The sequence below is a fragment of the Bacillota bacterium genome (assembly GCA_023511455.1).
GTDB lineage: Bacteria > Armatimonadota > HRBIN16 > HRBIN16 > HRBIN16 > HRBIN16.
Map to the genome: position 1 here is coordinate 57,672 of JAIMBJ010000002.1, position 217,741 is coordinate 275,412.

202 protein-coding genes and 4 pseudogenes (1 of these 206 running past the window's edge) are annotated in these 217,741 nt (G+C 60.4%); 88 read left to right on the forward strand and 118 right to left on the reverse strand.

Annotation, left to right across the window (positions count from 1 at the left end):
- The 4 genes from K6U75_01485 to K6U75_01500 form a co-directional block, all read left to right on the forward strand.
- On the forward strand, positions 1–1,283 hold the final stretch of the coding sequence (locus K6U75_01485; GenBank protein MCL6473716.1) for a family 78 glycoside hydrolase catalytic domain. 1,903 nt of this gene lie to the left of the window's left edge; 1,283 of the gene's 3,186 nt are visible here — the last part of the coding sequence; its start codon lies off the left edge, out of view; its stop codon occupies positions 1,281–1,283.
- A gap of 58 nt (positions 1,284–1,341) precedes the next feature.
- Positions 1,342–1,662, forward strand: coding sequence for a DUF1844 domain-containing protein (locus K6U75_01490; protein ID MCL6473717.1), 321 nt, complete (start codon positions 1,342–1,344; stop codon positions 1,660–1,662).
- A 110-nt stretch (positions 1,663–1,772) separates the two neighbouring features.
- Entirely contained in the window at positions 1,773–2,339 is a 567-nt protein-coding gene (locus tag K6U75_01495; protein ID MCL6473718.1) for a hypothetical protein, read from the forward strand.
- A gap of 1 nt (position 2,340) precedes the next feature.
- Positions 2,341–3,318, forward strand: a complete 978-nt coding sequence (locus tag K6U75_01500) for a GNAT family N-acetyltransferase (GenBank protein ID MCL6473719.1) — start codon at positions 2,341–2,343, stop codon at positions 3,316–3,318.
- 160 nt (positions 3,319–3,478) lie between these two features.
- Here the strand turns inward: K6U75_01500 and K6U75_01505 are convergent, their stop codons facing one another.
- The 4 genes from K6U75_01505 to K6U75_01520 form a co-directional block, all read right to left on the reverse strand.
- On the reverse strand, positions 3,479–4,576 hold the full coding sequence (locus K6U75_01505) for a DUF935 domain-containing protein (protein MCL6473720.1): 1,098 nt from the start codon (positions 4,574–4,576) through the stop codon (positions 3,479–3,481).
- A 124-nt stretch (positions 4,577–4,700) separates the two neighbouring features.
- Positions 4,701–6,104 (reverse strand): HEAT repeat domain-containing protein, encoded by a 1,404-nt coding sequence (locus K6U75_01510; GenBank protein ID MCL6473721.1) that lies wholly within the window; start codon positions 6,102–6,104, stop codon positions 4,701–4,703.
- A gap of 49 nt (positions 6,105–6,153) precedes the next feature.
- A complete protein-coding gene (locus K6U75_01515) occupies positions 6,154–8,211 on the reverse strand; it encodes a hypothetical protein (protein ID MCL6473722.1) in 2,058 nt (685 codons plus the stop codon).
- 165 nt (positions 8,212–8,376) lie between these two features.
- On the reverse strand, positions 8,377–9,666 hold the full coding sequence (locus K6U75_01520; GenBank protein MCL6473723.1) for a heme ABC transporter ATP-binding protein: 1,290 nt from the start codon (positions 9,664–9,666) through the stop codon (positions 8,377–8,379).
- Between the two features lie 54 nt (positions 9,667–9,720).
- Between K6U75_01520 and K6U75_01525 the strand changes: the two genes are divergently transcribed.
- Positions 9,721–11,220, forward strand: a complete 1,500-nt coding sequence (locus K6U75_01525; GenBank protein MCL6473724.1) for a hypothetical protein — start codon at positions 9,721–9,723, stop codon at positions 11,218–11,220.
- A 166-nt stretch (positions 11,221–11,386) separates the two neighbouring features.
- On the opposite strand, the gene K6U75_01530 is transcribed toward K6U75_01525, so the two are convergent.
- The 11 genes from K6U75_01530 to K6U75_01580 all read right to left on the reverse strand — a co-directional run bounded on the left by K6U75_01530 (position 11,387) and on the right by K6U75_01580 (position 18,714).
- Positions 11,387–11,695 carry a hypothetical protein gene (locus tag K6U75_01530; GenBank protein ID MCL6473725.1) on the reverse strand — a complete coding sequence of 103 codons (309 nt, stop codon included), beginning with the start codon at positions 11,693–11,695 and terminating at the stop codon, positions 11,387–11,389.
- 9 nt (positions 11,696–11,704) lie between these two features.
- A complete protein-coding gene (locus K6U75_01535) occupies positions 11,705–12,124 on the reverse strand; it encodes a hypothetical protein (GenBank protein ID MCL6473726.1) in 420 nt (139 codons plus the stop codon).
- Positions 12,125–12,134: 10 nt separating this feature from the next.
- On the reverse strand, positions 12,135–12,338 hold the full coding sequence (locus K6U75_01540; GenBank protein ID MCL6473727.1) for a hypothetical protein: 204 nt from the start codon (positions 12,336–12,338) through the stop codon (positions 12,135–12,137).
- Between the two features lie 12 nt (positions 12,339–12,350).
- Positions 12,351–13,409, reverse strand: coding sequence for a hypothetical protein (locus K6U75_01545; GenBank protein MCL6473728.1), 1,059 nt, complete (start codon positions 13,407–13,409; stop codon positions 12,351–12,353).
- Between the two features lie 6 nt (positions 13,410–13,415).
- On the reverse strand, positions 13,416–13,661 hold the full coding sequence (locus K6U75_01550; GenBank protein ID MCL6473729.1) for a hypothetical protein: 246 nt from the start codon (positions 13,659–13,661) through the stop codon (positions 13,416–13,418).
- 73 nt (positions 13,662–13,734) lie between these two features.
- Positions 13,735–14,661, reverse strand: coding sequence for a Mu-like prophage major head subunit gpT family protein (locus K6U75_01555; protein MCL6473730.1), 927 nt, complete (start codon positions 14,659–14,661; stop codon positions 13,735–13,737).
- A gap of 11 nt (positions 14,662–14,672) precedes the next feature.
- Positions 14,673–15,086, reverse strand: a complete 414-nt coding sequence (locus tag K6U75_01560) for a DUF2190 family protein (protein ID MCL6473731.1) — start codon at positions 15,084–15,086, stop codon at positions 14,673–14,675.
- 3 nt (positions 15,087–15,089) lie between these two features.
- Positions 15,090–15,863, reverse strand: a complete 774-nt coding sequence (locus K6U75_01565; protein ID MCL6473732.1) for a phage protease — start codon at positions 15,861–15,863, stop codon at positions 15,090–15,092.
- A gap of 353 nt (positions 15,864–16,216) precedes the next feature.
- Entirely contained in the window at positions 16,217–16,492 is a 276-nt protein-coding gene (locus K6U75_01570; protein ID MCL6473733.1) for a DUF4190 domain-containing protein, read from the reverse strand.
- A 147-nt stretch (positions 16,493–16,639) separates the two neighbouring features.
- Positions 16,640–17,827, reverse strand: a complete 1,188-nt coding sequence (locus K6U75_01575; protein MCL6473734.1) for a D-galactonate dehydratase family protein — start codon at positions 17,825–17,827, stop codon at positions 16,640–16,642.
- A complete protein-coding gene (locus tag K6U75_01580) occupies positions 17,824–18,714 on the reverse strand; it encodes an NAD(P)-dependent oxidoreductase (GenBank protein ID MCL6473735.1) in 891 nt (296 codons plus the stop codon). Before K6U75_01580 ends, K6U75_01575 begins: the two co-directional genes overlap by 4 nt.
- Positions 18,715–18,824: 110 nt before the next feature.
- On the opposite strand from K6U75_01580, the gene K6U75_01585 reads away from it, so the two are divergent.
- The 6 genes from K6U75_01585 to K6U75_01610 all read left to right on the forward strand — a co-directional run bounded on the left by K6U75_01585 (position 18,825) and on the right by K6U75_01610 (position 24,188).
- Positions 18,825–19,724, forward strand: coding sequence for a DNA-processing protein DprA (locus K6U75_01585; protein ID MCL6473736.1), 900 nt, complete (start codon positions 18,825–18,827; stop codon positions 19,722–19,724).
- A 79-nt stretch (positions 19,725–19,803) separates the two neighbouring features.
- Positions 19,804–20,688, forward strand: coding sequence for a site-specific DNA-methyltransferase (locus tag K6U75_01590; GenBank protein ID MCL6473737.1), 885 nt, complete (start codon positions 19,804–19,806; stop codon positions 20,686–20,688).
- Positions 20,678–21,412, forward strand: a complete 735-nt coding sequence (locus K6U75_01595) for a cytoplasmic protein (protein MCL6473738.1) — start codon at positions 20,678–20,680, stop codon at positions 21,410–21,412. Before K6U75_01590 ends, K6U75_01595 begins: the two co-directional genes overlap by 11 nt.
- Positions 21,409–22,206 (forward strand): class II aldolase/adducin family protein, encoded by a 798-nt coding sequence (locus tag K6U75_01600; protein MCL6473739.1) that lies wholly within the window; start codon positions 21,409–21,411, stop codon positions 22,204–22,206. The genes K6U75_01595 and K6U75_01600 overlap by 4 nt, the downstream gene beginning before the upstream one ends.
- Positions 22,207–22,211: 5 nt before the next feature.
- Positions 22,212–23,957, forward strand: coding sequence for an alcohol dehydrogenase catalytic domain-containing protein (locus tag K6U75_01605; protein MCL6473740.1), 1,746 nt, complete (start codon positions 22,212–22,214; stop codon positions 23,955–23,957).
- Between the two features lie 87 nt (positions 23,958–24,044).
- Entirely contained in the window at positions 24,045–24,188 is a 144-nt protein-coding gene (locus K6U75_01610; GenBank protein MCL6473741.1) for a hypothetical protein, read from the forward strand.
- Here the strand turns inward: K6U75_01610 and K6U75_01615 are convergent.
- The 14 genes and pseudogenes from K6U75_01615 to folB form a co-directional block, all read right to left on the reverse strand.
- Positions 24,166–24,585 (reverse strand): type II toxin-antitoxin system VapC family toxin, encoded by a 420-nt coding sequence (locus K6U75_01615; protein MCL6473742.1) that lies wholly within the window; start codon positions 24,583–24,585, stop codon positions 24,166–24,168. The genes K6U75_01610 and K6U75_01615 overlap by 23 nt on opposite strands.
- Positions 24,582–24,818 carry a hypothetical protein gene (locus K6U75_01620; protein ID MCL6473743.1) on the reverse strand — a complete coding sequence of 79 codons (237 nt, stop codon included), beginning with the start codon at positions 24,816–24,818 and terminating at the stop codon, positions 24,582–24,584. Before K6U75_01620 ends, K6U75_01615 begins: the two co-directional genes overlap by 4 nt.
- Positions 24,815–25,123, reverse strand: a complete 309-nt coding sequence (locus K6U75_01625) for a hypothetical protein (GenBank protein MCL6473744.1) — start codon at positions 25,121–25,123, stop codon at positions 24,815–24,817. The genes K6U75_01620 and K6U75_01625 overlap by 4 nt, the downstream gene beginning before the upstream one ends.
- Before the next feature lie 14 nt (positions 25,124–25,137).
- Positions 25,138–25,350, reverse strand: a pseudogene (locus K6U75_01630) (ATP-binding protein).
- Positions 25,351–25,695 carry a hypothetical protein gene (locus tag K6U75_01635; protein ID MCL6473745.1) on the reverse strand — a complete coding sequence of 115 codons (345 nt, stop codon included), beginning with the start codon at positions 25,693–25,695 and terminating at the stop codon, positions 25,351–25,353.
- A gap of 20 nt (positions 25,696–25,715) precedes the next feature.
- Complete coding sequence (locus tag K6U75_01640) at positions 25,716–27,191, reverse strand: DUF2961 domain-containing protein (GenBank protein ID MCL6473746.1); 1,476 nt, start codon at positions 27,189–27,191, stop codon at positions 25,716–25,718.
- A 27-nt stretch (positions 27,192–27,218) separates the two neighbouring features.
- Complete coding sequence (gene uppP, locus K6U75_01645) at positions 27,219–28,037, reverse strand: undecaprenyl-diphosphatase UppP (protein MCL6473747.1); 819 nt, start codon at positions 28,035–28,037, stop codon at positions 27,219–27,221.
- Positions 28,034–28,183 (reverse strand): hypothetical protein, encoded by a 150-nt coding sequence (locus tag K6U75_01650; protein ID MCL6473748.1) that lies wholly within the window; start codon positions 28,181–28,183, stop codon positions 28,034–28,036. Before K6U75_01650 ends, uppP begins: the two co-directional genes overlap by 4 nt.
- A 13-nt stretch (positions 28,184–28,196) precedes the next feature.
- Entirely contained in the window at positions 28,197–29,330 is a 1,134-nt protein-coding gene (gene wecB, locus K6U75_01655) for a UDP-N-acetylglucosamine 2-epimerase (non-hydrolyzing) (GenBank protein ID MCL6473749.1), read from the reverse strand.
- A 6-nt stretch (positions 29,331–29,336) separates the two neighbouring features.
- The gene (locus K6U75_01660) at positions 29,337–30,305 is read right to left on the reverse strand and encodes an undecaprenyl/decaprenyl-phosphate alpha-N-acetylglucosaminyl 1-phosphate transferase (GenBank protein MCL6473750.1); all 969 of its coding nucleotides are present in this window, start codon (positions 30,303–30,305) and stop codon (positions 29,337–29,339) included.
- Entirely contained in the window at positions 30,296–30,775 is a 480-nt protein-coding gene (locus tag K6U75_01665) for a cytidine/deoxycytidylate deaminase family protein (GenBank protein ID MCL6473751.1), read from the reverse strand. The genes K6U75_01660 and K6U75_01665 overlap by 10 nt, the downstream gene beginning before the upstream one ends.
- Positions 30,776–30,794: 19 nt before the next feature.
- The gene (locus tag K6U75_01670) at positions 30,795–32,045 is read right to left on the reverse strand and encodes a serine hydroxymethyltransferase (GenBank protein MCL6473752.1); all 1,251 of its coding nucleotides are present in this window, start codon (positions 32,043–32,045) and stop codon (positions 30,795–30,797) included.
- 10 nt (positions 32,046–32,055) lie between these two features.
- Positions 32,056–32,535, reverse strand: a complete 480-nt coding sequence (rpiB, locus tag K6U75_01675; protein ID MCL6473753.1) for a ribose 5-phosphate isomerase B — start codon at positions 32,533–32,535, stop codon at positions 32,056–32,058.
- A 61-nt stretch (positions 32,536–32,596) separates the two neighbouring features.
- Positions 32,597–32,956: a dihydroneopterin aldolase gene (folB, locus tag K6U75_01680; protein MCL6473754.1), complete on the reverse strand. Its 360-nt coding sequence runs from the start codon at positions 32,954–32,956 to the stop codon at positions 32,597–32,599.
- A 331-nt stretch (positions 32,957–33,287) separates the two neighbouring features.
- Here folB and K6U75_01685 point away from each other — a divergent pair, with 331 nt between their 5' ends.
- The 4 genes and pseudogenes from K6U75_01685 (at position 33,288) to K6U75_01700 (ending at position 37,990) form a co-directional block, all read left to right on the forward strand.
- Positions 33,288–34,520 (forward strand): Gfo/Idh/MocA family oxidoreductase, encoded by a 1,233-nt coding sequence (locus K6U75_01685; protein MCL6473755.1) that lies wholly within the window; start codon positions 33,288–33,290, stop codon positions 34,518–34,520.
- Positions 34,521–34,666: 146 nt separating this feature from the next.
- A complete protein-coding gene (locus K6U75_01690) occupies positions 34,667–35,017 on the forward strand; it encodes a nucleotidyltransferase domain-containing protein (protein ID MCL6473756.1) in 351 nt (116 codons plus the stop codon).
- A pseudogene (locus K6U75_01695) lies at positions 34,992–35,417 on the forward strand (HEPN domain-containing protein). Before K6U75_01690 ends, K6U75_01695 begins: the two are co-directional and overlap by 26 nt.
- Positions 35,417–37,990 carry a hypothetical protein gene (locus K6U75_01700; protein ID MCL6473757.1) on the forward strand — a complete coding sequence of 858 codons (2,574 nt, stop codon included), beginning with the start codon at positions 35,417–35,419 and terminating at the stop codon, positions 37,988–37,990. Before K6U75_01695 ends, K6U75_01700 begins: the two are co-directional and overlap by 1 nt.
- A 3-nt stretch (positions 37,991–37,993) precedes the next feature.
- Here the strand turns inward: K6U75_01700 and K6U75_01705 are convergent, their stop codons facing one another.
- The 7 genes from K6U75_01705 to K6U75_01735 form a co-directional block, all read right to left on the reverse strand.
- Complete coding sequence (locus K6U75_01705; protein ID MCL6473758.1) at positions 37,994–39,418, reverse strand: aldehyde dehydrogenase family protein; 1,425 nt, start codon at positions 39,416–39,418, stop codon at positions 37,994–37,996.
- 5 nt (positions 39,419–39,423) lie between these two features.
- Positions 39,424–40,521: a calcium/sodium antiporter gene (locus K6U75_01710; protein MCL6473759.1), complete on the reverse strand. Its 1,098-nt coding sequence runs from the start codon at positions 40,519–40,521 to the stop codon at positions 39,424–39,426.
- A gap of 73 nt (positions 40,522–40,594) precedes the next feature.
- Entirely contained in the window at positions 40,595–41,419 is an 825-nt protein-coding gene (locus K6U75_01715; protein MCL6473760.1) for a metal ABC transporter permease, read from the reverse strand.
- Positions 41,412–42,191, reverse strand: a complete 780-nt coding sequence (locus K6U75_01720) for a metal ABC transporter ATP-binding protein (protein ID MCL6473761.1) — start codon at positions 42,189–42,191, stop codon at positions 41,412–41,414. The genes K6U75_01715 and K6U75_01720 overlap by 8 nt, the downstream gene beginning before the upstream one ends.
- Positions 42,192–42,402: 211 nt before the next feature.
- Positions 42,403–43,302 carry a metal ABC transporter substrate-binding protein gene (locus tag K6U75_01725; GenBank protein MCL6473762.1) on the reverse strand — a complete coding sequence of 300 codons (900 nt, stop codon included), beginning with the start codon at positions 43,300–43,302 and terminating at the stop codon, positions 42,403–42,405.
- Positions 43,303–43,314: 12 nt separating this feature from the next.
- Positions 43,315–44,577 (reverse strand): hypothetical protein, encoded by a 1,263-nt coding sequence (locus K6U75_01730; protein ID MCL6473763.1) that lies wholly within the window; start codon positions 44,575–44,577, stop codon positions 43,315–43,317.
- Between the two features lie 88 nt (positions 44,578–44,665).
- On the reverse strand, positions 44,666–44,968 hold the full coding sequence (locus tag K6U75_01735; protein ID MCL6473764.1) for a hypothetical protein: 303 nt from the start codon (positions 44,966–44,968) through the stop codon (positions 44,666–44,668).
- Between the two features lie 135 nt (positions 44,969–45,103).
- On the opposite strand from K6U75_01735, the gene K6U75_01740 reads away from it, so the two are divergent.
- Both K6U75_01740 and K6U75_01745 read left to right on the forward strand, forming a co-directional pair.
- Positions 45,104–45,766 carry a hypothetical protein gene (locus K6U75_01740; GenBank protein ID MCL6473765.1) on the forward strand — a complete coding sequence of 221 codons (663 nt, stop codon included), beginning with the start codon at positions 45,104–45,106 and terminating at the stop codon, positions 45,764–45,766.
- A gap of 86 nt (positions 45,767–45,852) precedes the next feature.
- Positions 45,853–47,550, forward strand: coding sequence for a ribulokinase (locus tag K6U75_01745; GenBank protein ID MCL6473766.1), 1,698 nt, complete (start codon positions 45,853–45,855; stop codon positions 47,548–47,550).
- An 85-nt stretch (positions 47,551–47,635) separates the two neighbouring features.
- Here K6U75_01745 and K6U75_01750 read toward each other — a convergent pair whose 3' ends face one another.
- The 15 genes from K6U75_01750 to K6U75_01820 form a co-directional block, all read right to left on the reverse strand.
- Positions 47,636–48,598, reverse strand: coding sequence for a substrate-binding domain-containing protein (locus K6U75_01750; GenBank protein MCL6473767.1), 963 nt, complete (start codon positions 48,596–48,598; stop codon positions 47,636–47,638).
- On the reverse strand, positions 48,598–49,605 hold the full coding sequence (locus K6U75_01755) for an ABC transporter permease (protein ID MCL6473768.1): 1,008 nt from the start codon (positions 49,603–49,605) through the stop codon (positions 48,598–48,600). The genes K6U75_01750 and K6U75_01755 overlap by 1 nt, the downstream gene beginning before the upstream one ends.
- 243 nt (positions 49,606–49,848) lie before the next feature.
- Positions 49,849–51,915, reverse strand: coding sequence for a right-handed parallel beta-helix repeat-containing protein (locus tag K6U75_01760; protein MCL6473769.1), 2,067 nt, complete (start codon positions 51,913–51,915; stop codon positions 49,849–49,851).
- Positions 51,916–52,009: 94 nt separating this feature from the next.
- Positions 52,010–52,759 (reverse strand): 16S rRNA (guanine(527)-N(7))-methyltransferase RsmG, encoded by a 750-nt coding sequence (gene rsmG, locus K6U75_01765; GenBank protein ID MCL6473770.1) that lies wholly within the window; start codon positions 52,757–52,759, stop codon positions 52,010–52,012.
- 10 nt (positions 52,760–52,769) lie between these two features.
- Entirely contained in the window at positions 52,770–53,768 is a 999-nt protein-coding gene (locus tag K6U75_01770) for a hypothetical protein (GenBank protein MCL6473771.1), read from the reverse strand.
- Positions 53,750–55,006 carry an adenosylhomocysteinase gene (gene ahcY / locus K6U75_01775; protein MCL6473772.1) on the reverse strand — a complete coding sequence of 419 codons (1,257 nt, stop codon included), beginning with the start codon at positions 55,004–55,006 and terminating at the stop codon, positions 53,750–53,752. The genes K6U75_01770 and ahcY overlap by 19 nt, the downstream gene beginning before the upstream one ends.
- A gap of 22 nt (positions 55,007–55,028) precedes the next feature.
- Complete coding sequence (locus K6U75_01780; GenBank protein MCL6473773.1) at positions 55,029–56,081, reverse strand: NDP-sugar synthase; 1,053 nt, start codon at positions 56,079–56,081, stop codon at positions 55,029–55,031.
- Positions 56,078–57,193 (reverse strand): DegT/DnrJ/EryC1/StrS family aminotransferase, encoded by a 1,116-nt coding sequence (locus K6U75_01785; GenBank protein MCL6473774.1) that lies wholly within the window; start codon positions 57,191–57,193, stop codon positions 56,078–56,080. The genes K6U75_01780 and K6U75_01785 overlap by 4 nt, the downstream gene beginning before the upstream one ends.
- Before the next feature lie 59 nt (positions 57,194–57,252).
- Positions 57,253–58,356, reverse strand: a complete 1,104-nt coding sequence (locus K6U75_01790; protein MCL6473775.1) for an NDP-sugar synthase — start codon at positions 58,354–58,356, stop codon at positions 57,253–57,255.
- 220 nt (positions 58,357–58,576) lie between these two features.
- On the reverse strand, positions 58,577–59,989 hold the full coding sequence (locus K6U75_01795) for an alginate export family protein (GenBank protein ID MCL6473776.1): 1,413 nt from the start codon (positions 59,987–59,989) through the stop codon (positions 58,577–58,579).
- A gap of 46 nt (positions 59,990–60,035) precedes the next feature.
- Complete coding sequence (locus K6U75_01800; GenBank protein MCL6473777.1) at positions 60,036–60,824, reverse strand: ABC transporter permease; 789 nt, start codon at positions 60,822–60,824, stop codon at positions 60,036–60,038.
- A gap of 8 nt (positions 60,825–60,832) precedes the next feature.
- Complete coding sequence (locus K6U75_01805) at positions 60,833–61,960, reverse strand: ABC transporter substrate-binding protein (protein ID MCL6473778.1); 1,128 nt, start codon at positions 61,958–61,960, stop codon at positions 60,833–60,835.
- A 20-nt stretch (positions 61,961–61,980) separates the two neighbouring features.
- A complete protein-coding gene (locus K6U75_01810) occupies positions 61,981–62,790 on the reverse strand; it encodes an ABC transporter ATP-binding protein (protein MCL6473779.1) in 810 nt (269 codons plus the stop codon).
- Complete coding sequence (locus K6U75_01815) at positions 62,787–63,854, reverse strand: acyl-CoA/acyl-ACP dehydrogenase (protein MCL6473780.1); 1,068 nt, start codon at positions 63,852–63,854, stop codon at positions 62,787–62,789. The genes K6U75_01810 and K6U75_01815 overlap by 4 nt, the downstream gene beginning before the upstream one ends.
- A gap of 11 nt (positions 63,855–63,865) precedes the next feature.
- The gene (locus K6U75_01820; GenBank protein MCL6473781.1) at positions 63,866–64,378 is read right to left on the reverse strand and encodes a DUF4242 domain-containing protein; all 513 of its coding nucleotides are present in this window, start codon (positions 64,376–64,378) and stop codon (positions 63,866–63,868) included.
- 164 nt (positions 64,379–64,542) lie between these two features.
- Between K6U75_01820 and K6U75_01825 the strand changes: the two genes are divergently transcribed.
- The 4 genes from K6U75_01825 to K6U75_01840 all read left to right on the forward strand — a co-directional run bounded on the left by K6U75_01825 (position 64,543) and on the right by K6U75_01840 (position 68,781).
- On the forward strand, positions 64,543–64,857 hold the full coding sequence (locus K6U75_01825) for a nucleotidyltransferase domain-containing protein (protein ID MCL6473782.1): 315 nt from the start codon (positions 64,543–64,545) through the stop codon (positions 64,855–64,857).
- Positions 64,847–65,197: a DUF86 domain-containing protein gene (locus K6U75_01830; protein MCL6473783.1), complete on the forward strand. Its 351-nt coding sequence runs from the start codon at positions 64,847–64,849 to the stop codon at positions 65,195–65,197. Before K6U75_01825 ends, K6U75_01830 begins: the two co-directional genes overlap by 11 nt.
- 96 nt (positions 65,198–65,293) lie before the next feature.
- On the forward strand, positions 65,294–67,963 hold the full coding sequence (locus K6U75_01835; GenBank protein MCL6473784.1) for a valine--tRNA ligase: 2,670 nt from the start codon (positions 65,294–65,296) through the stop codon (positions 67,961–67,963).
- 92 nt (positions 67,964–68,055) lie between these two features.
- Positions 68,056–68,781 (forward strand): outer membrane lipoprotein-sorting protein, encoded by a 726-nt coding sequence (locus K6U75_01840; protein ID MCL6473785.1) that lies wholly within the window; start codon positions 68,056–68,058, stop codon positions 68,779–68,781.
- 23 nt (positions 68,782–68,804) lie between these two features.
- On the opposite strand, the gene K6U75_01845 is transcribed toward K6U75_01840, so the two are convergent.
- Complete coding sequence (locus tag K6U75_01845) at positions 68,805–69,629, reverse strand: SDR family oxidoreductase (protein MCL6473786.1); 825 nt, start codon at positions 69,627–69,629, stop codon at positions 68,805–68,807.
- A gap of 51 nt (positions 69,630–69,680) precedes the next feature.
- On the reverse strand, positions 69,681–71,180 hold the full coding sequence (locus K6U75_01850; protein MCL6473787.1) for a gluconokinase: 1,500 nt from the start codon (positions 71,178–71,180) through the stop codon (positions 69,681–69,683).
- Positions 71,181–71,386: 206 nt separating this feature from the next.
- Between K6U75_01850 and K6U75_01855 the strand changes: the two genes are divergently transcribed.
- Complete coding sequence (locus K6U75_01855; GenBank protein ID MCL6473788.1) at positions 71,387–72,748, forward strand: hypothetical protein; 1,362 nt, start codon at positions 71,387–71,389, stop codon at positions 72,746–72,748.
- Entirely contained in the window at positions 72,745–73,812 is a 1,068-nt protein-coding gene (locus K6U75_01860; GenBank protein ID MCL6473789.1) for a hypothetical protein, read from the forward strand. The genes K6U75_01855 and K6U75_01860 overlap by 4 nt, the downstream gene beginning before the upstream one ends.
- 31 nt (positions 73,813–73,843) lie before the next feature.
- Here the strand turns inward: K6U75_01860 and K6U75_01865 are convergent, their stop codons facing one another.
- From K6U75_01865 to miaA, 5 genes are all read right to left on the reverse strand, one after another.
- Positions 73,844–75,190, reverse strand: a complete 1,347-nt coding sequence (locus K6U75_01865) for a hypothetical protein (protein MCL6473790.1) — start codon at positions 75,188–75,190, stop codon at positions 73,844–73,846.
- A gap of 220 nt (positions 75,191–75,410) precedes the next feature.
- A complete protein-coding gene (locus tag K6U75_01870; protein ID MCL6473791.1) occupies positions 75,411–76,586 on the reverse strand; it encodes an LL-diaminopimelate aminotransferase in 1,176 nt (391 codons plus the stop codon).
- A gap of 19 nt (positions 76,587–76,605) precedes the next feature.
- Positions 76,606–77,430, reverse strand: coding sequence for a diaminopimelate epimerase (dapF, locus tag K6U75_01875; protein ID MCL6473792.1), 825 nt, complete (start codon positions 77,428–77,430; stop codon positions 76,606–76,608).
- 154 nt (positions 77,431–77,584) lie between these two features.
- Positions 77,585–77,890, reverse strand: a complete 306-nt coding sequence (hfq, locus tag K6U75_01880; GenBank protein ID MCL6473793.1) for an RNA chaperone Hfq — start codon at positions 77,888–77,890, stop codon at positions 77,585–77,587.
- A 30-nt stretch (positions 77,891–77,920) separates the two neighbouring features.
- The gene (gene miaA / locus K6U75_01885; GenBank protein MCL6473794.1) at positions 77,921–78,865 is read right to left on the reverse strand and encodes a tRNA (adenosine(37)-N6)-dimethylallyltransferase MiaA; all 945 of its coding nucleotides are present in this window, start codon (positions 78,863–78,865) and stop codon (positions 77,921–77,923) included.
- A 329-nt stretch (positions 78,866–79,194) separates the two neighbouring features.
- Between miaA and K6U75_01890 the strand changes: the two genes are divergently transcribed.
- The gene (locus tag K6U75_01890) at positions 79,195–81,603 is read left to right on the forward strand and encodes a carbohydrate binding domain-containing protein (protein ID MCL6473795.1); all 2,409 of its coding nucleotides are present in this window, start codon (positions 79,195–79,197) and stop codon (positions 81,601–81,603) included.
- A gap of 83 nt (positions 81,604–81,686) precedes the next feature.
- Here K6U75_01890 and K6U75_01895 read toward each other — a convergent pair whose 3' ends face one another.
- On the reverse strand, positions 81,687–82,436 hold the full coding sequence (locus tag K6U75_01895; GenBank protein MCL6473796.1) for a ThuA domain-containing protein: 750 nt from the start codon (positions 82,434–82,436) through the stop codon (positions 81,687–81,689).
- A 26-nt stretch (positions 82,437–82,462) separates the two neighbouring features.
- Positions 82,463–83,494, reverse strand: a complete 1,032-nt coding sequence (locus K6U75_01900; GenBank protein MCL6473797.1) for a Gfo/Idh/MocA family oxidoreductase — start codon at positions 83,492–83,494, stop codon at positions 82,463–82,465.
- 135 nt (positions 83,495–83,629) lie between these two features.
- Here K6U75_01900 and K6U75_01905 point away from each other — a divergent pair, with 135 nt between their 5' ends.
- Positions 83,630–85,165, forward strand: a complete 1,536-nt coding sequence (locus K6U75_01905) for a long-chain fatty acid--CoA ligase (protein ID MCL6473798.1) — start codon at positions 83,630–83,632, stop codon at positions 85,163–85,165.
- On the forward strand, positions 85,162–85,851 hold the full coding sequence (locus K6U75_01910) for a DUF554 domain-containing protein (protein MCL6473799.1): 690 nt from the start codon (positions 85,162–85,164) through the stop codon (positions 85,849–85,851). The genes K6U75_01905 and K6U75_01910 overlap by 4 nt, the downstream gene beginning before the upstream one ends.
- Here the strand turns inward: K6U75_01910 and K6U75_01915 are convergent.
- On the reverse strand, positions 85,835–87,013 hold the full coding sequence (locus tag K6U75_01915; protein MCL6473800.1) for a HEAT repeat domain-containing protein: 1,179 nt from the start codon (positions 87,011–87,013) through the stop codon (positions 85,835–85,837). The two genes, K6U75_01910 and K6U75_01915, sit on opposite strands and share 17 nt — an antisense overlap.
- Before the next feature lie 156 nt (positions 87,014–87,169).
- Here K6U75_01915 and murJ point away from each other — a divergent pair, with 156 nt between their 5' ends.
- Positions 87,170–88,741, forward strand: coding sequence for a murein biosynthesis integral membrane protein MurJ (gene murJ / locus K6U75_01920; GenBank protein ID MCL6473801.1), 1,572 nt, complete (start codon positions 87,170–87,172; stop codon positions 88,739–88,741).
- Here the strand turns inward: murJ and K6U75_01925 are convergent.
- The 9 genes from K6U75_01925 to K6U75_01965 all read right to left on the reverse strand — a co-directional run bounded on the left by K6U75_01925 (position 88,738) and on the right by K6U75_01965 (position 98,218).
- Positions 88,738–89,880: a hypothetical protein gene (locus K6U75_01925; GenBank protein MCL6473802.1), complete on the reverse strand. Its 1,143-nt coding sequence runs from the start codon at positions 89,878–89,880 to the stop codon at positions 88,738–88,740. The genes murJ and K6U75_01925 overlap by 4 nt on opposite strands.
- Positions 89,881–89,892: 12 nt before the next feature.
- On the reverse strand, positions 89,893–90,588 hold the full coding sequence (locus K6U75_01930; protein MCL6473803.1) for a DUF1559 domain-containing protein: 696 nt from the start codon (positions 90,586–90,588) through the stop codon (positions 89,893–89,895).
- A 52-nt stretch (positions 90,589–90,640) separates the two neighbouring features.
- On the reverse strand, positions 90,641–91,045 hold the full coding sequence (locus K6U75_01935) for a DsrE family protein (protein MCL6473804.1): 405 nt from the start codon (positions 91,043–91,045) through the stop codon (positions 90,641–90,643).
- Positions 91,046–91,669, reverse strand: a complete 624-nt coding sequence (locus K6U75_01940) for a PEP-CTERM sorting domain-containing protein (protein ID MCL6473805.1) — start codon at positions 91,667–91,669, stop codon at positions 91,046–91,048.
- A gap of 31 nt (positions 91,670–91,700) precedes the next feature.
- A complete protein-coding gene (locus K6U75_01945) occupies positions 91,701–92,636 on the reverse strand; it encodes a hypothetical protein (protein ID MCL6473806.1) in 936 nt (311 codons plus the stop codon).
- Between the two features lie 58 nt (positions 92,637–92,694).
- A complete protein-coding gene (locus K6U75_01950) occupies positions 92,695–93,522 on the reverse strand; it encodes an all3515 family Zur-repressed PEP-CTERM protein (GenBank protein ID MCL6473807.1) in 828 nt (275 codons plus the stop codon).
- Between the two features lie 609 nt (positions 93,523–94,131).
- Positions 94,132–95,013, reverse strand: a complete 882-nt coding sequence (locus tag K6U75_01955) for a polysaccharide deacetylase family protein (GenBank protein MCL6473808.1) — start codon at positions 95,011–95,013, stop codon at positions 94,132–94,134.
- A gap of 155 nt (positions 95,014–95,168) precedes the next feature.
- Positions 95,169–95,465, reverse strand: a complete 297-nt coding sequence (locus tag K6U75_01960) for a hypothetical protein (protein ID MCL6473809.1) — start codon at positions 95,463–95,465, stop codon at positions 95,169–95,171.
- A 110-nt stretch (positions 95,466–95,575) separates the two neighbouring features.
- Complete coding sequence (locus K6U75_01965) at positions 95,576–98,218, reverse strand: heparinase II/III-family protein (protein MCL6473810.1); 2,643 nt, start codon at positions 98,216–98,218, stop codon at positions 95,576–95,578.
- A 128-nt stretch (positions 98,219–98,346) separates the two neighbouring features.
- Between K6U75_01965 and K6U75_01970 the strand changes: the two genes are divergently transcribed.
- Together K6U75_01970 and K6U75_01975 are read left to right on the forward strand one after the other, a co-directional pair.
- Positions 98,347–99,282, forward strand: a complete 936-nt coding sequence (locus tag K6U75_01970) for a hypothetical protein (GenBank protein MCL6473811.1) — start codon at positions 98,347–98,349, stop codon at positions 99,280–99,282.
- A 96-nt stretch (positions 99,283–99,378) separates the two neighbouring features.
- Positions 99,379–100,179 (forward strand): STN domain-containing protein, encoded by an 801-nt coding sequence (locus K6U75_01975; protein ID MCL6473812.1) that lies wholly within the window; start codon positions 99,379–99,381, stop codon positions 100,177–100,179.
- Between the two features lie 117 nt (positions 100,180–100,296).
- On the opposite strand, the gene K6U75_01980 is transcribed toward K6U75_01975, so the two are convergent.
- The 3 genes and pseudogenes from K6U75_01980 to K6U75_01990 all read right to left on the reverse strand — a co-directional run bounded on the left by K6U75_01980 (position 100,297) and on the right by K6U75_01990 (position 108,379).
- Positions 100,297–102,690, reverse strand: a complete 2,394-nt coding sequence (locus tag K6U75_01980) for a beta-propeller fold lactonase family protein (GenBank protein MCL6473813.1) — start codon at positions 102,688–102,690, stop codon at positions 100,297–100,299.
- A gap of 837 nt (positions 102,691–103,527) precedes the next feature.
- Positions 103,528–103,707 (reverse strand): annotated as a pseudogene (locus tag K6U75_01985) (DUF1559 domain-containing protein).
- Positions 103,708–104,047: 340 nt separating this feature from the next.
- Entirely contained in the window at positions 104,048–108,379 is a 4,332-nt protein-coding gene (locus K6U75_01990; protein MCL6473814.1) for an acyl-CoA dehydratase activase, read from the reverse strand.
- Positions 108,380–108,529: 150 nt separating this feature from the next.
- On the opposite strand from K6U75_01990, the gene K6U75_01995 reads away from it, so the two are divergent.
- Together K6U75_01995 and K6U75_02000 are read left to right on the forward strand one after the other, a co-directional pair.
- Complete coding sequence (locus tag K6U75_01995; GenBank protein ID MCL6473815.1) at positions 108,530–109,303, forward strand: MBL fold metallo-hydrolase; 774 nt, start codon at positions 108,530–108,532, stop codon at positions 109,301–109,303.
- Between the two features lie 65 nt (positions 109,304–109,368).
- Positions 109,369–109,623, forward strand: a complete 255-nt coding sequence (locus K6U75_02000; GenBank protein ID MCL6473816.1) for a hypothetical protein — start codon at positions 109,369–109,371, stop codon at positions 109,621–109,623.
- Position 109,624: 1 nt separating this feature from the next.
- Here K6U75_02000 and K6U75_02005 read toward each other — a convergent pair whose 3' ends face one another.
- The 3 genes from K6U75_02005 to K6U75_02015 all read right to left on the reverse strand — a co-directional run bounded on the left by K6U75_02005 (position 109,625) and on the right by K6U75_02015 (position 114,377).
- Positions 109,625–110,341 carry a metal-dependent hydrolase gene (locus tag K6U75_02005; GenBank protein ID MCL6473817.1) on the reverse strand — a complete coding sequence of 239 codons (717 nt, stop codon included), beginning with the start codon at positions 110,339–110,341 and terminating at the stop codon, positions 109,625–109,627.
- A 471-nt stretch (positions 110,342–110,812) separates the two neighbouring features.
- Positions 110,813–112,222: a chromosomal replication initiator protein DnaA gene (dnaA, locus tag K6U75_02010; GenBank protein ID MCL6473818.1), complete on the reverse strand. Its 1,410-nt coding sequence runs from the start codon at positions 112,220–112,222 to the stop codon at positions 110,813–110,815.
- A 76-nt stretch (positions 112,223–112,298) separates the two neighbouring features.
- On the reverse strand, positions 112,299–114,377 hold the full coding sequence (locus K6U75_02015; protein MCL6473819.1) for a hypothetical protein: 2,079 nt from the start codon (positions 114,375–114,377) through the stop codon (positions 112,299–112,301).
- Positions 114,378–114,466: 89 nt separating this feature from the next.
- Here K6U75_02015 and K6U75_02020 point away from each other — a divergent pair, with 89 nt between their 5' ends.
- From K6U75_02020 to K6U75_02050, 7 genes are all read left to right on the forward strand, one after another.
- Entirely contained in the window at positions 114,467–115,222 is a 756-nt protein-coding gene (locus K6U75_02020; GenBank protein MCL6473820.1) for a YwiC-like family protein, read from the forward strand.
- Between the two features lie 57 nt (positions 115,223–115,279).
- Complete coding sequence (gene trxA / locus K6U75_02025; GenBank protein MCL6473821.1) at positions 115,280–115,600, forward strand: thioredoxin; 321 nt, start codon at positions 115,280–115,282, stop codon at positions 115,598–115,600.
- A 4-nt stretch (positions 115,601–115,604) separates the two neighbouring features.
- Complete coding sequence (locus tag K6U75_02030; GenBank protein ID MCL6473822.1) at positions 115,605–116,861, forward strand: DUF1015 domain-containing protein; 1,257 nt, start codon at positions 115,605–115,607, stop codon at positions 116,859–116,861.
- 310 nt (positions 116,862–117,171) lie between these two features.
- Positions 117,172–117,330: a hypothetical protein gene (locus K6U75_02035; GenBank protein ID MCL6473823.1), complete on the forward strand. Its 159-nt coding sequence runs from the start codon at positions 117,172–117,174 to the stop codon at positions 117,328–117,330.
- 33 nt (positions 117,331–117,363) lie between these two features.
- Complete coding sequence (locus tag K6U75_02040; protein MCL6473824.1) at positions 117,364–117,834, forward strand: PEP-CTERM sorting domain-containing protein; 471 nt, start codon at positions 117,364–117,366, stop codon at positions 117,832–117,834.
- Positions 117,835–118,312: 478 nt separating this feature from the next.
- Positions 118,313–118,486 (forward strand): hypothetical protein, encoded by a 174-nt coding sequence (locus K6U75_02045; GenBank protein ID MCL6473825.1) that lies wholly within the window; start codon positions 118,313–118,315, stop codon positions 118,484–118,486.
- Between the two features lie 195 nt (positions 118,487–118,681).
- Entirely contained in the window at positions 118,682–118,927 is a 246-nt protein-coding gene (locus K6U75_02050; GenBank protein ID MCL6473826.1) for a hypothetical protein, read from the forward strand.
- Positions 118,928–118,990: 63 nt separating this feature from the next.
- On the opposite strand, the gene srlD is transcribed toward K6U75_02050, so the two are convergent.
- A complete protein-coding gene (gene srlD, locus K6U75_02055) occupies positions 118,991–119,779 on the reverse strand; it encodes a sorbitol-6-phosphate dehydrogenase (GenBank protein MCL6473827.1) in 789 nt (262 codons plus the stop codon).
- Positions 119,780–119,988: 209 nt separating this feature from the next.
- Here srlD and K6U75_02060 point away from each other — a divergent pair, with 209 nt between their 5' ends.
- The 16 genes from K6U75_02060 to K6U75_02135 all read left to right on the forward strand — a co-directional run bounded on the left by K6U75_02060 (position 119,989) and on the right by K6U75_02135 (position 139,549).
- Positions 119,989–121,146, forward strand: coding sequence for a carboxypeptidase regulatory-like domain-containing protein (locus K6U75_02060; GenBank protein MCL6473828.1), 1,158 nt, complete (start codon positions 119,989–119,991; stop codon positions 121,144–121,146).
- 120 nt (positions 121,147–121,266) lie between these two features.
- Positions 121,267–121,746 carry an Hpt domain-containing protein gene (locus tag K6U75_02065; protein MCL6473829.1) on the forward strand — a complete coding sequence of 160 codons (480 nt, stop codon included), beginning with the start codon at positions 121,267–121,269 and terminating at the stop codon, positions 121,744–121,746.
- Positions 121,747–121,904: 158 nt separating this feature from the next.
- Entirely contained in the window at positions 121,905–122,813 is a 909-nt protein-coding gene (gene lipA, locus K6U75_02070) for a lipoyl synthase (GenBank protein MCL6473830.1), read from the forward strand.
- Positions 122,810–127,345, forward strand: coding sequence for a translocation/assembly module TamB domain-containing protein (locus tag K6U75_02075; GenBank protein MCL6473831.1), 4,536 nt, complete (start codon positions 122,810–122,812; stop codon positions 127,343–127,345). The genes lipA and K6U75_02075 overlap by 4 nt, the downstream gene beginning before the upstream one ends.
- 59 nt (positions 127,346–127,404) lie before the next feature.
- Complete coding sequence (locus K6U75_02080) at positions 127,405–127,971, forward strand: sigma-70 family RNA polymerase sigma factor (protein ID MCL6473832.1); 567 nt, start codon at positions 127,405–127,407, stop codon at positions 127,969–127,971.
- 33 nt (positions 127,972–128,004) lie between these two features.
- Positions 128,005–129,786, forward strand: a complete 1,782-nt coding sequence (locus tag K6U75_02085; GenBank protein MCL6473833.1) for a BamA/TamA family outer membrane protein — start codon at positions 128,005–128,007, stop codon at positions 129,784–129,786.
- Positions 129,787–129,822: 36 nt separating this feature from the next.
- Positions 129,823–130,446 (forward strand): OmpH family outer membrane protein, encoded by a 624-nt coding sequence (locus K6U75_02090; GenBank protein ID MCL6473834.1) that lies wholly within the window; start codon positions 129,823–129,825, stop codon positions 130,444–130,446.
- Positions 130,447–130,663: 217 nt separating this feature from the next.
- Positions 130,664–131,449, forward strand: coding sequence for a hypothetical protein (locus K6U75_02095; GenBank protein ID MCL6473835.1), 786 nt, complete (start codon positions 130,664–130,666; stop codon positions 131,447–131,449).
- Positions 131,446–132,477 carry a UDP-3-O-(3-hydroxymyristoyl)glucosamine N-acyltransferase gene (lpxD, locus tag K6U75_02100; GenBank protein MCL6473836.1) on the forward strand — a complete coding sequence of 344 codons (1,032 nt, stop codon included), beginning with the start codon at positions 131,446–131,448 and terminating at the stop codon, positions 132,475–132,477. The genes K6U75_02095 and lpxD overlap by 4 nt, the downstream gene beginning before the upstream one ends.
- Positions 132,470–133,291, forward strand: a complete 822-nt coding sequence (gene lpxC / locus K6U75_02105; GenBank protein MCL6473837.1) for a UDP-3-O-acyl-N-acetylglucosamine deacetylase — start codon at positions 132,470–132,472, stop codon at positions 133,289–133,291. The genes lpxD and lpxC overlap by 8 nt, the downstream gene beginning before the upstream one ends.
- 3 nt (positions 133,292–133,294) lie before the next feature.
- On the forward strand, positions 133,295–133,807 hold the full coding sequence (gene fabZ / locus K6U75_02110) for a 3-hydroxyacyl-ACP dehydratase FabZ (GenBank protein MCL6473838.1): 513 nt from the start codon (positions 133,295–133,297) through the stop codon (positions 133,805–133,807).
- Positions 133,807–134,628 (forward strand): acyl-ACP--UDP-N-acetylglucosamine O-acyltransferase, encoded by an 822-nt coding sequence (gene lpxA / locus K6U75_02115; protein ID MCL6473839.1) that lies wholly within the window; start codon positions 133,807–133,809, stop codon positions 134,626–134,628. The genes fabZ and lpxA overlap by 1 nt, the downstream gene beginning before the upstream one ends.
- On the forward strand, positions 134,625–135,794 hold the full coding sequence (gene lpxB, locus K6U75_02120; GenBank protein MCL6473840.1) for a lipid-A-disaccharide synthase: 1,170 nt from the start codon (positions 134,625–134,627) through the stop codon (positions 135,792–135,794). The genes lpxA and lpxB overlap by 4 nt, the downstream gene beginning before the upstream one ends.
- On the forward strand, positions 135,778–137,553 hold the full coding sequence (locus tag K6U75_02125; protein MCL6473841.1) for an ABC transporter ATP-binding protein/permease: 1,776 nt from the start codon (positions 135,778–135,780) through the stop codon (positions 137,551–137,553). The genes lpxB and K6U75_02125 overlap by 17 nt, the downstream gene beginning before the upstream one ends.
- Positions 137,546–138,232, forward strand: a complete 687-nt coding sequence (locus K6U75_02130) for a lysophospholipid acyltransferase family protein (GenBank protein ID MCL6473842.1) — start codon at positions 137,546–137,548, stop codon at positions 138,230–138,232. The genes K6U75_02125 and K6U75_02130 overlap by 8 nt, the downstream gene beginning before the upstream one ends.
- A gap of 3 nt (positions 138,233–138,235) precedes the next feature.
- Positions 138,236–139,549, forward strand: a complete 1,314-nt coding sequence (locus K6U75_02135; protein ID MCL6473843.1) for a 3-deoxy-D-manno-octulosonic acid transferase — start codon at positions 138,236–138,238, stop codon at positions 139,547–139,549.
- Here K6U75_02135 and K6U75_02140 read toward each other — a convergent pair.
- Complete coding sequence (locus K6U75_02140) at positions 139,543–140,793, reverse strand: hypothetical protein (protein ID MCL6473844.1); 1,251 nt, start codon at positions 140,791–140,793, stop codon at positions 139,543–139,545. The genes K6U75_02135 and K6U75_02140 overlap by 7 nt on opposite strands.
- 192 nt (positions 140,794–140,985) lie before the next feature.
- Here K6U75_02140 and K6U75_02145 point away from each other — a divergent pair, with 192 nt between their 5' ends.
- Entirely contained in the window at positions 140,986–143,298 is a 2,313-nt protein-coding gene (locus K6U75_02145; GenBank protein ID MCL6473845.1) for a cellulase family glycosylhydrolase, read from the forward strand.
- Here the strand turns inward: K6U75_02145 and K6U75_02150 are convergent.
- On the reverse strand, positions 143,295–145,679 hold the full coding sequence (locus K6U75_02150; GenBank protein MCL6473846.1) for a hypothetical protein: 2,385 nt from the start codon (positions 145,677–145,679) through the stop codon (positions 143,295–143,297). The genes K6U75_02145 and K6U75_02150 overlap by 4 nt on opposite strands.
- On the reverse strand, positions 145,667–147,325 hold the full coding sequence (locus tag K6U75_02155) for a hypothetical protein (GenBank protein MCL6473847.1): 1,659 nt from the start codon (positions 147,323–147,325) through the stop codon (positions 145,667–145,669). Before K6U75_02155 ends, K6U75_02150 begins: the two co-directional genes overlap by 13 nt.
- A gap of 238 nt (positions 147,326–147,563) precedes the next feature.
- On the opposite strand from K6U75_02155, the gene gmk reads away from it, so the two are divergent.
- The 6 genes from gmk to K6U75_02185 all read left to right on the forward strand — a co-directional run bounded on the left by gmk (position 147,564) and on the right by K6U75_02185 (position 152,264).
- Positions 147,564–148,151: a guanylate kinase gene (gene gmk, locus K6U75_02160; protein MCL6473848.1), complete on the forward strand. Its 588-nt coding sequence runs from the start codon at positions 147,564–147,566 to the stop codon at positions 148,149–148,151.
- Between the two features lie 3 nt (positions 148,152–148,154).
- Entirely contained in the window at positions 148,155–149,357 is a 1,203-nt protein-coding gene (gene coaBC, locus K6U75_02165; protein ID MCL6473849.1) for a bifunctional phosphopantothenoylcysteine decarboxylase/phosphopantothenate--cysteine ligase CoaBC, read from the forward strand.
- Positions 149,358–149,502: 145 nt separating this feature from the next.
- Complete coding sequence (locus tag K6U75_02170; GenBank protein MCL6473850.1) at positions 149,503–150,684, forward strand: hypothetical protein; 1,182 nt, start codon at positions 149,503–149,505, stop codon at positions 150,682–150,684.
- Between the two features lie 290 nt (positions 150,685–150,974).
- On the forward strand, positions 150,975–151,793 hold the full coding sequence (locus K6U75_02175; protein MCL6473851.1) for a DUF1559 domain-containing protein: 819 nt from the start codon (positions 150,975–150,977) through the stop codon (positions 151,791–151,793).
- Between the two features lie 4 nt (positions 151,794–151,797).
- Positions 151,798–151,986 carry a hypothetical protein gene (locus K6U75_02180; protein MCL6473852.1) on the forward strand — a complete coding sequence of 63 codons (189 nt, stop codon included), beginning with the start codon at positions 151,798–151,800 and terminating at the stop codon, positions 151,984–151,986.
- Positions 151,987–152,042: 56 nt separating this feature from the next.
- Positions 152,043–152,264: an LPXTG cell wall anchor domain-containing protein gene (locus tag K6U75_02185; GenBank protein MCL6473853.1), complete on the forward strand. Its 222-nt coding sequence runs from the start codon at positions 152,043–152,045 to the stop codon at positions 152,262–152,264.
- Positions 152,265–152,362: 98 nt separating this feature from the next.
- Here K6U75_02185 and K6U75_02190 read toward each other — a convergent pair whose 3' ends face one another.
- From K6U75_02190 to K6U75_02225, 8 genes are all read right to left on the reverse strand, one after another.
- A complete protein-coding gene (locus K6U75_02190) occupies positions 152,363–153,805 on the reverse strand; it encodes a Gfo/Idh/MocA family oxidoreductase (GenBank protein ID MCL6473854.1) in 1,443 nt (480 codons plus the stop codon).
- A 147-nt stretch (positions 153,806–153,952) separates the two neighbouring features.
- Positions 153,953–154,156, reverse strand: a complete 204-nt coding sequence (locus K6U75_02195; protein ID MCL6473855.1) for a hypothetical protein — start codon at positions 154,154–154,156, stop codon at positions 153,953–153,955.
- Between the two features lie 15 nt (positions 154,157–154,171).
- The gene (locus tag K6U75_02200; GenBank protein ID MCL6473856.1) at positions 154,172–154,819 is read right to left on the reverse strand and encodes a hypothetical protein; all 648 of its coding nucleotides are present in this window, start codon (positions 154,817–154,819) and stop codon (positions 154,172–154,174) included.
- A 409-nt stretch (positions 154,820–155,228) separates the two neighbouring features.
- Positions 155,229–155,918: a polysaccharide deacetylase family protein gene (locus tag K6U75_02205; protein ID MCL6473857.1), complete on the reverse strand. Its 690-nt coding sequence runs from the start codon at positions 155,916–155,918 to the stop codon at positions 155,229–155,231.
- Position 155,919: 1 nt separating this feature from the next.
- The gene (locus K6U75_02210; GenBank protein ID MCL6473858.1) at positions 155,920–157,017 is read right to left on the reverse strand and encodes a glycosyltransferase family 4 protein; all 1,098 of its coding nucleotides are present in this window, start codon (positions 157,015–157,017) and stop codon (positions 155,920–155,922) included.
- Between the two features lie 80 nt (positions 157,018–157,097).
- Complete coding sequence (locus tag K6U75_02215) at positions 157,098–157,679, reverse strand: HD-GYP domain-containing protein (GenBank protein MCL6473859.1); 582 nt, start codon at positions 157,677–157,679, stop codon at positions 157,098–157,100.
- Positions 157,672–159,114, reverse strand: a complete 1,443-nt coding sequence (gene selA / locus K6U75_02220; GenBank protein ID MCL6473860.1) for an L-seryl-tRNA(Sec) selenium transferase — start codon at positions 159,112–159,114, stop codon at positions 157,672–157,674. The genes K6U75_02215 and selA overlap by 8 nt, the downstream gene beginning before the upstream one ends.
- Before the next feature lie 8 nt (positions 159,115–159,122).
- Positions 159,123–160,862 carry a DUF1957 domain-containing protein gene (locus tag K6U75_02225; protein ID MCL6473861.1) on the reverse strand — a complete coding sequence of 580 codons (1,740 nt, stop codon included), beginning with the start codon at positions 160,860–160,862 and terminating at the stop codon, positions 159,123–159,125.
- 128 nt (positions 160,863–160,990) lie between these two features.
- On the opposite strand from K6U75_02225, the gene pncA reads away from it, so the two are divergent.
- A complete protein-coding gene (gene pncA / locus K6U75_02230; protein MCL6473862.1) occupies positions 160,991–161,575 on the forward strand; it encodes a bifunctional nicotinamidase/pyrazinamidase in 585 nt (194 codons plus the stop codon).
- Here the strand turns inward: pncA and K6U75_02235 are convergent, their stop codons facing one another.
- On the reverse strand, positions 161,576–163,564 hold the full coding sequence (locus tag K6U75_02235; GenBank protein MCL6473863.1) for a sensor domain-containing diguanylate cyclase: 1,989 nt from the start codon (positions 163,562–163,564) through the stop codon (positions 161,576–161,578).
- Positions 163,561–164,478: a glutamate formimidoyltransferase gene (gene ftcD, locus K6U75_02240; protein MCL6473864.1), complete on the reverse strand. Its 918-nt coding sequence runs from the start codon at positions 164,476–164,478 to the stop codon at positions 163,561–163,563. The genes K6U75_02235 and ftcD overlap by 4 nt, the downstream gene beginning before the upstream one ends.
- 413 nt (positions 164,479–164,891) lie before the next feature.
- On the opposite strand from ftcD, the gene K6U75_02245 reads away from it, so the two are divergent.
- The 10 genes from K6U75_02245 (at position 164,892) to K6U75_02290 (ending at position 178,372) form a co-directional block, all read left to right on the forward strand.
- Positions 164,892–166,817 (forward strand): S-layer homology domain-containing protein, encoded by a 1,926-nt coding sequence (locus K6U75_02245; protein ID MCL6473865.1) that lies wholly within the window; start codon positions 164,892–164,894, stop codon positions 166,815–166,817.
- A gap of 188 nt (positions 166,818–167,005) precedes the next feature.
- Positions 167,006–168,985: an S-layer homology domain-containing protein gene (locus tag K6U75_02250; GenBank protein ID MCL6473866.1), complete on the forward strand. Its 1,980-nt coding sequence runs from the start codon at positions 167,006–167,008 to the stop codon at positions 168,983–168,985.
- 92 nt (positions 168,986–169,077) lie between these two features.
- Positions 169,078–170,745 carry a sodium-dependent transporter gene (locus K6U75_02255; protein MCL6473867.1) on the forward strand — a complete coding sequence of 556 codons (1,668 nt, stop codon included), beginning with the start codon at positions 169,078–169,080 and terminating at the stop codon, positions 170,743–170,745.
- A 105-nt stretch (positions 170,746–170,850) separates the two neighbouring features.
- A complete protein-coding gene (locus K6U75_02260; protein ID MCL6473868.1) occupies positions 170,851–171,696 on the forward strand; it encodes a DUF2993 domain-containing protein in 846 nt (281 codons plus the stop codon).
- Positions 171,680–172,765, forward strand: a complete 1,086-nt coding sequence (gcvT, locus tag K6U75_02265; protein MCL6473869.1) for a glycine cleavage system aminomethyltransferase GcvT — start codon at positions 171,680–171,682, stop codon at positions 172,763–172,765. The genes K6U75_02260 and gcvT overlap by 17 nt, the downstream gene beginning before the upstream one ends.
- A gap of 17 nt (positions 172,766–172,782) precedes the next feature.
- Complete coding sequence (gcvH, locus tag K6U75_02270; protein MCL6473870.1) at positions 172,783–173,175, forward strand: glycine cleavage system protein GcvH; 393 nt, start codon at positions 172,783–172,785, stop codon at positions 173,173–173,175.
- Entirely contained in the window at positions 173,172–174,512 is a 1,341-nt protein-coding gene (gene gcvPA, locus K6U75_02275; protein MCL6473871.1) for an aminomethyl-transferring glycine dehydrogenase subunit GcvPA, read from the forward strand. Before gcvH ends, gcvPA begins: the two co-directional genes overlap by 4 nt.
- A 169-nt stretch (positions 174,513–174,681) precedes the next feature.
- Positions 174,682–175,035, forward strand: coding sequence for a tetratricopeptide repeat protein (locus K6U75_02280; GenBank protein ID MCL6473872.1), 354 nt, complete (start codon positions 174,682–174,684; stop codon positions 175,033–175,035).
- Positions 174,995–177,325 (forward strand): hypothetical protein, encoded by a 2,331-nt coding sequence (locus tag K6U75_02285; GenBank protein ID MCL6473873.1) that lies wholly within the window; start codon positions 174,995–174,997, stop codon positions 177,323–177,325. Before K6U75_02280 ends, K6U75_02285 begins: the two co-directional genes overlap by 41 nt.
- 30 nt (positions 177,326–177,355) lie before the next feature.
- Entirely contained in the window at positions 177,356–178,372 is a 1,017-nt protein-coding gene (locus K6U75_02290; GenBank protein ID MCL6473874.1) for a transglycosylase SLT domain-containing protein, read from the forward strand.
- Between the two features lie 10 nt (positions 178,373–178,382).
- Here the strand turns inward: K6U75_02290 and K6U75_02295 are convergent, their stop codons facing one another.
- Positions 178,383–178,841 carry an SRPBCC family protein gene (locus tag K6U75_02295; protein ID MCL6473875.1) on the reverse strand — a complete coding sequence of 153 codons (459 nt, stop codon included), beginning with the start codon at positions 178,839–178,841 and terminating at the stop codon, positions 178,383–178,385.
- 226 nt (positions 178,842–179,067) lie between these two features.
- On the opposite strand from K6U75_02295, the gene K6U75_02300 reads away from it, so the two are divergent.
- On the forward strand, positions 179,068–179,955 hold the full coding sequence (locus K6U75_02300; GenBank protein MCL6473876.1) for a DNA adenine methylase: 888 nt from the start codon (positions 179,068–179,070) through the stop codon (positions 179,953–179,955).
- Here the strand turns inward: K6U75_02300 and K6U75_02305 are convergent.
- The 15 genes and pseudogenes from K6U75_02305 to K6U75_02375 all read right to left on the reverse strand — a co-directional run bounded on the left by K6U75_02305 (position 179,940) and on the right by K6U75_02375 (position 192,443).
- A complete protein-coding gene (locus K6U75_02305) occupies positions 179,940–181,064 on the reverse strand; it encodes a glycosyltransferase family 4 protein (protein ID MCL6473877.1) in 1,125 nt (374 codons plus the stop codon). The two genes, K6U75_02300 and K6U75_02305, sit on opposite strands and share 16 nt — an antisense overlap.
- Positions 181,065–181,067: 3 nt before the next feature.
- Entirely contained in the window at positions 181,068–181,946 is an 879-nt protein-coding gene (locus K6U75_02310) for a dihydrodipicolinate synthase family protein (protein ID MCL6473878.1), read from the reverse strand.
- 6 nt (positions 181,947–181,952) lie between these two features.
- Entirely contained in the window at positions 181,953–182,783 is an 831-nt protein-coding gene (locus K6U75_02315; protein MCL6473879.1) for an SPFH domain-containing protein, read from the reverse strand.
- Positions 182,780–184,096, reverse strand: a complete 1,317-nt coding sequence (locus K6U75_02320) for a nodulation protein NfeD (GenBank protein ID MCL6473880.1) — start codon at positions 184,094–184,096, stop codon at positions 182,780–182,782. The genes K6U75_02315 and K6U75_02320 overlap by 4 nt, the downstream gene beginning before the upstream one ends.
- A 73-nt stretch (positions 184,097–184,169) precedes the next feature.
- Positions 184,170–185,978: a glycoside hydrolase family 127 protein gene (locus tag K6U75_02325; protein ID MCL6473881.1), complete on the reverse strand. Its 1,809-nt coding sequence runs from the start codon at positions 185,976–185,978 to the stop codon at positions 184,170–184,172.
- Positions 185,979–186,051: 73 nt separating this feature from the next.
- The gene (locus tag K6U75_02330) at positions 186,052–186,540 is read right to left on the reverse strand and encodes an OsmC family protein (protein ID MCL6473882.1); all 489 of its coding nucleotides are present in this window, start codon (positions 186,538–186,540) and stop codon (positions 186,052–186,054) included.
- 557 nt (positions 186,541–187,097) lie between these two features.
- On the reverse strand, positions 187,098–187,574 hold the full coding sequence (locus K6U75_02335; GenBank protein ID MCL6473883.1) for a chemotaxis protein CheW: 477 nt from the start codon (positions 187,572–187,574) through the stop codon (positions 187,098–187,100).
- Between the two features lie 21 nt (positions 187,575–187,595).
- Positions 187,596–187,775 carry a YjfB family protein gene (locus tag K6U75_02340; GenBank protein ID MCL6473884.1) on the reverse strand — a complete coding sequence of 60 codons (180 nt, stop codon included), beginning with the start codon at positions 187,773–187,775 and terminating at the stop codon, positions 187,596–187,598.
- Position 187,776: 1 nt separating this feature from the next.
- The gene (locus K6U75_02345) at positions 187,777–188,247 is read right to left on the reverse strand and encodes a chemotaxis protein CheX (GenBank protein MCL6473885.1); all 471 of its coding nucleotides are present in this window, start codon (positions 188,245–188,247) and stop codon (positions 187,777–187,779) included.
- A gap of 13 nt (positions 188,248–188,260) precedes the next feature.
- Positions 188,261–188,626, reverse strand: a complete 366-nt coding sequence (locus tag K6U75_02350) for a response regulator (GenBank protein MCL6473886.1) — start codon at positions 188,624–188,626, stop codon at positions 188,261–188,263.
- 43 nt (positions 188,627–188,669) lie between these two features.
- Positions 188,670–189,425, reverse strand: a pseudogene (locus K6U75_02355) (protein-glutamate O-methyltransferase CheR).
- 50 nt (positions 189,426–189,475) lie between these two features.
- On the reverse strand, positions 189,476–190,357 hold the full coding sequence (locus K6U75_02360) for an HDOD domain-containing protein (protein ID MCL6473887.1): 882 nt from the start codon (positions 190,355–190,357) through the stop codon (positions 189,476–189,478).
- Positions 190,354–190,881: a chemotaxis protein CheD gene (locus tag K6U75_02365; protein MCL6473888.1), complete on the reverse strand. Its 528-nt coding sequence runs from the start codon at positions 190,879–190,881 to the stop codon at positions 190,354–190,356. The genes K6U75_02360 and K6U75_02365 overlap by 4 nt, the downstream gene beginning before the upstream one ends.
- Positions 190,882–190,885: 4 nt before the next feature.
- The gene (locus tag K6U75_02370) at positions 190,886–191,497 is read right to left on the reverse strand and encodes a chemotaxis protein CheC (GenBank protein ID MCL6473889.1); all 612 of its coding nucleotides are present in this window, start codon (positions 191,495–191,497) and stop codon (positions 190,886–190,888) included.
- A gap of 85 nt (positions 191,498–191,582) precedes the next feature.
- On the reverse strand, positions 191,583–192,443 hold the full coding sequence (locus K6U75_02375) for an NAD(P)-dependent oxidoreductase (protein ID MCL6473890.1): 861 nt from the start codon (positions 192,441–192,443) through the stop codon (positions 191,583–191,585).
- 279 nt (positions 192,444–192,722) lie between these two features.
- Between K6U75_02375 and K6U75_02380 the strand changes: the two genes are divergently transcribed.
- A complete protein-coding gene (locus tag K6U75_02380; GenBank protein ID MCL6473891.1) occupies positions 192,723–193,751 on the forward strand; it encodes a hydroxyacid dehydrogenase in 1,029 nt (342 codons plus the stop codon).
- Here the strand turns inward: K6U75_02380 and K6U75_02385 are convergent.
- The 6 genes from K6U75_02385 to K6U75_02410 all read right to left on the reverse strand — a co-directional run bounded on the left by K6U75_02385 (position 193,748) and on the right by K6U75_02410 (position 198,225).
- Positions 193,748–194,368, reverse strand: coding sequence for a tetratricopeptide repeat protein (locus K6U75_02385; GenBank protein MCL6473892.1), 621 nt, complete (start codon positions 194,366–194,368; stop codon positions 193,748–193,750). The genes K6U75_02380 and K6U75_02385 overlap by 4 nt on opposite strands.
- A 5-nt stretch (positions 194,369–194,373) precedes the next feature.
- A complete protein-coding gene (gene rsfS / locus K6U75_02390; protein ID MCL6473893.1) occupies positions 194,374–194,718 on the reverse strand; it encodes a ribosome silencing factor in 345 nt (114 codons plus the stop codon).
- Positions 194,715–195,659 carry an LCP family protein gene (locus K6U75_02395; GenBank protein ID MCL6473894.1) on the reverse strand — a complete coding sequence of 315 codons (945 nt, stop codon included), beginning with the start codon at positions 195,657–195,659 and terminating at the stop codon, positions 194,715–194,717. The genes rsfS and K6U75_02395 overlap by 4 nt, the downstream gene beginning before the upstream one ends.
- Positions 195,649–196,263 (reverse strand): nicotinate-nucleotide adenylyltransferase, encoded by a 615-nt coding sequence (gene nadD, locus K6U75_02400; GenBank protein ID MCL6473895.1) that lies wholly within the window; start codon positions 196,261–196,263, stop codon positions 195,649–195,651. The genes K6U75_02395 and nadD overlap by 11 nt, the downstream gene beginning before the upstream one ends.
- 2 nt (positions 196,264–196,265) lie before the next feature.
- Positions 196,266–197,534: a glutamate-5-semialdehyde dehydrogenase gene (locus K6U75_02405; GenBank protein MCL6473896.1), complete on the reverse strand. Its 1,269-nt coding sequence runs from the start codon at positions 197,532–197,534 to the stop codon at positions 196,266–196,268.
- A 316-nt stretch (positions 197,535–197,850) separates the two neighbouring features.
- A complete protein-coding gene (locus tag K6U75_02410; GenBank protein MCL6473897.1) occupies positions 197,851–198,225 on the reverse strand; it encodes a hypothetical protein in 375 nt (124 codons plus the stop codon).
- A gap of 278 nt (positions 198,226–198,503) precedes the next feature.
- Here K6U75_02410 and K6U75_02415 point away from each other — a divergent pair, with 278 nt between their 5' ends.
- Positions 198,504–199,310 carry a radical SAM protein gene (locus K6U75_02415; GenBank protein MCL6473898.1) on the forward strand — a complete coding sequence of 269 codons (807 nt, stop codon included), beginning with the start codon at positions 198,504–198,506 and terminating at the stop codon, positions 199,308–199,310.
- A 39-nt stretch (positions 199,311–199,349) separates the two neighbouring features.
- Here K6U75_02415 and K6U75_02420 read toward each other — a convergent pair whose 3' ends face one another.
- From K6U75_02420 to K6U75_02430, 3 genes are all read right to left on the reverse strand, one after another.
- Entirely contained in the window at positions 199,350–199,610 is a 261-nt protein-coding gene (locus tag K6U75_02420) for a GYD domain-containing protein (protein ID MCL6473899.1), read from the reverse strand.
- 56 nt (positions 199,611–199,666) lie between these two features.
- Entirely contained in the window at positions 199,667–200,977 is a 1,311-nt protein-coding gene (locus tag K6U75_02425) for an ADP-ribosylglycohydrolase family protein (protein ID MCL6473900.1), read from the reverse strand.
- Positions 200,978–201,189: 212 nt separating this feature from the next.
- Positions 201,190–201,885, reverse strand: coding sequence for a redox-sensing transcriptional repressor Rex (locus K6U75_02430; GenBank protein MCL6473901.1), 696 nt, complete (start codon positions 201,883–201,885; stop codon positions 201,190–201,192).
- Positions 201,886–202,073: 188 nt separating this feature from the next.
- On the opposite strand from K6U75_02430, the gene K6U75_02435 reads away from it, so the two are divergent.
- The 3 genes from K6U75_02435 to K6U75_02445 all read left to right on the forward strand — a co-directional run bounded on the left by K6U75_02435 (position 202,074) and on the right by K6U75_02445 (position 206,410).
- Positions 202,074–202,442, forward strand: a complete 369-nt coding sequence (locus K6U75_02435) for a metalloregulator ArsR/SmtB family transcription factor (protein MCL6473902.1) — start codon at positions 202,074–202,076, stop codon at positions 202,440–202,442.
- Positions 202,443–202,445: 3 nt separating this feature from the next.
- Positions 202,446–204,611 carry a cation-translocating P-type ATPase gene (locus tag K6U75_02440; protein ID MCL6473903.1) on the forward strand — a complete coding sequence of 722 codons (2,166 nt, stop codon included), beginning with the start codon at positions 202,446–202,448 and terminating at the stop codon, positions 204,609–204,611.
- Positions 204,612–204,865: 254 nt separating this feature from the next.
- Complete coding sequence (locus K6U75_02445; GenBank protein ID MCL6473904.1) at positions 204,866–206,410, forward strand: PAS domain S-box protein; 1,545 nt, start codon at positions 204,866–204,868, stop codon at positions 206,408–206,410.
- Between the two features lie 6 nt (positions 206,411–206,416).
- Here the strand turns inward: K6U75_02445 and K6U75_02450 are convergent, their stop codons facing one another.
- From K6U75_02450 to K6U75_02460, 3 genes are all read right to left on the reverse strand, one after another.
- The gene (locus K6U75_02450; protein ID MCL6473905.1) at positions 206,417–206,818 is read right to left on the reverse strand and encodes a type II toxin-antitoxin system VapC family toxin; all 402 of its coding nucleotides are present in this window, start codon (positions 206,816–206,818) and stop codon (positions 206,417–206,419) included.
- 264 nt (positions 206,819–207,082) lie between these two features.
- A complete protein-coding gene (locus K6U75_02455) occupies positions 207,083–207,535 on the reverse strand; it encodes a hypothetical protein (GenBank protein MCL6473906.1) in 453 nt (150 codons plus the stop codon).
- The gene (locus tag K6U75_02460) at positions 207,463–210,726 is read right to left on the reverse strand and encodes a hypothetical protein (protein MCL6473907.1); all 3,264 of its coding nucleotides are present in this window, start codon (positions 210,724–210,726) and stop codon (positions 207,463–207,465) included. Before K6U75_02460 ends, K6U75_02455 begins: the two co-directional genes overlap by 73 nt.
- A 322-nt stretch (positions 210,727–211,048) precedes the next feature.
- On the opposite strand from K6U75_02460, the gene K6U75_02465 reads away from it, so the two are divergent.
- The 10 genes from K6U75_02465 to K6U75_02510 all read left to right on the forward strand — a co-directional run bounded on the left by K6U75_02465 (position 211,049) and on the right by K6U75_02510 (position 217,590).
- On the forward strand, positions 211,049–211,696 hold the full coding sequence (locus K6U75_02465; GenBank protein ID MCL6473908.1) for a hypothetical protein: 648 nt from the start codon (positions 211,049–211,051) through the stop codon (positions 211,694–211,696).
- A gap of 198 nt (positions 211,697–211,894) precedes the next feature.
- Complete coding sequence (gene ffh, locus K6U75_02470; protein MCL6473909.1) at positions 211,895–213,235, forward strand: signal recognition particle protein; 1,341 nt, start codon at positions 211,895–211,897, stop codon at positions 213,233–213,235.
- 25 nt (positions 213,236–213,260) lie between these two features.
- Entirely contained in the window at positions 213,261–213,563 is a 303-nt protein-coding gene (rpsP, locus tag K6U75_02475; protein MCL6473910.1) for a 30S ribosomal protein S16, read from the forward strand.
- A gap of 53 nt (positions 213,564–213,616) precedes the next feature.
- The gene (locus K6U75_02480; GenBank protein MCL6473911.1) at positions 213,617–213,847 is read left to right on the forward strand and encodes a KH domain-containing protein; all 231 of its coding nucleotides are present in this window, start codon (positions 213,617–213,619) and stop codon (positions 213,845–213,847) included.
- A 128-nt stretch (positions 213,848–213,975) separates the two neighbouring features.
- Positions 213,976–214,500, forward strand: coding sequence for a ribosome maturation factor RimM (rimM, locus tag K6U75_02485; protein ID MCL6473912.1), 525 nt, complete (start codon positions 213,976–213,978; stop codon positions 214,498–214,500).
- A 4-nt stretch (positions 214,501–214,504) separates the two neighbouring features.
- Positions 214,505–215,245 carry a tRNA (guanosine(37)-N1)-methyltransferase TrmD gene (gene trmD / locus K6U75_02490; protein MCL6473913.1) on the forward strand — a complete coding sequence of 247 codons (741 nt, stop codon included), beginning with the start codon at positions 214,505–214,507 and terminating at the stop codon, positions 215,243–215,245.
- Between the two features lie 243 nt (positions 215,246–215,488).
- Positions 215,489–216,559: a substrate-binding domain-containing protein gene (locus K6U75_02495; protein MCL6473914.1), complete on the forward strand. Its 1,071-nt coding sequence runs from the start codon at positions 215,489–215,491 to the stop codon at positions 216,557–216,559.
- A 69-nt stretch (positions 216,560–216,628) separates the two neighbouring features.
- Complete coding sequence (locus tag K6U75_02500; GenBank protein MCL6473915.1) at positions 216,629–217,006, forward strand: DUF1559 domain-containing protein; 378 nt, start codon at positions 216,629–216,631, stop codon at positions 217,004–217,006.
- A gap of 13 nt (positions 217,007–217,019) precedes the next feature.
- A complete protein-coding gene (locus tag K6U75_02505) occupies positions 217,020–217,379 on the forward strand; it encodes a hypothetical protein (protein ID MCL6473916.1) in 360 nt (119 codons plus the stop codon).
- A gap of 19 nt (positions 217,380–217,398) precedes the next feature.
- Complete coding sequence (locus K6U75_02510; protein ID MCL6473917.1) at positions 217,399–217,590, forward strand: hypothetical protein; 192 nt, start codon at positions 217,399–217,401, stop codon at positions 217,588–217,590.
- Positions 217,591–217,741 lie beyond the last annotated feature (151 nt).

The window sequence follows — 217,741 nt, forward strand, 5'->3', positions numbered from 1 at the left end:
ACAGCATCCCCACCGACTGTCCCCAGCGCGACGAGCGACAGGGCTGGATGGGCGATGCCCAGATGACCGCCAACATGGGGCTGTATAACTTCACCGCTGAGTCCGCTTACGTCAAGTTCCTGCGTGACATCGCGGACGCGCAGGGCGAGGACGGACGGATACCCGACACGGTGCCGCACGTGTGGGGAACCAACCCGGGCGACCCGCAGTGGGCAGGTGCCTATCTCTTCATCGCGTGGGATATGTACCGCCACACGGGCGCAAAGCACCTTCTGGAACAACACTACGAGGGCATGAAGCGTTACGTGGAGATGCTGCGGCGCGAGGCAGGCGACAGCCACATCCTCACCCGCAACAACTACGGTGACTGGGTGGCGGTGGTGGAGACCCCCAAAGACCTCATCTCCACCGGCACCTATTACCTGAGCGTGAAGACGCTGGCGGACATCGCGCAGGTGCTGGGCAAGTGGTCGGACGAACGTGAGTATCGCGCCCTGTGTGAACGCATCGCCGATGCCTTTCACAGGCGATTCTGGAGCGCGGAAACCGGTTACTACGGCAACGGCAGCCAGTTCTCCAACATCTTCCCGCTGTATCTCGGCATCGTGCCCAAAGAGCACCAGCAGAAGGTGCTGGAGCACGTGATACACGACATCACGGTGAACCACAAAGGGCACCTCAGCACGGGCTTCATCGGCACGCGCTACCTGCTGGACACTTTGACCATGTATGGGCGAGCAGACATCGCGTATCTGGTGGCGTCGCAGGATACCTACCCCAGCTGGGGCTACATGGTGCGTATGGGTGCGACCACGATATGGGAGCTGTGGAAGTACGAGGTGGGACCTGGCATGAACTCGCACAACCATCCCGCCTTTGGACTGGTCAGCGGGTGGTTCTATGAGGCACTGGCAGGGCTTCGCCCCGACCCCGTGCGGGGGGACTGGGAGCATTTCACCGTGCGTCCGCACGCCGTCGGAGACCTGCGCTGGGCACAGGCTTCCGCAGACACCATGCGCGGCAAAGTAGCGGTGCGCTGGGAGAAACGTCCCGATGCTTTCCTGCTGAGCGTGGTCGTGCCTGTGAACAGTTCAGCGACGGTGTACATTCCCAAAGCGGGCATCGCCACACCCGCCCTCATCGAGGCAGAAGGTAGAGTGTGGAGCAAAGGCTCATTCAACCCCAAGGTGCCCGGTGTGAAAAGCGCACGTGACGAGGGCGAGTGGATGGTGGTGGAGATTGGCTCTGGCGACTATCATTTCAAGCTACACGCAGACAGATGAATAGTTGCCGTCCCGCAGAAGGTGTGATATAATCGGTGAAACTGCGGGAGGTGCTACCATGGAGGAGCAGCAACAGTCGCAGTCGGAACAGACCACGCAGGAGCAGGCACGCCAGGAGCCGGTGGATGTATTGACGGTTGCTTTGTGGATGATTGAGGAAATGCAGGCTCAGGCGTGGATTAAAATGGGGTTATGGAAAGACCCTGTGCTGGGGGAATTACGTACGGACCTGCCGCAGGCAAAAATCGCCATCGATTGCGTGGCGGCGCTGGCGGAAGTGCTGAAACCGCATATCTCGGACTCCCAGCGCCGCGATTTAGAGCGATTGCTTACTGATTTGAGGCTCAATTTCGTGCAGCGCAGGGCAGCGGGAGAGTAGCCGAACACACGGAGGGCGAGGCTCCCTCCGTGCCGTTGACACCAGCAACGTGGCGCATAGTGCTGGCGCCACTGCACTGCGAAGTGAAAAGAGGTAGAGAGGAGGCGACCATGCATCGTTCGCAAGAAGGCGCGGAAGTTCGCTGGTTACGCGCGCAATGGACACGCTATTATCTCATCCGACACTGTTATCTGTGGGCGGTTCGCGGGGTCAGGGCGTTTACCGCATGGCTGAGGGATGGGATGTCTCTGGTGGCGCATTGGGTTCTGGAGCGCACCGACCCTCTGGCGCAGTGCCAGCGCCAGCGCGAACAGTTCCTTGCCTTTTATGAACAGTACGAGCAGCTGGTCGATGTGCTGTGCTGGGCGGCGCGCGACACCGTGCATGACGGCTGCGACGAGAAGTACCAGCAGGTAAGGGACTGGATGTTGAAACACTACGCCCCTGTGCGTCGCGCGATGGCTCCCGTCATCCGGCAGGTGCTTGCCGAAGCAGATGGAAACCCGCAGGAAGACCCCTTTGAGAAGCTGTTCGCGCCCGCGCACGTGATGCAGGTTATCGAAAGCGACGGGGGCGACCTGCTGGGGCGCATTATCCTCACGCGCGACATCGTGGCTCGCTATGACGCTCATCTGCGGGCGAAGATAGAAAAGTACACCAGGCAGGTAGTTCACTGAGATGCGGATACGCCCCTTTCGCATCGAAGACCAGCAGGCTGTTCTGACGCTGTGGAACCAATGCATGGGAGAGGCATTCCCGCTGGATGCCCCGCTGTTTGAGCAGAACGTGCTGCGGGATGCCCATTTCGATCCCGAAGCGGTGTGGGTAGCGGAAGACGTAACGGGCAAACTGCTGGCTTACGCACACGCCAGGGTATGCAAAGAGCCGCTTGGCTCGGCGGGCATGATGCCCGAACAGGGCTGGATCGGCGCGCTGGCGTTCGTGCCCGACGAGCAGGGTCAACAGGCGGCGCGCCAGCTGCTGCAAACCGCGCTGGACTGGCTGAAGAAGCAGGGCAGGAAGCGGGTGAACTACGGCTCCGACCCCGCGCACTTTTTCCCCGGCGTGCCGGCGGAACAAACGCTGCATCAGCAGCTGCTGCGGGAAGCAGGCTTCGCTATCAGCGAGCACGTGGCGGTGGATTTGGTGCGCGAGCTGGCAGACTATCGCGTGCCCGAAGAGGTGGAGGCAAACCTGCATCGCCTGCGCGGGGAGTACGTCATTCGTAACTGCACTCAGGAAGACGTGCCCGCCCTGCTCCTTTTCTTGCAGAAGGAGTTTCCGGGCAGGTGGTACTACGAAACCGTCAAGCGGCTGGAGGTGGAGGATACCCCGCGTGACATCCTTATCCTCGTGCAGGGCGACGAGGTGGTGGGCTTCTGCCACACCTTCCATCGCGGCTCCAAACGCATCGGTCCTTCCATCTACTGGCGCAAACTGCTGGGTGAGGCGTATGGGGGACTGGGGCCTATCGGTCTGGCGGAGAGCACGCGGGGCAAAGGTCTGGGGCTGGCGTTGCTGTGCAAGGGCGTGGAATATGTGCAGCAGCAGGGGGCGCAACGCATGGCAATTGACTGGACGGATTTGGTGGACTTCTACGGCAAAATCGGCTTCCGTGTGTGGAAGCGGTATCACTCCTCCTCGCGAAACCTGTAGGGGCGACCCAGTGGGGCGCCCCAGTCTTCACTTTTGCGGTGAGCTAGCCGTTCACCACGCTTAGTCCGCCCCACGCCGTCAGGAAGTTCTGGGCTATCGTGAGCGTCAGGCTGTCCACCGAGCTGCGATTCGCGCCGTTAAACACGGAACACCCGCAGATTTACCCGTCTTCCGCCTCTTCTCGTTCCACCCATACGAAGCGCGGTACCTTCGCCCCGGCGAAGTTCAGCTCCACCAGCCGCCGGAACAACTGCTCTTCCATCACCTGCTCCGCAAGGTCACGGCGCAGGGCGCGAAAATAGAGCTGCATCACCCGATAATGCACCCTGCCCAGCGCAAGCGAGCCGGTTCGCATCCCTTCGTCCGTTGCCAGCGTCTGCCCCAGAATGGCGCGGGCGATTTCGCGGTTGTGGAACTGCACCGCCTGCAGGTACGCCGCCCCGATGGGCGACCTGCCCTCCATGAGCTCGATCTGCACGTCCTCGGGTAACACCACCGCCGTCTCCTGCTGGATGCGGTCCAGCACCCGCAGCAGCTCGCGCCGCTCCTCTTCGGGCACGTGCCGGGGCACCACCCCCTTCACCGTTGGCGCGCCGAACTTCTCCAGCGACAGCAACCAGAACTTCAGCAACAGCTGCTTCGCCCACCAGTGCTTGTATGCCGACCGCAGGTCGCTGCGCCCGTACGGCGACTCGTAGCGGCTGTTGTAGGCATACAGCACGAACTTCTCGGCGGGAAGCGGCTGCTCTTGCCCTCCCGGCATCCGCAGATACAGCGACTTCAGGTTGCGGTATTCGTCGATCTCCAGCCGAAACAGGCGTGGAGGCTTGCTCTTGATGCTTTGCCAGATGACCCTGCCGCGCCAGGGATCTTGCTCGCACAGCGAGTAGTTAATCTCCTGCACGGAGTAGCCGTGAGCCAGCGCGTCCAGCGCGTTTAGCAGGATGCGTGTTACCGAGCCGCGTAGCTGCCCCAGCGCGAAGCGCACCAGCTCCGCCGCCTGCTGCGATGGCTCGTCCTCGCCGTCCGGCACCACCTGCCAGTCCGCATCCAGAATGCCGAACTTCTTGGTGGTCAGCGCGGACTGCACCTGCGCGTCGGTGAGCATCTCGTCGTACACCCGCTCGCCGCGCGTGCGTAACAGGTCGTCTTCGTCCACAGCGGTGCCTGAACGAAAAGCGGCGGTGATTTCCACCGCCGCCTGCTCTCTATCCAGCCCGCGCCGCCGCACGCGACGCCACCACGATGAGATGTCCAATCTCTTCACCTCCTGCACGATTTTTGCTGGCACCCTGTCCCCCCGCGAACGCCGCGACAAGTACTCCCTCGCCTGTGGTTCAAGAAAGGAGGTAGGCAACACTACCGGCTGTGCCTAAACGGTACTATTGCCCCCGGATTCGTTCTATCGCCTGAACGAGCGCTCTCCTGACCGACCCAACCGTCTCTTGGTCGGCTCTCTGCTCCAGTTCTGGCAGTATCCTGATCGTGCCCGAACTCTCAATCGCTTTGGCAGCCGAGTAACGCACGTTCGCGTCCGGGTGCTTCAATAGATTCATCAGCGCCGCCTCAGCGCGCGCATCCCTTAAATAGCCCAGTGCATCGGCGACAGCGGCGAGAAATTCGCTCTCTTGCTGCAAATCCGCAGCGGCTATCAGGGCATCCACCGCCTCCGGGCTACCAATCTGTCCCAGCGCTATCGCTGCAGTGCCACGCAACGACCATAAACGCGCGTGATGCATCAGGTCCTTCAGTAGTGGAACGGCCTCCTTGACTCGCCACTCCCCCAGTAGTTGAGCAGCAACTCCCTGTACATCAACACCACGGTCGCTGCTCGGGGGAGCCGCCAGCGCACGCAGCAAATAGGGTATTGCTGTCGGTCCTACGCACTCCCGCAAGATTTCCCGCTGCTCGAACTTGCCGCCAAGGTCAGCCATTGAGTAAATGATATCCTCGATCGCCTGTGGTAAACTCTTTCCTTCCGTGCGCATTTGCCAGTATACCAAAACCGGGTCAGGTTCTCGTGCCTCAAGGGGTATGAAAGCAGCCGGCACACTGGCACAACCCGCCTGGTAAGGCGTGAACCTTGCCAGCTCACGCTCCAACACAGGCATCGCGCGTCTGTCACCAAGCCATGCAAGCGCTCGGATGAGGTGAATCACCCACGGATTGCCGTCCCACCAGGGGCGGTTGCACAGGTCAGTCAGGACAGGTACTGACTCCTGTGCCCCAACTGCAGCCAGCGCGCGCGCTGCCTCCACCACACGCTCAACATAGTCTATCACCTCGTCCGACTTCTCCCATGGCGGCTCCGGTGACTGCACCCAGCGTATCATTTCCCGAACGTAGGCGTCTCTACCCTTCGCCCGATAACGGATGCGCTCGATGGTCAAATCGATAACATGCGCTATCTGCTTCTTGCTGGAATAGTTCACACCGCCTTGGCGATACTGCGCCGACATGCTTTGCAGGGCAGGGATCATCTCTATCCCCCCACTGTCTCCCAGTAAGCGGAGGGCGTACAGGCGGTTGAGCCCGGATATCCCTACTTGCGGGAGTGGAGGTTGCCTCTTCTCTAAACCGTAACATGTCTTTGGGTCCACATAGAAGAGCAGCTTCGCGGGTTGATTTTGGGCAAGAATGTACAGTTCAACCCATTCGCGAGGCGTCTCCGGCAGTACCAGGGCAGGCATGCGCATCCGCTGCGGCAGCTTTAGCGGGGAATCCGCCATGCCACAGTGACACGCAAGCGCAGATAACATCCACAGCATGAATGCCAGACGTTTCATGGTTTTCCCTCCTCCGAGAGCAAGCGTGTTACGTACGAACCGACGTCCCTCAATAGTCTTGCCGTCCGCCAACAGACCAGTCTTGTATGTCAAGCTCGCCAATGGTGTACGGTGAGCTACTACCAGGATCTCCCCACTCACCCCACAGCAAGGATAACATCTCGTAGTCCGCGATCACTCTATGGGTTGTGTCCTTGGTGAACCAAATCGCAATGCTATACGCGTGCTGGTGGGAACAATGGTATGTTTGTTTGTATTTGGACTCGAACCCATCATTCAGCAAGTCTCCATCGAGGTCACCGTCAAACCAGTTTTTAGAGCCGGGTTTCCAATCCGTAAAATTATTCTGACGGGTTCCCCCGATGTCTTCAACCCGAAAGCTATTCCAACCTCGCTTGAACATGTCTCTGTGCGCATACTCGTGAATTGTGACTCGAGCCACGAGGTCTACGCCACCCGCGGTCAGCCCTGCGTTGGCCGTATATAGATTGAAGTCGTCATACACCCTCACGGTTGGGACTTCAAAGATATAAATTCTCCCACGGTATGCCTCTTCATAACGATGCTCAGGCGGCGCATAAGCCCCTTGCCAGTATAGAACTGCTAGGATGATATGCGGTCTGTCGCGTGGTAGTTCATCCAGTAATTCTCTAAAAGGCTCTGGGGCATAGTGAACCACGTATTGCCCCGCCAGATTTGGGTCAGTCTTGTTGAAGCCATAACGATCCAGTATATGTCCCCAGTGACCGCGGCGATTGTCAAACCAGTTAGGCGGCTCGCAAGTACCCGCTATGCTGGCACCCCGAGCCGGATCTATTTGCTCGTCGTAATAGTACCGGTGAAACCCAAGGATGCATGAGGAATATTTCGTGTCCGTGATTTCTTCAGGAGGCACCGGAGGGGGTAGTGGTGTCCTCCGAAAGGTGGCGTCAGCTTTGAACGGAAACCTCCTGTGCTCTTCTTCCGTTGTAATTGGTACGAGAATATTCCTACCAGTAAATCGTCCCCAAGGGGTAGTCCAGTGTACTTCGGAATCCGCTAGCTGCCAGCAAGTCCCCAGTCTTGCCGAGGCGACAAAGTTTATGGCGAATTGCCAGCCTGCGGCTGACGCAACAGGAGTACCGCCAATAGGATGCGCATGTGCAGAAATGTGCAACGTGGGTGTGTTTACTATCTTAAAACGGATGACAGCAGTTACCGGTTCGTCTTTACGGGACTCTACAGGCGAACTGTCCACAACCGTACACTCCACTATCACCTCCTGCTCTGTTTGCCATGGATACAGCTCTTCGGGATAATACTGAGCGCTATGCAAGTTTCCAGAGCCTGTCGCAGGAACAAGAGCCCCTCTGCCCGAACGCAGTTGCCAGTAACACACTAAGTTCTGAGGTACTTCGCGCTCTCTGTTGGGGGGAAATCGCGTGCCATCTGCCGCAACAACCTCGACAAAATCATAATCGACGGGTACTACCTTCAGCCCAATGGGGGCAGGGTCGAATACTGCATCAGCAAAGTTCTCCAGTATCTCTGTGCCATGCTCGTCCGTCATTATGGCAGGATACCGTGCGAGAATCCTTATCGGTTCTCCTTTTGCATAGAATTTTGGCAACCTGGGGGCAGCAGTGAGCACAGTCGCTTCTGCTTCAACACGAAACATCCATGGACCTGAGTCCGGCAGGAATAAGGTGAAAAACTGCCCTGTCCAAACCTCCTTCCAATACACTATCGGTTGTGCCTCATCCTCACGCAGCGATTCAATACGTACCCGGACAGGTTCGCCTTCCCACGCCTCAATTTGAATCCTGCCGCTAGCGGAGTACCCCTCACTCGGTGCGGGCAGACGTGGCAGCGTGGGGTCAAACGGCTCCGCGCCCACCTGTCCAAAGTTGCGCTCCACAATGCCGAAGTCAAACAGGGTCACTTCGCCATCGCCGTCGAGGTCAGCACGCGGATCCCAATTGGGGTCGCCGGGCACGCTTCCCATCGCGCTAACTACAATCCCGAAATCAAAGAGGGTGACTTCGTTATCGCCGTCGCAGTCGCCGTTGAGCAGGGTGATGTAGAGGTCTTGGGCTTGCAGGGGGGAGACCAGCAAACACAGGCTCACCACTGCCCACGCGATAAAGGGGGGGGGTATAAAAGCGCAAATTGCAAGACATCTTGATAAGCCTCCCTTTGCGCTCCTCTAGAACACGGGTTTGGTTAGAGTATACACCTTACATCAGAGGTTTGTCAAGCATTTTTCGCCGACGGGCAGAAAAAATCTAAGGGTTCACGCCATTGGTGCTTCGTCCCCCAGCCTTGCCACCGCCTCCTCTGGAGAACCTACCCGCTGCGCGCCGTTTGCCTGCAGCTGCTCAATCAGCCGCAACGCCTGTCCGCCCGTGAAATCGCGCTCCTGCCAGTCGCAGTCCGCCAGCAGCACTCGCCTGCCCGCCCCCTGCGCCTCCACCACTGCCTGCAGGTTCGCCAGATTGCCATGCCCAAACGCCACCGGCGCCACCACAATCGCCTCCGCCTTCGCCATCGCGTCGCGCAGCAACTGCAGGCTCTCTTCCGAAATCGGGGTAAACGGCGCCTCGCTGATGACCTCTGCGCCCAGCTCCTGTGCCAGTTCCTCATCGCTGTCCAGCAGATGCACCACCCCCACCGACACATGCCACCCTGCCCGCACCAGCGCGCCCATCCACGCCGCCCCCGTGCCGCCGCCGCACACCACGTGCACCCGCCTGCCGTTGCCTGCTCCTGCCTCCACATGCTGGCGCGGGCGGGGCAGCACATGCGGACGCCCCGTTACTGGATTCACGCGGACCCACGCCTCCAGTCCAAACACCCGCGCCAGCAAGGACGGCGTGATGACCTCCGACGGTGTGCCCTCTGCCACCAGTTGCCCTTGACGCAACACCAGCAATCGGTCGCAAAACTCCGACGCCAGGTTGATGTCGTGCAGCGCGGCAAGCACCGTCAAGCCTTCCTCACGGTTTAACTGGCGCAGCAACGACAGCGTACCCACCTGATGCGCCACATCCAGATGCGTCAGCGGCTCGTCTAACAACAGCAGGGAGGTCTCCTGCGCCAGACCCCGCGCCAGCACCACGCGCTGCCGTTCGCCACCGCTCAATGAGCTGAACGCCCGTTCTGATAGGGCGGCACAGTCCGTCCGCTCCATTGCCCGTTGCGCTGCCTGCACGTCCTCCGCACGCTCCTTGCCCCACCAGCCGATGTAGGGCGCGCGCCCCAGCAGCACCACCTCCCACGCGCTGAAACCGAATGCCACCTCCTCCCGCTGGGGTACAAACGCCAGCCGACGCGCCACCTCCTTCGCCCGCAGGCGCGACAACGGCTGCCCATCCAGCCATACCTCCCCTCGCGTGGGCTTCAGCACTCCACTCAGCACGCGCAACAGCGTGGACTTGCCGCTGCCGTTCGGTCCCAGCAGCCCCACAAACTCCCCGCGCTGCAGGCACAGCCCCACGCCCTTCAGCACAGTGTTCGTGCCGTAGCCTGCCCAGATGTCTTGCGCCCGAATCACCTCGTCGCCCATCATGGCCTCGTTTGACAACCGCTTCCCCTTGTGCTATGCTGCCGTACTTTGATGAAAGGAGGGAACACCCTGATGCCACGCGCTTCAGTCCTTTACACGCTGATGTGCGCTTTCTCCTTCACACTGTGCCTCTCTGCGACCTATGCTCAGTATACCATTATCGATCTGGGCGCGATTACCGCCAACGGGCAGAGCCGCGGCTATGCCATCAATAACAAGGGGGAGGTCGCAGGCTGGTCGGACGGGCGCGCTTTCTTCTGGACGCAAGGCGTGATGATAGACCTCGGCACGCTGGGTGGTAGCGGCAGCGAGGCGCGCGCCGTCAACGACGCCGGACAGGTGGTCGGCTGGAGCGATACCCTGCAGGCGCGTCATGCCTTCATCTGGCGCGACCTCAACGGCAACCGTCGTGCCGATCCAGGCGAGATGGTGGACCTGCGCCCCATCCCCAGCACCTGGCAGGGCAGGGCGTACGGCATTAATAACGCCGGGCACGTGGCAGGCTGGTCCGCCATCAACCCCGACGGCGTCTACCATGCCTTCCGCTGGAGCTACAACGCCGGCGGCTGGTGGGACTGGTTCGACCTCGGCAACATCAGCGGCAACCCGGACGAAATCAGCATCGCCAATGCCATCAACAATCGCGGGCAGGTGGTAGGTGGTTCCGGAGCGGCGGGGAGCCGTCGCGCCTTCCGCACGCAGCCGTACAGTCCCATCAACCCGCTGACCGACGCCCTGCCCTACTTGCCCGGCGGCACCACGGCGGAATCCTTCGCCGTCAACGACCGCGGGCAGGTAGTGGGCTCGTCCAACACGCGCGTCGGAACCACTACCCTCACGCGCCCCGCCCTGTGGCAGGACAATACCGTCATCAACCTCGGCTCCCTGGGAGGCAACGCCGCCCGCGCCTTTGGCATCAACAATCTGGGACATGTGGTCGGGCATTCCTATTTGTCGGACAACACCTCGTTGCGCGCCTTTCTGTGGGTGAACGGCGTCATGACCGACCTCAATACCCTCCTGCCTGCCGGTGCGAACTGGATACTTAACGAAGCGCGCGCCATCAACGACTTCGGGCAGATTACCGGTTACGGCGCGCACAATGGGATTACCCGCGCCTTCCTGCTGACGCCCGTGCCAACGGAGGTGACCATCTCGCTGAACGATTACACAGGCGACTATTCGGCACTGCCCCTGCAGGTGGAGGTGCGTTCGACAGGTAGCCAGACTCTGCTCACCTTCTCGCCCGAATTGAACGCCGAAGGGAAATTCCCGCTCACCCTGACGCCGGACACTTACACCATCGCCTTCAAGGCAGACCGTTCGCTACGCCGGGTGTTCACAAACATCGCCCTGCCAGCGGGAACGCTGACCGTAACCCTGCTCAACGGCGACGCCGATGGCGACAACGAGGTCACACTGTTTGACTTCGCTCGTCTGGTGAGCGCGTTCGGCAAGCTGCAGGGAGAACCGGGCTTCGAACCCACCGCCGACTTCGATGGCGACGGCGAAATCAGCCTGTTCGACTTTGGCATTCTGGTGCGCCACTTCGGACAGGTGGGCGACGATTGACGGCTGGAACGCGCGTAAGCGGCGGTCTCCCGTGGAGGGTGGGGCGAATATCCGCTCCCGCGCGGGGAGGGAGTTGCGGTTCCTCCCCCGTTCACGGGGGAGGTCAGGAGGGGGGCAACCCTGTCCCCGTCCACGGGGGAGGTCAGGAGTAGGGCATGATCTGCCCTCACTGGCTCCACACCGCCAGCTTCACTGCCGGCGCATTACCGATTTTCAGCACCGCCACGCGCCGTACGATATAGGTTATCCCATCCCGCACGACGCTATCACCGGCATTCAGGGTCTCCTCTGGCGCCATCACTCCTGCCCACAGTGGTCGGTTATAGTTCAGCAGGTCCTCGTCTGTGAAGAAGGCGCGCAGCAGTCCACTCGTCGCCACGAACACCACCATCCGCACCGTGCGTGTGCCGTTCACCACTACCTCCTCGCCATGCCGCCGCACCAGCGACTGCACCCGCTCTGCCCGCTTCGCCATCTGCCTCACCTACCAGCCCTTCATCGCCTGCTCGGTCACCTGCCGCTCGCGGTGGCGCGTGCTGGACTGGGTGTAGACCGGTTTCAGGAAAGGCTTTAACCGCGCCCAACCGCGCTGAATCAGCCCGTAGGGGTCGCCCAAATCGGCACGCGATTGGGGGCTTTCCCCGACGCGCACGCTACCCACCTCGAACGACTCCGTCGCTCCTTCCTCGCGCAACCGCTGCGCCAGAAACTCCCCTGCGATAATCTCCGTCGCCCCGCGACTGAGAACTGCCTCCACTGTGCTATCCGACAGGGCATCCGGCGACAGCGTGTACTCTATCACCGGAACAAGGTCGGCTATCAGCGCATCGATCTGCGGATCGAACGTGCTGGAGGACAACGACGCCGTCCGCTTGACCGCATCTCGTGTCACTACGATTGCCATCTCGTCCCACCTACGCCTGCTGCACAGCCTGCCATTTGCGGAACACTTCGGCAATCTCATCCAGCCGCGCCGCACGATAGTCCCATACTTCGCCTTCCTGTGGCACGACGCCGAACAGCTTCTGCAACGAACTGGCGGACACCGTGACCTTCTCGCCAGCGTCAATGTCCACCAATGTCACATTCGTACCGACCGCCTTAACGTATGCTCTCATGCCGTTACCCCCTTACAGAATCGCAAACGAGATACTCGCACGGAAGTTGCCTGCTGCTGCTCCGCCGTTGCGCACCTTGACCCGATAGTTGCGGCTGCCCATGCATTGCAGTATCGGCGATACCGCATAGTAACGGGTCACACCATCCGCCGTAGCGTCACTGCTGGAACCGTACCAAATCACGACCCAGTTGCTGCCATCTACCTGACACTCCAGCCAGCACGTAAACGGCTGGTCACCGCTGAAGTACGCCTGCACATGCGTCTGCTCCTGATACCCCGCACGGTTGGAACCCGTACCCACCGAACCAGCTGCCAGCGACGCGAACGTATCAGTGGTTACCTGAACAGCACCAAGTGCCATGTTGGTAGGCGGCGCTATGAACGGGGTGTTGGTCAACCGCACGGGAATAGCCATGTTGTCGATATGGTGTCCCAGCGCACCAGGCACCACCACATCCGCCAGCTGATACGCCTGCACTCGGTGAACCTTCATCTGGCTCGTGCCCGCCAGACCCGCCAACCGCACACGGAACGGGCCGCTGGGGATACCATGCTCCCGAATGCGATACACTTCGTTGCGCACTATCTGCGAGTTGATGGTGCGGAACGACCACACCGCTTCGCCCACACCGACGTAAATGCTGGCTAAGCGATAGGAGTTGTTGGCTGCACCGACGTTGATGCCGGTCTGGTCATCCGCGACTCCACCCGCACGCAGCACCGCATCCATGTTGCTGGTAGTAGTGCCCGACGCTCGCCATTCCACCAGGTTATTATCGTCGGTGTACAGACCAATGCGGAAATCGTCGGTACCGGCACGGGCTGTCATGGTGCAGACCGCTTCAATCAAGCACGGTGGCTGGAACCACTGACGGCTCAACAACGCCTGACCAGCGGATAGCGACAGCTCGCTGCTGCCGACCGATGGAGTGCCAGACACCTCCCAGGTGTCCGTGTTCAACGTGGCGAAATCGTCGGAGAGCCACTGCAGTACCTGCCCACCCGCCACAGGCAAAGGCATGTCGCTCCGCACCGCCTGCCATCGCCCTGTCGCATCCGTGAACCGCATCGTCTCTCACTCCTTTCCACAGGTCACTCGCCGCGAGCCGTTGAGTTTGACGCCTGCCAGGGTCTCCTTGAGTGCCTGAAGCGCCTCGGTGTTGCCCCGCACCGCCTGCTCCAGCCGCACCAGATGTTCCCGCAGCGTCTGTTCCTGCGCCTGGATGATGCGCTCTAACGCGCGCAGAGTCAACCGGGCAAAAGCCCATTGCGCCGACACCATCGCTCCAATCAGTGTCATCACCTGAATGCCGATGTCCATCCGTGCACCTCCAAGAACTTTGCAAAAAGCCCCTTCTCCCGGTTCACGGGAGAAGGGGATGGTAGGGAAACACTTAGCTGGCGTTGCTGCCGAAAGCCGTCTGCCACAAGCCGTAGCCCACGCCGTAACGCGCTCGCGCACCGTAATACACCACATCCCGCAGGAACACGCTCTCGCTCACCGACGGGTCTTCCAGTGCGGCAAACTCCACCGGCACATCCGACCGCTCCTGCAGGATCACCGCGCGCACCGCCCGGCTGGTGTCCAGCACAAACCACTGGTTGCCTGTGATATATGGGCTGACCACCAGCCGCAACGCACCCTGCAACACGTTGCGATAGGGTGTGTTATCACCGGAACCCGCTTTGACGACCACCACCTGCGACTCCAGCAGCTCCATCGCTGCCCAGCGCAAGCGCGGTCCCACCAGCAGCGTGTCGGGCAGGATGCCCAGCGGCACGCCCTGGTCGTCCTTGAAAAGCATCATGCTGGAAATGGCGTTCTGCAGACTGTCAGGATTCAGGGGCTGGGTGGTGGTGTTGCTCTGTGCGCCGCTATCGCCCTCCGAGTGTGCGTTCGAAAACAGGGGCTGTCCGTCGTAGCAGGGCGTGTTGAACCCGTCCAGCAGCGCCTTTACCACCAGAAAGTCCTTGTGTCGCGCGGCCTCCCGTCCCAGGTCCTGAACCCGCAGACGAATGGCGCCAATCTGTTCGTCCTCTAGCGCGCGCCGCTCTACCGCGATGGTGCTCTCCCACACCCTGTCCTGAATGGTGTAGTTGTAGGCGCGTAACCCCTTGGGCATCCGCTCATCCACAAACTCGCGCATGGCAGGCACACTGCCCAGCCAGCCGTACCTCTGCACGGGCAGCTCGGTCGGGATGACGGTCGCAATCTGCGGGTAAATGGCATTCTCCACCTGATGCCGGTACGCCTCAAAGAAGTCCGCACGTAACCCTGCCTCCAGCAGCGCGCCCATCTCGTTGCGTGTAATCGCTGGCATCGCTCCACCTCCTATCGCACCGCGTTGTCAATCCGAATGCGCGCCTGCGTCGACGACAGCACCTCCACCACATAACCCACCAGCTGGTTGTTGGTCGCTGTGGTGGTCAGCGTGTTATCGTCCGCCGCATACATGGCTTGCCCGATACTCGCCTGCGTGAAGCCACTGCCGTTGTATACGTAGGTGCCGCTCTTCCACACGCGAACCGATTTCGCGCCAGCCGCGCCGCCCGTGTTGTCCGCACTCTCAAACGCCACACCCACGAACACATCACTGCTCGTGCCGCTGCGCGATGGATAGGCGTAACCATCACTGCGCACGCTCACCAGCGCGCCCTTGTGGATTACCGCATTCGCGCCCACTCTGTAGCTCACCAGCTCGCCCGGCTTGTCCTGCGGGTCGTACGGTCCCGTCAACGCTGGCATCGTTCATCGCCTCCTTCCCTGCGACATGTAGCGGGCAACCTGTTCCACCGGCAGGTCGCCCCAGTACTTGCGTAAGAAAGCCTCCTGCTCCGCGCTCAGCGGCTGCTCCTCATCGCCTGCAGGTGCTACCTCCCCAAAGCGCACCATCGGCGGCAACGCCTCCACGAAGCGGAAAAACACCTCCGCCACGCTGGCACTGCCACCCGCAAAAGTCACCGTCTGCGTGCCCTGCAGCAACAGCGTCTTTGCCATCTCGCGCACCGCAGGCGTCAGCTTGCCCGCACGCAACCACCGCTGAAGGGTCTCTTCCACCTCGCGCTCGCGCAGGGCAAACTCCGCCGCCTCCGCCCGCTGGCGTAGCGCCTCCATGTCCTGTTCCAACGCCGTCACCTCCGTCAGCAAAATCTCTCCCGAAAACGTCACTGCATGTGCGCTCAGCAAACGCGCATCTGCCACGCGCGGCGTTGCCGTTACCGATACTTCCACGATGCGTTTGACATCGGGCGTCACCGCCACGCTGATGCCGCGGATACCCAGCCTTTTCAGCAACGCCTCCGCCTCCGGCAAAAGCGCCAGCCTGCCGAACAGCTCCTTGCCCCGCCGCCACAACCGCTTCAGCTGCCCAATCTGCCAGCCCTGCGACAGGTGTTCGACCATCAGCGGAACAGGCGTGGTGAAGCTGTCCACCAGCGTTTGCAGCTGCTCCTCACTGACGTCTAATCCCTTGTCAGGGTAGGAACCCGCCTCAAACAGCTTCGCCTCGCGTTCCACTTCCATCACACTCACCTCCTTCCACCCTGTACAGGCGTAAGGTAGACATGTGTCAACTTATTCTGGAACAGACGCAAGGCGTTTCATGGCTGATTCGGCTGGCTCGCCGCGAGGACGGTGGGAAGGAAAAATATTACTCTGCAGTGCTCAAGCAGCGGAGATGAACACGGTGCAGGTCCTACTTTTTACCGAATGCAAAGACAATTTCATGTCATTTTGACCGCAATCGAAGCATCTCACCATTGTCACCCTGAGCGTCAGCGAAGGGTCTCTGAGATTCTTCGCTCCGCTGAGAATGACATCGATAATGACCATTCCCCGTCATGTGCATAACTCCTGCTGAGGTTACCGTGCGCCTATTACCCGCGAGAGATAGCGTACAGGACAAGGGCTACCCATCCCAGCACGAACAGGGCGGCAATGACCAGCAGCACCACACCGATAATTCCCAGAATGTATCCCGCCTCTGCCATGCCGCGCCCCGCTTCGGGTGATGCGCCCCGCTCGATAGCCTGACGCTCCGCTTTGCCGAGTATCCACGCGGGTATGGCAAACAACCCCATGCTTAACAGCCCCAGTATCCCGAATACCAGCGCGAGGATAGCGCGCGAACTGGGATACTCACCCGTCTGCATCGGTTTGGGTGGTTTCACCGACATCGAGACCGCACCTCCGGAATTGCCCTTTTATCGATAAAGACACTACACAGCCTTAACTGTTGCTCGCCAGGCAGGGAGGTTCCCTATGCGCAGGAGAGTCCCGCATCCGTTCATCCGCGTTCTTCAATACCTGTGCATCGTTCCGTCTTCGCGCCGCACCAGAGGCATGAACGCCCGCTGATAGGGATACCTCGCTGCTAACTCCTCGTTGATGTCCAGCCCGATGCCCGGGCGTTCAGGGGGATAGGCGTAACCGTCCCGAAATTCACATGCCCCCGGCATCACCTCGTATGCCTCTTCGGGAAACGTCACCCACTCCTGTACGCCGAAGTTAGGTATTACCATATCCAGATGCACCGCTGCCGCCTGCGCAATCGGTCCCAAATCCGCCGCGCCATGAAACGCCATACTCACCCCAAACGTCTCGGCGAGTGCAGCCACCTTGCGCATCTCCGTGATGCCCCCGATATGCATCGGGGCACAGCGCAGGTAATCGATCCATCGATTCTGGAGCAAAGGCAGCGCATCGTAGCGGTTGTGCACAATCTCGCCCATCGCCAGCGGAGTGGTGGACGCCTGCCGCACCAGCGCAAAGCTCTGGATTTGCTCAGGCGGTAGTGGGTCTTCCAGGAAGAACAGCCGGTAAGGCTCCAGCTGCTTCGCCAGCCATGCCGCCTGAATGGGCGTGAGCTGCTCGTGCACGTCGTGACACAGCTCGACCGAATCACCCAGCTGCTTGCGCAGATACTCAAACAACTTCACGTGTTCCAGCATGTAGGGCGTGGGGTCAAAGTATTGAGTGGGCGGAATACCCGGGCGTGGCGACGGCTCGGTGCGCACCATGCCCGAACCGCCATAGCCTCCAATCTGTGCGCGGATAACCCTGTATCCTTTCGCCTGCAGGCGGCGCACGTTCTCCTCCACCTCTTGCGGAGTGCGCCCCCCGGCGTGTCCATAACAGAGTATCTTATCCCGCGCCGCGCCACCCAGCAGTTGATACACCGGCATTCCAGCCATTTTGCCCTTGATGTCCCACAGGGCGATGTCTATCGCGCCGATTGCCGCCGCGTACACCGGTCCTCCTCGCCAGTAGGTGTGATGGTACAGGAAATACCAGATGTCCTCGATGCGCTGCGGGTCCATGCCGAGTAGCAGATGCGAGAGGTGCTCGATAGCGGCGGCAACTGCGAGTTCGCTACCGTTCAGTGTGCCGTCCCCAACACCGTACACCCCTTCGTCGGTCAGCACCTTCACCAGCACATAGTTGCGCCCCGGACAGGTGAGAATGACGCGCACTTCGGTGATTTTCATGGCGTGCCTCCTTTCAGGCGCTCTTCGGACAACAGATGGCGTGCCTGCCAGCCCAGCTCGCGTTCGATTTTTGCGGTGCTGTACAACCCATGCCTGCCTGTAATCCCTTCCGCCAGCGGCAACCACTGCGGCAGGAAGCGGGCAATGAGCTCCCTCGTCGGCTCGGGGCGGTTGGTAACCGGTGCCACCACATAGTAGACGGCAAAGCCGGGCGCATCATCCGCTTCCAGCGAAAGCCGGAACGCCTCCGCGGCGTCCACTGAATGTACGTAGTGCCACGTGCTTACCAGATAACCCTCGTGATTCGGGCGTTTCAGCTGTTCCAGTGGGCGAGGATGGTAGGTCTCGAACCACTCCGGTCGCCAGATGCCGCACAGGCGCAGGCAGTGTGTGCGGATACCGTACGCACTGAAAAAAGCACGCGCGGTCAGCTCGTTGACATACTTGGACAGGGAATAGTTGTCCTGTGGGTCGGCGGGTTGTTCTTCGTCTATCGGCAACCGCTGCAACGGGAATCCTTTTTCCGAAACGCGGTAAGGTCCCAAGCCGAGCGCATTGATACTGCTGGCAAGCGCGACGCGCTTCACACCGTGCGCCTGCGCAGCTTCGTACAGGTTCCACGTGCTGACCGTGTTCACCGCAAACGTTTCGGGTCCTGCGCCGGCGATAGCTCCCAAATGCGCGATGGCGTCCATCCCTTCCGTCACGCGAAAGCAGTGCTCCTTGTGGGTCAAATCCCCCTGCAGGAACGGCATGTGCCTGCGCACGTCCTCACCATCTTGCGGCAGCGGGTTTTTATCCGTCAGTATCACCTCATGCCTGTTGCACAGCGCCTGTGCCACATGCTGGGCGAGCTTTCCTGCTCCTCCCGTGATTAACACACGCATCCTCTCTACAGTTCCTCCGGGCCAAGTACTTTACAGCACCTTTTCGGGTTCTGCTTATCGCTATCCTGCCGCAGGAGAACACGGTTGCCACGGGGAATAGAGACACCGCTATGGCTTCCGCGAAACGATACTGGTTGCCCTCCCGGTTCGCCCTGTTATTGACCTGTGTGCCGCATCTGGGGGAGCGTCAAATCGCGCAGGTGCTGCACCGCTGGGCGCGGTCGGGCGTGTCTGTGGACGAGTTCCTGTCCACGCCGCCGCAGACTTTGCAGCAGGAATGGGGACTTTCGGCACAGGCGGCGCAGGCACTAACCGAACCCAATGCCGACTGGCGGAAGCAGTTCGGGCAGATGGACGCACTGGTGCGGCGGCACGGTGTGGAGGTGCTGACCGCACAGCATCGGCTATATCCCATGGCGCTGGAAGCCTTTTGTGAGTTTGCGCCGCCGGTGTTGTTCGCACTTGGCAACCTGCATCTGTTGCAGGACGGCTGGCGTTTCGCGGTCGCCTGCTCGCGCGACGCACCCCATCTGGCGCTGGAGGCAGCAGACGAGATTACCCGACAGGCGACTCGCGAAGGCGGCATCCCTGTCACCGGGCACAACACGCCGCCCTATCAACGGGTCGCCATCGCGGCGATTCGGGCGGAAAAGCCCTCGGTGACGGTGCTGGACAGGGGACTTCTGGACGCGCTGGGCGAAGGTTTGAACCGTCCACTGTTCCCGGCGGCGAGGTTGTATGAGCTGGAGTTCCGCACCGACCGCGACCTGGTGCTGTCGCCGTTCCCCTTGCAGGCGGGCAGCCTGGGCTTGCACAATCAGCGCAGGGACGAGCTGGTATTCGCGCTGGCGGACGTCGTGTTTGCGGTCTGGGTGCGGGCTGGAGGTGTCATGGAACGTCTCTGTCGGCGGGCGAAGGAGCGGGGCACGCGCATCGAGGTCTGGAAAGCCCCCGACGGAACCATCTCCGAAGGCGTCAAACGGCTGATAGAGGACACACCCTCGCCGTGAGCAAAGCGGCAGAGTATAATACCGATAGAGGATCCCGCGCCAAGCAGGGGGTGTCATGATGAATGCAGAGGAACCTTCAATGGAAGTAACAGGCGGTCTGGAGCGGTTCATCAACCAGATTGTGGAAGGCGACTGTCGGGAGCTGCTGCCGCAGCTGCCGGATGAGTGCGTGGACCTTATTGTGACTTCTCCCCCATATGCCGATCAACGCAAACACGTGTACGGCGGCGTTCACCCCGATGAGTACGTGGATTGGTTCCTGCCCATCTCCGCTGAGCTGAAGCGTGTGTTGAAACCCACGGGCTCCTTCGTGCTGAATATCAAAGAGCGTGTGGTGAACGGGGAACGACATACTTATGTGATTGAACTCATCCTGAAGATGCGCGAGCAGGGGTGGCTCTGGACAGAAGAATACATCTGGCACAAGAAGAACACTTACCCGGGAAAGTGGCCGAACCGCTTCCGCGACGCGTGGGAGCGATGCCTGCACTTCACCAAACAGAAGCAGTTCAAGATGTTTCAGGAAGCAGTGATGGTTCCAATGGGCGAGTGGCGCCACTCCCGACTGCGCAAGCTGAGCGAAAACGACCTTCGCCGAGATGTCTCGCGCGTGGGCAGTGGCTTCGGCAAGCGCGTGGCGAACTGGATTGGACGGGAGTGGGCCTACCCTACCAATGTGTTACACATGGCAACGGAATGCTACAACCGCAACCACGCCGCCACCTTCCCCGTAGACCTGCCTGCATGGTTCATCAAGCTCTTTACGGAGCCGGGTGATGTGGTGCTGGACCCCTTCATCGGTTCCGGAACAACGGCGGTTGCCTGCGTGCGTCTGGGACGTCGCTACATCGGTTTTGAGTGGAACCCGGAGTACGTGCAGGTCGCCCGAGAAAGAATGGAAAAGGAATCCCGCCAGCCGAACCTGTATACCTTTGCCGAAGAGAGGACGCCCTATGACCCCTGATGAACTGGAGGAACTCATCAAGCAAAGGCTGGAACGCTTCTACGAACGGCGGATTGCCAATCTGACGCAGGTGCAACTGTTTGATGTGCTTAAACGAAAGAACCCTTATTTGCTCCGTGCCATTGGCATCTCCTCCGCCGCGCAGCTGGTAGAAATCGTCCTGCAACAGCATATCATGGCTTCCGATGAGACACTTTTTGGCACCGAGTTTATTGAGCCTGTGGCTTTGGCGGTGAGTGGGGGTAAGAAATCGTCTGCGGAGGGAATAGACATCGAGGTTGAAGGAGAGATTTCCTATAAGGCCATTTCCGTTAAGTCCGGTCCAAACATTTTCAACTCCAGCCAGGCGAAGAAGATGAACGAGCAATTCGAGGAGCTGCGTCGGCGTTTGCAGCAATATCTTCGCCAGACGCGCAAGCAGTTTGACCCGATTCTTGGTGCTGCTTATGGCAAGCGCAACTTGCCAGCAAGGGGAAAGCGTTCTTATCGGCATGTCGCAGGACAGGCATTTTGGCAGGAGCTAACAGGCGACCCAGATTTTTACCTGAAGGTTATCCGTTTGATGAAAGACTATCCCGAACAACATCGAAGAGTTTTCGAGCAAGAAATGGACAAAGCAAAGAACCGGTTCGCGCGTGACCTTCTGAACCAATTTGCCGAAGCAGACGGAACCCTGAGCTGGGAGAAACTGCTGAAGTATAATAGCGGAGGAAACAACGAATGAGCATTTTGCAACAACTGGTGGAACTCTCGCACTGGCTGGGAGCCGAGCATCGGGAACTGGCGATACTGGGCGAAGGCAATACCTCCGCTCTGGCGGAAGATGGCAAAACCTTCTACGTGAAAGCCAGCGGTACGCGCCTGATGGACATCACCGAGCAGGGCTTCGTGCGCGTCGACCTGCAGAAGACACTGCACGCACTGGAACACGCCGCCGAAACCGATGAAGCCACCCGCACGGCGTTGGAGACCAGCCGGGTAGACCCGCAGGAAAAGCAGATGCCCTCGGTAGAAACCTTCCTGCACGCCTATCTGCTATCACTGCCGGGCATTCGCTTTGTCGGACACACCCATCCGGTAGCGGTCAACGCCCTGCTCTGCTCGCAACACGCCGAAGAACTGCTGGCGGGACGCCTGTTCCCCGACGAAATCGTGGTGTGCGGCATCGCGCCGCTGTGGGTTCCCTACACCGACCCCGGTCTGCCCCTGGCGCGCGAACTGCGCCGTCGGGTGGAAAACTATGTGCATCAGTACGGCGTGTTGCCGAAGGTCATCCTGATGCAAAATCACGGCTTGATTACTCCCGCAGAGACACCGCAGAAAGTGATAGCCGCCACCGCCATGGCGGTGAAAACCGTGAAGATACTTTTGGGTACAATGGCGGCAGGAGGACCGAACTTTCTCGCGCCGCACCATGTGGAACGGATTTACACCCGCCCCGATGAGGCGTATCGGCAGGCGATTATCGCCCAGCTGCAAGCCTCGCGCGAGGACAACCGGAACGACGAAGGAAGGTGAATACAATGGACAAATGGAACAGATATCGCCATGCACAGCATCCCATCCCTCAGAAGATGCTCCGCTGGCACCTTTACGGGGCAGGGCTGGAGAACCTGGGGAAGAACGGACAGCCCGAAGAGGTGCCCGTGCCGGAACCCGGCGATGATGAACTGCTGGTGCGTATCGATGCGCTGGGGCTATGTTTTTCCGACACGAAGGTGGTCTCGCTGGGCGAGAAGCATCCCCGGCTGGTTGGGCGTGACCTTCAAAAGGAGCCAGTGGTGCTGGGGCACGAGGTCTCCTGCACCGTGGTGAAGGTCGGCAAGAATCTGCAAGACCGTTTCCACGTCGGGCAACGGTTCATCGTGCAGGCGGACGTGTTTTACCAGGGCAAGAGCATCGCGTACGGCTACGTGTTGCCGGGCGCGATGACGCAGTACGGCATCATCGGTAAGGAGATTATCGAGGGGGATGAGGGCTGCTACCTGCTACCCATCCGGGACGAGGACGGTTACGTGGAAGCCGCGCTGGTGGAGCCGTGGGCGTGCGTGGTGGCATCCTATTCTCAGAAACGCCGCCAGCACATCCAGCATGACGGCGTGGCGCTGCTGGTGATGGGCGAGCGCATCCCGCACACCGATTTTACGCTGGGCGATGCCATCACCGATACACATCGCCCCCGCAGGGTGGTCGCCCTCAGTGCAGGGGGACAGGTGCGTGCGGAACTGGTCCGACTGGTCGCCGAGTCGGGCATGGAGCTGGTGGAGGACGAAGCGACCGTCGATGCCGCGCGCCGACACGCCCCGGAAGGCGGCTACAACGACATCCTGTGTATTGGCGAACTGCCCCCGGAAGCAATCGAAGGCGTGGCGGACCTGCTGGCAAAAGGCGGCGTACTGTGGATACTGCGTCGCACCCCGTTCGATCGCTGCCTGAGTCTGGACATCGGACGCATCCACTACGATAGCCTCTGGGTGGTAGGCGCGTTCAGCGACAAACTTGCCGATGCAAACGCCATCCCTCTGCGCAGTGACCTCCTCCCGGGCGGTGCCTGCTGGATTGTGGGAGGCGGAGGACCCATGGGGCAGATGCATGTGCAGCGCGCCGTGCAACATCCGAACGCGCCTGCCCTCATCGTGGCAACGGATGTGGACGCGGTACGCCTCGAAGCGGTGCGCGAGCGCTACGCCACCTCTGCCGAACGGCGGGGTATCCGCTTCGCCATCCTGAACCCCAAAGAGTTTGAACCGCAGGCATTCCACCAGAAACTGCTGGAACTCACCGACGGCAGAGGGTTCACCGACATCGTGAACATGGTACCGATAGCCGACGTGGTCGCCGACTCCGCACGACTCCTTGCCGATGGCGGTGTGTATAACATCTTCGCAGGGGTGGCGCGCGGCGTCAAAGCCTGTCTGGATGCAAATGCTATCTGCGGGCGCAGCGTGCGCTTCTTTGGCAGCAGCGGCTCATCGCTGGCGGACATCCGCCTGACGCTGGAGCAGATGGAAAGCGGTCAATTGCAGACCCGCGCCTCGCTGGCAGCCATCGGTGGCATGAGAGCAGCGCATGAGGGCATACGGGCACTCATGGAGGCACGCTTCCCCGGCAAGACGGTCATCTTCCCGCAGATACCCGACCTGCCACTGATGTCGCTGGCGGAGCTGAAGGAGAAGTTCCCCACCGTCTACGCCAAACTGGAGGGTGGTCGCTTCTGGACGAAGGAAGCGGAAGAGGAGCTGCTACGCCTTCTGCTGCCGGAGGGGTGATGCTTGCGGTATATGTTCGCAACGTCCTGAAGGCAATCAGGGACATCTATGAAGCAGAGGCAAGACCTCTGCCTGGAGGAGAGTAAGATGAAGCCAGATCTGGAGTTCTACCTGTCGCTGGACTATCCAGTGGAAATCCGCCGCCTTCCAGGCCTGGGGCGATGGATGTTCACTACCGCTGGAGATACTCCAGATGTGAAGCACGGCTTTACGCGGTATCGGACGGCGTAATGACCATCACGTTTGGCGGGGCTTTGAGCCTCATCTCTTTGTCCAGCGTCAACAGCGGTACGCCGTACTCTAATGCAACCTGCAGAACAATAGCATCACCTCCTTTCACTCCGATTTGCGCTCCCAATATACTGGCAGACTCCGCTACGTCCAGTGTAATGTCAGTCCAGCTTATCGATGACCATCGAACGAGTTGGTGGCAGACGGCAGCTGCAACGCCTTCGGAGCCCGTTCTTCTCCGAATAACACAGGTGACCTCCGCGAGCACCAAAACGGGACACACGGCTTCTAGCTGCGCACTGAGCATTTTTTCAAGCACAGGGTAACACTGGCTATGGAACACGTCGTTTGGGTCGAGAGCGCTGATGAAAACGTTGCTATCGACAACCAGCTTCACCGCTCGCGCTCCAGTTGTACGTCTACGACGCTGTTGCCACCTTTGGAGTGCCTGCCTACCGCGGCGATTAAATCCGCCAGAGAAGGCGAACTGGAATCACCTGTTTCCGAACCCGGATAACGGCACAGCTGGTCTCTCGTTCTGAGATTTGCCAGCCTGGTTCTCAAATAGTACAGGTCTTTCTCGAGCCGCCTTATTTCTTTCAGTATCTGCTGTTGTTCGAAGGTGTTCACGCCTGGCTCACCACCCATACCCATTGTATACCCACGAACGGGATGATGTCAACCGCTAAGGGCTTCCTCGTTCGAGCACAACGTTGGTGGAAGGGTCTCCTCTTGGTCGGGAAGGCGACAGGCTTTTGCCCGTCCGATACGGCGGGTTTTGACCAGACCCTTTCGTTCGAGCGGATTCCGGAAATACCCTTCGCCCGGAATAGCGCCTTGCGCCAATCCCGCATGTCCCTGCGCACCCAAACGGTAATCTCGGGTTCCTGCGCATGGCTTGCGTCACCGGCGTCTGGCTTCCGTTTCGATGTCATAGTCTCTCACCTCCTCATGATTCACTTCCCTCCTGCAGATACGCGGCTCTCGGGAAGCGAATCTTGACCGGCTGGCGGAAGGTCGCGTGGCTGATGACCAGATCGCCCTTCTCCAGGCGCGAGATGTTCGCCTTCACCGCCGGGTCTAAGAAGCGATAGGCAGGCAAGGACAGCTCCGCAGAGCCACTGCGCCCGATGACCATCGTGGAACTGTTGCCCGCGACGCGCTACCCTACCTCCTGACGTCCGGACGCAGAGAATACGGCAACGTTGTCCTCGTCGGTTGCCCAATTGGCAGGGTTGTTCAGGATATATTCGCGGATGCGTTCCAGTTCCCCCGCATCTCGGATGATGTGTTTGTAATAATTACGCTGCCACAGCCGCCCGACAAACGGGGACCATCCCGATTGTTTGACCCCGCGTGTATACAAAACCGTGGTGATGGATTTAAACGCCCCCACCACATCCCCCACCGTAGGGGCAACCCTTGTGGTTGCCCCTGTCGTTGCCGTTGCATGGGCAGGCACAAGACCTGCCCCTACGGGTGTGTCGTGTGGTTCAAACGCAGGCACGCCCCCACCGCCGTTTCCTGTCACCGCACCATGCGCCTTACGAATAGCGCGTCGATACCCAGAAAGTAGCCCTTCGAAGCGGCGTTTTTGCCCTTGTTGCGCAGGGTCAGCGTGTAGGTGCCGGGCTCCAGATAGCCCAGCTCCACCACCTGCTCGTGCAGGTAGGGACTGCGCGCGTACAGGTCAAACGTCGCGAGCGGCTTGCCGTCCAGCTCCAGATCAAAGATGCCGAAGTCGAACGAGTAGGTGGTGACGAGGAACAGCACGTGCCGCCCAGCCTGTTTCACCTCGATGGGCAGGCTCAGCGTCTGTCCCTCCGTGTCCGGCGTCCAGAACAGCTGCGCCCCACCGCTGAACAGGGGTAGTTCCTGCCTCTCCACCCTGCCCGCGCTCACACTCACCCGTTCCAGCAGCGTTTCCGCCTCCGTGCCGTTGTTGGCGATGGTGTGGAACACGCGGGCATAGCCTTTCGGCATCGGCGGGAAGGGCTTGTGGGGTTCCAGCTGATACCAGAAGGCGACGGAGGAGAAGTCGTCCTCGCGCTCCTCGAAGCCCGATTGCAGGCTGCCGTCTGGCTTGCTGGTGGCACCCTTGTGTTCCATCTCGAAACGCAACGACTTGCGGAACGTGATGGGGTCGTTGATGTGCCAGCGAAACACGCTGGAGCGCGCCCCCACGGTCTCACCCTCCATCAGCGGCACGCCGTAGAATGGTCCGGAGTGCTGGCGAAAGCCCCACGCATCGCAGAAGTAGTCCTCCGTGCCGGTGCCTCGCAGGCTGGGCTCGTGCTCGCCGTCGATGAAGAAAAAGTCATCGCCCTCGCCCCACCACCGGCGGGCGAGCTGTCGGCAACTGAGCACCGTGCCCACATAGTGCCCGCGCCCCGCGATATCGGCGATGAGGTAGTTGCGCCCCATCACCGTGGGGAACTCCTGGCGATACATCGCGTGGAAGTAGGGCGTGTTTTTGGGCAGGCCGGGCAGCTGTCGCCAGTCGATGGTGTAAAAGAACAGCCGGACGGGCAGTCTCCCCTCATTCGTCACGGTGATTCGCGCCGATTTGCGGAAGGGCATCACCCAGTAGCAGTTGCGTGCCCTGCCGTTGGCGGTTACTCGCACGGGCAGAGAGTCGTAAGGCACGTCCCAGCCATGCCCCAGCCCGAAGAAGTCTCCCAGCGGACACTCCACCGAAGGATGCTCCTCGCCATCCCAGTACATGCGCAGTACCAGCAAGCGCGAGTATTGCGGTTCAGCGGCAGCAACGGTGCACCAGATGTGCGTGATTTCGCCCGGTCCCTTCAGGTCGGCGAGAACCAGCGTCTCGCCCGGCTCGATGGGACGGGCATCGCGGTTGCCGTTGCGCCAGTCGGGGTCGCTGCTGGACTCGCGCCGCGTGACCTCGTGGCGCAGCTGCGTCAGGCTCTGCAGGGAAGACAGCTGGCTCGCTGCCGGTAAGACGCTGACCAGTAATAGCAGCAAGGCTACGGTCGCACGCATTTGGTTTTCCTCCTTGTCGTTCTCAGTTTATCCCCTCATCCACCACACCACCAGCACCAGCAGACCCACCACCAGCCGGTACCACAGGAACAGGTTCACCGAGTGCGTGCGCAGGTAGCGCAGCAGGAAGGCGATAGACAGATAGCCCACGATGCCCGATGTCAGCACGCCCGCCATCATCACCATCAGCTGTTCGCCAGCGGGAGGCGATGTCACCAGATGGCGAAACGTCCACAGCGTGGCTCCCAAAGTAATCGGGGCGGAAAGCAGGAACGAAAATCTCGCCGCCGCCTCGCGCGTCAAACCCAGCAGTAATCCTGCCGTAATGGTCGCCCCCGAACGGGAGACGCCCGGTATCAGCGCCAGCGCCTGCGCACAGCCAATCAGAAAACCCTCAAAGGTGCTCAGAGAATCCAGCGAACGCTCACGCCTGCCGAAACGGTCGGCAAGGAACAGCACGATACCCATCGCTATCAACAACACGGCAATCAGCGCGATGCGCGTGCGGATACTCTGTTCAATCACGTCCTCAAACAACGCGCCCGCCGCCGCACCCGGCACACACGCCAGCAGAATCATCCACGCCATGCGACGGTCTTCCGCATGAGGGTTCGCCGGGCGCAGTAGCGAACCGAAAATCCGCCGCAAATCCTGCCGGAAGTAGCCGATGACCGCCACCGTCGTGCCCAGATGGAGGGCAACGTCAAACACCAGTTTCTCCTGCGGAGTGCCTTCCTCCCACCCGAACAACCAGGGGGCAATCAGCAGGTGAGCCGAGCTGGAGATGGGCAAAAACTCACCCAGCCCCTGCAGAATGCCAAGCACCACAGCCTCTAACAGGTTCATGTCTGCCCTTTTTCCTCCGAAGCAGTGAGAAACATCTGTCTTATCCCGCGCAACAGCGCATCCGCCCGTAACACCACGCCCCCCTTTGCCGGGTACAGCTTCAACCGTTCGCCCTCGAGAACGGGCAAACGCACCGGGTTTGCCACAGGTAGCAACCCTTCATGCGCTGACCCCGAAATGCTCGAACAGCACCTGCCGGATGCGCTGAGCCGCCTTGCCGTCCCCATACGGGTTCACCGCACGCGCCATCTGCCCGTAAGCATCCTCGTCGCTCAGTAAGCGGCTTGCCTCCTCCACAATGCGTTCGGTATCCGTGCCTATCAGCCGGGCAGTTCCGGCTTCCACCCCTTCGGGTCGCTCGGTGGTCTCACGCAGCACCAGCACCGGCTTGCCCAAACTGGGAGCCTCTTCCTGCACACCGCCTGAATCCGTGAGGATAAGGGTCGAGTGCTGCATCAGCTTCACAAACGGCGCATATTCGGGCGGGTCGGTCAGGATGACGCGATCTACCCCGCCCAGCACCTCCGTCGCCGTCTGCCGTACTAAAGGGTTGCGGTGCATGGGAAAGACCACCTGAATATCCTCAAAGCGCTCCACCAGCTGCCTGACTGCCAAACAGATACGCCACAGTGGCTCGCCCCAGTTCTCGCGACGGTGTGCGGTGAGCAGTACGGTACGCAACGGCGAAGCCATCGCCTGCTGCAGCAGTGGGTCGGTCATCGGGTAGGGTTTTTCCGCCACCATCAGCAAAGCGTCGATGCCGGTGTTGCCGGTAACCCAGATGCTCTCGGGATTCACGCCTTCCCGTAGAAGGTTCTCCCGCGCTTTGGGGGTAGGGGCGAAGTGGAAGTCGGCGATGGCTCCCGCCAGCCGGCGATTCATCTCTTCCGGGAAAGGGTTATACTTGTGGTATGTGCGCAAACCCGCCTCCACGTGCCCAAAAGCCACCTGATGGTAAAACGCCGCCAGCGCGGCCACGAAGGTGGTGGTGGTGTCACCCTGCGCCAGCAGCACATGCGGCTTCTGCTCCCGAAGCAGGGCGTCCAGCCCCTCCAGCACGCGCACGGTGATTTGCGTCAGCGTTTGCCCGTGTTGCATGATGTTGAGGTCATGGTGAGGCGTGATACGGAAAACCTGCAGAACCTGATCCAGCATCTCACGGTGCTGACCGGTCACCACGACCCTGACCTGCACGTGCGGCTCATAACGCTGCAGTTCCAGTACCACCGGCGCCATCTTCACCGCATCGGGGCGCGTGCCGAACACCGTCATCACTTGCAGGGGGGACGTCATGGAAGGCTACCTCGTCATCCGGTACAGGGTGAAAGCGGCTGCGCTGAACAACAGCCCGATGCACCAGATAACGACCACAGCACGCCGGTGGCCCAACCGTCCCACCAGCCAGTGGTGAAAGTGCCTCATGTCCGCCTTATGCAGAGGCTGGCGCGCCAGCACGCGGCGTGAAACCACAAAGAAGGCATCGAAGAAGGGCACTCCCAGCACCAGTAACGGCACCAGCACCGAGATGGTGGCAGCTACCTTGAACGTACCGACTATCGCCAGCGTTGCCAGTACAAAGCCGATGAACTGCGCACCGACAGTTCCCATGAAGATAGAGGCGGGGTTGATATTATGGCGCAGAAAGCCCACGCACGCACCAGCCAGCGCAGCGGCAGGAATGGCTATCGCCGGTTGCTTCTCCGACACCGCCATCAGGGTCAGCGTGCTGGCGGAAATGGCGGTCACACCAGCCGCCAGCCCATCCAGCCCGTCAATCGCGTCCACCGTTTTGGTGACCACAAAAACCCACAATGCGGTGGCGGGAACACTCCAGAAGCCCAGCGGCACCCAGTACTCCGGGCGATATTCGCCGGGCATCAAAGGCGCAAAGGGATGCGTGACGCCTTCAATGCGGATGCCAAACAGCGTGAGAGCCACCCCTGCCCCCAGCAAAATCAACATCTGCCACAATGGGCTGAGCTGATACCTGTCGTCGACCATGCCGAACAGCGCAATGACCGTTCCCAGCACCAGAATCGCCGTCAACGCCTTGCTCCACGTCCCCAGCCAGAGCGACATCAGCACGACCGTTACCCAGAAAGCGAGGTAAATGGCGATTCCGCCCCAGCGCGGTGTGGGTCTGCGATGCACACGACGCTCGTCCGGCTGGTCGATCACGCCCATGCGTATGGCAAACGTCCGCACCGCAGGGGTCACCAGGGTGGCAACCATCATCGCGATGATGAAGGCAAAAAAGGCTACTCGCACCGGCGATCTCTCCTCTTGCCGGGGAAAATGGTCTCCGCGACGCCATCGCGCAGTCGTAAAAGCTCTATCCCCGACTCCTCGAACAGCTCCATGGCAAAGGGGTCGGGATAGTCCCCTTCGAAGACCACACGCACGACACCCGCATTGATAATCATCTTGGCACAGGCGTTGCAGGGCTGGCAGGTCACATACACCGTTGCGCCGCGCGTGGACACCCCGTTCAGCGCCGCCTGCAAAATGGCGTTCTGCTCCGCGTGCAGGGCGCGCTGGCAGTGTCCGTCCACGATTTTACAGCCCACCTCGGTGCAGTGCGCCAGTCCGTGCGGCGCCCCGTTGTAACCGGTGGTGAGAATGCGCCTGTCCAGCACAATCACCGCCCCCACCGACCGACGCGGGCAGGTAGCGCGCGTGGCGACCTCTTTGGCGATGCGCATGAAATACTCGTCCCACGATGGTCTCGTGTCCGCCATTTTCACTCCCCACTGATTATTATGCCAGTACTGGGAACTGGTCGCAGAGGGCAAGCACCTCCCGGCGCACCGCTTCCAGTCGATCCGTATCCTCCGGTGCCTCCAGCGTGCGGGCAATCAGCGCAGCAATCAGTTGCATCTCTGGCTCCGCCATGCCGCGTGTGGTTACTGCCGGCGTACCCAGACGAATGCCGCTGGTGACGAAGGGCTTCTCGGGGTCAAAGGGTATCATGTTCCGGTTGACGGTGATATGCACGCTATCCAGCACCACCTGCGCTTTACGACCGGTGAGCTTCTGTGGGCGCAGGTCTATCAGCATCAGGTGATTGTCCGTACCTCCGGAGACAAGCCGAAAACCACGCTGAGCCAGTCCATCCGCCAGCGCGCGGGCGTTGCGACGAATCTGCGCCTGGTACAGCTTGAACTCCGGCTGCAGGGCTTCTTTGAAACAGACCGCCTTTGCCGCGATCATGTGCATCAGCGGCCCGCCCTGCATTCCGGGAAACACCGCCTTGTCGATCGCCTGAGCGTACTCCGCCTTGCACAGTATCATCCCCCCGCGTGGACCCCGCAGAGTCTTATGGGTGGTGGTGGTGACGAAATCAGCATAGGGGATGGGCGAGGGATGCTCGCCTGCGGCCACCAGACCCGCGATATGCGCCATATCCACCAACAGCTTCGCACCCACCTCGTCGGCGATCTCGCGAAAGGTGGCGAAGTCGATAATGCGCGGATAGCAGCTGGCACCTGCCACAATCAGCTTGGGGCGATGTTGCCGGGCGAGGTCGCGTACCTGGTCGTAGTCTATCTCCTCCGTATCCGGACGCACGCCGTAGTGCACCGCGCGATACAATGTGCCCGAGAAGTTCACCGGGCTCCCGTGAGTGAGATGCCCACCCATCGACAGGTCCATCGCGAGGAAGGTATCGCCCGGCTGCAGCACCACGCTATACACCGCCTGATTCGCCTGCGCGCCAGAATGAGGCTGTACATTGGCATGCTCCGCACCAAACAACTGCTTCGCTCGCTCGATGGCGAGGCTCTCCACCACGTCCATATTGTCGCAACCGCCATAGTAGCGCTTGGCGGGATAGCCTTCCGCATACTTGTCGGTCATCACCGAGCCCATGGCCTCCAGCACCGCTTTGCTGGCGATATTCTCGGAGGCGATGAGTTCGAGGTGAGTATGCTGACGCTTTTTCTCGTTCTCGATGGCGGCGAATACTTCCGGGTCCACTTCCGACAGCGGAGCGGTTCGGTGGTAGTGCATCATGAGGCGACTATCCAGTAGACTCACGTTCACTTTCTCCCTCGGTATAGCGTTTCTCCAGCATCTTTACCTTGTGTACCCGACGGGCATGTCGCTCCTCGTCGGTAAACGAAGCGTTGAGAAATGCGCTTACGATTTCCATTGCCAGCTCGGCTCCGATAATGCGCCCACCCATACACAGCACGTTCGCATCGTTGTGCTGGCGCGACAGCCGGGCGGTCACCGGGTCCTGGGCATGTGCGGCGCGAATGCCTTTGACCTTGTTTGCGCTGATGCTCATCCCCACTCCCGTGCCACAAATGAGTATACCCAAATCGCACTCTCCCTGTGCTACCGCGTTAGCCACCATCATCGCGAAGTCGGGGTAATCGCATGGGGAGTCGGTGTGGGTGCCAAAGTCGCGTACGGTGATGCCTTGCTGCTGCAGGTACGAGCGTACAATGTTTTTCAGGTGGTAACCTGCGTGGTCTGCGCCTAAGCCGATAATCATCGAAAGCCCTCCCCCCAGAAGTGCAGGTTTATTGTAACATGACAGAGGAGGATGTTGCAACCTATCGTCGCCGCTGTATCCGCACACCCGTCGCCTGCGCCGGCACTTTCATCGGAGGCAACAGCTTGCGCACCGTCACCTCTACCGCCGACGCGGGAAAGTTCTGCAGGATGTCTTCGGCGATTCGCTCCGCCAACGTCTCGATAAGCCGATACTGGTTCTCCGTGCCGATGGCTAACACACGCTTCGCCACCGCCGAGTAGTTGATGGTCTTCGACAGGTCATCACTCTGGGCGGCGGAACGGGTATCGTACTCCAGCACGATGTCCACGCTGTAGCGATGCCCCACCGCCTGCTCTTCGTCAGAAGCACCATGATAGGCGTGAAAGGTAATGCCTTCGATCAGTATAGCGTCAGGCATAGTGTCTCTCCTTGCTAACCAGGGTTTCACCAGCAACCTTGAACAAAAGCACTCCGCCAGCCCAGGCACCTGCACTGGTGCGGAACACGTTACCATATCTGTTTGGCGAGCATGGAGGGCGCCTCCTGCTTACCGCCTGCGCGCCATTGAACAGGGTGGCGCGCCGTGAGACGATGTCGGGTTTTGCCTGCATCGTCGTATGGTTGTACTGCCCCGCAAGCGTTCACTTTCTGCAGGACACCCCACGCCAGCAGAGAACTGTTCCCCAACACGAGTCCCTGTCCTTCCCACAGACGGTTACGCGGGGAACTATCGTCAAGGAGATGACACCATGAAAAACGACAAAACCCATCACGACCTCTCCCGACGCGAGTTTCTGCGCTGGAGCGGAACCCTGGCGGCGGGATTAGCCGCCGCACCGCTGATGGCGGGCGTTCATCAGGAAGGAACCAGAAAGGTGCGCATCGGCGTCGTTGGCGGCAACTTCGGAGCGTCGTTCTATTTCCATGAACACCCAAACTGCATTGTGGAAGCCGTCAGCGACCTCATCCCTGAGCGGCGGGAGCGACTGATGCAGGTGTACGGCTGTGCCAAGTCGTACGAGTCGCTGGAAAAACTGATTCAGGACAAGAACGTGGAAGCGGTGGCGGTCTTCACCCCGGCACCCGACCACGTGCGCCATGCGGTCGCGTGCCTGAAGGCGGGCAAGCACGTGATGTGCGCCGTACCTGCCTGTATGAGCGTTGCCGAAGCACAGGAACTGCTGGACAGTGTAAAGCGGACAGGGCTAACCTACATGCTGGCGGAAACCAGCTGGTATCACCAGTCGGTTATCTCTGCCCGCAAGTGGTTCCGCGAGGGCAAGTTCGGCAGTCTCTTCTACACCGAAGCGGAGTACCACCACCCGGGGCTGGAGGTTCTTTTCTGGGACGACAAGGGCAACCGTACCTGGCGCTACGGCTTCCCCCCGATGCACTATCCCACCCACTGCACCGGCTATCTGGTAGGTGTCACGGGTGAGCGAATGACGCAGGTCTCCTGCGTGGGCTGGGGGGACGACTCGCCCATCCTGAAAGATAACGTCTACAAGAACCCCTTCTGGAACGGCACGGCGTTTTTCACCACCAATCGGGGCAACGCCTTCCGTATCGGCGTGTACTGGAAGGCGGCAGTCGGCGGCTGCGAGCGAGGACAGTGGTTCGGAGATGTGATGAGCTACTACGACCCCCATCCAAACGGCACCGGTTACATCATCCGCCGTGCCAGCGAGCAGAAGGAGACAGACGACGCGGGCTTCGTGCGTACCCGACCCATGATGGAGCAGTACGAGCAGCCCCAGTGGTGGAAAACAGACATGCTGCCCGAGCCGCTGCGACATCCCAGCGGGCACGACGGCTCGCACACCTTCCTGACGCACGAGTTCGTGGACGCGCTGGTGAATCACCGTCGCCCGGAGATAGACATTTACAACGCACTTGCGCTGACCGTGCCGGGCATTATCGCCCATCAGAGCGCGCTGCAGGGAGGAAAGCAGCTGCGCATCCCGCAGTTTGACCCGCGATAGCAAACAAGGCGCGGCGTTGAAGCCCGAAGTCCTGCGGTGCTATAATGACGACGGAGGTAGAAGAGGGTTGGGGCGCGGCGAAACGTAGCCTGTGGGGACAGTCTTTACGGGTCGATAGCCAGCTTGCAAAAGGTGGAGAAGTAGAGATGAAAGGCGAGCGGCGACGTATATCGCAAGCAGACCTTGAAGAGGTGATTCGCAGGATTGTGCAAACGGCACAACCCGACCGGATTATTCTGTTTGGTTCTGCGGCGCGAGGGGTGTTGGAAGCAGATAGCGATTTAGACTTGCTGGTCATCAAAGGAGGCGCGTTTAACCGTAATCATTTGCTGGGGGAGATATACCGCCGACTTAGAGGCGTTCACGTCGCTGTGGACGTCCTGCTCGCAACACCGGAAGAAATCGAGCAATACGCACGTTTCCCCTTTTTGGTCATTGCCCCTGCATTGGAAGAAGGCAAGGAGGTCTACCGTGCGGGAGAGGTTGCCCCCGACTGACCCCCGAGAATGGTTGAATCGTGCGAGGAGTAACCTCGCTCAGGCACGCGTCCATAGCCCCGATGTGTATCTCGAAGATTTGTGTTTCAATGCTCAGCAGGCAGCAGAAAAGGCGATCAAAGCCCTGCTGATTGCTTATGGGATTCGCTTTCCCTAGGTCCACGACATCGGTTTGCTACTAACTCTACTTGAGGACTCTGGTATTCCCGTTCCAGAGGAGGTCGCTAACTCAGTCATGCTAACGCAATATGCTGTAGCAGCACACTATCCGGGCTTGGCTCCGCCTGTGGACGAGGAAGACTACCGAAGAGCCGTGTCTCTCGCGGAAAGGGTTCTGCAATGGGTTGGCGAACAACTAGGCGACGATGAGCCTTCCAGAGAAGAAAGGGGTGTTCCATAATGCTTGAGCCCTCCTTGCATCCGGTCATGCTACTGGGTATTGTCTCCCTCGCGGTGCTGGCAACCGAAGCGTCCGCCCAGAACCCGCCCCGCTACTACGCACACCATGCCGTCCACGACCAGTATGGGGTCATCGCCCCATGGTACAACGGGTTAAACGGACAGTGCGACTGGCGCGTGCGTATCGCTGCGGAAACCCTCAAACGATTCCCGTGGACCGATACCAGCAACGCTATCGCCGCTTACCCGCACTACGTCTTCACCAGTCTGTGGGCGATCGACGCGCAGGGCAACATCACGCCCCGCAACCCGGGCGACTGGATGAACGGCGACATCGGTCAGCGAGCCACCAGCGTGCTGATTGGCTTCAGCGACTACTACCGCTACACGGGAGACGCCTCCGCCATAGCGCACCTTCACTACATGGCAGATTACGTCATCGACCACTGCCTGACGCCTTCCGACCACGACTGGCCGCGCTTCTTTATCAGCGTGCCTGTGAAGGGCAAGGCGTACGGCAACGCAGACCCCAACGGCATGATACAGCTCGACCTGTGCGGTTCCGTGGGCTATGCGCTGCTGCGGGCGTATCAGGTCACTGGCAACACCCGCTGGTGGGAGATAGCCAAACACTGGGGCGATGTGTTTGCGCAAAAATGCAACCTGACGCCGGGCGAAGACCCGTGGGGACGCTATGCCAACCCCGAATCCGCCCCATGGAAAAACAACAAGATGACCGGCGGCGTGACGATGATACTGGCGTTTCTCGACGAGCTGATTCGGCTCGGCTACACGGGGAAAAACGGCGAGATCGTGCGGGCGCGGGATGCGGGCAGGCGATACCTGCGCGAGAAGCTGCTCCCGGCGTGGCATGTGATCGACACCTGGGGCAGATATTTCTGGGACTGGGAAAACCCGGTGCAAAACTGCCTGACCACCCCCGATGCCGCGCACTACCTGCTGGCACACAAAGAGGAGTTCCCCAACTGGCGCACCGACGTGCGCAACATCCTGACCCTCTTCCTGAACCGCTCGAGCGTCAATCCGGAATCCAACGGCGATGTCTACAGCGGCGCGTGGGCGTTCCCCGAAGCCTGTAACTGCTGTGGACGCTCGCTCTGGTATGCCCCCCTGTGCCTCGCTCCCGTGCTGGCACGTTACAGCGTGGAAGCGGACGATGCTTGGTGCCGCGAACTGGCATACCGTATGATGGTGCTGCAGACCTACGACGGGCACGAGACAGGCCTCAGCGAAGACAACATCGACGGCGGCGTCATCGTCAACGGGGACTGGCTCAATATCGCACACCCCCTGCCCCTGCGCCATATACTCTGGGCAATCTCTTGGCTGCCCGAAGAGCTGGGCGCAAACCGTGAAAACCACATCGCACGATCGACTTCAGTGGTCAACTCGGTGGTCTATGGTAAGGGGAAAATCGAATACTCCACTTTTGACGCCCCGAAAAACACAGTGGATGTGCTGCGGCTGGCGTTCTTGCCCGCTTCGGTCACTGCGGACGGGAAACCCCTGCGCCTGCGCAGAGACCTGCGCGGTAACGGCTACACCGTCAAACGCCTGCCAAACGGCGACGCCATCGTGCATATTCGGCATGACGGCGCAACACGCATCGTGGTTACTGGCGACGACCCGCAGCAGGTGATCGAGGCAAGCCAGTTGCGCTACGAAGGAGGCTGGCAGACCCTGCCAGACGGCACGCGCGTGACACAGAGTGCGGGCGCGGCGTTCACCGCCACTTTTGAGGGCAATCAGGTGCGCGTCATCGGCAACTTCGATGCGTTTGGCGGGCAGGCGGACGTGTATCTGGACGGGCAGAAGCAGCTGGTGCATATCGACTGCTGGAACCCCACCGCGCGCGAGAGACAGGTGCTTTACTACAGGAACGGGCTTTCGCCCGGCAGGCATACGCTGAGGATAGTCGCTCGTGGCGCAGGCAACCCCTATTCGAAGGGAACGCGCGTCTCCGTCTCTGAGGTGCAGTTCTCAGCGGCAGAGGGTAAACACTACTTCCCGTCAGGCACAGGGCCCACACAGCCGCAGCGAATGCTTTTCGGACACACTGCTCGCGAGGACTACCGCGACTCGCGCGGCAACCGCTGGCGACCGGGCACCGAGTTCGTCATCCGGTGCGGCTCCTGCAAGGATTCGGTCGCCGAGTCGTGGTGGACATCCCCGGTTCAGGAACCGATTGCGGGCACGCAAGACCCCGAACTGTACCGCTACGGCGTGCATGGCAAGGACTTCTGGGTCGACGTGACAGTCAACCCGACCAGACGATATGACGTCCGCCTGAAGTTCGCCGCCAGAAGCGGAACGGAAGGCAACCGCTTCCACATCACCATCAACGGCGAACAGGTCGCTACCGACTTCGATGTGGTGAAGGCAGCGGGCGGAACGAACCGCGCGACGGATTTAGTGTTCAGAAACGTAACGCCTGTTCAGGGCATTATCCGCATCCGCTTCACCGGCACGCAGGTGACAGAGGGCGAGAATACCAGACAGCTGGAGGCTTTTGTGCAGGCCATAGAGGTAACACCGAGTATAAGGGGGAGATAGCAACTACAGACTCACGCCGTTCAGAACCACCAGCTTCTCTACCGTCATCTCGCGGATGGCGTAGTGTGGTCCTTCGCGGGTGTTGCCGCTGGCTTTTACGCCGCCGTAGGGCATCTGGTCGGTGCGGTATGTGGGCGCCTCGTTGATTAATACACCGCCAAATCGAAGCCGGCGCACTATCTCAAACGCGGTATGGATAGACGCTGTGAACACCCCTGCCTGCAGACCATACTCGGTGGCGTTTGCCAGCTCGACCGCCTCGTCCAGCGTGCGGAAGCGCGTGATGCCCACCACCGGTCCGAACACCTCTTGGCAGAACACCTTCATCTGCGGCGTTACATCCGCCAGCACAGTGGGCTTGAGAATCGTGCCTTCCACTTCGCCGCCCGCTAACAGTCGCGCTCCCGACGATATCGCCTCGTCCACCCACGCCTTCACGCGGTCGCGGTCGGCAGGGGTAATCAGCGGACCGACGTGCGTCTTCTCGTCCAGCGGGTCACCCGTCACCAGCTGGCTCACTTTCTCCACAACCTTTGCTTCAAAGGCATCGGCAACCGGCTCCTGCACCAGCACGCGCTGCACGGAGATGCAGCTCTGTCCGGCGTGAGAGAAACCGTGTGTGGCGACCGCCTGCGCCGCCGCCTCCAAATCGGCGTCGGCAAACACAATGAGCGGCGAAGAGTTACCCAGTTCCAGCAGCACCTTCTTGTGCGGCACCTGCGCCTGGATGCCCCATCCCACCTCCGCGCTGCCCGTGAAGGAGATGAGCGGCACATCCGGATGCTCCACCAGCGCGTTACCCACCTCGCCGCCAGAGCCGGGAATCACGTTCAGCCAGCCGCGCGGCAGGTCGGCCTCCAGAAACACCTCCGCCAGCTTAAGTGCGGTCATCGGCGTCGCGCTTGCCGGTTTCAGCACCACCGCGCACCCCGCTGCGATAGCAGGCGCGACCTTGTGGCACACCAGGTTCAGCGGGAAGTTGAACGGCGTAATCGCGCCCACCACGCCAATCGGCTCGCGCACTGTGAAGGCGAATTTGCCCGCCCCCGCCGCCGCCCCCGACATCGGCACGACCTCGCCCGTCAGCGTACGCGCTTCGATGGAGGCAAAGGTCAGCGTGGCGACCGCCCGCGCCACTTCTATCCGCGCCGTTCGGATGGGCTTCCCAGCCTCGAGCGCGATAGTGCGCGCGAAATCCTCACGCCGCTGCTCGACCAGATGTGCCGCCCGCGCCAGTATCTCGGCACGCTGATACGCTGGCAGGGGGTGTTGCATCGCCCGCTGTGCCGCCGCAATCGCCTCCATCACATGCTCCGCATCGCCTGCGGAGACCAGCCCCACCAGCGCGCCGTCGTATGGCGAGCGCACCTCGATCCATCGTTCGGTCTCGTGCCACCTGCCGTCGAGCCACAACCCGAAACGCTGCATGGGGGTCACCTCCCTTTCTGCGCCGCTTGTCTGGTCAACCAGACCTGCTTATGCCACGCCAGTATCAGCACGGTGACCAGCGTCAGCACCGCAAAAGGCAGCACAAACCAGCGCATGGCAAAGGCGTACTCGTCCAGGATGTGGTGATTGCTGGCGTGCAGTATCAGATACACCACATAGAACACATAATACGATACGAACAGACCGCCCTCCCATCGTTTAATCTGAAAGTCGCTGAAGAAGACCGGAAAACACGCCAGCGAGACCGCAATCATCACCAGCGCGTCAAAGCGGATAACCGCAGAAGCCACGACTAATCCCGCGGGCGCAACCAGGGCACTGATACCCAGCACCGAAAGGATATTGAAGATATTGCTGCCGACGACGTTGCCCACGCTGATTTCCCGCTCGCCCCGAACACTGGCAATAATCGAGGTAGCCATCTCCGGCAACGAGGTGCCAACCGCGACCAGCGTCAACCCAATCACCAGGTCGCTTGCCCCCAGCGCGCGCGCCAGAGCAACCGCCCCCCGAATCAACCAGTCCGAGCCAACAGCCAGCCCCACCAGTCCCCCAATCACTAACCCGGCGCATTTCACGTAGAACCATGCGCCGCGCACCGTGTCGGAGCCGTCCGATGGAATAAAGTCGGGAGCATCTTTGCGGGCCACACGGGCCATCCACAAGAGATACACACCGAGCAGAGCCGCCAGCAACAAGCCATCTCCGCGCGTCAACGCACCATCTTGCCCCAGCAGATAGAACAGCAGAGCCACCGCAATCATGATGGGCACTTCCGTGCGGATAAGACGGCTACTCACCGAAAGCGGAGCAGCCAGCGCGGAAAGCCCCAAGATGAGCAGCACATTCACAATGTTACTGCCGACGACGTTCCCGACCGAGATGTTCGCCTGTCCGCGGTAACTGGCAAGCACTGACACTGCCAGTTCCGGCGCACTCGTGCCAAAAGCCACCAGCGTCAAACCGATAATCAGTCTCGGTACACCGAGCGCCACTGCCAGGCGCGACGCCCCGCGCACCAGCCACTCTCCGCCTAAAAGCAACAGTGCTAATCCAACGACGATTAACCAGAAATGCCCCACCGCTTACTCCATGCCCTATCCGACGGGTTTGTTCCCCTTATTTATACCACACTTCTGGCTACCGGGCACATGTTTACCGCGCCGAATGGCTGAACGCCGCACTCGCCAGCCCTTCCAGTGCCGCAATCGCACTCATCAGCGCCAGTATGGTGGCGGTGGTGGGCAGGTCAAACACCACCGAGATAAGCAGCCCTGCTACCGTTGCCAGTAGCGCGTTGACGATAGCAACCACTGCTGCCGAGGCCACGTGACGGCATAGCATGAGGGCACCCATCGCAGGTAACACCAGATAGCCGAATATCAACACCAGGCCCACCAGATGGATGACTGCGCCGATGAGACCACCCAACATCAGGTAGAAGGCAAACTCCCACCAGCGGGTGCGATACCCCAGCGCCTGCGCCGTCTCCGCATCGAAAGCCACCAGCAAAAACTCTTTACGCAGCAGCAGAAACGCCACCAGCACCAGCACGCCCAGAATCCAGATTCGCCACACCTCTTCGGGAGCAACGGCAAGGATGTCGCCAGCCAGCAGGTGCTGTACCTCCTCCATCCCGTGAGCACCCTTTGACGCCAGCAACACCGTCAACGCCGAGAAGGTCAAAAACACTGCACCGATCACAGCCTCCCGCGAGATGCGCCGCTCACTCCACGACTGCGCGAAAAACAGCGAACCTGCCAGTGCAAACAGCGTGGCGCTGAGCAAAGGGTTCCAGCCCACCAGAAATGCCAGAGCCACTCCCGCCGCGCTCACCTGCGCCAGCGCAGCACCAACAAACACAATCCGCTTCAGCACGACGTATATACCGAGATAGCTGGCAACTATCGCCAAGACGATACCCACGCGAAGGGCGTCCTGCACCATCGGCGACTGCCACGTTTCCAGCCAATCACTCATCGCCACACGCCTCCTCCATCTCGCGCACCGCTACGATGTAATGGTGGTCCAGCCGCTGCACACACACAGGCACGCCGTACGCCTCCTCCAGCACCTGTTCCTGCATGAGCCCCTCCGCATCGCCTGCCAGCAGCCGACCATCCAGCAACACACCCATGCGCGTGGCGTAACGCGCCACCACGTTCAGCACATGGCTCACCAGCACAATGGTCAAACCGCTTTCCGCGTGTAACCGCTCGATAAGCCCCAGAATCGCCGCTTCGGTCGGCAGGTCGAGCCCGTTGGTCGGCTCGTCCAGAACCAGCAGGTTGGGTTCCACCGCCAGCGCACGGGCAATCAGCACCCGCTGTCGCTGTCCACCCGATAACTCGCGATAGAGCTTATGGGCGGCGTCCGCCAAACCCACCTGTTGCAGGCACTGCATGGCAAAGTCGCGGTCAGCGCGTCGAGGTGAGCGGAAGACACCCGCACGCGGATACCGCCCCATCAGTACGATGTCCAGCGCGGTCAGAGGGAACAGCGGGTCCAGCATCTCCCGTTGTGGCACATACCCGATGCGCAAACCCGCTGAGCGCGTCACCTCTCCGACCAGGGGCTTCAGGATGCCCAGCAGACAGCGCAACAGGGTGGTCTTGCCGGAGCCGTTGGGCCCCACCAAACCGAAGAAATCCCCCCGAAAGATATCCAGCTGTACGTTCTCCAGCACCACCTGCCGCCCATAGCCCAGCTGCACCTTTTGAAACCGAACCAGCGGTTCATGTCTCGCGCTCATCCCATTCACGTCCCTTCTGTCGTGCCGACGGAGTAAAGCATCTCCGAGATTCTTTGCTCCGAAAAGAATGACAATTTTTGTCATTCTGCAAATTGGTGAAGCATCCTGTGCCTCTTCCTGTCCTCAGCGAATGATAACAAGTGCACTGACGTGCGCTGCTACATACAGGGTTTCTCCCCGGCAGCCAGGCACGCCAGTGCTTCCTGTATGGTTACCTTGCCTCCGCCAGCGCGGCGGCGATGCGGCTCACCATTGCGTCGATCATGCTGAAATAGTCTGTGGTGCCTTCCGCGCCCACCGCTGCAGGCAGCACCACCACCTTTGCCCCCGTCTCGCGGGCGATGGCGTCCGGGAAGCGACGCGGACGGAAGTGCTCTATCAAAATCACTTTGCACCCTGCGTTCTTCATCCGGGCAATCACCTCGCGCAGGTAGCCGGGGGAGGGTGGAATGCCGGGCTTGGGTTCTACCGTTGCCAGCTCCTGTAGCCCGAAACGTTGCAGGAAGTAAGGCAGACTCTTGTGGTAGACCACCACAGGCGTGCCTTTGTAGGGTGCCAGAACCTGCTGCCAGCGTTTCAGGTGCTCATCCACGCGCAGGACGAACGCCTCATACCGACGCTGATACTCCTGTGCGTTTGCCGGGTCTACCCGTTTCAAGCCCTCCAGGATATTCCGCGCCGCGACTTTAGCGTTAGCGGGGTCGAACAGATAATGCGGGTTGCCGTAGATGTGGATATCTCCCATGGACGGGTCCACCCGCCCGGTGGGTACCTCCAGCTTCTTCACCCCTACCGAGCAATCCACGTAGCCGCTTGCCCCTCGCAGGATAGAGGCATTTCGCGCGGCGACCAGCAGGTCGTCCGCCCACCGGTCCAAATCCATACCCACCCGTACAAACAGCCTGGCGCGCGACAGATCCAGCGCCATGCTCGGGCGAGGGGTCACCAGATGGTAGTCATCCTGCGGACGAGCCAGCGCGCTCACCTTTACATGCGAACCACCTATCTGCTTCACGATGTCCGCCAGGTCGGTGAAAGTCGTCACCACCCGCACCTGCGCTGCCGCGGGCAGAGAGGCCAGTGTCAGCAAAGCTATCCACCACCGCTTCATGAGTGCCACCCCCTACTGCGTGCTTTCCAGCGGATGAGAGTGTGGCCCGAAACCGAACATGAGCTGCAACAACAGCTCGTTACGCACGCTGTCATCCGCGGGTTTCAGGTTGCGCCACTGCAGACGGATATAAGACTGCTCGTTCAATCGGTAGGTCAAAATCGCGCTGAGCGCACGATCTGAACCCGGTACGTCGTGCTCGGCGTTCAGGTAGGCACGCTGCGACCAGTCGTAGCGCAGACCGTACTCCCAGTAGCGGTCAGGCTTGTAAGAGGCGAGCAGGTAGTAGCCCTGCCGGTTAACGCCGGTGCCCCCGTGTTCGCGCCGGTGCTGGAACCACTCACCCGCTAAGAGCAACCGCTGAGCCGCTCCATAGAAGCGACGATACTGGAAGTCCACTCCCAGCAGCCGCAGGTTGTCGCCGTTCCGCGCGCGGGTGGTCAAACCCGACAGTCCGAACTCCAGCTCGTTGTCGCGGTTGATGACCGGTGCGAGGGTCAGTCTCGCCATGCGGAGCAACTGTCCATCGGCGCCGAGCGGTTCGGCATCGTGCTCATGTTCCTCACCGTCTTCGTCTTCCTCGCCGTTCTCATGCTCCGCATCATGATTTGCATGGTGATGGGGCACGCCCAGCGCGGCGTGATCGTTCAGCGTGAACAGCCCGACCTGCAGCTGAACGTACAGACGCTGTGAGGGGAGCAGGTAGTTCAACACCGCTCCGTTCGAGATGGCACCGTGTTCACCCACCAAGTTCAGCACGGACAGCGGAAGGTCTCGGTGCAGCAGCTGATGCGGATGGATGGGGTTCACCCGCCCAAAGGGCAGGCGCATCCGCCCCAGCTTCGCGCCGAAGGGCGTGTTGCCCAGCTGCACCACCGTGGCGTATGCCTCCTCTACCGAACCCGCGAAATCCTCCTCTTTGTCGAAGGCGAGGATGGCATCGAAACGGATGCTGGGATACACCCAGCTCTGGAAGGCGACTTCCAGTTCGTCGTTTTCGAAGCGGTTACGGCTGTCGTCGCGCTTGCGGTCCTGAAACAGTGCGCCGCCGTTTGCCACGACACTGATTTGCGGCAGGTTGGTTGCCGGCACGGCGGGAGCCGGCTGTTGCTCCTGTTCCTGCAAACGCCGTTCCAGTTCTTGTAAGCGTTCGGTCAGTTGCCGGATTTGCGCTTTGAGCGCGTCGGCCTCCTCCTGCAGGGCGGGGTCTGGCGCCGCAAACGTCGTGCCCGCCACCACAACCAGCAGTGTCAGTACGATAGCGAAAACACGCATGAGTTGTACACCTCCTTTGAGCGTAAGGGAATCACCAGTCATTGCGCCGCCGCGCAACGACGACGCGCCTGAATCGTGCGAACGGCGTCTACATCAAAGGAGGTGCACGGGGGGAGTAACATACCGCGAACAAGTGGTAGGGGAGCGAGGCAACTTGCAAAGGCTGTTCGGCATCCGCCTGTGGCAACGGCGCCTGCGGAGACGCTGCAAGTTGCGTCGTACTGATGGACTCCCACTGGCACGCGACACACGAGACGTTGCACAACTGCCCACCGCACTGGACGCTGGTTTCCTGACGAGGCGCGCGCACAAAGTGGTGGTGCGCAAACGGCAACACCACCACCCATGCTATCCAGAACAGAGCGAATATCGCCAGCCTCGTGCGTTGCATGGGCAATTGTCCCCGCGATTATATTACCACACGTTTCCCGGCTACACAATGTTTGGCAAGGTGGAAAGACTGTGATTCACCGGATAGTCTGCCGATAATGAAAACAGGCAATCGTAAGGGGGGAGGCAGGCACTCATGAGCCGATGGCAGGTCTGTATCGGGTTCTGCGCGGTAGCGGGTATCTTTCTTATACTGGCAGGCTGTGGTGGAGGTTTGCTCAGCACCAGCAAAACGATGTCGAACCCACTCGGACTGCAAGGCAGGAGCCTCAACGCAAACGCACAGGTGATACTTGATGGTCTCACCGCGCGCTTCTCCGTGCAGCGGCAGGGCATCCTGCAGTTTACCCTCGACGATATAGAGTCCCCGGGCAACCCTTATGAGGGCATGAGCAGGATGGAGATTACTCAGCAGGCAAGATTGCTACTCTCTATCAACTCTTCCAGCGTTCCTCCTGCCACCTTCATCCTGCGCAACGTAGACCTGCGCATCGTAGTACGAGCGTCAGAGGGTACCTCCCGGGCTTCGCCACCCGTGGAACTCCGTTACACGGGTTTGCTCACTCTGGACCGCCAACCAGACGGCAGCTACCTGGCAAGGGAAGCGTTATCGCTCAGGAGCGACCTCGACCGATTCGACGGCTCCGCGTTGATAGCCATTCTCACAGCAGGAAGCGACAACACGGTGACCGCCGACGTCTTCCTGACCGCCGAGACCAGCTCACCCAACATCCCCTCTGATAGCACCGTAAGTTTTACCCTGCAGCTAGGCAACAGCAGCGCGCTCGTCAGATGGTAGAGCGTCGCTCCCCCCACCAAAAGGAACCCCTGCCACACCTGTCGAAGCTCCTTCTGACAAGCGAAGACCGTCGGGAGGGGCACGCGATGCAACCCAAATACGTGATTGGGCTGGACTACGGTACCAACTCGGTACGCACCCTCGTGGTGCGGGTACACGATGGATATGAGGCGGGCACGCACGTCTTCGATTATCCACACGGCGATTCGGGCATCCTGCTGGACAGCTCCGACCCCAACCTCGCCCGCCAGCACCCGGCAGACTACCTGCAGGGCGCAGAGGTGTCGGTGCGTGCCGCGCTGGAAGACGCCCGCCGCAATGACCCCGACTTCTCTCCGGAGCGCATCATCGGTATCGGCGTGGACACCACCGGCAGCACGCCTCTGCCCGTAGACGAAAACGGCGTGCCGCTCGCCTTCCATGAGCGGTTCAAGGACAACCTGAACGCCATGGCATGGCTGTGGAAAGACCATACCTCCACTCAGGAGGCGGTCACCATTACCGAAACCGCCGCGAAGATGCGCCCGCAGTATCTGGCTAAGTGCGGCAACTCCTACTCCTCCGAGTGGTTCTGGGCGAAGGTGTGGCACTGCCTCCAAACCGACCCCGATGTGTTCGACGCCGCTTACACCTGGGTGGAGTGCGCCGACTGGATACCCGCCGTGCTGACCGGCAACGACCATCCCTCGCGGATCCTGCGGGGCGTATGTGCTGCTGGGCACAAGGCGCTGTATAACCCGCAATGGGGCGGCTTGCCCGACAAGGAGTTCCTCGCGGCACTGCACCCGAAGCTGGCAGAACTGCGCGACCGCCTGTACGATGTCGCCTACACCTCCGACCATCCTGCCGGTCGCCTTACGGAGGAGTGGGCGCAGAAGCTGGGCTTGCCGGCGGGTATTCCGGTGGCAGTCGGGGCATTCGATGCTCATCTGGGCGGCGTTGGCGCAGGTATCAAGCCGGGCACGCTGGTCAAGATTATCGGCACCTCCTGCTGTGACATGATGGTGGTGCCCAACACCGAGCCTCTGGCGGATATTCCGGGCACTACCGGCATCGTAGACGGTTCCATACTGCCCGGCTACTTCGGAATCGAGCTGGGGCAGAGCGCGTTCGGCGACATCTATAACTGGTTTGTGAACTACATCGAACCGGGAGGGCCCGATTTGGGTTCGCACGAAGCGCTGACCGTGAAAGCGCAGCAACTGAAACCAGGGCAGTCGGGCTTGCTGGCGCTGGACTGGAACAACGGCAACCGCTCGATCCTGGGCGACCAGCGGCTGGTGGGTCTGCTTGTCGGGCAAACACTCCACACCACGCCCGAAGAGGTCTACCGTGCGCTCATCGAAGCCACCTGCTTCGGCTCGCTGGTGATTATGAACCAGCTGGAGAAGTACGGTGTGGCGATTCGGGACGTCATCGCCTGCGGAGGCGTCGCGGAGAAGAACCCCCTGGTGCTGCAGATACTGGCGGACGTGAGCGGGCGCACCATTCGGCTGGCACGCTCATCGCAAACCTGCGCGCTGGGCGCGGCGATTGCAGGCGCGGTGGTTGCTGGTAAGGAGGCGGGCGGTTATGCCTCCTTTGAAGAGGCGCAGGCGGCGATGTGCGGGCTGAAAGATGTGGTCTACGAGCCAAACCCGCAGGCGCACGCGGTGTACCGCGAGCTGTTCGCGCTGTATAAAGACCTGCACGACGCCTTCGGCACGCGCGAGTGGCAGGGCAACCTGCACCACGTGATGAAGCGACTGATCGACATCCGCACCGCGGCGAGGCAGGGTGCTTAGCGAAATCGCGCAAGAGCCTTTACCACAGAGGGCACAGAGTGCAGCGGGTAACACCGTTCTCCGTGCTCTCTGTGGTGATTTCCCATCATAAGGGCTCGCCGCCTTTGTCCACGTTCTCCTTGGTGAAGATGCGCGTGCCCAGCGTGATGTTCTTGGGAACCTGCTCACCCTTAAGTATCTTCAGTGCGACCTCTATCGCCTCCTTGCCGCCGGTCGGATACTCGAAGGTAGCTGTCAGGATGCCCTCTCTCACGTAGCGCACCCCCTCATGGGGCAGGGCGTCGATACCGATGAACTTGATGGTTTTCTCGCGCCCTTTACCCTCCTGTCGCGCGGCAAGGTATGCCCCGTGCGCACTGGGGTCGTTGTGGGCATACACAGCGTCGATCTGCGGGAAGCGCGCCAGCGCAGACTGCATCTCCCGCTGCGCAATCGGCTCCAGCCACTGGCAGTCGGCGTCGAAGATAATCTCGATCTGCGAGCCGGCGATGCCTTCCATAAAGCCCTTGTGCCGCTCCTGTCCGGGTGTGGAGGTCATCAATCCCTTCAGCTCCACCACCTTGCCCTTGCCGCCCAGCAGCTTCACCAGATACTTGCCCGCCTCGCGACCGATTTTCACGTTGTCTGCCCCGATGAAGCAGGTATACTGGTCACCTTCCACCTTGCGGTCCAGCACGATGACGGGAATGCCTTTTTGATACGCCTCTGCCACCGGCTTGGTGAGCGGACGCGCCTCCTTCGGGCTGATGATGAGCAGGTCCACACCCATCTGGATGAACTCGCGCACCTGCGCCTGCTGCACTTCCGTCTTGTTCTGGGCGTCCTTGAAGATGACCTCAATCTCGTCAGCGTGCTGTTTGGCAGCCTCTTCGATGTCCTTGTTCATCTGCACACGCCAGGGCTCGCCCAGATTGCACTGCGACATGCCGATAACCCACTTCTTCTTGCCCGCTGTTTCCGGCGCCTGCCCCGTCTGCTCCTGCTTCTTCCCGCATCCCACGCACACCAGCAGCGCGACAAAAGCCAGTGCGACTGCAATGCGTTTCATCACGACCTCCCTCTCTTTTGCTGAATGAGTACGGCAATGGTGATGATAATGCCCTGAATCACCATGCGCGGCGCGAGCTCCACCGCGTTCAGGCTGAGGATTTTATTGATATACGCCATGATGAGCACGCCGATGAGAGTGAACATCATCCCACCGCGTCCGCCCATCAGGCTGGTTCCGCCGATGACCACCGCCGCGATGGCGTCCAGCTCATAGGTCATGCCCGCTTCGGTGTCGCCCAAATCCTGCCGACAGGCGTTGAGCACGCCCGCCATCGCCGCGAACATACTGCACAGCGCGTAGGTGAGTACCTTCACCGCACCCACCCGGATACCGCTGAGGCGCGCTGCCTCCTCGTTCCCGCCAATGGCGTAGAGCCACCTGCCGTAAGAAGTGTAGCGCACCAGCGCCGCCATCACCAGAATGCACGCCAGAAAAATCAACGTGGAGGGCTGGATGCCGATGCCCGGCAGCGCCGAGGTCATCCACAGGAAAAAGGGCGGAGTGCCTTCCTGCATGGCATACCAGGGTTGTCCGCCAGGCTGTACCTTGATGCCTCCAGCCACCAGCTTGGCAGCGCCACGCGCGGCGGTCATCATCGCCAGCGTCGCCACAAACGGCTGCATCTTGAAACGGGCAATCAGCGTGCCGTTAATAACTCCGCAAGCCAGCCCGGTGACCACTACCACCCCAATGGCAGGCGCCACACTCCAGCCGTAGCCGATGGTCAGCAGGGAAAAAAGCACCGCACTGAACCCCAGCACCGAGCCGACCGAAAGGTCAATTCCGCCTGTCAGTATGACCAGCGTCATGCCCGTTGCCAGCAAGCCGTACTCGGAATATTCGTAAAGGATAGCAAGTTGCGTTTGCCACGACAGGAATATCGGCATTCCGGTGTCCAGCGCACGCGGGCTGAAGATGATGCCCAGCACGAAAACCACCACGAACGCAATCACGCCGCGATAGTCATTCAGTTTTTCCAGAAAGCGGTGCAGTCTGCTGTCCATTGTGAAACGGTTTCCTCACGGCTTCCCAGCGGCATTCGGTTCTCTGTTCGTAAACGCGTGGTGTTTCTCCTGCAGACTGTGCAGAGGGCAAGTGGAGGGCGAACCTCTGGGCGAGCCGAAAAACATGCCGAACGGCGCAGCCGGAGCCTCGCCCCCAGCACTGTAATCAATGATGCAAGTTGCAAACCCCTGCGCGGTGACGTCCGCGCCTTCCAGTCGCCGGGGCAGGCGACCTGCCTCCGCTCACCTGCCCACCGGAAACGCAGGGGGGGCGAGCGGCGCGCCTCCCTTCCGCTTGTTCGTCAGCCTGCCCGCCCTGGCGATGTCTATCGGCTGAAAACCGATTTGCGATGCGGGTGAACCAGGCTTCAGCCGAAAATCGCCCTTGTCGGGGGCAGCAAACAGCGGATCGGCAATCAACGAATGCACGTCCTGCCCCTTTGCCCGCCATTGCTCCAGGGTGAGGTTGGTGAACTGCACCTCGCCGCCGCCCTCGCGCCAGTAGAGGTTGTAGTCCAGTTTGTACTGATTATCTCCCCAGTTGCCATGCAGCAACGGCCCCTCGCGCCAGTAGAGGATATTGCGCTCGAAGGTGAAGGAGAGATGCTCCTCCGGACGCGACCGCTGGATTTGTCCCTCACGCCCGAAGGCGAAGATATTATTGCGCACCATGTTCTCCTTGCCGTAGTGCTGGTGGAAGCCGCCTGTCTTGGTGCGATACACCACGTTGTTTTCCGCAAGGATACGGGTGGTGCCTTCATCGAAGTAGATGCCCCAGCCGCCGTAGGACAGGCTCTCGACGTCGTGAATCAGGTTGTGGTGCAACACCGTGCCCTCGTGGAAGCCCAGCGTATAGATACCACCCATATCCGATAGCACGCCCTGCCCGAGATGGTGGATATGGTTGTAGGCGACGGTGTTGTGGTGCGCCAGAGCCTCGCCATACCCCCACGTCCAGCCAATAGACACGCCCGTATAGTAGAAGTCGGCGATTTCGTTATGCTCGATGCGATTGTAGGGTGACTGTCCAATCCAAACCCCGACCGCTGCGGGATGAAGCCTGCCGCCATGTGCGATGAGATTGTCGCGGATGACGTGGTGGCTGGCGACCTCTTCCTCGTTCTGGCGGATGGCCATCTCGCCGATTTTGATGCCACCTGCCCCGAGGTCTGTCATCTCGCACCGCTCCACCCGGTTGCGTTGGCAACCCCGTCCGAACTCGAAAGCCCACGCCCCCGTGTGGGTCACCCGACAGTCTTCGAAGGCACAGTCCCGTGCTCCCTCCGCGTGGATGGCGGCGTTCAGTATCGCTTCCGCCTGCGGAAAGCTGTAGCCCTCCGCAGGGGTCACCCATTGGGTATGGGCGAAGGTCAAGCCGCGGAAGACCAGATGCTGCACCCACTGGCGCGCGTCCACGTTGCCCTTCAGCACCAGCAGCTGCTCGGTTTTCGGCGCGACCACCAGGCTCTTCTCAACCGTCTCGCCCGGCTTGGGCAGGTAGGTTAACACGCCTCTGCCCCGGTCCAGATACCATTCGCCCGGCTCGCTCAACGCCTCCCGCACGTTTTCCACCAAGTAGCGATGCCCCTTGTGCAGGATGGACCACCACTGGTCATGAGAAGTCGTACCCGTGAAGGTCACGACGTTTTTCTCAGTGTCCACCTGTGCGATGCGCAGCCGCGCCATCGTCCACAGCTGCGTTGCCAGCACCTCCACATCGTTCAACCGGTACCAGTCGGGGCGGATGTCGCCCTTCTGAAACACGAAGCTATTGGAACCCTTTCCTGCCACCGGCGGCAGCTCCTCGGCAATCGTGTAATAACCGTTCTTGGGCAGGCGCGGACGGTAGCGACGCTCCCCGTTGACCCACAGCTGGATGAAGTTCCACTCGCCACGCTGCACCTCCGGCAGCTGCAGTTGCCAGCGACCGTCGGGCGTCACCACCCAGCCCTTCAGCACAACGCCCCCGCTGATGACCGGCTTCTCGCGCGGATAGGCGGCGTACACCGTCGGCGACTCCGCCGTGCCCGAATCTTCTGCGGTGAACACCAGCGGCTCGCTCAGGATGTAGGTTCCCTTGCGCACCATCACCACGACCGGTCGGTCAAGCCTCTGCGTGCGGCGCAGTTCTCGCACCGCCTGCTGTGCCCGCTTCAGCGTGGCGAAGGGCCCGTCGGTACGCTGCCGATTCGGTGCAGGCAACTTGCCCGACCAGCTATCGTTGCCGTTCGTGGCAACGTAGAAGTCGGCTTTAGGCTGTGCGCCCGCCACAGCCAGCATCGCCCCCAGAAAACAAACCGGCATCATCATTTTCCACATAGCCTCTGCTCCCTTTCCCGCGTTGTGTCTGCACCTTGATTCCCGCCTTCGGTAGCGATTCCTGCCATGAACCCGCGAGGCAATGCTATCTGCCCGCACCATCTTCCACAACGTGTCTGAACCGTTTCGCTTCCCGTAGCACGCGCGCGGTGGCGCGGGGATATCGCTCCGGCGTGGGAGTAGCCTTTTCCGCGCGCACCAGCAGGTTCACGATGTCCGAGTGCGGCACACCGACCTCGATGACCTGCGGTTCGCCTCCCCCCAGGTGCAGGATATGCTCTCTCGCTTGGTCGATTTCGCTGCGCTGTGAGGGTCGCTTCATCCAGATCGCCACCCCGCCCGTGCGCACAAAAGGCAACGTCCACTCCGCCAGCGCCCACAGGTGCGCCACTGCCCGCGCCGTGACCATGTCGAACTGTTCGCGCCACTGCGGCTTGCGGGCTGCTTCCTCCGCGCGAGCATGGATGAACTCTACCCCGTCGATGCCCAGCTCGGCGCAGAGCGGACGCAGGAACAGGAAGGGGTCGTGGCGCGAGTCGAGCAGAGCCAGACGGATTTGCGGAAAGGCTATCTTGAGCGGCAAGCCGGGAAAACCCGCACCCGTGCCCACGTCCAGCACCCATGCGCCCGCAATGGGTTGCCACGCGGCAACCAGCGTGAGCGAGTCCAGAAAATGGCGCACCACCACCTCATCCGGCGGTACGGAGGTCAGGTTCATTTGCGCATTGGCTTCGTCAAGGCGATGGGCATATGTCTCGAATTGCTGCAGCTGCCCGTCGTCCAGCGTGAGCCCCAAAGCCTGCGCACCGGTTTTCAGAAGCGACACCTGCTCCATTCGGGGTGGCTCACGACCAGTTGCTGCAGATTCGCAGGATGTGTCCATACTCCGCGGGACCGGGCTGGGGCTGGTTCAGCACTTGCTCTTCCGCCAGCTTGCGCGCGATGCGCTCCGCGAAGGGACGGTCTCCCGCCCCCAGTGCTGCCATACCCCACCAGACCAGCACGCTCACTTCACCCCCCTCCAGTGCGTCCTGCCACTGCGTCTGAAACTGCTGGCGCAGACGCCCGAACAGCTCCTTGCGCCGAGGTGCAGGCGGCAGCCAAGCAACAGCCATCAGCTGCGCCATCACGTCGGGATACCAGCGTTCGAGGCGGGCCTCCATTGTGCCGTTTTCGTTCATCGCGAAGGCGTAGTAGCCCTTCTCCTCGTGGAAGAGTATGGTATCAATGGCGCGAAGAACCCGCCCGGCCAACCGCTGAAAAGTGTCCGCCTCACCCTTGCGATTCATCAGCAGTGCCAGCGCGGCGGCGGACTGCCACCCGCGATACACCTCTACGTTGTCCATCAGGTATTTCACGCGATAGGTGGGCTTTGCCCACGTCAAGCCATCGTCCTGCAGGGTCAGGCGTATTGCCCCTGTCGCTTTGACGGCAGCCGTATAGAGCGCATCCAGCAGCTGCCGGTCGCGCGAGACCTCCACGTAGCGGTGCAACGCCTCCAGAAAGGTCGCGGCGTAGGAGTCGGTGGAGTCGCAATCGCCTGTAGGTTGCAGATTGCCATCCTGCAGGCGGTAATCGCTTATCGTACCGTTGGGGTTCTGGTGTGCAGCGTACCACCGCAGCCACTTTGCCACCGCCACCCGGTGCGACGCATCGCGCGTGCGTGGGTATGCGGCTGCCAGACCAATGGCCGCCAGGTTGGCGAAATAGGGGATGAGTGAGTTAACAGGCTGGTCAGCGGGCGCCATTAGGATGGCACCGTCCGCGCGCTGCCGTTGCAGAATGGCTGCCGCCGCCTGCTTTAAAGCCGATTTGAACATCTTCTCTACGTGCCCATCTCCCATGAAGTCAGGTACTCTTGCTGTTCCAGCGTCAGTGTGTCAATGCGAATGCCCATCGCGTCCAGCTTCAGGCGGGCAATCTGCTTGTCCAGCTCGAGCGGCACGCGGTAAACCTGCTTCTCCAGCGTGTGGGCATGCTGATGGATATACTCCGCGCTGAGCGCCTGATTGGCGAAGCTCATGTCCATGACGCTGGCAGGGTGCCCCTCCGCCGCCGCGAGGTTAATCAGCCGCCCTTCGCCCAGCAGGAATATCTTGCGCCCGTCGGGCAGCACGTACTCGTCCACGAACTCGCGGATGCGCCGTTTGGACGTCTTCATCCGCTCCAGCGCGTCGATATCGATCTCCACGTTGAAGTGACCCGAATTGGCGACAATCGCGCCCGACTTCATCACGGCGAAATGCTCTTCGCGAATGACGTGGATATCGCCGGTCAGCGTGACGAACACATCTCCCACGCGGGCAGCGTCTGCCATCGGCATTACCTGATAGCCGTCCATCACCGCTTCCAGCGCGCGCAGGGGGTCGGTCTCCGTCACGATGACATGCGCCCCCATGCCTTTGGCGCGCATGGCCACGCCGCGTCCGCACCAGCCGTAACCTGCTATCACCACTGTGCGCCCGGCAAGCAGGATGTTCGTCGCCCGCAGGATGCCGTCGATGGTGCTTTGCCCGGTGCCGTAGCGGTTATCGAAGAGGTGCTTGGTATCGGCGTCGTTGACGGCGATGATGGGGTAGCGCAGCACGCCGTCTTTCGCCATCGCACGCAAGCGGATAACGCCCGTGGTGGTCTCTTCCGTGCCGCCGCGCACGTTCGGCAACAATTCCTGTCGCTGCGAGTGCAGGGTGGAGACCAAATCCGCTCCGTCATCCATCGTGATGTGCGGTTGCGTGTCCAGCACCGCGTGGATGTGCTTGTAGTAGGTCTCGTGGTCCTCGCCCTTAATGGCGAAAACGGGAATGCCATGATGCTTGACGAGGGCACCTGCCACATCGTCCTGCGTGGACAGTGGGTTCGACGCACACAACGCGACCTGCGCGCCCCCCGCTTTCAGCGTTATTGCCAGGTTCGCCGTCTCGGTGGTCACGTGCAGGCACGCCGCAAGCCGAACGCCTTCCAGCGGCTTCTCTCGGGCAAACCGCTCGCGGATGAGGCGCAGCACAGGCATGTCCTGTTCTGCCCACTCGATGCGCAACTGCCCCTTGTCCGCAAGGGCAAGGTCCTTCACATCGTAGTTCATGCAATACTCCTCCTGTCATCCATCAAGTGCCAACGTAATTGTTTTTGCGCACGGGGTCGACGATGACGCCGTCGAACACCGCCGCATTAGACTTCACGCGACAGCCCTTACCCACCACACAGCGCACCAGCATGGTGTCGCGCATCACCACCGCGCCTTCCCACAGGATGCTCTCCTGTACGGTGGCGTTGTCCTCCACCACGCAATTGTCGCCCAGCACCGTGTATTCCAACACCTTCGCGCCCGGACCGATTTCGCAGTTGTTGCCGATGATGACGGGGTAGCCGATTTCGGCGGTGGGGTCGATCTTCACGTTACTGCCTATCCACACGTATTTGCGCGTTTCGGGGTAGGGTATGCGCAGCGCAACCCTGCCCTGCATGGCGTCCACGTGTGTCTGCTGGTAGGTGCGCAGGTTGCCCACGTCCTTCCAGTACGACGAGGTGAGGAACCCGTAGAACGGTCGGCGCTGCTCCAGCAACAGCGGCAGCAGGTTAGCACCGAAACCGTAGGTGACGCCACGCGGGATCAGGTCGAATATCTCCGGCTCGAACACATACACGCCGGTGTTGGCAGCGTTGGAGAAGATGACCTCGCCGCGCGGTTTCTCCAGGAACCGGGTGATGCGTCCCCGCTCGTTCAGCAGGGCGATGCCGTACTCCGAGGGGTCATCGACCAGCGAGAGGGCGATGGTGGCGATGGCGTGCTTCTCCTTGTGATAGCGCAACAGTCGAGTAAGGTCCAAATCCGTGATGTCGTCCCCGCCGATAACCAAGAAGGTGTCGTCAAAGAAGTGTTCACATCGTTTGACGCTACCGGCATCCCCCCACAGGCGGTCTTCTTTGGAGTAGTGGATGCGCACACCCCACTGAGAACCGTCCCTGAAGTGGTTCTCTATCTGCTCGCCGAGATAGTGCAGATTCACCATGATTTCATGGAAGCCGTGTCGCTTCAGCAGCTCCACGATGTGCTCCATCACCGGTCGGTTCACGATGGGCACCATCGGTTTGGGCACGTTGCGGGTCAGCGGGTCGAGACGCGAACCCACGCCCGCCGCCAGAATCATTGCTTTCATGACGGGTTTTCCTCCTCGAATTGCCGCACCATCGCAGCCACGTAATCGATCTGTTCCACACTCAGTTCGGGATGCACTGGCAGGGAGAGTACCTCTTCCGCAGCGCGTTCCGCATGGGGAAAGTCACCGCGTTTATACCCCAGATGCCGGTATGCCTCCTGCAGGTGCAAAGGCAACGGGTAGTACACAGCGGTAGCGATGCCATGTTCCTTCAGGTACGCCTGCAAGGCATCTCGCTGCCGGTGCCGAATAGTGAACTGGTGATAGGTGTGCAGATTGCCCGGCGCGGTAACCGGCAACACGGCTTCAGTGCCCTGCAGCAATTCCATGTACCGACGGGCGTTCTGGCGGCGGCGTTCGTTCCAGACCTCCAGATGGGGCAGCTTCACCCGCAGTATTGCCGCCTGTATTTCGTCGAGACGGCTGCAGTAGCCGGGCACCTGGTAGAAATACGCCCCACCTTCCGCACCATGCACGCGAAGTTGTCTCACCCGCCGGGCGATCTCCTCATCGCTGCACAGCACAATGCCGCCGTCTCCAAATGCCCCCAGATTCTTGGTCGGATAGAAACTCAAAGCGGTGGCGTGACCAACTGCGGCGACCGGCATGCCGTTCTGCTGCGCACCGATAGCCTGCGCCGAGTCGTTAATCAGGTACAGTCCGTGCTCCTGTGCAATACGCCATAGCGCCTGCCGGTCGGTCATCTGCCCGAACAGGTCCACAGGCAATAATGCGCGGGTGCGCGGCGTGATGGCGCGTTCTATCGCGTTCACATCGATATTATAGGTGTCGGGGTCGATGTCTACATACACCGGCTTCGCTCCCAGACGCACGATCACCTCGGTAGTGGCTCCAAAAGTGAAAGGGGTGGTAATCACCTCATCGCCCGGGCCAATACCCACCGCCGCCAGAGACAGCTCCAGTGCATCGGTGCCGGACGCCACCCCGATACCAAAGCGTGCCCCGCACAGCGTGGCTATCTCCTCTTCCAGATACTGCACGTTCTCACCTAATATGAACCGCCCGCTCTCCAGCACCCGGGCAACAGCAGTATCTATCTCCTCACACAGGGCACGATACTGCGCTTGAAGGTCTACCAGCGGAACATGGATCGTCTTGCTCACGCTACTTTCCTCTCCAGTGGCATCGCAGGTTTGGTTCAGTAGAGTAATCACCAGCTCGTCCCCAATCGACTTTCGCGCTCGATACGGCTACCCGCTGCGATGACCGCATCGCTGATGCGGCTACCTGCGGCAACAGACACATCGCAATCGCAAATCACGCGCGTCAGGTCGGTCCCCTCGCCGAGATGCACTCTCTCCAGCAACACGCAATCCTCCAACACGCACCCCCGTTCGATATGACAGCCTGCACCAATGACCACCGTACCACGCAGGTGTACGCCGTCCTCAACCACTGCACCTTCCCCGATGTGTGCCAGTGCTCCCGAATCGAGAGTCGCACACACCTGCGCGCCTTCCATGCACCACAAGCCCTCCCTCAGCGGCGCACCGGGCAGGGGAACGCGCACCCGCCCACGCAGCAGGTCGTTGGTGACCTTCCAGTACTGTGTGGGACCGGCCACATCGACCCAGTAGCCCTCGGCAGGCGCGCCATACAAGCCTTCTCCCTGCGCAATCATGCGCGGATAGATTTCGCGCTCTATCGACACCATTCTGCCTTCGGGAATGCTCTCGATCACCTCCGGCTCCAGCACATAGAATCCCGCGTTGATGTAATCCCAGCCGGTCTGCTCTACATTCGGGTTGGCTGCCAGCGCCTTCTTCTGCTCCTCTGTTGGCTCTCGCCACGCCAGAACCCTGCCTTCGCTGTCCAGGTCCAGCACGCCGTAAGGGTTGGGGCTGGGCACAGCCTTCAGGGCAATGGTGGCGCGCGCTCCACGCTGTCGGTGAAGGTCTATGATCGCGCTCAGGTCGAAGTCGGTCACAATGTCGCCGTTGAATACAGCAACCGTTTCCTGTCTCCAGAGGCTCTTTGCCGCATTGCGGATGGCGCCTGCCGTGCCCAGAGGCTGGTCCTCCTGCGCGTAGCGCATCTTCACGCCGAAGCGGCTGCCATCCCCAAAATGCTTTTCAATCGCCTCAGCCATGTAGTTGGTGGCGAATACAATCTCATCCACGCCATGCGTCTTCAACAATGCAACCTGATACTCCAGCAGCGGGCGGTTCAAGATGGGCATGAGAGGTTTCGGACGGGTGTAAGTCAGCGGACGGAAGCGCGTTCCGAACCCACCGGCGATAATGATTCCCTGCATTCCATCACCTCCTCAAACCAAAAATGCTGAAGCCTTGCACAGAACACCCGACACATTATACTCACTGGCGAAGGTATTTGTAAAGGTAATGGGAACCTGACCGAGAACCAGTCTGCGATGGTGATGCCACTTGCTACGCACGCCTGCCGATGCACGCCAAAAACAATGACAGGGGCGGGCTTGTCGCCCGCCCTAAGCAATCGTGCAGGCACCAAAGGCGTCAGAACCGATAGTTCGCCTCGATGAAAAATAGCCCGCCGTCGTCGCCAGCAGGATAGACCGAACGGACAACGCCTCTGCCCTGAACCCAGCTTTTATAGACCGATAGCTGCAGGTTGTCATCGACACGGTAGTTCAGGGAGATGTCGAACACATCCGCGAGGTCGCGATTGCCCCCGGACGGTCTGCCTGCGATGCCGAAGGTGGCGTTGTCGAAGGCGCCGCCTCCGGCGTACCACAGGTCTTCGCTGCGCTGCAGACGCAGGCGATGGAAATCCGCTCGAAGAGACCAGCGTGGATGCGGCGTCAACATCACCTGTATAAAGGTATCTTCCAGGTTCATCGTGTTGTAGAACGGGGTCAGGGCGTACAGGCGTGGCGTGAAAGTACCGGGGAAGAAGGTCTTGTGTGTATCGTCCGCGTTATCGCCATCGCCGGAACCGAGGTAGTAGCCGACACGCACCCAGGGTTTCCACATAGTTGGGAACTGGAAACCCGCTTCTGCCGCCAGCGCGTATGCGGAGTGGCTCAAACGCCCCCACTCCCCGCCCTGCAGTGCTGCCCACAACAACAGGTCAGCCCGACCGGCGGCGCTGTTCCAATCCTGCACCCAGTGTCCGCCCAGTGTCCACACGCGCACTTCGTCGGTATCTGCCTGTCGTGCAGCCAGTGGGCGGTTGTCCACCTTCAGCACATCGCGCGAGTCGCGAAACCATCCCCAGAAGAGACGCCAGTCGTAATTGGTACCGCCTTTCTCGTGGGCGCGCGCATACGCCAGATAGAGCTGGTTCACCCGGGTCAGTGTCGGGTTGCCGTTCAGGTCGAAAGCGCCTTGCGTGGGATAAGCAGCAAACGCCACCCAGCGCGATGAGTCACTCCCCAGCTGAACCAATACCCCATCGAACGAGCGAGTCACAGGGGCGAAACCGAACGGACCGATGAGACGGTTACTGATTCGGTTCGTGTGCAACCAGTTCAATCCCGCGTCTTTGACAGTGACCTCGCGCCCATCGGCATACTCCATCCGCCCCAATTGAACGGTTCCCCAATCCCGTTTCCACTGGATGCTCAACTGTTTCAGGAACAGGCTTGCGCGGTTATCACCGTTGACCGCTCGTAAAGTTCCGCCGAGTCCCAGCTGTCCCGCGGGGGGCGGCGCAACAGCGTTCGGTAGGCTGAACAGCGACGCTTGCGCCAGCTCGGCAGTCCACACAGAGTTCCCTGAGCTGCCGCTCAGTGCAAGGCGCAGTAGAGAATGGGCATAGGTGTAGTCGGAGTCGAACCCCTGCACATTGAACCACTGCCAGTCCTCCACACGAAAGCGCCAGCTGCCCTGAATGGTGGGTTGCTGGGCGGTCGCCGCCACCATCAGCAGGCTAACCGCGGCGACAGCGAAACAGGTGACTTTTCTCATCGACACATGCCTCCTTTTCACACTGATATTGGTTATGTCTATCCGATTATCCTGCTTCCGATTGTAGATGGGGGGTCAGGCGACGCGACAACCACCGTGCGGCTGCATCGAAACAATAGCCCAGCCCACCGATAACCAGGATCACCGCCATCATCTCGCTGTAGGCGAGACGGTCGCGCGTGTCCAGAATGTAATAACCTAGACCTGCGCTAACCCCCAGCATCTCCGCTGGAACCAGCACAATCCATGCGATGCCCACCGCCAGCCGAAAGCCAGTCAATACATGGGTTAACACCGCAGGCAAATACACCAGACGCACCAGTTCCCAGCGGCGCGCGCCCATACTGCGAACTGCCAGTATCCACTGCTTATCGATGTGCGAGATGCCTGCCCGTGTGTTCAGCATCATGGGGAACACCGTCGCGATGCCAATCAGAAAATAAGCTGGCGCGTCGCCCACACCGAATACCATGATGGCGATGGGCATCCACGCCAGTGGGGAAATCATGCGCAGCAGCTGCAACACCAGGGTGCTGGCGCGTTCCAGCCAGCCCACTGTGCCCAGCAACACGCCCAGCGGCACCCCGACTGCGCTTCCGATGGCCAGCCCGAGTATCACGCGCTTCAGGCTGACTGCGATGTGTGGCGTCAACGCGCCAGTGCTGAGCAGGTCCCACAAACTGCGGAAGGTGGGCAGGGGAGCAAACGATGCCAGAACGCCTTCCGCCCCGCGCGATAAGCTCCACACCTGCCACCCCATCAGCAACACGCCAATCCCAGCCAGCGGCAACAGCTTCCGATGCCATCGGGCGGAAGGTAGAGCGGCGGAATGCATCGCAGTGGTCACGGCTCGAACGCCTCCGTTCGGGTGAGTTGCCTGGGCAACCCGAAACTGGATGTCCCGCCCGCGGCGGCAATCGCCTTGCGCACGAAACGGTCATCGACTAAATCCCGCGCCACCTGCTCGGGCTTGAGCGTGCGCAGGAAGTCGCGGTTGCCCTCCACCTGCGTGCGCTGCAACAGGCGCACCAGCAACGCCGTATACGAAGGGAAGGGATACGGCTGAAAGTCGATGCGCGGCACCCGCCACGCTTTGTGCCGGATGGCACCCTCGTGCTGGTAGAAAACGGGGTCGTACTGCACCAGCACGCGCAGCAGCACTGCTTGCGGGTGAGGCGTGTATTTGCCTGCCTCTCGCGACAGCAGGCGGGCGGTTTCTATCCGATTCTGGCGGATCCACTGCTGCGCTTTCACGACGGCATTCACCACCGCCTGCGTCCAATCGGGTCGCTGTTGCAGGTCGTCCTCGTGCATCAACACGACGCAGCAGGCATGGTCGCGCCACACATCCCCAGACAGCCGCAGCACCCGCCCGACGCGGTTGGTTTCCGCGGCGGCGTTAAAGGGTTCTGCCACAATATAGCCAGCGATGGAGCGGTTCGCCAGGGCAGAGACCATCTCAGGGGGCGGCATCACCACCAGCCCCACTTCGTTCTCGCGCAGCTTTTTCCCCTGTGGACGCAGCACAGGCTGCAGCCCCTCTCGGCGCAACAGCTCCTGGAGTATCACGTTGTGGATGGAGTAGTAAAACGGAATGGCTACCTGCTGTCCACCCAGTTGCTGCAGGGAGCGAATCTGCGGCTGCACCGTGATGGCGGAGCCGTTGGTGTGATTCCATGCCACCACCTTCGCGGGGAACCGATTTCCGTAACGCAGCAGGATAGCCGTAGGCATCAGGATATGCACCACGTTCACCTGCCGCGCGATGAAAGCTTCCACCAGATTCGGCCAGGCGCGGAACAGGCGGGGTTGTTCCGCAGTAAGCCCTTCCGCTTCGAACATTTTGCGTGCATGTGCCACCAGCAGGGGCGCGGCGTCGGTGATGGGCAGGTAGCCGATACGCACCGGCTGTTCCTTAGCACGCTGGGATGCCGAGGGTGTCTGCGCCAGTAACGCGCCAATCGCCGCCATCGAGAAAGCCTGACAACAGTTCAAATGACCCAATCCGCAACCTCCTTCGCCTCTTCACGTAGTGTACTGTGTCTGGCGAGATGCTCGACAATCGTGGTATGAAGATGTATCATCTGGGGGTCTCGATACTGCCTCGGATGCGGCACGTTGATGTGCCACTGCTGCTCGATGCGCCCTGGACGTGCGCTCATGAGCAGTACCCTGTCTGCCAGAAACAGCGCCTCGTCGATATCGTGAGTGACCAGCAGGCAGGTCGTGTTCTGCCGGTGCACCAGCTGCAGCAGGGTGCCTTGCAGATGGTGGCGGGTGTGGGCATCCAGCGCGGCGAACGGCTCGTCCAGCAGCAACAGGGAGGGGTTCCGCACCAACGCCCGCGCCAGCGCAACCCGTTGCGCCATGCCGCCGCTCAGCTGGTGGGGATAGTGGCGTGCGAACGCCTCCAGCCCCACAGCACACAGCACGCTCTCTACCCTGCGACGCAACACCGCGGCGGGTAACTTCTCCCGCTGCATCTGCAACCCCAGAGCGACGTTCGACCACACTTTGCGCCAGGGTAGCAGACAGGGGTCTTGGAACACGACCGCCACGTCAGGGTGTGGCTCGCGCAGCGGGTTTCCGTTCAGAAGCACCTCCCCCGCGTCTGCGGGCTGCAGTCCAGCGATGGTGAGCAGCAGCGACGATTTGCCACAGCCACTGGGACCCAGCAGGCACACAATCTCTCCCTGCCGCACTTCGAAGGAGATATGCTCGAACGCAACGAGTGCCGCGTCGCGCGTGCGGTACACTTTCGTCAGGTCTGCGACCCGCAGCAGGGGCTGGGCGTTGCTCATCGCGCTGCAGGCTCCTTCTGGGACTGTTTGAGTTGCAACGCCAGCTGGGTGGTGCTTGGCGTCAGCACCGGCAGGAAGGTAACTTCGCGCAGGCGTCGCGCGGTGCCGCTGTCGCGGAAGTACGCCGCACCACCCGCCGCTTCCAGTTCAAGCTGCGCCGCCTTCACAGCCAGATCCACCCACTGGATGCGTGTTTGAAACAGCCGACGCAGGTCGGACTGTCCGTATCGTCTCTGCTGCGCAAGCCGTTGCGTGCGGCGTTGTAGCCGATGCCACTGTCGGCAGGCGGTCTCCACCCGCTGTTCCAGAATCGCCTTCGCACCCTGCATTTTCGCCGATGCTTCCTGCAATGCCCGCCGCGTTATGCCCATCGGCAGCCCGCACTGTAACAGCAGAAAGCGCGGACGAACGCTTTGGAGAAAGTCGTGCGCGTTGTCGCTGAGCAGCCAGCGTCGGGGGAGCCGCACGGAACGCAGCGTCAACGACGCGGTCTCGGAGCTCTGCAAGCCCAGCAGCTGAAACGTCTCGCTCCGTTCCACTCCCTGCGCCTCCGCGGGTACCGCCGCCACGATTGCCTGCCGTTCGTCCACCTGCGCTGCCACAGCCACTACAAAACGATTGACCCGCAAATTCGACGCCCACGGGAGATGACCGTCCAGCTGAATCTCATCCTCATGCAACACCGCCCGCGTGCGCAGTGGCTCCAGACCGCCGAGATACTTCATGGCGTTGGATAGTCCCGTCGCTCCCGCGCGGCGGGCGGTTAACAGGTCAGGCAGCAGGGTGTCGCGCAGGTCGGTGTTGGGCGTGTGCAGCAGGTACTCGATGAACACCCGCTGGCACCAGAACAGAAACGCTGTGGTGAGACACTCTGCGGAGACCTCGGCAATGGCTTGCACCGCTTCCCACAAGGTGTCGCCCTCGCCACCCATTTCTCGGGGCACGCCGTGGTGCAGGTAGCGTTGCTCCGCCAGTAGCTGCAGTGCGTGGTGGGCATCCCCATGCCCTTCGTTCATCGCGAGCGCGGATGCCGCTAGCTGCTCGCGTATCGTTTGTGCTGCCACGGTATGCCTCCTTATCGCACGTTCTGGATGGTGGTCAGGTGGTCTACAGGCGCACCGACTACCTCGCGAGCCTTCAGCACTGTTTGCTCGTCGGGGCTGTCATACAGGCACAGGCACTTGCTCATGTCCTCGCAGACGTAGGTGCGCTCGAACTTCACCTCAGGCACCTGAGCATACAGCGGCGACTTTTCCGCCTTGCGCTTCAGATAGGCTTCCATCGTTAACCCCGCAGGCAGGTTCCACTCTACGAGGTAGTTCGCTCGCGCTTTGCGCTGGCGTACGGTCTCCAAATCCTGCCCGACCAGCCGCACCTGCTTCACCAGCTCTGCCTGCAAGCCGCTGCGGGCAAACGCCTCGCGTGCCGCCTGTTCATCTGACGCCAGCAACACCACATACAGGCGGTTGTCCTGTGCGCTCGCCTGGGCTTCCAGCAGCTCGGCGCGCGTTTCCACTGCCTGAAGTCGCTGTTCGAGTAGCGCACGCTCTACACCATTGCAACTGCTCTCGATGAGGTACAGGTTCATTGCAAACGCCTCCTGCATTAGTTTACTATGATGATACCTTTAGTCAGGATAAATGTCAAGGGTGATAGAGACCTTCTGTGGTGCATTTTTTGCCTTGCCCCTCCGCTCGAAGGTGAAGTATAATCAGGATGCATGCTCCAAACGGCTTCAGGAGCGTACGCAAAATGCGGGTGGGCGCGTTAAGGCTGGATAGACGCAAGCTGGAACGCCTCTGTCGTAAGTGGCGCATCGTCAAGCTGGAGGCGTTCGGCTCGGTACTGAGGTCAGACTTCCACAGTGAAAGCGACGTCGACCTGCTGGTTACTTTCGCTCCAGATGCCAGATGGTCGCTGATGCAACTATATGAGGCGGAGCAAGAGTTTGCCGCGCTTTTCGGACGCCGCGTGCAGCTTGTCCCCAGAAGCGGCATCGAGCGCAGCGCGAACTACATCCGGCGCCAAGCGATACTGGATAGTGCCGAGGTCATCTATGCCGCATGACCCCGCAGCGGCGATGCTGGATATGTTGATTGCAGCACAACGGGCTGTCAGCCGTCTGGGTGCAAGTACGGAGGAAGAGTTCCTTGCCGACGAAGATGCCCAGTGGTTCATGTTCAGCCAGATTGTCATCATTGGGGAGGCGGCCAATCGTGTGGATATGGCCACACGTGCCCAGCACCCGGAAATCCCATGGGCTGCAGCTGTTTCCATGCGCAACCGTGTCGTACACGGTTATGACGCGATAGATTGGCGTATTGTGTACGCTACCGTAAAACACGACCTTCCCTCCCTTATCGAAGCTCTCAAGGCAATCGTCCCTCCAGAACAACAGTCACCCTGAGTGACGTTGGCGTACCTCCTCCCAACCTTGCCCCCCTGCTCGCGCGTGCAGTATAATCTGTAAGGCAGAAGTTTTTTCACAGGAGACGGCAAGCGCATGGCGGATGCGACCAATATCCCGAAAGTGTACGACCCCACGCAAGTGGAGGAGAAATGGTATCGCTACTGGAGCGAGAAAAACTACTTTGCACCCAATCCCGCGCCTGGAAAACCCGTATACTGTATCACCATTCCCCCACCGAACGTCACTGGCTCCCTGCATATCGGGCACGCGCTGTGCTACACCATCCACGATACCCTCATCCGCTGGCGCAGGATGCAGGGCTACAACACCCTGTGCGTGCCCGGCACCGACCACGCGGGCATCGCCACCCAGAACGTGGTGGAGAAGCAATTGCGCCGCGAGGGGCTGACGCGCCACGACCTCGGCAGAGAGAAGTTCTTAGAGCGCGTGTGGGACTGGGTGCGCGAATACGGCGGGGTCATCCTCACCCAGTTCCAGCGGCTGGGATGTTCCTTCGACTGGAGCCGCACCCGATTCACGATGGACGAAGGCTATGTGAACGCCATTATGGAATGCTTCGTGCGCTGGTGGGAGGACGGGCATATCTACCGGGGCAAGCGCGTTATCAACTGGTGTCCCCGCTGCCTGACCGCCCTCTCCGATATCGAAGTGGAGCATGAAGACCAGCCGTCGCAGCTCTACTACATCCGCTACCCGTTCAAAGATGGTTCCGGACATGTGGTGGTCGCGACCACTCGCCCTGAGACGATGCTGGGCGACACCGCCGTTGCCGCCAACCCCGCCGACGAGCGATACCAGCACCTGTTCGGCAAGACCATCCTCCTGCCGCTGGTGGGCAGGGAAATCCCCTTCATCGCCGACGATTACGCCAAACCCGAGTTCGGCACCGGCGCGGTAAAGGTCACGCCAGCACACGATGCCAACGACTTCGAGTGTGGATTGCGCCATAACCTGCCGCAGGTGGTGGTCATCGACGAACACGGGCGCATGACCGATGAGGCAGGTGAGCGATACGCTGGTCTGGACCGCTACGAGGCACGCGAGAAGGTGCTGCAAGACCTGCAGGAGCAGGGGCTGCTGGAGAAGGTAGAGGACTATGTGGTGCCCGTGGCAACCTGCGCCCGCTGCGATACGGTCATCGAACCGTTGCTATCGGAGCAGTGGTTCGTGCGCATGAAAGCCATTGCCCAGCCCGCTATCGACGCGGTGAAAGAAGGGCGCATCCGCTTCATCCCTGACCGCTATGCCCGTACCTATCTGGACTGGATGGAGAACATCAAGGACTGGTGCATCTCGCGCCAGCTGTGGTGGGGACACCGCATCCCCGTGTGGACTACCGAAGACGGGGAGTACATCGTCGCGCGGTCGGAAGAAGAGGCACGGCAGAAGGCGGATGGCAAATCCATCCGTCAGGACGAAGACGTGCTGGATACCTGGTTTTCCTCTGCGCTGTGGCCCCACGCCGTGCTGGGCTGGCCCGAGCAGACCGGCGACCTGAAAACTTACTATCCCACCTCCGTGCTGATTACCGCGCGTGACATCATCTACCTGTGGGTGGCGCGCATGATAATGACGGGGCTGTACTTCATGAACGACGTGCCCTTCCGCGATGTGTACATCTATGCCACCGTGCTGGACGAGCAGGGGCGGCGCATGAGTAAGTCGCTGGGAACGGGTGTAGACCCGCTGGACCTGATTGAGATGTATGGGGCAGATGCGCTGCGCTTCGCCCTGCTGGTGCGCACCGCGAAGGGACAGGATATCCGCTTCGCCAGCATCCAGCATGGCAGGCACAGTCAGGTAGAAGAGGCACGTAACTTCTGCAACAAAATCTGGAACGCTTCCCGCTTTGTCTTGATGAATCTGGACGAGGGGTTCCGCCAGCGGTTCGACGGTTCGTTGCCTGCAGACGAGCAGATGAACGATATCGACCGCTGGATACTGAGCCGTCTGAACCACACCATCCGCACGGTCAACAGCGCGCTGGAAAGCTACGACATGGACGACGCCGCCAAAGCCATCTACTCGTTCCTGTGGGATGAGTATTGCGACTGGTATATCGAGATGTGCAAACCGCGCCTGAACGCAGGGGGCACTGAGCGGGAGGTCGCCCAGCGTGTGTTGAGCGTGGTGCTGGAGCATACCCTGCGCCTGCTGCATCCCTTTATGCCTTACATCACGGAAGAAATCTGGCAGAGCCTGCCGCATGAAGGCGAAAGCATCATGGTCGCCCCCTTCCCGACAGAGCAGCTGCAGTGGAACGCGCCGGAGGCAGAAGCACGTATGCAACGATTGATAGAGGCGGTGCGTACCATCCGTGCCCTGCGTACGGAGATAGGCTTTGACATTTCGCTGAAGGCGAATGTGTTTGTCGTGCCGTCGTCGCCGCACGCAGCTGCACTCCTGCAGGAGTACGAACCAGTGATTCGCACCCTGCAACGGGTGGAGCCGATGACCGTCGTGGAGAGCCTGCCGGAGGGCGTCAAAGCGGTTGCTACGCACTGTGAACTGGCGGACGTGTACCTGCAGCTGGAGGCGGTAGACTTGGAGAAGGAGCGGCAGCGCATTCAGAAGGAGCTGGCTTCGCTGGAAAAAGAGCTGCTGCGAGTCAAAGGCAGGCTGAACAACGAGCAGTTCCTGCAGCGCGCGCCGCGCGAGGTGGTGGAGAAGGAGCAGGCGATTCATTCCGAGCTGCTCGAGAAGCAGGCGAAGCTGCTGGAGCGTCTGAAGCGTCTCGAGTAGAGCTGGAGTGGCGTGGACGGCGGTAACCCCAGCTGGGGTGCTGTCGTCTATATTTGCGCAGAAAACCAAAAGGCGGATAAAAGGAGTGTGGAATGCTCGGCAGAGGGATACTGTTGCTTGGTTTACTGTGGTATGGCGCCGGTTTTGCGATGGCGCAATCGCAGGATATTAACGATTACGTGCAGACCCGTCTGCACGACCTGCGTGCTACCGTCAAACAGCAGGCTGCCAACCAGCGCGAGCTGGAAAAGATAAATAAAGATTTCGCCAACTCATACCGCATCAAACAGATGACCGCCCGCTATAAAGAGCCGTCCAGGATGCGGCTGGAGAGCAAAGTGGGCGTGGTCAATGTGGTGTACATCATCAACGGCAACTACAAGCACGTCTCGGCAGGTCCCATCAAACACACCGACGACATTAGCAACGCACCGGGCAAGCGACAATCGCTGATGGATTTCGGAATCCTGACGCCCAGCTTCATGAAGCTGGTCAACGCGAAGTTCCTGCGCTACGATCAGGAGGGTGGCGTGCGCTACCCGGTGTTTGAGTTGACGTGGGCGAACTCCGACGACACTTCCAAACACATCGTGTGGATGGATGGTAAAACCCGCACGGTGGTCAAGCGGCAGTGGTATAACCAGCAGGGCAAGCTGATGGCAACCTTTTACTACAAGAACCCGGTAGAAGCCGCACCGGGCATCTGGGTACCCACGCGGGTAGAGGTGTACAACGCCGAAGGCAAGCTGGGCGGCGTCACCACCTACGTGAACCTGTACGTGAACGAAGGCTTGCCCGATAGCCTCTTCCAGTTCTAGCAGCTCGGCGGGAGTGTACCCCCCTACACTCCCGCAAACGCGCTGAACCCCCCGTCTATCGGAATAACCGCTCCTGTGACAAACGCGCTCGCCGGCGACGCCAGCCAGATAATGGTGCCTACCAGGTCGTCCGGTTCGCCAAAGCGTCCCATCGGAGTGTGCGCGATGATTGCCTGCCCGCGCGGCGTCAGGTTGCCCGCTTCGTCCAGCAGCAGGTAGCGGTTCTGCTTGGTCAGGAAAAAGCCAGGCGCGATGGCGTTGACCCGCACTTTGGGCGAGTACTCCTGCGCGATATGCACCGCCAACCACTGCGTGAAGTTGCTCACCGCCGCCTTCGCTGCGGAGTAGCCCAGCACGCGCGTCAGCGGCTTGAACGCCGACATGGACGAGAAGTTGATGATGACACCGCCCGCCTCGTTCTCCAGCATCTGCTTCGCAAATACCTGACTGGGCAGTATCGCCCCGCCAAACAGGTTCAGGTTCACCACCTGCTGCAGGGCTTCTACGGGCAGGTCGAAGAAACGCCGGTCAGGCGAGGTGGAGGCTTCGGGCATATTGCCGCCCGCCGCGTTCAACAAAACATCTACCGTGCCCACCTCCTGTTTCACCTGCTCTGCCACCCGCTCGATATCCGCTTTATCCAGCACGTCCATGCAGTAGCCGTACGCCTCGAGACCCAGCTGGCGCAACTCTTGCAGACGCACCTCCAGCGGCGCGATGTCGGTCAGCACGATGCGCGCTCCCGCCCTGCCGAGGCCTTTCGCAATGGCGCCTGCCAGCACACCGGCACCACCTGTGAACAAAGCCACTTTACCCTTCACCGAGAACAGCTCCTCGATATAGCTCATAATCCACCTCCTGCGGCTACAGGTTTATTGAACATCCTGGCTCCCTTTCCTTCATGGTGTGACAAGACGGGCGTGTCTCTGGAAAGCCTGCGCCAGGTCATCCATCAGCTGCTGGAAGAACCGGTATTTCTCCGCGTACGCCTCCACCGCATCCTGCTGAGGCAGGTACTGCCTGCCGGTTCGCACCATTGCCTGCGTTGCCTGCTCTACATCCGCATACACGCCCAGAGCAGTATACCCCAGTATCGCCGAGCCGACCAGCCCGGGCTCCTCCACCTGGCTCACCTGCAACGGGATTCCCAGCACATTCGCCATCGTTTGCATCCACAACGGCGAACGCACCCCACCACCACCGATGCGAATCTCCCGCGGAACCACACCGTTCTCTCGCAATGCGTCGTATACGATGCGCAGGGCGAAACACACCCCTTCCATTGCCGCCCGAACCACATGTCCCCGTGTGTGGTAGCCGCGCAGTCCAAAAAACACTCCCGATGCGGCATTGCCGATTTGCGGGTTGCGTTCCCCACTGAGGAAGGGCAAGAAGAACAGCCCCGCCGTGTCGGAAACGCGCTCTCCTTCGCGGTTCATCGCCTCGTAGTCCATACCCAAAACGCTGTCACGCAGCCAGCGCAAGGTGATGCCCGCGTTATTGATAGCTCCACCCGGAAACCACCTGCCGCAGGCAAGGTAACAGGTCTGCAGCCTCATCGCGGGGTCGGCGTCCAGCACCGGCTGGGGCATTGCCACGCGCAACATCGCGGTAGTGCCCAGATTGATTGCCCCAGCCCCTCCCACCAGCGCACCGATGCCGATAGCCACCGCACCCCCGTCGTACACGCCCGGCACCAGCCGGCATCCTTCTGCCACACCCAGCCGGGCGCAAACCTCCTCAGGCAGGGTTACCAGCACCCTATCTGCTTCCACCGGCTCGGGCAGTCGCCCGGCGTCCAGTTCCAGCACGCCCAGCGCAACCTCATCCCATCGCAGACTGTGCAGGTTCATCAGCTGCGTTGCCGTGCCCAAACTGGCTTCCGTCACCCACTGCCCGGTCAGCCGGTAAATCAGATAGTCCTTCGCCCCCACCAGCCACCGCGCTCTGGCAAAAAGGTCGGGATGGGTGGTTTTCAGCCAGAAGATTTTGGAAAACGGATAATGGAACAGCGGCGGACAACCTGTGCGCTGGTATAACTGGTGTGCGTCTATCTGCTCCATCAGCCGGGGATAGGTCTGCCGGGGGCGCGTGTCCAGAAGGGTGATAATGCCGGTCAGCGTCCCACCCGTTTCATCCACTGCCAGCAGGCTGAGCTGGTATGCGGACAGCACCAGGGCGCGTATCTTCTGCCCGTAGCCTTCGGTGACCTGCCGCGCCACTGCACCAAAGGTTTCCCATAACAGGTGCGGGTCGTGTTCCGCTTTGCCGTTCTCATCGCGCGCCAGGGGCAGCTCCTGCTGAACCACCCGCAACACCCGCCCGTGCGCGTCGACGACCCCCGCTTTGATATTCGTGGTACCCACGTCTACGGAGAGTACCAGTGGTTCACCTTCCATCCCGCGTTTCCTGTTCGAGCGATCGAAATGCTGACGCCATTATACACGCTCTCCGCTCCACAGGGCAAGCTATCATCCGCTTGCAGCTGTCACGTATCGGAATCAGGTGGCACAGGATTTGCCCCAAAGGGTACGGAAATTATCTTCGCTAGCAGGCCTTTGACAGGAGGTTCATGATGCCAGATTCTCGCAAGCCGGTTACGCAAATGGTCTACGCCTCTGCGGAGGAGATGCTCTTCGGTTCGGCGGCAAAGCCTCTCGCCTGTGGGAACGGAGTGCTCATTGGGGCAGGGCAGGTTATCCCCGAGGTCAACTTCACCCTGCCGCCGATGTCCATACGTGAAGAGACGCTCCCCGATGTGCGCCAGCGGTTCCGCGAGATGGTGGAACGCATCCTCACCCGCGCCGTACAACAGGGGCTTTCTGCGATTGTGCTGGAACTGGAGCACCTGTACGAGCTCACCCTGCACCCCGACTGGGGCGCGCTGGTCACTGCGGACATCAAGCAGGTCATGGAACAGTTCGGGCAGAGGTACGGATTGCGTTCCGCGCTGCGCGTCACCATCGCCGACATCCGCGAACAGGAACGTCCGCCCCGAATGCGTAGCGGGCATCTGTTCGCCACCATGCTGACAGCCTTCGAACGGTGCGCGGAGGCGGGCGCGGATATTCTCTCCATCGAAAGCACCGGTGGCAAAGAGGTCAACGACCACGCACTGGTGCAGGGGGATATGGAGGGCATCGCCTTCGCGCTGGGCGTGCTGGCGCCGCGCGACATGGAGACGTTGTGGGCAGCTATCGTGGACATCGCGCACCGCCACAAGGTGGTGCCCGGCGGCGACACCGCCTGTGGCTTCGGCAATACGGCGATGCAGCTGGCGCACCAGGGATTGCTGCCTAAAGTGCTGGCAGCGGTGGTGCGACTGATGACCGTGCCGCGCTCGCTGGTGGCGGTGGAAATGGGCGCAACGGGTCCATTGAAAGACTGTGGCTATGAGAACCCGGTGATTAAAGCCATTACCGGCGTGCCTGTCAGCATGGAGGGCAAATCCAGCGCGTGTGCCCACTCTTCTCCGCTGGGCAATATCGCCGCGGCGGTGTGTGACCTGTGGAGCAACGAGTCGGTGCAGGATGTGCGCCTGCTGGGCGGCTATGCACCAGCGGTGTTCACCGAAATCCTCGCCTATGACTGCCGGTTGATGAACACTGCCCTCGAACAGGGGCAGGGTAAGGCTCTGCGTGACCTGCTGGTGCTATCCGACCATTACCGCGACCCGCAGGCGCTCATGCTGGATCTCAGGGTGGTATATGAGGCAGGCAAACGCATCGTGGAGGCTGGCGATGACCACTACGCCCGCACGCTGGCGATGGCACGATTCGCCGCAGGGGAGATACGCCGTGCGGTGAGCGAAGGCACTATCGCTCTGGAGCCGCGCGAGGAGCGGTGGCTGGGCATGATCGAAGACGCCATTGCCGACCTGCCGGAAGACGCCGATGCGCTCCGCCAGCGGGCAGATTTGAACTACGGTTCTCTGTACATTCCTGCAGAATACGGGCTAAACGCATGAACTCAAGAGAACGCATCCGAATCGCCCTGAAACGCGGTATCCCTGACCGCGTGCCCATGCTGGACATCACCTTCTGGCCCGAGACGCTGCTCCGCTGGCAAAAGGAAGGCTTGCCTGAAGGCGCAGATCCGGTGGACTATTTCGGGCTGGACCGCATCGAGCGTTTCGGCTTCGATGGCTCGTTGCAGCTGCCGGTAGAGATGATGGAAGAGACCGACCGCTGGCGCATCTACCGCAACGCCAACGGGCTGGTGGTCAAGGAATGGAAAGATTCGTACGCCCCACCCGCCCGACTGGAATGCACCGTCCGGAATTGGGACGAATGGCTTAAGGTGAAAGCCCGCCTGCAGGCTAGCCCCGACCGGATTCCGGACTGGATGCTGCAGAACTACCGCACCTGGCGTGAGCGGGATTGGTTCGTGGTGGCGGAGCCGGTGGAGCCAATGTGGTACATCCTGGACCACCTGATGGGCTTCCAGAACGCCCTGCCCCTGATCGCCGAACAGCCCGACCTCATCGCCGACATCCTGAATACCTACACCGACTTCCTGCTGGGGATGTGCGAGTTGTGCGTGCAGAGAGGCATCACCTTCGACGGACTGTGGTTCTTCTCCGACCTGTGCTATAAGAACGGGATGCTCTTTTCGCCCCGTGCCTACCGCGAACTGTTGATGCCCTGTCACCTTAAGGTAAAGGCATGGTGCGAGGCACAGGGAATACCGATGCTGCTGCACTGCGACGGTGATGTGCGACAGTTCATCCCCCTGCTGATTGAGGCGGGGTTCGACGCCATCCAGCCGCTGGAGGCGCGGGCAGGCAACGATGTGCGCGAGCTGAAGCGGCTCTACGGCACGCAAATCGTTTTCTTCGGCAACATCAGCGCGGACGTGATGGCTTACGGAACCGACGAAGAGCTGGAAGAGGAGATACGCAGCAAACTGGCAGTGGCGATGGAGGGAGGCGGTTACATGTACCACAGCGACCACTCCATCCCGCCAACGGTCAGCCTCGCCCGCTATGCGCAGGTAGTGCAACTGGTGCGCAAATACGGACAATACGGGTAGGGGGCAGACATCGGGGTCTGCTACCGTGAAACTAAACCCGTACCGGACGAACCCAACCGCCCGCGCTGAGCGGTAGCTGCACTGTCACCGTTTGACCTCTCGATACCCGTGCAGTTACCCATCGGGTATCAGTGCTCACGAAAGGCATCTGGCAGGGCAGAGACAGCATGGAAGCACCTGCTGGCTCGCGAGGCGCGTGTGTCGGGTGTGCCCGCAGCTGCCACTCGCCCGATCGCACCGGCAGGCGGAACCGTCCCTGTGCATCCGTAAGGGTACAGGCGAAGGGTGAAGCGGTGCCCATCTGCTGTCGCAGGGTTTTGCGCAGTCCGTTGCAGGTGGCAACGCGACAGGTGATTTCCTGCTTCCTCGCCAGCACAGGTGGCTTTTTGCCCTGCGCGACAACCAGTGCGAAAGGCTCCGGCTGACCGTCGGATCGCCTGACCTCGCCTGCAATAACGCCGTCCGGCGGGTGGATGGCAATTTCTCCCAGCTCCCATCGCTCACAGGCTGCCTGCATGGGCGGGCGTGTGCCAGGCGGGGACAGACTCGCCCAGACCTCTGCCCCGTGCGGCAGGCGACATACCGTCGGCACAACGGGTCCGTTGGCGTAATGAGGCAGGTAAACGGAGAACCATCCCTGCGCGTCGGTGAAGGTCAGGTAGTCGGAAGGAACGCTTTTGAACCACTTGCCCGGTTCCGTATGCAACAGCACTGCCTCCCCGTGCAATGGTCGCCCCGTGCGAGAGTCTATCAGCCTGCCGCTTACCTCTCGTGTGCCCAAATGGTAGCGCACCCGCAGCTCTGGCGCGGCGTGGAGCGGCATCGGGTCGCGAAACCTCTGGCGCATCCCCTCAGGCAGTTCTCCGCCCCACGCCCAGAAAGCTGTCGCCCCTTCCGGTAACAGCACTCTCAGCTTGCCATGCGCATCGGTCTGAAAAACGGCGTCCGGCATCGGAGGCAGGTCTACCGGTGCGGGCACCCCGGGTATCCGCAACTGAACAGTTCTTCCCTTCAGCCCCTTTGCGGGATCGCCGAAGCAGTTTTGCACGGTGAAGGTGGTCCGTCCCCCCGAAGTGAGAAGCAGTTTGACGTCCTTCAGCGAATCGAGCGTGCCGATGCTCCACGCCCAGCCCGCCTGGGGATGCCATGCCAGCACCAGAAAGCGCAGGGGTGTTCGGTTCTCGCTGGCAACGGAGAGCAGTTCAGAAGACAGGGGAAGCTGGGTGCGCAATTCGCCAGAAGACGAGGTTCTCCACTCCCCCGACAGGGGCTTCAGTTTACCCGCGGGTACCATGCGCCACAGCAGGATATACGCTCCCGCTACCGGTCGGCCTTCACGCGTGACGGTGCGAACGTGCAAAAGCGGCGGTGATGGCATTGTCAGAAGCCTCCTTTGTTACCCCGCGTTTCGCCCTTTAGACGTCTGGGACGGTGGCAACGTTACCAGATGCCGGTTCAAAATGGCACGAGGTCCGCCCACGACTCCAATCGTGGGGGGTGTGAGATCAGGTGGGGCTGAGCTCCCCAGGAGGTTCGCCCCTCATTTTCACACCAAACCCCGCTGGGGAGAGAGGCTCCCGCCAAGCCGCTCCATTACGCTACCGGCCGAAACGTTCTCGTATCCGCCTCACCGCTTCTTCCACCCGCTCGCCATGATGGTCGCCGCTGACGGTGATGGAGAAGCGCACGTAGCCCTCGCCATGTTCACCATAGCCGATACCCGGTATCGCCAGAATGCCCGCTTGTTCCAGCAACTGCTTGGCGAACTCGATGGAGGACATGCCGCCGGGCGTTGGAACCCATACGTAGAACGTGGCTTTGGGTTTCGGCACATCCCACCCGATGGACTGAAGTCCTTCCACCAGAATGTCCCGCCGCTTCTGGTAGAGGTTCAACGTGCGGGTGTTGTCGGCATAAAGCAGGGCGTATGCGGCAGTGCGTGATATCGCGGCGAACTGCTTGCTGTCCACGTAGGATTTCATCTTGTTCAGGTTGGCGATGGCGTCGCGGTTGCCCGCCGCAAAACCGATGCGCCACCCTGTCATGTTGAACATCTTGGACAGCGAGTTAAACTCTATCGCGACGTCCTTCGCGCCCTCTACCTGCAGCAGGCTCGGGTGACGATACCCCTCGTATACCACCTCGGAGTAGGCCGCATCGTTCACCAGCAGGATGTCGTACTCGCGGGCGAACTCCACCGCCTGCCGATAGAACTCCTGCGTGGCGACCGCGCCTGTGGGATTATTCGGATAGTTCAGGAACAGCAGCTTCGCCCGCCGCGCGACGTCGGACGGGATTGCCGACAAGTCGGGCAGGAACCCGTTCTCACGCTGGAGTGGCATGGTGTACACCTCGCCGCCCGCCATGCGCGTGTTGATAGCATACACGGTGTAAGCGGGGTCGGGAACCAGCGCGATGTCGCCCGGGTCGATGTATGCCCATGCTAGATGGGCTAACCCCTCCTTGGAACCGATGAGCAGCAGGATTTCGCCTTCGGTGTCCACCGACACGCCATAGCGACGCCGATACCACTCCGCCACCGCCTGCAAGAAGAACGGGTCGCCGTACGGTGTTTCGTCATAACGGTGGGTGGCGGGGTCTTGTGCCGCCTCATACAGGTGGTCGATAATATCGCGCGGCGTCGGCTGGTCGGGATCACCGATGCCGAAATCGATTAAATCGCGCCCTTCTGCCAGCGCCTTCGCCTTCAGCTTTGCGATTTCGCCAAACAGATAGGGTGGGGTTTTGTCCAGACGAGATGCACGTGCAGGCAAACCTCTCTCCTCCTTCGATTCAGACTTCTATCTCTCCCACGAACACTTCGGTGGCCGGTCCTGTCATCAGCACACGCCCATCGCCCAGCCACTCGATCTGTAAATCTCCCCCGGGCAGGTGCACCAGCACCTCGCGCCCGGTGAGCTTATTCAGCGCGCCGGCTACCACCGACGCGCACGCCCCCGTGCCACAAGCCAGTGTGATGCCGGCGCCTCGCTCCCATGTCCGCACGACGATTTCACGCGGGTTCACCACCTGAACGAACTGTACGTTCGTGCGTTTGGGAAACAGCTTGTGGTTCTCGATCTCGGGACCCACTTTCTCTACGGGGAAGGAAGCAACGTTGCCCAGGAAGATGACCGCGTGCGGGTTGCCCATCGAGACAGCGGTGAACTCCAGTTTCCTGCCTGCTACACGCAGAGGATACCCGATCACGCTCTCCATCCCCTCCACGCGCACCGGTATCTCCTCCGGCGCCAGGCGGGGTAAGCCCATGTCTACGGTGACGGAGACGACTTTGCCGCCCTGCGTGCTGAGTTTCAGGGACTTCACGCCAGCCAGCGTTTCCACGTTCATCTGCGTGCTGGTGACGTGCTTGCGGTCGTAGGCATATTTGGCGAAGCAACGGATACCGTTTCCGCACATCTCCGCCTCACTGCCGTCGGGGTTAAACATGCGCATCCGCAGGTGCGCCACCCGCGAGGGCAATACCAGAATCAGCCCGTCCGCGCCTATCCCGAACCTTCGGTCGCACAGGCGGCGCGCCAGTTCAGGCAAACTCTGCTCGGCAATTTCCGACTTCAGGCAGTCCAGCACCACGAAGTCGTTGCCGATGCCATGCATCTTGGTAAACTGCACTTTGCGCTCCCCAAAACCTCCTGTTCCGTAGACTTCCGTGTTCGGTCACGAGAATCCGCAAAGCAATCCCCCCTTGCTGTGCCAGGGGGATTGCCCTGTATTTGACGCTCCTTTGCCGCTGAACTTCCCGGCGCACCGATCAGGCGGTCTCGGAAGGCGTCTCCGTGCTCTCGGTGCCTTCGGCGGGCGCGCTGACCGCTCGTGCTGCAGCATCCGGTGGGCGATACGTAGAGACCGGTCTGGAAGGCACCACCGAGGTAATCGCGTGTTTGTAGACCAGCTGAGTGGGCTTGCCCGGGCTATCAAGCAACACCGTAAAGGCATCGAACCCGCGAACCAACCCGCGTAGTTGCACGCCTCCAATCAGATAGATGGTGACGGCAATGTTCTCTTTGCGCACCTGGTTTAAAAAAACATCTTGCAAGTTAATTTGAGTCTTCGCCATGTCTTGGGCTCCCCTCCATCCCAAAATCCATCAAGTGTGTTCTTGCTCGCTTCGCAGTCTGTGCAGTATTTGCCTCGCTGTCTCTTCCGCACCTTGCGAAGCGTCTATCCATTCGATCTGCTTGTCGGCGCGGAACCATGTTAATTGACGCTTGGCAAACCGTCTTGTTTCACGTTGTATCCGCGCGATGGCTTCTGAAAGCTCCCATCGCCCCTGCACCACCTGCACCAGCTCCCCATAGCCCAGCGAGCGCATCGCAGGCAGATTGGGAGCGTAACCCGCTTCCAGCAGGCGGCGTACCTCATCCAGCCAACCCTGAGAAATCATCCGCTCCACTCGCTCGTTGATGCGCCGGTACAGCAGTTCACGAGGCATGGTCAGACCGAAGCGGCGCACCCTGCCTACCTCTGCAGGAGGCTGACAACGCTGCCACTCGGAAATAGGACGCCCCGTGAGCTGATAGACCTCCAGCGCGCGAATGATGCGCACCGCATCGTTCGGGTGGATGCGCGACGCCGCAAGCGGGTCCACCTCCTTCAGCCGCGCGTGGAGGACCGCACTGCCCTCTCGTTTTGCTTCCTGCCACAACTGCTGGCGCAGCGTCTCGTTTGCAGCAGCAGGCGGGATGTGGAAGCCGTCCAACAGCGCCTTCACATACAGCCCCGTGCCTCCAACCACCAGTGGCAACGAGCCACGCTGCCGTATCTGCCGAATCGCCTCCAGTGCCATCTGCTGAAACCTTGCTACACTGAAGGGTTCGTCAGGGTTGCAGACATCGATGAGGTGGAAGCGCACGCGCTGCTGCTGCTCTGGCGTGGGCTTGGCGGTACCGATATCCATCCCGCGATAGACCGCCATGCAGTCCGCAGAGATAATCTCTCCGCCCAGCGCTTCCGCTAACAGGATGCCCACCTCCGTCTTGCCGGTCGCGGTGGGTCCCACTACTGCCAGAACATCAGGCAGGAAGTCTCTCATTGGCTCCGAGCTTCTCAGAGTGTGGCTGTGGCGTACGCCCTTGCAACTTGACAAGGTACAAAACGCTTGCGCAACCCAGTATACCATAAGCACAGGCTGACCTGCAAGATGACCAAAAGGTTCCGCCTTCCCGCGTATCAGCCTGTGAAAGGTGTCTTCCAACATCATAGCGAAGACATAAAAGCGTCGCTGTTCCTTCCAGCGGGCAGGCAGGTGGAGTGTGGTCGGCTCACCCGGAGGTTCGCCATCCGAACAGCGCGCATGACGGGACACGACCGTGCCACAGACTTCGACCTGAATGCAGTGGTCATGGAGGAGGGTAGATATCCATGATGTGGTTCACGAGAATTTTCATCCTTGCCAAAACCCTGGTTGGCTTATCCTGTGCGCTCGCGCAGGCTCAGGTCGCCAGAATGGAGGTGGATGCCACCGCACCGGGCACACCCATCAGTCCCGTGTTGTGGGGCATCTTCTTTGAGGAGATTAACCACGCAGGCGATGGCGGAATCTATGCCGAACTGGTACGCAACCGCTCCTTCGAGGACGCGACGGTGCCGCGGGCGTGGAGACTGGCTGAGGACAGCCCTGGTAAGTCCCGCATCGCCATAGATACTTCACGCCCCCTTAACGACAGTAACACGCGCAGCCTGCGCTGGGAGATCGACGAGGGCACGCCGAAGGTCAGCCTCATCAACGAGGGCTACTGGGGCATCTCCGTGCAAAGGGGTAAGCGGTACCGCCTGTCCTTTTACGCTCGCAGGGACGAACGTTTCCGGGGTGGCTTGACCTTCCACCTGCAAGGAGCAAACGGACAGGTGTACGCTCAGCACACGGTGCGTGGACTCGCTACGGACTGGAAGCGATTCACGGCAACACTGACCTCACGTGCGACAGACCCCAAAGCGCGGCTGGTCGTCACCGCCGAGTCACCGGGCGCTGTGTGGCTGGACATGGTTTCGCTGATGCCGGAGGACACCTTTAAGGGACGCCCCAACGGACTGCGCAAAGACCTGGCGCAGATGCTGGCAGACCTCAAACCGTCGTTCCTGCGCTTTCCCGGCGGCTGTTTCGTGGAAGGCGACCGCATGAGGAACGCCCTGCGCTGGCGAGATACACTGGGCGACATCGCCGAACGCCCCTCGCGCTGGTGTGTATGGGGTTATACCACCACACAGGGCTTGGGGTTACACGAATACCTGCAGATGAGCGAAGACCTCGGCGCCGAGCCGATTCTGGTGGTTAACTGCGGGATGGCGTGCCAGTACCGCAACGGTGACGTCGCGCCAATGGAACAGCTGGATGAGTGGATAGAGGATGCTCTTGCCGCCATCGAATACGCCATCGGACCCCCCAGCAGCAAGTGGGGCGCGTTGCGGGCGAGGAACGGGCACCCCAAACCTTTCCCTCTGCGCTTTGTAGAGGTGGGCAACGAGAACTGGGGACCGGCATACGAGGAGCGATACGCCCGCTTCTACGACGCCATCAAGGCGCGCTTCCCGCAAATTCAAATCATCGCCACCGCGCCCGTGCGTAGCCGCCCGATGGATGTGCTGGACGAACACTTCTATTCCAGCGCGGACTGGTTCATTTCGCAGGCGAACCGCTACGACCGATACGACCGCAAGGGACCCAAGATTTTCGTGGGCGAGTATGCGGTCACCCGGGACTGCGGGACGGGCAACCTGCGCGCGGCGATTGGTGAAGCCGCGTTCATGACCGGCATCGAACGCAACGGGGATATCGTGGTGATGGCGGCTTACGCCCCGCTGTTTGTCAATGTCAACGCGCGCCAGTGGAACCCCGACCTGATTGGTTTCGACAGCTCGCGCGTCTACGGCACGCCTTCCTACTACGTGCAGAAGCTGTTCAGCCACTATCGGGGCACACATGTTTTGCCCCTGAAGATGGACGCGCCCGCAATGGCGGTTCCAGAATCGCGTGGGGCGATAGGAGTGGGAACCTGGCAAACGCAGGCGGAGTACCGAGACGTCACAGTGACGCACAACGGACAGACCCTGTTTGCCGCCGATTTCACGCAGGGAGCGACGGGCTGGCGCGTGGTGCGCGGCGACTGGCAGGTGGTGGACGGTGCCTATCGTCAGAACGGATTGGCTACCGATTGCCGCGTGGTGGCGGGTGACCCCTACTGGAGGGACTACACCCTGAGCCTGCGCGCGCGCAAGCTCGGCGGGGCGGAAGGCTTCCTCATCATGTTCCGCGTGCGCGATGATGATAACTGGTACTGGTGGAACATTGGCGGATGGGGTAACTCCAAACACGCCGTCGAACAATGCATTGCCGGAGGCAAAAGCATCGTGAGCAGCGAGGTGCCCGGCAGTATTGAAACCGGGAGATGGTACGATATCCGCATCGAGGTGCAGGGTACACGCATTCGATGCTATCTGGACGGCAAGCTGATACACGACTTCGAGGAGAAACCGCTACCTGTCCTGTATACGGTGGCAAGCCGCAACCACCGAACCCGTGAGGTCATTCTCAAAGTGGTGAACGTTTCCGACCGGGCGGTGGAGTCCGAGATTCGCCTACAGGGCGTACCCTCCCTACAGCCTGCGGGGAAAGTCATCCAGTTAACGAGCGACAGTCTGGACGACGAGAACTCGCTGGACAACCCCACGCGCGTTGCGCCGGTGGAAAGCACGCTGAGAGGGGTCGCTCCGCAGTTCCGGTATACCTTCCCCAAACACTCGCTAACGGTGATAGTGCTGAAGGAGAAGTAGCGGGAGACATCCTGTTCTTCCTGTCATTCAGAGAGGTGCGCACCCCCCTTCCCGACAGGGGAAGGGGGGTGAGGGAAACTGGTTTACACCTTCTTACCCGCCCAGAGCACGGCGTTATACAGAATGCGGCGCACGACAGGGTGGAAGTAGGTGGGCATGGTCTCATGCCCGGGGCGGAAATAGAACACGCGACCAATACCCTCGCCCTGCCCCACACCGCCGCCGGGTCCCGAGGTGAAGTTCGGGTCTATCCCTTTACCCACCGTCCAGCACAAGCCGGAGGGGAAGGTCTCACCGCCCAGCGGGAAGTAGGACTGCAATACCACCACCAGCGGCGGCGGCACATCAAAAGGCGCACCATACATCTCCTCGCCGTTGAGCACGAAGTCCTCCACACCCTTCGCAATCGGGTGCCAGGGAGCGCACACGCGGATGTGTTCGTCTTCCGGCGGGTCGTTCTCGCGCCAGCCGCCCTTCAGGTGACCGGTACAGTTCAACACCGCGCGGAAAGGCTTGGAATAGTGCGCGGAGTGCAGGGCGACCAATCCCATGCCCTCTTGCTGAACGCGCTGCGCAACACGTGCTGCCAGCTCGTCTTTCACCTCGCCATGCCGGGCGTGTCCCCACCACATCAGCACGTCGGTGTTCGCCAGCAGGTCGGCAGGGCAGCCCTGTTCCGGTTCGTCCAGATTGGCGGTGCGCACCTCCAGCACACCCTCTTTGTCCAGTTCTCGCAACCCTTCCGCCACCGCGCCGTTGATGCTGCTGGGATATACGGCTTTGGGCGCGTGCGGCGGATTCTCATCCCATACCAGAACACGCAGTTTGCTCATCTTCTCCTCCATCGCACTGTCGTTTCTCAGGCATCTTCGCCCATTATCTCTTTACGGGTGATCTCACGCCCTTCCTGCACCGAGCGATAACCTGCTTCAATCAGCGCGACCACCTGCAGGTTATGCCTGCCGCTGCACAGATACGGTTTGCCCTCGTCCAGAGAGCGGATGTAGTGCAGCATCGCGTTGCCAAAGGCGTCAGGGGACCACTTGCCCTGAAAGCGGGGACGCAGCTCCGCCGGTGGTTCGGCGGTAACAATGACGAACCCCTCGCTCGTGCCGGTAATCGCACCTTTATCGCCCTGAATCACTACTTCCTCTACCATGTGCGGGCGAGGCAGGTGTCCGCGATAGCTCCAGTTGTTGATGATACACGCCTGCATGCCGTTCTCGAAGCGGATGTTCATCACGTTCCACGTATCGCCAACGATGCCCGTTTGCGACGGGTCGCGCCCCATGATGGCGTATGCACTGCGCCAGCTGCCAAACCAGTGCACCACCAGCGCGAGGTGATGCACACCCATGTCGCTGAGAACCCATCGCTCTTGTTTACCGTAAAAAACGTGCCCGCTCAGGTCAAACCAGTTGCGGTTCTCAATCTGGCAATAGTAGGGCGTGCCGATGATGCCCTCGCGCAGATACCGTTCCATCACCCGAAAACCAGGCACGAACACCGAGTTCTGGTTCACCATCAGCGGGATACCCGCTTCCTCCGCAATGGCGACCAGCTGACGTGCGTTCTCGTAGTACTGCTCCAGCGGCTTCTGCACAAACAACGCTTTGCCATACTTCGCTGCCCAGCGGAAAATCGGCTCGCGCACGTGCAGAAAATGGGGCGCCGCTACATCCACAATCCTCACTTCGGGGTGGGCAATCAGCGACTCCACATCGGTAGTCGCGATGGGCAATTCCCACTTCGCCTGCATCAGTTTCACCCGCTCGGGGTCAATGTCGGCTCCGCCCACTACCTTCAGCCCCAGATTCCGATAGGCGGTCAGGTGCGTGTTGGCGATGCCGCCCAATCCCACAATGCCTATACCCCACTGTTCATACACCATCTGCGTCTACCCCCTGACCAATATCCGTGATACTCTTGCTATCCAGAGCGTTCCGCGTTCTTGCTGGCGATTCCTGCCGTGCAGGAAAAGGCATCCTCTTGCTCGAAATCAGGTGGCAGGAGGTGTGACAGGGCGATGAATCTCTTCGAAATGCTTTTACAAACCACGCAGCGCAATCCTGAACAGACCGCACTGATCTTCCGTGACAAGCCTATCTCTTACGGGCAGCTGCTCGGCGCGGTGAGCGGCGTCGCTAAAGGGTTCAAAGAGCTCGGTGTGGAGAAGGGCGACCGCGTGGCGATACTGTTGCCCAACGTGCCACAGTTTGTGATGGCGTACTACGCCTGTCAGGCGCTTGGGGCAATCGCCGTGCCTGCCAATCCCCTGCTCAAGCCCGATGAGCTGCGCTACATCTACAACGATGCGGGCGTCAAGCTGGCTGTGACCATCCCCCTCCTCGCCGATGTCCTGCGCGCAGTGAAGCCACAGGTAGCCTCTCTGCAGCACCTGCTGATGGCGGGTGGTGAGGCTCCCGACTTTTTGCCCTTCGATGCGTTGTGGCAGCAGCAGGCTCCCGTGCCCACTCCGCCCGAGTTCAACCCGCGCGAGCATCCCGCCGTGTTCCTCTACACCTCTGGCACCACTGGCTTTCCCAAAGGGTGCATGCTCAGCCACCGCAACCTGATCGCCAACTGCGAATCGTGCGTGCCGGTGCTGGAAATGTCGCCTCAGGACAACTTCTTGACAGTGCTTCCACTCTTCCACGCCTTCGCGGGCACGGTGTGTATGCACCTGTCCATCTATGTCGGGTGCAGCAGCACCCTGCTGGAACGGTTCAGCCCCGACGGCGCGCTGGAAGCCATCGAAAAGCACCGCTGCACCATCTTCCCCGCGGTGCCCACCATGTTCGCCGCCATCCTGCACTTCCCGCTACCGCGCGAGTACGATTTGTCTTCATTGCGCGTGTGCGTCTCCGGCGGCGCACCCATGCCCGTCGCGGTGATGGAAGCGTTCGAGAAGCGATTCAATGTGGTGATTTTGGAAGGCGACGGACCCACCGAGTGCTCGCCGGTGACGGCGGTGAACCCGCTGAAGGGCGTACGCAAGCCGGGCAGTATCGGCTTGCCGATTCCGGGCGTCGAGATGAAAATCTTCGACGACAACGATATCGAGGTTCCGGTCGGCGAGCTGGGCGAGATTGTGGTGCGCGGCGAGAACGTGATGCTAGGCTACTACAATCAGCCTGAAGCCACCGCCGAAGCCATGCGCAGCGGCTGGTACCATACGGGCGACATCGGCAAGGTAGACGAGGACGGCTACTTCTACATCGTGGATCGCAAGAAGGACATGATTATCGTGGGCGGGCTGAACGTCTACCCGCGCGAGGTGGAAGAGGTGTTGCACACGCATCCGGCGGTGGCAGAAGCAGCGGTAGTGGGTGAATACGACGAACTGCGCGGCGAGGAACCGGTCGCCTATGTGGTGCTCAAACCCGGTGCAGAAGCCACCGAACGGGAGATTATCCGCTACTGCCGCGAGCGGCTGGCGAATTTCAAGGTGCCCCGGCGCGTGATATTCCGGGAATCGCTGCCCAAGTCCGCCACGGGCAAAATCCTGAAGCGTCTGCTGCGCAAAGAGCTGGAACAGGAGCAGGGCGCGAGCGCAGGATGATTGGTACCTTTATCAACACCGCCACGGTGGTTATCGGCACGGGCGTGGGCTTGACGGCGCGACGTTTCCTCAAGCCCCGCCTGCGCGAGACCACCATGCAAATCATCGGCTTGATGACGCTGATGATTGGCGTGCAGATGAGCCTCAGCGAGAAGAACCCCCTGCTGCCGCTGGCAAGCCTGCTCATCGGCGCGATGATTGGCGAGGCACTAGATATCGAAGGCAGGCTGGACGCCCTCGGCAACTCGTTGCAGAGACGTTTTAGCAACGAAGGCGGAAGCACCTTCAGTCAGGCGTTCGTCAGCACCAGTATCCTGTTCTGCGTTGGACCGATGACTATCATGGGATGCATTCAGGATGGTTTGCGCGGTGACTACAGCCTGTTGCTGGTGAAGAGCCTGCTGGATGGGGTCTCGGCTGCCTTCTTCACCGCCGCACTGGGCTGGGGGGTGTTGTTTTCGGCAGGCACGGTGCTGGTGGTACAGGGTGCGCTGACACTGGGGGCAGGCTGGGTGGGTAGCGTGCTGACCGAACCGATGAAAAACACCATGGTTTCCACGGGCGGCTTGATGATGCTGGGGCTGGGCATTCGGTTGCTGAATCTGCGCCAGATTCCGGTGGCAAACTTCCTGCCCGCACTGGTGGTTGCGCCGCTGCTGGTGTGGCTGGTCAGTTTGTGGCGTTAGTCAGCCTGCCGGAGGGTTCGCCTTGCAGCAGGCGAACAATTGCCCGCCGGAAAGTTTCGAAGTCGCGTTCACCGTCCCAGCGATAACGGATGCGCCCCTGCGCGTCAATCAAGTAGGTGACCGGCACGCCCTGTATCCAGTATCCGGAGACGATCGCTGGAGTAGCCAGCGCCTGGGGATAAGTGAGGTTGAACTTCTTGACCCACTCGCGCACCGCACGTTCGCCCTGTGTTTCGTTGACCGCTATGCCTAACATCGCCAGCTGGCTTTCGGGGAACGCCTCCCGCACGCGCACCAGCTCGGGCATCTCGGCTTCGCAGGGGGCACACCACGTGCCGTAAAAATGGAGCAACAGTAGCTTTCCCCGATAGTCCGTGAGACGTTTTCGGGAGTCGTCGATGGTGGTCACTCGGAGAGCTGGGGCGGGGTCCGTACGGGTCGGGTGGATAGGGGATACAGTTGCCCAACGTATTTCTTTTTCCCAGCGCGACTGCTGCTTTGCCCACCATTGTTTCCACTGGCGAATGACTTCCTGCCGCTTCGCAGGCGGGTCGGAGATTCTGGCGAAGTAAGGCATTCCCGTCAACTTGCGCAACACTCCCAGCGCGAAGAACCGCACGGTGGCGTCCCTGTCATCCAGCAAGGGTATCACCGCCGGGATGAAGCGCTTTTCGTTGGCGAAGCGCAGCTGGCTGATAGCGGCGCGGCGAATATCTACATCGTCATCCTTCAGTCCTGCCAGTAACAAGCGCATTCCCTTCTCCCTGTCCATCCGCCACAGAGATTCCATCGCGCGTCGGCGTAACGACGAGTAGTTGTCTTCCATCGCGGTTTCCAGCAAGGGAAACGCTTCCCGCACCTTCCAGTCCTCTATCGCTTCCACTGCGGCGAGGCGTATGAGGGGGTTGGGGCTGCGCAACAGCTCGCGAGCCAGCCTGGCGCGTTCTGCACTGGACAAAGGTGCCATCCTGTCCGCTACCTTCACGGCGGTCTCCTCCGCAGTGGGCAACGGCAGATTCTCGCTTTGGCGACTGGCAATGAAAGGGTACGCCATCACAAAAATCACCGCCAGCGCCGCCATGATAACCAGTGCTCCCCAAAAGGGATGCACTTTCTGAGACTGTTTCTCGCCGTCGGCGCCCGATGATGAGGGATGAGCCATATTGAACCTCAGGTCTTACGTCACTGTCCGGGTTATCTGATTGGTATCGATACTACCACATTTTGGCGCGGGATGTAAACAATTCAGCCGCCCCCTCTTCAGCGACTCCGTATCCATTTGACACGGGCAGGAAGGCACAGTACAATAAGGCTCAGCATGGCTCAAGAGACCCACAAGGTGGCGCGGGCGGCGGCGGTGATGATGGTGGCGATTTTCGTCAGCCGCGTGTTGGGGCAGCTGCGCGACACCGCCATCGCCGCGTGGTTCGGGCAGAACGCCTATACCGACGTGTATCGGGCGGCGTTCTCCATTCCCGATTTGTTGTTCTTCCTCATCGCGGGCGGCGCGCTTTCCTCCTCCTTCGTACCGGTATTCACCGAATACCTCACGCGCGGTCAGGAAGAGGAGGCGTGGAAGGTCTTTTCGGTGGTAGCCACCTTCATGACGCTGGTCGTCACGGGCTTGGTGCTCATCGGCGAGGTTTTCGCACGTCAGCTGGTCCCGCTAATTGCGCCCGGTTTTGAGCCGTGGCAGCTGGACATGACCGCCTCACTGACGCGCATCGTCCTGCCCGCGCAAATCTGTTTCTTCTTGGGTGGTCTGATAATGGCAACGCTGTATGTGCGTGGGCATTTTCTGGTTCCTGCGCTGGGTCCCATCATTTACAATCTGGGCATTATCATCGGAGGCTGGTTGCTGGGAGGGCATCTGGGGGTTGCCGGGCTATCGTGGGGCGCGCTGGCAGGCGCGGTTGTGGGTAACCTGTTGCTGCAGATGGCTTTCCTGCGTCGGGTGGGGGTACGCTATGCGTTCAGCCTTGACCTCAAACACCCCGGCGTGGTGAAGGTCGGCAAGCTGGTGCTGCCGGTGATATTGGGGCTATCTTTGCCGCAGGTGTTTGTGTTGATTAACCGCGCCTTCGCCTCGCTGTTGCCGCCGGGGGCGGTATCTGCGCTGGATAACGCCAATAAACAGATGCAGGCGCCACTGGGCATTTTCGCGCAGGCTATCAGCATCGCGGTGTTTCCGACGCTCAGCGCACAGGCCGCGCGGGGCGACATGGAAGCGTTCCGCCGCACCCTACTGCAGGGCTTGCGGGCGTTATGGTTCCTCACCGTGCCGGTTTCCGTGCTGATGATGGTACTCTCCACCGACATCGTTTCCATCCTTCTTCAATACAAGAAGTTCACCCCGTACGACACGCGCATCACCGCTGAGGCGCTGGTGTTCTACTGCATCGGTCTGTTCGCCTTCTCCAGTCAGGCGATACTCAACCGCGCGTTCTACGCGGTGCAGGATACGGTGACGCCGGTGGTCATCGGCACGCTGACCACGCTGGTGTTCGTGCCGTTGAACTGGTGGCTGATGGGTCCTCTGGCGCACAAAGGGCTGGCACTAGCGGGGTCTATCGCCGCGATACTGCATGTGGTCTGGATGCTGTACGCGCTGCGCAAGAAGGTGCAGGTACCCGTGCACCAGCTGTGGGTGCCGTTCGCGAAAGTGGTGCTTGCCACCCTCGCCGCCGGAGCCCTTGGTTACTTTATCAGGCACGGACTGTCTGCCACACTGACCCTGCTACAGTGGCACCCGAAGCTGGTGTCTTTGGTCACTATTGCAGTGGTCAGCCTGGCGAGCGGTGGGTTATACCTTGCCCTCGCCAGGCTGGTAGGTGCGGAGGAGTTGGAGTATGCGCAGAAAGCCTTACGTAGCCGCTCGCAGGGAGGCTAGTCATCTCCTATCGCACCGAAGTTGCGCACCAGTATGCCAAAGTCGAACAGGTTCACCTCCTCGTCGCCATCGAGGTCGGCGTTGGCGTCCCAGTTCGAGTCGCCCGACACACTGCCAAACGCCGCCACCATCTGCCCGAAGTCGAGCAGGGTGACCTCATTATCTCCATCGACGTCCCCGTTGGTCAACGACGCGGCGAGGCGCACTCTGCCCGACAGGTTTACACCGCTCAGGGTTCGGCGTAGCCAGTGTGATGCCTTCAGGGAGACATCGTATGTGCCTCGCAGAGAGGTTTCCAAACGAAAACTTCCGTTTTCGTCGAGGGTGAGCATGTGGCGTTCCGCAGGGCTGGTGGAGCTTGGCTCACGCAGCTGCACCTCCACCTGAACTCCAGCGGGCGATGCCAGATAATCCTCGAGCGAAACCTGCCCGAACAGCTCGGTTCGCGAGGCCGCAACATGCAAGCGTGCGACCTGCACGGGCAGGTTTTCGCCAAAGCGATGGTAGCGGGTACTACCGTCGGTAACCAGCAATGAGTTGGGTTTGGTGCGGGTGCTGTCAGGCTGGCTATACACCGTTATCGGTATATCCGTGCCCACCGGCGCGTTCTCCGCCAACTTGAGGTAGACGTGTCCCACGAAGAAAGGCTCGTTCACTGTGCTGCCGCCCGGCGCAAGCACTACCCAGATTGCACCAGAGGGAGTCTCGACGCTGCTGGCAGAGTCTGTGGGACGCAACAGATTGGCGCGGAGAGGAGGTGTCTGTGTCGAGACAGCGGCTCGCGTCTGTGCGGTTAGCCCCAGCTGTTGAATCTGCGGATGCCAGAAAGCGTTCTCAGCAACCTCTGAGAGGTTGGGCGTCACTGCCTGGAGGTACGGGTGGTCTATGCGCAGGTATGCGCTGCACAGATACCAGCGCGTGACGTCACCCTGTGGGACGAAGCGGAAGCCCACACTCAGCCGCACCAACGCACCCGGCTCAACCTCCAGCGAAGATACCGGTGCGGTTGGCAGGTTCGGAGTCGGTGTCGCGTCCGCCACTGCCGCCGGCGACACATCGAGAAACAGTGTTGGCTGTGCCCACGCGGGCAGCCACAGGCACAAAGACAAGGATAGAACTATCCAAACTCGGTTTCGCATCGGAGTACCTCCCTACTCGCGTCCCGGATGGTGCAGGTCGATGCGTCCATCCGGCGTCCAGGTCTGCTCGAAGCGCATCCATTTGGCATGACCGTCCACGAAGGTGTAGTTTGCTCCGCCCAGGTGCCAGGTCATTGCCAGCTCGTCTTCGGGCAAGAAGAAAGTACCGCAATCGTTGGGCCAGCGCCATGCGCCAGCATGATAGTGGTCAATGGTGGCGTTCGGCTTGGCTTCGGCGATGTAGATGGTTCGCGCAGGAGCAACCACTGAAGCCAGACTATTGTAGCCAGCACAGTTCGTGGTCAGCTCGTCCACGCCCAATCGTGGCAGCATCCAGAAGTTGGTCACATAGCTGGTCTGACGCACCGTTCGGAAGCCGGGCAGAGGCCTTGTCCAGTTGGTGCTGGGGTCCGACGGACAGCGGTAAAGCAGCTTCGTTTTGGTGTACGGCTCCAGTGACCGCACCCACACCCACGGGGCGTTGGTACCCGTATGCGAATCCAGAGGGAATCGCTCGTCGTAGTCCTGTATATACATGTTGACCGCCAGCCCCATCTGCCGCATGTTGCTCAGACAGGCAGATTGTCGTGCCTTTTCGCGCGCCTGTGCGAAAACTGGGAACAGAATGGCTGCCAGTATCGCGATAATCGCAATGACCACCAGCAACTCTATCAGGGTAAAGGCTTGCTTGTGTTGCTGCATCTGCATCCTTATCCACCTCCTTGGAGAAGGGCGGGGGGAAGTAGCCCCCCTGCCCAGGTTACAGCGAGATGACCATATCGGGCGGATTACTCGCCAGTGCCTGATACAGGTCGGGGAAACAGCCTACCTGCACTCCTTCGACCGTATCGACGACGTGGCACTCGGCAGGCTCACGCAACCCCTGTCCTGTGACAGGGTCGCACCATCGAGGTTTGCCTTTCGCCAGGTTGCGCTCCAGAGCGCACATGTCGCACATCATCAGCAAGATGTTTCGCTCCTTCGCGACCTTTGCCAGACGCTCCCCGATGGGGTCGCCCTTGCGCAGCACGAACGTGTTGTCATCGAAGAAGAACATGCCGACGACATCCACGCCGTGTGTGCCCGCCTCCAGCTGGGGCAGAATCATCTGCGCCAGCTTGTAGGACGCCGAGCGCGGCATGATGAACACGTAAGCGACTTTCAACTATCGCCTCCTCCTGCTCAGCAGCAGCAGTCCCGTACCGGTTGCCAGCACCGCTAAAGAGGCTGGCTCGGGTACCGGGTTGAACTTGATAGTGTACACCAGCGAGTTGCCCAGCGCAGTGCCGTCGTGGGCGATGCCGTTGACCAGCTGGAACTGCCACAGCTTCGGGGCAAAATCGGACGTAGCGAAAACCACATGCTTGTGGACGGACTCCGGGTCATCGGGGTCATACATCAGCGTCAGCTCGCCCACAGTGCCGATACCGAAGATGGGGGCGTCATCACCCTCCACCACCCCGAACAGCTCAGAACTGACGAACAGCTGGCGGATAGTGACCTGCTTGAGCATCGGTTCATCGCCGTTTAGCGGGCTGATGGTGTGGTCGTGGTCTCCATGGGCGAAGTCGAACCCAATATCCACCACGTAGAAGCCAAGCCCTGTTGGCTCCATGTTCACCGTCAGCCAGTACGGCTCTTGCGTGAGCGGTTCGGGGGACAGAATCGTCAGGACTCCGCCCTCATATCCCAGCAAGAGGTCGCCTTCATGCTCGTCTTCACCTGCGAATGCCCACACGCTCAGCGCGAGCACAGCGATGAACAGACCGAACAGTCGATACAGTTTCATCCGATTTTCCTCCTTTCGTATAGATGTTGGTTTAGCGCATGCCCTCCCCGCTCTGTCCGTAGTAAACCAGAACGGGGTAGAGGTCGTCGAGGTTGACCGTACCGTCCCCTGTCAGGTCTCCATGAGAAGCGACGCCGCCAAAGTGGTTCACCACATCCCGCAGGTCGTTGCTATCGATGAGGTCATCACCGTTGGTGTCGCCTAGCTTGGCGAAAGTCCAGTCCTGCCGCTGAGAGCCAGACAGGTTACGACTCACCCGCACGGAGAGGTGCTTATCCAGTTTGGCAACCACCTGCACGTTGCCCGACGTGTTGAAACCTGCAAGATACGGGTATATTGCCCACGGGTTCACGGGCTGTTCCGTGCTGGCGACGACATTGCCGTCGCGGCGCACCTGCAGCCGCAAGAAAAGGTCATACAGGCTACCCACATACCAAGGCGAAGGCGTCACATTGCCGTGGAGGCGGCTCGGGCTGCCGGCTACCATGTAGATGCGGTAGACAAACGGCATATCGAGCAGCGGTCTCGCCTGGTAGTCCACACCGCGAGTGGCTTTCAGGTCAAAAACATACACGCCAGGTGACGACGCAGCGAAAACAAAGTGATGGTGTGGCGTCCCCCCGAAGGGCAGGTCGAAATAGTTTGGCGTATTGCCCGCGCTGAAGACGGTTCCGATGCCCGACTTGTTACCCACGATGCCGGGAGATATCCACACCTTCTGCACGCGGCAACGTTGCAACATGAAACCCAGCCATCCATCGGGCACGAAGAAGTCCATCCCCACGTCCAGCAGAAAAGTGCCCTGCTGGGGCGTTACCATTTGGCGAACGGGGTGTACCTCTGGTTGGATGATAGTGAGATAGCTGTTCTCATACCCGAAAAGCATGTCCAGCTCGTGCTGAGCGCAAACAGCTTGCGCCCCTAACCATACGGTCAGACAGGTTGCTAACAGCCATCGGGCTTTCATTGGACACCTCCAGAGAAGCCGCCCAGCCCAGTGATGGGCTGGGCTTTGCTGACGCTTTTTACTTCCTGCGGCGCAGCCACAGACCAAGTAATCCCGCGCCCAACACCGCCACCGTCGACGGCTCAGGCACCGGATACAGGTCGAAGTGGAAGACGCCCGAATCGCGCAGAGGTCGATACCCCGCCGTGTTGTTGAGGTCTATCAGCTGGAAGGTGGCGGAGTAGACCTGCACGGGCGACCCCATCGCGACGGAGAACACCGGCAGGAAGGCAAAGTTATCGCCTGCCCCAATCTCGTACACGCTGCCCACGCTGGTCAAGATGGGCGTGCCGTCGGGCAAGGTGATGCGCAAGCCGGGTGTAATATCTACCAGACGCAGACCGATGCGCGCGTCTCCCAGCATTCCCGTCCAGCGTCCGCCAGAGGAGTTATACAACCGCTGGATAGCCGGGTCAGTGGAACCTGCCAGCACCCCTGTCGGCTGCATCAGCAGCTGGCTGTACTCATCGGTATCCAGCCCGGTGCGATAGTAGCCGGCGAATGCGCCGCTACCCGGGCGCATGTAGATGTACTCCTGCCCGGTGGGTCTTTGGTATAGCTCGGGCAGACGGTTGTTCGTGTTCGTGTTGTTGACGGCAGGCGAACTGGCTGGCCCGCTGTACGACCACGCGCCGATGGGGTGATAGTGTTCCGTTCCCGGCGTGTAGTGGGCAAACAACAGGGTTAGCCGTCCAAAGTTCGGGTTCGACAGGCCGCGGTAGGTACCGCTGCCGATGGTGCTTAAGCCGTCGACTCCTATGAAGTAGACGTCATGATGTTGGGCGCGTGCAGCGCTGACGCACAGCACCGCCAGCAGGGCGATTGCCCACAGCTTCAGTGTTTTCATCCTTTCCTCCTTACAGAAATGTGATGTTGTGATTGACTGGTACGGCCGAGTGAGGCGAACGCCCCACGCAGCGACTAAAGGGCTGATGAAATGAGCAGAGCTTAGAAAGGCTATGCCGTCGGGGGAGCGCGAACGGAGGGATTACTAACGACCTTGAGAGGGGTCAGGAGGGTATCGCATAAACAAAGAGTCTCCGTATCTTCGGGGAGAACGACACCGGCGACTTGAACGTCAGGCGAAGACGGGGAGTAGTGCAGCGAGCAGATGTGACATTCATGTTCATCGTGTTGATTGTTTTGCCAGCACGCTTGCGTGGAGTCAGAAGCGTGGCACGGGTGTGTGTGGTGGTGGTAGGCAGGTACGAACACCTGCATCGCCAACCATAGCACGGTTAGCAAGAGGAACGCGGTCTTACCTCGGTTGCCTTTGGTGCCACGTTTCATCCGATTTCACCTTCCGCATTCAAAACATTAGCATATCTCCACTCTGCCTGTCAAGGGTTTGCCGCGCTCTTACGCGAAAAAAATTCTTAAATCTGGCTCCCGAACGGCTTCAGCGTCTTGCCTGATGCGCAGCCAGATACCATTGGCGTAGCGCCGCACTGGCGGGTTACACCCGTCCCTTCCTCTGCAGGTCGCGAATGACCCGCCACCCGATGAGCTTGACGTCCTGCTCCTTCAGGATGCGGCGGATTTCGGCGTCAGTAGTGAACAGGCGAAACTCCTCCGCGCGGTCTTTCCATGAGCCGGCGATGTGCTGCATCTCCTCGGTAGGCAGAGCTGGGTGGATGTACAGCTCGGTCACGCCCGGCTTGAGTTCCCGCAACATGCGCTTCCAGTACTGCGTGATACTTTCGCCCGGCTTGCGCCCGCCGTGAATCAGGTAGTCCGGGAACAGGATGCCCTGCTCCAGCACTTTCTGACGCATATCGGGGTAGCCGAACTGCGCCAGCAGATCCTGCGACCCCATGCGCACGGGCAGGTTGAACTCCTTCGCCAGCGGCACATACACTTCGTAGAAGTACTTGTCGCTGTACTGCAGCGTGCCCATGTGCGAATCGAGATGGGTGATGTCGATGCCGCTGTCCATAGCCATCTTCATCTGGGCGCGAGCTTCGATCATCGCCTGCTCGGGGGTCGCGTGCTGGTACACCTGCGGCACGTCGCTCCACAGATAGCCCTGTGGGTCTATCAAACCCCTGAGCTTGCATCGGTCGCCCACCGGTCCCCAGCGATAGTACTTCCATTCGCTGGTATGCGTGAGGTGGATGCCGAAATCCGCCTTCGGGTGGGTGCGAGCATACTCGGCAATCTGCAGGAACCAGGGGCACGGAACCATGATGGAACCGGTCGTAATCAGCCCCTTCTCCATGCCCTGAATGGTTGCCTGGTTCGCGGCATAGCTCATGCCCACATCGTCCGCGTTGACGATGAGTAACTTGTCGGTGGGCTTATAGCCCAGTTTCACCGCAAGGGAAACCTCTTGCGCCATCTTTGACCTCCTGTGCGCCTTCGGCAGCGACCGGCTGAAAATCTATCTGTGATGACGGGATGACCTTCATTCCTGCGCCTCCTTGATTTATCTATTCCATGCAAAAAGCGGCTCTTCCTGCATGGGAAGAGCCGCCAGGTGGTCTCAGCAACATGTTACAGCAGGATTTCCGCTGGCATCGCGAACACCCGCAGCGCGGGTTTGCGTCGCTCTTCGAAACTGTCCACCAGCTCCTTCAGTTTCTCGGTGACCTGCTGTGCGAGTTCGTCAGACATCACGCTGAGGAAGACGGTGTTTTGACCGGGCATGATGGGCGAGCCGAGCCGCCGCCCTGTTTCTCCCACACCGGACACCCCGGAGTAGCGGGTATAGCCCGGCACATGCACCTCGTCGAGCACCTTGACCACACGATAGTCAATGCCCGTCTCACACACAATCATGAGCATTTTCATGGCGTCCCCCTCCTCTCGTTCGCTCATGGCTTACGGGCAGAGAAAAGAGTATCGGTAACAGGTGCTATCCATGTGGAATCGTATCACGCGACCGACATCTTGTCAACACCTCATCCATGAGGCACCAGCAGCGGCATGTTCCTCATCCGTCCTTCCCCTCTCGTTTGCAGCACCAGCAGCTGAACCGACGGCAGTTCGCCCCACTCGGGCACCTTCACGCGGCGGCGCCTGCGGAAACTGGGCGGACGGCGCAACGGGTCTTCCACGTCCATCGCCACCAGCAGATGCCGTTCGCCGTCGTGCAGGGTCACCTCTACCGCCACATGGTTGTCCGCATACGGGTCGCCGCTGGAGGCGAGCAGGGGCAAGCGACGCACAGCAGCCACCGGACAGGTCTCGCCCTCGAAAGGTACCAGCACCGCCACGAAGGTGGATGCCAGAGTCGCTCCACCCCTGCGCCGCACGAGAAGGCGCGGTATCCACGCCTGTTCTGTACCTGTGTAGCCCGTCACCGAGACCCATCCCTCACAGGTGTATGCCTCCGCCTCCGGCGTCAGTTCGATGCATCGCAAGGTGACCTTCTCCCCGCTGGAGCGGTAGCCGCGGCGGTCTTCCACTTGCCAGTCCACTGTCAACGGAGCATTCGGGTCGCGCCGCTGGATTCGTTGAAACTGTCGCATCACGGCATCGGCGTATTCCTTGGGTTTGGGTGCGTTGCGGCGCGCCTCCTGAAGGCGTATCTGACCGAAGGTACTGTGCACAAACTTGTCGTGCGTGCTGCCGCCGACCACGCGGAAGATGTCCAGTACATAGAAGTCTTTCTCGGAGACGTCCACCATGACCAGCGTCCGTTCATACTGCCGAATACCGTAGACTTCGGGCGCGCATACCCTCACCGTCCGCACACGCTCGGCAGGCACCCACAGGGTACTTTTCCCCGCCTCCACCCGCTGTTTTTGACCGTCGACGACCACCGTGTTGTGCGCGGCGGTGGAGTAGTACCACAGCACCTTGTCGGAATACCAGCCGCCGTATTGCACGGGCGGGTAGCCAAAGTCCACCATCAGGTCGAGCCCGAACGCGAACATCCCCACGTTCAGCGCGTCATGGTGTCCGTGGCTGTTGCCCGAGTCGTAGTCTATCCACACGGCGCGCTCATGCTCCCCCCGCCCCGAACGCAGAATCGCCAGGTGCCACTGGCTTTTGTTGACGCTACTCTGTGAGAACGTCGTGCCGTGTTGAGCGATGACCCGCTTCACTCGCTGCTGGAACCGCGCCGGGTTATCCGCCAGCAGGTCATGGGGCAAGCCATCTACCGACTTGCCGTTAGCCTGATACAGCAAGCGCACAAAGTCGACGTCTCCCGTCAGCTCATACAGCCTCCAGAAGAAGGTGAATAGCGACGGGTTGAACAGGGGATGGGGTTCGAAGATGCCTGTGCCCAGTGCAGGCAGGCGCAGGAAATCGACGCCACAATACTGGGTTATCTGCTGCCCGATGATGCCTGTATCGCCGATGAGCGGATAATAGCGCCCGAAAATCCACGTGTCCAGATGGAATCGGAACGTGTCGCGCAGGCGGAACCGCTCTACCGCCCGCGGTAGCAGGTTGGGGGAGACGCGGTCAAACAGCCCGACGATGTGCGCAATGGCACGCACACCCGAAGCCGAATAGTTCGCCAGACCTTTCTCGCCGGTCACACCGTCGACGGCGGTCGCCTTCTGCAGGGTCTCATCTAGCATCTGCTGGACGGTCGCCGCGTTTTGCTCGTAGCTCTGCACCGCCATCAATACCATCTTCGCGAAGGGCGTGCGGGGGAAATTGCTGGCAATCTTGTGTTCGTTGCGCAGAGGGTCTAACAGCAACCCCTGCTCGATGTTCTGATGGACGTCGGCAAAGGTGGCTTTGGGATTTGGCAGATTGAACCGCTTTGCCTTCTCAGAGAGGAACTGTAACAGCTCCGCATCCACGCGCAGGGCATCGAACACGGCATCATAGGCTATCGCCAGCAGGCGCGTCTCTTCGCAGGCATCGTGCCACGTGGAAACGTAGCCGTCGGTCTGCACGGTCTCGTACACCACGGACTGCGTTTTATGGTCGAACTGAGGATACAGGTCGGCGATGCGGTCGAGCAGGATGCCTGCCTTCCGCGCGTACACTCCCTCTCCAGTCACGAGATAAGCGGACGCCAGGTTCAATACACCTGCCACCACCAGCTGCTTCCACTGCTCGTAAATCAGATACGCGCCGATGAACCGCCAGCGGTTCTCGCCCTCCGCATAGCCCGTGCCGTCATCCACGCCAAAGCGGTGCAGGGGGTCGTTGGGGTCGGGATGCTGGGTGTTGAACAGCAGAGCGCGGTCGGCACGCTTCGGGTCGAAAACGCCATGCTCGTCCAGCCCCGAGCGGTAGTACGCCTCAAAGTCGTTGGTGGGAAACAGCATCTTGCAATGTGGACACTGCACCTTCCACGGGTGCTTCCACGGTTGTATCAGCCAGTCGTACATCGGGACAGGCTGTTTACACGTGGGGCAGTATCCGTTGGACCAGACCATCCACGAACGCGGCAGAGTGGGACCAAACATCAACGCCCACAGGTCGTCGTCACTCATCCGCCGCCAGGGTTCGGCAGCCTCTACGAGGCGTCTGGCGGTCTCTTCTGCCCAGTCGAAACGGCTCACGTTCTGGCGTATCCTGCGTCGCAGAGGCTCTGCGAAGAAAGCGCTTGTGCGCTTCACGATGCGAGTATCCATACAAGTTCTTCGCTCCTCGACATGGTTTCCATCCCGTTCGCCAGACATGCCGTTCATCCTGCCACGCTACTGCCTGTGGCAGGAGTACGCCCTGCATTCGGCGCAAAACACGATGGGAGGCTAATCCGATGTGTGTAGAGGAGAAACCTTTCGACGTGCTGGGTCTGGGCGTGCTGGCAGTGGATGAGCTGCTGTACGTCGAGCACTATCCGCCGCCCGATACCAAGACACCGGTCTTGCATCGCGAGAAGCAGGCAGGAGGGCTGACAGGCACCGCTCTTGTTGCTGCCGCGCGATTGGGCGCACGGTGCGCGTATGCGGGAATGCTGGGGCACGACGAGTTATCGCAGTTTGTGGTAGATACTTTTCGCCGCGAGGGGATTGACCTGACGCATGTGGTGTGGAGCGACGATGCGCAACCGGTGCACTCGGTTATTATTGTGGACACCACAGCGCACACCCGAAACATCTTCTTCCTGCGAGGCGCAAAAACCGGCGCAGCTCCGGACGCACCTCCCGCCGAAGTGATTCGCAGCACACGGGTGTTATTTGCCGACCACCACGGGTTAGCAGGGATGGTGCGGGCAGCACGCATCGCAGCGGAAGCGGGTATACCCATCGTCGCCGATGTGGAGCGTGCGGGAGGAGAGGGCTTCAGGGAGCTGGTGGAGCTCACCACGCACCTGATTGTCTCTCGCGATTTCGCAGAGCAGTTCGCCCCCGGTGCAACGGTCGCAGAAGCGGTGAAGCGTATCCGTCGCAACGCGGCGCAGACGGTGGTGGTAACCTGCGGCTCAGAGGGATGCTGGTACCTGGGGGAGGGGATGGAGGAGCCCGTGCATCAGCCAGCCTATCGCGTGCCGGTGGTGGATACCACCGGCTGTGGCGACGTGTTCCACGGTGCTTATGCCGCCGCGCTGGCAAGGGGGCTGTCTCTGCCGGAACGCATCCGGGTCGCGTCGGCAACCGCTGCACTCAAGGCGATGCACTACGGCGGGCAGGCAGGCATTCCCGGCTGGGAGACGGTCACGGAGTTTATCCGTAGCAGGAAAGATGTGCGGTGAGGTAAAATGGAGTTGATAGGGAAGTAACCTATCGCTATCCATTGGCGTCTTAACAAGTGGAAACCTCTATCGCGCGCGACAGAGGAGGTGAGGCAAATGCGGATGAAGTGGCTGTGGGTTCTGGCGTTGCTGGCGCTCGTCCTGGGCACAGTAGGCCCGGTGTACAGTCAGCAAGGGGGCGGTGAGTCGCCTCGCATCACGCTGAATCTGGAGTCCGCCAGCATTGCCGACGCTCTGAAGTTGCTGTTCCGCTCCGTCGGCTACAACTACACGCTGGACGAGTCGGTGGTGGGTGGTTACGTCACCGTCTCGCTAAAGGACGTCACCTTCGAGACGGCACTGCGCACGATTTTGCGCTCGGCCAACCCGCCATTGACGTACCGCGTGGACGGCGGCGTGTACATCATCACGCCCAAGGTGGAAACGTATGAAACCACCACAGCCGAGCCGACGATAGAAGAGCAGCCGCAGCCCCAGGTTCGTACCGAGAAGATTGTGCTGCAGCACCTGGACTCGCTGGCTATCGCCCAGCTGCTTGGCGGAACCGCCATCGCACTGAACCAGACCGGCTGGACCTATAGTGGCGGCGGTTACGGCGGCTGGGGCGGTTACGGCGGCTACGGCGGCTTCGGCGGCTACGGCGGCTTCGGCGGCTGGGGCGGCAGCGGCTGGGCTGGCGGCGGCTGGGGCGGCTATGGCGGCGGCTTCGGCGGCTGGGGCGGTGGCCTCGGCGGCTGGGGCGGCGGTTTCGGCGGCTGGGGCGGTGGCGGCTTCAACCGCGGTGGTTGGGGCGGCGGCTTCAACCGCGGTGGTTGGGGCGGCGGCTTCAACCGTGGCGGCTGGGGCGGTGGTGGCTTCAACCGCGGCGGTTGGGGAGGCGGCTGGGGAGGCTTCTAGCCTGCCCGGACGCAATGCAGCACCGCAGTGACCCTTCAACCTGCTGGAACCCGAAACAGTGGGCACTGAGCGACTCTGCTCAGTGCCCTTTACCTGGGAAGTTGCCTGCCTCCGATATCATTCCCTGCTGACCGAAGGCTGGCTGAAGATGCTCCTGACAGGCGCAGGCATCGGGTTATCTGCCCCCTTCACCGATCGCCAGATGATCTCGCTGAATAGCAGGTCATCCACGCGGTCCTCCTGGCTTAAATCCATTGCCAGCGACTCGCGCCAGCCCCACGCACTGGCAGGGTTCTTTTCGTTCAGGTCTATGCGTGCGGGACGGCATTTGTACGGGGTGAAGTCGGGCCTGTCGGTGAAGCATCGATACATCGGGGTGGCGGCGGCATCGTACTGGCTCAACGGCTCCAGTCCCAGAATCAGCTCCATCGTGCGCAACATGGAGCAGGTGGTGTAGAGGGTGCTGTCCACGCTGCGCCGCTTCACGTACGGCGAGATAACCAGAGCAGGACTGCGGTGCGCGTCCACATGGTCGGGACCGTTTTGCGCGTCGTCCTCCAGCACGAAGATTGCCATCTCCTTCCAGTAGCGGCTGCGCGTCAGCGCCTCCACCAGCGTGCCCAGCGCAAGGTCGTTCTCGGCGACCATCGCGCGGGGGGTCGGCTTGCCCGGGCGGGTGCCCCAGGTGTGGTCGTTGGGCAGACGCATGATGATGAAGCGCGGCAGGTCGCCGTTCTTCTCATACTCGCGGAACTCGGTCAGGAACTGTTCCACGCGCTGCATGTCGGGAATGTCCAGATTATACGGGCTGAAGATGGGGCTGAAATGCCCTTCCAAGGAGGGCACGGTCGCTTTCAGCGAGCCATCAGGGCTCTGCGTGACGAACTCCGCATAGGAGCGATAACTGACGCCCGCCCGCTTGCACGCATCCCAGATGAAGCCTGCATCGGGATAGGCGATGGGGTTGGTGCCCTCGTAATCGTAGCCGTGCCCGTGCCCGCCGTAGCCGTAGGGCCATATTTTCTCCACATAGTCGGTGGCGTAGGCGGCGGTAGACCAGTTGTGCCCATCCGCTGAAACCTCAGCATCTACATAGAAGTTATCCAGCAGCACAAATTCCCTTGCGAGCGCGTGGTGATTCGGGGTTACCTCCTCCCCGAAGATACACAGGTTGGGGTCGCCGTTCCCCTCCTTCATGTCTCCAAACACCTGGTCGTAGGTGCGGTTTTCCTTGATGATATAGATGACGTACTTGATGGGGCTGGGGTCTCCTCTCTTTGCAGGGATGACCTTCGGCAGCTTGGAGGGCGCGCGGGTGAGCAGACTGTCCTTGTAAGGCATCAGCTCGCGCACGCGCTGCGTGTACCGGCGCAGGGTCGCGTTGTCGGGTACAGGAACGGACTGCACCGTGCTCCGCAGGATGCTGCCGATGTACTCGCGCTGCGGATTGGCTTTGGGAGTGAACCCTTTGGAGTTCAGCACGTAGAGCATACTGTTGTCCGGGGCGACACGCACGGCTGCCGGATACCATCCCGCCGGAATAAAGCCCAGCACTCGGCTTTCTTCGCCGGACACGTCTACCACCGCCACGCTGTAGTTGTCCGCGTTCGCCACGTAAAGACGCTTTCCGTCCGGGGAAAGCGCCACACTGTTGGGTGTGGAGCCTGCGGGTGCGCGGGGCGATAACGCCACGTTCACCTGCTCCACCGCCTTTCGCTGCACCATGTCCACCACCGTCACGGTGTTGTTATTGGCGCACGCCACATACAACCGCTGACCGTCCGGACTGAAGGTCATCTCGTTGGGATGGGTTCCTGTGGTGACTTGTGCGATGGTTTGCCATGTGCTCGTATCGAACAGTTGCACTGAAGCCATTCCCCATCGGCTCACCGCCAGCAATCTGCCATCGGGCGAAACGGCAACCCCATACGGCGAGCCTTCCACACTCAATTTGCGCAGTAGCTTGCGCTCTTGCAGGTCGATCACCGCCACGCCGTTGCCTTTCATGAGCGCAGCATACAATAGCCTGCCGTCGGGGCTGGTGGCTACCTGCGCCACAAACTGCGTGGCTGTCTCGCCATCCGCTTTCACGGGGATGTTTCCGTCCTCGCTGAGCCGGGCGATACCCACCCGGAACACCCGCACCACGTCGTCCGAGCCGCCCGAGACGTAGAGCCGACGTCCGTCGCTGCTAAAACAGATGCCCACCCAGCCCTTCGCGATGGGCAGCTGGTGCAGGATGCGCTGTCCTGGTGCGTCTAGAAGCATCACCGAGTGTTTGGGCACGCCGCAGTGCAACACCGCCAGACGCGCCCCGTTTGGCGACAGCGCCATGCCCAGTGCGCCCACGTCTATCTCCAGCTGTTCCCCTGCGGGCTGAATACGCCAGCCATTGGGCAGCAGCACTTCGCCTGAGGACTTAACCGCAGGCAGGTCCACACCGGGGTTTGCCCATACGGCAACCGCCAGCAGCGCGAGCGGTAGCAACGTCCATCTTCTGACCCTTTGCATCTCATGCCTCCTGTCTCTTCATCTGGTCGTAGCAAGGGTGAAAATCTTCTCCGGTTTACTCATGGATACATTCGCCAGAGAAGAAAAAAGCCTTTCCTTCGCGGGAAAGGCTAAACAGGTAACTCATGGAGGGCTTAACGATGGCTAATCTTCCTCTATGGTGAACCGGAACATCAAGTTGTTATACTCCCGTCCGTTCCATACCACCGTGCGGCTGGCGCCGAGGTAATCCAGACGCACTGCCTTGGCATGACCGTCACACCAAACCACGTTCGTTAACTTCATGTGCCTTCCCAGAATGGCTCCGTTGTTGCGGCGGTTAATCAACGCGGGGAACGGGAAGGTCTCATGCGGTGTGGTGGGCTGTGGGTCGTCCAGGCTGGCGCGATAGAAGTCGGCACTCTGTCCATAACCCTGCACTTCCGCGTAAAGCACCGTATCGGCGGGCACGACGATGGCTGCCATCGGTTGGTTGTTGGGCGGAGTGAACGGGTCGTTGCTCGCGTAATACATATTGTTGATGGCGTAGCTTCCGAACCGTCGCCCGATGTTCGTGGTACCAAAGGGGTCTCCGCAGTCCGCTTCACGGAACACCTGCGACCCGTCGGGCGAGTAGGGCTGGAAGACGTATCGGCGGTTCTCCATCAGGGTGTGGGGCTGACCAGTCCAAAGGGTGCCGCTGATGGGCGCGAACGGGTCACTCGGACAGTTGAAAATCTGCAGGTTCTTCACATAGGGCTGAAGCACATCCATCCACCGAGGGCTCGAGCAGTTCACGAAGTGCGGACCTTCCAACACGCGGGGCGGGTCCGCGTAGGCGTTTCGCGGAAGCACCTCGTCGTAGTCCTGCGCATACATCATCGACGCAGTGCCCAACTGCTTCAAGTTGCTCAAACAGCTGGCTTGTCGCGCCTTGTCGCGCGCCTGCGAGAAGACCGGGAAGAGAATGGCTGCGAGTATCGCGATAATCGCGATGACCACCAGCAGCTCGATGAGCGTGAAAGCGTGCCGTCTCATAACGACCTCCTTGCCGAAGTTTTCACGCTCATTGTACATGGCGGATGTTATCGGAAAGTTATAGACATGTTAAGAATCTGTTGAAATCTGCTATCGGGATGCTGAGCTGCTCTCAAAATGGGAGCGACGATAACTTCGCTGTCATGCTGCGCGTCTGCAGGGGACGTTTGAGATTCTTCGCGTTGCTCAGAATGACACTGATGACGACACCAATTTGTCATGCTGAGCGGAAGCGAAGCATCTCGTTGCTGCTCTCCAACGCTCCCTCAGATTCTTCGCGTTGCTCCGAATGACACTGATGACGACACCAATTTGTCATGCTGAGCGGAAGCGAAGCATCTCAGTGCCCCAAAAGAGATCCCTCGCTCCGATCGGAAGCACAGTGATGGCGACCCTGGAACGGGCGCGACTCGGCAGACACCAGCGCATAGTTCGCCTCCTGGTGACCGTCCCACCTCTGCTTGACCTGCCACATGAAGTGCGCCAGCTTCATGTCGCGGCTGGCGTCCACGAAGCCGTCGTAGTCCAGGTTCAGCATGGGGATGTTCCCGTAGCGACGGCGCAGCTCGCGCGTGAACGCTGCCACCACGTTGCCCGGCATACAGTTGAACGGGCGCACCGCCACGATGCCCGCCAGTCCCCGTCGCGCATAGTCCACCGCCTTGCCCAGCGAGCAGATGGCTTCCCCACCGAAGTCGGGATGCACAAACTCCGAGCCCAGCCGAATCACCTCGTCCGCGCTGATGTCGGGGTAATCTCCCAGTACTTCCTGCACCACCTCCGCCAGCGTGTGCTCCTCGCGCTTTGCCAGACGGTGGTTGACCCACGCCGCCAGGAAGTTCACCAGATGCTCGCGGCGAAGGGTATCCAGCCAGCGGTTGCGCTCATTGTGCATGCCGATGCAGTTGGCATAGGCGAAGAACTCGGTGGCAGGAGCCAGCCACGCCTCGCCGCCCAGCGCCTCGATGCGGCGTATCACGTTCTGGTTCGCGCCCTCATGGATGCGCACATAGAACTCGCCCACCACGCCGATAAGCGGTCGCCGCTCCTCGCGCTTGGGCAGTTGCTGAAACTCCTCTCGCGCCTGCGACAACAGCTCCTGCAGCGGCTGCAGATGCCTCGTGGTGAACAACGAGCGGATGGCGTGCCAGCCTTCCTGCACGCGCCGCTGGTGTTCGGGCAGCATCTCGCAGATGGCGTCCAGATGCTTCAGGTAGATCGCGTCTGCATCCGCAGGGTTCAGGCAATAGGGTCGCGTGCGGTGGAGCATCCGCTGCAGCAGGTCATGCGCCACCAGAGCGTCCCACACCACCATCGCGAACAGCGTGCCCAGGCCGTCCTCTTCGTCTCCCGTGCCCAGCGTCACCATGTCCACCGTGTGCAATCCCATCTTCTCCAGGATGCGCTTTTGCAGGATATGGTACATCCCGAAGCGGCAGGGTCCGTCGCTGCTGCCCATGAAGAACGCCTCGCGCTCGGGGTCGAAGTCGGGCTGATGCACGCGATACAGGATGTCCTCGGTGGTGATGAAGGCGGGCAGGCAGACGTCCTCCGTAATCGCCACTCGCGCCAGGCGCAGCGCGGGGTCGGGTGAGCGGGGGATAATCTCTGCGTCCACGCCACACGCGCGCAGCGCAGCAGCGATGACCTTCGCCCCCTCTGAAGCGTACGGCACCCATACCTTGCGCCCTCGCGCCCTCTGTGGGCTGATGGACGCGGTGCGAATCACGGGCGTCTCCACCACCTGTTTGCGCGAGCGCACCGTGTCCGCGAAAGCCTCCAGGCGCGTGATGATTCCCGCGTCGGCGGTGTGTTCGTCGATCTGCAGGATGCAACATGGCTCGTTCAATTCGTCCTTGAAAAAGGGGTTGGCGAACGAGTCGGGCCCACAGCCGAAGTAGGTTAGCACCACCGCCCGCAGGTTGGGGTTCTCGCGCACAAGGCGTGCTACCGCCAGCTTGCGCTGTATCTGGCGCGGGTTCACATCGCGCCACGAGTCGCAGATGTGCACTTCATTGATGGGCAGGAAGTCCTGCGGGATGGGCAGGATGCCCATATCGCGTATCTTCTTGCCGATGTTGGTGTTCACGCTCTCGTCGTACAGCACGTACTGCCTGCCCACCACCACGAACGCCGTTTCTTGAGGGGAAAGCGAGTCCAGAATCTCCAGCCCACGTTGCTTCTGCCACTCGCGGAACCGCTGCAGGACATCCAGCCCGACCTCCAGCGCACGCCGCGCCTCTTTCGCGCTTTTGCCCAGCTCCTTTGCCACCTGCGTGAACACCCGCTGCAAGTGCCGCTTGCCCCGCTGGAAGTGCAGGCGCGGCGCGAGATACTTCACGCCCTTCTCGCCGACCCTGCAGTAGGTCGCCAGCAGTTCAGGCAGAACCTGCAAGTAGGGGCAGGTGAGCGATTTGCGGATGTGCGGGTCGGGCTGTTCGGCAGAGATGACGCCGGGCACGAACAGGATGTCCACGCCTTTCGCCAGCAGGTTCAGTACGTGCCCGTGCGCCGCCTTCATGGGAAAGCAAAGCTCACTGTGCGCCGTCGCCAGCCCCTGATGCACGATGTAGCGGTTGGGTTTGTCGGATGGCACCACCTCGAAGCCCAGCTCGGTAAAGAAGGCTTTGTACAGCGGGAAGTACTCGTGGAACATGCCCACCCGCGGGATGCCGATACGGGGTGCGCCTTCGGGAGCCTTCTTATCGTAGACGCCAAACAGCATCTGCTCGCGCTCGGCGAACAGGTCGGGCAGCTGGCGCGTGGAGCGAGTACGGTTCTCTGCGCCGAACCGCTCGCAACGGTCGTTGTAAAAGAACTTGCGTCCGCCGGGTATCTGGAAGGTGATGACATCGCACTGGTTCGCGCAGGCGTGACACTCAAAGGAGCCAATCTGATAACGCCCCTCCGCCACCTGCTCGAATCCCCGGAAGTGCGACTCGGCAGGAGCCTCCAGCAGTGCCAGCCGCGCCACGCCAATCGCTCCCGTCAGGTGCGGGTAAGGCGGCACCAGTATCTTCTTGCCCAGCACGGTTTCGAACGCCGCCACCATGCCTTTGTTGAACGCCACCGCGCCTTGAAACGCCACTCTCTCGCCGATGGGTCTGCCCCCCACGTTCTTGCTGAGGTAGTTATGCACCGCTGCCAGACATACCGCCGCACACAGGTCTTCCACCGGCACGCCTACCTGCTGGAAGTAGACCATCGCGCTCTCGGTGAACACGGTGCAGGTCCAGTCCATATGCGGAGGGTTCGTCGCCTTCAGCGCGCGTTCACCGAACTCCTGAATGGGGATGCCCAGCTTCGCCGCCTGCTTCTCCAGAAACGCCCCGCATCCCGCTGCGCACGCCTTGTTCATCTCGTAGTCCACAATCACATCGCCGTCCAGGCGGATATACTTCGAATCCTGCCCGCCGATTTCAAGGATGGTATCGATGTCGGGCAGGAAGGCGCGGGTTCCGCTCGCCTGGGCGGTGATTTCGTTTCGTATCAGGTCTGCCCCGATGAAGTCGCCCGTGAGATACCGCCCTGAACCCGTAGTCGCTGCCACCACCTTGCTAATGCGATAGCCTTTTTCCTGAATCTGCCGGTGAATCTTCGAGATGGTGTCCCGCACGGCGGACAGCGGGTCGCCATCGGTACGACGGTAGTAGCTGGCAAGCACCACGATTTGTCCATCCCGCTCGGTGACCAGTGCGGCTTTGGTGGAGACCGAGCCGATGTCTACCCCCAGCGCGGCAACCGGTATCTCGCCGTGCAGACCATCTCGCGCCGCCGGCTGAAGGACTTCCGAGCGTTCGAAACGCAACGCGCCTGCACTGGCGTACGTCACCGGGCGCACTACTTGCTCCTCCAGCAGGCGGACGGCTTCGCGCAGGTTCACCCTCTGCGTAGCGCACAGCGCAGCACCCAACGCGCCCAGCTCACGCGCGTATTCGGGAACCAGCAGCCGCTCTACGCCCAGCTCCTGCTGCAGGAAGCGCACCATGGCGGGGTTCTGGGATACCCCTCCGACGAACGCCACTTCTGGCTGAATGTCTTTACTGCGGGCGATGCGGTTGCAGAAGTTGCGACATATCGCCTGATGGATGCCTGCGGCGATGCGCTCGCGTGGGGTGCCCTTCTGATACAGGTGAACGATGTCCGACTCGGTGAACACACTGCACCGCCCCGACAGGGAGGCGGGTTTCTCGGTGTGCAACGCCACCTGCGCAAACTCTTCGATGCCGGCGAAGTTCAGCCGCGCTGCCATATGCTCCAAAAACGCGCCTGCGCCCGCCGCACACCGGTCGCCCATATCGCAATCGGAAAGAATCAGCCTCCCCGACCTCTCATCCACCTCGAACAACAGCAGCTTCTGACACTCTCTGCCCATTTCGATCAACGTGCGCACCTGTGGCAGGAAGCGATTCACCGCTGTCGTGAGGGCTACCGGTTCGTCGACAGCCTCCGCACCAATGGCTTGCGCCACAGATACGCCGCCCGAACCCGTTAGCGCAAGAAGCACCTCTTCACCCGGAAGGGCTTGCAACAGCTCTTCGAACAGCTCTTTAGCGCGTGATAGAGGACGTGCCTGTACGCGGCGAATGGGCAACCGCTGCAGGGAACCATCCGGAAGGAAAACCACAGCCTTGACCGTATCAGAGCCGATGTCCAACCCCAGGCGAACCATCTGTTCACATCTCCCTTCGAGGTCACTCATCGGTGTGACTTTATTAACTATACTAAGTATATCACAAACCGGACAGACCTACAAGGTGGAAAACTGTCTGTGGGGAATGGTCGCACTTTGTGTCGCTTCTCAGGTAAGATATTGCTTGCTATGGAGAGAGGAAGGGTACTGGTGCTGGGTAGCGGCACGTCGCATGGCGTGCCGATGATTGGGTGCGACTGTGCGGTATGTCAATCTTCCAACCCGCGCAACCAGAGGGCGCGTCCGTGCATCCTGCTGGAGCTGCCGGAGGGCAACGTGCTGGTCGACACCCCTCCGGAGCTGCGCCTGCAATGCATTCGATTCGGGGTAGAGCGGATTGACGCTGTACTCTACACGCACGCCCATGCCGACCATCTGTTCGGGCTGGACGACATCCGCCGCTTCAATGAGCTGCAGGGACGCGCCATGCCCGTCTATGCCGAGCGGGAGGTGCTGGATACCATCCGTCGCGTGTTTGCCTACATCTTTCTGCCCACACCGGCGGCAGGAGGCAAACCGCAGCTGGAGCTGATGCCCATACACAGCGCATGGACTTTATGTGGTGCGCGCATCGAGCCGCTGCGTGTGTATCACGGACAGCAGCCCATTCTGGCGTTTCGCGTCGGCGGGTTCGCTTACGTTACAGACGTCTCCACCATCCCGCCCGAAACCGAAGCGCGCCTGCAGGGGCTGGAGTGGCTATTTCTGGACGCCGTGCGTTACGAGCCGCATCCTACCCACTTCTGTCTGGAAGAAGCGATAGCCGTGGTGCGGCGTTTGCGTCCGCAACGAGCGGCGTTTGTGCATCTTTCTCACGATTACGACCACGATGCGGTGAACGCCTCACTGCCACATGGGATGGAGCTCGCCTACGACGGCATGGTGGTCACGTTCTCATTGTAAGGCAGGCATTGCGGGCTGGCGCGGCGAAAAGGATTGCGGGAACATCTGTAGAGGGGGAAAGCAAAGTGGAGTTCTTCAGCACGGTGCATTTTATCAGCGGGCATCATTTAGATGTGATTATCGAGGCGGACAGTCTCGAAGCCGCCGTACGGTGGTGGCAGGAGCAGCTTTCACAGAACAGACCCGTACTGGCTTGGCGAGGCTTCTCACCCAAGCGACCGGTGGTCATCAACACCGAGAACGTCGCCTATGTGGACAGCATCGAGCGTGCCCGCCCCGAAGCCGAACTGCGCCATCCGACGCCCTTCGGCACGCTGTAGTTTATTCAACTGCGACGCCGGGCTGGAGTTCGATAATCTCCAGTCCCTCGATGTCGCGCGTTAGCGCACGCAACTCGTCCGGTGTGCCCGACAACGGCGGGAAGGTGCGGTAGTGCATGGGTATCACCTTTTTCACGCCCAGCAAGCGCACTGCTACCGCTGCCTCGCGCGGGTCCATGGTGAACAGCCCACCAATGGGCAGGAAAGCCAGCTCTGGCTGGTAAATCTGCCCGATGAGCTGCATGTCGCTGAACACCGCCGTGTCGCCCGCGTGATAAAAAGTGAAGCCGTCTTCGCACTTCACCACAAAGCCCGCCGGGTCGCCCAAATACACAATCTGCCCACTTTCGCCCACATGAGCACTGGAGTGCACGGCATGTACCATCGTCACCTGAATGCTGCCCACCTTGACCGTGCCGCCCTTGTTCATACCAATCGTGTTCTGCACGCCCTGTGCGCTCAGGTAGGTGGCGAGCTCGTAAATGGCGACCACCTGCGGCTGGAACTGTTTGGCTAGAGCAACGGCATCGCCGATATGGTCGCCATGTCCGTGTGTCAGGAGCAGCGCGTCCAGTTTGGGCAGCTGCCTCGCCGATTCGGGGCAAAGCGGGTTACCCAGCCAGGGGTCTATAGCAACGTGCGTGCCGCCGGGCGTTCGGATGAAGAAGCCCGAGTGTCCCAGCCATGTAACCTGCAATCCGGGATGAATCGTTGCCATCGGGTTCACCTCCTTGCTCAACTGAGATAGTTATCCTTTCGGGCGCAAGCCTCCTGCTGCCGGACAATGCAGGCAACTGAATCCTGTCTTCCACAATGTGAATGCATACTCTCCCCTTATATTAATAATGTACTTGTTGAAATTGTTGAAAACTTGGTATGCATTTCCCGCATTGCCAACACATTTTGTTGATTTTAACCTCCAATAAGTCGCTTGACAGGTATTGAATGTCACTCTATCATCGTTTTTAATCTATATGGTTTCAACTTAGATAGCAAATGTTTCAACAATGAAATGTTGAAAACTCTGTTGAAAACCTGTACACATTGTTGATACCATTGCAAGATAGCCTCCAAGTGAGCAAGTTTTGCACAAAGTTTTGAACAATGAAAACGGGTTTTCAACAATTTCAGAGGAGTTTTCAACAAAGTTTTGAACATTTCCAGCAAATGTTTCAACAATGACCAGTCTTTAAGCACCGAGTACCGTGTTCAAATCGTAGATGATGCTGGTCAGCTCTTTGTCCTTGTTCAGGCTGGTCTTCACGCGGTTATAGGCGTGGAGCACCGTAGAGTGATTTTTACCAAACATCTGTCCAATCTGCTGAAGCGGCAGCTGCGCCCTCTCCCGAAGCAGGTACATCGCTATCTGCCGCGCCATCAGCACCTCGCGGCTGCGCTGGTCGCCCAGGATGTCCTGCGTGGTCAGTCCGAACCGCTGGCACACCGCCTGCAGCACTGCCTGCTCGGTGGGCACGGTATGCACCTGCTTCTCGTCCACATAGTGGCGTGCCAGCACTTCGCTGGCGAGCTGCAGTGTGATGGGCTTGCCATGCACGGAGGCTCGGGCAGCGATGGAAATCAAAACCCCCTCCAGGGTGCGCACGTTGCCCTCCACCGCGTAGGCGATGTGGTAAATAACCTGGTCGGGAACCTGAATCCGCTCTATTTGTGCACGTTTTTGCAAAATAGCTACACGGGTTTCAAATTCGGGCGGCGCGATGTCCGCGATCAGCCCCGCCTCGAAGCGGGAGCGCAGCCGGTCGTCCATCGCGTGCAACTCGCGCGGGGGGCGGTCGCTGGCGAACACCACCTGCCTGCCCATCTGGTAGAGGGTGTTGAAGGTGTGGAAGAACTCCTCTTTAGTGTGTTCCTTGCCCGCGATGAACTGGATATCGTCCACCAGCCACACGTCCACGTTGCGGTACTTCTGGCGGAAGGCATCGATACGCTGTTCGCGCAGGGCAGTGATGTATTGTTGGGCAAAGGTCTCGCCGGAAAGGTAAGCCACGCGCAGGCGCGGATGCGTCTGCAGCACGTAGTGCCCGATGGCGTGCATCAGATGCGTCTTGCCCAGACCGGCTCCGCCGTAGATGAACAGGGGGTTGTAGCTCTGCCCCGGCGCGCGCGCCACCGACATCGCCCCCGCCTGGGCGAGCCGGTTCGAGTTGCCCACCACGAAGTTTTCAAAGGTGTATTTGGGGTTCAAGACCGGTTTCTCAATGGGAACAGGTTCCGGCTCCAGTGAGAGGGTAACCGGCTGCGTGCCAGGTGCCGCCTCCTCTACGGGCGCTTCGCCGAGCACCGGACGTTTGTCAGGGGGCAGGTGGACGATGAAGACCTCTATCGCCTTACCCAGATGCTGGGAGAGCACCTCGCGCACCAGGTTGCCGTAGCGTTTGGTCACCCACTCGCAGGCGAAGGGGCTGGGCGCGCCGAGCGTCACCCGTTCCCCGTCGAAGGAGACGGGCTTCATGCTTTTGAACCACGATTCGAAAGAGGGCTTGTTCACGCGGTTTGCCAGGGTGTGCATGGCACGGTCCCACGCACGGCGTAGCGCCAGCGTGTTTTCGTCCTCGCCCAGGTGCAGCTGGTCGTCCACCTCGTCGTCGCCCTCCTTTCCTCGTCCAAAGCCGAATTATAGCAGAATCGCCGTGCGGTGACAACGCGAAATTTGTTTATGCCTGCAGGATGTACACGCCGACACTGCCGATGCCGGGCATGGCGTGCAGGGGGTATATTGCCCCTGTTCCTCCGCCGATGAGGTCGGCCGCCATCTGTCGGTGCTCTCCCGCATCCACCAGCACCGCGCCGCTGCTGCCGTCGGTCAGTATAGCCAGCAGGATGTCGTGCGTGGCGGGGCAGACCAGCGCCACCCAATCCACCAGACCCCGCGCCTGCACGCGGATAGACCTCCACAAACCTGGCTCCGGCACGAAGATGCGGCTGCCGGTGCGACAGACAAGCAGGTCGGGGTCGCACTCCACCTCCGGCGCAAACGCAGGGATGGACAACAGCCAGTGCAGGTAGGTGCGGATGAACATCGCCAGCGCGTGCGTGTGGTCGGGATAGGCGAGCTTCGTCTCCGGAAAGCCTTCCAGCGGGTGCAGGTAGCCTGCCGCCGCGTGCAGGGCACGGGTGGCACTGGCGAACCAGCGAACATCCCGCTCCAGCGAGAAAGCCCATAGCGCGCCGCGTGCCGCTTCGATGCTGGCGTCCACGGATGCACCCGTGCTACCCTCTCCCGCCAGCACCTCGCCCGCTTCTCCGACGCCCTCCATCTGCGCCGTCAACTGCCACAGGCTCAGCCAGCGCATCAGTCTCAGCGCACCCTCCCTGCTGGACTCGTGCGGGTACGCCCGATACAGGCGCGCCAGCCCTTCTATCGCGCTGACCGCGGCGAAAACGTCGTCGCGCAGGTTCGGAAATCGCTCGGCGGGCAACACCGGCCCGGGAGACAGCGACTGGCAGACAGCGCGCAGCAGAAACTCGGCCAGGCGGTTGGCGGCGTGCATGTATGCTTCGGTTTCGGTAAGGCTGTAGGCGGCGCACATCACAGAGATAATCGCGCCCATGATGCCCCTGCCACTGCCTCCCTGCACGGTGCCGTCGGTCTGCACCAGCGCACCGTCGTAAGTGCCGGTTGCTCCCCGCTTCAGGAGCAGCCAGGAGACCCCGTTCAACGCCACGCGCGCGCACAGCTCGGAACCCGTATCGCGGTGCAGCTGCAACATCTGCTGAATGGCACGGGCGTTACGGTACAGACTGAACCGCCGCTGACCGCTGATGTCGGAGCCTCGCTTGCGTTCGTCGATGGTGTCCCAGCACGCCCCGCTGTTGCTGCTCTGGGCGTTCAGCACCTGAAAATCCATCGCGCTGTTCATGGCGAGGCGAGCCGTCCACACCGCCGTCTCGTCGCCGGAGAAGCGGTTCCAGTCCATCAGCGCCTTCGCCGCGGCAAGGGTGAACACGCTGAACCTGCGGTCGTTGGGCGAGACGCGCAGAACCACCTGGTCCTCCGCGAAGTGCCACCGTTGCTCGGGGTTCAGCAGGATGGCAACCGCGCTTTGCGCCGCCGCCCGCAGCTGCATCAGTGGCAGGGTACCAGCCTCCGCTGGAAGCAGGGCAGCCCTGTATTCCACGTGTTGACCGGGGTCCGTTTCCTTTTCCGTGTGCCCCTGATGGTGGATGTGCAGGCGCAGAGTCTGCCGGTGCAAAGGAGCGACAGGAAGCGTCCATACCAGCCGGTTATCCCCTTCCAGATGTAGCGAGGGAGGGCTTGCCGGTTCCAGAGTAATCACCGAGAGCGCGCCTCGCGCGCAGACCAGCAGTGCCGAGGGATAGGGGCACCGAAAGGTCTTTGTGTTCAGCGTTTGCGGAATAAAGTCGCACAAAAAACGCACCTCCGCCTCAATGGAGCCATAGCTCAAAAAGTGCATCTGCAGGTGCAGGTTGCCTCCTTCCTCCTCGCGGACAAGGATTTCCCAGCGCACCGGCACGCCATCTATCAGACGTTCGTCCCACAGCACGACCTCGCCCTCTGCACAACTGCAGTTTCGCACGAAAAGGGCGTGTCGCTCACGGGCGGTTTGAAGTTCCACGGGGGGCAAAGCGGCGTGAACGCCCAGCAACGGCTCTTCCGTTTTGCCCGCAATCAGGGCTAAGGTAAAGGTGCCGTCTTCGCGGTGGTAGAGCCGGTAGCGTCCTATCGTAATCGGCTGTGCGCTGTCTCTTTTTTCGGCGGTCTGCGCGTTCATCCCAATAACTCTATCGGAGAGGCTTCTGCTCTACCTGACCCGCAACGATACGAGAAATCAGGCGTTGCATTTATTCAGGATATTCGGGTATGATTATCCATGAGATGAGTACGCGACGAGTGGCTCTGCCTCACGAACACGGCGCATGGATGATGTGGCTCGCGCCGTTGATGGCGGGACTGGCAGGCACGCCATGGCACCCGTCCAAACCGCTGCTGGCAGGCGTGGTGCTGTTTGCCTATCTTGCCTCCTACTGCGTGCTGCAGGCTATACGCCACCCGCGCGAGGGGGCATACTGGCTGCGGTGGGCTTTCGGCTACGGGCTGGCAGCGACGGCGGTTGGCGCGCCCGTTTTGTGGATGCGTCCCCTGTTGCTGGCGGTGGGCGGGGTGGCGTTGCTGGGTTTTGGCGTGAATGCGTGGTTTGCGCACCACCGCAACGAGCGGAGTCTGGTTAACGACCTGGTGGCGATGGCTGGGCTGAATCTGGCGGCGGTGGCCGGGTATGTGGCGGGCACAGGACGATGGGATGCGGCGGCATGGGAACTCTGGGGGCTGAACCTGCTGTACTTCTTCGGAACCGCACTGCACGTCAAGTCGGTGATTCGCGAGCGCAACAATCGGCGGATGAAATGGGTGGCGGTGACCTACGCGGTGGGCATACCGGTTGCCCTGGCAGCTATCGGGCAAACCCTGCTGGCAGGGGCGTATGTGCCCGCCGCCTTACGCTCTCTGGCTATCCCGCAGAATCACCGTCTCAAGGCGATAGCGCTGGGGATGGTGGAAATCGTCTGCTCCCTGTGGTTTATGGTCTGGCTGATCGCGTGGATGCGGCTCACTGGTTGACAAAGAGCCTCCTTATCCCCCATAATGAGGAAGTGAGCTTTCACGCAGGAGGATGGAATGAGCGCAACGCATGTCACGACAGACCAGTTCGATGTGGAGGTACTGCAATCGAACGTGCCCGTTCTCGTGGATTTCTGGGCGGTGTGGTGCGGTCCGTGTCGGGCGATTGCACCGCATGTAGACGCCATCGCGCAGGAGTACGCTGGCAGGGCAAAAGTGGTGAAGGTGAACGTGGACGAGGAGCCGGAGATTGCCCTCCGCTACGGCATCCAGAGCATCCCTACCCTGCTGTTCTTTAAGGAAGGTAAGGTGCAGGATATGATTGTGGGCGTGGTGCCCAGGCAGACCATCGTGCAGAAGCTGGAGGCGCTGCTGTAACCGAATGGCGCGCATCGCCCCGTTCTGCGGCGTGCGCTATGGGTGTTCCGAACTGAAGCCGTGCGTCGCGCCGCCATATGACGTGATTGCCCCGCCGGAGCGGGAGCAGCTCCGGCAGTTCCCTTATAATATCACTCATCTGACCCTCCCCGACAGCTACGAGCAGGCAGCGCGGCTATGGCACGAGTGGCAAAACAAGGGCATCCTGCAGGCGGACCCCCTTCCGGCGATGTACCTGCTGGAACAGGTGTTCACCCATCCGGCTACCGGAGAGACCTGTCGACGCCTCGCGCTGGTGTGCCTGATGGCGCTGGAGGAATACGAGGCGGGCGTGGTGTTGCCCCACGAAAACACGCAGGCGCGAGCCAAGCAAGACCGCCTGCACCTTTTGCGTGCCACCCGGGCGAATCTGGAACCCATCTACGGTCTCGTGGAGGGCAACCTGTTCCCCGTGCTGGAGTCACTGGCTGGTTGCACCTCGACGGTAGCGGAGGTGGAGTACACGGACGGACTGCACCGCTTGCGCCGGATCGACGACGCCGTGGCGTTGCGAGAGGTGGCAGAGCGTGTCCTCCCAGCCCGGGTGTGGATTGCCGACGGGCATCACCGTTACGAGACGTGCCTGCAGTACCGTCGCGAGCGGCGCGCCGCCGAGGGCAACCCCCCGGAGCCTCAGCCTTACGACTGGCTGATGATTGCGCTGACGCCTCTGGAGGACCCCGGCGTGGTGATTTTGCCCACGCATCGGGTGATCCCGCAGGCTTCGGAACAGGTGCTGAGCCGCCTGCCGGAGTATCTGGCGCAGTGGTTTGACCTGCAACCCTGTCCTGCGCAGGAGGTGGTGCGTCTACTACAGTCTGGCAGACCGCGCCGCGGTTTCGCGATGGTGGTGGCGGAGGGACGGGCGTTTGTGGCATGGTTAAAAGAGGGCGTTGCCGGGGAGACTCTCGTTCCCGGTGAGCACAGCGCCACCTACCGGCAGCTGGACGTGACCCTGCTGCAGTCTCTGGTGCTGGAACCGTTTTTTGGCATCACCCCACGCCACCTGGAGCGTGCCGAAGGCATCCGCTACACCCGCGACGAGGCAGAAGCCATCCAGTGGGTGCTGCAGGGCGAGGCGGCGGTGGCTTTCCTGCTGAACCCGCCCCACGTTCAGGAGGTGCGCGAGGTGGCGCTGGCAGGCGAGAAGATGCCCCCCAAGTCCACCTACTTTTACCCCAAGTTGCTCAGCGGGCTGGTGATGCGGGCACTGTCGTTCTGAGCGCTGGCAAAGAATCTGCAAACACCTTCTGTAGCCAGCGGGGATGCTTCGTTATCCGTTCAGGGTGACGGGAAGAATATCTCGGCAGCCGCTGAGGCAAGCGCCGGGGCGGTTTATCAGACACTCTATCCGGCGCGTCCGGAAAAATATTCGAAAATTTTTCGCCGAATCCCCCAAAAACCGCGTGTACGGCACGTATTTTGCGTCTATAATTATTGAAGGCGCGGTGCGATTGACATCAGGAGCTTTGTGCAGCGGTGTTCAGCTTCGGCAGCGCGTGATACCCCATGACAAAAGGAGGCGCAATGTGATGTTTGCAAGACGCTTTGTCCTGCTGGGGGCGCTATGCCTCCTGACCGCGACATTCGTGTTCAGCGCACGGCCATCCCATGCAGCGGTAATCCAACCGGTGGAGTTCAACTTCATCCGCGTGATTAGCGGCACTCCACCCAGCGACCCCGCGCCGTAGGCGAATCTCAAAATCGAGCACGACAGTACAGACGTGGTGAAGCTCACTCTCAAACTGTTGTGGAATTCGCCCGATGGCAAAACCCCGTTCGCAGACTATCTGCTGCTGAACGTGGAGCCGTTCGTATCGGTAAGTCTGGTACCGTCGTCTGTGTCGGGTGGCGGCAGTATCACCGGTGTCACCAGTGGCTCGAACAATGTTACCGACGCAGGTAGCCGCTACGACGTCAAAATTGAGTTTGATACCGCTCCGCCGCCGGACCGACTCATCGGCGGGGAGTCTCTTGAGTGGAAGCTCACGGGAACTGGGCTGACGCCAGGGCACTTCAAAGCCCTCTCCCACCCTTTGGGTGACCCGACGAAACGAGACTATGCCCTGTTGCACGTGCAGGGAACTCCGGGAGGGCAGTCCGCCAAGCTGGGCGTCATCCCCGAGCCGGCGACGTTGATTCTGTTCGGCATGGGGCTGGCTGCGCCGCTGGCGGCACGCTGGCGCAAACGCTAGCGGGAACGTGACCCCGACAACGCAGTTGCCGCCGGAGAAGCCTCCGGCGGCTTTGGTTTTGGGGTAATTGAAACCTTTTGGCAAGTCCCGTCGTCTATATCAGGTGCTTCTTCAGGGCGAGGCATTTCAGAGATTCTTCGCTTCGCTCAGAATGACAATTTACAGGATGACAATTTATAGGCTCAGCGAGAGCCTGTAGGCTCACCATCACACCGATTCGGAGGGAGAAGCCTATCCAACAGTCGTGACGGACCTCGAATGACGCCCAACCGCGGCGCAAATGGCACACCGCAGGGGGGTCTTTTTGTGCCTCTGCGCGGTGGCACCTTGACAATCATCAAAGGAGGTCCGAAACGATGCCCTTCGAATTCGCAGCCAATATGTCCCTGCCCGGTCACTTCCGCCCCGAAACCGCCCGGTGCGTGGCCGATTACGGTCACGAGCTAGCGCAGTGGCTGGGCTTTGAGGTGGCTTCGACGTGGACGCCCACGCCGTCCGTGACGCGATGGAGCTGGTCTATGCGGTCGCTGAACTGGAAGAGTCGGAGCCCGGGCGTGCCAGTGCATCGAGGCTAGACGTCGTGGACGAGCGAATACGCCAGATTGCGGAGATTGCGGACAGATGCATCCTGCGGGCAACAGGGGCGCGGTAGGAGAGTCCGCTACTTCCCGAAGGTTACGAGGTATATCCCAACCGCCTCATCGGCTTTTATGCGACGTGCGGCAGGGGATGCGGTCCGGTCTACTTCGCCTTTGCCCGCTACCCTCGAGAGGCTGCGCTCATCGAGCCGTCGTATGCCCACACGTGGTCCGCTTTTGCAGACCCGAACGAGCACGGAGCGTATAGCGTGTCCGAGGCGCACTTCGTGCAGTGTCACCTGCGCCATGTGTGGCTGTTCCGGCTGGTGAAAAAACGCTTTCCGTTTCTGCGGCTGTGCGTGCAGGATGACGGTGAGTTCTGGCAGAACGAGGACGTAGACCTGTTGCTGAGCAAAGTGCAGGTGTATGCCGCCTTTCTGAACCTCGTGGCAGACAATTTGCGGGAAAACGGTTGCGAGGTCGTCGTTCCCGGCGAGGAAGCAACGCCGCAATAGTAACGGAGGGGAGGCGATCCGGAGGGTCGCGATGAAGCGCGACCCTCCGCAGCATCCTGTCTCTTACAGCTGCCCGCCAGTGACGCTGTATGCCTCGCCGGTGATGTAACTCGCCTCATCCGAGGCGAGGAACACCAGCAGGTTCGTCACGTCATCGTAAGTGCAGCCGCGTCCCAGAGGAACCTGGTCCTCGTACTTGCGCCGCACCTGCTCCACCGTCAACCCCCACTTGCGGGCGTACTGCTCATACAGGCTATCGCGCCACAGGGGAGAATCCAGGAGGTTGCCCGGGCAGATGGCGTTGACCCGCACGCCGTAAGGCGCAAGGTCCAGCGCAATGCTCTGCGTCAAGCCGATGCCCCCGAACTTGCTGGCCGCATACGCGCTATTGCGGAACGAACCCTTCTTGCCCGACTTGGAGTTGATCTGGATGATGACGCCGCTCTTCTGCTGCACCATCACCTTCGCCGCCTCGCGTGCGCACAGGAAGTAACCGTACAGGTTCACGTCCACCACCTTTTTCCACTGCTCGGCAGGAAACTCGGTGATGTCGTGCGCAATCAGGATGCCCGCGTTGGCGACCATGATGTCCAGCTTGCCGAACGCCTGCACATGGCGCTGCACCATCTCGGTCACATCGGCTTCGCTGGTCACGTCGCATTTCACCACCAGCGTTTTGCACCAGGGGAACTCGGACTCGATATGCTGTGCGACGCCCTGCGCTTTCTCCACCTGCAGGTCCGCCAGAGTCACGCCGGTGCATCCCTCGCGGGCGAGGCGAACGGCGATAGCCTCGCCCAGTCCCTGTGCGGCTCCGGTCACGACAGCGGTTTTACCTTCCAGACGCTTCATCGGTGTCTCTCCCTCCCTGCACGGGACAGGTTCACCGCGCGAAAGGCGCAATCCTGCCGGAAATGTAGCCGCACTCTGAGGGGTTTGCGCAGGTCGACAACCGTACTGTAAACGTGCAGGTCTCATTCGGTATTGCTTTTCTTGTGCGCCGGTGCTACAATATGAACGGTTATCTATTTCACAAAGCCTGCGAGAGGAGGAAGGAAGGTATGAGACTCGTCAAAGGGCTGGGAGTACCTCTGCTACTTGGGCTACTTTCAGCATCAGTCGCTGCGCAGACGTTCCCCATCACCGATTTCGAGGCGTTCCCCGCACCGTCCTCAAACGGTTCGGTGATGTTCCGCCAGCCCAGCTTCTCGGGTTCCACTGGCAGCTTTATTGACGGTTCAGTCAACACCACGCAAGTGGTGACCGACCGGGCGTACAGCGGCACCAAATCGCTGCGGGTGAACTGGCAGTTCGTCGCAGACCGACCAGCCGCGTGGTTGCGATTGACCACCTTCAACACCGCCAACCTGCCGAACCCTGCGCTCGATTTCGCGCACGCGCTCCGCTTCAAGATTTACGTGGCGAGCGGAACCCCGGACGTGTACGTCACGCTGGGTGTGCGCGAGACCAATACCACCGTGCCTATCGGTGGAAACGGTGGCATCAGTGGCGGCATCGAGTGGATTGGCGCCACGAGCTTAGACCCAGGCAATGTGCGCCCCATTGGCAAGCTGATTACCGCCAAAGACCGGTGGGTGGAGGTGGTATTTAACATTCCCGTGGAACCGGTGCTGCCCTTTGCGGGTGGCACAGCGAACGGTGTGCTGGACGTGCCTCGCGGTACTCTGGAGAACATCTCCTTCTCGCCGGTGGAGGCAGGTGCCCAAGGCCCTTATCTGATTTACCTCGATGATTTCGAGCAGGTGGCGGTGTGGCCGATTTCCGGTAACATCGAACTGCGCGACTTCGGCGGGGACGTGACCCAGGTGCCTGTCACGGTGGAGCTGCGCCAGAACGGCAACGTGGTGCGCACGGCAACGGTGAACCTCGACGCGAGCGGCAACTACTCCATCCCCGCCGTGCTACCGGGCACGTACGACCTCGCCTTCAAAGCCAGTCACTGGCTGAGGGTAGTGGTGCCGGGCGTTACCGTCGAGGATGCCGAGGTGACCGGAGTGGACGTCTCGCTGACCAACGGCGACGTCGACGGGGACAACGAGGTCACGCTGTTCGACTTCGGGGAGCTGGTGGCAGCGTTTGGCTCCATGCCAGGCGACGGCAACTGGAACCCCAATGCGGACCTCGACGGCGATGAGGAAGTCAGCCTCTTCGACTTTGGTGTGCTGGTCAAGAACTTCGGTCTGGTGGGTGAAGAGTAGCCCTCACCCCGTGCCCCTCTCCCACGCTGTGGGCGAGGGGTGATGGACTTCGAATACCCTTGCGGTACGGTGCCGCTTTGCCGATAATTCGAAAGATAGCCTAAACGGAGAAACAGCGCCATGAAGGAAGACGTGGAACGATGCCTCACGTCGGGTATGGACGACTACTTGAGTAAACCAGTCAAGTTGGAGGTTTTGCAAGGGATGCTTGAGAAATGGAAGGTTTCCGATTTGTCTGGAGAGGCGGCGGAGTTGCCGCCGATAGACCACGCCTTTCTCAACGAGATGACCGGCGGGGACGAGGAGTTTACGACAGAGCTCCTGCAGGAGTTCCTGCGCACTATTCCTCCTCTGCTCAGCCAGGTGGAACAGGCTTTGAACGCAGGTGATAGCGAAGCTCTGGCACGCGCCGCACATACCATTAAGGGCAGCGCAAGGTCGGTGGGTGCACGCGCCTTCGCCGAGATTGCCTTCGCCGTAGAGCAGGCGGGTAAGGAACAGCGCACGGGTGATGCCTCTGGCGCAGTGCGGTCTCTCTTTGCAGAGTGGCAGCGAGTCAAGGGCTATATCGAACAGCAGTTCCTCCAGCAAGCTGCTTAAAGAATAATTCCCTTGCCGCAGAGGACAAAGGGAACGTGCTGCCTCTCTCTGTCCCCTTCGCGTCCTCTGCGGTGAGAGTCCCCTGCTCCTCCTTTACACACCCTGCCCCAGAATGATATAATTCTACTGGCACACTTCCCGGAGCAAAGGAACACAACATGAATCGAAAACTACCCGAGTGGTTAACCATACGCGCCCCTCGCCCCGGGCAAATACAGGAAGTGAACAGTCTCGTCAAAGGGCTGCAGCTGCACACGGTGTGCGAAAGCGCGCGCTGTCCCAACCTCACCGAATGCTGGAGCAAGCGCACCGCTACCTTCATGATACTGGGCGATGTATGCACGCGCGCTTGCGGTTTCTGCGCTATAAAAACGGGGCGCGGCGAGATGGTTGACCCGCTGGAGCCCCGGCGCGTCGCGCTCGCGGCAAAACATCTGGGATTGAAGCACGTGGTCATCACCTCCGTGGCGCGCGACGACCTGCAGGACGGCGGTGCGGAACAGTTCGCCGCCACCATCCGCGCGGTGCGCCAGGAGATACCAGGTGCCATCGTCGAGGTGCTGACGCCAGACTTCAAGGGCATCCGCTGGTGCATCAAAACGGTTGCCGACGCCGAACCGGACATCTACAACCACAACGTGGAGACGGTAGAGCGTCTGCAGCACGTGGTGCGTCCGCAGGCGAAGTACTGGCGCTCCATAGACCTGCTGTACTACGTCAAGCGCACGAAGCCCGGAATCTACACCAAGTCGGGGCTGATGGTAGGTCTTGGTGAGACGAGAGAGGAAGTGATACAGACCATGCGCGACCTGCGCGACGCCGGGGTGGATTGCCTGACCATCGGTCAATATCTGCGCCCCACGATGAAGCACCTGCCGGTGGTGGAGTACGTGCATCCCAGCGTATTCGCCGAGTACCGGCGCATCGGCGAGGAGATGGGCTTTCTGTTCGTTGCCTCCGCGCCTTTCGTGCGCAGTTCATACAATGCCGAGGCGTTCTCCCGCAAGGTGATGGCAGAGCGTCTGGCGCAGATAGATGCTGCGCAGGGGAGTGTGGAAGTGCGTTGACCTGCCCTCGTTCCTGCCGCTATATCGCCTGGCTGGTGGTGGTCGCGCCGCTGGTATGGATATGTTCTGTTTGTGCCTTTTACCTCTGGCAGGCGGCGCCGGGCTTCCAGCAACAGGCGATAGAGGCGGGCATCAACTGGGCGCAGGAGCAGTGGCGGATACCCATTCTGGTCGGGGAAATCGTAACCGACCTTCCTCGGGTCAGGGTCATCGCGCGGAATGTCTTTCTGGGTGACCCTTTTTCTCCGCAGAAACCTCTGGTCGCGGCGCGCGAGGTATCCGTTAGCCAGCTGTTCTCGCGTCAGCCCCAGATTGAGGTCACCCATCCCATCGCACGTGTGGTGCGCCTGCCCGATGGGCGCTGGAACTTCTCTCCTCTCATACCCAGGCGCCGCCGTCCTCCTGCGGATGTTTTCTGGAGGGTGCGCATCACCGATGCCACGCTCTATTTTGAGGACCGCAAAGCGCGCCCCCTGGTGCAGGCTGCCTTGCGGCAGGTGAACGGGCAGATACGCTCCGATGTCGGTGTCACCGCTTTTCACTTCACACACGGCGAGGCAATCCCCAGCTTTCAGGCGCGAGTGGATGGCTGGGTGGTAGACAGGCAGTTGCGCCTGCGCGTGGACGCCTCCGATGTGCCCGTGTCGTCGCTGATGCGTTATGTGCGCCTGCCCGCAGTCGAACCGGGTGACGCCCGCGTGACAGGTAGGGTGTGGGTGTATACCGATGCGCAGAAGCGCATCCACTACAGCGCCACCACTACGGTGAAGGCAACACAGGCACGGTGGCGGCTGCCGCAGGGCACTCTTTCCCTTGCCAATATCCACGGCTCGGGCGATGTCCGCACGGGTGTAGCCACATGGCGTGCCAGCGCGAGCGCAGGCACGGGTCAGGTGCTTGCCTCCGGAACGATACAGTGGCAGCCTGAGCCCACCATGCACCTGTCCATCGATGCCCGCCAGATACCGCCGCGCGAGCTGCAACCCTGGTTGCGCCGTTATGCGCCGCAGGTGGTACTGAAGGCGCCGGTAAACGCCAGCCTGACCGTACAGGGAACGCCGTCACAACCGCACATCCAGGGCAGTGTGCGCACCGAAAGAGCCAGCGTTCAGAAGATAAATGTGCAAAAATGGAGCGCAAAAGTTATGCTGAATCCAAAATACGTGCTGCTGCCGGAGGTCGCTTTGCGCGCTGCGGGAGGCGACGTTCGGGGACAGGCGTTTTTGTGGAAACAGAACGGGTGGAACTTTGCCGCGCGATGGCGGGCGGATGGCATCAACCTCTCCCGTCTGCATCCGTTTCTGCCGGAGGACGTGCGAGGTGTGGTACGTGGCGAGGGGCTGGCTCACGGCAGCGTGCAGAAGCCGCGCATCGTGGCGAACCTGTGGGGCGAACGACTGGCAGGCAAACTCTGGCGGTGTGAGCAGGTGCAGGCAAGACTGCGCTGGATGCCCGGAACGTTACACATCGACGGCGCGGTGCTGGAAGACTGGACGGGGTCGGCGTATGTGTCGGGACAGGTAGACCTCGTTGGAAAAAGGCTGGCTCTGCGTGTGCGTGCCGATGAACTGCTGCTGGCGCCGTGGGTAGAACGTCTCGCCCCCAGGCTGGAACACGAAGGCGATGTTCCCTCCGCATGGGTTTATGCACGGGGCGAACTGGGGGGCACGTTCCGCGAGCCGACTTTTCGGGGTGTCGTCGAAGCCACGGAGCTGCAGTGGCGTCGCTGGGACGTGGACTATCTTGTCGCGCGAGTGGAGGCGTCTCCACAGCGAGTGCGCGTGGAGGGTGGCATCCTGCGCCGCCCACCGATGGAAGTGAGCTGGCAGGCAGAACTGCAACAGCCGCTGGATACCGAAAAAGCGCGGATAATCGTAGACGGTGTGGCGAACAACGTGGATGCCGAGCAGGTGCTGCAGGCTTTGCGTGAACCAGCGGAGAGCGAAAGCCTTCCGCCCGTTCAGGCTATCGGCAGGGTGTTCTTTCACGTCGCAGGCAGCCTGCGCTCCCCCTACGCCGACATCACATGGAGTGCGCCTGCCGTGCAGGTTCAGCACTGGAGCCTGACCGACTTCAAAGGCTCCCTTCGCTACGAAGACGGTGTGCTGAAGGTGGATACTGTCTCAGCCCGGCTGGGTGACGGCGTTTTGAAAGGCGAGGGAGAGCGGGATAGCGAAGGCAGGCTATCGTTCCGCGTGGAGGGAGACCGTCTGCCTCTGGCTCAGGTGCGTCCGCTGTTGCCCGAAGATGCGCCTCAAGATATTGGCGGACAGGTATCGATGCGAGGTGTCCTCTCCGGCACAGAGCGCGAGCCTCAGTTTCGTGCCGAACTGTTGACCACAGACGCCACATGGGATGCGCTGAGGTTGAACAGCGGCAACGCTGAGGTGGAGTGGAGCAAGGAGGGGCTGAGCGTCCGCAATGTGAACCTCGTCAGCCCGGAGGCGGAGGTCACGCTCCGTTATCTTCGCTTTGCCCAATCCCCGCGCGCGGTAGACGCCGAGGGAACACTGTCTATCTCCTCGCTGGAGCAGCTGAGCCAGCGGGCGTTGGATAGCGTGTGGCTGCACCAGAAAGCATCTCGTGTGGGCGAGGTGCTGCGGGAGCTGGGGCGCATCACCGGCACAGCCAAGGTGCCCTTCCGTTTGTGGGGAGAGGGCGAAAGCCTGAACGCGGAAGCCTCGGTACGGATGGCGGATATCGAGATAGATGGGCGTGCGCTGGGCACGCTGCAGGCAAACCTGCGCCGTGAAGCCGACGGCTCGTGGTACCTGCAAAACGGTGTGCTGGCAAACGGCGAGCACCGCGTGACCGCATCGGGCATCTACCGTTCCGACGGCAGCCTGAATCTCAGCGCAGAGGCTTACAATGTAGACCTTGCCTGGTTCCAGCGTTGGATACCGCAGGCGACCGAGATACGGGGTAAGCTGGAGATGGCAGCTCTCGAGGCAGCTGGCAGGAGCGACTCCCCCAACCTGGTGCTGACGCTCGCCCTCAGGGAGCCCCAGTTTGGGGCGGTGCGCGCCCAGCGTGTGTTAACAGGTAAAGTTCAGCTTTCTGAAGGAAAGATAGACATATCGGAAGTCGTGCTGGCACAGCCCGATGGACAGCTGCGCATCTGGGGTAGCCTGCCCTTCCACTGGAAACCCATGGAAATACCCGACAATGAACCGGTAGACCTCCACGTGGAGGCAGCTCCTCAGCCGTTGAGCGCGTTGCTGGCTTACTTCCCCTCGGTGAAGGTGACCCAAGCAACAGGGCAGTGGTCGCTCAGGGCGAATCTGGCTGGCACGAGAGCCGCGCCAAGGCTCTCCGGTGAGATGCAGTTGAGTGCGGATTCGTTGCGCGCGGGAACACTGGCAACAGGATTGCGAGACGTACGTGCGCTGGTTCAACTGGAGAACGAGACGGTTCGGGTAGCGGATTTGACGGCTGTGGGCGATAGCCCACGCGGCGGGCGTATCGTCGGTTCCGGTGCGATAAGATTCGGCGCGCAGGGGGGCGAGTCCATTGACGCCCGCGTGCGTTTCGAGAGGTTCTGGCTGGAGGAACGCAACCTGTCCGGGCAGTACGGGGAGCAGATACGCACTTTTCTGGACGGCGACCTGAGAGTAACAGGCAGTGCGGAAAGCCCGCAAGTAGAAGGCATGATGACTGCCAGTGGGGGAGTGTTCACCCTGCCAGCCAGCTTTCCCGAGCAGAAAGCGGAAACACGTCCTTTGCCCGTGAATCCCCGCTTCAACAACGTGGTGCTGCGCGTCGGCGAGGCGATGTGGTTAAACAGTCCCCGACTGTCCGCGCAGGCGTCCGGCGACATTGTACTGGGTGGCACGCTACAGCAGCCGGTGGTTCATGGGCAACTGGGTCTGGAGCGCGGATATGCCTACTTCCCCACTGCCCGCTTCCGCCTGGAGCGCGGCGGCAGTATTGTGCTGGATTATCCCGTTCCGGGCGATAACCCGTTTCGGGTAGGCGTGGACGTGCAGGCAAAGACCAGCCTCAGTATGGCTTCGCCGGCGGGAGGGATGCGTCGCTACGAGATAACGGTGCTCGTGAGCGGGGCAATTACCTCGCCGGAAGGACCGCGAACCGAGTTTCGTTCCGACCCGCCGGAGCTGTCTACCCAGCAGATTGCGCGTGCGCTGGGCGTGGGTACCCTCGAAGAGCTGCTGACCGGGCGCAATGTGGAGCAGGTGTTGCAGCGCGAGGTCGTGAACCTCTTCACCTCCGCTTACGTCCCGCAGATATTCTCGCCGCTGGAGCGCGGCATCGAGGAGGCCCTTCAACTTCGCGAGTTCCGTATCGAGTACGACAGGTATCAGCCGGTGACCGTGACTTTAGTGAAACGCTTGTGGGATGGTTTCAGTCTGAGTTACTGGCGAACGGTTTCCACGCAGCAAGACCGTTATCTCGTGAAGATATTATACGAATTGCCGGAATGGACACGGTTATCGCGCCGTCTTCTGCTGAGCTTTTCGGTAGATGAGAAGCAGCAGAGGCTGTGGGGGGTAGAAGGAAGTTTCCGCTTCTAAAGTGAAAGACTACAGCAACGAGGGCGGCGCAATGTGAGAGGCATTTCCGCGAGAGAGCCATGACATTGGATGATCACAAAGATGAGCGCCGTCGCCGCTTCACAGAGGTTGTGGATGCGTATTATGCTCGTATCTATAATCTGTTCTGTCATATGGTGACAGATACGCATCTTGCGGCGGATTTAACGCAGGATACGTTCGTGAAAGCGTACGAGGCGTTCGGGCGATTTCGCGGTGAGGCGAGTGTTTACACGTGGCTGTACCGGATCGCCATTAATGAGTACCGCTCGTACCTGCGAAGGCTCCGACGCGAGCAGGAGTTTGTAAGCCGCTCGCTGGATGAACCGGTGGAGGCGGATGGTGAAAGCCTGTTCACGCAGTTGCCAGACCCGTCGCCATCGGCTTTACAGATGCTGGAAAAAGAGGAACTCATCCAGCGGGTTCAGCAGGCGGTGCATTCGCTGCCGCCACGTTACCGTGCGTTCGCTGTGTTGCGCGACCTGGAGGGGATGAGTTACGAGCAGATTGCGGAGGTGACCGGCTTACCGCTGGACACCGTGAAAACACGCATCTCGCGTGCAAGAGCGCTTTTGCGCAGGAAACTGGAGCCTTACTACAGAGGATAGGGCTTTGCCGAAGGAGGAAGCATCGGTTCGACCATGAAAGCACTGCGACTCACTTTCTGTATCATGATATGGGCGATTGCCAGTGCTGTCCATGCTCAGCGCATCGCCGAAATAGTCGTTCGTGGTAATGTCAACGTGCCGCAGGAAGCCATACTGGCGAAAATCTCCGCCAAGCCGGGCATGGATTTCGACCAGTCGTTGCTCAGTAAGGACCGTGCGGCGCTGCGTGATATGGGCTTTTTCAGCGATGTGATTCCCCGCACGGAAACCACCCCGCAGGGCATTCGCATCATTTATGAAGTTCAGGAATATCCGCGCATCAGCCAGATACGCATTACCGGCAATACCGTCTTCCCCACCGACCAGATACTCCAGCTGATGCGCACTCAGCCGGGCAGACTGCTCAACCACAACGACCTCGCCGCCGATATCGAGGCGATTACCCGGCTCTACATGCAGAAGGGGTATCTGGTGAACGTGGACCCCGACACTGTCGGTCCCGACCGAGATGACCCCACCATTCTGAATCTGCCTCTGAAAGAGGTCACCGTCGAGGCGGTGAAGGTCACCGGGCTGCGCAAGACGCGCGAGCGGGTGGTGCTTCGCGAAATGCGCTATACCCGTCCGGGTGCGCTGTATAACCTCGAGCAAATCCAGAAGGACCTGCAGAGGGTATACAACACCGAGCTGTTCGAGGACATCAGCTACAAAGCGGAAATCGGCTCCGACCTGAGTAAGGTCATCGTCACGATCAACGTCGTGGAACGGCGCACCGGTTTGTTTTCCATCGGTGCCGCCTATAACAACCGCCAGCAGCTGGTGGGCTTCCTCGAGATGTACGAAACGAACTTCCGCGGCGTCGGGCAAACGGTGAGCGTACGTCTCGAGCGCGGAGGACCCGCCAACGCCAACAACTACGAGATAAACTTCGCCGAGCCCTGGCTGGACAGCCGCAATACCTCGTTGTCCATCAGCGTCTTCGATAAAACCCTCTACCGGTTCAGTCGGGGGCTGTTTACTTCTGACCCCGGCACCATCGGGGATGAAGACCGCTACGACGAGCGGCGCAAAGGCGGTATCCTGACCTTGAGCCGCCCGCTGTCGGAGACCACGCGCGCTTTCATCGGCTTGCGCACCGAGTCGGTGCGCACCAACAACCCCGCCGTGTTGCCCAGCGAGGTGTTCATCAAGCAAGATGGCACCGTCAGCGCACTGTCGTTGCGCCTGACGCACAACACGCGCGATGTGGACTTCGACCCCGCTTCAGGCGGCTTCGACTCGTTTGCCATTGAGACCGCCCTGGCAGACCTGAAGGACATCGGTACCGCTATCTCGGGCGGGTTTGTGGGCAAGGCGAACTTCAACAAGGTTTCGATAGACCTGAGGCGCTACTTCTCGCCGCAAGGACGCCGGCGCGCCCTTGCCGATAAGCGACACGTTTTCGCGGTGCGACTGTACGCCGGCAGGGCGTTCGGCAAACTGCCCTTCTTCGAGCAGTTCTTCCTGGGAGGCGCCGAGACTCTGCGCGGTTATCCGGAAGACCGCTTCTGGGGTGACAATGTGGCGCTGTTGAGCGTAGAGTATCGTGCCCCGCTGGCGCAGAACCTGGTAGGTGTGGTTTTCGTGGATGCGGGCCATGCCTGGGGCGGACGCTACGGCACGATTAACGACTTTACTCAGCATTCCAGCTTCAAGCCGCAGGTGGGTGCTGGTATCGGTATCCGCGTGCGCACGCCTATCGGTCCGTTGCGCCTGGACTACGGCTTCGGCAGCGAAGGCGCACGCACCCACTTTAGCATCGGCAATATATTCTGAGGCATCATCCGAGGAGAACAAGAGGAGGAACATCTGATGAAACGAACCTTCAGCCTGCTGATAGCCATCGCAGGTATCGCCATCCTGAGTACAGGCGCGTGGGCGCAGGGTACCGGGGCGTTTGGGATGGTAGACCTGAAGCGCGTGGTTGACGAATACGACCAGCGTAAAGCGCTCGAAGCGCAGCTGCAGCAGATGCGAGACCAGATGCGCGCCAAACTGCAATGGCGTGCCAACAATCTCTTGCTGGAAGAAGCCGAACTCAGCGAATACGAGAATCTGGCAAGCATCACCAACCCGACAGAGCAGCAGAAACAGCGTATGCAGCAGATAGAGCAGAAATCGCGGCAGCTGAATGAGGAGCTCTCGCAGTTGCGCCAGAAGAACCCGCCTACCGAACAGGATACGCAGCGCATCAATCAGCTCACCGCTATCGAAAACCGCAACCGAGAGGCGTTGATGCAGCTGCAGGACCAGTTTGAGCAGCAGCTCAACGCGCGGCGCGATGAGATGATTAACCAGATGCTGCAGGATATCCGCAAAGCGGTGGCGGCGGTTGCCCAGGAGAAGAAACTGGTGGTCGTCTTCGACAGCACACAGGTGCTCTATGCTTCCAACGACATCACCACCGATGTCATCAGGCGACTTAACAGGAAATAACCGGCTGGCTATCGTGCTCGTGTTAGCACTGGTGGCTGGAGTCTGCCTGGGCGGTTGTGCCAGAATTCCACCACAAAAGATGGTTTACATTCAGTGGCAAGCCCTGTGCATATACCATCCTCTCTGGGAATCACAACAAATTGGGCGGAACTTCCAGCCATCCCATGCGATGACGGTCCAGAGGTTTCCAGCGCACTTTTCATTGCCGGAGACAACGTTGCACCCTTTGCAGACGCCGGAATCGGAGCGCAGGCGTCAGCGCATTGCACAGACCTCTGCCCAGCAGCAACAGGCACTGGATGCTCGCCTGCGACAGATGGAGGCGCGTCTGCTTCAGGAGGAGCTGGCACAGCTGGAAGCGGAGCAACACACGGAGGTAGAACTGGCACGCCAGCAACTGCTGCTGCAGGCGGAACAGCAGATATCCGAGGCACTGCGTCAACACCATCTGCCGCAGGCGGACGCCGAAATCAGGCGGCTGGTGTTGCAGCGGCTGGTTCGCATCCGCCCCGATCAGCGCGATGCGCTGGCATCTCGTCTGCAAGAGGTGGAAGCGCAGCAGCTGCACCTTTCAGAGTCGCTTCAGCGCAGGCTGGCAACCATCGAGGAAGAGACTGCCCGGCGCATCCGTGAGCGCGAAGAAGCCATTGAGCGGGAGTACGAGCGCAAACGGGAGGAACTGCGGCAGAGGAGCGCAAAACGCTTACAGGCGGAGCAACTGCGCGCCAGTGTGCAGATACGTGCTTTTGCCGATACCGCAAAGCCGGTCGTTTTCCCGCAAACCACCCTGAACACGCCGGTCGGGCAATCTCGTGCCATATTGCCCCCTTCCGCACCAGTGTTCACCCGCGAGGACGTCTGCTTGCTGATAGAACGGGATGTCAAACGGAGGGTGGAGGCGATATGCCGCCGACATCGCTGGAAACCTGTCTGGCAGGCGCAACCGGGGATACCGGATGTGACAGCGCAAATCGCTCAGGAGATGGCAGGTAACTTCCCATGAAGCTAACAGTGCAAGCACTGGCACAGCGTCTGAACGCACAGGTGGAGGGTGATGCAAACACGCTCATCACCGGAATTTCCTCCATCGAGTTCGCACAGGAGGGGGATGTGGTGTTTGCGGAGTCGCCCCGCTATCTGCGACTGGCGGAACACTGCCCGGCTTCGGCGGTCATCGTATGGCAGGACGCGCCTTCCATCGGTAAGCCCCTTCTGCGCGTTGCATCGCCCCGGCAGGCGTTTCTGGAGGCGCTCCGCATCTTCGCTCCCGAGCCGCAGCATCCGCAAGGTATCGACCTGAACGCCGTCATCTCTCCCGACGCCGACCTCGCCGAGGATGTAGCCATCGGCGCAGGGTGCGTGATCGAGGCGGGGGCGCGCATTGGTCAGGGTAGCGTGCTGTATCCGCTGTGCTACATCGGGCGGGACGTGCAGATAGGAGAGCAGTGTATACTGTATCCGAATGTGACGCTGATGCACGGTGTCAAACTGGGCAATCGGGTAATCGTGCATTCGGGCGCCGTTATCGGCGCAGACGGTTTTGGTTACGTCACGGTGGATGGCGTACACCACAAGGTACCGCACATCGGCACGGTGGAGGTTGGTGACGACGTGGAGATCGGCGCGAACGTGTGTATTGACCGCGCGAAAACAGGCGTGACCCGCATTGGCTCGGGCACGAAGATCGACAATTTGGTTCATATCGCGCACAATGTGCAGGTTGGAGAGAATTGCCTTTTAGTAGCGCAGGTGGGCATCGCGGGCAGTTCGCAGCTGGGGCGGTACGTGGTGCTGGCGGGGCAGGTAGGCGTTACGGACCACGTGAGTATTGGTGACGGAGCTATCGTGGCGGCGCAGTCTGGCGTCGCAGGCAACCTGCCCGGTGGTCAGCGTTATTTTGGCAGCCCCGCCCGCGAACACGCGAAACAACTGCGCCTGATGGCATACGCCAGCCGGTTACCCGAGCTGTTCGAAAGGGTCAGGGAGCTGGAGCGACAGCTGGGTTCGTCGTCGGAGGACAGAAATGAATAGGCAGTGCACGCTGCAGGAACCGGTGTGTGTGGAAGGGATTGGCGTGCACACAGGCAAGCCGTGCCGGGTAACGGTGCGACCTGCAGACGAGAACGTGGGCATCGTTTTTCACGTGAGCGGACAACAGATCCCCGCGCTGGCGGAGTACGTGGTGTCTACAGACAGGTGCACCACTCTGGGTGTGGACGGTGCGCGCGTGATGACGGTGGAGCATCTGCTCTCTGCGATGGCAGGTGTGGGGATAGACAACGCATACATCGATGTGGACGGAGAGGAAATACCGGTTTTGGACGGCAGTGCAAAGCCCTGGGCGGAGTGTTTCTATCGGGTGGGGTTGCGCGAACAGCGCGCAGAGCGACAACGCATCCACCTGACGCGCCCGGTATCGGTGATGGCTGGCGACCGGGGAATCTGGGCAATGCCGCACGCCGAGCGATTGCTCATTGCGACGGTGCATTACGACCATCCGCTGGTAGGTACGCAGGTAGCGTGGTTCCCTCTGGATAAGATAAACTATCTGGAGGAGATAGCGCCTGCCCGCACCTTCGGCTTCTGGGAAGAGGTACAGCCGTTGCTGGCACGCGGCAAAGCGCGTGGGGGGAGTCTGGACAACGCGCTGGTGATTTTCCCCGACCGTTACAGCACGTCCCTGCGCTTCCCAGACGAGGTGCTCAGACACAAGGTGCTGGACATTATCGGTGACCTTGCGCTGGTGGGCGCGCAGGTGGAGGCGTTGTTCGTAGCGGTCAAACCCAGTCATACCCTCAACACCGCCTTTGCACTTGCATTAAGACAGACGATACAGGGGGAATGAAAGATGATAGGACCAAATGGCGTTCTGGACGTGGAAGCGGTTCGCGAAATACTGCCGCACCGCTATCCACTGCTGCTGGTGGACCGTATTCTGGAGCTGGAGCCCGGCAAGCGGGCAGTGGGGCTGAAAAACGTCACCATCAATGAAGAGTTCTTCAACGGGCATTTTCCGGGTCAGGCCATCATGCCGGGTGTGCTGGTAGTGGAAGCGATGGCTCAGGTAGGTGGCGTGTTGATGCTCTCCATGCCCGAACATCGCCACAAGCTCGCTTATATCGGAGGTATCGACAAAGTGCGCTTCCGCAAGCCGGTAGTGCCGGGTGATACACTCATCACCGAGGTAGAGGTGCTGCGTTTTCGCGGCAGCACGGGCAAAGTACGCGTGGTCGGGCGCGTGAACGGTCAGGTGGTGGCGGAAGCGGAGATGATTTTCGCGCTGGTGGAACGCCGCAAAAACGGCAACCAGGCACAGCAAACACTGGAAAACTCTACCTTCGATGAAGGAAACAATCAGTGATGGGCATACAGACTATGGCGCATTCCAAGATTCATCCGACCGCCATCATCCACCCAACGGCGGAACTGGCTTCAGACGTAGAGATAGGTCCTTACAGCATCGTTGGCGCACATGTCTATATCGGCGAAGGAACTATTCTCGAATCACACGTGGTCGTGGAGAAGTGGACGACCATCGGTTCATATTGTCACATCTTCCACAGTGCGATTCTGGGTGGTCCTCCGCAGGACACGAAGTTCAAGGGAGAGCGCAGCTACCTGCGCATCGGCGACCGCAACATCATCCGCGAGTTCGTCACCATCCATCGTGCTACCGGTGAAGAGGAAGCCACTGTCATCGGCGACGACAACATGATTATGGGCTACGTGCATATCGGGCACAACTGCAAGCTGGGTAATGGCATCATCATTGCCAATCAGGCAGGCATTAGCGGGCACGTCATCGTCGAGGACCACGTGGTTTTCGGCGGTATGGTGGGCGTACATCAATACACCCGCATCGGAAAGCTGGCCATGCTGGGTGGAATGTCCAAAGTGGTGCAGGACGTTCCTCCCTTCATGATGGTGGACGGGCGTCCTGCCGAGGTGCTGGACCTGAACACCATCGGGCTGCGCAGGCATGGCATTCCCCCTGCGGTGCGAGCGGGACTGAGGCAGGCATACAAACTGCTGTACCGTTCGAAGCTCAACATGTCGCAGGCGATTGAAGCCATCGAGGAGGAGGTGGAACCCAGCCCCGAACGCGATTACCTGCTGGATTTCCTGCGCAGTATCCGTAAGGGATTTGGTGGGCGTGCCAACGACCCGCGCGGTATGCGGTGAAAAGAGCGGTCAGCATTTTCTGTGTGGCGGGAGAAGCCAGCGGCGATGCCAGTTGCGCCGCACTGGTGCAGACGGTGCGCGAGCGGCTGCCCAACGCGCACTTCTGGGGCGTCGGCGGGCGACTCATGGCGAAAGCGGGAGTGCAGCTGCTTTACGATAGCAGTCGGTGGGGCGCGGTAGGGGTGGTGGAAGCGTTGCGCGTTGCACCTGCGCTGTGGCTGGCACAGCAAAACCTGAAGCGTCGGCTGGCACAGCAGCCGCCCGACCTGATGGTGCTGGTGGATTTTGGCGCATTCAATGTGCCGCTGGCGAAATGGGCAAAAGCAAGAGGGATCAAGGTGTTCTATTACTTTCCGCCCGGTTCATGGCGCAGGTATCTGCCCAGGCGCAACGACCTTCCACACTGCACCGATTGCATCGTCACACCGTTTCCCTGGTCCGCCGCGCTGCTGAGGCAGGCAGGAGCAAACGCGCATTTTGTGGGACATCCACTGCTGGACAGGGTAAAACCCTCGCTGAGCGAGGAACAGTTCTGCCACAAGCTGCACCTGAACGCCGAAAGCCTGCGTGTGGGACTACTGCCCGGAAGCCGTCGACAGGAGGTGCGCCTGTTACTGCCCATCATGCGCCGGGCGGCAGAACTGCTCGCCGAACGCAAGCCCGGAGCGCAGTTCGTTCTCGCGCTCGCGCCGTCGGTGCGGGACGAAGAGGTTCAGCACGCCTTGGCCGGATGCGCCGTGCCGTGCCGAATCGCCCGTGAAATGGCATACGACGTGATGGCATACAGCCACTTGCTGTGGTGCTGTTCGGGCACGGCCACGCTGGAGGCGGCGATACTGGGCACACCCATGATTATCCTGTACCGCGTTTCGCGCCTGATGGAGCTGGAATACCATGTCCGTAAGCGGGCGCTGAACCTCACCTTCATCGGCTTGCCCAACCTGATTGCCCAGCGAGGTATTTGTCCGGAGCTGCTGCAACACGCCGCGACACCGCAAAACATCGTTGCTCACTCGTTGAATCTTTTACCGGGCACCGAAGGGCACCGCCTACAACGGGAAGCCCTGCAAGAGGTAAAATCGGTACTGGGAGAGCCGGGTGCGACCGACCGTGCCGCGCACCTGCTCCTGAAGTGTCTGGAAGTGAACCATGCCGACCCGAGATGACAAACAACTTCAGAGAAGGTTGTGGCGAGACCTCAAGCCGCATCTGAAGTACATCATCCTCGGCTTGATATGCGCAGCAGGAGCGCAGATGATTACCCTGCGCATCTTCGCGCTCACCCGTGATGTGGTCAACGCCGCACAACTGCACCACGATGTGAGCCAGCTCAACCGCGTGAGCCTTGTCGTTATCGGCGCGTTCCTCCTTAAGTTCGTTTTCGCCTATGGGCAGACCTACTACCTCTCGCTGGCTATCAACCGCTTTACCATGCGCCTGCGCGAGAGGGTGTATGAGCACCTGCAGAGCCTGTCGCTGTCGTACTTTACCCATCGCCGCACCGGTGCGCTGATGTCGGTGCTGACCAACGATATCAACGCCATCTCCAACGGCGGCACCCTGTTGAAAGATATGGTGGCGGCACCTATCGGGCTGATAGGTGGTCTGGTATGGCTGTTCGTCATTTCGTGGAAGCTGTCGCTGATTGCACTGGTGGGTGTCCCGTTGATGGCGCTCATTATCCGTGCGATTGGAAGGCGTATGCGCTACATCGGTCAGCAGGCACAGCTGCGGCTGGAAGACGTGACGGCGGTGATGCAGGAAGCCATCGCCGGAGTGCGCACCATCAAAGCCTTTGCCACCGAGCCGAGGGAAATCCAGCGTTTCAAAGAGCGTAACTACCTGTCGTACCGCGCCATGATGGACGGCGTGCGCACCAGCGCGGCGCTGCGCCCCCTGATTGAACTCATTGGGGCGGGTGGAATCGCCTTCGTGCTGTGGTACGGCGGGCATCTGATTGTGCGGGGCGAGCTGGACTTCGGCGGTCTGGGCAGTTTCCTGCTGACGCTGAACCTGGTGGCTCAGAGCATGCAGACACTGGGCAGCATCAACGTGACCCGCCAGCAGGTGCTGGCAGCAGCGGAGCGCGTCTATCGCGAGGTGCTAGATGTTCATCCCGAAGTGCAGGAACTGCCGGGCGCGCCGCCGATGCCGCCTATCGTGGGGCATGTTCGCTTCGAGGAAGTGAGCTTCGCGTATCACCGCGGCGGGCGTCTGGTGCTGGATAACGTCTCCTTCGAGATGAAGCCGGGCAGCGTGGTGGCGGTGGTGGGACACAGCGGTGCGGGTAAGAGCACCCTCGCCGACCTCATCCCGCGCTTCTATGACCCCACCTCGGGACGGGTGCTCATCGATGGCATAGACATCCGTACGGTGCAGATAGCCTCCCTGCGCAAACAGATTGGTATCGTACCGCAGGAGACCCTTCTGTTCGCAGGCACCATCCGCGACAACATCGCCTACGCCGACCCCGACGCCACCGACGAACAGGTCATCGAGGCGGCAAAAGCCGCTCACGCCCACGAGTTTATCCAGCGGTTGGAAAAGGGATACGAGACACTTGTCGGTGAGCGCGGGGTGCGCCTGTCTGGCGGAGAGCGGCAACGTATCGCCATCGCCCGCGCTATCTTGAAGAACCCGCGTATCCTGATTCTGGACGAGGCGACCTCCTCGCTGGACACCGCCTCCGAGGCGCTGGTGCAGCAGGCGCTGGAGGAACTGATGCGTGGGCGTACCACGCTGGTTATCGCCCACCGGCTGAGTACGGTGGTCAACGCCGACCACATCCTGGTGCTGGAGCATGGACGTATTGTAGAGCAGGGTACGCATCTGGAGCTGCTGGCGCGAGGAGGTGTTTATGCCCGACTGTTCCGCAAACAGATGGGCGAACAGGTCACACAGGAGCTGGTAGCGCAAGGTGAGTAAGCGAAGCGAAAGACCGGGCTGGTGGCAGCAGTTGCGCCCGAAGCTGCTGGGTTTCGTCGTTTGGAGCCTCGCCCGCGCCATCGGCATGAGCCTGCGCCTGAAGGTGCTCAATTTCGAGCAGGTTCTGGAGCGGGTGAAAGAAGGCAACGGAGCGGTGCTGGTGACCTGGCACGGGCGCAGTCTTATCCCTGCCAACGTGTTCAAAGGCAGAGGGTTCTGGGCGATTATCTCCCTCTCGCGAGATGGCGAGATTCAGAACCATATTTTCCGGCGGTTCGGCTTCCGTATCATTCGGGGTTCCACAGGGCGAGGGGGCATCCGCGCGGCACTGGAAGCCGCCCGGCGAGTCGCAGAGGGGGGTATTCTGGCGTTCACGCCCGACGGCCCTCGCGGACCCAGTCGGCAGGTACAGCCCGGTGCGCTTTTTATCGCCCAGAAGGCGAAGTGCCCTATTATTCCGGCGGGCGTCGCCGCTTACCCGTGCAAACTGTTGCCAACGTGGGACCGCTATATGATACCCCTGCCGTTCGCGCGTGGCGTGTTCATCTTTGGGGAACCTATTGACGTGCCCGAGGGCATCAGCGAACAGCAGTTCGAGCAGCTGCGACAGAAGGTGGAGGACGCCATCAACGCACTGGAGGAACAGGCGGAAAAGATGGTTCGGGAAAAGCGAGTGTGAGCCATGTTCAACGCCGTGTATAACATCTTTCTCATCCTCACCTCCCCGCTGTGGCTGATATACCTGCTGTGGCGCATCATCGTCAGGGGCAAATCGCGCGAGGGCTGGGGACAGCGACTGGGCGGACTGCCTGCGTCGCCGCAGGGACGCAGGGTGATATGGATGCACGCGGTATCCGTAGGCGAGGTCATGGCAGCTTTGCCGCTTCTGCAAGCGATTCGCGAACGGCTTCCCCAGCATCACCTGCTATTAACCACCCTCACCCCTGCCGGCAACGCCACTGCGCGTCAGCAACTGGGCAAGCTGGTGGACGCGGTGGGCTACCTGCCGGTAGACCTTCCCTTTGCGGTAGGGCGTGCCCTGAGACGGGTGCGCCCCGACGCGCTCATCGTGATGGAGACCGAGCTTTGGCCCAACCTGCTGACGATGGCGTATCGCCGGGGGGTACGCACGCTCATTGCGAACGGTCGTATCTCCGACCGAAGCCTGCCCACCTACAGGCGGTTCCGCTGGTTCTTCGCTCAGGTGCTGCGTTGTCTGGACGCTATCTGTGTGCAATCCGAAGAAGACGCCAGGCGGTTTTGTGCTATCGGCGCGCTTCCGGACCGCGTGCATGTGGTCGGAAACACCAAGTTTGACCAGGCGGCGGTCGGAGCGCAGGATGTGCAGGCAGACACGTTACGTCGGGATTTGGGTCTTCCCGAAGGCGCGCCGGTGCTGGTGATTGGCAGCAGCCGTGCACCAGAGGAGGAGATGATTATCGCCACCGCTTACCGCACGTTGCGTGAGCGTTTCCCGAACCTCTGCATCGTGTGGGCGCCTCGCCATGTGGAACGAGCGGAGGCGATTGTGGAACTCCTGCAACAGCAGGGTTTTCGTCCATGGCGACGCACGCAGGGAACCCCTGATACCGCCCAGCAACAAATCGTGCTGGACACCTTCGGCGAGCTGGGGAAGGTTTACGCGGTGTGCGACGTGGCAATTATCGGCGGAAGCTTCGTGCCGCTGGGGGGACAGAACCTGCTTCAACCGCTGGCGCACGGCAGGCCGGTGGTACACGGACCCTACATGAACAACTTCCGTGACGTGGCTGCGCTGGCGAAAGAAACCCGTGTGGCGTGGGTCGCACAGGATGCCGGGGAACTGGCTCAGCGGGTGACTGAACTGCTGGAGAATGAACCTTTGCGAAAGGAAGTGGCGCGGCGCGCCCGGGCGCTGGTGCGCGAGCAGCAGGGCGCTTCACAGCGTATTCTGGATATCCTGATCGCGCTACTCGAACTCGAAGGTGCGGAAGGCGCCCGCCCCGACTATCAATAGAACCAGAACACCCACCAGTTCTTCATCGGCCTGCCATCATCGTCCTTCGAGCGGTTGTTCAGCCCCGGCATGTTCTGCCACCAGTACACCAGCCATCTGCCCATACAGTCGGGGGCAAGTTCGGCATAGCGCTTCAGCACTTCGCACGTCCATGGTTTTGCAATGTCCTTGCCTCCGGGCGCGCTGCCGATGCGCCAGTCCTCGATGGTCGACATGACAGGTTCGGTGTTGTTCAGGTCGTAATGGCGACGGGCGTTCGGTGGGAAATGCACGTTACCTCCGGCAGCCACGTAGTTCTCGATCTTCCATGTCTGTTTGCCGTCGGTAACTATCGCCGTATGCGGGTCGGGATAGCGGATACCTTTGCCCTCCCCCCACAGCGGGTAGAAGGAGTTAAAAGGCAGGTTATAGCGCTTGTCCAGGTCAAAACCCGCATACTCGTGGAAATAGCGGGTGAAATAGGGAATCGCCCCGCTGTGCGCCAGTCCTTCCATCGAATGACCCAGATTCTCCATCGCGCAACCGATGCCCCGGTCGTGGTTGATGCAGTTGATGCGCACTGACCGGCCAGTCCACTTCTGGTCGGGGTCTCCGCCGTTTCCCGCCTGCACGTATTTGCCCGGAATACGACGGAAGCGTTCATCGTACACCGGCTTCAGTTCCACGCATTCCAGACACCGGAAGTCACCCGTGGCAGCGGCGGTGAACCACACCTCATGCACGTAGCCCCGGTCTACCAGCTCGTCCAGCCGGAGGAAACGTCGTTTGTTTTTCGGGTCACGCACGCCGATATATTCGGCAAACGGTTCGGAAAAGAAGCCGCCATAGTCGCAGTTGATGTCCGGCTCGCGCACGTGAGGCTTGATGGGTGAACGGCGGCTGTTTTTCTCCTTGCGGTCGGGGTCGCGCAGGTCCACAAACCGCCACACGGAATACTGCAGGAAGGGTGGACTGTTCGGGTCTTTGTATCCATGGTAGCGGCTGGCTTCGCGCATCGCGGCGATGAGCTGTTGTGCCAGCCGAAGGGGTTTCTCGGCTTCCACCTGATTCGAGAAGTTGATGAGCAGCACGCGCGGTCGCATCTGCCGGATGCGGTCGTGGTTGCGCACAATCCACGCATCCGAGTTGGCTTTGCTCCACCGATTCGGCCAGACGGTTGGGTCGGCAGGGTCATTGAGCGGTTTGGGCGTGCCATCTGGCTGGAAGTGGCTTCGCCAGTCGTCTGTTGTTAGCGGATACCGCATGGTTTATTCTTCTCCTTCGCTGTGAATTGCCGTTGTCACGCTTCCAGATGAACGTTGAACAAATCCTCCCGCACTTCCTTCCCTGCGGACATGAGCCGATGATAGCACAAGGGACTGTGGATAACGTGCCTTTTGTCGGCGGCAGGACTCAGACCGCGTACGAAGAATCCTCACGCGGGGAGGTAAGCGACGATGAGAAGTTTCCGGGGGTGTGTGTTTGGTATGCTGGCACTGATAACCGCGTTTTCCGCAGCGGCGCCGAAGGGTGTGCCCGAGCCGGTGGTACCTCAGCCCTTCGGGGTGAACATCCATTTCACGCAGGCGAGCGAGCGTGAGCTGAACCTGCTGGCGGATGGGGGGTTCCGCTTTGTACGGATGGACCTGTTCTGGCACGAGATCGAAAAGCAAAAGGGCGTTTACGACTTCTCGCAATACGATATCCTCGTGCGCGATATGACCGCACGGGGCATCCGCATCCTGTTCATCCTCGACTACGGCAACGAGCTGTACGACGCAGGGCTAGCACCCCACACCGATGCGGGACGCGCGGCGTTTGCCCGCTACGTGGAAGCGGCGGTGAAGCGATACGCGGGCAAGGGCATCCTGTGGGAAATCTGGAACGAGCCAAACATCTTTTTCTGGCGCCCGAAGCCCAACGTGGAAGATTACGCGAAACTGGCGCATTTGGTGATAGACACCATCCGGCGTGTTGCGCCCGGCGAATTCATCGTCGCGCCTGCCTCCTCTGGCTTTCCGTGGGAGTTTCTGGAGCGACTGGGGCAACTGGGGGTGTTGCAGCGGCTGGACGCGGTGACGGTGCATCCGTATCGTCCCCACCTTCCCGAGAGTGCCAACGAGGACTACCGACGACTGCGCCTGCTACTGGACCGCTACAGCCCACGCAAATATCTGCCCATCCTGTCTGGAGAATGGGGATACTCAGACATCTGGCAGGCTATGGACATGCAGAAGCAGGCACGGTACCTGCCGCGCCAGTGGCTGAGCAACCTGACCGGCGATGTGTTTCTCAGCATCTGGTACGACTGGAAGAACGACGGCGAAGACCCCAAAGAGCCGGAGCATCATTTCGGTACGGTGTATCACGACCTGCGCCCCAAGCCCGCATACATCGCCGCCAAGACACTCACCAGCACGCTCAACGGCTATCGCTACCTGCGGCGCATCGCCCTGCCGAACCCCGACGATTATCTGTTGCTGTTCCGCAAGGGCGAGCAGCTCGCGCTGGCAGCATGGACTACCGCAGACCCGCATCCAGTGACGCTGAACCTGCCGCGCGGCACGGTTCAGGTGGTAGACCTGATGGGAAAAACGCGAAGCATTGCGGTCAGCGGTGCGCCCTTTATACTCGACCTGACACAGGAACCGCAATATCTGCTTCTGCCCGCGCACGGGGAGATGAATCTGATAGGGGCGTGGTCGCCTGTGAGACAGTTACTCACCGTGCGTGCAGGGCATACCCAGAACATCCCTGTTCAGGTACACAACCCGACGGAAAAAACGCTATCGGTGGTGCTGCGGGCGCGAGCCAATGAACAAACCCTGGCACAGGCGCGTTTTCGATTGCGGTCTGGGGAGAGGCGTGTCGTGAACCTGCCGGTGAGGGTGGAGGAACGCGGTATCCCCTACTTGCGCACCACGATAGACTGGGTGACAGACAAAAGCGACGTATTGCAAACTGCCACCGTGTGGCTGTGCGTGTCGAATGTGCTGAATGTGCGAACCCTTCCACCAGTGCGGCGGCAGGTGTTAGCGGTGATCGAGAATGCCGGTGAGGAGGCACTGCGGGCGACATTGCAGATTCGAGCGGGCAGTTTGCAGGGTAGCGCACCGCTGAACCTCGCCAAAGGACAGCGCGAAGCAACCGTCAGCGTGCAGATGCCGGAAGCGTTGCCTGCGGACGTGCGCGTCTCGGCGCAGATTGTGGACGACAAGGGTGTGATACTGGCGCGTTCGGAAGAGACACGGTGGGTATCGCTCGAGGCAGTTCGCTCCGATGTAACAGGCTGGCGGGCATGGGTGGACGGCGATGCCAAGGTGGAAGGCAAAGCAGAAGTGGCTATCACTGAAGCTCCAGAACCCACCCCGCTGGGCGTGCGCACCGCCGCGCGTCTGGACTATCGCTTCGGCAAGGGCTGGCGATTCGCCTGCGTGAACCTGCCTCAGACGCTGGTACCCATCGAGGGCAAGCCGAAGGCGGTGGGCATGTGGGTGTATGGAGACGGCAGCGGCAACATGTTGCGCTGCCGAATCACCGACAGCACCGGGCAGACCTTCCAGCCCGATCACGGAGCCATCACCTGGAAAGGGTGGCGGTTTGTAACCATGCGGCTGGACGGCGGCTTCCCCGGGTTCTGGGGAGGTGCGAACGACGGCGTGGTGCACTACCCCCTCCGCTGGGAGGCGGTGCTGCTGGTGGATTCCAACCAGCAGAGCGCGGAGAAGGACTGGAGCATCTATGTAACGGGCATCGCGCTGCAGTATTAGTCAGGCGACCCCTCCAGGACGAGCCACACCTCCGCCACCTGGCATCCGCGCCCCTCGATCAGCTCCCATTTCAGGCGCAGCATGCCGTTGCGTGTTGCCTCTGGCGGGATGGGGAACTCCATCACGGACGGCGGTTGGGTGCCCCCGATCGCGCCGTGAATCTCTACCGAATCGTTCGCCACCAGGCGCATCATCGCGCGGAACCGCCCGTTGTACACCACCCGCAGGCGGTAACGTGCGTTCGGGTCCAGACCGGTATACAGCATCTCCAGCGGCGTGCCGTACAGCGTGGACGCCTGACTGCCCCACGACAGGCGGTAGTCTCGTGACATCGCACCGTACTCGTCCTGTGCCGAGCGCAGGAAGCCGGGGTCTTTCGCCCAGCCTTCTCCCCGTATCAGGTGCGGCTCGGCGGCGGGGTTACCCAAATCGTCATAAAAGCCACCCGGTCCAGGCTCCGTCCAGCGTGCAAGTTGCACCAGCGCATGTGCCTGTTGCTCATCGGGCAGCTGCGCTATTTTCTCCATCTCGCCGAGCAGCCACAGCCGGTTGTTCAGCGGCTCGTCCATCGTGTCCAGCACCGCGCCTCGTTCCGTCCCGTCTGCATGATAGCGTGACACGCTCATCTGCATGCCGATACTCTTCCACAGCGCGTCACCCAGTGCCAGTATTTCGCGGCGCATCGCCTCGATTTCGGCGGTAGTGCGGGTCTTACTCAGGATGTCCTTCGCCTGTGTCATCGCCTGCGAGGCTCCAAGCCGCTCCGCCTGTTCCAGCACGCGCAGCGCGTCCTGCTCCTGCTTGCTTTCCACCTCCAGACGCGCCTGCACGAACACGTCGTACAGCGCGCGGAAGTATGCCATTTGCAGACGCCAGTTGCCCTGCCCCTCTTTGCCCATCGCCTGCCAGAGATGTCTCCACAGGTTCAACGTCAGGCGCGGGCGCGGGTTGCCCAGCAGAACGCCCTGCCAGTTGCGTTCCAGCGCAAGCAGCCCTTCGGCGATGTCTTCCGCAAACTCGGAGGAGATGTAAACCCGCCCGTACTCTACCAGCACATTGCGCACCACACAGCGAGGGTCCCACAGCCTTGCCGACCAGATTGCCTTGTTCACATCGTCATTAACGCCTTCCGAGTAAGTGATGCAGCCATCGGCGAGATTCATGAACAGGTTATGGATATGCGCCTGCGCCATCGGGCGGGGGTTAATCGGCTCGCGGTTGAGCGTGAGCGCGTACGCCATATCCCACTCGGGTACGGGATACTGACAGCGCACGCAATGGGTAATGTCGGGATAACGGCGCAGTTTGTAGCGGGCGGGAACCATCTCGCGCACGCGCTCCATCCGGTCGCGTATCCAGGGACCGTACACCACGCCGGTCAGCCAGTCCGGCTGTTGCTCGCGCAGGAAGCGGTAAAAGGCGTCCATCCGCTCGCGGCTGAACCCCTGAGGAGAGAACCACAACCCGGCCCGCGGATGCACCCGGTGCAGTTCCTCTGCCATCTTCTCTAAAAGCGGGAACACCTCTTCGGGGGGCATATCACCCGGGTCGCCGCCCGGCACGAACACATGGTCCAGGCGCGGCATGGATTCAAATAGCCCCCGTCTGTCCGCCACCATTTGCGGGATGTCCGCCGGTTGACCCGAAGGCGTATCGGTGTTGGGCAGCCAGACCCACACGTCGAGGTCGTATTCGTCCAGCAGGGAGGATAGCCGGATGTTCATTTCCCACGGCGATAGGGGCATGATGGATGTACGCGGCTCGTCGGGCCTCAACGCCGGAATGAGCTCGATGCTGTTTGCACCGAACACCAGCAGGTCGCGGATGTATTGCTCGTACTGCGCTACGTTCCAGGCGTCGTAGGTGTTCGGCAGGCTGCGATAGCCCAGCTGATGTCCCCGGATGGGGAAACGCGCCGATGTGGAAATCAACCTGCCCGGCTGGCGGTTGGGCAGCCGGGCACGCCCCCGTTCGGTGTGCAACCAGCGCAGCAGCTGTCCCGCAGCAAACAGTGCAGCACGTCCGCAGTTGCCTACCAGCCACAAGCGTGGTGATCGCGGAGAGGGCATTTCCAGGTAGAGCGTGTAGCCCTCGGCGGAGTCCGCAGGCGGTTCCGCCTGTCGTGGCAGGTGCAATCCGGCAGGCACACGCTGTGGATGCGCAACCACAACCGTCGGCGTACCGTCGCGAGGCGATTCCACTATCTGCCAGGTGAGACCGGTACGTCTTTTCACTTCGTCGCGCAGCATCTGCGCCGCCTTACGTTCCGCCCGGTGCGCCGCACTCCCTGCGCTCAGAACAACAGCACGGGAGAAATCCACATCCATCGAGCCCACCCCCTTACTGGTTTCGTCAAATTGGGCGTTGCCTACTTCCCCCACAGCAGCTTTGCAAACTCCCCTACCAGGTCGTACTTGCGTTCCCAGGTGGTGTACATGAAGCCGATGACCCCCTTCGTCTTCTGTGCCAGCTGCTGCCAGCCCTTTACCTCTTCCAGATGGGGAGCGTCATAGTAGCAGGCAATCAGGGTGCGAAAGCCCTCTTTCTCGAAGAAGCGCAGGCTCTCCGCGCGCGGTGCCCCGCCCCACACCGCGATGATGAGGTTCTTGGGGATGTGCTTCCATGAACCCGTGAAGTCACCCTGTACCAGGTAATAGCCGGCATGGGCGTTGTGGTTGGGGTCAAACATGTCCGACCAGATGTACACCTGCACCTTCGGGTTTACCTTCCTCAGTATCTGCACCTGTCTGGTAACGCATTCTCCGAGCAGCTTCGCCATATCCTTACCTGCGCAGGCGGCGCAGGTACCGCCCATTCGCACCTCGTCCATGCTCAGGATAACCTTCTGGAAACGCAGGTGCTCCCACAGCAGCTTTGCCTCGTGTTCGAAGATCTCGTACAGGGCAGGCTCCGCCATGCAGACGGTCACCTGGCTGTCGTAGATGAGCATGGGATGGTACCAGCTCACGCGCAATCGTTGTCCATCGCGGATACGGCTTCCCGGCAGCAGTTTGAGTGCCGGTGCGTCATGCTCCACCGCTCGCCACGCAGAGAAATTGGGGTCGGTGAGCGGGGCGTAGTCCTTGCCTTCCTGATAAGTGATGGAACCATCCTCGCTCTTGACGGTGACGGGCGTGCCCGGGCGGCGCAGCACATTCACCGGGCCCACCTCTTCCAGCGTCCAGTCGTCCACCCAGAATTTGCCGGACTGCCCACCCCAGAGGCCCACGTACACCAGCACCTTCTCGCTGGCAAGGCTGTTGAATATCAGCGTGAGTTTGCGCCAGTCGGAGGTTGCAGGCACGGAAAAGGTGCGCGGAGCGAGATCACGGTCGCCTGCCAGCACCAGCATCCGCAGGTTCGCGCTGGGCTGAAGCCCTTCTGTTTTGACCCACACGCTCATGCGGTAGCAGCGGTAGGGGCGCACCCTGACCTCCTGCATCACACGGGCATTGCCAGCGGGTTGAGCGCGGAAGTTCTCGAAACGCAGTGATGCCTTTCCACTGTGCGCAACCTGCGTATCGGGAAAAGACACCACCCCCGGCTCATCGTGAAAGGCGAACGCCCTCATGCGGTAGCCTTCGTACTCCTCAAATCCCCCATTCGCGATGGAAACCGGCGGGTCGGGTATGTGGCGTGCCTCGTTGCCCTGTACGACAAACAGAGCGTCTTTGACCGGCATCCCCTCCGCGAGGTTGCTGTCGTGCCACAGCGCACCGCCTCCATACCCCACCGAGAAAACAGAGGGTATCAGCTCTATCTTCAGGCGGTCACAGGCGTCCTTCACCTGTTTCAATCGGCGGAAGTACTCTGGCGGCTGCTTGCACAGCGCATCGAGGTTTGCCGAGAACACCGCGCCGTTGTAACCGTGCCTCGCCGCATCTTCCAGAATAGCAATAATCTGAGGGACGTCCTCGTCGCGTGTCAATCCCCAGCCGAAAATCCACACGAAGCGGTCACGAACGCCCTGCCCCACAGCCAGACCGTGCGCAAGTATCAACACCAAAAGAACGAGCAACCGGTGCATCTCCGCAGCCTCCCGAAACCATCTTTACCTTTGTGTTCTCGTTTCCGGAGGGGGTTCCTGCCTCAACAGATGGCGGCGGGAGGCTTGCCCTCCACCTGCAAAGGGATTCGCCCTCACCCCCATCCCCTCTCCCGAGGCTTCGGGAGAGGGTTGCAGGACAGGGTGCGCCAAATCGTCGGCTGTGCTATACTGAAAGGTGAAACATGATGACACAAACGTATCTTCAAGGGATAACCCGGTGAACACGCACCGTGCCAGAGGCAAGCTGATTGTACTTTCAGGACCCAGTGGGGTGGGAAAGGATACCCTGCTGGAACGTTTGCTGCCGCGTGTGTCCGGCGTGGTGAAGTGCCTCACGGCGACCACCCGCCCACCCCGTGAAGGCGAACGGCACGGCGTGGACTACCTCTTCCTCTCCGAGCAGGAGTTCGAACGCTGGATTGCCGAAGACCGCTTTCTGGAGTATGCCCGCTATCATCAGGCATACTACGGCACGCCGCGCCATCTGGCGGAAGACCTGCAGGCGCAGGGACTGGACGTTATCCTGAAGATCGAGGTGCAGGGCGGTCTGCAGGTGCGCCAGAGGGTGCCAGAAGCGGTACTCATCTTCGTGCAGCCGCCCAGTCTGGAGGTATTGCGCCAGCGTCTGTTGAAGCGTGGTACCGATTCTCCCGAAGCGGTGGAGCAGAGGTTACGCATCGCCGAGCAGGAGATGCAGGCGCTGCCCTACTACGATTATCTGGTCACCAACGATGACCTGGAGCAGGCGGTAGACCTGCTGCGAGCTATCATCCTCGCCGAGCGGGCAAGGATACCAAAGGGGTGAAAGATGTCAGTTTTCGAGGGAAAACATATCTTGCTGGGTGTAACAGGTAGCATCGCGGCGTATAAAGCGGCGGACATCGCGTCCAAGCTCACACAGGCGGGGGCGGAGGTCGATGTGGTGCTTACCGAACACGCCCGACGCTTCATCACCGAAGTGACCTTCCGCGCCATCACGCGACGTCCCGTGCTGACCGACCTGTTCGACGAGCCGGAGGAGCGCCAGATCGCGCATATCTATCTGGCAAAGCGGGCAGACGTGTTGCTGATTGCCCCGGCGACCGCCAACATCCTTGCCAAGCTGGCAGTAGGTATCGCCGATGACCTGCTGACCACGCTCGCGCTGGCGACGCAGGCGAAAGTGGTGATTGCTCCCGCGATGAATACCGTCATGTGGCAGCATGCCGCCACACAACACAATGTCAGGACGCTGGAGGAACGCGGCGCGCACTTCGTCTATCCCGCGGAGGGCATGCTTGCCTGTGGGGACGTGGGCGCGGGCAAGCTGGCGGATACACCGGTCATCCTCGCGGCAGTGGAACAGGTGTTGAACCCACCCCTGTGCGGCGTGCGCATTCTGGTCACCGCCGGACCTACGGAGGAACCTGTCGACGCCGTGCGCCATCTCTCCAACCCCTCCTCCGGCAAGATGGGCTACGCAATCGCCGCGGAAGCGGTGCGTATGGGTGCAGAGGTGACACTGGTGACCGGACCGACCCTGCTCGACCCTCCTGCAGGCGCGAAGACGATACGGGTGCGCACGGCGCAGCAGATGCTGGATGCCTGTCTGCAGGTGTATGAGGAGGTGGACGTGGTGATTGCCACTGCCGCGGTGAGCGACTATCGTCCGGCAGAGGTCTGGCAGGGCAAGCGCAAGAAGAGCGAAGAGGAGTGGACGATTCGCCTTGTGCCCAATCCCGATATCCTGCGCACCCTTGGCGAGCGGAAGGGCAGGCACATTCTGGTGGGCTTTGCCGCGGAAACACAGGAATTGCTGGCGAACGCGCAGGCGAAACTGCGCGAGAAGAACCTCGACCTGATTGTAGCCAACGATGTGTCTGAGGAAGACTCCGGCTTCCGCTCCGACACCAACCGTGTGACCCTGCTGTGGGCAGACGGCAGGCAGGAGCCTCTGCCCCTGATGACCAAGCAGGAAGTGGCCCGGCACCTGCTGGAGAAGGTAAAACAGTTGGTGTCCGGTGGAGGATAATGGTAACCTCTCTTTCAAAGCCGTAATTCCTACGGCTTTTTTGCTCATTCTCGGTAAAAAGCAGGGTTTTGGCACGGATTATGCATATAAAGTAGAGTAGATGAATTCGAAACACGTTCTGGAATCCTGAAAGGAGGAAACAGAGATGTTCTCCACACGGTTCGCAATCCTGACGGCAGTGTGTCTCGCGCTACTCGTCGTGCAGCAGACGGCGGCGCAGACATACAGCGTCGGCGGGTACACGTGGGACATCACGAACGGGGTGAAGCGCGTACTGCCTGTGGACCCGCCGCAGGTTAGCGGTTTTAACTTCTTTGACTCCGAGTTCCTGAAAGATACCGACTTCGACCGCACGAAGACACTCGGCTGGATGATGAGCGGCAGCAGTCCCACTGGCAATCCGCGCTTCGTGGAGCTGGGCAATGCTGTGGTGCGCAAGATTTTCCTCGTGGATTGGGAGGGCATGCGCCTGCCGAATCTGCCGGGGGAGGATTTCGTGCTGTATGAGGTAGGCTCACCGGGCGCACCGGAGGCATTCATGGTAGCGGTGCGCAAAAAGGGCGCGACCACCTTCAGCCAGTGGCGGTATGAGTTTGCCAACACCTTTACGGCAAACTATCTGGTGTTCGCAACCGCCTTCAATCTGGACGATTTCGGCATTGGCGAGAACGAAAGCATCGACGCCATCCTCATCGCCAACCTGATCGATGCCGACCGCGTGGACAACCCCAGCGGGCAGGGCAACGTCATCCTCGGCGGGGGCAGCGGCTACGTGCCCGTGCAAGGACCCCTGTCTGACGCGCCGACGCAGCCTTACCAGTCCACCCGATTCGACGCGGACATTGTGTACGTCGGCGTGTTGCACCATATCCTGCCTCCGGGCTTTGCGGTGAGCGGCACCGTCACGCTGGCTGACTTCGCTGGCGACGTCACGCAGGTACCGGTGGATGTGGAGATACGCGAAGGCGGCAACGTCGTGCGCTCCGAAACGGTGAATCTGGATAGCGTAGGGAGGTACACGCTGACCGACGTGGAGCCCGGCACCTACGACATCGCCTTCAAAGCCAGCCACTGGCTGCGCGTGGTCGTTCCGGTGACTGTCTCTAACAGCGACGTTTCCGGGGTGGACGTGGTACTGACCAACGGCGACATCGACGGCGATAATGAAGTGACCCTGCTTGATTTCGGCGCGCTGGTGGCAGCATTTGGCTCCATACCTGGCGACAGCAACTGGAACGCCGACGCCGACCTGGACGGCGACGACGAGGTGACCCTGCTCGACTTCGGCGTGCTGGTGCAAAACTTCGGCGCGATCGGCGACGATTAGAACACGCTTCCCGCGGGAAAGGGCGTGGCAGTGTTCGCCACGCCCTGTTGTTCTCATTTATCGCCGAAAAAATACGGGAAAATCGCTGGAATGCCCTGTTAACTCTTGACAAAATTGGTAGCAGGTCGTAAAGTAATAAATGGCTGCAGTGTTGCATGTCCATTGGCCATTTGCAGAGTTGTGGGGAACGGAGAATACGGGGTCTTTCCCGAATACGTATACTGGATGTCCGACGCCTTGTGGCGTTTGACATACTCATCACATCCAAGGTCAGGAGGGTGAAACGGTAAATGAAACAACGTGCTTTTACGTTGATCGAGCTGCTGGTCGTTATCGCGATTATTGCGATACTGGCAGCTATCCTGTTCCCTGTCTTCTCGCAGGCGCGAGAGGCAGCCCGTAAGTCGTCGTGCCTTTCCAACTCCAAGCAGTTTGGTACGGCTATTCTGATGTATGCCCAGGATTACGACGAAGCCATCGTGCCGTGGTTCAAGATCCGCGAGTATCCGGGGCAGCCGCTGAACGAGCGCTTCTGGATCGGCTTGCTCCATCCGTACATCAAGAGCACCCTGGTTCCGCCAGATGCCGGGCGAACCTACACCGTGGGTGGACAGCCGCAGGGACTGCACCGATGCCCCTCGTGGAGCCTCGAGCGATATCTGGAAGGCGCGAACATGTCGGACTGCTATCCGGGCGCTCTAGACCCGTACATGCCGCCGACGCAGGTGTTTGCGCACTATGGTATTGTCTTCCAGATGGCAACCCGTGGCGGCGCTGGCACTCCCGAGAACCCGTACTATCACTTCCCGGGTAGCCTGTGCTATCCTGCGGCATCGGGCGGACTGACCCGCTACATGCCTGAGGTGAAGCGACCAGCGGAGACCATCCTGATTGGTGACGGCATCACCATGCTCGACAGGGGGCCGACCTACGTGGTCATCTCCATCGGTTGCGAGTCGCAGAAGATTCACCAGGACGGCGCGAACTTCACGTTCCTGGATGGTCATGCGAAGAACATCAAGCGCAACCCGGAGCGCTATCTGGCGACGACGGTGGAGAACGGGCAGACCGTGTACTACATGCGTTACTTCACTTTCTCGATGGAGTAAGCCAATGAATCGCTGGCGCGCGGTGAAGCGCTGGGGACTGCTCGTAGCGGGCGTCGCCTGGGTTCTCACGATGGGCGTGGGCATCACTGCCTGCGGCAAGAAGGAGGACCCGCAAGCGGAAGGCTACTACGAGGGCCCCATGCTCCCTAAGAGCCAGAGAGGGGCACCAACCCCCGCTGGCGGTACAGAGTGAGCGAAAGGCACCCCGCCTCGGGCGGGGTGCTATCCTTTTGCAGGAGAGGATAACGGATGGCAGGTACAGGCGGTAAAAACATGATTATCCTGTTGCTGGTGGGCATTGTGCTGGTAGGTATCGCACTGCTGCTGCGTCATCGTGCGACGCGGGAAGAACCGCCCCCTCCGGGTTACTACACCGGTCCTATGTTGCCGAAGTCGCAACGGATGGGAGCCCCCGGTGGTGGAGGAGGCGCACCTCCTGCTCAAACCGGAGGCGGGCAAACAACGCCATAACGCACGGAACGACCCTTCGACCGTAGCCGCAGGCAGTGACTGTAAGAGCGCAGGCTAAAGCCTGCGGCTACCGATGACTTCACCCTATTCGCCGCGGCTCACACCTTCTCCGGCACCGCGTAGGGCTTGCGATACTGGCGCGTGAGGAGCCGGTTTGCCCGAGAGTCTCCCTTGCACGTGGCACGCTCGGCGTCGATGTGCAGCTCGCGCCCGAGGCGGTATTTGGTCTCCTTGAGCACGATGTTGTTCGCCGCGAGGTGTTCCTCGAAGCGGGCGAAAGTCTCGTACGCCTCTTTGTTGTCCCCGAAGGCTTTCTTCTCGGCGTCGAAGGGAACCAGCTCGCCCAACTGATAGGAGACGTTGCCCAGATGGCACAGCGCACTGGAGAGATGCCCCTCCAAAATATCGGCGTGCAGGTCGGTGTGCTTGCGGCTGCGCACGGCATCCAGGAAGTTGCGCATGTGGTCACCACCCGCGTTGAACTCCGTGACCTTGTTGCCGTCGTTGTCGAAGACAATCGCCTGACTGTAGCTGGGGATGACCATGATGCCCTTTTCGCCGTAGAAGATGTTGCCGACCTTGACCCCCTTCAGGTCCGGCGTCTCCAACCCTCGCACCTCGAAGATAAGCTGGCAATCGCCGTAGTCGCAGAAGACCAGCTCGGTGTTGGGTGTTTCGCCATCGTCCACATAGCCGAAGCGGCCGCCCAGTCCCAGTACCCTGTTCGGCAGGGTGTTCTTGTTCATCCCCCAGCGGGCGATGTCCATCTGGTGCACGCCCTGGTTGCCCAGGTCGCCGTTGCCGTAGTCCCAGAACCAGTGCCAGTCGTAGTGGAACCGCTGGCGCATCACCGGCTTCCTGGGCGCAGGACCCAGCCAGATGTCATAGTCCACTGTGGCGGGCGGCTCCTGCGGACCGGACACCTTGCCGATGGAATCGCGCCGCTTGTAGCACAGACCGCGTGCCAGGGTTATCCTGCCCAGGTTGCCCTCGTGCAGGTACTGTATCGCCTGGCGAATGCCCTCTGAGGAGCGAATCTGCGTGCCCACCTGACAGATACGCCCCAGCTGACGGGCGATTTCCACTGTACGGCGGCCTTCCCACACGTTGTGGCTGGAAGGCTTCTCCACATATACGTCCTTACCCGCCATCATCGCCCAGATGGCTGCCAGCGCATGCCAGTGGTTGGGCGTGGCGATGGTCACCACGTCCACATCCTTGTCTTCCAGCAGCTTGCGGATGTCCTGGTAGGTTTTGGGCTTAGGTCTGCCCGCGTCCTCCACGATTTTCAACCCCACGGGCCACACCGCCTCGTCCACGTCGCACAGTGCGACAAGGTCTACATCGGGTTGCGCCAGAAGCTGGCGGATGTGGCTCTTGCCCTGTCCGTTGAAGCCGATGACCGCCGCGCCGATGCGGTCGTTGGGGCTGGCTTGCTTGCGTGCCACCTTCACCGAAGCGAGCACCGGCGCAGGCGACGCCGTCACCGCCAGCAACGCCAGCGAGTCCTTTAGGAAACGTCGTCTGGATAGCTTTTGCATCGTTTACCCCTCCTCTTTTCGCTTTCTCGGTAAGGTCAGGTTTTCCCTTTCAGCGGACGGAAAAACCCAGAGTACGTACGGGAGCGCAGCCTCCCCTTGATGTTTGCAGGGGCTGCGCTCCGCCAGCAGCTGCTCCACAGGGATTACTTATCGGCTCGTGGTTCCGGGCACCTCACCCGGCGGGTGCCCCAGCTCGCCTTCGCGGTAGGCTTCCTCTTCCGCCTGCCTGCGGATGGTCTCGGTTTGCACCTGTGCCCTGTGCTGGGTGTACGTCCATAGTCCCCCGATGATAACCACTAATGCCGCCACGATAATCACTACCCACAGCACAGGATTCTGCTGGTTACGCATCGCCGCCTCTCCTTACTACTGTCCCAGACACTCGACGCGCGTGCGGTCGTTCGCCATCAAGCGGTTCATGTAGGCGTTGGACACGCAGGCACGTCCATCGGGGTCGCTCTCGTCCACCCATACGTTTACGGGGTTGAGAGTGGCAACAACACGTAGCCACTTCGCGTGCCCGTCCACGAAGATGTAGTTGGAGCCCCGGTTATGCACACTGCAGTCCATGTTGGTCACCATGTTGCGAATGTCGGGGCACGTGCCGAACGCTTCCACAATTGCCACGACGTTCGCCGGCGCCGAGAACCTGGCGAGTGTTTTACCGCGCCCGTCCCAGTTCGCGTAGCAGCTGGTGGTGGAAGCCAGGTTCCAGATGATATTGGTGGCTACCGCGTAGAAGTTGACGGCATAGGTGTTGCGAAGGTTCTCCCAGCTGCCTCCGGGCGCGGTTTCAGCGGTTGGGTTGCCGCTGGCGTCAAAGGGATAGTAGCCTCTGTCCGGGCGAGAGGGGCAACGCAGGATACCGTAGTTCTTCATGTATGGCGCGAGCAGGTCGTACCATCCTGCATAGGGTGCACCGCAGTCCCAGTTGTTGGCGTAGTCGGTTCGTCCTCCCCAGCAGAGGTAACGCCCCGGCGAGGGGTTGGGTCCAGAGTAGTTGTGGTTGCACACTTTGGCGGGGGTGGTACGCTCATCGTAGTCCTGTCGTTTAAGATGTCAAAGAATTCGCTCATGCCAACATTATGCGTCGCTCTTATTGACAGACTTCCATCTGTATCCTTAACCGCATAACCCCTACCCACTACCTATTATAATCACCATGCCAGAATTGTCAACGGTTTATTCGAGGTGCTCGATAAATCTGCCCGACACCTCGGGGAGGATGATGGCTCGCCCGGCTGTGAAACGCTTCTCCGCGCGCGGGGAGGTTGGGTGGGGGATCGACTCACCAGGGGGTTCGCCCTCCACCAACTCAGGCTAAAGCCTGCGGCTACATTCTGTGCATTTTCGAACACCCGCGCGGTTTCCGGAGGTGGCCGAACGCATGGGCACAAGCACGTCGAAGCCTGTCTATGCCTGTCTATCGCGTGCGCCGCCATGCCCGCCACAAGCGGTACAGCAACCCGGTTGCGCCGTCACTGTAGGCAATGTGCACCCGCGGCAGGGTGAGAGGGTTGTCCTGAGGCTTCACCAGCCCTTTGCGCACGGTACACGCCGCCTGGTACCCCGCTTCTCGCACCATCTGCGTGACGGCATCGTTCCAGTCACCGTAGGGGTAGCAAAAGCTGAGCACCGGCGCGCCGGTCAGCTCTTCGAGTTCGTGGCGGCATTGTTCGATTTCGTGACGGGCATCCTCAGGGGGCAGGCGGGTCAGGTAAGAATGCGTGAGGGTGTGCCCGCCCACTTCCCATCCCGCCCGATGCAGCGCCAGCAGCTGCTCGCGGCTCATCACGCGATGGCGGTAGTCGTCCGTCCAGTCGGTTTCCCCGCCCAGCCGCCGGCTGACGGCAAACACCGTGCCCACCCATCCGTGCCTTCTTAAAATCGGTGCTGCATGTTCGTACACGCCAAGCAGGGCATCGTCAAAGGTGAACACCGCCGCGCGGCGCGGCAGCTGCCGGTGATGAAGATGTTCTGCCAGCTCTCGCAGTGGCATCACTCGAAAGCGCAGCCGCTGCAGCATCTGGCACTGTTTTGCCAGCCCCTGTGGGGAGACATTCAGGTGGCGACCTTTCTCGCCCACGTTGTGGTACATCAGGATGGCAATCATCTCAGGCAATCAGGGCACGGGCGTAGACGGATTCGATGTGCTGCACCATCTGCTCGGGGTTATAGTATCGGCACACCAGAGTGCGTGCTGTCTCCCCAAGGCGGACTCGCAGCTCGGCACTAGCGAGCAGTTCGTCGAGAGCATGCGCCAGCGAGGCGGCAGTGAGATCCACGAGGATGCCGGTCTCCCCATCCCGTACCAGCTCGGGCAACCCGCCGACACGGGTGGCGATGACCGGTTTGCCCAGCGCCATCGCCTCCAGCGCCGCCAGCCCAAAAGTCTCAGAGCGAGAAGGCATCACCACCACATCCACTGCCTGCATCAGCCGGGCGACATCGGTGCGCAGTCCGGTGAAGATAACGTGACGATGCACCCCCAGCCTCGTCGCTCGCTGCTGCGTCTGGTGAGCGAAGGCACTCTCTGCGATGCCAACGAACAGCACATAAGCGTCGGGATGCAATCGCAGTACCTGAGGGAGTGCCTCCAGTAACAGGTCCTGCCCTTTGATAGGGGTCACTTTGGCAAAAACTCCAATGAGCTTACTGTTCAATGGCAGTCCGAATTCACTCCGAACCTCCCTGGGTGCATCTGCGTTCACACCATCCAAAGAGACGAAATCGGTGGCGTTGTAGACGGTTTGTATCACGCTGGCGGGTACGCCGTATTCGATAAGCCAGCGTCGCACCGCATCTGAAACGGCAATGAGCGGGTTGCCCATGCGCGACAGCCAGCGATAGGCAGGGTCGCAAGTGAACACATGAACCGTAGAGACCACCGGCTTACGGGTGAGCAAGCCCAGTAGCAGACCGTAGTAGGCGGCACGGGTGAGGTGGGTGTGGATGATATCCATGCGCTGTTCGCGCACCACACGCGCCAGACGCCACAGGGTCATCGCTGCGCCCGCGCCACGCATGGGCAGCGGCAGAGTGTTTACGCCTGCGCGCTGCAGTTCTTCAGGAAGCCAGTTGTGCGGTGGACAAACGGTAACCACAAGGTGTCCTTGCTGCTGGAGCATCCGTGAGAGGAGCACAAGGTGTCTCTCAGCACCCGAGGTCGCCGAGCTGGAAACCATCTGCAAAATGCGCCACTTCTTAGACAAGCCAGGCACCTTCATGGCTGGGTTGGCATCTGCTGTATTATATACTGCCCATCTGTTCACAAGCAACCTGCAGACATCTTTCAGTCGCACATCAGGTCGCACACCTGCAGGAACGCTTCCACCACCCGCGGGTCAAATTGCGTGCCTGCGCAACGCTGGATCTCCGCTTTCGCCTCTTCCACGCCCAGAGGTTCCTTCCACGGCGCCCCATGCGTCAGGATGTCGTATACCTCCGCCACCGCGATGATGCGGGCGCCCAGAGGTATCTGCTCACCAGCCAGGCCGTCCGGGTAGCCGCTACCGTCCCAGCGTTCGTGATGGTGTTTGATGAGCGGCAGGGTTGGCTTCAACGCCTGCACTGCGCCCAGTATCTCCAGAGCAAGGGTGGCGTGCTGGCGCATGATTTGAATCTCCTCTTCGCTCAGCCTGCCCAGCTTACCCAGAATGCTGTCTGAAATCGCCACCTTGCCGATATCATGCAGTTCTGCTGCACGACGGAGTACCAGCAGTTCCTCGTCACTCATGCCCAGCTTCTCGCCAGTGGCCACCGCCAGTACGGCAACCCGTGCGCTGTGCAGGTCAGCGCCTTTTTCGCGCATCGCCGCCACACGCACCAGCGCTTTAACGGTATCGTTAATCGCCCGATGGACCGCATCATGCATGGCTCATCTTCCCTCCTTTACACTGCACCACAGCGCGCTCTACCGCCCGAATCAGCGTATCCAGTTCATCGTCCAGCAGGGTGCGGGGGTCTATAAGCACTTCCTCCTGTTCGATACGGACGAAGACGGCGGGTTCCTGCCAGCGCAGGGCGTGCGCCAGCTGCGACGCACTTATCTCTGGTGAACACAGGCACACCAGCACCGTGCGCAGCTGCTGTCCGGGCAGGCTACCACCACCCACTGCGGACATCCCCTCGCGCAGGCGAACGGTTACCGTTCCTGGTGGCAGGATAGCCTGCAACCTTCGCTTCAGCCTGTTCGCCCGCCGCCTGACCTCTTCCACAGACATCGCCAGCGTGCGCAGCACAGGAATCTCGCGCAGCGCGTCAGCAGGGTTCAGATACAGACGCAGAGTGGCTTCCAGCGCGGCAAGAGTCAGTTTGTCCACACGCAGGGCACGGTGCAGCGGGTGCTTGCGAATGCGCTGTATGATTTGTTGCTTGCCCAGAATGATGCCCGCCTGCGGCCCACCCAGCAGCTTGTCGCCACTGCAGGTTATGACATCGCACCCCGCCTGCACGCTTTCCTGCAGAGTAGGTTCATGTTCCAGCCCGAACTGCGCGGTGTCCACCAGGCATCCGCTGCCCACATCGTCCAGCACAGCCAGCCCGTGTCGGTGCGCCAGCGAAGCCAGCTCCTCGGCGGACACCTCCTCGGTGAAGCCTACGATACGGAAGTTGCTGGGGTGACAGCGCAACAGCAGGGCGGTATTTGGGGTAATCGCCTGTTCATAGTCCAGCAGGCGTGTTCGGTTGGTCGTGCCCACCTCCACCAGCTTTGCCCCACTCTGCGCGATGATGTCGGGCATCCGAAACGCTCCCCCGATTTCTACCAGCTGCCCGCGCGAGATAATCACCTCTCTTCCCTGCGCCAGCACGGTGACTGCCAGCAACACCGCTCCTGCGTTATTATTGACGACGGTGGCGTCTTCTGCTCCGGTTAAACGGCACAACAGGTCGCGCACATGCTCGATGCGGTCGCCGCGCTCGCCGGTGTCGCGGTCGATCTCCAGCATCGAGTGCCCCTGCGCCACCTCGGTGACCGCCTGCCGGGCAGATTGCGCCAGCACAGCCCGACCCAATCCGGTGTGCAAAACCACCCCCGTGGCGTTGATGACACGGCGCAGGGTGGGTGTGCGCCAGCGTTCCACTGCCTGCAGTACCTCGCTTACGATAGAGGGCAGGTCGGTTACGACTGCCGAGCCTTTCTGGAGATGCTCACGCAGTCGGCTTAATACCTCTCGCGTACAGTCCACGACCAGCTGCCGTCCATGTGCGGCTATTGCCTCCTGTATCCTCCCGTCCTGCAGCACGCGCGATACCGCGGGCAGCTGGCGCAAAGCAGCGGAGCTATCTCCCGTGCGTGTCGTCTCCATACCTCGTCTTACTCGTGCGGCGGGAACTCCAGTTGTGCCCACCATTTGGGCTCGATGTCTGGAAAGATATTGTCGCGTTCTTCTGCCTCACCCAGCGCGCCCCACTCTTCGGGGGTAGGCTCTTCGCCACGCGCCACTCGCTCCAGCAGGTTCACCAGCATCTGGAAGCGGTCGGCGTGCCACTGTGCGCGCAGTTCGGCGTAGTCCCGCGCCGACCAGGTGCTGATGAGAAACTGCCAGTCGGAGGACTGCAGGAGCAACAGCTCTCTGGCAATTTGTTTCAGGATGGTCTGCACTTTGGGATTATCACCATACTGGCGCGCCAGACGCACCATCTCCCGCTCGGCAGGATAGATACGCTTCCATGTCCACTCTGTCCACTCGTTCAGCCACACCCAGTGGTAGCCACCTTCTCCCCAAGAGCCTTCGGGCAGCTGCACCACCGTTTGCGGCGGATGAAGATGCAGGTACTTACCACAGGTGATGGGCTGGATTTCGGGGTGTGTCTCCATTCCCCTGCGCACCCAGTACAGCCATTCGGGACCTTCAAACCACCAGTGTCCATACAGCTCGGTATCATACATGGCGGTGATGATGCCGCTGTTACCGGTGGACTGCACGTGTTCGCTGAGCACTTCATGGGCAAGATCGACGAAGTGTTTGGCGTGTTCCTGAATGCGCTCGAACGCCTTCGCCAGCTCGTAAGGCTGTTTTTTGCCCAGGTCATCCTTCGGACGGGAGATGCGCCAGTAGCGCAAGCCGCCCGGTGGCTGCTTTTTGTGGAACTCCAGATAATACTCGTCGCCGGGATAGCCCGAATCGGCACTCCACACCTGCACGCCGGTGCGAGGGTCTCTGGTGAAAACGGCGACCGGAGGCTTAGGTTCACCGGAGGAGTTCACCAGGTACACGTAATAGGGCGATTTCTCCGTATCCTCGGCACGGTACTGCACGCTGAACTGCTCCCACAGTTCACGCAGGGGTTTGAACCGTTCGGCATACACACCTATCGCTTCGCCGCCTTTGAGAAGGTGCGAGTCGATGAAGAAGTATTCGATGCCATTCTCCGCCAGAATCTCCTCGACACCTTTGCGCAGCCAGGGCTCCGAAGGCTTGCCTTCGAAATCCACCGGGTAGTTCCAGCGATAGCGGGGGCGATAGGCGCACTCCGGCAGCCAGAAGCCCCGCGGCGCCCTTCCGAACAGCCGCTTGTAGGTCTGCACGCCCTGCTTGATTTGCGCCTGCACCGCCTCATCGGTACCCAGCAGCGGCAAATAGCCGTGCGTGGCGGCGCTGGTCAAAATCTCGATGTGCCCTGCGTCCTGCAGGTCACGGAATGCCCCAATGATGTCAGAGCGGTACCTTTCCCGAAAATCGGTTAAAGTTTTGGTGAAAAACTGATGCCAGTACTGCGCCAGCGCCGCCATGCCCAGCTTCTTCTCGCTGAGAAACTCCTTGCGGTTGACCTCGGCAGCGGCAATTTTATCCTTGAGCCAGGCTTCGAACTCGGCGGCGAAAGCGGGCTGCACCAGCTGCTCTGCCAGCACAGGAGTAATACCGACGGTGAACTGCGGTGAGATGCCCTCTTTAATCAGCCGGTAGCAGGTATTCAACAGGGGTATATAGGTCTCCGCGGCACTCTCGGAGAGCCAGTCCATGCCGTGTGGACTGCGCCCGTGTGCCAGCACGTACGGAATATGTGAATGCAGCACAAAAGCAAAATAACCAAGTGGTTTTGCGTTTTCCAAAGTTTTCCAGCCTCCTTGCGTGTAGCCTGTGGTAGCTGTTAGCATAGCAGTTTTAGCAAGTGGATGTCAACTTGACAGAGTTGCACACAACAACGGGAGTATGACACAATGATACGGGAGGTGAGAATATGGCGGATACCGCTTTGCTGATAGTGGACGTACAAAACGACTTCTGCCCGGGAGGCGCGTTACCCGTGCCCGAGGGCGACAAAGTGGTGCCTGTACTGAACAGCGCCATCGAACGGTTCCAACAAGCGGGTGCTCCTGTCATCGCCTCGCGCGACTGGCATCCCGAAAAGAGCACACACTTCGCGGCGTACGGTGGACAGTGGCCAGTACACTGCGTGCAAAACACGCGGGGAGCGGCGTTTCACCCTGACCTGCATCTGCCGGAGGATGCCATCATCGTGTCTAAAGGAATGGGCGAGAACGAAGACGCTTACTCCGCCTTTGACGCGCGAACGGCGGATGGCACGCCGCTGGAAGACCTGTTGCGAGCGAAGGGCATTAAGCGGCTGGTGGTCGGGGGATTGGCAACCGATTACTGCGTGCGCGCCTCGGTACTGGATGCACTGCAGCGTGGGTTCGACGCGCTGGTTCTGAAGGACGCGGTGCGTGGCGTGGACGTGCAGCCGGGCGACAGCGAGAAAGCACTTCAGGAGATGCAAAGCAAAGGCGCGAGGCTGGTGAGCCTGGAGGAGGTCTTGCTGTAATCAGGCAGCGGGAGGCAGCAGCTCCACCCGGTTTCTGCCTCGCTGTTTCGCCAGATACAGTGCCTGATCGGCGGCGGCAAGCAGGGTGCTCTTATCGGTGCCATGGGTGGGGTATTCTGCTACTCCCGCGCTGAAAGTTACATGGAGAATGGACGAACCGTCTACGGTCTGGAAGGGATGCCTTTCTATCACTTCGCGCAACCGTTGCGCTACCGAAGTTGCCTGCGCCAGCGCGGCCTCAGGCAAAATCACCAAAAACTCTTCGCCTCCATACCGGAAGACCAGCTCGGTCTCACGCAGGTTTTCCACCAGCAATCGGCTGACCCCCTGAAGCACAAGGTCTCCCGTCGCGTGTCCCCAGGTGTCGTTGATTTGCTTGAAATGGTCTACGTCTGCCAGTATCAGGCTGAAACGTCTGTGATATCGTTGACTGCGGCTGATCTCCTCCTCCAGCCGAATGTCCATGTATCTGCGGTTGAACAGCCCGGTCAAACCATCCGTCAGCGCCAGTAGCCCTACCGAGCGGGTAAGCCGTGACATCTCGATGACCTGCGCAAAGTGGTTGGCAGCAGATACAAGCTGCTCCAGGTGATGCTCACGGAAATAACCCGGCGTGGTGTGTGCTGCCAGCAACACGGCTTCCGCCTGTCCACGCACCATCAGGGGTGCTCCGATCAGGCTGGCGAACACCCTTCTGGAAGCATATCCAATCAGCCTCGGTTCTGACGAGGTGTGCGGCAGATAGAGGGGTTGGGCTCGGCGAGCAATCCATCCCGCTATCCCCTCGTTCGCCTCCGGCGGCTGTTCCTCCATCAGGCGAATGGGTTCCCCTACCGAAGCAACCACCTGAAGAGTGCCTGTATCTGGATTGCGAAGATAGAGGGTGACGAATGGTGCGGATAGCAGGTCTGCCACCACAGACGTGAACTTTTTCGCGGCATCTTCTGTCGATGAGGAAACGGCAGACAGCCTGCCTATCTCGTAGAGAGCGCTCAGGGTCCGGTTTTCCTGCTGTAAGGTGCGCAGGTAGTGGGCGGTGCGAATGGCAAGGCACACGGTGTTTCGCATCTGTTGAAGGCGTTCCCGAACAAGGGCTTCATCGTTCACATCCTGCCAGCCGAAAAGCGCAATCGCTCCGACGAGCCCCTGCTCGTCATGCAGCACAGAGGTCAGCGTGTTCTCACCAAGCGACTGCACGGCGTGGTTGAGCCGCTCTCCCACATCCGACGGAGATAGTCTGGTCACCTGCGCGGAAGGAGAAAGAGCCACACTGGACAGCATGTCCTGCCTCGTGGTAGCGTGAGCCAGGCGCAAAGAAGATGTGTATTCGTCGAAAAGCCACAGCGCGCCCTCCGGCGCACCGGTGGCATCTCGCAGGATAAACAGTATTTGACGCGCAAAGTCGTCGAGCTCTTTCGTGGTGACGGCGGTTTGAAGGACTTGCAGGCGCGCACGGTCCAGCTGGTGCCGTGCCATCTGCTGCCGATGGGCGCCAACCAGTTCCTGATACTGATACCTCAGCTGGCGGTGTGCCTCCCGCTCCTGCTCCCATTGCTCGCGCAACGCATCGGGTAAAGGCAGCATCAGGTCGCTCTCTTCTTCATATGCGGTTCGTTCCGCCAGAGTGAATCCAAGATACAGCCACAGCATCCCAAACAGCACTGCCCACCACACAAAGAGGTTGTCCGCCCGCCAGGCATAGATGAAAGGAGCCGGGATCAAGAGAAAAGCCAACGAACGCGCGTAACCCCGGTGCACGGCGATGACCCAGGCGCTGAGCGGTAACCACATGGGGGAATAGACCTGCAGGACAGACGCCGCCACAACATCCAGAAATGCTGCCAGCCTGCTTTGCGGCTTCACCGCCACAAGCAGCAATACCCCTCCTGCCACGCCAGTAAAGAGCTGTTGCGCAGGCGTGGCATACCAGCTCGACGCCAGTACCGCCAGCGCGAGCATCAAACGCACAGCCAGTTGAGAGATGTTCATGGGTTCCATTCAGGGTCCAGCCAGAGGTCCAGAATATGCTCCTCGTTGAGCGCAGGGTTCTGCAGGCAGTGAGCTGCCACTCCGGCGATTGCAGACGCCGGTGCAACGCCTATCAGCTCCGTTTCCATGACCCGCGCACCTTGCTCGTCTGCCAGCCTCCGTACATAATCCAGCACCCACCATAACGGGCTCTGTTCAGGCTGTGTGAGATTCAACGATACCTGCGCAACGCCTCGCGAAGCGAGAAACAACCCCAGTGCCCGCACTCCCGCCAGCTGGGGAATGCGCTCACGTTCATGGCGGATGGTGCGTGCGATGTGCTGTGCTACCTCTACACGGTCGGTGTTGAGGTTAATGTTGAACGCAATCAGAGGTCCGCGCGCGCCCACGATTGCCGCTCCCGCTGTGGGGTGCAGGAACGCGGGACCTGCATCCGGTGCACGGTCGCCGGTCAGCGCGCGCCCTGCCCATCTTTCGAACCCCCCGCGACGGATGGTCGGCAGGTCCGCAGGTCTGCCGGGCAATGCGGCGTGTTCGTAGAAATACACCGGTACCTGCAGGTCGTTTGCAATGCGGTATCCCGTTTCACGGGCGATGTGCGCACAGTCCGACATCGGCACGTTTCGGAGTGGGATAAAGGGCATCACGTCTATCGCACCGATGCGGGGGTGCACCCCCTGATGAGAACGCAGGTCGATACGCTCTACGGCTACCTGTGCACAGCGAAAAGCGGCTTCTGCGACTGCGTCTGGCTCGCCCAAAAAGGTCAGCACCGTGCGATGATGGTCGGGGTCTGCCGATACATTCACCAGCCGAACGCCGGGCACTTCACGTACCGCCTGTGTCAGCGCATGGATGGTATCACCGTTGCGCCCTTCGCTGAAATTGGGCACACATTCGATCACCCGTCGCATAGGTGTGAGAACTCTCCTCTGCTAAGATATTCGGTGAAAACAGCCAGATTCATGATAACCGATGTCGCTCGTGCCTCGTCTGTAAAAGTGAAAAACCGCGACCGGCAAAGTGCGGAAAAACAACTTTTTTAGCAGAATCACCGGCAAACTTCTTGACGTTTGCGCAAGGTCGTGGTATAGTAGTAGTGAACTCGGTAAGGCATTTCCACCGCGAAAGCGGTGAATGCATATCGGGGCACTCTCTGAGAAGAACAGAGGATCGCCTGAGGCGATAGGGAGGCGTGCGCTGGAGGTAACCCTGGAGGCTCCGCGAAGCGAACTCCCCCAGCCGAAAGGCAACCCTCTCTGTTCCGGGAAGTGAGTGCTCCGAAAGGCACGTTACACTTCCATTAAGGAACAAGGAGGAGGGTACGATGAAACGTCTGTTGATCGGCTTGGGTGTCGCCATCGCGATTACCTTCGCTGGCAACGCCTGGGCACAGGTGCCTCCCGATGTTCCACCCGGGCACTGGGCTTACGACGCCATCGAGGAGCTGTTTGACCTCGGTGTGCTGAAGGGCTACCCGGATGGGACGTTTAAGGGCAAGGTGCCGCTGACCCGCTACGAGTTCGCCATCGCTATCCGTGATGCGCTCGCAGCGATTCGTCAGCAGATCGATGAAGTGCGGGCACAGATCCCGAGGGGTCAGCCCACGCAGCCTTCTCAGCCAACTCCGCCCACGCAGCCCGGTATCACTGCGGAGGAGCGCGCCAAGCTGCAGGCTATCCCGGCAGATACCGCGCAGAGGCTGCAGAGGCTGGAGGAAGCAATCGCCCGCATCAACCGCCTCGCCACGGAGTTCCAGGATGAGATGGCTTCGCTGGGCGTGGATGTGGAATCCGCCAAGCGCGACCTCGCCAACCTCCGCAGGCGTGTGGAGGCGATCGAGGAAGAGATGAAGCGCTTCCGCATCACGGGTGATGTGACCTTCGTGGTGCGTGGCACCAACAGCATCGACGACCGCACTGCCATCGACCTGAACGCTCAGCCGACCGCACCTGGTGGCTTGCTGGGCAACATCGACGTGCTGCATGAGCTCGGGCTGAACATCAGCAGCAAGCTCAGCGACACCGCTTCCGCCGATGTGAGCCTGGTGGTCGGCAACTGGCTGCCCTACCTCGGTTCGGCATCGCAGTTCGGTGCCCGACCGGCAGCGACCAACACCGACATCGTGCTGTGGAAAGCCGCGGTCAACGCGCCGATTAGCGTGTTCGGCACCGAGGTCAACCTGACCATCGGTCGCTTCGAGAACCGCACCCACCCGTTGACCCTGTGGCGACCCGATGTGGATGTCTACACCACCATCGACCGCTACGACAACGGCTACTACAGCATGGACGGTGCCAAAGCGACCATCGGCATCGGCTCGGTGCAAATCGGGCTGTTTGCCGCCCGCAACAGCAACGTGAACACCAACAACGGCACGAACTTCATGTCGCTGAACGGCGGCATCGGCGCCACCCCGAACATTGCCGCAGCTCACCCAACTACCGGCACGGTAGCGGGCATCGGCGCGTTTGATAACAGCGCAGGTGCCACCCTGGAAGTAAACCTCGGCGAGAAGGTGAGCCTGAGCGCTGAAGTGATTACCGCCAAGCGGGGTACCACCAATGTGGCTCCGTTCGGCAACGTGAACCGCCTGAACGTCTACGGTGGTCACCTGAAGGCGAACCTGATCGACCGACTGACCATCACCGCCGACTACGCCCAGAGCGACCTGCTGCTGCAGGAAGACAACGTCAACAACAAGGACAACTGGGCGTTGCTGGTGGGTGTTGGCTACACCTTCAGCGAGAACCTGTCGCTGAGCGCAGGCTATCGCGAGGTGCGCCCGTACTTCGCCGCCCCCGGCTACTGGGGCCGCATCGGTTACTGGCACAACCCGACCGACATCAAAGGCGCGGATGTCGCGCTGGCGTGGAAGCTGGGTGCGTTCGCCATCGATGCGAAGGGTGGCTTCTACAAGGGTAGCGACCGCCCGGCGAGCTTCGTCGGCAAGGATGACGAGATTACTCACATCGCCGCCGGCGTGCTGTGGAACGCCAGCGAGAAGCTGAACCTGAACGTCTCTTACGAGGGCGTTCTGTGGAACCTCAAGACCTCCGCAGCCGGCGCGAAGCCGACGGAGAACTACGTCACGCTGGGCGTGGACTACAAGGTGAGCGACAACGCGCTGCTCAAACTGCTCTACCAGGTCGTGGACTTCAACGCCAAGGGTGTCGCCGCATGGCGCGTGATCCCCGGCGACGACAAAGCCCGCGCTGGTGTGGCAGTGGCCCAGTTCAGCGTGAAGTTCTAACCTGAAACCGCGCAGTCAACCCCCTCCGGCAAGCCGGAGGGGGTTTTCGTTTGGTATGCCCTGTGAGGACGCGATGCTCCCAAAGGGAAACGCTGTGCCAGACTGCTAACCCGAAAACGCAGGACTTCCCTGCGTTCTGCCGAATCACTACTTCACCTTGATTCTTCACCAGGACAGGAGGTGCACTGATGAATCGTCTGGTGCCGCCTGTGGTTTTTCTTGTCGTCCTGTGGACATGTGCGGTGGCTCTGGCTCAGCAGGACGTCCCGTCCGGGCACTGGGCATACGACGCCGTTCAATCTTTGATGCGGGAGGGCATTCTGAAGGGATACCCGGATGGCTCTTTTCGCGGTCAAAAGCCCGTTACGCGCTACGAGTTCGCCGTTGCCCTGCGCGATGCCCTTCAGGAAATGAGAAACCGCGTCAATGCTTTGAGGGACGAATGGAGGCAGCGCATTCTGCTACCCCCTCCCCCTGTCATTACTCCGCCGCCTCCTGCCGTCGATGCTGTCGCCGTTGACGCCGACCGGGAGAAGCTGAAGCAGATTCCCGAGGATACGGCGCAGCGGTTGCTCAGGCTGGAGGAACAGATGCGCATCCTGAATCAGCTGCTGGAGGAGTTCGGACGCGATTTGCAGACCATCGGCGAGGACGTTCGCCGTCTGCGGAGGGAACTCTCCGGGGCACAGAGCCAGGTTCGCTCGCTGGAACAGCAGCTGCGCCAGCGTGTGCGGGTCAGCGGTACCGTCGACCTCGTCGGCCGAGGGGCGCACGGGATAGACCACAAGGGCTTTGTGGACCAGAACGGCTATGCGTCCAGCGGCGGGCTGTTGAACAACGCCGAGGTGACCCATGAGCTGAACCTGCAGGTGTCTGCCGAGGTCGCCCCTGCCATCCGCGCGGAGGCAGCGCTTGTGGCAGGCAACTACCTCACTTACGTCCGCTCGGCGTCTCACTTTGCAAACGCCCCGCAACGCAGCCCGGGTGCCACCGACTTCCTGCTGTGGAAAGCAGGGATACGCGTGCCGGTAAGCCTGTTTGGCAGGCAGGGTAGCCTGTTGGTGGGCAGGATAGAGAACCGAATGACCCCTTTAACCCTGTGGAGGCCGGATGTCGATGTGTATACCCTGCTCCCGCGCTATGATGGCGGTTATTACAGCATGGACGGGCTGAAGTTCCGGCTGGACACCGATTTGGTGAGCATCATGCTCTACGCTGCCGAACACGATACGGTGAACACCAACCTCCTGCCCGACTTCATGCGCGTCTCTGCTGGCAACGACGCAGTCAACCTCTTCCAGCCCGGTAACCCCCTGCGCCAGCGTCCCAACCGCATTCCCTACGGCATCGTCCATGCCCGGCACAGCGCAGGGGCCTCCGCAACGGTGCGGCTGGGAAATACCGTCGCTGTAGGGGCACAGTTTCTCACCATCGACGCTGGACGAGACATTCCGACCGCCTTCGGCGCGGTCAATGGGGTGAATGTATGGGGGTGGCAGGCAGAGTACAAACCCTCCGACCGGTGGCAGTTCGCCGCCGTCTATTCGCAGAGTGACCTCGTGCATCATGGCGATACCCGTCTGAACCGCGATAACTGGGCGTTTTCCGCAAGAGTGCAATACAGTCCAGATGAAACGACTTCCTTGTGGCTGGGATACCGCGATTTTCGCCCCTACTTTGCACCCCCTGGCTACTGGGGGCGTATCGGCTACTGGCATAACCCCACCGACCTGCGCGGCATCGACGCGGGCTACAGAGCCCGCATCGGCAGCGTGGCAGTAGATGCACGCGGAGGCTTTTACTCCGGCACCGGTAAAGCCGCGCCTCCTGCAGGTTTCGGCAGCGACGACGGGGTGGTGCACCTCGCGCTCAACGCGCAATGGCGGGCTCGTCCCCGCTGGCGGATTGGGCTGAGTTATGAGGGTGCATTCTGGAACCTGAAGGATGTACAGCGTTTCAACCCCGCTGCAGGATTGTCTGCACCAGGCAAGCCAAGGGAGCACTACGCCACACTGAGCCTGTGGTACGACCTCAGTGAGGATACCGTTCTGCGCGCGTTGTATCAGTCGGTTTTTTATGACGCCGCCGGCGTAACCTCCTACTCCCTGCTGGGTAGCAATAAAGAGCACGGCGGCGTGGCTGTTATCCAGCTCAGCACGGCATTTTGAGACGCTACAGGAATCCGTCCGCTTCGGGTTAAAATATGGAGAACAAGAGGAAGGTGTAGAACACTCAGGGGAGGCAACGAAAGCGGATGTCGATGAACGGCAACGGAGAAAAACGCGAACACTGGGGAACTCGTATTGGATTGGTTCTGGCGATGGCAGGCAATGCCATCGGGCTGGGCAACTTTTTGCGCTTTCCGGGGCAGGCAGCGGCAAACGGCGGAGGGGCGTTCCTCATTCCCTACTTTATCTGCCTGTTGCTCATGGCGATTCCGCTGATGTGGCTGGAATGGACACAGGGGCGCTATGGCGGCGTGCGCGGACACGGCACGACCCCGGCGATGTTTCAACTCATGTGGAAAAACCCAATCGCCAAATACCTCGGCGTGCTCGGGCTTTTTATCCCCACCATCATCCTGTTCTATTACTCATACATCGGCTCGTGGGCCTTGGGCTTCAGCATCAAAACTCTGCTGGGGCAGACGCCGCACGTGGAGAGAATCCAGCTCCACGAGGGGATGAGTGCGGACGAGATTTCGCAAACCGTGTTGAACCCATATAACGAGTTCCTGGGGAGCTATACTGGTGCAGGGGACGGTGGCATGTGGCTCCGTCCCGAGGCATTTACCCTGTTCGTTTTTGCGATTGTCTATTTCCTCACGTTGTGGCTCATGGCGCGCGGCGTGTCGGGAGGTATCGAGGCACTAGCGAAGGTGGCGATGCCGCTGTTGTTCATTCTTGCCATCGGGCTGGTAGTGCGGGTTTTTACTCTGGGACACCCTGTCTCCAGAGAGTACGGGGTCATGGATGGCATCGCCTTCCTGTGGGAACCCAAATGGTATGTGGAGCGAGATGGGCAACAGGTGTTCGTGCTTCTGGACTCCAAGACCTGGCTGGCAGCGGCGGGGCAGGTGTTTTTCTCGCTGAGTTTGGGCATGGGTGCTATCCAGTGTTATGCCTCCTATTTGCGCCGCAAGGACGATGTAACCCTCACGGGACTCTCGACGAGCGCATCGAACAGCTTTGCCGAGGTGGTGCTGGGTGCCTCCATTGCGCTGCCAGCGGCATCGGCTTTCTTCGGGGTGGCGGCAGCGCAGATGATTGCCTCCAAAGGCAGTTTCTATTTGGGCTTCGTGTCGATGCCCGCCATCTTCAGTTTTCTGCCCGCAGGCAACGTGCTGGGGTTCCTGTGGTTCCTGCTGCTGTTCTTCGCCGCGATGACCTCTATCGTCGCCATGTGCCAGCCGATTATCGCATTCCTGGAAGACGAGTTCGGCATGAGCCGAACTCGCGCCGTTGCCGCGATGGGGCTGTTGTGGCTGATTGGCGTGCAGTTCGCCATCTGGGTCAACGGCGGAGTGGATGTGTACGACTTCTGGTCGAGCACCTTCGGTCCGCCGCTGATGGCATTGATCGAGGTGGTCATCCTGATGTGGATTTTCGGCGCGGACAAAGTATGGCAGGAGATGCACGAAGGGGCGTTGCTGCGTGTGCCGCGCTTCTTCTACTACTGCGCCAAGTACGTGACCCCGATTTTCCTTATCGCGATACTGGGCACGTGGTTCTACGAGAACGTCATCCGCCCGCTGCTGAGCGGTGAGCTCTTTACCCGCCCGATAGAAGCAGCCGGTCTGGAGGTGGGCTGGCATATCTGGATGGTGCGTGGCTTCGTCATTCTGGTGTTTCTGCTGCAGGTGTTCGCCGTCTGGTATGCGTGGAACGTGCGCAAGAGTATGCAACGTGCGGAGGTGCTTCCTGAATGAACTGGCAAGGCTGGGTATTTATGTTAAGCGCATGGACGTTTTTTACCGTGCTGCTGATATATTGTTTCTACCGCATCCTGTTTGGCGATTCCGGACAGGGGCGTGATGGCACTTGATGCGCGACGGTTCGCAGAAATCCTTCTCGCAATCGTGCTGATTGTCGGAGGAGCGAGAGAGTTCACCCGTCGGCTGGAACGAGCGGCGGAACGACAGATACTGCAGCAGCTGGGTGGGAACGGGCAGGTGCAGGTGCGCATCGAGCCTCGCTGGGGTGCGCTGGGCGTGTTACTCGCACGGGCGGATACCATCACAGTTCAGGCGTCGGGGTTTCGCGCGGCGCAGATGCCCTTCTTTTCCGAATCGCCAGTGCCTGCCTGGCGGGGGCATGTGCAAAGAGTGCAGATTGTGCTGGAGCGGTTTTCCTTGAAAGGCTTCCCGGTGCGTCGTCTGGAAGCGACGATACCCGATGTTTCTCTGGATTCCAGGGCGGCGGCGTTTCGCCTGAAAATCCGCCTGTTTGTAGCAGGTTGGGGAGAAGGTCGGGTGACCCTGGACGAGGAGGATTTAGCGACCTTCGTGAAGCGTCGGTTGCCTGAGGTACACTCTCCACAGGTGCGGGTAACTGCTTCGGAGATATACATCACCGGAGAGCTGGCTGCGCTGCTGACCACATGGCGGTTTGAGGCGAAGGGGCGTGTGGCAGTGCGAGACGGTCGGCAGGTGGTGATAGACAGTGCGCAGGTGCGTGTGGAAGGGGAAGACCTTCCCCCTGCGGTGGTGCAGAAGGTGGCTTCCGCACTCAATCCGGTGCTGGATGTGGAGCGCGATATGAATCTGGGTTCGATGTTCATTGTGGAACGTGTGGAGCAAGAAGAAGGTTTCGTGAAGCTTATCGGGCGGGCGACGGTGCCGCCCCGTCAGACAGGAGGGGTCAATGGCGACACCAAATGAACTGCGGTGCACGCCTCTCGCGGAGGTGCATCCCCGCATGGGGGCGCGAATGGTGGAGTTTGCGGGCTGGTGGATGCCCGTGCAGTATGGCGGCATCATGCAGGAAGCGCGTGCCGTGCGCGAAGGCGTGGGCATGTTCGATATCAGCCACATGGGCAGATTCCATCTGCAAGGCGCCGAAGCCATCGCCGTCCTCGAGAAACTGACCACCAACGACGTTTCCGCCCTCACCGACGGCGCCGCGCAGTATTCTCTGCTGACCAACCCGCAAGGTGGTGTTATCGACGACATCATCGTCTATCGGCTTGCTGCTGACCACCTGCTGGTGGTGGTGAACGCCGCGAACGCCGATAAGGATAAGGCATGGATACTGCAACACCTGCCGTCTTCGGTGTCGTTGGAGGATGTTACCGCATTCACCGCGATGATCGCCGTACAGGGACCGCAGGCTATCGGGCTGGTCAGCCAGCTGTTCAGCCTGACTCTGGCGGAACTACCCCGTTTTCACTTCACCACCTCTACCTGGCAAGGACATCGCGTGTTCATCGCGCGCACTGGTTACACGGGTGAGGACGGCGTGGAGCTGATTGTGGAAGCTACAGGAGCGGAAGCCCTGTGGAACAGCCTGAGCGAGTCGGGAGCAGTGCCCTGCGGCCTGGGCGCAAGGGATGTGCTGCGCATCGAGGCGGGATACCCTCTGTACGGTCACGAGTTGAACGAAGACATCAACCCCATCGAGGCGGGGTTGGGCTGGGTGGTCAGTAAGAGCAAGCAGTTCATCGGGGCGGAGGTTATCCGTCGTGTTCGAGAGCAGGGTCCTGTCCGCAAGCTGGTAGGGCTGGAAGTAGAAGGGCGCATGGTGGCACGGCAGGGTTACCCCGTGCAGGTAGACGGGCAAACGGTTGGCGAAATTACCAGTGGAACCTTCTCGCCCACGCTGGAGAAAAGCATCGCTATGGCGTTCGTGAGCAGCGAATACGCCAGGACAGGCAATGAGGTACAGGTGGATATGCGCGGAAAACCTGTGCCTGCCCGCATTGTATCGAGACGGTTCGTCAATCACGTATAAGCATAACGGAGGTGAACATGAACATCCCGAACGATTTACGATACTCCAAAACGGACGAATGGGTGCGTGTGGAGGGCGGCATCGCCACCATCGGTATCACCGACTATGCGCAATCCGAACTGGGTGACATTGTTTACCTGGAGCTGCCGGAACCGGGGCGCGTGCTACAGGTGGACGAGATGTTCGGCACAGTGGAGTCGGTGAAGGCAGTGGCAGACCTGTATGCGCCCTTAGCGGGTGAGGTCGTTGAGGCAAACGCCGCCGTCACCCAGCGTGCGGAATTGGTGAACGAAGACCCCTACGGCGAGGGGTGGCTGATTAAGATGCAAATCGCAGACCCGTCCGAGTTAGACAACCTCCTTACCGCTGAGCAGTACGCGGCATATATCGAGGAGCGTCAAAAGGCATGACATACATTCCGCATACCGATGCCGACCGCGAACGGATGCTGCGCGCCATTGGCGTGGAGCGGATGGAAGACCTGTTCGCGGAGATACCGCAGGAATTGCGCTTTCAGGGGCTGCTGAACCTGCCTCGGGGCATGGATGAAATCGCCCTGCGGGCGCACATGCAGCGTCTTGCGGGGCAGAACATGGATGTGTCGAAGTGCGTCTGCTTTCTGGGTGCGGGAATCTACGACCACTTCGCGCCTGCGGTGATAGATGCCATTCTGTCGCGCGGCGAGTTCCTCACCGCCTACACGCCCTACCAACCTGAGGTCAGTCAGGGATTATTGCAGGCGATGTTCGAATACCAGACCATGATTTGCAAGCTGACGGGCATGGAGGTGAGCAACGCCTCGATGTATGACGGCGCGACCGCGCTGGCAGAAGCTGCGCTGATGGCATGGCACCATACCGGACGCAGGCGCATTGTGGTTTCTCAGACCGTGCACCCGCATTATCGCCACGTCGTGCGTACCTACACCAGCGCTGCCGACCTCGAAGTGCAGGAGATTCCCGGTGCGGACGGGGTGACCGCGGTAGATGCACATATACCCGACGACACGGCGTGTGTGCTGTGGCAGCACCCCAACTTCTACGGGAACCTCGAGCCGATGGCAGACCTGACCGCCTTGGCACACGAGCGGCGTGCACTGGCGATTGTCGCAGTAGACCCCATTGCGCTGGGTATCCTGAAGCCACCCGGAGAATACGGCGTGGATGTGGTGGTAGGAGAGGGACAACCGCTGGGACTGGCGATGGGTTTCGGAGGCCCCTTGCTGGGCTTCTACGCCTGCAAGGAGGAGTACATTCGGCGTCTGCCGGGACGCATCATCGGCGAGACGGTGGATGTGGAAGGGCGTCGTGGTTTCGTGATGACCCTGCGCACGCGCGAGCAGGACATCCGTCGCGAGCGAGCCACTTCCAACATCTGCACGAACGAAGCCCTGATGGCGTTAGCAGCGGCGGTATACCTAAGCGCACTGGGCAAGCAGGGTTTACGCAAGGTGGCAAACCTGTGCCTGCAAAAGGCACACTATCTGGCAAAGCGCCTGACGGAGTTGCCGGGGGTGGAACTGGTCTATCCGCAGGCACGCTTTTTCAAGGAGTTCGTTGTTAGCCTGCCACGCCTGGCGGAAGAGGTGGCACAGGCGCTGTTGCCCGGCTATCTGGCGGGATTGCCCCTGAGCCGCTATGAAGCTGGACGGGAGCATCACCTGCTCATTGCGGTTACCGAAAAGCGCACCCGGCAGGAGATGGATGAGTTTGTGCACGCACTGCGCGGCGCGCTGAGCGAAGGGTGAAAAAAGCGGTCAGGCATGTCTTGCATTTACATGGCAAAACTGCTATACTTTCGGTGACGCTATCGCTCGATGGTAGGGTAGCGGGAGAGACGGATTCATCCTTAGTTATTTCGGTGATGTCACGGACATTATCGATGAAGGACACCTGAAACTGGAGGGCTACCGGGCTATGGGGGATGTACAATCCCACATCGAGCGCGGCGTCGCGTACAAAATCAACGGGCAGTATGACCAGGCTCTGGCGGAGCTGCGGCAAGCGGTGCAGCTGGCTCCTGACAACGCGGAGGCGCATCATCAACTCGGGCTGGTACTGGGGTTTATCGGGGAGTTCGAACAGTCGCTGGCTGAGCTGGAACGCGCTGTACAGATAGACGCAAGGAACGTCGTTATCCGCAACGACCTCGCGCTCACCTACGCCATGCTCGGCATGTACGAGGAAGCGAAGGCGCAGTTCGAGGAGGTGTTGCGCCAAGACCCGACCAATGAGGTCGCGCTTAAACAGATTCAGTTTCTCCAGTTTTAGAGAAACTGCTCTGGCGGGGCTGATACTGGCTCTGCTGGTGTGGTTGTTCCTCTTCCCTGTGCTGACAGGCGGGCGTGTGTGGCTTCCCACACGCCTGCTGTTTCAGGTGTACCCCTACCGTGCCCTTGCTACTGAAACGCCGCCCCCGTGGAACCCCCTCATGTGGGATGGCGCCGCGCAGTTCGGCGTATGGCGCCTGTATACTGCACAGATGTGGAGTCAGGGATGGTTACCCCTGTGGAACCCCCATCAGGGCATGGGCTATCCCCTCTACGCCAACAGCCAGTCTGCCATTTTCTATCCGCCGAACGCGCTGTTCGTATGGCTGCGCGAAGGGGCGTTTGGCTGGCTCGCGGCGTTGCATCTCTGGTGGGCGGGAATGGGCGCGTGGTTGTTGCTGCGCAGGCAGGTAGGCGTCGGGTTTGCCGCCGCGCTGGTGGGGGCTATCGCTTTTGCCTTTTCGTTATGGATGATTACCTGGCAGTATCTGCCCAGTGTTCCGGCAACCGCTTCGTGGCTGCCATGGGTGGTTTTGACGACCGCCCGCTGGAGTGTGCAGCCGGATGTGCGTCGCGCCACATGGTGGGGCACTGCGATGGGACTGTGCCTGCTGGCGGGGCATCTGCAGATTGCTTTTTACGTGCTGGGGGCGGGGCTGCTGCTGGCAATATACGGCATTCTCATGCGCATCCGCATCAGGAAAACTTCCGCGTCGTTCTCAGAGACAGCGGGAAGTAAAACAGGCACCTGGGCATCCGCGCTGCTTGCCTTTGCCCTTGCCCTCGCCCTGAGCGCGCCGCAGGTATTGCCTGCGGTGGAGATGTCCCGCCTTTCGCACCGGCGTGCTCCCGCGACGATGGAAGGATATTCGGCTTACGTGGGCAGTGCGATGCCCGTCGCCCATCTGATAACCCTGTTCCTGCCCGATTTCTTCGGTCACCCCGGCGTCGCTCGTACCGACGCACCCGAGGTCAGTACCTACTGGGGCAAAGGTAACTACGCGGAGTTCGCCTGCTTTGTGGGCATTCCTGTGTTACTGCTGGCGGTACTGGGTGCATGGGGCTATCGCTCTTTCTGGCGGGTCTATGCCCTGCTGATGGCTATTCTGGCGATGCTTCTCGCTCTGGGAAAGCCTCTCAATGCCCTGCTCTACTTCGGTGTGCCTGGTTTCAGCGGAACGGGCTCGCCGGCGCGGGTGCTGCTGCTGTGGGCTTTCGGTATGGCGCTGCTGGCGGCGATGGGGGCAGACCGGTTAGTCTCCGCTTCCCGGAAGGAGTGGCAGTGGACGGGGGGAGTACTGGCTGGACTGCTTGCCGTCAGCCTGCTTGCTGCGCGGACAACGACGGTGCAGGCGCTGGGGGAAGAGGCTTTTGCCGAATTGCTCGGTGCGCAGATGCCGATGCTCGTGCAGGGTATCGCTCTGGCTGTGATGGGCGCGGGGGCGGTGGTTATTGGCAGCAAAAGGCAGTGGAACCACCTGCTGATGCAGGGTATCCTGACGGTGTGCGTGCTGGGAAGCCTGTGGCTTGCGGGCGCTGGCTACAATCCTACCGCCCTAGCCGACAGCGTCTACCCGACCACACCTCTTCTGGAACAGACGCAGAACCTCACGGAAGGCAAGTGGCGCGTCTTCGCTGTGCAGAGCAGCTGGAGCCTGTATCGCGCGCCGCAGGCGATTTTGCCGCCCAATCTGGCAACGGCCGCGGGGCTGTATGACCTGCAGGTTTACGATTCGCTGATGCCCTTGCGGACAAAACGGTGGCTGGACGGGCTGAACGGCAGAGACTCCGCGCCGGTGGAGAACGGAAACATGGCGCTGGGCTGGCGCGCACCTGTCGACCGTCTCGCACAGGCTGGAGTGAAAGTGGTGCTGTCGGTGCAACCGCTTGCCGAAGCAGGTTTGCGACTGCTCACGCAGAGCGCGGAAGGGTACCTTTATGAGTTGACGGGGGTGCGTTCATGGGTGCGTACCGAAGACGGTCGGGAGTGTCCGTTCCGCCGCCAGGGTTGTAACCGCCTGCAGATTACTCTACCCGAAGCGGCAACGAGGTTGCACGTGATGCAGACTTTCTATCCGGGCTGGAAGGTGGAACCGTCGGGAGTGATCGAGCCGCTGGATGACGCCTTTCAGCGTGTGCGGTTGCCTGCCGGGGTGCAGGTCATCACACTGCGTTTCGCGCCCGACCTGTTGAAAGTATGTCTGTACCTTGCGCTGGTTGCGACGGGGTGGCTGACCTGCGTTTGCTTGATGAGCAGGATGTTCCATGCCGAAAATCGAAACATGGAATAACCGTGTACACGGCTTTTGTAGGGGTGAGCGATGCGCGTCTGGTGGATATGTGCCATACTGCTCATTTGCTGCGGCACGCCGCTGTGGGCGGACGTGGCGGGCTTTGTGAAAGCGCGCCAGAGCCTGAAGGCGTTGCCGGTGGGCGGCATCAGCTATTTGCAGCAGAATGTGGAAGTGTATCGCGGCAAGGTGGTGGAGCTCACCGCTACCGTCAAAGGCATCAGTCAGATAGGCGAGGCACAGGTGGTTGTCCTGCAGTCGGCGGATGGGGCGTCGGTGTGTCCGCGCGTCAGTCAGCCCCTGCAGGAGCAGCTGGGGGCACGGTTGCGGGTGCTCCTGCGCGTCGGAGAAGATAACCTGGTGGGTTTGAGCAGTGTCGACCTTCTTCAGGCGGTACACGAGGCAGACATCGCACAGTGGGAATTACAACAGCGCCAGAAGCAAGAAGTATCGAAACAGCCACCGCAGCGTGCCTCGCGTCCCCTCGCCTCGCGGTTCAACACGCCTGTGCGAACCAGCCAGGGGACGGTAATCACCTTCGAGCAGTGGCACAGTGCCGTATACGATGCCTACGCCCGTGCGATTTCGCGCTTCAACCCGCGGCTAAAGCCTCAGCAGGTGGAGGTCATTACCAACAGCATTCTGGCTTTCAGCTGGTACTACCGCGTAGACCCGCGTCTGGTGGTGGCAATGGTGCTGGCAGAGTCGGGCTTTCGCCCCGATGCGGTTTCGCGTGCCGGCGCGATGGGGTTGGGGCAGTTGATGCCCGGCACCGCACGCGGACTGGGCGTCAGCAATCCCTTCGACCCCGTCCAGAACCTGGCTGGTGCGATACGCCTGTTGCATGGACACCTGAACACCTATTCGCGCGGTCGCGCCTACCGCGAGGGCACGGTGAGCTGGAATGACATCATCCTCGCCATGGCGGCTTATAACGCCGGCTCTGGCGCGGTGCGCAAATACGGCGGTGTGCCCCCCTACCGCGAGACGCAAACCTATGTGCGACGGGTCATCGCGCTATACAAGCAGCTTTGCGGGATGAAGTAGCCACTTTTGGTTATTTGCCGAACAGCTCGATAATCTTCTGACGCCGGAAGGCAAAAATCTCTTCAATGCGCGGGCGCACCACGAGACGGTTGATAACGCTGTCTATCAACGGAACCGGCAAAGCGTAGTATACCAGGTCGGTCATGTGCACGCCGCCCTCTACGGGCGTAAAGGTATGCCGGTGATGCCAGAACCGATACGGACCGAAACGCTGTTCGTCCACGAAAAAGCGCAACGGCTCTACGTGGGTAATCTCTGTCACCCAGAACATCGGTATCCCCCACAGAGGGCGTACCGTATAGGCGATAATGATGCCCGGTTCCATCCTGTCGGGCACAGGGGTCAGGATATCGAAGCCCATGTAGGGCGGCGTGATGACCTTCAGGTTGACGGGACTGGAGAAGAAGTCCCAGACCTCTTCTAACGGAGCTGGTATCGTCTGTTCTGTCTCGAAGCGAAAGAGTTTCATTGCGTCCTTATTATACCCCGCGCGTTACCGGGTGTAATACCGCCATCGGCATTTGAGGTCAATGCTCTTGCCCGGCGAGAGCCTCGCTCTGCATGAGGTGTCCGGCAGATTCATCCGACACCACTCCCCGCCTTGACCAGTAGCGGGGTGATGTGGTATGTTGAGCGAGGTAAGGTTCCTAACCAGGCTGGATGCACACCACCGGAACAATGCTCATTTTTGCATAATGGTAAGCAATCGCTACATAACGAGCCCTCTGCGTTTCCCGGGTGGGAAGTCTCGGGCGTTGGAGCGGATTATACCCCTCATCCCGCCGTTCCGCGAGTTTCGGGAACCAATGGTCGGAGGTGGTTCTGTCTTCCTGCGGTTGAAGCAAATCCATCCCCACTGCCAGTACTGGATTAATGATATTAACTACGAATTGTATTGCTTCTGGATAGCAACACGAGACCATGTTGGCGCTCTGGTGGAAGCGGTATCGGAGATTAAAGAACGTACACAGGATGGCAAACGGCTGTTCTATGAACTGATGGAGACCTATGGTTCCGGCAGCGAGCTGGAACGTGCAGTGCGCTTCTTTGTCTTGAACCGCATTACCTTCTCGGGAACTGTAGATTCCGGCGGCTATTCCGAACACGCATTTCATGGACGATTTACCCACTCATCGATCAAAGCTCTGCAGCGCGTTTCTCCTCTCCTGCAGGGTGTGCGAATCACCAACCTGGACTATGCAGAGGTGGTGAACGCGCCGGGTGAAGATGTGTTCATCTTTCTGGATCCCCCTTACTACTCTGCGACACGCTCACGCCTGTATGGAAAGCGCGGGGAACTGCATACTGGCTTTGACCACGTGCGCTTTGCTGAAGTGGTTAAGCAATGCCCGCATCAATGGTTAATCACTTACGACGACTGCCCCGAAGTAAGGCGTTTATTTGCCGACGCCTGTATCGTGCAATGGCAGCTGCAGTATGGTATGAATAACTACAAGCAACCGTTCGCTCGCCCGGGGAAGGAGTTGTTCATCGCCAACTACGACATCGCCTCACGTTACCAGAAGCAGCTTGCCCTGCTCCTGCAACAGCGAACCGGCTACCTTGCTCACGAGGATGAATAGGCATCTTCGATGACTCTCAAGGTGTTTTGTGCCGCTGCCTCCCAGCGAAACTGTCTGGCACGCTCCAGCCCACGTTCCACCAGTTGCTGGCGCACAGTCCCGTCCTGTGTGATGCGCAGAATACCCTCGGCAATCGCCTGTGCGTGGTGAGGGTCGGCTAATATGCCTCCGTCGTCCACGACCTCGGGCATCGCGGATGTGCTGGACGCCAGCACGGGCGTGCCGCAGCCCATTGCCTCGAGAGGCGGCAAGCCAAACCCCTCGTACAGCGACGGGTACAGCAGCGCCGTAGCGGCGGCGTACACGCCCGGCAGATGCTCGCGCGGGATGTAGCCCGCAAACACCAGGCGTTCCCGGATGCCCAGACGGCGTGCCTGTGCCGAGATGCGCTCGTGTTGCCAGCCGGGCGCGCCCACCAGCACCAGCGGAGGAAGTTCTGCACGCTGCCTTACCAGCGCATACGCATCCAGCAAGCGGGGCAGATTCTTGCGCGGCTCTAACGTGCCCACAAACAACAGGAATCGCTCCGGCAGGGAATAGCGCACCCTTACCATCGGCTCCAGCGCATGGGCGTTCTCCGGGGTGAAGATGGCGTCCAGACCATACGGAATGACCGCCACCTTCTCACCCGGCACACCGTACAGTCGCGTGATGTCGGAAGCCGTAGACCGCGAGATGGCGATAACCTTCCGCGCGCGTTGCACACTCCAGCGGGTGATGCATCTCAGATATGCTCGCCGCACGGGATGGATGGTTTCGGGCGAGACCTCAAAATTCAGGTCGTGGACGGTAACCACTCCCGCACCGTGCCAGCGCATTGGCAGGATGAAAGCGGGCGAGAAAAACACACCTACCCTGTCCCTTTGCAGCAAGCGTGGCAGGATGGTTTGCTCCCACAGCACCCGCTGGGTACCCGAACGCAGTGGTCGCGACGCGGGCACCCATCGAACCTGCCCGCAGACGGGGATGGACAGTCGCGAAGGCTCACCGTACAGCACGAGTTCGTGTGAGGTTGCCTGTGCAATCAGTTCCGGCACCAGGGCACGGATGTAGTGCTGAATACCGGTGTGCGTGGTGGACAGCAGATGCACGTTCACGCCGATGCGCATGGTTCACTGCATTCCCAGCGATTTCAGGCTGCGCCGCAGACTATCTGCCTGCTGTGCGGTCAGGTCCTGCAAAGGGGGACGTACCGACATTGTGGGCAGACCTCGCCACGCGCATATCTGCTTGATGGCCGGAACGAACGGCAGGGCATCTACGGCTTGCATCACCGCCCTCAGGCGTTCGTTGAGGAGGGTGGTATCTTCGCCCCGGCGCGAAGTGGTGTCGATATCTACCATCAGTTCGGGAAAGGCGTTTGCCAATCCGGAGATACAGCCTGCTGCCCCCGAGGCCAGCGCGTCTGCCAGCAGGTTTTCGGCTCCCACAAATATCTGCAGACGGGGAAAACGCAGCAGAAAAGAGAGAAGCGTCTCCCAGTTGCCCGAGCTGTCCTTCAAGCCAATCAGGTGGGGGTAGTCCAGCAGCCCTTCCACGACCGCGGGGCTGATGTCTACACCCGCCAGCTCGGGGTAATTGTACAGAACCACAGGAATGTCCACAGCGTCCAGGAGACGCATATAATACGCCACAAGCCCCTCATCGGAGATGCCTTTGTAATAAAAAGGTGGGATAACGAGGATCGCATCGCATCTGTGCTGTTGGGAAAAGCGGCTCAGCCGCACCGTTTCGGGCAGATTGGCGCAGCCGGTTCCTGCAATCACCACTATGTCGGTAGCGCATTCACGCACGGTAGCGATAGCGCGCTCCCGCTCTTCGACACTCAGCGAGGTTCCTTCTCCTGTGGTGCCGCAGACCACCAGTCCGACCACACCTCGTTCGCGTTGCCGGTCCACCAGCGTCTGGAAGAGGGAGTACTCCACCTCTCCCGCTTTGGTTAAGGGCGTAACCAGAGCGGTATATACCCCCCTCGGCAACAACGTCGCCATTCCGGCCTACTCTCCTCCCGCCGGCTGGGATGAAGGTTGCGCAGGCGGAGTGGGCGGTGTACCCACCTGGCGGATAAACGGTAACAGCAGGTCGACGGGCACAGGAATGATGGTGGTGCTGGTGCTCTGTGCGCTCATTTCGGAGATGGTTTGCAGATAGCGCAATTGCAGCGCAGCGGGTTGGGTTGCCATCATCTGCGCCGCCTGCACGAGGCGTTCCGCTGCCTGATACTCGCCCTCCGCATTGATGACCTTCGCACGCCGCTCGCGCTCGCTCTCCGCCTGGCGCGCCATCGCCCGCTTCATGCTATCGGGTAGCACCACGTCGCGCACCTCGACGGCCACTACCTTCACGCCGTAGGGCTCAGTCTGCTCGTCGATGATGCTTTGCAGCTGCTGGTTAATCTTGTCGCGGTGCGATAGCAGGTCGTCCAGCTCGGCCTGCCCCAAGGTGCTTCGCAAAGTGGTCTGCGAGATGAGGGAGGTGGTGCGGATGAAGTTCTCGATTTTGGTGACTGCCGCCGCGGGGTCTATCACCCGAAACAGCACGATAGCATCGACGGTCACCGGCACGTTATCGCGCGTCATCACCTCCTGGCGAGGCACGTCCATAGTCACCAGGCGGGTATCCACGCGAATGGGACGGTCGATATACGGCAACAGGAAGATGATGCCGGGACCCTTCACTCCCAGCAGCCGCCCCAACCTCAGCACCACAGCCCGCTCCCACTCGGGCAGCACACGCAGTGTTGCTCGAATGACCAGAATGGCAAAAATCACTATCGCAATGAGAAACGCACCCGACTCGCTTGTCAGCAATTGCTCGATGGTGCTCATGATGTTCCCTCCTCTTTGCGCACGATGGCGGTCAAACCTTCCATCCTCTCGATAATCACTCGTTCGCCCGCCTTAATGGATTCTCCTTCGGTGACGGCGTTCCAGTACGCGCCATCATAGAAAATCTTCCCACGCGGGGAAATGTCGGTGCGCGCCACAGCCACCGCGCCCTTCATCGCTTCCATGCCGGTTACCCGGCGTGCCTGTTGTGCCCGAATGCCGGCAGCCACGATGAACAGGAAAAAGAACGAGGTCAGCGCGGTCAGCGTCAGCGCAACCACCCAGGAGACCCGCAGGGCAGGGTCGGGTGTCTCAAAGAGCATCAGCAGTCCCAACAGCATGGATACAGCACCGCCCAGTGTCAGCACGCCGTGCGATGGAGCGAAGGCGTCGGCAATAAACAGGATAACCGCCAGCACCAGCAGGGCAATGCCTGCCCACGAGACGGGCAGCACCGAAAAGCCGTACAGCATCAGCAACAACGAGATAACCCCAATCACGCCGGGGAAGATGGCTCCGGGGTTCTGAATCTCTGCAATCAGCCCGTACAGCGCCAGCACGCCCAGAATCGCCAGCACATTCGGGTTGACCAGTACCTGCAGCAGACGCTCCCGGAATACCATCTCCGAACGCTGGACTGGAGCTTCGCGCGTCTTCAGCACCACCGTGCGCTGGGGAAGTTTGACCGTGCGCCCGTCTATCTTCTCCAGCAGAGCGTTCAGGTTGGGAGCTACCAAATCGATCACGCGCTTTTCCAGTGCCTGTTTTTCACTGATCGCCGCGCCTTCCCGAACCGCCAGCTCCGCCCATTCGGCGTTGCGTCCCCGTTGCTCGGCAAGAGAACGGATGTAAGATGCGGCGTAGTTGGTCACCTTTTTCTCCATCGCGCGGGGCACATCTTCTCCTGTAGCCGAAACGGGTGTCGCCGCCCCAATGCTGGTTCCGGGCGCCATCGCCGCGATGTGCGATGCGACCGTGATGAACGTGCCTGCCGAGCCCGCTTTCGCTCCCGACGGCGACACATACACCGCGACCGGAATATCGCTGGCAAGGATGGCTTTCACGATGTCTTCCATCGAAGTCATCAAACCGCCGGGGGTGTCCAGCTCCACCACCAGCAGTTGCGCGCCGCGCTCACGGGCTAACCGCAGGGTGCGCGAGAAATACTCGGCGTTTGGCGGGGCAATCACCCCCTCCATGCGCATCACGATGACCGGGGGCACGTCTGCAGGTTTCTGAGCAAGCGCGAATCCCACCCACACGAGGAACGCAAGGAGCAAAAGCCTTCTTAGCCAGCGGAACGATGACATCATCATGCACCCGTCCCTTTCCCATCAATGGAAGCTTCCTTTCATAGTGTATCACCAAAAGCGGTCTTCGGTCAATCTATACTGCGAACGGACTGCGCATCTCATCGGAGAGGGCGGTGTCGCGCACCGGCAGCCACGAACGGTACACCGTACCTGCTGCGCCCGCACTGGCAAAGTCACACAGCCGGAGGGCACGTCCGTCCGTCGTGGCGAAGCGCAGTAAAAAGAGCGGCGGCAGCCATTCCTTTTTCTGTTCCTCCACGTAATGCAGGTGTGAAAGACTGAGCGTCGGCACCTCGTCGGGGTCCATGGCGTTGAACCGCTGGTCATAGGCGAGCAAAACCGGTCCTCTGTACAGCGATACCTTTCCTGCCTGTTCGCGTTCACCCAGCCAGGCGTGCAGGCTGAAGTCAAACCGGATGCGGATGGTGTCACCACTGCGCCACTCGCGTTGTAGACTCAGATAGGTTCCAGGCATGACGTCGGGCACACGCTGAGCGTTCAGCCAGATTTCTGTCTTGCGCGACCACCCCGGAATGCGAAGGCGCAGGGCGAACTCCGTCGGATGGGTCAAGCCAATACCTATCTGCACCTCCTGCCGACAGGGATAGTCGCCCTGCACGGTCAGCGTAAGTGTCCTTCCGCGCATGAGGTGCACCTGCATCTTGCCGGGTCCATAATAGTTCAGATTCACGCCTCCGGGGGTGCACATCACTGCCCATTCGGAGAGCATTCCCAGCCCGCGCGGCGCGTTTACCGAACAGCAGTTCAACTCCGGCGCGCCCTGATGCGCCTGGAACACAATGTCGTGTGCTGCGGCGCGGCGTAGTCCATCCATCGGGGTATTGTAGGTCCACCACCTGCCGGAGGGATGCTGTGCCCCTAACACGGCGTTGTAGGTTGCCAGCTCCAGCTCATCGGCGACGGTGGGGTCACCCGTGATGCGCAGCACGTCGATGCACAGCGCCATCCATGCAATGACACAGCAGGTCTCGATCGCGCGGGTGTCATAGGGATTACCCACTGCCTGCTCCGCCGAGGAGAACGCGCCGCTGTTATGCCGGTCGGTCTTGCGGATACTGCGGTAGATGTGCAGCACTGCCCGCCGGTAGCGTTCGTCGCCCGTGATGAAGTAGAGCTCGGCAATCGCCTGCACATTGGGCAGGCTTTCCCAGCGGGGCTTGGGCGTCTGATAGAACTCCACACCGCGTAATGCAGTGCGTACATAGTCGCCTGCGGGAGGTGTTTCCCAGTCCTTCTCTATCTCGCGCACCATCTGCAGGTAGCGCGTATTCCGCGTTGACTGATACAGCAGGCAGAGCACATGGCTGATTGCCATGTTCATCTCCTCCGCGCCCGCGCTGAGAATGCGCGTGCCACTATCTAGGAATCGGCGACAGATGAGGTCTGCCGCTTTGCAGGCGGACTGCAGGGCGTCGGCATCGCCCGTCTCCTGCCACCAGTACCATAACCCCAGCATACAGTGGTAGTGCCCCCACAGGTCCCAGAGCGGGCTTTGTCCGTCGTGCGTCTTGCCGGTCAACCTTTCGGGTTTCGGGTGGGGACCGAGATAGCCGTCTGCGTCCTGCACGGAAATCAGCTCCCTGACGAACCACTGCAGAAGGTCACGCAGGCGTCGGTCACGGCTGAGGCGGTAGCCCTGCACAGCGGAGATGAGGTATTTTCCGGCAAATTCGCCTGCCCAGGGCACCAGCGCACGGCGGGGCTTGCGGTCGCGGTCGCGAAACATCTGCAACATCGCCGGGTTGGCGATGGGCGCGGTCAACAACCACTGATTCAGGTTGGCTTGCAGGCGTTCGCCTATCCAGCCTTCGAAGCGGAAATGGCAACCTCTGGGACATTCACATGCTGGTGCTACAGACATGGCGACACCTCCGCAGGTTTTGTGCTTCTCATTCGCACTGCGAACAGCGATTCCTGCGGAGGTGTTGGCGTTACTATCGTGCGGGGGAAGTCTCTACGGGATGTTGCACCGTCCACTCGCTGTGCAACTCCACACCTGCCGCCTTCAGCAGGGTGTATACCGGGCAACGTCGCTGCACCTCTTCCTGCAAAGCCCGAACCTGCTCTGGCGAGGCAGAGGTCTGAATCTCCACTCGCTCCCGCACCGTGCGGAAGTAAGGGGGCACATTCGGGTCGCCCATCGCGCCGCGCAGGTCCAAATCACCTTCGGCGTGCAGGGTGACGCCGTATACGTCAATACCCTTCTCACGCGCGATGACCTGCGTCATCACAGCCAGACAGCCGTTTAGTGCTGCCAGCAGCAGCTCCATCGGGTTGGGCGCACTGTCCTGTCCACCAAACGAAGGCGGCTCATCGCTATAGATGGGTTCGAAATCGCGCACTTGCAGGCGTGCACGCATCCCGCCTTCCCACTTGCCATCCGCACTGAGGTGCATCCATATGGGCTGGTTTGAACTCGACATGTCAAGCCTCCGATTCATGCATTGTTGACCTAGTATATCATAAAAATAAACTTTAACGCAAGCCGCAGCCGCGATGTTCCATCAATCCGCCGGACACCCGGTGGAGATTCTGTGTCGTATCTTGATGGCGTGGTAATCACCTGCTGTGTCCGTAAACCCGCCTGCCCCCTGCCCGGGATAGCCTGATGCTAGATAGTCATTGCATAAATCGTGGGTTTATTGTCAAACCATGCAGAGCGGCGTGCCCGGAATGCGTAATCAACCTGTGCAAAAAATCTCAATCTTAACATTTTCTTAACAAAAGCCATGATATAATAATAAGCGGAAAGAGGGACACGCCGCGACGACAGGAAAAGCAAGTAGCAATCATCGCTCGGGTTATTCCTTCGCGGCGATGAAGACAGGCTTAACAGCACCCTCTACACAACAACAAGCGAACACGGGAGACTGTGCGCATTTGGCGGGGCTAGCTACCCCGCCATTTTTTTTGCTAAATGGTTGCAGCGTCCAGCGAAGCTTGGTTCGCTTGCCGGGATCTCAAGGTAGGGTGGAAATCTTCAGGCGGCCTGTGGCGCAGCGAGTCGTTGTATGCGTTCCACCTGTTTCCTGTCCAGGAGGCGATTGGGGTCAAGTAGAAGCACCAGCCTTTCGCCATCATGCCCGATAGCCTGCACGTAGTCGTTCTGTTCGTTGAGCAAGAGAGCCGTTGGGGGCTCGGTATCCTCTTCGGCGAAGTGGTGCACGGTGCTGACGCTATCCACCAGAAAACCGACCGGCTGTCCGTTCACTTCCGCTACCACCACGCGCATCTGCGGGTCGGGCGATGTCGGTTCCATTCCGAACCGTTCCCGAAGGCATACCACGGGTATGGTGGCTCCCCGCAAAGCGGCTACGCCTTGCAGCCAGCGTGGTGCGCGGGGAACGCGCGCGATAGGCGGAACGTGGATGATTTCCCGTACCGCGGTGACGGGGAAGCCCACCCTCTCCCCGCCTACCGTTGCCTGCACATACAGGTTCTGTCCTTCCTGAGGCATGGGTAACCTCCTCCTGAAGCGTCACGCCCGGATGTCGAGAAGCTTTCCGGCGTCCTCAATCATCTGTACCAGTTGTTCACCGCTCTGCTGCTGGGCATCCATTGTCTTGCGCAGGAGCTTGATTTGATACTCCTGTTGCCTCTGCTCACTGCGCAACATCGACGCCAGCAGGCTCATGGCTGCACGTTCTTCTACTCGCATGTTATTTTCTCTCCTGCAGGCTGACGTTGATTTCCAGGTCACCGAACTCTCCCAGCGTGATGGGCACCACCAGCGCGGGGGTGTTTACGGTGGAGATTTTGACGTTGCTGCCGCGAATGATGCTGGGCGGCGAGATATCGCAGGTGTAACCTTTCTCTGCTAACAGTGCTGCCGCGTTCCCGGTAATCATGTTACCCAGTTCGGCTATTGCGCTGGCAGCCAGCGCATCGAAGGTGCGGATGGGCTGTCCTATCATGTGCGACGCGATTTTGTCGGCAGTGGTCAGGCTCATCCCGTAGATGACCGTGCCCTCGACCTTGCCGGTCACGCCCATGACGATGCTACACTGCTGGGTGGTGAAGATGCCCGGGCGCATCGCCAGCTGTCCCTTATCAGGCACGACCCCCAGCACCATCTCCAGCACCGAGTATGCCGCGCTGACAAACGGGTTGATATATTCCACTCGCATCATGTTGAGACTCCTTTCAGTTGCCCAGCAGCTTCTGCACGCTTTCGATGACGCGTTCAGGCTGGAAGGGTTTGACGATGAAATCCTTTGCGCCCGCCTGGATGGCTTCCACCACCAGGTTCTTCTGCCCCATGGCGGTCACCATCACGATGCGCGCCTCGGGGTCGATCTTTTTAATCTCGCGCACCGCACTGATGCCGTCCATCTCCGGCATGGTAATGTCCATCGTGACCAGGTCGGGTTTCAGGTTCTTGTACATCTCCACTGCCTCGCGCCCGTTGGTGGCTTCGCCCGCCACCTCGTAGCCGTGTTGCGTCAGGATGTTCTTCAGCGTGACACGCATAAACAGCGCGTCATCGGTAACCAGTACTCTCTTACCCATCACTCTTCCCCCTTCACGTTCCTCCTGTGGTGTTATTCCATGTTTAAGCCGCCCTGCGCATTCCCGGCGCAGGCTTGCGGTAGAAAAACGACAGAGGCATCTCGAAGCCCAGTTCCCGGTAGTTGAAGATTCGCTCCGTGCTGCCGACGAAGAGCACTCCGCCGGGCACCAGAGACTGGAAGAACCGCTCGTAAAGCCTGTTCTTCGCCTCCTCGGTAAAGTAGATGACGACGTTCCGGCACACAATCAGGTGGAATCCGGTGTCGAACGGGTCCGCCAGCAGGTTATGCTTGCGGAAGACAATGTTTCGTTTCAGCTCTGGCTTCGCCTGATACCGGTCACCCTGCTGCACAAAGTACTTCTGTTTCCACTCTGGCGAAACGTTGCGCATATCCTCGGGAGCGAAAATGCCTTCTTTCGCCTTACTCAGGATGGTCTCGTCCACGTCGGTAGCGAGGATGTGATAGCTCAGTGGACGCATCTCCTCCAGCAAAATGGCGAGCGAATAGGGTTCCGCCCCGTACGAGCATCCAGCGCTCCACACCTTCAGTGGACTGCCCAGACGGCGCAGCTCGGGAAGTATCACCCGACGCAGTTCGTCAAATTTCTCCGGGTTGCGGAACAGCTCGGACACGTTGATGGTGATTCGGTCGATGAACTGATTGAACTGCCGCTGGTCTTTCTCCAGAATCGCCCAGTACTGCTCGAGGTTTCGTGCTCCGACGCGCTCCGCCATTGAGCGCAGCCGCCTCTCCATCTGGGGGCGTTTGTACTGCTGCAGGTCTAATCCCGTTTTGCGCAACACCTGTTCACAGAACCACAGGTAATCGTCCGAAGACAATGCACCTTTCACCGCAACACGACCTCCGGTTGCTCCTGAAGATTCGCTGCCTGAGCCATCTGGTCGACAATTTGCTCGCACAGCTCATCGATATCGGTTTGCTCCAGACCGAACATCGCGAGAGTGCCCTCTTCGAGGGCGTAATACAGTCCGTCTCCGCCGATGCCCATGCCCATCGTAATGGAGAGCAGGTCAGCCAGATGCACCACCGAAATCATCGGCTCTTTTTCAGGCGCGCTGGACGGCTGGTGATGGTACTTGATGACAGATACCAGCAGGGGTGGCAGATTCCACTTCTCAGCGATGAGCCCGCCTGCCATTGCGTGGTTGAAGCCCAGAACGGCTTGCTCTGCCTCCACAAAAGGAATGCGGTCCTGCAAAGCGCGCTCCGTAATCTGGTCGAACTGCTCGCGGACGAAGAGGTTAATCGCCACCTTGCCGATATCATGCAGAAGCCCAGCCACAAAAGCCTCTTCAGATACGGGTAGCCGCACCCGTCGCGCTATCAGTTGCGCACCGATAGCACAGGCAAGCGAGTGTCGCCACAGCTCACCACGCTGCAGCCAGTAGCCTGCAATCTCCCGATTGAGCAGTTCGAAGGTGGATGCCGCAATGGCGAGGTTCTTGATAGTGCGAAAACCCAGAATGACCACAGCCTCCGAAAGGGTACTGACACGGCGGGGCAGCCCATAGAAGGCGGAGTTTGCCAGCTTGAGCACGCGCGCCGCCATCGCCTGATCGGTAGCGATTACCCGTGCGATGCCCTGTGCGTCGGAGCGAGGGTCTTCCGCCATCCGCATCACGCGCACCACAACCTCAGGCAATGCAGGCAGGTCTCGAACAGTCTGTACCAGCTGCTGCAGTTTGTCGGACGTTCCTGTTGCGTTCATGCTGCCACCCCTGAAGAGGCAAGAATATTGCCGAGCACAGCCAGTTCGCGCTCTGCACCACCGATGGTACGCACCGCCACCATCCCATTGTCCGAGACCATCCGTAGGGTGCGTCCCACACTACCACCCACATCCTTTGCTATCAGTGGGATTCCTGCGTCACGCAAGGCATTGATGACTGCTTCTGCGTTGCGCGCACCGACATCCAGCGAGCTGCTCACACCAAACTGAAAAAGCTGTGCCCCACCGGCGATAGCGGCTTTCAGTCGTGAAGCACTGGCTCCCATCTCCACCATTTTCTGCACAATAGCCGGTATGGCGGTATCGGCGAACTTACCCGGCAACTCCCCCTTCTTATCCGCCTGGCTTTGGGGAAGTACCACGTGCACCATGCCTGCCACCCGCGCCAGAGGGTCATACAAACACACACCGATACAAGAACCCAGTCCCAGAGCAGTTAAAACGTGACCGGCACCGCGAACCACCTGCATTTCTCCCATGCCAACCGTAAGATGACTGCTCATTGCTTTAGCCCATCCCTATAGACTCGAGGATTCTCTGGATACCACCAGGCTCGGCAAGAAAGACAAATGTGCCTGAAATCAGCCCTTCGGGGTCGTAAATGTCGGTGGCAATGGTCACCGCGTAGTCGTCCAGCTTCTGCATGTTGGCGATAACCGCGCTGAGGATAGCGCAACCCATATCCACCGCCATCACAGGTGGGCTGGGCAGGAGTTGTAAACCCGTAAAATCGCTGATGGCAGTGAGGTATGCGCTCAGCATGATGTTGCCGATTTCCATCAACGCCGAGGCGGTTACTTCATCCAGATCCACCTCCGGCAATCCCAGCAACGTTCCTGCGAGGCGATGCGCGCTACCGACCTCGAAGATGAACGTGGCGTGCCCTGCCACTTCTCCGGTCACCTGCAGGTAGATGCCTGCCGTCACCTGTTCGGGGTCGCGCAAAACGCCCGACAGGTTGCTGATAGGTACGCAAACCGCCTGCGGTACGCTGATGAGAATGGTAGTGCCGATAAGGTCGGCTAAAGCCGAGGAGGCTTTGCCCATCCCAATATTCGCGATTTCACGCAGTGCGTCGTACTGCTCGTCGCTGAGGGTGAACTGTGGCTGGGCGCTCATGTTCCTACATCCCTTTTGTCGTTAGGCTATACCTATTATCGGCACTTTGTTATTTTTACTGAAGTGCGCCCAGCCTGAGGGAAAACTACTCTGGTGCGTTTCTCCACGAACGCTTTGCTTCCCATCCCAACGCTTGAGCCGCATGGGATGTGTCGATCAGCGCACGATAGGGATTATCCGCCACATAGGCGGCGAGGTCGCCGCGCCAGGGCAGGTGCGACCAGTATTTCTGCACCAGTTCCGCCGTAGGGATGTCTAAAGAGGTGTCCTTTGCACTCAACAGAAAGGCGTCGTGCTGGATGCCCTTCACCTGGAGCGCAAGCAACACCGCATCGCAAACGTCCTGAAGGTCTACATACGCCCAGAGCTCATCCTTGCCCCATTCCGCACGCGTCTCGGCGGAAAATCGCCGCCACCACGGGACCGGTTGCGCTGTATTCAGCACGAAGGCGGGACGGAAGCATATTGTCACGATGCCGTAGCGCTCCGAGTAGCTGCGGCACACCTCCTCCGCCAGATGCTTGGAAAGCTGGTAAGGAGTCATTGGGTGGCGTGGGTGAAAGTCGTCTATCGGTAGATATTCTGGCGGACGGTGCCCACCCACACAACCCAATGCGTTGATGCTGGAGAAGTAAATCACTCGCCCCACACCCGCCTCTGCACAGGCTTGCAGCACATTCCACGTGCCCTGCACGTTGACCGCCAGTACTTCGTCGGCAGCGTTGCGGCGGTCGCTGGACATCGCGCCCAGATGCACGACAGCATCCACACCCTGTACCAACCTGCGAACAGTGTAAACATCGCGCAGGTCGCCCGCCACATGCTCCCACTCCGTGGCTGAGCTGGCTGTTCGGTCAAAGGTGCGTAACATATGCCCCTCTGCCAGCAGCCGCTTCACCAGTTCCTGCCCGATGAAACCATTACTTCCCGTGACCAGCAGACGCATCTCCGTTCTATCCTCCAGCCATGATGGTTGCCTGTGTATTATATCCGAATGTGTGCAAGCCGTGCGAGGGCATAGCGCGCAGAGTCATGCAATTTATCCTGACGTATTGTTAAATACTCTTTTCCTCGGTTCGCGCCGTGCTCGAAAGTTGCTGAACGGATCGGCGGGAGCCTTGCCCTCCGGTTGAGGCGGTTGCAGGCGATTTGGCGGGAGAATCCGGCGAGGCCGGCGAACTAAACCCGAAGAGGGGAACTTTACCGACGGAGGAAAAAGTCCGCGATGGACACCGAGCGACTGAAGGTGCTGTACCTGCCCAAATCCGACCATACCGAACTTGCGTTCACCCCATACTGGTGGAGGCGACTTTGTCGCAGCGCGGAGGTAGTGGAATGGAACCATGCTGTGCCCTGTACCTCTGAGAATGTAGCGGAGCGCATCGGTGATGTTGACGTGCTGGTAACCGCCTGGGGCAGCCCGCGTTTGACGGACGAACTACTGCAGAAGGCGACGAAGCTTCGGCTGATTGCGCACGCGGCAGGGTCAGTGAAGTTCATGCTCTCGCAGGATGCTGTGCAACGTGTTCTCATCCCGCGCGGCATCCGCGTGTTCAGCGGCAACGGTGCGATTGCGCTCAATGTGGCAGAAGCTACCGTTGGGATGATGATTATGGGAGCACGCCGATGGATAGACCATGCCCTTGCCTACCGCGAGCGCGGCGTGTGGCGCGACCCGGCACTTCCCCTGAACGGGCAGTACCTTCTGGGCGCGACGGTGGGGCTGGTTTCGTGCAGCACGGTTGCCAGAGAGGTGATACGGCTACTTCGTCCCTTCCGCACCCGCATTCTGGTTTACGACCCGTTCCTGCCACTACAGGAGGCGCGGCGCATGCGCCTGAAACCGGTGGATTTGGAAACGCTCTTCCGTGAGTCGCACATCGTCAGTGTGCATACTCCCCTTCTGCCCGAGACGGTGGCGCTGATTTGGGGAGAGCATTTGCGCTTGCTGCGCGAGAATAGTGTGCTGGTGAACACCAGTCGCGGTAAGGTGATAGACCACGATGCGCTGCTGGAAGAGGCGCGCACAGGGCGTTTTGTGGCGGTGCTGGATGTGACCGACCCCGAACCACTTCCTCCCGACCACCCTCTGCGCCATCTGCCCAATGTAATTATCCTGCCGCACATCGCGGGCGCGGGATTTTACGGTTACCACCGCATTGGCGAGCTGCTGGTGCGAGCGGTAGAAGCAACGGCAAAGGGACAACCTTTCGAGGGAGAGGTTCCGCTGGAGCGATACGAGCAGATTGCCTAAACCTCCCAGCCCGACTTTTGCCTGCGGCGTGGTCCGCCGCGTTTGGCGGTCTGGAAGGCGTCAATCAGGCTCACCACATACACCGACGCCATCACCGAAGCGAGGAAGAGAAACGACCCGCCACCCTGCTCGATATTCCGAGCACCCCACGGGGAAAACGCCATGAGCAACCAGAGCACCAGCCAAATCGCAATCAGCACTGCGCCTTTCACCCGGTCGTTCATCAGCCACTGAGCCAGCCCGGGAAAGACAATAGAGGCAGCGATAGCCAGAAGCGGGCTGGCGGGTTCTTCAGGCAGGTCGGAAGCGGAAATACCCCGCTGCTTGAGCAGGGCGGCGGCGTACTTGCGCTCGGCGGAGGCATAACGCGGCGAATCCACCGGAGAGAGGTCGCGCGCTTTGCGGAAGGACTGCACCGCCTCCTCGATGCGCCCGGTGCGTTCCTGAATATCGCCCAGCAGTTCCAGCGCTTCGGCATTGCTGGCGTCCAGTTCCAGCAACTGGCGACAGCGTTCCTCCGCCCGCAGCAGGTCGTTGCGCATCTGATAGACGTAGGCTTCACGTAGCAGCTTTTCTATCTGCTCACGTCGGAGTTCGTCCTCGTCCGCGGCAGGCATGGTCATTACCCCCGTTTGTCCAGAAGCGGCGCACCACGCCAGAACTCCTCCAGTGCGTAGAACTCACGCACCTCGGGCTGCATCACGTGCACCACGACGTCGCCGTAGTCCAGCAATACCCACTCTCCACGTACATACCCTTCCAGACGCACCTCGCGCTCTCCTGCCTCTTCCATGAACTCGATAATCTTGTCCACGATGGCGCGTACCTGAATGCTGGAACGCCCGTTCATCAGCAGGAAGTAATCCGCCAGAATGGTCTTGCCTCGCAGGTCAATCTGCGAAATGTCTTCCGCTTTTACCTCCTCGGCGGCCCGCACGATAATGTCTACCTTCTGTTCCGCTGTCAAGGCGTCTGACTCCCCCCTTCGGAATTGGTTTGAGACAGTGCGTTCTGCTCCAGTTCGTCCAGCGCGTGGGTAACGCGCGTTTCATCAGGGATGTAGTAACTCAAGCCATCGATGTTCTGCGGTTGACCGGGCAACACTGCCGTAAAGATACGCTCCGGCGGCAGGTCCTTGCCGAAGCGCGCCAGATGAAGTACCTCGCGCGTGGTCATGTCCGTTTCTAACTGCTCCATGATCTGGCGGGTGAGCTCCGGCAGCCTGTCCACTTCCTGCCACTGGAACATTTTCGCCGCCAGTGCTTTCAGGAACTTCTGCTGGCGCTGGATACGTCCCAAATCGCCCAGAGGGTCGTGCCGGAAGCGCACATACTGCATGGCTTTTTCGCCATCCAGCAGGCGATAGCCTTTTTTCAGGTGGATGTACAGTCGCTGCTTGCGATCCACGTAGTGCATGTCCTTCTCGATATCTATCTCCACCCCGCCCAGCAGGTCCACGATTCGCTTGAACCCGTCCAGCCGCAACAGCACCACGCGGTCAATAGGAACGCCGAGCAGGTTTTCTACTGTCTGCTTCGCCGTGTTCAATCCACCCCAGGCGTACGCCGCGTTCACCTTGAAGGTGCGGTGTCCCGGAATATCGGCACGGGTATCGCGCGGGATGGAGAGCGCGTAAACTGCCTTCTTCTCGAAGTCTACCGTCGCCACGATGATGGTATCCGTATTGCCCGTTACCTGATCCACCCCCAGAGCGAGGATGCGGATGCGCGGTGTGCGGGCGAAGGCTGGGGTCACCAGTTCGCGCACCGAAATGGGTTTTGGAGCGCGCTGGTTATAGCCCAGAATCGCCCCGGCGATGCCAGCCCCCGCAATGACCGCAAGCGACAGCAGTGCCCACAGCACACGACGTATCCAAGCGCGGTCGCCAGCAGGCGGCTCAAAACTCATTCGGCTCCTCCAGCGGTTCGTTGCGATAGAGCTGATGCTTCAGGATATACTGTGCCACGCTATCGGGCGTCAGGTAGCGGATGGACGCGCCGCGCCTCACCCGGTTGCGGATATCGGTGGCGGAGATATCCAGCAAAGGCATCTCCATCACATACACGCGACGGCACAGCGTATCGGGCAGGTGCAAACTCGCCAGGTCAAAGCCGGGGCGCGACGCGGCGATGATATGCGCCATCTGGCAAATGCGTTCCGGCTGTTTCCAGGAAGTCATGTATGCCAGCGAGTCCGCCCCCACAATCAGAAACAGCTCGTGATGCGGATAAAGGCTGAGCCACTGCTCCAGAGTATCCACCGTGTACGATACGCCTCCACGCTCAATCTCGATTCTGGAGGCGCGAAAATGGGGATTGCTTGCCGTTGCCAGCAGAGTCATGGCGAAACGGTGCTCCGCCGGCGAGACCGCATAGCTCTTTTTATGCGGCGGAATGCCACAGGGGATGAACACCACCTGCTCCAGTTCGAACCGCTGGCGCGCCTCTTCCGCCACAAACAGATGGGCGTAATGGATGGGGTCAAACGTGCCGCCCAGTATTCCTGTGCGCATTGCTAAGTTCGCACCTGCCCATCGCCGTAAACGACGAATTTGGTGGTGGTCAGTTCGCGCAAACCCATGGGACCGCGTGCGTGCAACTTCTGGGTGCTGATGCCGACCTCCGCCCCAAAGCCGAACTCAAAGCCATCGGTGAAACGGGTAGAGGCGTTTACATACACGCAGGCGGCGTCTACCTCGCGCGTGAACCGTCGCGCGGCGTCCAGACTGCGCGTGATGATGGCTTCGGAATGGCGACTGCCGTACTGGTTGATGTGGGCGATTGCCTCGTCGAGGCTGTCTACCACCTTCACCGCCAATATCAGCGCGAGATATTCGGTGTACCAGTCCTCTTCGGTAGCCTCCACCGCCCAGGGAACCAGCTGTCGTGTACGTCCACAGCCACGGATTTCCACGCCCGCCGCCTTCAACCGTTCTGCGAACGCAGGCAGAAACTCTGCCGCTACCGCCGAGTGCACCAACAGGGTCTCCATCGCGTTGCACACGGAGGGGCGCTGTACCTTCGCGTTGAACGCCACCTCTGAAGCCATTTGCAGGTCAGCGTCCTCGTGGATATAAGTATGGCAGTTGCCCACACCGGTTTCAATCACGGGCACGGTAGCGGTCTGCATCACCGTCTGGATTAAGCCTGCGCCCCCCCGCGGGATGATGCAGTCGACCAGACCGTTAAGGCGCATCAGATGGGTGGCGGCTTCGCGGTCGGTGGTCTGCACCATCTGCACGCACTCTGCCGGTAGCCCTGCATCCTCTATCGCGCGTACGAGACTGGATGTAATCGCCTGGTTGGAGCGAAACGCCTCTGAGCCGCCGCGCAGGATGACCGCATTGCCCGATTTGAGGCACAACGCTGCCGCGTCAGCGGTAACGTTCGGGCGCGATTCGTAGATGATGGCCACCACTCCCAGCGGCACGCGCACCTTCAGGATTTCCAGCCCGTTGGGACGCTTCCAGCCTTCCACAATTTCGCCTACCGGGTCGGGCAGAGCTGCAACCTGCCGGATGCCTTCCGCCATCGACGCGATGCGCTTCTCGTTCAGCGTCAACCGCTCGATCATCGCTTCGGGCAACCCGCGTTCACGCGCTTGACGGATATCCTCCTCGTTCGCCTCCAGTATCCGCACCGAATCGGCGAGCAGGGCATCCGCCATCGCCAGCAACGCATGGTCTTTCGCTGAGGTACTTGCATGTGCCAGCGACATCGCCGCACGGCGAGCCGCTTTCGCCTGTTCGGTAACCTGATGTGTCCAATCGCTCATCTGTATCATCTACCTCTGACCGTAATTTCTTTAGGAGTTACGCAGTTGAAAGACTGCTCGGGAGTTTGCAGTATAAAGCGACATCATCTGTCATTCTGAGCGAAGCGAAGAATCTCCGCTGTGGCTCTCAGATGCTTCGCTGACGCTCAGCATGACAGAAAATTGTCTCTACAGTTGCTGAAAAAGCACGTCCCGCGGGGTGTTCATCGCAACTGCGTAACTCCTATTGTTTATAGATTACCACAAAACATCCTTCTCAGGACACGAACAACCAGGTTCTCCTGCTGCGAGGGACAGGAGACAAAAGGGCAGGCATACGCGGTGGTCAAGCCGATGATAACGCCGCCATCAGGTGCTGTTCCAGCTGCCCAACCGCCCTCCGCACCGCTTCGGGCTGAATGCCTGCGGCAACATCCGGGTAGCCCGCCTGCGTCAGCATCTCGGGAAGATGATAGGCGAGCTGCTTGAGCGTCCAGAGGATAGCATCCGACATGCCATAGCCCGCCAGCTCCACGTGTTCATCGCGCCCCATCGGGTCATAGTGGTAGTGCGGTTGGTACTTAAAGCAGTCGAAGCGCAGAATCTGGCGCGGGCTTCCGTTGACATGAGCGTATACCCGGATATCGAAGCCCTCGTCACCACCGAAATGCCGGTACTGTGCCGTCAACCACACGTTGCCAGCCTCAAAAGTGCGCTGCAAAAACAGTCCTCCTTCCTGATATCCGCACGCTATTGGCTTCAACCTGCGTAGCGGTTATACGGAGTTTAGCACCAAACACCATAGAAAGGCAAGAGGTGGCGAGGGGTGTTCGATAAATCCGCCAGAAGCCGCTTGGAGGGCGAGGTTCCCGCCGAGCTGTTGGGTGCGGGTTCGGCTCACCCGAAGGTTCGCCCTCCAAAAGATTTCTGTCGGACATATCGAACACCCCCTGTTCCGGTTGACTCCGTCCATGCATCAGGTATACAATAGTATACGTGATGCGTTATCTGCAGGTTCAGGAAATACGCTGCAAACACCTGTTGCACCGGACGGGTGCGTCTTTCGCGGAATGGACGCTCAACCCGTACATTGGGTGCGGGTTCGGGTGCTCGTATTGCTACGTACCGGTGTTGCGGGCGAAGCGTGGTCAGGAGGAGATAGGAGCGTGGGGCAGCTGGGTGCAGGTGAAGGTGAATGCGCCTGATGTGGTGCGACGTGAGATGCTGGACATGCCGCGCGACGCACACATCCTGATTGGCAGCGCGACCGATGCCTGGCAGCCCATAGAGAAGCGCTATCGGGTATCGCGCGGGGTGCTGTACGAGCTGAGCTTTTATCCGAATCGGGTAACCATCTTCACCCGGTCTCCCCTGCTTATCCGTGACATCGACCTGCTGAGGCGCTTCGAAAACATCTCTGTGCACATCTCCGTGCCCACAGTAGACGAACAGGTGCACCGTATCTTTGAGCCGCACGCGCCCGCTGTGGCAGGGCGGATAGAATTGACGCGCTGTTTACTGAAGGCGGGCATACGCACCACCTGGGCGTGGTGTCCGTTTCTGCCGGGCGTCGAGAACACCCCGGTGCAGGTGAGGCAATATGTGCGCGCCGCCGTGCAGGCAGGTGTGCGTGAAATCTGGGTGGGCAGGATGAACTACTGGAGCTTTCTGCAGGAACGATACAAAGCGCTGTTACGCCGTTACCGGGCACAGGTGGGGTGGGCACCACGCCTGCTGGTCAGAGAGGAGCTGGAACAGCTGGTACGCGAGGAGTGCGCAAAAGAGGGCATCCTCTGCAGGATATGATGCAGGGGCAACCACGAGGGTTGCCCCCATCCACTCAAACTAGAAGCTCTCAGCAGGAACAGCCAGCATGGTGTCGGTTACCAGCAGACCCGTCTCCGCCACCGCGCGCAGGAAGCGGTTTGCGGTCGCCTGGTCTGGTGCAGACCACACGGTCACCAGGTCATATTGCCCGTAGGTAATCATCGCCACCTGAATCTGGATACCGTGCTGGGAAGCCAGGGTGTTGAGCTGCCCCAGACCACCACCGAACAGCTCCTTCGCCCGTCCCGGCGCTGCTTTCGCGAGCGTCACAAACTGCATGGTTGCCACCTCCCTCACTGGAGATTTTGTATCGTGCTTCAGGGGGACCTCCCCTGTTAGCCTGTGCCGGTCAGTACCTTCGTCGCCTGCTTCAGACTGCGTTTTGCCAGGTCGCTGATTCGGTTTGCAGCGAAGCCGAACACTGCGCTGTACAGTGTGTTCTGTAGAGGTTCGATCCACTTCGCCGGCAGTGCCTTCGCGCCGAACGCCGCTCCCCAGATACTTCCTGCCGTTGCGCCGTTGCAGTCGGTATCCATTCCCTGCATCACCGAGATGGTAATCACCTTCTCAAAGTCGGGCCATCCCCACAGCAGAGCGTTCAGCACGATGGCGTCGTTGTTCACCGTGTGCACGGGATGGTACTTGCCGTAATATCGATTCAAGAGGCGTTCCAGAGCCTCCTGCCAGCTGCGGCACTCTTTTCGCCACCGCAGGCAATCGCGAATCATCTCCGCTTCGCGGCTCTGAGCGGGTATCTCTGCCGCACCTGCCCGGATAATCTCCACCACATCCTGCGTGGCAAACGCAGCGGCAATCATTGCCGCGACAAACATCTCGCCGTAGATGCCGTTCTTCACATGCGACAGCGCGGCATCCCGATAGGCAAACTCCGCCGCCTTTTCGGGATAACCCGGCGCGACGTAACCCCAGAAATCCGCCCGAATGCGTGCGCCAATCCACTCGCGATACGGGTTCAGGTGTATCGGAACCTCCTCCAGAGGCAACTCGTTGACCAGATTGATGTACGCCTGTCGCTCCGCCGTATAGGTCTGGTAGGCAGGAAGCAGGTGCAGCCAGGCATTTCCCACATCGCGCGTGGTGAAGTCTGCGCCATGCCTCTCGAAAATGTGCAGCCCGAGCACCGTATAATCGGTATCGTCATCCCGCTCGCCGGCGTGGATATGCCCGATGGTGCACCAGGTGTACGGCTGTGGCACGCCTTCGGGTGGAGTGCGTGTCTCTGCTGGCAGATAGTCGGTCATGGGATAGGCGTCGGCTCCCTCCAGATACTGGCGGATACGCTCGTGACTCCAGCCTTCCACCGGCTTGCCCAGCATACACCCCGCGACACGCCCCAGCCACGCGCCGTGCAGCCTGTCCAGCAAATCCTCCTCGCAGATGACCATTTTGAAGCGACGCACGCCCTCATCGCGTGAGTGCCGGATGCCCTGCAGGTCGCTGGGTTCCCTGTAGGGAAAATCCTCGCGGATGGGCAGAGTCATCAGGTCGCGGTAAAGGTCCCACAGCTCCTCCGCACTGCGCGCTTCCTGCCAGCGATCGACAAAGCCGGCGGTATCCGCACCCTCTTCGCCACGCTGGATGATTTCGTCGTGCAGCAGCGCACGCAATGTTTCCACAGATGGCATCGCTGGATCTCCTTCTGAACGAATCATGCACGCAGTTTCCTTCGCCGAGAGGCACAGACCTTCCTGTTGCGCTGGGTGCAGGAAAGATGCGGCTACATCGGGCGTTGTAGAGACGCCCAGACAGCCTGACCCACCATGTCAATGGCAGGACATTCTCAGGCGCAAGCGTCACCCTGCGGGCTAGCAATGATGTCTCAGGGCAGGCAATCTCCTCACAAATGGTCAGACTGGTGAGTCAGCGAAGCCGCGGGGTGCCTCTCTTCGTGTTCCAGATGGTACGACAGCACCGCCAGCTCTTGCAAGAAGGAGACGTTGCGCACCACCACATGCGGAGGAACGCGCAGGATAGTGGGCGCGAAGTTGAGGATAGCCGTCACCCCAGCATCTACCAGAAGGTCCGTGACCTCCTGCGCTGCGCTGGCGGGCACCGCAATGATGCCGATGCGGGCACGGATGCGCTCGTTCACCTCTTTCAGACGGTTCACATCCAGTATTTCATGCTCCCAGAGCATCCTGCCTATTTTGGCGTAGTTGTTGTCGAAAACGGCGGCAATGGTGAACTTGTGCTCGCGCAGACCGGGGTAGCCCACCAGTGCGGAGCCCAGGTTGCCCGCCCCCACCAGCAACACCGGCTGCTCGCGGTGGATTTTGAGGATTCGGGCGATGTGCCGGTGCAGATCGCTGACTCGGTAGCCAACGCCCGGCTTTCCAAACTCGCCAAAGTAGGACAGGTCTTTACGAAACTGTGCGGCGTTGATTCCGGTTTGCTCTTCGATATCTGTGGACGAAACAATGTGCACTTGCGCCGCCTCGAGGTCGCTGAGCAATCGCAGGTAAGTCGCCAGGCGCTCGAGGGTGGGAATGGGTACCCGTTGATTGTTGAATTTGCTCCTGTCACGACGTGCCATTCTTCGGACAAAGCCCCTCTGAGAATATGTTGTTCAAGATATATAGCATATCTAAAAAATTATACCCTATCCGAAGAGGAAACGGTCAAGGTCGCAAGAGGGTGTTCGGGAAAGATGATTGACTTCCCGGAGCGGATTTGCCATAATAATATTGAACATCTGTTCAAATGTTCAAAAGAGGATACCGGATGAGAAACTTAGCCCCTGTGCTGCAATGCGACCCGAATGACCATGTGGATACGACGGCTGTTGCCCGTGTGCAGCAGTCGCTTCCCGATATTCGCACGCTCACGCGCATGAGTGAGATATTTGCCGCACTGGGGGATGCCACCCGCTTGCGCCTCTTGCTCGCGCTCAGCCACCAACCGCTGTGCGTGCACGAGTTGTCCGAGGTACTGGGCGTCAGCGTCAGCGCGGTCTCGCATCAGCTGCGCACGCTCAAGATGTTGAGGCTGGTCACCGCGCAGCGTGCGGGCAAGCGAGTGTACTACTCGCTGGACGATGCACACGTCCACCACCTCATCGAACAGGGTCTGCAACACGCTCTGGAGCGATAGCCAATGACGGACAGCAAAGCCCGGCAATCCAGCAGGCTGCAGAGGAAAACCTTCCGCGTGAGCGAGATGGACTGCGCGGATTGCGCAACGGGTTTGGAGGAGGCGATACGCCGGGTACCGGGCGTGCAGCAGGTGAGGGCAGCTTTTCACACCGGCACCGTACAGGTGTGGGTTTCGCCTGAGGTGGAGGAAAGCGTTTTGCAAGAGGCGGCACAACGGGCTGGGTACCGGCTTTTACCACACCCGGCGGCGCACAGCCACGCAGAAGGCGGGCATCAGCGCAAAGGGGTAGTGGTGCTGGCGTCACTGTTAGGTATTGTGGCGTTCGTCTTGCAGAAGCAGCAGGTTTCCGCGTGGATGTTCGTTCCCCTTTATCTCACAGCGATTGTGCTTGCCGGAGTGCCTACCTTTATCGCCGCATGGAGAGCAGTGCGCCAGCGTATGCTGGACACCAACGTGCTGATGAGTATCGCCGTGCTCGGCGCGATAGGTCTGCAGGAATGGGCAGAAGCCACGACGGTGGTCTGTTTGTTCGCCATCGGCAACCTGCTGGAACACCTTACCACCGAGCGCACCCGTCGTGCTATCCGCCAGCTCATGGACTCCGCGCCGGAAACCGCTACCGTCGTGACGCCGGAGGGTACACACACCGTGCCCGCCGCCCTGGTGCGGCAGGATGAGCGCATCCGCATCCGAGCCGGTGAACGCTTCCCACTGGATGGCGAAATCGTAGAGGGTTATTCGGATGTAGACCAGTCCATGATTACGGGCGAAAGCCGCCCGGTGCCCAAATCGCCGGGTGACACGGTGTTTGCCGGCACGCTCAACCAGACCGGTATGGTGGACGTTCGCGTGACACGCACCTATGAGAACACCACCCTTGCCCGGCTTATCCATCTGGTGGAGGAGGCGCAGGAGCATAAAGCCCCGCTTCAGCATCTGGTAGACCGTTTCGCGCGGGTTTATACTCCTGTCGTGATTGCGCTGGCGGTGCTGATTTCCACCATCCCTTCCCTCATCTGGGGCGACTTTGACCGCTGGTTCTTCCGCAGTCTGAGCCTGTTGCTTATCGCGTGCCCCTGTGCCCTGGTCATCTCCACACCGGTAGCACTGGTTGCCGCACTGGGAACCGCCTCGCGCCTCGGTGTTCTCATCAAGGGCGGTATTTATGTCGAGGCGATGGCGCAGGTGCGCGCGATGGTCTACGACAAGACCGGCACACTGACCACCGGCAAGATGCGCGTGCGCGAAGTACAGTGCCTGGACAACGTGCCAGAGGGGCAGCTGCTGGCAATGGCTGCCGCTGTGGAGACAGCGTCTACTCACCCACTGGCAGAGGCTTTGCGCGAAGAAGCCAGCCGGCGCGGTCTATCTTTGCCATCGGTGCGCGACAGCAGGGTGGTTCCCGGCAAGGGCGTGCAGGGCATGATAGACGGCAAATGGTGCAAGGTGGGCAGTGCCGAATTCGCCTGCACGCACCTCGTTCAGGATATGCCCCTCCTTCCCAGCGCAGAGGAAGAGGAGGCAACCCAGGTATGGGTGCAGATAGATGGGAAAACGGCTGGGCGTATCCTCTTCGAGGACACGCGCCGTGCTGAAGCGGCGCAGGTGGTGCGCGAGCTGCGCAGGATGGGGATAGACTACCACGTGATGCTCAGCGGAGACAGAGAGCCCATCGCGCGGAGGATTGCCCGCGACCTGGGGTTGGACGAGGTGCGTGCCCCATTGTTGCCCGAAGAGAAGGTAGAGGCGGTGCGCGAACTGCGTGAGCGGTTTGGGGCGGTAGCCATGATCGGCGATGGCATTAACGACGCCCCTGCACTGAAGGTGGCAACGGTGGGAATCGCAATGGGCGCCGCTGGCAGCGACGCGGCGATAGAGGCGGCGGACATCGCTCTGATGAATGACGATCTGCGTCTTCTGCCCTACCTGGTAGGTTTAAGCCGCGCCACCGTGAGCATTATCCGCCAGAACATCGCCCTTGCCGTCGGCACGAAACTGCTGCTGCTGTTCATTGCGGCGCCGGGCTATCTGCCTCTCTGGCTGGCGGTGATGGGAGATACGGGCGTGTCATTGCTGGTAACACTGAATGCGCTCAGACTGTTCAAACATCGGCACGAGGAGGTCTCAGAGGAGTTGAGGCCTTCTGATGAGCCTCCCCGCTTGTAGCCGCAGGCTGGAGCCTGCGTTTCTGGAGGGCGAACCTTCCGGTGAACCGAATCCTCACCCAACCTCCCAGCCGACGCGGAGGGATTTACGGCTCGGCAGGAGCTTCACCTCCCACAGGCGTCTGGAGGATTTATCGGTTGTCCTCAGGGCACGTTGTGATTCCAGTGGCAAAACGATATAATAAGGTATGTAGTTTCGCGTTGCTCACCCAGAAGGGACGGCGTGTCCATCACGAAGAAAGGGCGTGTTCCACGATGGGTTCTCATGGAGAGGACGAACTGCGCTACCGTGCACTATTCCAGTGTGCTCAGGATGGTATCTTTCTCTTTGATGCCGATACGGGGTGCTTCATTGAGGTCAACGATGCCTTTCTGCGCATGTTCGGTTATTCCCCCCAGCAGATTGCCCAGATGACCATCTTTGACCTGCCCCACGACAGCGAAGAGAACATCCGGGCAAACATCCAGAGAGTACTGCAAAACGGTTACTGGCAGCTGGGCGAGCGTCTGTACTACCGGGCAGACGGCTCTTTGCTACAGGTGGAGGTGTACGCTGCGCTCCTGGACCTGAAGGATCGCCGCTATATCATGGCGGTAGCGCGCGACATCACGGAACGCAAGCGCAACGAGGAAGAGCGCCAGCGGATGCGTGAACAGCTCGAACAGGCGCGTAAAATGGAGACCATCGGCACGCTGGCAGCTGGAGTAACACACGATTTTAACAATCTGCTGACCGCAATCGTGGGCAACGCCGAGCTGTTAATGGCTATCTACGCGGATGACCCTCAAATACAGAACCGCGTTCATCAGATTCTCCAGGCGTGTGAGCGGGGCAAAAACATGGTGAATGCCCTGCTGACCTTCAGCCGTCGTGGCATCACCGATACGCGCCCTCGCGACCTGAACCAGCTGATTCTCGGCGTTTTGCAAATCCTGAACCATGTATTGCCAGCCAATATCCGCGTGGAGACGCGCCTGCAGGATGACCTGCCCGCCATCCACGCCGACGCCACGCAGATAGAACAGATGATAATGAACCTGTGCGCCAATGCCAGAGACGCCATGCCAGCAGGTGGCATCATCACCCTGCGTACCTGCAGGATGTCTCTGGAGTCCCCCCGTGTGTTTTCCGGCACCGAATTGCCCGCAGGAGAATACGTCTGCCTGGAAGTGCAGGACACCGGAGAGGGCATCCCTCCGGAATATCTACCTCATATCTTCGAGCCTTTCTTTACGACCAAGCCAGTGGGCAAGGGCACCGGACTGGGACTTGCTACCGTGTACGGCATCGTGCTATCGCACGGTGGAGGCATTGAGGTGCAATCCGCGCCGCGAGAGGGAACCAGCTTCCGTATTCTCTTGCCTGCTTTTGAGGGAAAGGCAGAGGATTACTCCTCCCCGAAGAGGCAACTTCCGGAGCATTCCTTCCATGGAACGCGGATACTGTTTGTCGACGACGAGGAGAGCATTCGCGCTCTGGTGGCAGAGATTCTCCAGCGCGAAGGATGTCAGGTGGAAACCGCTGCCAGCGGGGAAGAAGCGTTGCAAATGGTGCGGGAGAAAGGGAGGCTCTACTATCACCTGCTCATCACCGACCTCACCATGCCGGGATTAAGCGGGATACATCTGGCACGACAGGTTTACGGGGTAGCACCCGACCTCCCCATCATCCTGTGCAGTGGCTACGGGGCTGGCGCGGCGGAACAGGCGGAAGACCTTCCCAACGTGGTCTGTTACATTCAGAAGCCCTACCGCCGCCAGCAGCTGCTGGAGGTGATACAGCATGTGCTGGAACGGTAAAGACCGTTACTGCGTCCAGTCCTCCCAGCTTAGTCCTGCAATACGTTGAAACTCGCGCCAATTGCTCGTGACCAGAATCAATCGGTGCGCCACTGCGACAGAAGCTATCAACAAGTCGTGCGGACCTATCATCAGTCCTTGCGACGCAAGAGCGGCGCGAATGCTCCCGTATATTTCAGCAGACCGATCGTCGTAAGGCAGACACACAAAGGGTTGAAAGAACTGAGCAAGTAGCTGCAGGTTGGCTTGAGGGTCTGCACTTCGGTACGCACCGTAGTAAAGCTCCGCCTTTACAATCGTGCAGAGCGCAACCTCCTCCGGAGAGTGCTGCGCCAGTCGCTGCCTTACAGGAGACTGGGGATATCGCAGGTAGTCGATGCAAGTGTTGGTGTCAAGAAGATACCTCATGATGGAAAAGGTCCCGTTCCTCAAACATGCCTTGAGCGGGGCGCTCTAGCTCGCCCTTCCATGCCCCTGCGGTGTTCTCGAAGAAATTCGGGGGCCAACCCTTTGTCTGTTCTTCGTTTAACGACTGAATGACCAGGACGACCTGCACCTCTCCTTCCGGCAGGTCCGTCGGCACTTTCAACTCCAGAATACCATCCGAATTGATCCTTGACTTCACCCTTACGCTGACCATGCGGCTCACCTTTCATATTGTACCCTGAAGCGCTATTCGCTTTCCTCAACAACCTTTATGGGCTCTTGAGCGCGGCGGTACCATCGCTCCGCAAAGGACGCATCCCTTGCGCCCGGCAGGATGACATAGCGCAGACGCACTCCCTCCGTGCGGCTCGTGTTGAAACCGATACCTCCCATCGCCGCGCTGTCCCAGTAGACAATCGCATCCATGGGGGTCAGGGCGAGGCAGGCGTGCGCCCAACGCGGTGCATAGACCGCATACCATCGCGGCTGCTGGGTGGTACCCATGACACCTTCCGCTTCGCCTTTGCCGTCCACCCGCGCCTTGACGCCCCCGCTATCCTCGTAGTCCCCTTCCTGCGCATAAAAGGCGCGGCTGTAGGTTGCCTCGCTGGTGCTGGTCTCGATCTCTACGTCAAAGTATTGCGGGTAGAAGGTGTAGCGTTTGGTGTAGGTGACGCCGCCCTGCAGTTCACGGAACACGCGAACCACCGTGCGCACCGGTCCGTGCGCCAGCAGTTCGACGCGCGCCGGTCTGGCACCCTGTTCCTCCACCCACCCGTTTTCGCAGACGAGAAAACCAATTGCTTGATGAAAGGCTCACCGAAGGGCAGCCTCAGCATCGTTCCCGCACTCGCAATCGGTTTGCGATAGACATCGGGATTCGCCGCGGCGATGTCGCGAGGCACGCCGTCGCGCAGATTCAGGCGGTAGGTTTCCCCCTGAACGTAAGGTTGCTGCGCAGACCAGCGATAGGGTGGTCTGGGAGGCAACACCGCGCCCTTGCGGCGCATGGCATAGAGTGATACCTGCTGGACACTGCCTGCGGGCATCCTGCCCGGGATTATCAGGGCAACCTCCATGCGCCCATCGATGCGGTCGCACTGCGCGGGAATCTCCTGCTTCGGTTTCCCTCCCTCGTCCAGCAGGTAAGCACGCACCGATTCCGCAACGAAAGGCTTATCTTCCACGGGCACCACCAAGACCTCGTCTTCCCTGTCTAAGTCGCCTGCCTCCAGGCGCAGGATAAGGCGAACATCCCAGCGGCTCAGGTCGCGCTCTAGCTGCACCGGTATACCGGAGAGATTCCCGGTCTCTGCAATCTCCTTCACGCCTCCGCCCACTTTTGCGTCAGCTAGCAGCTGCCGACTGCCGTCCAGACGCGAGGAGTCGAGATGGATGACCAGCGTCTGCTCGGCTCGGGCGTTCAGGGATACCTTACCCTGCCATAGCCGGCGCGCAGGGGTTTCTTCATCGGCGTATATTGCCAGCCTCGTATCGGGCGCAGGGGCGAATCCCACGTTCCGCACGGTCAGTTTTATCGCAATGGGCTTGCCCTGTACCGGCCGAGTGGTCTGTACCTGGAGATTCAGCATTAAGTCGGGGCGGCGTGTGTGCCTGCCCCACAGGATATCGTACCAACTTTTGCTCTCCCAGTTTGTGCCGACACCCAGCTCTATCACCCCATCGCTCCACCACTGCAGCGCTGTCGGTAGCCACCGCTTTCCTTCGGGGGGCAGGACGACGTAGACCAGCATGGTGCGCTTGTCCCATCTCTTCACCACATGGCGCAGGTCGAAGCGCACCCTGCCGCTCTTGGAGAACGCCTCCACGCGCACGCGCTCGTTGTCCATCTGCCGCAGGAATAGCCATTCCGATGGAGTCTCGCGGAAGAAGTAGCCATCTGCCCGCACCGTGGTGACCACTTCGCCATTGACCAGCACCCGGCTCTGCTCGATGCGTGGTCCCTTCACCCAGAAGCCGTACTGGGGCAGAACCATGCTCTGTTTGTTCACCTTCAAGGTGTATGTCTCCACGCCGAAGTTGACCACGCACACGGTACCGTCCGCGAAGCGGGTGCGCTGTACCGCGCGGTCAGGCGTGAGAAACTCGTGGCTGAGCATCTCCTGCAGGGCGACGGCTTCGTGCAGCTTGCTGGTCAGGCGGTAGGTGCGCACAAAGGTCTGCCTGTCTTTGTTCCACGCACCCAGCGGGTCCAGCCACATCAGCGGTATCGTGCCGTACAGGATGTTGAAAAGGTCTTTCCTGTCGATGATTTCTGGCGCCGCCTGCAGCAGCCAGTCGGAAGAATCGCCCCAGTACCAGGTGGACACCACGCAGTCGTGGAACACCAGTTCCCACAAGGGGATACGGTACTCGTGCCCGATGCCCCGCTTTTCGTACTCACTCCACGGGGGCAACTGGTTGCCCCACGGGTCGGTGAAGCGTTGCTCTTTGCTTTCGGGACGGATGAGGTGCCCGGCAGGCCAGGAGAACTGGTAGCTGCTCATCATGCCCTCGATATAGTCCAGATGAGGTACTCCCCACCAGATGCCGTGCTCGCCACCGACAACCAGCCCCAGTGAGCGCACGTATGCCAGCAGTTTTTGTCCGCACTCTCGCTTATCGGTGCGCGTCAGCGGGTGTTTGGGGTCGTAGCATTCGTACAGCCCCTCCGCGGTGGTCACGTCGATGAAACGGGCAAGGAACGGGTGGTTTTTCAGGGCAGCGGGTATCACCTTCTGTGCGGCGCGAAGCCACAGGGCAGGGCAGCGCTTCATGTACTGCAATCCTTCCATGGTGCGCCACGCCGTCATGCGCTCACCATCGGCTTTTAGCACTGCGCTGTCGGGTAGCAGGTCGTGGTTCGAGTCGATTTTCTCTTCGCTCTCCGCGGGCAGGATGTCCGTGTAGTTGTCGTACTCGCTGGTCAGGTAGCCTGCCTGCACCGCTTTTTGCATTGCTTCGCGTGTGGCAGTGCCATGAAGAATCAGCTTATCCACACCAAGCAGCTTGGCTTCCTGCACAAATCGGGCATAGTCTACCCCCCACACGCCCCAGACGTCTGCCGCGCCGAACAGCTTGCGCACGTTGGGATTGCGCTGCGCTTTCTCCTTGAGAGTTACCAGCACTCCCTGTTGCTTCGCGTAGGTGCGATATGCCTTCGCGATGGCGACGTAGCCACCCTCCGAAACAAAGTGATAGAACAGCCGTCGGGGATAGGCGAACTTCCCCTTTTGCCCCCACCAGCCGACCTGTGGCGCGACGACCTCGCGCTCTTCCGCGCGGTAATGCTTGCACTCCACGAAACCGTCGTCAGCGGTCTCTATGATGATGGCATATCCAAACCCCTTTTCTATGTCCACCACTCCCACCATCGGCAGGTCCAGCCTGTCCAGAGACTGCCAGCGGGCGGGGAAGGGCTTGAGGTGCAGCGGATACAAATGACCGTTGCTGTAGTCGGCGATAGCCAGCGCACCCTGCGGCGTGTCCAGCATCAGCGGCGCGAGGAACAGCATTCCGGAAAAAGGGGCATCCGGCGGCACGGCTTCTGCTGTGATGTGCAGTTCGGCGGCTTTTGGAGGCACGCGCATGGTTACCTGAAGAGTGCTTCTCTTGCCTTCGTCCAGATACAGGTCCGTCTCGAAACGCACCCCATCCGGTACCGCCTGCACGTTGCGCACGGAGAACCTCGTTTCCTGCGGCTGTTTCCAGAGGTAACCGCACCTTTTATCCAGCACCGCGAAAGACCCCGCCTCTGGCTGTAAGGTCACGCGGATGGAAGCGTTCTCTGTATGCCATCCTTCCGCGCTTTGTGTCGTTTTCGTTTGCGCCTCGGTCAGGACGGCTGCGCAGATCGCTACCAAACAGAGTGCCAACCCTTTCCTTGCCATAGATAAGCTCCCCCCACGCGCCTGTGGTGTAACGGATCCTGTTTCGCGAGAAGCGAACGCACTTCCTGTTGCCGATTGGGTATGTATCCAGTGTAGAACCGTTCGCCTTTTTTGCTTTCTTTGTGAAAAAGTAATCCGTTTTTCCCTTGCAAAATCGTGCAAGATGTTGTATTGTAATGGGTGAAATGCACAACGTACCGTGAGTTCGTGCAGACGAACGAACAGAATGGTCGTCGTGAGGCGACGTTTCTCACAGAAACGTCGCTTCCTTTTCGTTTCTGAGAGGATATCCAAACAAAAAGCATGGGGGGTAGAGACATTCATGACATCCAAACGCTGGACCAAAGAGAGCATTGCTGAGGACATTCGGCAGCTTGCAGAGGAAGGAGTGGACCTCTCTTACTCGAACGTGGTGATCCACCACCTGCCCTTGATGCGTGCCGCCATGCGCTACTACGGCAGCTGGCGTGATGCGGTGAAAGCAGCGGGCATCGACTACGACAAGGTGCGCAAATACCGCAGCTGGAACCGCCAGCGCATCATCGAGCGCATCCGCGAACTATACGAGCAGGGTGAAGACCTGTCGTGGCGGAACGTCAGCACCAATCTGGACCCGCAGCTCGCAGCAGCTGCGACCAAACCCAAGCACTTTGGTTCGTGGCGCAAAGCGGTTGAAGCTGCCGGCATCGACTATCAGGAAGTGCGTCGCTACCACCAGTGGGACGAAGAGACCATCATCCAGCGAGTGCGCGAGCTGTACGAACAGGGCGTGCCTTTGAACGCGAAAAACGTGGAAGAGATAGATATTCCGCTCATCACCGCAGCACGGCGACGGTTTGAGTCGTGGGATAAAGCCTTGCAGGCGGCAGGGCTGGACTACAAGCAGATTGTGTTGCGTCGCCCCTTCAGGCGTCGCGCACGCGGCGGCGAAGGACAGGAAGAAGTCAGCGATAACGGCAACAGCGAATAACGCACCCCCAGAGGGAGCGGCTTTTGCCCTCTGCTCCGCGACCGCCAAACACCTTTTTGCGACGGGACGCGAGAACGAGTGCAGAAGCCGCTCCCTTGCTGCAGCTATGCATTCCCATGAATGCTCTACTCTCCTTGTTTGACAAGTTTTGCATGTCGGTGTATACTATAGCGGATTTACAATCGGTGGGCGGGAAACTTGTTTGAAAGCCTGACGGAAAAACTGCAGACGGTCTTTCGACGGCTGAGCAATCAGGGCAAGGTCACCGAGCAGGATGTGAACGAAGCCCTGCGGGAAGTGCGCATCGCCCTGCTGGAAGCGGATGTACACTTTAAGGTCGTCAAGGACTTTATCGCGCGTGTGCGCGAGCGCGCCATAGGGCAGGAGGTGCTGGAAAGCCTCACCGCCACCCAGCAGGTCATTAAAATCGTGCACGAAGAGCTGGTCAGCCTGCTCGGCGATGGGGCAGAAGGTGTCCGATTTGCGCCCAGGCCTCCCACCGTCATCTTGCTGTGCGGTCTGCAGGGTTCCGGCAAGACCACCACCGCGGCGAAGCTGGGACTGTGGCTGCGCAAGCAAGGGCGTCGTCCGTTGCTGGTAGCGGCGGACGTGCATCGTCCAGCAGCAGTACAGCAGCTGAAGGTGCTGGGACAGAACCTGCAGATACCGGTTTTTGCGATAGATAACAGTAAGGACGCGGTGCGTATTGCCCACGAAGCCCTGCACTATGCCGTGCAACAGGGGCACGACGTGGTGATTCTGGACACCGCGGGGCGCCTGCACATTGACAACGAAATGATGGACGAGGTGCGCCGCGTTAAGGAGGCCACCCAGCCCAATGAGGTGCTGCTCGTTCTGGATGCCATGACCGGTCAGGATGCAGTGCGGGTAGCGGAGGAGTTTCACCGCCACCTGGAGGTCGACGGCTTTATCCTCACCAAGCTGGATGGTGACACGCGCGGGGGCGCGGCAATCTCCATCCGTGCCGTCGTGGGCAAGCCCATCAAGTTCGTCGGCGTGGGCGAGAAGCCGGATGCGCTGGACGTTTTCCACCCCGACCGCATGGCGGGGCGCATCCTGGGCATGGGCGACGTGCTGACGCTGATCGAGAAGGCACAGCAGACCTTTGACCAGAAGCAGGTGGAGGAGCTGCAGCGCAAGCTGCGCCAGAACCAGTTTGACCTGAACGATTTCCTGATGCAGATGCGCCAGATGCAGCAGATGGGACCACTGGACCAGCTGCTGAAGATGATACCCGGTCTGGGTGCGCAGTTAAAGGACGTGCAGATAGAGCCGAAAGAATTAAAGCGTGTGGAAGCCATCATTCTTTCGATGACACAGGAGGAGCGCGCGAACCCGCACATCATCAACGCCAGCCGAAAGCGGCGCATTGCGCGGGGTAGCGGCACTACGGTGCACGAGGTGAACGAGCTGCTGTCGCAGTTCGAAGAGATGCGCCACATGATCCGAGAGCTAAACGCCTTACAGTCCGGAGGAGGCAAAGGCAAACGCAAGATACGCCTGCCTTTCTTCGGATAAAACACACAGAAAGGAGGGAGGTGGTTTGGCGGTCAGGATCCGACTCAAGCGCATGGGGGCGAAGAAGCGCCCGTTCTATCGTCTCGTGGTTGCACCCAGTACGGCACCGCGGGATGGACGGTTCATTGAAACCATCGGTTACTACAATCCGTTGACCGATCCCGCCACCGTTCAGGTGGACGCGGAGAAGGCACTGTACTGGCTGGAGCACGGAGCGCAACCTACCGACACGGCAAAGGATATCCTGCGTCGCGCCGGTGTGCTGGACGCCTTACAACAGCGCAAAGCTCAACCAGCAGGGAGCGCCACCGCATCAGCCGAATCGTAAAATACTTACTCACCAAAACTCTATTTACAGAGAGGGCTAAAGGAGTGGCTGAGGTGAAAGAGCTGGTAGAGTATCTGGTGAAGGAACTCGTGGACGAGCCAGACCAGGTTCGCATCAACGAGGTTCCGGGTGAGGTGGCAACCACCTATGAGGTTCACGTCGCCCCCAGCGACGTGGGCAAGGTCATCGGCAAGCAGGGGCGAATCGCCAATGCCCTGCGCACCATCGCCAAAGCTGCCGCCATGAAGAACAAGCGCAAAATCTATCTGGAGATTATTGCGTAGCATCACGGTAGCCATGCCTGATTGTCTGGGCTCCGGCAGGTCGGTTTCACCTTAGTGCGGCAACGGGCGAGGGCGGGTACACTTTGCATGGGGCAGGAATGCCCCATGCAAAGGCGCAGGTGTTCGTCATGAGAAGAGCAGAACGAGACAGCTGGCGTACCGTCGGATACATCTCCAAGCCGCACGGACTGCAGGGGGAGGTTTGTGTGTACTCCCTGACCGACTTTCCGGAGCGGTTTGCGAGGGGGGCAAGTCTTTCGCTTTCCCTGCCCGATATGCCGCGTATCACCCTGCATGTGGCAGAATCGCGCCCCTTCAAGGGCGGTTACCTGGTGCGCTTCATGGAAATCACCACTGTAGAAGCCGCCGACCGCCTACGCGGCGGATACCTGCAGGTTCCTATCGACGACCGCATGCCCCTGCCCGAAGATACCTACTATATCGATGACCTTATCGGACTGGACGTGTTCACCGACACCGGCAGGTATCTGGGGCAGATTGAGGAGGTCATCCTCAACCCCGCCAACGATATCTACCGTGTGGGCGAGATACTCATCCCTGCCGTCTCCGAGTTCGTGCGCGAGATTGACCTGGTAGCACGCCGGGTGACCATCCATCCCATCCCCGGCTTGCTGCCCGACGAAGAAGAGTAAGCCCATGCGCATCGATATCGTCACCATCTTTCCTGAGATGGTCGAGCCGGTCGTGCGATGCAGTATGCTGGCGCGCGGGCAGCAGGCAGGCGTTCTGGAGATAAACACCGTCGACCTGCGACAGTTCACCCACGACAAACACCATACCACCGACGATGCCCCTTTCGGCGGAGGCGCAGGAATGGTGATGAAGCCAGAACCCTTCTTCGAAGCAGTGGAGCACCTGCGCGAGCAAGCAGGTTGGGTGCCTGCCCGCATTGTGGTCACCACCCCACAGGGCAAACTGTTCCATCAGGCGATGGCGGTGGAGTTTGCGCAGGTGCCGCACCTGATTTTACTCTGTGGACACTACGAGGGCATCGACGAGCGAGTGTGCCAGCATCTGGCGACCGATGAGGTCTCCATTGGCGACTATGTGCTGACAGGCGGCGAGCTGCCCGCGCTGGTGATTGCCGATGCAGTGGCAAGGTTAGTGCCCGGTGTGCTGGGCAACCCCGAATCGTTACAGCAAGACAGCTTCGTGGATGGGCTGCTGGCGCCGCCGCAGTATACCCGCCCGGCAGAGTATCGCGGTTACCGCGTGCCCGGTGTGTTGCTATCCGGTCACCATGCCAACATCGCGCGGTGGCGTCGCCTGCAGAGGCTGTTGCGCACACGCGAACGCCGTCCCGACCTCTGGGAGAGGGTGCGGCTGACGGAAGAGGATTTGGAACTGCTGCGCGGAGCAGATGAACACTGCTCTTGAGCCTCTGCCCGGAAAACGAGCAGACCTTCTACCACTCTCGCTTTTCCAGCGAGGCGAACTTTCGGTCAAAATCCTTCTGTTTATGGTAGAGTGCATTACAACACTATAACTGTTTGTTCAATGCATATGATTCTTTTGAAAAAATCTTTCGAAAAAGCTTGACTTTTTTGGAGGAGACATCTATACTTGATGTAGAACAGTTCTATAACGCTTTGATGAACATTCGGTTGAAGAGGGTGCTCTGTGAGAGTCAAGCACGTGTGGATACGCCAGCAGGTGCTGGAGGAAATCCAGCAGGGGCGGTATGGCAGGCGTCTGCCAACAAAACAGCAACTGGCTGAGCGGTTTGGAGTGAGCGTGGGCACCATATCGCGTGCGCTGGATGCCCTGTGTCAGGAAGGATGGCTGGAGTATAAACGACGCGCTGGCATCTATGCGTGCGTTCCTTCTGTCCCCCGTGTCAAACAGATAGCCTTCGTGGTAAATGCACCTGCCGACGTGATGGAGCATACCTATCACGGACCCCTCTTCCGTGCTTTATGCGATGTGTGTGCTGAGGCGAAGATCAACCTGATGGCAGCTTTCATCCCTGCGTCGGAATGGCAACACTTGCCGGAGCGCTACCCGGGTACCGCTTTCTATGTAGTGGCACCTCCGGCTCCCAGCGTGGATGTGCTGACCTCCCTCTGGCAGCAGGGTATCTCTCTGGTGGCGGCTGGAGCATCATGGAGAGAGCCGGTAGCGTTTCCAACCATAGACAGCGACAATCGTGACGGCGCACGGCGCGGCGTAGAGTATCTGCTGCATCTGGGACACCGGCGTATCGCATACGTCAACGGCTCGGAGGACAGCACCAACTGCCGGGACCGTCTGGCAGGTTATCTGGACGCTCTGCGGGCGTGGGGCATCGAGGCGAAGCCTCAGTGGATTATCCGCCCCGATGATGATACTCATCTCTCGCCCTCTGCGCGCAACGCTCTGGTGGACCTGTTGCTCACGCCGGATCGCCCTACTGCCATCTTCTGTGCAGGCTATTTCCTCACGCTGGGCGTGATGTCAATTGCCGAGCAACTCGGCATTGCTATTCCACGTCAGATAAGCGTTTTGGGCACTGATGACCCTGTGTCGGCGCAGTATCTCAATCCGCCGCTGACCACCCTGCGTCAGCCGCTGTACCAGATGGGCAGGCGGGCAGCGCAGGTATTGCTGGAAAACGCGACGCGACAGTCCGGACGGACTGTCGCGCATGAAAAATTACCGATGGAGCTGGTTACCCGCGCCTCGTGCGCGCCACCCGAAGAACAAATCAGGTAGCAATCGTCTGCTACGGCGGACGTTAGCGATAAAACAAAACAATCTATGTTCGAGGAGGTCGTTTCAACCATGCGACGCAGCGGTTTTACGCTGATTGAGCTGCTTGTAGTTATCGCGATTATCGCGATACTGGCAGCGATCCTGTTCCCTGTCTTCTCGCAAGCACGCGAGCAGGCACGCAAGACATCATGTCTGTCCAACACCAAGCAGATTGGGCTCGCAGTGGGTATGTACGTCCAAGATTACGACGAGAGGTTCTTCGTGCAGCCGTGGCCGGGTGGCTGTCCCGACACCGGCTACTTCACGGTGGACCCGAACCATCCCAAACAGCACTGGGCGACGCTCGTCTACCCGTATGTCAAGAACGGCGGCATTTTCGACTGCCCCCAGCTACGCGGGTACCACTTACGTGGCAGCCTACGCGCTGTGGGTGTGCGGCGACCCTGAGAGGAAGCGCATTGTGCCGTTCGTCGAGTACGGCATCAATGAACTCCTGCTGACCGGCGGCACGTCCCTCGCGGCGATTCAATCGCCTTCCAACATCGGCATCATCGCCGACAACAACTACATCTTCAGCTGGCGCAACTGCCTCGTGGGTCCGCTGGACAGCCAGCCGCGCTACTACTGGACGGAAGGACGCGGTGGCTGGGAGTTTTATCAGGGCAATCCGCGCCACCAGGGCGGGATGAACTTCGTGTACGCCGATGGACACGCGAAGTGGGCCCGCGCAACCAACAACCCCAACCCCAAGCCAGACCGACCGTACGAGTGGGGTTACTATCCGGTGCTGATGTCGGATGATATCTGCACGCCTCCGTAAGCACCAGGGAGGAAAAGCTATGAATAAAAACATCTCGACACCGGTAGCTATCGCGATTATCGTGGTGGTGCTGCTCGTGGTGGGGTTCTTCCTCTACCGCGGAATGACCGGAGGGGTACAGGGCGACGGTCGTGAAGGTGAAGTGCAGGCAGCCCCTCCTGTTCCCGGTGGAGGAGCACCGCCCGGCACGGTGGCTCCGGGTAGCCAGTAAAAACAGATGGGGAGAGGTGTTGTTCCTCTCCCCATCATCGTTTCACCGCGATATTCTGAGATGCTTCGCTGGCACTCTGTTAGTATAGACGTGGGAAAGAGAACATGATACACTCTTTCCACACACCGCCGAGGGGCTGGGACGTTCTATG

Coding starts and splice junctions, on each gene's coding strand:
- K6U75_01490 (MCL6473717.1), top strand. CDS start 1,342: ATGGAGGAGCAGCAACAGTCGCAGTCGGAACAGACCACGCAGGAGCAG.
- K6U75_01495 (MCL6473718.1), top strand. CDS start 1,773: ATGCATCGTTCGCAAGAAGGCGCGGAAGTTCGCTGGTTACGCGCGCAA.
- K6U75_01500 (MCL6473719.1), top strand. CDS start 2,341: ATGCGGATACGCCCCTTTCGCATCGAAGACCAGCAGGCTGTTCTGACG.
- K6U75_01510 (MCL6473721.1), bottom strand. CDS start 6,104: ATGAAACGTCTGGCATTCATGCTGTGGATGTTATCTGCGCTTGCGTGT.
- K6U75_01525 (MCL6473724.1), top strand. CDS start 9,721: ATGCCACGCGCTTCAGTCCTTTACACGCTGATGTGCGCTTTCTCCTTC.
- K6U75_01530 (MCL6473725.1), bottom strand. CDS start 11,695: ATGGCGAAGCGGGCAGAGCGGGTGCAGTCGCTGGTGCGGCGGCATGGC.
- K6U75_01535 (MCL6473726.1), bottom strand. CDS start 12,124: ATGGCAATCGTAGTGACACGAGATGCGGTCAAGCGGACGGCGTCGTTG.
- K6U75_01540 (MCL6473727.1), bottom strand. CDS start 12,338: ATGAGAGCATACGTTAAGGCGGTCGGTACGAATGTGACATTGGTGGAC.
- K6U75_01545 (MCL6473728.1), bottom strand. CDS start 13,409: ATGCGGTTCACGGATGCGACAGGGCGATGGCAGGCGGTGCGGAGCGAC.
- K6U75_01550 (MCL6473729.1), bottom strand. CDS start 13,661: ATGGACATCGGCATTCAGGTGATGACACTGATTGGAGCGATGGTGTCG.
- K6U75_01555 (MCL6473730.1), bottom strand. CDS start 14,661: ATGCCAGCGATTACACGCAACGAGATGGGCGCGCTGCTGGAGGCAGGG.
- K6U75_01560 (MCL6473731.1), bottom strand. CDS start 15,086: ATGCCAGCGTTGACGGGACCGTACGACCCGCAGGACAAGCCGGGCGAG.
- K6U75_01565 (MCL6473732.1), bottom strand. CDS start 15,863: ATGGAAGTGGAACGCGAGGCGAAGCTGTTTGAGGCGGGTTCCTACCCT.
- K6U75_01570 (MCL6473733.1), bottom strand. CDS start 16,492: ATGCAGACGGGTGAGTATCCCAGTTCGCGCGCTATCCTCGCGCTGGTA.
- K6U75_01575 (MCL6473734.1), bottom strand. CDS start 17,827: ATGAAAATCACCGAAGTGCGCGTCATTCTCACCTGTCCGGGGCGCAAC.
- K6U75_01580 (MCL6473735.1), bottom strand. CDS start 18,714: ATGCGTGTGTTAATCACGGGAGGAGCAGGAAAGCTCGCCCAGCATGTG.
- K6U75_01585 (MCL6473736.1), top strand. CDS start 18,825: ATGGCTTCCGCGAAACGATACTGGTTGCCCTCCCGGTTCGCCCTGTTA.
- K6U75_01590 (MCL6473737.1), top strand. CDS start 19,804: ATGGAAGTAACAGGCGGTCTGGAGCGGTTCATCAACCAGATTGTGGAA.
- K6U75_01595 (MCL6473738.1), top strand. CDS start 20,678: ATGACCCCTGATGAACTGGAGGAACTCATCAAGCAAAGGCTGGAACGC.
- K6U75_01600 (MCL6473739.1), top strand. CDS start 21,409: ATGAGCATTTTGCAACAACTGGTGGAACTCTCGCACTGGCTGGGAGCC.
- K6U75_01605 (MCL6473740.1), top strand. CDS start 22,212: ATGGACAAATGGAACAGATATCGCCATGCACAGCATCCCATCCCTCAG.
- K6U75_01610 (MCL6473741.1), top strand. CDS start 24,045: ATGAAGCCAGATCTGGAGTTCTACCTGTCGCTGGACTATCCAGTGGAA.
- K6U75_01625 (MCL6473744.1), bottom strand. CDS start 25,123: ATGACATCGAAACGGAAGCCAGACGCCGGTGACGCAAGCCATGCGCAG.
- K6U75_01640 (MCL6473746.1), bottom strand. CDS start 27,191: ATGCGTGCGACCGTAGCCTTGCTGCTATTACTGGTCAGCGTCTTACCG.
- uppP (MCL6473747.1), bottom strand. CDS start 28,037: ATGAACCTGTTAGAGGCTGTGGTGCTTGGCATTCTGCAGGGGCTGGGT.
- wecB (MCL6473749.1), bottom strand. CDS start 29,330: ATGACGTCCCCCCTGCAAGTGATGACGGTGTTCGGCACGCGCCCCGAT.
- K6U75_01665 (MCL6473751.1), bottom strand. CDS start 30,775: ATGGCGGACACGAGACCATCGTGGGACGAGTATTTCATGCGCATCGCC.
- K6U75_01670 (MCL6473752.1), bottom strand. CDS start 32,045: ATGCACTACCACCGAACCGCTCCGCTGTCGGAAGTGGACCCGGAAGTA.
- rpiB (MCL6473753.1), bottom strand. CDS start 32,535: ATGATTATCGGCTTAGGCGCAGACCACGCAGGTTACCACCTGAAAAAC.
- folB (MCL6473754.1), bottom strand. CDS start 32,956: ATGCCTGACGCTATACTGATCGAAGGCATTACCTTTCACGCCTATCAT.
- K6U75_01685 (MCL6473755.1), top strand. CDS start 33,288: ATGAAAAACGACAAAACCCATCACGACCTCTCCCGACGCGAGTTTCTG.
- K6U75_01690 (MCL6473756.1), top strand. CDS start 34,667: ATGAAAGGCGAGCGGCGACGTATATCGCAAGCAGACCTTGAAGAGGTG.
- K6U75_01700 (MCL6473757.1), top strand. CDS start 35,417: ATGCTTGAGCCCTCCTTGCATCCGGTCATGCTACTGGGTATTGTCTCC.
- K6U75_01705 (MCL6473758.1), bottom strand. CDS start 39,418: ATGCAGCGTTTCGGGTTGTGGCTCGACGGCAGGTGGCACGAGACCGAA.
- K6U75_01715 (MCL6473760.1), bottom strand. CDS start 41,419: ATGAGTGATTGGCTGGAAACGTGGCAGTCGCCGATGGTGCAGGACGCC.
- K6U75_01720 (MCL6473761.1), bottom strand. CDS start 42,191: ATGAGCGCGAGACATGAACCGCTGGTTCGGTTTCAAAAGGTGCAGCTG.
- K6U75_01725 (MCL6473762.1), bottom strand. CDS start 43,302: ATGAAGCGGTGGTGGATAGCTTTGCTGACACTGGCCTCTCTGCCCGCG.
- K6U75_01730 (MCL6473763.1), bottom strand. CDS start 44,577: ATGCGTGTTTTCGCTATCGTACTGACACTGCTGGTTGTGGTGGCGGGC.
- K6U75_01735 (MCL6473764.1), bottom strand. CDS start 44,968: ATGCAACGCACGAGGCTGGCGATATTCGCTCTGTTCTGGATAGCATGG.
- K6U75_01740 (MCL6473765.1), top strand. CDS start 45,104: ATGAGCCGATGGCAGGTCTGTATCGGGTTCTGCGCGGTAGCGGGTATC.
- K6U75_01745 (MCL6473766.1), top strand. CDS start 45,853: ATGCAACCCAAATACGTGATTGGGCTGGACTACGGTACCAACTCGGTA.
- K6U75_01750 (MCL6473767.1), bottom strand. CDS start 48,598: ATGAAACGCATTGCAGTCGCACTGGCTTTTGTCGCGCTGCTGGTGTGC.
- K6U75_01755 (MCL6473768.1), bottom strand. CDS start 49,605: ATGGACAGCAGACTGCACCGCTTTCTGGAAAAACTGAATGACTATCGC.
- K6U75_01760 (MCL6473769.1), bottom strand. CDS start 51,915: ATGATGATGCCGGTTTGTTTTCTGGGGGCGATGCTGGCTGTGGCGGGC.
- rsmG (MCL6473770.1), bottom strand. CDS start 52,759: ATGGAGCAGGTGTCGCTTCTGAAAACCGGTGCGCAGGCTTTGGGGCTC.
- K6U75_01770 (MCL6473771.1), bottom strand. CDS start 53,768: ATGGGAGATGGGCACGTAGAGAAGATGTTCAAATCGGCTTTAAAGCAG.
- ahcY (MCL6473772.1), bottom strand. CDS start 55,006: ATGAACTACGATGTGAAGGACCTTGCCCTTGCGGACAAGGGGCAGTTG.
- K6U75_01780 (MCL6473773.1), bottom strand. CDS start 56,081: ATGAAAGCAATGATTCTGGCGGCGGGCGTGGGTTCGCGTCTCGACCCG.
- K6U75_01790 (MCL6473775.1), bottom strand. CDS start 58,356: ATGCAGGGAATCATTATCGCCGGTGGGTTCGGAACGCGCTTCCGTCCG.
- K6U75_01795 (MCL6473776.1), bottom strand. CDS start 59,989: ATGAGAAAAGTCACCTGTTTCGCTGTCGCCGCGGTTAGCCTGCTGATG.
- K6U75_01800 (MCL6473777.1), bottom strand. CDS start 60,824: ATGCATTCCGCCGCTCTACCTTCCGCCCGATGGCATCGGAAGCTGTTG.
- K6U75_01805 (MCL6473778.1), bottom strand. CDS start 61,960: ATGGCGGCGATTGGCGCGTTACTGGCGCAGACACCCTCGGCATCCCAG.
- K6U75_01810 (MCL6473779.1), bottom strand. CDS start 62,790: ATGAGCAACGCCCAGCCCCTGCTGCGGGTCGCAGACCTGACGAAAGTG.
- K6U75_01820 (MCL6473781.1), bottom strand. CDS start 64,378: ATGAACCTGTACCTCATCGAGAGCAGTTGCAATGGTGTAGAGCGTGCG.
- K6U75_01825 (MCL6473782.1), top strand. CDS start 64,543: ATGCGGGTGGGCGCGTTAAGGCTGGATAGACGCAAGCTGGAACGCCTC.
- K6U75_01830 (MCL6473783.1), top strand. CDS start 64,847: ATGCCGCATGACCCCGCAGCGGCGATGCTGGATATGTTGATTGCAGCA.
- K6U75_01835 (MCL6473784.1), top strand. CDS start 65,294: ATGGCGGATGCGACCAATATCCCGAAAGTGTACGACCCCACGCAAGTG.
- K6U75_01840 (MCL6473785.1), top strand. CDS start 68,056: ATGCTCGGCAGAGGGATACTGTTGCTTGGTTTACTGTGGTATGGCGCC.
- K6U75_01845 (MCL6473786.1), bottom strand. CDS start 69,629: ATGAGCTATATCGAGGAGCTGTTCTCGGTGAAGGGTAAAGTGGCTTTG.
- K6U75_01850 (MCL6473787.1), bottom strand. CDS start 71,180: ATGGAAGGTGAACCACTGGTACTCTCCGTAGACGTGGGTACCACGAAT.
- K6U75_01855 (MCL6473788.1), top strand. CDS start 71,387: ATGGTCTACGCCTCTGCGGAGGAGATGCTCTTCGGTTCGGCGGCAAAG.
- K6U75_01860 (MCL6473789.1), top strand. CDS start 72,745: ATGAACTCAAGAGAACGCATCCGAATCGCCCTGAAACGCGGTATCCCT.
- K6U75_01865 (MCL6473790.1), bottom strand. CDS start 75,190: ATGCCATCACCGCCGCTTTTGCACGTTCGCACCGTCACGCGTGAAGGC.
- dapF (MCL6473792.1), bottom strand. CDS start 77,430: ATGCATGGCATCGGCAACGACTTCGTGGTGCTGGACTGCCTGAAGTCG.
- hfq (MCL6473793.1), bottom strand. CDS start 77,890: ATGGCGAAGACTCAAATTAACTTGCAAGATGTTTTTTTAAACCAGGTG.
- miaA (MCL6473794.1), bottom strand. CDS start 78,865: ATGAGAGACTTCCTGCCTGATGTTCTGGCAGTAGTGGGACCCACCGCG.
- K6U75_01890 (MCL6473795.1), top strand. CDS start 79,195: ATGATGTGGTTCACGAGAATTTTCATCCTTGCCAAAACCCTGGTTGGC.
- K6U75_01895 (MCL6473796.1), bottom strand. CDS start 82,436: ATGAGCAAACTGCGTGTTCTGGTATGGGATGAGAATCCGCCGCACGCG.
- K6U75_01900 (MCL6473797.1), bottom strand. CDS start 83,494: ATGGTGTATGAACAGTGGGGTATAGGCATTGTGGGATTGGGCGGCATC.
- K6U75_01905 (MCL6473798.1), top strand. CDS start 83,630: ATGAATCTCTTCGAAATGCTTTTACAAACCACGCAGCGCAATCCTGAA.
- K6U75_01910 (MCL6473799.1), top strand. CDS start 85,162: ATGATTGGTACCTTTATCAACACCGCCACGGTGGTTATCGGCACGGGC.
- K6U75_01915 (MCL6473800.1), bottom strand. CDS start 87,013: ATGGCTCATCCCTCATCATCGGGCGCCGACGGCGAGAAACAGTCTCAG.
- murJ (MCL6473801.1), top strand. CDS start 87,170: ATGGCTCAAGAGACCCACAAGGTGGCGCGGGCGGCGGCGGTGATGATG.
- K6U75_01925 (MCL6473802.1), bottom strand. CDS start 89,880: ATGCGAAACCGAGTTTGGATAGTTCTATCCTTGTCTTTGTGCCTGTGG.
- K6U75_01930 (MCL6473803.1), bottom strand. CDS start 90,588: ATGCAGATGCAGCAACACAAGCAAGCCTTTACCCTGATAGAGTTGCTG.
- K6U75_01940 (MCL6473805.1), bottom strand. CDS start 91,669: ATGAAACTGTATCGACTGTTCGGTCTGTTCATCGCTGTGCTCGCGCTG.
- K6U75_01945 (MCL6473806.1), bottom strand. CDS start 92,636: ATGAAAGCCCGATGGCTGTTAGCAACCTGTCTGACCGTATGGTTAGGG.
- K6U75_01950 (MCL6473807.1), bottom strand. CDS start 93,522: ATGAAAACACTGAAGCTGTGGGCAATCGCCCTGCTGGCGGTGCTGTGC.
- K6U75_01955 (MCL6473808.1), bottom strand. CDS start 95,013: ATGGCGCAAGAGGTTTCCCTTGCGGTGAAACTGGGCTATAAGCCCACC.
- K6U75_01960 (MCL6473809.1), bottom strand. CDS start 95,465: ATGAAAATGCTCATGATTGTGTGTGAGACGGGCATTGACTATCGTGTG.
- K6U75_01965 (MCL6473810.1), bottom strand. CDS start 98,218: ATGGATACTCGCATCGTGAAGCGCACAAGCGCTTTCTTCGCAGAGCCT.
- K6U75_01970 (MCL6473811.1), top strand. CDS start 98,347: ATGTGTGTAGAGGAGAAACCTTTCGACGTGCTGGGTCTGGGCGTGCTG.
- K6U75_01975 (MCL6473812.1), top strand. CDS start 99,379: ATGCGGATGAAGTGGCTGTGGGTTCTGGCGTTGCTGGCGCTCGTCCTG.
- K6U75_01980 (MCL6473813.1), bottom strand. CDS start 102,690: ATGCAAAGGGTCAGAAGATGGACGTTGCTACCGCTCGCGCTGCTGGCG.
- K6U75_01990 (MCL6473814.1), bottom strand. CDS start 108,379: ATGGTTCGCCTGGGGTTGGACATCGGCTCTGATACGGTCAAGGCTGTG.
- K6U75_01995 (MCL6473815.1), top strand. CDS start 108,530: ATGGAGAGAGGAAGGGTACTGGTGCTGGGTAGCGGCACGTCGCATGGC.
- K6U75_02005 (MCL6473817.1), bottom strand. CDS start 110,341: ATGGCAACGATTCATCCCGGATTGCAGGTTACATGGCTGGGACACTCG.
- K6U75_02015 (MCL6473819.1), bottom strand. CDS start 114,377: ATGAACGCGCAGACCGCCGAAAAAAGAGACAGCGCACAGCCGATTACG.
- K6U75_02020 (MCL6473820.1), top strand. CDS start 114,467: ATGATTATCCATGAGATGAGTACGCGACGAGTGGCTCTGCCTCACGAA.
- trxA (MCL6473821.1), top strand. CDS start 115,280: ATGAGCGCAACGCATGTCACGACAGACCAGTTCGATGTGGAGGTACTG.
- K6U75_02030 (MCL6473822.1), top strand. CDS start 115,605: ATGGCGCGCATCGCCCCGTTCTGCGGCGTGCGCTATGGGTGTTCCGAA.
- K6U75_02035 (MCL6473823.1), top strand. CDS start 117,172: ATGTTTGCAAGACGCTTTGTCCTGCTGGGGGCGCTATGCCTCCTGACC.
- srlD (MCL6473827.1), bottom strand. CDS start 119,779: ATGAAGCGTCTGGAAGGTAAAACCGCTGTCGTGACCGGAGCCGCACAG.
- K6U75_02060 (MCL6473828.1), top strand. CDS start 119,989: ATGAGACTCGTCAAAGGGCTGGGAGTACCTCTGCTACTTGGGCTACTT.
- K6U75_02065 (MCL6473829.1), top strand. CDS start 121,267: ATGAAGGAAGACGTGGAACGATGCCTCACGTCGGGTATGGACGACTAC.
- lipA (MCL6473830.1), top strand. CDS start 121,905: ATGAATCGAAAACTACCCGAGTGGTTAACCATACGCGCCCCTCGCCCC.
- K6U75_02080 (MCL6473832.1), top strand. CDS start 127,405: ATGACATTGGATGATCACAAAGATGAGCGCCGTCGCCGCTTCACAGAG.
- K6U75_02085 (MCL6473833.1), top strand. CDS start 128,005: ATGAAAGCACTGCGACTCACTTTCTGTATCATGATATGGGCGATTGCC.
- K6U75_02090 (MCL6473834.1), top strand. CDS start 129,823: ATGAAACGAACCTTCAGCCTGCTGATAGCCATCGCAGGTATCGCCATC.
- lpxD (MCL6473836.1), top strand. CDS start 131,446: ATGAAGCTAACAGTGCAAGCACTGGCACAGCGTCTGAACGCACAGGTG.
- lpxC (MCL6473837.1), top strand. CDS start 132,470: ATGAATAGGCAGTGCACGCTGCAGGAACCGGTGTGTGTGGAAGGGATT.
- fabZ (MCL6473838.1), top strand. CDS start 133,295: ATGATAGGACCAAATGGCGTTCTGGACGTGGAAGCGGTTCGCGAAATA.
- lpxA (MCL6473839.1), top strand. CDS start 133,807: ATGGGCATACAGACTATGGCGCATTCCAAGATTCATCCGACCGCCATC.
- K6U75_02125 (MCL6473841.1), top strand. CDS start 135,778: ATGCCGACCCGAGATGACAAACAACTTCAGAGAAGGTTGTGGCGAGAC.
- K6U75_02135 (MCL6473843.1), top strand. CDS start 138,236: ATGTTCAACGCCGTGTATAACATCTTTCTCATCCTCACCTCCCCGCTG.
- K6U75_02140 (MCL6473844.1), bottom strand. CDS start 140,793: ATGCGGTATCCGCTAACAACAGACGACTGGCGAAGCCACTTCCAGCCA.
- K6U75_02145 (MCL6473845.1), top strand. CDS start 140,986: ATGAGAAGTTTCCGGGGGTGTGTGTTTGGTATGCTGGCACTGATAACC.
- K6U75_02155 (MCL6473847.1), bottom strand. CDS start 147,325: ATGCACCGGTTGCTCGTTCTTTTGGTGTTGATACTTGCGCACGGTCTG.
- coaBC (MCL6473849.1), top strand. CDS start 148,155: ATGTCAGTTTTCGAGGGAAAACATATCTTGCTGGGTGTAACAGGTAGC.
- K6U75_02170 (MCL6473850.1), top strand. CDS start 149,503: ATGTTCTCCACACGGTTCGCAATCCTGACGGCAGTGTGTCTCGCGCTA.
- K6U75_02175 (MCL6473851.1), top strand. CDS start 150,975: ATGAAACAACGTGCTTTTACGTTGATCGAGCTGCTGGTCGTTATCGCG.
- K6U75_02180 (MCL6473852.1), top strand. CDS start 151,798: ATGAATCGCTGGCGCGCGGTGAAGCGCTGGGGACTGCTCGTAGCGGGC.
- K6U75_02185 (MCL6473853.1), top strand. CDS start 152,043: ATGGCAGGTACAGGCGGTAAAAACATGATTATCCTGTTGCTGGTGGGC.
- K6U75_02190 (MCL6473854.1), bottom strand. CDS start 153,805: ATGCAAAAGCTATCCAGACGACGTTTCCTAAAGGACTCGCTGGCGTTG.
- K6U75_02195 (MCL6473855.1), bottom strand. CDS start 154,156: ATGCGTAACCAGCAGAATCCTGTGCTGTGGGTAGTGATTATCGTGGCG.
- K6U75_02205 (MCL6473857.1), bottom strand. CDS start 155,918: ATGATTGCCATCCTGATGTACCACAACGTGGGCGAGAAAGGTCGCCAC.
- K6U75_02215 (MCL6473859.1), bottom strand. CDS start 157,679: ATGCATGATGCGGTCCATCGGGCGATTAACGATACCGTTAAAGCGCTG.
- selA (MCL6473860.1), bottom strand. CDS start 159,114: ATGGAGACGACACGCACGGGAGATAGCTCCGCTGCTTTGCGCCAGCTG.
- pncA (MCL6473862.1), top strand. CDS start 160,991: ATGGCGGATACCGCTTTGCTGATAGTGGACGTACAAAACGACTTCTGC.
- K6U75_02235 (MCL6473863.1), bottom strand. CDS start 163,564: ATGAACATCTCTCAACTGGCTGTGCGTTTGATGCTCGCGCTGGCGGTA.
- ftcD (MCL6473864.1), bottom strand. CDS start 164,478: ATGCGACGGGTGATCGAATGTGTGCCCAATTTCAGCGAAGGGCGCAAC.
- K6U75_02245 (MCL6473865.1), top strand. CDS start 164,892: ATGAAACGTCTGTTGATCGGCTTGGGTGTCGCCATCGCGATTACCTTC.
- K6U75_02250 (MCL6473866.1), top strand. CDS start 167,006: ATGAATCGTCTGGTGCCGCCTGTGGTTTTTCTTGTCGTCCTGTGGACA.
- K6U75_02255 (MCL6473867.1), top strand. CDS start 169,078: ATGAACGGCAACGGAGAAAAACGCGAACACTGGGGAACTCGTATTGGA.
- K6U75_02260 (MCL6473868.1), top strand. CDS start 170,851: ATGGCACTTGATGCGCGACGGTTCGCAGAAATCCTTCTCGCAATCGTG.
- gcvT (MCL6473869.1), top strand. CDS start 171,680: ATGGCGACACCAAATGAACTGCGGTGCACGCCTCTCGCGGAGGTGCAT.
- gcvH (MCL6473870.1), top strand. CDS start 172,783: ATGAACATCCCGAACGATTTACGATACTCCAAAACGGACGAATGGGTG.
- gcvPA (MCL6473871.1), top strand. CDS start 173,172: ATGACATACATTCCGCATACCGATGCCGACCGCGAACGGATGCTGCGC.
- K6U75_02280 (MCL6473872.1), top strand. CDS start 174,682: ATGGGGGATGTACAATCCCACATCGAGCGCGGCGTCGCGTACAAAATC.
- K6U75_02285 (MCL6473873.1), top strand. CDS start 174,995: ATGAGGTCGCGCTTAAACAGATTCAGTTTCTCCAGTTTTAGAGAAACT.
- K6U75_02290 (MCL6473874.1), top strand. CDS start 177,356: ATGCGCGTCTGGTGGATATGTGCCATACTGCTCATTTGCTGCGGCACG.
- K6U75_02295 (MCL6473875.1), bottom strand. CDS start 178,841: ATGAAACTCTTTCGCTTCGAGACAGAACAGACGATACCAGCTCCGTTA.
- K6U75_02300 (MCL6473876.1), top strand. CDS start 179,068: ATGGTAAGCAATCGCTACATAACGAGCCCTCTGCGTTTCCCGGGTGGG.
- K6U75_02305 (MCL6473877.1), bottom strand. CDS start 181,064: ATGCGCATCGGCGTGAACGTGCATCTGCTGTCCACCACGCACACCGGT.
- K6U75_02310 (MCL6473878.1), bottom strand. CDS start 181,946: ATGGCGACGTTGTTGCCGAGGGGGGTATATACCGCTCTGGTTACGCCC.
- K6U75_02315 (MCL6473879.1), bottom strand. CDS start 182,783: ATGAGCACCATCGAGCAATTGCTGACAAGCGAGTCGGGTGCGTTTCTC.
- K6U75_02320 (MCL6473880.1), bottom strand. CDS start 184,096: ATGATGTCATCGTTCCGCTGGCTAAGAAGGCTTTTGCTCCTTGCGTTC.
- K6U75_02325 (MCL6473881.1), bottom strand. CDS start 185,978: ATGTCTGTAGCACCAGCATGTGAATGTCCCAGAGGTTGCCATTTCCGC.
- K6U75_02330 (MCL6473882.1), bottom strand. CDS start 186,540: ATGTCGAGTTCAAACCAGCCCATATGGATGCACCTCAGTGCGGATGGC.
- K6U75_02335 (MCL6473883.1), bottom strand. CDS start 187,574: ATGCCTCAGGAAGGACAGAACCTGTATGTGCAGGCAACGGTAGGCGGG.
- K6U75_02340 (MCL6473884.1), bottom strand. CDS start 187,775: ATGCGAGTAGAAGAACGTGCAGCCATGAGCCTGCTGGCGTCGATGTTG.
- K6U75_02345 (MCL6473885.1), bottom strand. CDS start 188,247: ATGATGCGAGTGGAATATATCAACCCGTTTGTCAGCGCGGCATACTCG.
- K6U75_02350 (MCL6473886.1), bottom strand. CDS start 188,626: ATGGGTAAGAGAGTACTGGTTACCGATGACGCGCTGTTTATGCGTGTC.
- K6U75_02360 (MCL6473887.1), bottom strand. CDS start 190,357: ATGAACGCAACAGGAACGTCCGACAAACTGCAGCAGCTGGTACAGACT.
- K6U75_02365 (MCL6473888.1), bottom strand. CDS start 190,881: ATGAGCAGTCATCTTACGGTTGGCATGGGAGAAATGCAGGTGGTTCGC.
- K6U75_02370 (MCL6473889.1), bottom strand. CDS start 191,497: ATGAGCGCCCAGCCACAGTTCACCCTCAGCGACGAGCAGTACGACGCA.
- K6U75_02375 (MCL6473890.1), bottom strand. CDS start 192,443: ATGCGTCTGCTGGTCACGGGAAGTAATGGTTTCATCGGGCAGGAACTG.
- K6U75_02380 (MCL6473891.1), top strand. CDS start 192,723: ATGGACACCGAGCGACTGAAGGTGCTGTACCTGCCCAAATCCGACCAT.
- K6U75_02385 (MCL6473892.1), bottom strand. CDS start 194,368: ATGCCTGCCGCGGACGAGGACGAACTCCGACGTGAGCAGATAGAAAAG.
- K6U75_02395 (MCL6473894.1), bottom strand. CDS start 195,659: ATGAGTTTTGAGCCGCCTGCTGGCGACCGCGCTTGGATACGTCGTGTG.
- nadD (MCL6473895.1), bottom strand. CDS start 196,263: ATGCGCACAGGAATACTGGGCGGCACGTTTGACCCCATCCATTACGCC.
- K6U75_02405 (MCL6473896.1), bottom strand. CDS start 197,534: ATGATACAGATGAGCGATTGGACACATCAGGTTACCGAACAGGCGAAA.
- K6U75_02415 (MCL6473898.1), top strand. CDS start 198,504: ATGCGTTATCTGCAGGTTCAGGAAATACGCTGCAAACACCTGTTGCAC.
- K6U75_02420 (MCL6473899.1), bottom strand. CDS start 199,610: ATGCAGTTTGTGACGCTCGCGAAAGCAGCGCCGGGACGGGCGAAGGAG.
- K6U75_02425 (MCL6473900.1), bottom strand. CDS start 200,977: ATGCCATCTGTGGAAACATTGCGTGCGCTGCTGCACGACGAAATCATC.
- K6U75_02430 (MCL6473901.1), bottom strand. CDS start 201,885: ATGGCACGTCGTGACAGGAGCAAATTCAACAATCAACGGGTACCCATT.
- K6U75_02435 (MCL6473902.1), top strand. CDS start 202,074: ATGAGAAACTTAGCCCCTGTGCTGCAATGCGACCCGAATGACCATGTG.
- K6U75_02440 (MCL6473903.1), top strand. CDS start 202,446: ATGACGGACAGCAAAGCCCGGCAATCCAGCAGGCTGCAGAGGAAAACC.
- K6U75_02445 (MCL6473904.1), top strand. CDS start 204,866: ATGGGTTCTCATGGAGAGGACGAACTGCGCTACCGTGCACTATTCCAG.
- K6U75_02450 (MCL6473905.1), bottom strand. CDS start 206,818: ATGAGGTATCTTCTTGACACCAACACTTGCATCGACTACCTGCGATAT.
- K6U75_02460 (MCL6473907.1), bottom strand. CDS start 210,726: ATGGCAAGGAAAGGGTTGGCACTCTGTTTGGTAGCGATCTGCGCAGCC.
- K6U75_02465 (MCL6473908.1), top strand. CDS start 211,049: ATGACATCCAAACGCTGGACCAAAGAGAGCATTGCTGAGGACATTCGG.
- rimM (MCL6473912.1), top strand. CDS start 213,976: ATGAGAAGAGCAGAACGAGACAGCTGGCGTACCGTCGGATACATCTCC.
- trmD (MCL6473913.1), top strand. CDS start 214,505: ATGCGCATCGATATCGTCACCATCTTTCCTGAGATGGTCGAGCCGGTC.
- K6U75_02500 (MCL6473915.1), top strand. CDS start 216,629: ATGCGACGCAGCGGTTTTACGCTGATTGAGCTGCTTGTAGTTATCGCG.
- K6U75_02510 (MCL6473917.1), top strand. CDS start 217,399: ATGAATAAAAACATCTCGACACCGGTAGCTATCGCGATTATCGTGGTG.